At 69.6% G+C, this 161,544-nt stretch carries 155 protein-coding genes, 1 rRNA gene and 1 pseudogene (1 of these 157 running past the window's edge); 98 read left to right on the top strand and 59 right to left on the bottom strand.

The window, feature by feature from the left end; all coding sequences use genetic code 11:
- Positions 1 to 115 (top strand): 5S ribosomal RNA (gene rrf / locus MicroSTF_RS18945); the annotation flags it as partial.
- Between the two features lie 123 nt (positions 116 to 238).
- Here rrf and MicroSTF_RS18940 read toward each other — a convergent pair.
- Positions 239 to 991 carry an IclR family transcriptional regulator gene (locus MicroSTF_RS18940; RefSeq protein ID WP_322957816.1) on the bottom strand — a complete coding sequence of 251 codons (753 nt, stop codon included), beginning with the start codon at positions 989 to 991 and terminating at the stop codon, positions 239 to 241.
- Positions 992 to 1,079: 88 nt separating this feature from the next.
- Between MicroSTF_RS18940 and hutH the strand changes: the two genes are divergently transcribed.
- The 3 genes from hutH to hutI are packed head-to-tail and all read left to right on the top strand — an operon-like array spanning position 1,080 to position 5,499.
- Complete coding sequence (hutH, locus tag MicroSTF_RS18935) at positions 1,080 to 2,621, top strand: histidine ammonia-lyase (RefSeq protein ID WP_322957790.1); 1,542 nt, start codon at positions 1,080 to 1,082, stop codon at positions 2,619 to 2,621.
- Complete coding sequence (hutU, locus tag MicroSTF_RS18930) at positions 2,614 to 4,323, top strand: urocanate hydratase (RefSeq protein WP_322957788.1); 1,710 nt, start codon at positions 2,614 to 2,616, stop codon at positions 4,321 to 4,323. Before hutH ends, hutU begins: the two co-directional genes overlap by 8 nt.
- A gap of 12 nt (positions 4,324 to 4,335) precedes the next feature.
- Positions 4,336 to 5,499: an imidazolonepropionase gene (hutI, locus tag MicroSTF_RS18925; protein WP_322957785.1), complete on the top strand. Its 1,164-nt coding sequence runs from the start codon at positions 4,336 to 4,338 to the stop codon at positions 5,497 to 5,499.
- An 85-nt stretch (positions 5,500 to 5,584) separates the two neighbouring features.
- Here hutI and MicroSTF_RS18920 read toward each other — a convergent pair whose 3' ends face one another.
- The 4 genes from MicroSTF_RS18920 to MicroSTF_RS18905 are packed head-to-tail and all read right to left on the bottom strand — an operon-like array spanning position 5,585 to position 10,660.
- Positions 5,585 to 7,450: a glycogen debranching N-terminal domain-containing protein gene (locus tag MicroSTF_RS18920; protein WP_322957783.1), complete on the bottom strand. Its 1,866-nt coding sequence runs from the start codon at positions 7,448 to 7,450 to the stop codon at positions 5,585 to 5,587.
- Positions 7,447 to 8,289: a carbohydrate ABC transporter permease gene (locus tag MicroSTF_RS18915; protein ID WP_322957781.1), complete on the bottom strand. Its 843-nt coding sequence runs from the start codon at positions 8,287 to 8,289 to the stop codon at positions 7,447 to 7,449. Before MicroSTF_RS18915 ends, MicroSTF_RS18920 begins: the two co-directional genes overlap by 4 nt.
- Positions 8,286 to 9,407, bottom strand: coding sequence for a sugar ABC transporter permease (locus MicroSTF_RS18910; RefSeq protein WP_322957779.1), 1,122 nt, complete (start codon positions 9,405 to 9,407; stop codon positions 8,286 to 8,288). The genes MicroSTF_RS18915 and MicroSTF_RS18910 overlap by 4 nt, the downstream gene beginning before the upstream one ends.
- 2 nt (positions 9,408 to 9,409) lie before the next feature.
- Positions 9,410 to 10,660 (bottom strand): sugar ABC transporter substrate-binding protein, encoded by a 1,251-nt coding sequence (locus MicroSTF_RS18905; protein WP_322957777.1) that lies wholly within the window; start codon positions 10,658 to 10,660, stop codon positions 9,410 to 9,412.
- Positions 10,661 to 10,810: 150 nt separating this feature from the next.
- On the opposite strand from MicroSTF_RS18905, the gene MicroSTF_RS18900 reads away from it, so the two are divergent.
- Positions 10,811 to 11,815 carry a LacI family DNA-binding transcriptional regulator gene (locus tag MicroSTF_RS18900; RefSeq protein WP_322957774.1) on the top strand — a complete coding sequence of 335 codons (1,005 nt, stop codon included), beginning with the start codon at positions 10,811 to 10,813 and terminating at the stop codon, positions 11,813 to 11,815.
- A gap of 15 nt (positions 11,816 to 11,830) precedes the next feature.
- Here the strand turns inward: MicroSTF_RS18900 and MicroSTF_RS18895 are convergent, their stop codons facing one another.
- Positions 11,831 to 13,051 carry an MFS transporter gene (locus tag MicroSTF_RS18895; RefSeq protein WP_322957772.1) on the bottom strand — a complete coding sequence of 407 codons (1,221 nt, stop codon included), beginning with the start codon at positions 13,049 to 13,051 and terminating at the stop codon, positions 11,831 to 11,833.
- Between the two features lie 82 nt (positions 13,052 to 13,133).
- On the opposite strand from MicroSTF_RS18895, the gene MicroSTF_RS18890 reads away from it, so the two are divergent.
- From MicroSTF_RS18890 to MicroSTF_RS18855, 8 genes are all read left to right on the top strand, one after another.
- The gene (locus MicroSTF_RS18890; protein ID WP_029260154.1) at positions 13,134 to 13,433 is read left to right on the top strand and encodes an ArsR/SmtB family transcription factor; all 300 of its coding nucleotides are present in this window, start codon (positions 13,134 to 13,136) and stop codon (positions 13,431 to 13,433) included.
- Positions 13,434 to 13,506: 73 nt separating this feature from the next.
- Positions 13,507 to 14,034, top strand: a complete 528-nt coding sequence (locus tag MicroSTF_RS18885) for a hypothetical protein (RefSeq protein WP_136023871.1) — start codon at positions 13,507 to 13,509, stop codon at positions 14,032 to 14,034.
- 87 nt (positions 14,035 to 14,121) lie between these two features.
- Positions 14,122 to 14,688 (top strand): TetR/AcrR family transcriptional regulator, encoded by a 567-nt coding sequence (locus MicroSTF_RS18880; protein WP_029260152.1) that lies wholly within the window; start codon positions 14,122 to 14,124, stop codon positions 14,686 to 14,688.
- A 107-nt stretch (positions 14,689 to 14,795) separates the two neighbouring features.
- Positions 14,796 to 16,226, top strand: coding sequence for an MFS transporter (locus tag MicroSTF_RS18875; protein WP_322957769.1), 1,431 nt, complete (start codon positions 14,796 to 14,798; stop codon positions 16,224 to 16,226).
- Between the two features lie 220 nt (positions 16,227 to 16,446).
- A complete protein-coding gene (locus MicroSTF_RS18870) occupies positions 16,447 to 17,223 on the top strand; it encodes a Rossmann-like and DUF2520 domain-containing protein (protein ID WP_297559020.1) in 777 nt (258 codons plus the stop codon).
- The gene (gene panC, locus MicroSTF_RS18865; protein ID WP_322957765.1) at positions 17,220 to 18,119 is read left to right on the top strand and encodes a pantoate--beta-alanine ligase; all 900 of its coding nucleotides are present in this window, start codon (positions 17,220 to 17,222) and stop codon (positions 18,117 to 18,119) included. Before MicroSTF_RS18870 ends, panC begins: the two co-directional genes overlap by 4 nt.
- Positions 18,116 to 18,985 (top strand): 3-methyl-2-oxobutanoate hydroxymethyltransferase, encoded by an 870-nt coding sequence (gene panB, locus MicroSTF_RS18860; RefSeq protein WP_297559014.1) that lies wholly within the window; start codon positions 18,116 to 18,118, stop codon positions 18,983 to 18,985. Before panC ends, panB begins: the two co-directional genes overlap by 4 nt.
- A 127-nt stretch (positions 18,986 to 19,112) precedes the next feature.
- Positions 19,113 to 20,381, top strand: a complete 1,269-nt coding sequence (locus MicroSTF_RS18855; protein WP_297559011.1) for a hypothetical protein — start codon at positions 19,113 to 19,115, stop codon at positions 20,379 to 20,381.
- A 115-nt stretch (positions 20,382 to 20,496) separates the two neighbouring features.
- On the opposite strand, the gene MicroSTF_RS18850 is transcribed toward MicroSTF_RS18855, so the two are convergent.
- Both MicroSTF_RS18850 and MicroSTF_RS18845 read right to left on the bottom strand, forming a co-directional pair.
- Complete coding sequence (locus MicroSTF_RS18850; RefSeq protein WP_322957763.1) at positions 20,497 to 22,191, bottom strand: glycosyltransferase family A protein; 1,695 nt, start codon at positions 22,189 to 22,191, stop codon at positions 20,497 to 20,499.
- A gap of 178 nt (positions 22,192 to 22,369) precedes the next feature.
- Positions 22,370 to 22,648 carry a helix-turn-helix domain-containing protein gene (locus MicroSTF_RS18845; RefSeq protein ID WP_029260145.1) on the bottom strand — a complete coding sequence of 93 codons (279 nt, stop codon included), beginning with the start codon at positions 22,646 to 22,648 and terminating at the stop codon, positions 22,370 to 22,372.
- 87 nt (positions 22,649 to 22,735) lie between these two features.
- Here MicroSTF_RS18845 and map point away from each other — a divergent pair, with 87 nt between their 5' ends.
- From map to MicroSTF_RS18820, 5 genes are all read left to right on the top strand, one after another.
- Positions 22,736 to 23,509, top strand: a complete 774-nt coding sequence (map, locus tag MicroSTF_RS18840) for a type I methionyl aminopeptidase (protein WP_322957761.1) — start codon at positions 22,736 to 22,738, stop codon at positions 23,507 to 23,509.
- A gap of 44 nt (positions 23,510 to 23,553) precedes the next feature.
- Positions 23,554 to 24,072: a hypothetical protein gene (locus MicroSTF_RS18835; RefSeq protein ID WP_029265232.1), complete on the top strand. Its 519-nt coding sequence runs from the start codon at positions 23,554 to 23,556 to the stop codon at positions 24,070 to 24,072.
- 43 nt (positions 24,073 to 24,115) lie between these two features.
- On the top strand, positions 24,116 to 24,751 hold the full coding sequence (locus MicroSTF_RS18830) for a PadR family transcriptional regulator (RefSeq protein ID WP_029265231.1): 636 nt from the start codon (positions 24,116 to 24,118) through the stop codon (positions 24,749 to 24,751).
- Between the two features lie 45 nt (positions 24,752 to 24,796).
- Entirely contained in the window at positions 24,797 to 26,491 is a 1,695-nt protein-coding gene (locus MicroSTF_RS18825; RefSeq protein ID WP_322957759.1) for an ABC1 kinase family protein, read from the top strand.
- Positions 26,492 to 26,625: 134 nt separating this feature from the next.
- A complete protein-coding gene (locus tag MicroSTF_RS18820; RefSeq protein WP_167253535.1) occupies positions 26,626 to 28,626 on the top strand; it encodes a BCCT family transporter in 2,001 nt (666 codons plus the stop codon).
- A 26-nt stretch (positions 28,627 to 28,652) separates the two neighbouring features.
- On the opposite strand, the gene MicroSTF_RS18815 is transcribed toward MicroSTF_RS18820, so the two are convergent.
- The gene (locus MicroSTF_RS18815) at positions 28,653 to 30,269 is read right to left on the bottom strand and encodes an SDR family oxidoreductase (RefSeq protein WP_322957757.1); all 1,617 of its coding nucleotides are present in this window, start codon (positions 30,267 to 30,269) and stop codon (positions 28,653 to 28,655) included.
- Between the two features lie 158 nt (positions 30,270 to 30,427).
- Here MicroSTF_RS18815 and MicroSTF_RS18810 point away from each other — a divergent pair, with 158 nt between their 5' ends.
- From MicroSTF_RS18810 to MicroSTF_RS18800, 3 genes are all read left to right on the top strand, one after another.
- Positions 30,428 to 31,651 (top strand): MFS transporter, encoded by a 1,224-nt coding sequence (locus MicroSTF_RS18810; RefSeq protein ID WP_167253539.1) that lies wholly within the window; start codon positions 30,428 to 30,430, stop codon positions 31,649 to 31,651.
- A 202-nt stretch (positions 31,652 to 31,853) separates the two neighbouring features.
- Positions 31,854 to 32,357 (top strand): SRPBCC domain-containing protein, encoded by a 504-nt coding sequence (locus MicroSTF_RS18805; protein ID WP_322957754.1) that lies wholly within the window; start codon positions 31,854 to 31,856, stop codon positions 32,355 to 32,357.
- The gene (locus tag MicroSTF_RS18800; RefSeq protein ID WP_021198423.1) at positions 32,354 to 32,671 is read left to right on the top strand and encodes an ArsR/SmtB family transcription factor; all 318 of its coding nucleotides are present in this window, start codon (positions 32,354 to 32,356) and stop codon (positions 32,669 to 32,671) included. Before MicroSTF_RS18805 ends, MicroSTF_RS18800 begins: the two co-directional genes overlap by 4 nt.
- Positions 32,672 to 32,675: 4 nt before the next feature.
- Here the strand turns inward: MicroSTF_RS18800 and MicroSTF_RS18795 are convergent, their stop codons facing one another.
- Positions 32,676 to 33,230, bottom strand: a complete 555-nt coding sequence (locus MicroSTF_RS18795) for a MarR family winged helix-turn-helix transcriptional regulator (protein WP_021198422.1) — start codon at positions 33,228 to 33,230, stop codon at positions 32,676 to 32,678.
- Positions 33,230 to 33,472 carry a hypothetical protein gene (locus MicroSTF_RS18790; protein WP_021198421.1) on the bottom strand — a complete coding sequence of 81 codons (243 nt, stop codon included), beginning with the start codon at positions 33,470 to 33,472 and terminating at the stop codon, positions 33,230 to 33,232. Before MicroSTF_RS18790 ends, MicroSTF_RS18795 begins: the two co-directional genes overlap by 1 nt.
- Positions 33,473 to 33,600: 128 nt before the next feature.
- On the opposite strand from MicroSTF_RS18790, the gene MicroSTF_RS18785 reads away from it, so the two are divergent.
- On the top strand, positions 33,601 to 34,044 hold the full coding sequence (locus tag MicroSTF_RS18785; protein WP_322957750.1) for a MarR family winged helix-turn-helix transcriptional regulator: 444 nt from the start codon (positions 33,601 to 33,603) through the stop codon (positions 34,042 to 34,044).
- Between the two features lie 66 nt (positions 34,045 to 34,110).
- Positions 34,111 to 34,437 (top strand): hypothetical protein, encoded by a 327-nt coding sequence (locus MicroSTF_RS18780; protein ID WP_021198419.1) that lies wholly within the window; start codon positions 34,111 to 34,113, stop codon positions 34,435 to 34,437.
- 155 nt (positions 34,438 to 34,592) lie between these two features.
- Here the strand turns inward: MicroSTF_RS18780 and MicroSTF_RS18775 are convergent, their stop codons facing one another.
- Both MicroSTF_RS18775 and MicroSTF_RS18770 read right to left on the bottom strand, forming a co-directional pair.
- Positions 34,593 to 35,345 (bottom strand): SDR family NAD(P)-dependent oxidoreductase, encoded by a 753-nt coding sequence (locus tag MicroSTF_RS18775; protein WP_322957747.1) that lies wholly within the window; start codon positions 35,343 to 35,345, stop codon positions 34,593 to 34,595.
- A gap of 269 nt (positions 35,346 to 35,614) precedes the next feature.
- Positions 35,615 to 37,000 (bottom strand): formylglycine-generating enzyme family protein, encoded by a 1,386-nt coding sequence (locus tag MicroSTF_RS18770; RefSeq protein WP_322957745.1) that lies wholly within the window; start codon positions 36,998 to 37,000, stop codon positions 35,615 to 35,617.
- A 117-nt stretch (positions 37,001 to 37,117) separates the two neighbouring features.
- Here MicroSTF_RS18770 and MicroSTF_RS18765 point away from each other — a divergent pair, with 117 nt between their 5' ends.
- From MicroSTF_RS18765 to MicroSTF_RS18755, 3 genes are all read left to right on the top strand, one after another.
- A complete protein-coding gene (locus MicroSTF_RS18765; protein ID WP_029260134.1) occupies positions 37,118 to 37,507 on the top strand; it encodes an ArsR/SmtB family transcription factor in 390 nt (129 codons plus the stop codon).
- A 2-nt stretch (positions 37,508 to 37,509) separates the two neighbouring features.
- The gene (locus MicroSTF_RS18760) at positions 37,510 to 38,487 is read left to right on the top strand and encodes an SRPBCC family protein (RefSeq protein WP_021198402.1); all 978 of its coding nucleotides are present in this window, start codon (positions 37,510 to 37,512) and stop codon (positions 38,485 to 38,487) included.
- A 161-nt stretch (positions 38,488 to 38,648) separates the two neighbouring features.
- On the top strand, positions 38,649 to 40,001 hold the full coding sequence (locus MicroSTF_RS18755) for a flavin monoamine oxidase family protein (RefSeq protein ID WP_029260132.1): 1,353 nt from the start codon (positions 38,649 to 38,651) through the stop codon (positions 39,999 to 40,001).
- Here MicroSTF_RS18755 and MicroSTF_RS18750 read toward each other — a convergent pair.
- The 8 genes from MicroSTF_RS18750 to MicroSTF_RS18715 all read right to left on the bottom strand — a co-directional run bounded on the left by MicroSTF_RS18750 (position 39,992) and on the right by MicroSTF_RS18715 (position 44,778).
- Complete coding sequence (locus MicroSTF_RS18750; protein WP_029260131.1) at positions 39,992 to 40,717, bottom strand: Pr6Pr family membrane protein; 726 nt, start codon at positions 40,715 to 40,717, stop codon at positions 39,992 to 39,994. The two genes, MicroSTF_RS18755 and MicroSTF_RS18750, sit on opposite strands and share 10 nt — an antisense overlap.
- Before the next feature lie 92 nt (positions 40,718 to 40,809).
- Positions 40,810 to 41,199: a DoxX family membrane protein gene (locus MicroSTF_RS18745; protein WP_021198399.1), complete on the bottom strand. Its 390-nt coding sequence runs from the start codon at positions 41,197 to 41,199 to the stop codon at positions 40,810 to 40,812.
- 29 nt (positions 41,200 to 41,228) lie between these two features.
- Positions 41,229 to 41,990, bottom strand: coding sequence for a ribonuclease H (locus MicroSTF_RS18740; protein WP_322957739.1), 762 nt, complete (start codon positions 41,988 to 41,990; stop codon positions 41,229 to 41,231).
- 58 nt (positions 41,991 to 42,048) lie between these two features.
- A complete protein-coding gene (locus tag MicroSTF_RS18735) occupies positions 42,049 to 42,309 on the bottom strand; it encodes a hypothetical protein (protein WP_029260129.1) in 261 nt (86 codons plus the stop codon).
- Between the two features lie 95 nt (positions 42,310 to 42,404).
- Complete coding sequence (locus tag MicroSTF_RS18730) at positions 42,405 to 42,740, bottom strand: hypothetical protein (protein ID WP_021198396.1); 336 nt, start codon at positions 42,738 to 42,740, stop codon at positions 42,405 to 42,407.
- A gap of 64 nt (positions 42,741 to 42,804) precedes the next feature.
- Positions 42,805 to 43,110 (bottom strand): protealysin inhibitor emfourin, encoded by a 306-nt coding sequence (locus MicroSTF_RS18725; protein WP_029260128.1) that lies wholly within the window; start codon positions 43,108 to 43,110, stop codon positions 42,805 to 42,807.
- Entirely contained in the window at positions 43,085 to 44,155 is a 1,071-nt protein-coding gene (locus MicroSTF_RS18720; RefSeq protein WP_029260127.1) for a M4 family metallopeptidase, read from the bottom strand. The genes MicroSTF_RS18725 and MicroSTF_RS18720 overlap by 26 nt, the downstream gene beginning before the upstream one ends.
- Positions 44,156 to 44,334: 179 nt before the next feature.
- Positions 44,335 to 44,778 (bottom strand): hypothetical protein, encoded by a 444-nt coding sequence (locus tag MicroSTF_RS18715; RefSeq protein ID WP_029260126.1) that lies wholly within the window; start codon positions 44,776 to 44,778, stop codon positions 44,335 to 44,337.
- Positions 44,779 to 44,941: 163 nt separating this feature from the next.
- Here MicroSTF_RS18715 and MicroSTF_RS18710 point away from each other — a divergent pair, with 163 nt between their 5' ends.
- From MicroSTF_RS18710 to MicroSTF_RS18680, 7 genes are all read left to right on the top strand, one after another.
- Positions 44,942 to 46,258 carry an ABC transporter substrate-binding protein gene (locus MicroSTF_RS18710; RefSeq protein WP_051671179.1) on the top strand — a complete coding sequence of 439 codons (1,317 nt, stop codon included), beginning with the start codon at positions 44,942 to 44,944 and terminating at the stop codon, positions 46,256 to 46,258.
- 2 nt (positions 46,259 to 46,260) lie between these two features.
- The gene (locus MicroSTF_RS18705; RefSeq protein ID WP_051671178.1) at positions 46,261 to 47,223 is read left to right on the top strand and encodes a carbohydrate ABC transporter permease; all 963 of its coding nucleotides are present in this window, start codon (positions 46,261 to 46,263) and stop codon (positions 47,221 to 47,223) included.
- Complete coding sequence (locus MicroSTF_RS18700; RefSeq protein WP_081860178.1) at positions 47,220 to 48,164, top strand: carbohydrate ABC transporter permease; 945 nt, start codon at positions 47,220 to 47,222, stop codon at positions 48,162 to 48,164. The genes MicroSTF_RS18705 and MicroSTF_RS18700 overlap by 4 nt, the downstream gene beginning before the upstream one ends.
- Positions 48,161 to 49,798, top strand: coding sequence for an amylo-alpha-1,6-glucosidase (locus MicroSTF_RS18695; RefSeq protein ID WP_315071365.1), 1,638 nt, complete (start codon positions 48,161 to 48,163; stop codon positions 49,796 to 49,798). The genes MicroSTF_RS18700 and MicroSTF_RS18695 overlap by 4 nt, the downstream gene beginning before the upstream one ends.
- A gap of 122 nt (positions 49,799 to 49,920) precedes the next feature.
- On the top strand, positions 49,921 to 51,237 hold the full coding sequence (locus MicroSTF_RS18690; protein WP_029260121.1) for an ABC transporter substrate-binding protein: 1,317 nt from the start codon (positions 49,921 to 49,923) through the stop codon (positions 51,235 to 51,237).
- Positions 51,238 to 51,239: 2 nt separating this feature from the next.
- The gene (locus MicroSTF_RS18685) at positions 51,240 to 52,133 is read left to right on the top strand and encodes a carbohydrate ABC transporter permease (protein WP_021198387.1); all 894 of its coding nucleotides are present in this window, start codon (positions 51,240 to 51,242) and stop codon (positions 52,131 to 52,133) included.
- Entirely contained in the window at positions 52,130 to 53,026 is an 897-nt protein-coding gene (locus MicroSTF_RS18680; protein WP_021198386.1) for a carbohydrate ABC transporter permease, read from the top strand. Before MicroSTF_RS18685 ends, MicroSTF_RS18680 begins: the two co-directional genes overlap by 4 nt.
- A 16-nt stretch (positions 53,027 to 53,042) precedes the next feature.
- Here MicroSTF_RS18680 and MicroSTF_RS18675 read toward each other — a convergent pair whose 3' ends face one another.
- Positions 53,043 to 53,717, bottom strand: coding sequence for a GntR family transcriptional regulator (locus MicroSTF_RS18675; protein ID WP_021198385.1), 675 nt, complete (start codon positions 53,715 to 53,717; stop codon positions 53,043 to 53,045).
- 132 nt (positions 53,718 to 53,849) lie between these two features.
- Here MicroSTF_RS18675 and MicroSTF_RS18670 point away from each other — a divergent pair, with 132 nt between their 5' ends.
- Both MicroSTF_RS18670 and MicroSTF_RS18665 read left to right on the top strand, forming a co-directional pair.
- Positions 53,850 to 54,938 carry a mandelate racemase/muconate lactonizing enzyme family protein gene (locus tag MicroSTF_RS18670; protein WP_021198384.1) on the top strand — a complete coding sequence of 363 codons (1,089 nt, stop codon included), beginning with the start codon at positions 53,850 to 53,852 and terminating at the stop codon, positions 54,936 to 54,938.
- A gap of 105 nt (positions 54,939 to 55,043) precedes the next feature.
- A complete protein-coding gene (locus tag MicroSTF_RS18665; RefSeq protein WP_157749848.1) occupies positions 55,044 to 56,411 on the top strand; it encodes an MFS transporter in 1,368 nt (455 codons plus the stop codon).
- Between the two features lie 68 nt (positions 56,412 to 56,479).
- Here MicroSTF_RS18665 and MicroSTF_RS18660 read toward each other — a convergent pair whose 3' ends face one another.
- Both MicroSTF_RS18660 and MicroSTF_RS18655 read right to left on the bottom strand, forming a co-directional pair.
- Positions 56,480 to 57,298, bottom strand: coding sequence for an SDR family oxidoreductase (locus MicroSTF_RS18660; RefSeq protein WP_021198382.1), 819 nt, complete (start codon positions 57,296 to 57,298; stop codon positions 56,480 to 56,482).
- Between the two features lie 168 nt (positions 57,299 to 57,466).
- Complete coding sequence (locus tag MicroSTF_RS18655) at positions 57,467 to 58,123, bottom strand: GntR family transcriptional regulator (protein WP_167253565.1); 657 nt, start codon at positions 58,121 to 58,123, stop codon at positions 57,467 to 57,469.
- A gap of 149 nt (positions 58,124 to 58,272) precedes the next feature.
- Between MicroSTF_RS18655 and MicroSTF_RS18650 the strand changes: the two genes are divergently transcribed.
- The 6 genes from MicroSTF_RS18650 to MicroSTF_RS18625 all read left to right on the top strand — a co-directional run bounded on the left by MicroSTF_RS18650 (position 58,273) and on the right by MicroSTF_RS18625 (position 67,127).
- Positions 58,273 to 60,354: a beta-galactosidase gene (locus MicroSTF_RS18650; RefSeq protein WP_322957722.1), complete on the top strand. Its 2,082-nt coding sequence runs from the start codon at positions 58,273 to 58,275 to the stop codon at positions 60,352 to 60,354.
- The gene (gene gcvPA / locus MicroSTF_RS18645; RefSeq protein ID WP_167253568.1) at positions 60,351 to 61,763 is read left to right on the top strand and encodes an aminomethyl-transferring glycine dehydrogenase subunit GcvPA; all 1,413 of its coding nucleotides are present in this window, start codon (positions 60,351 to 60,353) and stop codon (positions 61,761 to 61,763) included. The genes MicroSTF_RS18650 and gcvPA overlap by 4 nt, the downstream gene beginning before the upstream one ends.
- Positions 61,760 to 63,343 (top strand): aminomethyl-transferring glycine dehydrogenase subunit GcvPB, encoded by a 1,584-nt coding sequence (gene gcvPB / locus MicroSTF_RS18640; RefSeq protein ID WP_315071384.1) that lies wholly within the window; start codon positions 61,760 to 61,762, stop codon positions 63,341 to 63,343. The genes gcvPA and gcvPB overlap by 4 nt, the downstream gene beginning before the upstream one ends.
- Positions 63,340 to 64,626 carry an ATP-NAD kinase family protein gene (locus MicroSTF_RS18635; RefSeq protein WP_051667830.1) on the top strand — a complete coding sequence of 429 codons (1,287 nt, stop codon included), beginning with the start codon at positions 63,340 to 63,342 and terminating at the stop codon, positions 64,624 to 64,626. Before gcvPB ends, MicroSTF_RS18635 begins: the two co-directional genes overlap by 4 nt.
- Positions 64,627 to 64,674: 48 nt before the next feature.
- On the top strand, positions 64,675 to 65,433 hold the full coding sequence (locus tag MicroSTF_RS18630; protein WP_315071387.1) for a glucose 1-dehydrogenase: 759 nt from the start codon (positions 64,675 to 64,677) through the stop codon (positions 65,431 to 65,433).
- A 173-nt stretch (positions 65,434 to 65,606) separates the two neighbouring features.
- Positions 65,607 to 67,127, top strand: a complete 1,521-nt coding sequence (locus MicroSTF_RS18625) for an SDR family NAD(P)-dependent oxidoreductase (RefSeq protein ID WP_315071390.1) — start codon at positions 65,607 to 65,609, stop codon at positions 67,125 to 67,127.
- A 111-nt stretch (positions 67,128 to 67,238) separates the two neighbouring features.
- On the opposite strand, the gene MicroSTF_RS18620 is transcribed toward MicroSTF_RS18625, so the two are convergent.
- Complete coding sequence (locus MicroSTF_RS18620) at positions 67,239 to 67,577, bottom strand: winged helix-turn-helix transcriptional regulator (RefSeq protein WP_021198374.1); 339 nt, start codon at positions 67,575 to 67,577, stop codon at positions 67,239 to 67,241.
- 76 nt (positions 67,578 to 67,653) lie between these two features.
- On the opposite strand from MicroSTF_RS18620, the gene MicroSTF_RS18615 reads away from it, so the two are divergent.
- Positions 67,654 to 68,310, top strand: a complete 657-nt coding sequence (locus tag MicroSTF_RS18615) for an FMN-dependent NADH-azoreductase (protein WP_029265148.1) — start codon at positions 67,654 to 67,656, stop codon at positions 68,308 to 68,310.
- Between the two features lie 265 nt (positions 68,311 to 68,575).
- Here the strand turns inward: MicroSTF_RS18615 and MicroSTF_RS18610 are convergent, their stop codons facing one another.
- Positions 68,576 to 69,658 carry a HAMP domain-containing sensor histidine kinase gene (locus tag MicroSTF_RS18610; protein ID WP_315071396.1) on the bottom strand — a complete coding sequence of 361 codons (1,083 nt, stop codon included), beginning with the start codon at positions 69,656 to 69,658 and terminating at the stop codon, positions 68,576 to 68,578.
- Positions 69,659 to 69,668: 10 nt separating this feature from the next.
- Entirely contained in the window at positions 69,669 to 70,340 is a 672-nt protein-coding gene (locus MicroSTF_RS18605) for a response regulator transcription factor (protein ID WP_136023911.1), read from the bottom strand.
- Between the two features lie 87 nt (positions 70,341 to 70,427).
- Here MicroSTF_RS18605 and MicroSTF_RS18600 point away from each other — a divergent pair, with 87 nt between their 5' ends.
- The 5 genes from MicroSTF_RS18600 to MicroSTF_RS18580 all read left to right on the top strand — a co-directional run bounded on the left by MicroSTF_RS18600 (position 70,428) and on the right by MicroSTF_RS18580 (position 74,684).
- Entirely contained in the window at positions 70,428 to 71,096 is a 669-nt protein-coding gene (locus tag MicroSTF_RS18600) for a M15 family metallopeptidase (protein ID WP_315071400.1), read from the top strand.
- Positions 71,093 to 72,217, top strand: coding sequence for an alanine racemase (gene alr / locus MicroSTF_RS18595; protein WP_315071403.1), 1,125 nt, complete (start codon positions 71,093 to 71,095; stop codon positions 72,215 to 72,217). Before MicroSTF_RS18600 ends, alr begins: the two co-directional genes overlap by 4 nt.
- Positions 72,214 to 73,164, top strand: a complete 951-nt coding sequence (locus tag MicroSTF_RS18590; protein WP_021198368.1) for a D-alanine--D-alanine ligase family protein — start codon at positions 72,214 to 72,216, stop codon at positions 73,162 to 73,164. The genes alr and MicroSTF_RS18590 overlap by 4 nt, the downstream gene beginning before the upstream one ends.
- Positions 73,161 to 74,219: an acyltransferase family protein gene (locus MicroSTF_RS18585; RefSeq protein WP_315071407.1), complete on the top strand. Its 1,059-nt coding sequence runs from the start codon at positions 73,161 to 73,163 to the stop codon at positions 74,217 to 74,219. The genes MicroSTF_RS18590 and MicroSTF_RS18585 overlap by 4 nt, the downstream gene beginning before the upstream one ends.
- A gap of 75 nt (positions 74,220 to 74,294) precedes the next feature.
- Positions 74,295 to 74,684, top strand: a complete 390-nt coding sequence (locus tag MicroSTF_RS18580; protein ID WP_315071409.1) for a VOC family protein — start codon at positions 74,295 to 74,297, stop codon at positions 74,682 to 74,684.
- Between the two features lie 67 nt (positions 74,685 to 74,751).
- Here MicroSTF_RS18580 and MicroSTF_RS18575 read toward each other — a convergent pair whose 3' ends face one another.
- Genes MicroSTF_RS18575 through MicroSTF_RS18555 form a run of 5 tightly spaced genes read right to left on the bottom strand, consistent with a single transcriptional unit; the run spans position 74,752 to position 80,742 of the window.
- On the bottom strand, positions 74,752 to 75,768 hold the full coding sequence (locus MicroSTF_RS18575; protein WP_315071411.1) for an ABC transporter substrate-binding protein: 1,017 nt from the start codon (positions 75,766 to 75,768) through the stop codon (positions 74,752 to 74,754).
- A 39-nt stretch (positions 75,769 to 75,807) separates the two neighbouring features.
- Positions 75,808 to 76,587, bottom strand: coding sequence for an ABC transporter ATP-binding protein (locus tag MicroSTF_RS18570; protein WP_315071413.1), 780 nt, complete (start codon positions 76,585 to 76,587; stop codon positions 75,808 to 75,810).
- The gene (locus MicroSTF_RS18565) at positions 76,584 to 77,732 is read right to left on the bottom strand and encodes an iron ABC transporter permease (protein ID WP_322957710.1); all 1,149 of its coding nucleotides are present in this window, start codon (positions 77,730 to 77,732) and stop codon (positions 76,584 to 76,586) included. The genes MicroSTF_RS18570 and MicroSTF_RS18565 overlap by 4 nt, the downstream gene beginning before the upstream one ends.
- Positions 77,729 to 79,540, bottom strand: coding sequence for a prolyl oligopeptidase family serine peptidase (locus MicroSTF_RS18560; RefSeq protein WP_322957708.1), 1,812 nt, complete (start codon positions 79,538 to 79,540; stop codon positions 77,729 to 77,731). The genes MicroSTF_RS18565 and MicroSTF_RS18560 overlap by 4 nt, the downstream gene beginning before the upstream one ends.
- Entirely contained in the window at positions 79,537 to 80,742 is a 1,206-nt protein-coding gene (locus tag MicroSTF_RS18555) for a hypothetical protein (protein WP_029265135.1), read from the bottom strand. The genes MicroSTF_RS18560 and MicroSTF_RS18555 overlap by 4 nt, the downstream gene beginning before the upstream one ends.
- 115 nt (positions 80,743 to 80,857) lie before the next feature.
- Between MicroSTF_RS18555 and amiA the strand changes: the two genes are divergently transcribed.
- The 7 genes from amiA (at position 80,858) to MicroSTF_RS18520 (ending at position 88,677) form a co-directional block, all read left to right on the top strand.
- Positions 80,858 to 80,956 (top strand): streptamidine family RiPP, encoded by a 99-nt coding sequence (amiA, locus tag MicroSTF_RS18550; protein WP_017831216.1) that lies wholly within the window; start codon positions 80,858 to 80,860, stop codon positions 80,954 to 80,956.
- Between the two features lie 85 nt (positions 80,957 to 81,041).
- Complete coding sequence (locus MicroSTF_RS18545) at positions 81,042 to 81,842, top strand: hypothetical protein (protein ID WP_322957704.1); 801 nt, start codon at positions 81,042 to 81,044, stop codon at positions 81,840 to 81,842.
- Complete coding sequence (locus tag MicroSTF_RS18540; protein ID WP_322957702.1) at positions 81,839 to 82,831, top strand: CocE/NonD family hydrolase; 993 nt, start codon at positions 81,839 to 81,841, stop codon at positions 82,829 to 82,831. The genes MicroSTF_RS18545 and MicroSTF_RS18540 overlap by 4 nt, the downstream gene beginning before the upstream one ends.
- A complete protein-coding gene (locus tag MicroSTF_RS18535) occupies positions 82,828 to 84,291 on the top strand; it encodes a YcaO-like family protein (protein WP_322957700.1) in 1,464 nt (487 codons plus the stop codon). Before MicroSTF_RS18540 ends, MicroSTF_RS18535 begins: the two co-directional genes overlap by 4 nt.
- A gap of 8 nt (positions 84,292 to 84,299) precedes the next feature.
- Positions 84,300 to 85,319: a hypothetical protein gene (locus MicroSTF_RS18530; protein WP_322957698.1), complete on the top strand. Its 1,020-nt coding sequence runs from the start codon at positions 84,300 to 84,302 to the stop codon at positions 85,317 to 85,319.
- Positions 85,316 to 86,971 carry an ATP-binding cassette domain-containing protein gene (locus MicroSTF_RS18525; RefSeq protein WP_322957695.1) on the top strand — a complete coding sequence of 552 codons (1,656 nt, stop codon included), beginning with the start codon at positions 85,316 to 85,318 and terminating at the stop codon, positions 86,969 to 86,971. Before MicroSTF_RS18530 ends, MicroSTF_RS18525 begins: the two co-directional genes overlap by 4 nt.
- Positions 86,968 to 88,677 (top strand): ABC transporter ATP-binding protein, encoded by a 1,710-nt coding sequence (locus tag MicroSTF_RS18520; protein ID WP_322957693.1) that lies wholly within the window; start codon positions 86,968 to 86,970, stop codon positions 88,675 to 88,677. The genes MicroSTF_RS18525 and MicroSTF_RS18520 overlap by 4 nt, the downstream gene beginning before the upstream one ends.
- Here MicroSTF_RS18520 and MicroSTF_RS18515 read toward each other — a convergent pair.
- Positions 88,638 to 91,172 carry a DEAD/DEAH box helicase gene (locus tag MicroSTF_RS18515; RefSeq protein WP_322957691.1) on the bottom strand — a complete coding sequence of 845 codons (2,535 nt, stop codon included), beginning with the start codon at positions 91,170 to 91,172 and terminating at the stop codon, positions 88,638 to 88,640. The genes MicroSTF_RS18520 and MicroSTF_RS18515 overlap by 40 nt on opposite strands.
- Before the next feature lie 149 nt (positions 91,173 to 91,321).
- Here MicroSTF_RS18515 and putP point away from each other — a divergent pair, with 149 nt between their 5' ends.
- The gene (gene putP / locus MicroSTF_RS18510; RefSeq protein ID WP_322957689.1) at positions 91,322 to 92,833 is read left to right on the top strand and encodes a sodium/proline symporter PutP; all 1,512 of its coding nucleotides are present in this window, start codon (positions 91,322 to 91,324) and stop codon (positions 92,831 to 92,833) included.
- A 22-nt stretch (positions 92,834 to 92,855) separates the two neighbouring features.
- Here the strand turns inward: putP and deoD are convergent, their stop codons facing one another.
- The 3 genes from deoD to MicroSTF_RS18495 form a co-directional block, all read right to left on the bottom strand.
- Positions 92,856 to 93,569, bottom strand: a complete 714-nt coding sequence (deoD, locus tag MicroSTF_RS18505; RefSeq protein WP_322957687.1) for a purine-nucleoside phosphorylase — start codon at positions 93,567 to 93,569, stop codon at positions 92,856 to 92,858.
- A 69-nt stretch (positions 93,570 to 93,638) separates the two neighbouring features.
- Positions 93,639 to 94,307, bottom strand: coding sequence for a DNA alkylation repair protein (locus MicroSTF_RS18500; protein ID WP_021198351.1), 669 nt, complete (start codon positions 94,305 to 94,307; stop codon positions 93,639 to 93,641).
- Positions 94,308 to 94,326: 19 nt separating this feature from the next.
- A complete protein-coding gene (locus MicroSTF_RS18495; protein ID WP_322957684.1) occupies positions 94,327 to 95,364 on the bottom strand; it encodes an FUSC family protein in 1,038 nt (345 codons plus the stop codon).
- A 113-nt stretch (positions 95,365 to 95,477) separates the two neighbouring features.
- Here MicroSTF_RS18495 and MicroSTF_RS18490 point away from each other — a divergent pair, with 113 nt between their 5' ends.
- The 13 genes from MicroSTF_RS18490 to MicroSTF_RS18430 all read left to right on the top strand — a co-directional run bounded on the left by MicroSTF_RS18490 (position 95,478) and on the right by MicroSTF_RS18430 (position 110,168).
- Positions 95,478 to 96,056, top strand: coding sequence for a TetR/AcrR family transcriptional regulator (locus MicroSTF_RS18490; RefSeq protein WP_021198349.1), 579 nt, complete (start codon positions 95,478 to 95,480; stop codon positions 96,054 to 96,056).
- Between the two features lie 222 nt (positions 96,057 to 96,278).
- Positions 96,279 to 97,595, top strand: coding sequence for a cytosine permease (locus MicroSTF_RS18485; RefSeq protein ID WP_322957682.1), 1,317 nt, complete (start codon positions 96,279 to 96,281; stop codon positions 97,593 to 97,595).
- Complete coding sequence (locus MicroSTF_RS18480) at positions 97,592 to 98,731, top strand: DUF917 domain-containing protein (RefSeq protein ID WP_322957680.1); 1,140 nt, start codon at positions 97,592 to 97,594, stop codon at positions 98,729 to 98,731. The genes MicroSTF_RS18485 and MicroSTF_RS18480 overlap by 4 nt, the downstream gene beginning before the upstream one ends.
- Positions 98,731 to 100,281, top strand: coding sequence for a hydantoinase/oxoprolinase family protein (locus MicroSTF_RS18475; RefSeq protein ID WP_322957678.1), 1,551 nt, complete (start codon positions 98,731 to 98,733; stop codon positions 100,279 to 100,281). The genes MicroSTF_RS18480 and MicroSTF_RS18475 overlap by 1 nt, the downstream gene beginning before the upstream one ends.
- Positions 100,282 to 100,349: 68 nt before the next feature.
- Positions 100,350 to 101,408, top strand: coding sequence for a DUF998 domain-containing protein (locus MicroSTF_RS18470; RefSeq protein WP_322957676.1), 1,059 nt, complete (start codon positions 100,350 to 100,352; stop codon positions 101,406 to 101,408).
- Positions 101,409 to 101,502: 94 nt separating this feature from the next.
- Positions 101,503 to 101,748: a hypothetical protein gene (locus MicroSTF_RS18465; RefSeq protein WP_322957674.1), complete on the top strand. Its 246-nt coding sequence runs from the start codon at positions 101,503 to 101,505 to the stop codon at positions 101,746 to 101,748.
- A 65-nt stretch (positions 101,749 to 101,813) separates the two neighbouring features.
- Positions 101,814 to 104,696 (top strand): helix-turn-helix transcriptional regulator, encoded by a 2,883-nt coding sequence (locus MicroSTF_RS18460; protein WP_322957671.1) that lies wholly within the window; start codon positions 101,814 to 101,816, stop codon positions 104,694 to 104,696.
- A 74-nt stretch (positions 104,697 to 104,770) separates the two neighbouring features.
- On the top strand, positions 104,771 to 104,974 hold the full coding sequence (locus tag MicroSTF_RS18455; protein WP_017831237.1) for a cold-shock protein: 204 nt from the start codon (positions 104,771 to 104,773) through the stop codon (positions 104,972 to 104,974).
- A gap of 257 nt (positions 104,975 to 105,231) precedes the next feature.
- Entirely contained in the window at positions 105,232 to 106,257 is a 1,026-nt protein-coding gene (locus MicroSTF_RS18450) for an iron-siderophore ABC transporter substrate-binding protein (protein WP_136023930.1), read from the top strand.
- A gap of 33 nt (positions 106,258 to 106,290) precedes the next feature.
- Positions 106,291 to 107,340 (top strand): iron ABC transporter permease, encoded by a 1,050-nt coding sequence (locus tag MicroSTF_RS18445; protein ID WP_322957662.1) that lies wholly within the window; start codon positions 106,291 to 106,293, stop codon positions 107,338 to 107,340.
- On the top strand, positions 107,337 to 108,419 hold the full coding sequence (locus tag MicroSTF_RS18440; protein WP_029260079.1) for a FecCD family ABC transporter permease: 1,083 nt from the start codon (positions 107,337 to 107,339) through the stop codon (positions 108,417 to 108,419). Before MicroSTF_RS18445 ends, MicroSTF_RS18440 begins: the two co-directional genes overlap by 4 nt.
- The gene (locus MicroSTF_RS18435; protein ID WP_021198339.1) at positions 108,416 to 109,216 is read left to right on the top strand and encodes an ABC transporter ATP-binding protein; all 801 of its coding nucleotides are present in this window, start codon (positions 108,416 to 108,418) and stop codon (positions 109,214 to 109,216) included. The genes MicroSTF_RS18440 and MicroSTF_RS18435 overlap by 4 nt, the downstream gene beginning before the upstream one ends.
- Positions 109,206 to 110,168: a siderophore-interacting protein gene (locus MicroSTF_RS18430; RefSeq protein WP_315071467.1), complete on the top strand. Its 963-nt coding sequence runs from the start codon at positions 109,206 to 109,208 to the stop codon at positions 110,166 to 110,168. The genes MicroSTF_RS18435 and MicroSTF_RS18430 overlap by 11 nt, the downstream gene beginning before the upstream one ends.
- A gap of 136 nt (positions 110,169 to 110,304) precedes the next feature.
- On the opposite strand, the gene MicroSTF_RS18425 is transcribed toward MicroSTF_RS18430, so the two are convergent.
- Positions 110,305 to 111,147 (bottom strand): alpha/beta fold hydrolase, encoded by an 843-nt coding sequence (locus MicroSTF_RS18425; protein ID WP_029260076.1) that lies wholly within the window; start codon positions 111,145 to 111,147, stop codon positions 110,305 to 110,307.
- A 96-nt stretch (positions 111,148 to 111,243) separates the two neighbouring features.
- Between MicroSTF_RS18425 and MicroSTF_RS18420 the strand changes: the two genes are divergently transcribed.
- Together MicroSTF_RS18420 and MicroSTF_RS18415 are read left to right on the top strand one after the other, a co-directional pair.
- Positions 111,244 to 111,810, top strand: a complete 567-nt coding sequence (locus MicroSTF_RS18420) for a TetR/AcrR family transcriptional regulator (RefSeq protein ID WP_029260075.1) — start codon at positions 111,244 to 111,246, stop codon at positions 111,808 to 111,810.
- Positions 111,811 to 111,922: 112 nt separating this feature from the next.
- Positions 111,923 to 112,735: a tryptophan-rich sensory protein gene (locus MicroSTF_RS18415; RefSeq protein ID WP_029260074.1), complete on the top strand. Its 813-nt coding sequence runs from the start codon at positions 111,923 to 111,925 to the stop codon at positions 112,733 to 112,735.
- Here the strand turns inward: MicroSTF_RS18415 and MicroSTF_RS18410 are convergent.
- Genes MicroSTF_RS18410 through MicroSTF_RS18385 form a run of 6 tightly spaced genes read right to left on the bottom strand, consistent with a single transcriptional unit; the run spans position 112,717 to position 120,480 of the window.
- On the bottom strand, positions 112,717 to 113,388 hold the full coding sequence (locus MicroSTF_RS18410; RefSeq protein WP_029260073.1) for a response regulator: 672 nt from the start codon (positions 113,386 to 113,388) through the stop codon (positions 112,717 to 112,719). The two genes, MicroSTF_RS18415 and MicroSTF_RS18410, sit on opposite strands and share 19 nt — an antisense overlap.
- Positions 113,385 to 115,943 (bottom strand): ATP-binding protein, encoded by a 2,559-nt coding sequence (locus MicroSTF_RS18405; protein ID WP_315071470.1) that lies wholly within the window; start codon positions 115,941 to 115,943, stop codon positions 113,385 to 113,387. Before MicroSTF_RS18405 ends, MicroSTF_RS18410 begins: the two co-directional genes overlap by 4 nt.
- On the bottom strand, positions 115,940 to 116,542 hold the full coding sequence (kdpC, locus tag MicroSTF_RS18400; RefSeq protein WP_029260071.1) for a potassium-transporting ATPase subunit KdpC: 603 nt from the start codon (positions 116,540 to 116,542) through the stop codon (positions 115,940 to 115,942). The genes MicroSTF_RS18405 and kdpC overlap by 4 nt, the downstream gene beginning before the upstream one ends.
- Before the next feature lie 25 nt (positions 116,543 to 116,567).
- The gene (kdpB, locus tag MicroSTF_RS18395; protein WP_292761371.1) at positions 116,568 to 118,709 is read right to left on the bottom strand and encodes a potassium-transporting ATPase subunit KdpB; all 2,142 of its coding nucleotides are present in this window, start codon (positions 118,707 to 118,709) and stop codon (positions 116,568 to 116,570) included.
- A gap of 2 nt (positions 118,710 to 118,711) precedes the next feature.
- Complete coding sequence (gene kdpA / locus MicroSTF_RS18390) at positions 118,712 to 120,391, bottom strand: potassium-transporting ATPase subunit KdpA (RefSeq protein ID WP_297558791.1); 1,680 nt, start codon at positions 120,389 to 120,391, stop codon at positions 118,712 to 118,714.
- Positions 120,391 to 120,480 (bottom strand): potassium-transporting ATPase subunit F, encoded by a 90-nt coding sequence (locus MicroSTF_RS18385; RefSeq protein WP_017201862.1) that lies wholly within the window; start codon positions 120,478 to 120,480, stop codon positions 120,391 to 120,393. The genes kdpA and MicroSTF_RS18385 overlap by 1 nt, the downstream gene beginning before the upstream one ends.
- A 306-nt stretch (positions 120,481 to 120,786) precedes the next feature.
- Between MicroSTF_RS18385 and MicroSTF_RS18380 the strand changes: the two genes are divergently transcribed.
- Together MicroSTF_RS18380 and MicroSTF_RS18375 are read left to right on the top strand one after the other, a co-directional pair.
- Positions 120,787 to 121,950 carry an SLC13 family permease gene (locus tag MicroSTF_RS18380; RefSeq protein ID WP_297559056.1) on the top strand — a complete coding sequence of 388 codons (1,164 nt, stop codon included), beginning with the start codon at positions 120,787 to 120,789 and terminating at the stop codon, positions 121,948 to 121,950.
- Between the two features lie 117 nt (positions 121,951 to 122,067).
- The gene (locus MicroSTF_RS18375; protein ID WP_029260067.1) at positions 122,068 to 122,517 is read left to right on the top strand and encodes a hypothetical protein; all 450 of its coding nucleotides are present in this window, start codon (positions 122,068 to 122,070) and stop codon (positions 122,515 to 122,517) included.
- A 53-nt stretch (positions 122,518 to 122,570) separates the two neighbouring features.
- Here MicroSTF_RS18375 and MicroSTF_RS18370 read toward each other — a convergent pair whose 3' ends face one another.
- Genes MicroSTF_RS18370 through MicroSTF_RS18360 form a run of 3 tightly spaced genes read right to left on the bottom strand, consistent with a single transcriptional unit; the run spans position 122,571 to position 124,740 of the window.
- Complete coding sequence (locus MicroSTF_RS18370) at positions 122,571 to 123,167, bottom strand: GNAT family N-acetyltransferase (protein WP_297558782.1); 597 nt, start codon at positions 123,165 to 123,167, stop codon at positions 122,571 to 122,573.
- A gap of 32 nt (positions 123,168 to 123,199) precedes the next feature.
- Positions 123,200 to 123,808: an FMN-binding negative transcriptional regulator gene (locus MicroSTF_RS18365; RefSeq protein ID WP_029265107.1), complete on the bottom strand. Its 609-nt coding sequence runs from the start codon at positions 123,806 to 123,808 to the stop codon at positions 123,200 to 123,202.
- Entirely contained in the window at positions 123,808 to 124,740 is a 933-nt protein-coding gene (locus tag MicroSTF_RS18360) for a DMT family transporter (RefSeq protein ID WP_029265106.1), read from the bottom strand. The genes MicroSTF_RS18365 and MicroSTF_RS18360 overlap by 1 nt, the downstream gene beginning before the upstream one ends.
- On the opposite strand from MicroSTF_RS18360, the gene MicroSTF_RS18355 reads away from it, so the two are divergent.
- The gene (locus tag MicroSTF_RS18355) at positions 124,739 to 126,145 is read left to right on the top strand and encodes a PLP-dependent aminotransferase family protein (protein WP_322957647.1); all 1,407 of its coding nucleotides are present in this window, start codon (positions 124,739 to 124,741) and stop codon (positions 126,143 to 126,145) included. The genes MicroSTF_RS18360 and MicroSTF_RS18355 overlap by 2 nt on opposite strands.
- Before the next feature lie 83 nt (positions 126,146 to 126,228).
- Here MicroSTF_RS18355 and MicroSTF_RS18350 read toward each other — a convergent pair whose 3' ends face one another.
- Positions 126,229 to 128,349: an APC family permease gene (locus MicroSTF_RS18350; protein ID WP_322957646.1), complete on the bottom strand. Its 2,121-nt coding sequence runs from the start codon at positions 128,347 to 128,349 to the stop codon at positions 126,229 to 126,231.
- 83 nt (positions 128,350 to 128,432) lie between these two features.
- Between MicroSTF_RS18350 and MicroSTF_RS18345 the strand changes: the two genes are divergently transcribed.
- Positions 128,433 to 129,539 carry a VanZ family protein gene (locus tag MicroSTF_RS18345; RefSeq protein ID WP_322957644.1) on the top strand — a complete coding sequence of 369 codons (1,107 nt, stop codon included), beginning with the start codon at positions 128,433 to 128,435 and terminating at the stop codon, positions 129,537 to 129,539.
- 30 nt (positions 129,540 to 129,569) lie between these two features.
- On the opposite strand, the gene MicroSTF_RS18340 is transcribed toward MicroSTF_RS18345, so the two are convergent.
- Positions 129,570 to 129,932 (bottom strand): nuclear transport factor 2 family protein, encoded by a 363-nt coding sequence (locus MicroSTF_RS18340; protein ID WP_029260060.1) that lies wholly within the window; start codon positions 129,930 to 129,932, stop codon positions 129,570 to 129,572.
- A gap of 107 nt (positions 129,933 to 130,039) precedes the next feature.
- Between MicroSTF_RS18340 and MicroSTF_RS18335 the strand changes: the two genes are divergently transcribed.
- The 5 genes from MicroSTF_RS18335 (at position 130,040) to MicroSTF_RS18315 (ending at position 133,883) form a co-directional block, all read left to right on the top strand.
- Positions 130,040 to 130,795 carry a GTP pyrophosphokinase family protein gene (locus MicroSTF_RS18335; RefSeq protein WP_322957641.1) on the top strand — a complete coding sequence of 252 codons (756 nt, stop codon included), beginning with the start codon at positions 130,040 to 130,042 and terminating at the stop codon, positions 130,793 to 130,795.
- 106 nt (positions 130,796 to 130,901) lie between these two features.
- Positions 130,902 to 131,189, top strand: a complete 288-nt coding sequence (locus MicroSTF_RS18330; RefSeq protein ID WP_136023941.1) for a hypothetical protein — start codon at positions 130,902 to 130,904, stop codon at positions 131,187 to 131,189.
- A 110-nt stretch (positions 131,190 to 131,299) separates the two neighbouring features.
- Entirely contained in the window at positions 131,300 to 132,922 is a 1,623-nt protein-coding gene (locus tag MicroSTF_RS18325; protein WP_322957638.1) for a molybdopterin-dependent oxidoreductase, read from the top strand.
- Between the two features lie 41 nt (positions 132,923 to 132,963).
- On the top strand, positions 132,964 to 133,452 hold the full coding sequence (locus MicroSTF_RS18320) for a MogA/MoaB family molybdenum cofactor biosynthesis protein (RefSeq protein WP_029260056.1): 489 nt from the start codon (positions 132,964 to 132,966) through the stop codon (positions 133,450 to 133,452).
- Positions 133,449 to 133,883, top strand: a complete 435-nt coding sequence (locus tag MicroSTF_RS18315; RefSeq protein WP_029260055.1) for a molybdenum cofactor biosynthesis protein MoaE — start codon at positions 133,449 to 133,451, stop codon at positions 133,881 to 133,883. Before MicroSTF_RS18320 ends, MicroSTF_RS18315 begins: the two co-directional genes overlap by 4 nt.
- A 117-nt stretch (positions 133,884 to 134,000) precedes the next feature.
- Here MicroSTF_RS18315 and MicroSTF_RS18310 read toward each other — a convergent pair whose 3' ends face one another.
- From MicroSTF_RS18310 to MicroSTF_RS18295, 4 genes are read right to left on the bottom strand one after another with little or no spacing between them, the layout of a single operon-like run.
- Entirely contained in the window at positions 134,001 to 134,234 is a 234-nt protein-coding gene (locus tag MicroSTF_RS18310; protein ID WP_322957636.1) for a MoaD/ThiS family protein, read from the bottom strand.
- Complete coding sequence (moaC, locus tag MicroSTF_RS18305) at positions 134,231 to 134,725, bottom strand: cyclic pyranopterin monophosphate synthase MoaC (RefSeq protein WP_322957634.1); 495 nt, start codon at positions 134,723 to 134,725, stop codon at positions 134,231 to 134,233. Before moaC ends, MicroSTF_RS18310 begins: the two co-directional genes overlap by 4 nt.
- Positions 134,722 to 135,957 (bottom strand): gephyrin-like molybdotransferase Glp, encoded by a 1,236-nt coding sequence (gene glp, locus MicroSTF_RS18300; protein WP_322957632.1) that lies wholly within the window; start codon positions 135,955 to 135,957, stop codon positions 134,722 to 134,724. Before glp ends, moaC begins: the two co-directional genes overlap by 4 nt.
- Positions 135,954 to 136,751 carry a HesA/MoeB/ThiF family protein gene (locus MicroSTF_RS18295; RefSeq protein ID WP_029265097.1) on the bottom strand — a complete coding sequence of 266 codons (798 nt, stop codon included), beginning with the start codon at positions 136,749 to 136,751 and terminating at the stop codon, positions 135,954 to 135,956. Before MicroSTF_RS18295 ends, glp begins: the two co-directional genes overlap by 4 nt.
- Positions 136,752 to 136,970: 219 nt before the next feature.
- Here MicroSTF_RS18295 and MicroSTF_RS18290 point away from each other — a divergent pair, with 219 nt between their 5' ends.
- The gene (locus tag MicroSTF_RS18290) at positions 136,971 to 137,996 is read left to right on the top strand and encodes a tellurite resistance/C4-dicarboxylate transporter family protein (protein ID WP_029260050.1); all 1,026 of its coding nucleotides are present in this window, start codon (positions 136,971 to 136,973) and stop codon (positions 137,994 to 137,996) included.
- Here the strand turns inward: MicroSTF_RS18290 and MicroSTF_RS18285 are convergent.
- Entirely contained in the window at positions 137,950 to 139,323 is a 1,374-nt protein-coding gene (locus MicroSTF_RS18285; RefSeq protein ID WP_029260049.1) for a D-alanyl-D-alanine carboxypeptidase family protein, read from the bottom strand. The genes MicroSTF_RS18290 and MicroSTF_RS18285 overlap by 47 nt on opposite strands.
- Positions 139,324 to 139,479: 156 nt before the next feature.
- On the opposite strand from MicroSTF_RS18285, the gene MicroSTF_RS18280 reads away from it, so the two are divergent.
- The 7 genes and pseudogenes from MicroSTF_RS18280 to MicroSTF_RS18250 form a co-directional block, all read left to right on the top strand.
- The gene (locus tag MicroSTF_RS18280) at positions 139,480 to 139,872 is read left to right on the top strand and encodes a TOBE domain-containing protein (RefSeq protein ID WP_021199267.1); all 393 of its coding nucleotides are present in this window, start codon (positions 139,480 to 139,482) and stop codon (positions 139,870 to 139,872) included.
- Position 139,873: 1 nt separating this feature from the next.
- Entirely contained in the window at positions 139,874 to 140,650 is a 777-nt protein-coding gene (modA, locus tag MicroSTF_RS18275; protein ID WP_029265095.1) for a molybdate ABC transporter substrate-binding protein, read from the top strand.
- Positions 140,651 to 140,652: 2 nt separating this feature from the next.
- Positions 140,653 to 141,435 (top strand): molybdate ABC transporter permease subunit, encoded by a 783-nt coding sequence (gene modB, locus MicroSTF_RS18270; RefSeq protein ID WP_167253762.1) that lies wholly within the window; start codon positions 140,653 to 140,655, stop codon positions 141,433 to 141,435.
- Complete coding sequence (locus MicroSTF_RS18265) at positions 141,432 to 142,526, top strand: sulfate/molybdate ABC transporter ATP-binding protein (protein ID WP_167253647.1); 1,095 nt, start codon at positions 141,432 to 141,434, stop codon at positions 142,524 to 142,526. The genes modB and MicroSTF_RS18265 overlap by 4 nt, the downstream gene beginning before the upstream one ends.
- A gap of 117 nt (positions 142,527 to 142,643) precedes the next feature.
- Positions 142,644 to 143,738 carry a GTP 3',8-cyclase MoaA gene (gene moaA / locus MicroSTF_RS18260; RefSeq protein WP_322957623.1) on the top strand — a complete coding sequence of 365 codons (1,095 nt, stop codon included), beginning with the start codon at positions 142,644 to 142,646 and terminating at the stop codon, positions 143,736 to 143,738.
- Positions 143,739 to 143,796: 58 nt separating this feature from the next.
- On the top strand, positions 143,797 to 144,066 hold the full coding sequence (locus MicroSTF_RS18255; protein WP_029260046.1) for a hypothetical protein: 270 nt from the start codon (positions 143,797 to 143,799) through the stop codon (positions 144,064 to 144,066).
- 113 nt (positions 144,067 to 144,179) lie between these two features.
- A pseudogene (locus MicroSTF_RS18250) lies at positions 144,180 to 144,224 on the top strand (hypothetical protein); the annotation flags it as partial.
- Positions 144,225 to 144,329: 105 nt separating this feature from the next.
- Here MicroSTF_RS18250 and MicroSTF_RS18245 read toward each other — a convergent pair.
- The gene (locus MicroSTF_RS18245; protein WP_021199259.1) at positions 144,330 to 145,544 is read right to left on the bottom strand and encodes an amidohydrolase; all 1,215 of its coding nucleotides are present in this window, start codon (positions 145,542 to 145,544) and stop codon (positions 144,330 to 144,332) included.
- Between the two features lie 53 nt (positions 145,545 to 145,597).
- Positions 145,598 to 146,245, bottom strand: coding sequence for a TetR/AcrR family transcriptional regulator (locus MicroSTF_RS18240; RefSeq protein WP_021199258.1), 648 nt, complete (start codon positions 146,243 to 146,245; stop codon positions 145,598 to 145,600).
- A 158-nt stretch (positions 146,246 to 146,403) separates the two neighbouring features.
- Between MicroSTF_RS18240 and MicroSTF_RS18235 the strand changes: the two genes are divergently transcribed.
- The 6 genes from MicroSTF_RS18235 to MicroSTF_RS18210 all read left to right on the top strand — a co-directional run bounded on the left by MicroSTF_RS18235 (position 146,404) and on the right by MicroSTF_RS18210 (position 154,247).
- Positions 146,404 to 148,062 (top strand): ABC transporter substrate-binding protein, encoded by a 1,659-nt coding sequence (locus MicroSTF_RS18235; protein ID WP_029265087.1) that lies wholly within the window; start codon positions 146,404 to 146,406, stop codon positions 148,060 to 148,062.
- Between the two features lie 73 nt (positions 148,063 to 148,135).
- Positions 148,136 to 148,960: an ABC transporter ATP-binding protein gene (locus tag MicroSTF_RS18230; RefSeq protein ID WP_021199256.1), complete on the top strand. Its 825-nt coding sequence runs from the start codon at positions 148,136 to 148,138 to the stop codon at positions 148,958 to 148,960.
- Positions 148,957 to 149,763: an ABC transporter ATP-binding protein gene (locus MicroSTF_RS18225; RefSeq protein WP_021199255.1), complete on the top strand. Its 807-nt coding sequence runs from the start codon at positions 148,957 to 148,959 to the stop codon at positions 149,761 to 149,763. Before MicroSTF_RS18230 ends, MicroSTF_RS18225 begins: the two co-directional genes overlap by 4 nt.
- Positions 149,760 to 150,848 (top strand): ABC transporter permease, encoded by a 1,089-nt coding sequence (locus MicroSTF_RS18220; RefSeq protein ID WP_315071534.1) that lies wholly within the window; start codon positions 149,760 to 149,762, stop codon positions 150,846 to 150,848. The genes MicroSTF_RS18225 and MicroSTF_RS18220 overlap by 4 nt, the downstream gene beginning before the upstream one ends.
- A 1-nt stretch (position 150,849) precedes the next feature.
- Positions 150,850 to 152,001, top strand: coding sequence for an ABC transporter permease (locus MicroSTF_RS18215; protein ID WP_322957617.1), 1,152 nt, complete (start codon positions 150,850 to 150,852; stop codon positions 151,999 to 152,001).
- On the top strand, positions 152,001 to 154,247 hold the full coding sequence (locus tag MicroSTF_RS18210) for a glycoside hydrolase family 3 N-terminal domain-containing protein (RefSeq protein ID WP_322957615.1): 2,247 nt from the start codon (positions 152,001 to 152,003) through the stop codon (positions 154,245 to 154,247). Before MicroSTF_RS18215 ends, MicroSTF_RS18210 begins: the two co-directional genes overlap by 1 nt.
- 49 nt (positions 154,248 to 154,296) lie before the next feature.
- On the opposite strand, the gene MicroSTF_RS18205 is transcribed toward MicroSTF_RS18210, so the two are convergent.
- Together MicroSTF_RS18205 and soxR are read right to left on the bottom strand one after the other, a co-directional pair.
- A complete protein-coding gene (locus MicroSTF_RS18205; RefSeq protein WP_322957613.1) occupies positions 154,297 to 155,646 on the bottom strand; it encodes a DUF1254 domain-containing protein in 1,350 nt (449 codons plus the stop codon).
- 64 nt (positions 155,647 to 155,710) lie between these two features.
- Positions 155,711 to 156,160, bottom strand: a complete 450-nt coding sequence (gene soxR / locus MicroSTF_RS18200) for a redox-sensitive transcriptional activator SoxR (RefSeq protein ID WP_021199250.1) — start codon at positions 156,158 to 156,160, stop codon at positions 155,711 to 155,713.
- Positions 156,161 to 156,294: 134 nt separating this feature from the next.
- Here soxR and fdxA point away from each other — a divergent pair, with 134 nt between their 5' ends.
- Genes fdxA through MicroSTF_RS18180 form a run of 4 tightly spaced genes read left to right on the top strand, consistent with a single transcriptional unit; the run spans position 156,295 to position 159,124 of the window.
- Positions 156,295 to 156,621: a ferredoxin gene (fdxA, locus tag MicroSTF_RS18195; RefSeq protein WP_021199249.1), complete on the top strand. Its 327-nt coding sequence runs from the start codon at positions 156,295 to 156,297 to the stop codon at positions 156,619 to 156,621.
- Positions 156,618 to 157,976: an FAD-dependent oxidoreductase gene (locus MicroSTF_RS18190; RefSeq protein WP_322957609.1), complete on the top strand. Its 1,359-nt coding sequence runs from the start codon at positions 156,618 to 156,620 to the stop codon at positions 157,974 to 157,976. Before fdxA ends, MicroSTF_RS18190 begins: the two co-directional genes overlap by 4 nt.
- Entirely contained in the window at positions 157,973 to 158,482 is a 510-nt protein-coding gene (locus tag MicroSTF_RS18185; RefSeq protein WP_021199247.1) for a flavin reductase family protein, read from the top strand. Before MicroSTF_RS18190 ends, MicroSTF_RS18185 begins: the two co-directional genes overlap by 4 nt.
- Before the next feature lie 12 nt (positions 158,483 to 158,494).
- Complete coding sequence (locus MicroSTF_RS18180; protein WP_322957607.1) at positions 158,495 to 159,124, top strand: superoxide dismutase; 630 nt, start codon at positions 158,495 to 158,497, stop codon at positions 159,122 to 159,124.
- A 13-nt stretch (positions 159,125 to 159,137) separates the two neighbouring features.
- On the opposite strand, the gene MicroSTF_RS18175 is transcribed toward MicroSTF_RS18180, so the two are convergent.
- Positions 159,138 to 159,425, bottom strand: coding sequence for a metal-sensitive transcriptional regulator (locus tag MicroSTF_RS18175; RefSeq protein ID WP_021199245.1), 288 nt, complete (start codon positions 159,423 to 159,425; stop codon positions 159,138 to 159,140).
- A gap of 256 nt (positions 159,426 to 159,681) precedes the next feature.
- Between MicroSTF_RS18175 and MicroSTF_RS18170 the strand changes: the two genes are divergently transcribed.
- Positions 159,682 to 161,328: an FAD-dependent oxidoreductase gene (locus tag MicroSTF_RS18170; protein WP_322957604.1), complete on the top strand. Its 1,647-nt coding sequence runs from the start codon at positions 159,682 to 159,684 to the stop codon at positions 161,326 to 161,328.
- Here MicroSTF_RS18170 and MicroSTF_RS18165 read toward each other — a convergent pair.
- On the bottom strand, positions 161,325 to 161,544 hold the final stretch of the coding sequence (locus MicroSTF_RS18165) for a LacI family DNA-binding transcriptional regulator (protein ID WP_021199243.1). It continues 788 nt past the right edge of the window; the window shows 220 of its 1,008 coding nt (coding positions 789-1,008); the start codon falls outside the window, past its right edge; the stop codon is at positions 161,325 to 161,327. The genes MicroSTF_RS18170 and MicroSTF_RS18165 overlap by 4 nt on opposite strands.

Below are 161,544 nucleotides of genomic sequence, written 5' to 3'. Positions count from 1 at the left end.
CGGCGGCCATAGCGTGAGGGAAACGCCCGGTTACATTCCGAACCCGGAAGCTAAGCCTCACAGCGCCGATGGTACTGCAGGGGGGACCCTGTGGGAGAGTAGGACACCGCCGGACTCCTTTTAAACAAGAAAGCCACCCAATGCTGGGTGGCTTTCTTGCGTTGTGCTCGAGAAGAGCACGAAGAGCCATCCCTCGTGGGGTGGCTCTTCTGCGTTAACACGACCGTCGCAACGCAGTTCAGCGCTTCAGGCGTGCCTCAAGCATGGCCGCGCACTCCTGCACAGCGGCAGCGAGCAGTTCCTCATCCAGATCCGCACGGCCCCACGTCACCGCCACCGCGGCAACCGGCCAGCCGGCAGCATCGAGAACTGCGGCGCCCACACTGCGCAGCCCGTCCGCGATCTCACTGTTCTCCGTCGCATATCCCCTCGTCCGCACATCGCGGAGCAGTTCGCGCAGTTCGCGCGGCGTGCGAGGCCCGAGTCCCGTGCGATCGGGGAACGCCGAGACGTCCGGATAGAGCGCCCGCACCTGCTCGCGGGGGAGCGCCGCCAGCATCGCGCGGCCCGAAGCCGTGAGGTGCGCGGGAAGCCGCACACCCACATCCGTCACCAACGCCGGTCTCCGAGGTGCGCGTTCCTCGACGATGTACAGCACATCCCCACCGCTCATCACCGCCAGGTGCGCGCTCTCCCCCAACCGGTCCGAGAGCGCAGCCACCAGAGGACGGCCCCTTCGCGCCAAAGGCTGTTGGCGCGTGTATCCGCCTGCGAGCTCGAAAGCCGAGGTGCCGAGCCCCCAGCGTCTCTCCTCGCGCAGGTGCAGCACGAATCCGTGAGCGGCCAGGGTGGTGAGCAGGTGATAGACCGTGGACCGGGGCAGTTCGAGCTCGCGCGCGATCGCCGACGCCGCCACGGGTGCGGGCCGTCCGGCGAGATAGCTCAGGATGCGGAGCGTGTTCTCCGCCGCAGGCACCTGCGCGGTCGGCATCTGCGGGGTCTTCGCGTTGTCTGGGATCACAGACACAGCATCGCACGAACGGGTGTCCCCAGCCACACGTCGGGTGTGGAATCGAACCATGACTGAACTCGCCCCCGTGCTGGTCGGAGCGGCCCCGCTGTCTCCCGCCGATGTCGTTGCCGTCGTCCGTCGCAACGCGCCCGTGCAGCTCGACGCGGATGCGCTCGCGCGCGTCGCCGACACCCGTCGCGTGATCGACGGTCTCGCGGCGGACCCGAACCCGCACTACGGCGTGTCCACCGGGTTCGGCGCTCTCGCGACCACCTTCATCGCCCCCGACCGTCGCATGCAGCTGCAGGCCAGCCTGATCCGCTCGCACGCCGCGGGCACCGGGGCCGAGGTCGAGCGCGAGGTCGTGCGCGGACTCCAGCTCCTGCGGCTGCAGACCCTCGCCTCCGGCCGCACCGGCGTGCGTCCGGTCGTCGTCGAGACCTACGCCGCGCTGCTCAACGAGGGCATCACGCCTGTCGTCCGCGAGTACGGCTCGCTCGGCTGCTCCGGCGACCTCGCACCTCTCGCCCACATCGCCCTGGCTGCGATGGGGGAGGGAGAGGTCCGCGATGCATCCGGCGCACTGCTCCCCGCCACCGAGGCCCTCGCCGCCGCGGGCATCGAGCCGCTCACCCTCGTCGAGAAGGAGGGGCTCGCGCTCATCAACGGCACCGACGGCATGCTCGGCATGCTGGTGCTCGCACTCCACGACCTCGAGACGCTCCTGCTCACCGCCGACCTCGCCGCGGCGATGTCGGTCGAGTCGCAGCTCGGCACCGACGCGGTGTTCGCGGCTGACCTGATGGCGCTTCGTGCGCAGACGGGTCAGGCCGAATCCGCCGCCAACTTGCGCGCATTCCTCGGTGACTCCCCGATGGTCGCGAGCCACAAGGGGCCCGACGACGGCCGGGTGCAGGATGCCTACTCGCTGCGCTGCTCGCCCCAGGTGCATGGCGCCGCGCGCGACACCCTCGCCCATGCGACACTGATCGCCGGACGCGAGCTCGCCAGTGTCATCGACAACCCCGTCATCACCCTCGACGGACGCATCGAGTCGAACGGCAACTTCCACGGCGCTCCGGTCGCGGCGGTCCTCGACTTCCTCGCAATCTCGGTCGCCGACGTCGCCTCGGTCTCCGAGCGTCGCACGGATCGCGCGCTGGATCCGGCCCGCAGCCACGGGCTTCCGCCCTTCCTCGCAGACGAGGTCGGCGTCGACTCCGGCCTCATGATCGCGCAGTACGCGGCAGCGGGGATCGTCTCCGAGCTCAAGCGCCTCGCGGTGCCGGCATCCGTCGACTCGATCCCCTCTTCCGCGATGCAGGAGGATCACGTCTCCATGGGATGGGCGGCCGCCCGCAAACTGCGCCGGGCGATCGACGGCCTCGGCCGCGTGCTCGCGATCGAGATCCTCACCGGCGCCCGCGCCCTCGACCTGCGCGCCCCGCTGCAGGCCGGACCCGCGACCGGAGCCGTGCGCGACCTGGTCCGCATCGTGGCCGACGGCCCGGGACCCGACCGCTTCCTCTCGCCGGAGATGGAAGCCGTCACCGCCCTCGTCCAGTCGGGCGACGTCGCCCGCATCGCAAAGGAGCACGCTCATGGCTGAGTCCACCGCATCCGACACCACCGCATTCGACACCACCGCATCCGGCGCTCCGGTTTCGGGACCCCGCGTCGTCCGGGCCGCCCGGGGCAACCAGCGCACCGCGAAGAGCTGGGGCGCGGAAGCCGCCAAGCGCATGCTGATGAACAACCTCGACCCCGAGGTGGCCGAGCACCCCGAAGTCCTGGTGGTCTACGGCGGCACCGGCAAGGCCGCCCGCAGCTGGGACGCATACGACGCGATCGTGCGCACCCTCGACGAGCTCGAGCCCGACGAGACCTTGCTGGTGCAGTCGGGCAAGCCGGTCGGCGTCTTCCGCACGCACGAGTGGGCACCGCGCGTACTCATCGCCAACTCGAACCTGGTCGGCGACTGGGCGACCTGGCCGGAGTTCCGCAAGCTCGAAGAGCTCGGCCTCATCATGTACGGGCAGATGACCGCCGGATCCTGGATCTACATCGGCACGCAGGGCATCCTGCAGGGCACCTACGAGACGTTCGCCGCCGTCGCCCGCTCGCTCGGCCGCGACTCGCTCCGTGGCACGCTCACCCTCACGGGCGGAGCCGGCGGGATGGGCGGTGCCCAGCCGCTGGCCGTGACCATGAACGACGGGGTGGTGCTGATCGTCGACGTCGACGAGTCCCGTCTCATCCGGCGCGTGGAGCACGGCTACCTCGACGAGTACACGACCGACCTCGACGCGGCCGTCGCCCGCGTGGTCGCCGCCAAGGAGGCGGGCGACGCCCTCTCGGTCGGCGTGGTCGGCAACGCGGCCGAGGTGTTCCCCGAGCTGCGGCGTCGCGGTGTGCCGATCGACATCGTGACCGACCAGACCAGCGCCCACGACCCGCTCGCCTACCTCCCGCTCGGCATCGCCGTGGCGGACTGGAAGGCGGAAGCCGAGCGCGACCCCGAGGAGTTCACCCGCCGCTCGCGTGCGTCGATGGCCGCTCACGTCGAGGCGATGGTGGCGTTCCAGGATGCGGGGGCCGCGGTGTTCGACTACGGCAACTCGATCCGTGCCGAAGCGCAGCTGGGCGGTTTCGCCCGCGCGTTCGAGTTCCCCGGATTCGTGCCGGCGTACATCCGCCCGCAGTTCGAGGAAGGACGCGGACCGTTCCGCTGGGCAGCGCTCTCCGGCGACCCGGAAGACATCTACAAGACCGACCGCGCGATCGCCGAGCTCTTCCCCGAAGATGCCGCCCTGCACCGCTGGCTCGAGAAGGCCGGCGAGAAGGTGCACTTCGAGGGGCTGCCCGCCCGCATCTGCTGGCTCGGCTACAAGGAGCGCCACCTCGCCGGACTCAAGTTCAACGAGATGGTCGCGTCGGGCGAGCTGTCAGCTCCGATCGTGATCGGTCGCGACCACCTCGACTCCGGCTCGGTGGCATCGCCGTACCGCGAGACCGAGGCGATGAAGGACGGCTCCGACGCGATCGCCGACTGGCCGCTGCTGAACGCCCTGCTCAACACGGCCTCCGGCGCGTCGTGGGTGTCGCTGCACCACGGTGGCGGTGTCGGCATCGGCCGTTCCATCCACGCCGGTCAGGTCACCGTCGCCGACGGCACGGAACTCGCGGCCGAGAAGCTGGAGCGCGTGCTGACGAACGACCCGGGTACCGGCGTGATGCGTCACGTCGACGCCGGCTATGAGCACGCCCGCGAGGTCGCCCGCGAGCGCGGCCTCAAGGTCCCGATGCTCTGACAGGCTCAGGACATGGCAACGCTCATCACGAACATCGCGGAACTGACCACGAACGTCGCCGCCGGCGACGACATCACCGGCACCCTCACCGATGCCGCGGTGCTGATCGAGGGCGAGCGGATCGCGTGGGTCGGCGCCGCCGCGGAGGCGCCGACCGCCGACGGGGTCGTGGACGCCGGGGGTCGCGCGGTGATCCCGGGCTTCGTCGACAGCCACAGCCACCTCGTCTTCGGGGGCGATCGTGCCTCCGAGTTCGAGGCGCGCATGGCGGGGCAGAAGTACGCCGCGGGCGGCATCCGCTCCACCGTCGCCGCCACCCGCGCCGCGAGCGATGACGAGCTGCGCGCACGTCTGCGGGGCTTCCTCGACGAGATGCTCGCACAGGGCACCACGACGGTCGAGATCAAGAGCGGCTACGGGCTGAGCGTCGCCGACGAGGAGCGCCTGGTGCGCCTGGCCGCCGAGGTGACGCCCGAGGTGACATTCCTCGGTGCGCACGTCGTCCCGGCGGAGTACGCCGACCGCGCCGACGAGTACGTCGATCTGGTCACGGGTCCCATGCTCGACGCCTGCGCTGCGCACGCGAAGTGGATCGACGTCTTCTGCGAGACCGGTGCGTTCACGGTGGCCCAGTCACGGCGCGTGCTGGAGGCCGGCATCGCGCGCGGCCTCGCGCCCCGCGTGCACGCGAGCCAGCTCGGCCCGGGCGAGGGCGTGCGGCTGGCCGTCGAGCTCGGCGCGGCGTCCATCGACCACGGCACGTACCTGACGGATGCCGACATCGATGCCCTCGCCGGATCCGACACCGTGCTCACGCTGCTGCCGGGAGTCGAGTTCTCGACGCGGCAGCCGTATCCGGACGCGCGCCGTCTGATCGACGCGGGAGTGACCGTGGCGCTGGCGTGCGACACGAACCCGGGCTCGAGCTTCACCTCATCGATGCCGTTCTGCATCGCGGTCGCCGTGCGCGACATGGGGATGACCCCGGCCGAAGCCGTGTGGGCGGCGACCGCCGGCGGCGCGAAGGCGCTGCGTCGGGGCGACATCGGCGTGATCGCGCCCGGTGCCAGGGCCGACCTCGTGCTGCTGGGCGCACCGACGCGCATCCACCTCGCCTACCGTCCGGGAGTGCCGCTCGTGCGCACCGTCTGGAAGGACGGCCGGACGATCGGCTGAGGCCGAACCCCGCCGACCGCCCAACCGCCGACCGCCCAACCGCCGACCGCTCAGCCGATCGCCCCGCTCAGCCGATCGACCCGCTTTAGCCCAGAGCCTGCGCGACGACCACCGCGGCTGCGGCCGACCATGCCTGCGGGCGGCAGGCCGCGGGATAGGGAAGGGGCGCGCCACCGGGAACGAGGGCATCGCCCGCGTGCAGCTCGGGAACGCGGTACTCGAAGCCCTCCGCGAGGTCGAGCAGCTGCTCGGCGACCATCCGCGCGTCGGTGTCGAGCCCGGCGCGCATCATGCCGTGCACGGCGATCGCGGTGTCATGTGCCCAGACGCTGCCGCCGTGATAGCTCAGCGGCCAGTAGCCGGCGGCTTCGGTCGACATCGTGCGGATGCCGTAGCCGCTCGACATGCTCGGTGCGGTCAGCAGCGCCGCACAGGCCTGTTCCTCCTCCGGGTCGAGGATGCCGGTGCCGATCAGGTGTCCGATGTTGCTCGTGAGGGTGTCGACAGGGGCGCCGTGCGCGTCGAGGGCGATGGCCGGGTAGCGGCCCTCGGGCGTGGTCACCCAGTAGGCGGCGCGGAAGCGTGAGCGAAGATCTGCGGCCCACGTACGGAGCTCGGCCGCGCCGGGTTCACCGAACGTGTCGAGCAGGTCGGCACCACGGATGGCGGCTTCGTAGGCGTAGCCCTGCACCTCGCTCAGCGCGATGGGGCCCTCGGCCAGGCGCCCGTCGCGCCACTGGATCGAGTCGCCAGAGTCCTTCCACCCCTGGTTCGCGAGGCCGTGGCCCGACTCGTCCGCATAGTCGATGAAGCCGCTGCCCGACGCGTCGCCGTGCACCGTCATCCAGGTGAGCGCCGCCCGAAGAGCCGGGAGCAATGCCCGCACCTCGCGCTCGGACATCCCCTCGGCATGGGCGTCGGCGAGCAGGCAGACCCAGAGCGGAGTCGCGTCGACGGTGCCGTAGTACAGCGGCGGCAGATGCACGCCCTCGTTGGGCAGCGAGAGGGCGCCGCTCCGCAGCTCGTGCGCGATCTTGCCCGGAGCCTCGGCCGTCGACGCATCGTGCGCGGTGCCCTGCAGGCGCGCCAGCACGCGCAGGGTGGAGGCCGCCATGTCGGGGTCGATCGCGAGCGCGAGCCGCGCGGCCCAGAGCGAGTCCCGTCCGAACAGCGTGAAGAACCAGGGGGCTCCGGCGGCGTAGAACGCGTCCTCCGGGTGCGCGGGCAGGGCGAGGCGGAGCGCGGAGAGATCCGCGGCCGCCTGCTCCATCCATCGCGCCGCGCGCGAGTCGGCGGGAACGGTCGGCTGCGGCGCGCGCGACGGCAGCGCGGCGGTGACGACGAGGGAGGGGTCGTCGAGGTCAACCGCCCAGACCACGGCGGCAGAGCCTCGCGGTGGGACCACCACATCCCACCGCAGCACCAGGGTGTCTCCGTCCTCGGCCACCGTGGCCTCGGGGGCGGTGAGCGCGAACGACGCCTCTCCCGCGCGGCAGACGGATCCGTCCCAGGTCCAGGCCGCATCGGCGGCGAGCCCGGCCTTGACCTGCTGCATCGGCGCGAAGTCCGGGACCATGCGCACGGTGAGGGTCATCGGAACCGGGGTGCCGAGGTGCGACGCGACCGTGATCCGCTCGGAGAAGGCACCGGCGGCGACCCGCCGGTCGCGGTCCATCCGCACCTTCGGATCGGCCGATTCGTCGTCGAGCCCGCGGAGCAGATCCGTCAGGAGCGCCTGCTGCGGCACCGGCGACGTGCATCCGATGGATTCGAGCGCGGTGCCGTCGACCGTGGTCTCGATGCTCCGGATGTGTCGCACGTCGCCGTGGTAGATGCCGTGGATCGGAGCGGTGCCCATGCGGCCGACATCGTCGGACCATGCCTGGGTCGGTGCCTCGAGCATGATCACGGCGTCGTCCAGCAGCGGCTGGAGGGGCGGGGTGGGGGTCATTCCTTGACGGCTCCTTCTGTGGAGTTCATGATGCGGCGCTGGAAGACGAAGAACATCACGGCGACGGGGATCGTCATGATGAGTGCGGCCGCCAGCTTGAGCGGGTACTGGGTGCCCTGGCTGAGTCCGCCGCTGGCCAGGGATGCGACGCCCTTGGTCAGGGTCGTCAGGGCGGGGTCGTTGGTGGACACGATGAAGTGGCTGAGCTCGTTCCAGGAGCCCTGGAACGACAGGATCACGATCGTCACGAGCGCCGGCGTCGCCATCGGCAGCACCACCGACCAGAACAACCGGAACGTGCCGGCACCGTCGATGCGGGCCTGCTCCTCGACCGACTCGGGGATCGACTCGAAGAAGTTCTTCATGATGAACACCCCTGCCGCGTCGACGAGCAGCGGCAGGATCATCCCGGCATACGAGTTGAAGATGCCGAGCTGGTTGATCACGAGGAACTTGGGGATCAGCAGCACGACGGTCGGCACCGACATCACGGCGACCAGCGCGCCGAAGACGACACCCCGCCCGCGGAAGCGGAGTCGAGCCAGTGCGTACCCGGCGAGCGAGTTGAAGAACACGCGCCCGGCCGTGACGAAGATCGTCACGATCGCGCTGTTCACGAACCACGAGGGGAAGTCGGAGTTGCGGAACAGGCGCTCGTACGCGGCGAACGTCCACACGTCGGGGATGAGCGTGATCCCACTGGACGCGGCATCCTCATCGGTCTTGAAGCTCGTCGCGACCTGGATCAGGAAGGGGTAGATGTAGATGACCGCGAGGATGATCAGCAGCGCGTAGAGCGCGATCTGCCAGGTCAGCTGCTTCGACGAGAGCCGCCTCATGACGAGGCTCCCTTCGACGGGGGCGATGACGCGTACGAGGACGATGACGCGTACGCGCGGATGCGACGCTTCGAGACCGGCCGATCACGCAGCACCCATCGCTGCAGGAGCGTGAAGATCACGATGATGACGAACAGGATGAACGCGATGGCGGCACCCTGCCCCCACTCCTGGTTCTGGAACGCGGTCTGGTACGAGAGGTAGGCCGGGGTGAGCGTGGTCTTGCTCGGTGCTCCCCTGGTGCCCGTGTAGATCTGGTCGAACACCTGCCAGCAGCCGATGAGGCCGAGGGTGAGCACGGTGAACAGGGTCGGGCGCAGCTGGGGCAGCGTGATGCGCCAGAACCGCTGCCAGCCGTTCGCGCCGTCCATCATGGCGGCCTCGTCGACGTCGGCGCCGAGGTTCTGGAGACCGGCGAGGAAGATGAGCATGAACGTTCCGGAGGTCGTGAAGATCGCCATCAGGATGTACGCGCTCATCGCGACGGAGGGGCCGGCGAGCCATTCCCACCACGACACTCCGAGCGCGCCGCCCTGGGTGAGGGCCGCGGGGCCGGCATCGACGCCGACCGTGCCGAGCGCCAGATGCAGGATGCCGCGTGGATCGTTGAACCAGTTGGGACCGTTGATGCCGAACCAGGAGAGCACATCGTTGACGGCTCCGCTCGAGGTGAAGAGGAACATCCACAGCACGGTGATCGCGACGGTGCTGGTCACGGAGGGGAAGTAATAGGCGGTGCGGAAGAATCCCCGGCCACGGAGCATGGCGCGGTTCACGAGGATCGCGAGGAACAGTGCGAGCGCGGTCTGCAGCGGGACGACGAGCAGCACGTACCAGGCGTTGTTGCGCAGCGACGTGCCGAAATCCTTGGTCGCGAGACCGCCGTCGGTGAGGACGGCGGCGAAGTTGTCGGCGCCGACGAACGAGACCGAGCCGGAGAGGGGGCTGCCGCGACCGCCCCAGTCCGAGACGCTCACCCAGAGCGCCATGAGGACGGGGATGAGGAGGAAGACGCCGAGGATCACGATCACCGGCGCCGTCAACAGCCATCCGGCTGCCGCCTCGCCGCGGCGGAGCCCGGGGGCCCTGCCGCGGCGAGGCGCTGCCTTGATCGCCATGGCTACTTGACGACCGCTTCGAGGTTCGACTGGACGGAGTCGAGGATCGTCTTCGGGTCGGACGTCTTCAGCGACTCGAGCTGCGAGTTGAAGTCGGCGATGACGTCGGCGGTCCCGGCCTGGTTCGGCGGGAACTGCGCGTACTCCGCGCCTGCGAGGAACGGCTCCAGCTCGGGGTTCGCCGAGGTCCAGTCCGCGGCGGCGGACTTGATGGACGGCATCGGACCGAATGCCTTCGAGAAGGCGAGCTGGCTGTCGGCGCTCGTCAGGTATTCGACCAGGTCGAGGGCGGCCTGCTGGTTCGGGCTGTCGGCAGCCATGCCCCAGCAGTTCGTGAACTGCAGTGTGCCCTTGCCGGCGGCGCCCTCGGGAAGCTCGGCGACCGTGTACTGCAGGCTGCTGTAGTCGTTCGAGAGCGCTCCGGTGATCCAGTTGCCCTCGATCACCATGGCGGCGGACTGCTTGCCGAGCGCTTCGCCGCCCCATCCGGCCCCGACATCCTTGGCGTACGCGAACGTGCCGTCGACGAGGTGCGACTTCACGTAGTCCAGGGCCTCGACGTTGGCGGCATCGTCGGCGATGACCGTGCCGTCGTCGACGAGACCGCCGCCCGCCTGTGCCATGAAGACACCCACGCGCTGGTACTCGGCGCCGAAGGCGAGACCGACGTGATCCGCGGTCGTGAGCTTCTGTGCCACCGCGGAGAGGTCGTCCCAGGTCTTCGGGAGGTCGGCGTCGGTGAGGCCGGCGTCGGTCCACATCTGCGTGTTGATGATGAGCGACAGCGTCGAGAAGTCCTTGGGCGCGCAGTAGAACGTGCCGTCGACCGTGAAGTTCTCGACGAGCGACGGGTAGAAGTCGTCCTTGTTGGCGAGTTCGTCGCCGTAGGCCTTGAGCGATCCGTTGGCCGCGTAGCCCGAGGCCTGGTCGGCGGAGAGGTAGAACAGGTCGGCCGGGTCGCCGGCGGCGAAGCCCTGCGACAGCTCCTGGTCGAGGTTGGTCGCGGTCTGCACCTTCGCCTTGATGCCGGATTCGGCCGACCAGGCGTCGACGGCGGACTGCACAGCGGCTGTCTCGGCGTCACCGGACGAGCCGATCAGGACGGTGAGCGCGTCGTCGGAAGAGGTGAGCCCCTCGTCGTCCGCCTTCTGGTCGTCTCCGGCGAAACCGGAGCCGCAGCCGGTGAGCACGAGCGCGCTGGTGAGCAGCACCGCCCCGGTACCGAAGACTGCGCGAGTGGTGTGCCGTGTCATGGTCTCTCTCCTTTGATGAGTCACTGCGGGCGACGGCCTCGGGAGGACCGTGCGGGTTCGTCGCAGAAATTTGAACGATCAAACTCTGCGTGGAATAGGCTAAGCGGGAGTCGCGGGAAGTGTCAACCCGGGCGTGAACGAGGAGGTGCGATGGCGAAGGCGCCGACCGTCGAAGACGTCGCCGAGCGCGCGGGCGTCTCCCGGCAGACGGTCTCGAACGTGCTCAACACTCCGGACATCGTCCGCCCGGCGACCAGAGAGCGTGTCATCGCGGCGATCCACGAGCTCGGCTATCGACGTCACGCGGCCGCGCGACAGCTGCGGTTGCGGCGCAGCTCGACGATCGGCATCCGCCTCGATCCGTACCTCGGCGGGATCTCCGGCGTCGTCCTCGACCGCTTCGTGCACGCGATCACCGAGCGCGCGAGCGAGCGGGGGATGCGGATGCTCGTCTATGCCGCACGCACGCGGGAAGAAGAGATCCAGAGACTGTCGGAGCTCTGGGAGGGGTCGGAGATCGACGCTGCGATCATCACCGGCACCTCGCGCGACGATCCGCGCGTGCGCAGCCTGGATCAGGACGGGCTGCCTTTCATCTCGTTCGGTCGGCCGTGGGGGGAGGACGACATCGCCGACCCGCGCCACCTCTGGGTCGATGTCGACGGCGCCGCGGGAACGCGCGCCGCGACCGAGCACGCGCTGACCTGCGGCAGCAGCGTCGCGTTCCTCGGATGGCCGACGGGATCGGGCACGGGTGACGACCGGGAGCGCGGCTGGCGCGAGGCGATGGCCGCGGCCGGAGTCCAGGGTGCGCGGTTGACGGCGGAGGAGGGGGTTCCGTTCGCCCGCACCGTCGTCGATGCGGCGCTCGCCGCGGGGCCGGCACCGGATGCCCTGGTGTGCGCCAGCGACTCGCTCGCCGTGGGCGCGCTGCTGGCGGTCGCCGCCGCGGGGCTCTCGCTGCCGGTGATCGGCTTCGACAACACGCCGACCGCCGAGGCGCTGGGCTTCTCGAGTGTCGAGCAGCGTCCGGAGGACGTGGCGACGGCGGTCCTCGAACTCCTCATGGGTCCGACGGGCGAGATCGTCGCCCCGCGCACCCTGCAGGCGGGGTCGGCGCACGCACTGATCACCCCCGAGCTCGTCGTGCGCTGAGCGGCGCCCGTGCGTCTATGCCGCGCGGCGCATACGCAGCGTGAAGGCGATCCCGGCCAGGGCGATCACGACGATCCCGTAGCCCACGCACACCGTTTCGAGGCCGACGACTCCGACCAGCGAGCCGGCGATGACCGCCGGTACTCCGAACGCGAGGTACGCCAGCAGGTAGATCACGGCGAACGTGTCGGCGCGCTGCGTCGCCGGGATCCGCGGTGCCAGCGACGCCACGACGCCGGAGAACGCCGTGCCGAATCCCATGCCCGTCACAGCGGCCGCGACGAGATAGAACGGCAGGGATCCGAGGCCGAGTGCGATCAGGGACAGCATGGTTCCGACCGCCAGGGCCGAGGTGCCGAACAGCACCATCGATCGGGCTGCGATCTTCCGGAGCGTGAACGCCGTCACAGCCCCGACACCGGCGAGCAGCACCACGCCGAGGCCCTGCCAGACGTGGGCCTCGCCGCCGAGTTCGCCGCGCACGATGTTCGCCCCCAGCGACAGGAACAGTCCGCCCGTCGCCCACCCGGCGATCACGGCCGGAGCGCCCCGCCAGAAGTCGGCGCGGATCGCGGACGGGATCGACAGGCGGAAGCTCAGCGATGCCCACACTCCTGGCGTGCGGGGCGCGGTCTCCGGGACGAGGAAGAACAGGGCGGCGAGCACGATGTAGGCCGAACTTAGTGGAGCGAACACGTCGAGCAGGGCCTCGCCGCTGACGTCGAGCATCACCCCCGAGGCGAGTGCGCCGAGCGCGAGGCCGATCCCCGGGCTGAGCGCGTTCCACAGGGCGGCGATCCCGGCCCGTCCACCGGGGGCGAAGTCGAGGACCGTGGCGGACAGCGCCGAGATGAGCAGACCGCTCGCGATGCCTTGCAGGATGCGGGCCAGGAACAGCATGGCCACAGCGTCCGCATGCCAGAACAGGAACATGCTTCCGGCGAGGAGCAGGAACCCCACGATCGCGACCGGTCGACGACCGACATGATCCGAGAGGGAGCCGGCGGTGAGCAGGGTGAGCAGCAGCGCCACCGCGTAGACGGCGAACACGGCGCTGATGACGATCGCGTCGAAGCCGATCTCCTGCGCGAGCACCGGGTAGAACGGCGAGGGAGCGCTCGCACCGACCATCATCAGGATCTGCGCGACGATCGCCAGGACGAATCCGAACCGCGTCCGCGGCCGAGGCGGTGCGGTCGGCTGCGGGACGGCGACGATCGGCTCGGTCGTGGTCATGGCGTCTCCTCGTAAGGTTCGAGAATCATCGAACTATCGGAGCGTACTCGCCATCCGTCGATTGTTCAACTATTCTCGAACTATGCCTGGCGATCTTCCCCATCCGGAGCGCTCCGAGATCCAGCTCACCGACGTGCTCTTCGCGCTCAGCGACCCCGAGCGCCTCGCGATCACGCGCCAGCTGGCCGACGGCCCCCTCGACATGGCCGCCTGCCATGCCACCGACCCGAATCTCCCGAAGTCGACCAAGTCGCACTTCATGAAGGTGCTTCGCGAAGCCGGCGTCATCCGCAACGAGCCGAACGGACGCCGGCGGATGCTGACGCTGCGACGCGACGACCTCGACGCGCTCTTTCCCGGGCTGCTCGACTCGGTGCTGTAGGCCTCGCGGATCCCGCCATCACGTTTGAGATACGTTCGCGGTCGTCGCGTGTGCGGGCGGATAATGTGCCTTCATGAAAACTCGGCACGTCGCTGCGGTGCTGCTCGTCACGCCACTGCTTGCGCTCACGGCGTGCACCCCGGGCGCAACCGGAACTCTCGGTCTGCTCCGGCAGGAGGATGGCTCCCTCGAAGTGCTCGTGCGCCTCTGTCACGGGTCTGTCGATCTTCTCAACCTGCAGGCCATCAACTCGTTCCCTCCGGACTCCGAGCTCGGATCTCAGCCCGACGACAACGGGTGGCAAAACGTCAAGACCAGGGAATACCCGATGCCCGCGCCGATCGTGGGGGATGCCGAACTCGCCATGCCGTTTCGGGAGAGAACCCTCGGCTCGGATGTGCTCTTCCTCTTGACGGCCTACGGAGACGACGGAGAGAACGCGGTCTCGGGCCAGTTCGGAGCGAGTGAGCTGGCGGACGTGCAGCCCGGCGAGGTGTTCACGCCCATCGGGATGTTCGCATCCGACATCTGGGATTCGTCCGACGACCCGATCGTGAGTCGCGAGGAGTTCGAGCGTTTCGCCGACGACTTCTGTTCGTGACGGTCGGCGCGGGGAGGGGCGACGCCGTTTTCGCGCCTGAGCTCTCAGCGCTTGCCCTCCAGGGAGAGTGAGTGTACAGTCACTCATATGTCCACCACGCGCAGTTCGATCCTCTCCACGGCAGACGCCCGCAAGCCCCTCGTGGCCGCGGCGGCGCTGGCGGCGTTCGCACGCGGCGGGTATCACGGCACCACCGTCGCCGACGTCGCGCGCGAGGCCAAGATCTCGCCGGCTTACGTCTTCAAGCTGTACTCCGGCAAGGAGGCACTGTTCGTCGTCGCGCTGGAAGCGTGCTTCGACGCGATCGTCGCCGCCCTGGAAGAGGGGGCGGACGCAGCGAGTAATGCGTCGCCCGAGGGGGTCCTCGACGCGATGGGGGATGCGTACGCGCACCTCATCTCCGACCGGACGCTGCTCATGCTGCAGGTGCACGCGCAGTCGGTGGCCGAGATCCCCGCGATCGGCGAGGCGCTTCGAGCCGGGCTCGAGCGCGTCACGACATTCGCGAAGACTCGTTCGCGAGCAGACGACGATGATGTGCAGCGGTTCATCGCCTATGGGCAGCTCTGCCACCTGATCGTCACCACCCAGCTCGACGGGCGCCCCGGGGAATGGGTCGCCCTACTCACGAAGGGGATCACGCACCCCGGCTGATCCCTCCCCGGAGTGGGCCCTTCTTCGCATGCCCTCAAGAGTGAGTGAATAATCACTCTCTACGCCGAGATCCAGACACGAACCCTGAACAAGAACAGGAGCACCTCATGACCACTCTCACCCCCACGACCACCGCGGCCGGCTCTGGCGCGCAACCGCGCAGCACGCGTCGCTGGCTCGCCCTCAGCGTCCTCGCCCTCGCGCAGTTCCTCGTCGTGCTCGACGCCTCGATCGTGAACATCGCCCTCCCCGTCCTCGGCGACCAGCTCGGAATGGAAACCACCGCTCTCGCCTGGGTGATCACCGCCTATGTGCTGGCTTTCGGCGGACTCCTCCTTCTGGGCGGACGCCTGGCCGACCGCTACGGGCACCGCCGTGTCTTCCTGATCGGGACGGCCGGCTTCGTCGTGGCATCCGCGCTCGCCGGGCTCTCCGTCTCGAGCGAGATGCTCCTCGGCGCCCGCGCCCTGCAGGGCGCCTCCGCAGCGCTCCTCGCCCCTGCGGCTCTGGCGCTGCTCACCCACCTGTTCCCGGACGACCGGGAGCGTGCCAAGGCGCTGGGTGTATGGGGCGCCGTCGCCGGAATCGGCTCGGCGGCCGGCGTCCTGCTCGGTGGAGTGCTCACCGCGACTCTCGGCTGGCAGTCGGTGTTCTTCGTCAACGTGCCGGTGGGCGCACTCGTCTTGATCGCCATCCTGCTGCTCGTCACGCGCGACGGCGTCCGCATCCCCGGCCGTCTGGACGCTGCAGGTGCCGTCACGGTCACGGCTGCGCTGGTCGTTCTCGTCGGGGGCCTCAGCGCGGTCGAACAGCTCGGATTCCTGCACCCGCTGCCCCTTGTGCTGTTCGCGGCGACGCTCCTGCTCGGCGCCGGCTTCGTCGTGATCGAGCGCCGCAGCTCGGAGCCTCTCATTCCGCTGTCGGTGTTCCGCAACCGCAACCTCGCGCTCGGCAACATCGTGATGCTGCTCGGGGGTGCAGCGATGGTCGCGCTCTTCTTCGCCCTCTCCGTCTACATGCAGGCCGTGCTCGGCTACGACGCTCTCGCCGCGGGGTTGTCGCAGCTGCCTCTCGCCGGCGTGCTCGTGCTCGTCGCGGGCGTCGCTCCCGCCGTGATCGGTCGCGTCGGCACGCGACCGGTGCTGATCGGGGCTCTGCTCGTCCTCGCGGGAGGCCTCGTCTGGCTCGCGGCTGCTCCGTCCAACGCGATGTTCCTCGCGCAGCTGCTCGGACCGACGCTCCTGATCGGCATCGGACTCGGTGGCGCCGTGGTGGCGACGACCCAGCTCGCCGTCGACGGTGTCGACGGCGGAGAGGCCGGACTCGCGGGTGGCCTGATCAACACGAGTCAGCAGATCGGTGGAGCAGTGGGGCTCGCCGTGCTCGGAACGGTCGCCGGATTGCGCACCGCAGGGCTTGCGGCGGATGGGGCATCGGCCGCAGTCGCCCTCACGGGCGGCTTCTCCTGGCTCTTCCTCGGCGCGGCGGGGCTGGCGGTTCTCGGGGCGGTGATCGTCGCGGTCTGGCCTCGGGACTGAACACGGAGGCGGATGAAACCCCTGGGGTGTGCAGATGCGCCCCAGGGGTTCGCCGCTCGTGCCGAATGACTCAATGTCAATTCACCGACCTATTCCTCGCGCAAACAGACAACACCTGCATACATCTATGTTGGCATTCTGCTCCAGGATTTGGATCGGACGCCGCGCGAGGCAGATACTTCTGGCACCCGGACCTCGTCAACCGGCTCCGGGAATCGACATGCAGACATCCTTCTCTCTTGCGCCAGGAACGACCATCGCCATCGTCGGCGCCGGCCGTCTCGGACGCGTACTCGCGCGGGCCCTGCGGTCCGCCGAGATCGAGGTGCTCGGGCCGGTCGGACGCGACGAACGGATCCCGGATGCGGACATCGTCCTGCTGTGCGTCCCGGACGCGGCGATCACCGGGGCCGCCGTCGACGCACGGCCCCACGCGGGCTTCCTCGGGCACGTCTCCGGCGCAACTGCGCTCACGGATGTGGACTTCAGCCTCCATCCGCTGCAGACCTTCACCGGCGCGGAGGGGCCCGAGGTGTTCCGCGGCATCGGCGCCGCGATCGCCGGCCGCACATCCGAAGCGCGTCATATCGGGGAACAGCTCGCCGTCGCCCTCGGTGCGCGTCCCTTCGAGGTCGACGACGCGCACCGCGCGAGCTACCACGCGGCGGCATCGTTCGCTTCGAACTTCGTCCTCACCGTGCTCGACTCCGCGGAAGGCCTGGCCTCGGCGGCGGGCATCCCCCGCGATGAAGCACGGGCGCTCCTGGCCCCGCTGGTGCACCAGACGGTCGAGAACTGGGCGACGAGGGGTGCCGCTGCTGTTCTAACCGGACCCATCGCCCGCGGCGACGAGGCCACCGTCGCGCACCAGCGCGCTGCTGCCGCCGAGCTGGACCTCTCCGACCTGTTCGACGCGCTCGCCGCGGCCACCCGTGCGATCGCCGCCCGCCGCACCGCCACCAGCCCCCTCTCCGCAACCGAGGAGTCGCACGCATGAGGATCCTCCGCACGATCCCCGAGGTCCGGGCCGCGATCCGCGACGCCAGAGCCGAGAGCAAGACGGTCGGCGTCGTGCCCACGATGGGCGCCTTCCACGACGGTCACCTGTCCCTCATGCGCGCCGCGCGCGAGGGCTCTGACCTCGTCGTGGTCTCGCTCTTCGTCAATCCGACCCAGTTCGGCCCGAACGAAGACCTCAGCGCCTACCCGCGCGACGAGGCGCGCGATGCCGCGCTCGCCGAAGCCGAGGGCGTCGACATCCTCTTCGCCCCCTCCCCGCCCGAGATCTACCCCGACGGCTTCGCGACGAACATCCACGTGTCGGGCCTCACCGATGCTCTCGACGGCGCGACCCGCGGGGCGCACCACTTCGGCGGCGTCGCCACGGTCGTCACGAAGCTGTTCGGCATCGTCCGTCCCGACACCGCCTATTTCGGGCAGAAGGATGCGCAGCAGGTGCTCGTCGTGCGTCGCGTCGTGCGCGACCTCGATCTCGATGTGCGGATCGTGGCGTGCCCCATCGTGCGGGAGGCGGACGGACTCGCCATGAGCTCGCGGAACGTCTACCTCGACTCCGCCGCTCGTGCACAGGCGGTGGCGCTGAACCGCGCCCTCGACGCCGGGCTCGCGATACTCGAGGCGGGTGACCGCGACGCGGGCAGCATCCTCTCCGCCGCGCGCGACGTGCTCGGCGAGGCGGAGATCGACCCCGAGTACCTCGAACTCCGTGACGCCGAGACGCTCCGCCCCCTCGCTCGTGTCGACCGTGACGCCCTTCTCGCGGTCGCCGCGCACGTGGGCGCTGCCCGTCTGATCGACAACCACGTCCTGCGCGTCGCCGATGCCGCGGAATCCATCGACACGAATCCCACCGATACGGAGACTCGCGCATGAGTGCTCACGCCGATCCCCGCCCCCGCGTCACCCTCGCGACCCTCGCCGCGAAGAGGTCGGCTCGTGAACCCATCGTCATGGTCACCGCCTACGACCACCCGAGTGCGCAGATCGTCGAGGCCGCCGGCGTCGATATCGTGCTCGTGGGCGACTCCGCGGCGATGACCGTGCTCGGCTACGACAGCACGGTGCCGGTCACGGTCGACGAGATGCTCATGCTGACCGCGGCTGTGCGGCGCGGACTCACTTCTCCGCTGCTCGTCGGCGATCTGCCGTTCGGATCGTACGAGGCCTCCGACGAGATCGCCATCGCGACCGCGCAGCGCTTCGTCAAAGAGGCCGGCTGCGACCTCGTCAAGATCGAACGTGGCGGCACGACCGTCGACCGGGCGCGTGCGCTCGTGCAGGCGGGGATCCCGGTCGTCGGACATGTCGGGCTCACGCCGCAGACCGCCACCGCGCTCGGTGGATACCGTGCTCAGGGGCGCACCGCCGAGACCGCGCTGACCGTGATCGACGACGCCCTCGCGCTGCAGGCGGCCGGGTGCTCGATGCTCGTGGTCGAGGCGGTGCCCTCCGAGGTGACCGCCGCCCTCGTGCCGCGGCTCGACATCCCGGTGATCGGCATCGGCGCCGGTGCGGATGCCGATGGGCAGGTACTCGTCTTCCACGACCTGCTCGGTCTCTACGACGGCGGGGCCGCCAAGTTCGTGAAGCGCTACGCCGATCTGCGCGCCGCCGCGATCACAGGTGTCGAGGCGTATACGGCCGAGGTGCGCGCTGGCGTCTACCCGGCAACGGAGCACGGGTACCGGATGCCGGAGGGCGAGGCGGCGCGTCTCGCGGAACTGCTCGCCGAACGGTAGATCGCGTGGGGCCACGCGGCTGCTCGTCGTTGCGGCTCTCCTGCACAGCCTCCGAGTTCGACGAGTTGTCGACACCTCGTGCTTCCGGGGCGGGGAGTGCAGTCGGTGGCGCTCTAGCGTTGCGCGGATGAACCTCTCAGAGCATGTGCACGTGACGTGGGCACTTCACGTCGGGTTGTCTGTCGCCGATCGTCCTGAACTCACCCGAGTCATCCGCGTGCCACGCGACGCCCCCTCCTACTGGGTCGTGGAGGCGTACCGCCTCAGTCTCGGGCGCGAACCCGACGTCCCGGAGAGCGAGGAGGAAGCCGACCCGCCACCCCTCATCGATCTCCTGCCCTGGCGATGTCGCACCCAGCAGGTGTCGATCCCCGGCGTCGCCGAGTCGGTCGACGTGACGATCACCGGTCCGTTCGAGACCCGCATGGGCGATCCGCGGGTCACCGTCGTCGATGCGGGCCCTGCTGACGAGGATGAGCGGGTTCCGGGGGACTGGCAGACGCGACGACCGCCGTTCCGGGCGGAGCATGTGGAGTTCGAGCTCGCACAGCGCTTCGGACTCGTGCAGCCGCGCCTCGACCCGTCGATGGGGGGAGCGGTCGGCGACGCCCTGCGCGACCCCTCACCGCTGGCGTCGCTGTGCGAGTCGTTGAGTCCGGGGCGTCGACTGGCTCTTCTCGCGCACCTCGAAGACACAGGGCTGATCGACGCCGCACCGCCCGATTCGGTGACGGGTGATTCGGTGATGGCTGGTTCGACGACGGTGGAGACCGTGACGGAGGGGGTGCGGGCGCTGATGGTGCAGATCGGTGCCGACGGGGTCGAGCAGGATGCGGCGGACGGATGGCTGCCCCGCACGGTCGCAGCCCGCGCCGTCGAGGCCCTCGGCTGGCCGGACGCGGCGCCTCCCGGCCGGCCCGACCCCGCGGAGTCCCTGGTGCTGCTCGCACGTCGCACGAAGGCGGTCCGCCGGTTTCGCGGGCGCGTCGTGGTCACTCACCGCGGGCAGGCACTGGCGAAGGGCGAGCTGCGTGCATTCGCGCGGATCGTCGAGGCCGTCCGCGCGATCGGAAGAGAGGGGATGTTCCCCAGCGGTCAGCCGCGCACGGTCACCCTGGCGCTGCTGGCCGTCGCCGATGGCTCGGCCGCGACGTTCGATGAGCTCTCCGAGTTCATCGAACGCGGTGAGGCGGCCGTAGCGGAGGGGCGACGAGGCGGAGCATGGGGCTTCGAATGGTCGCTGCGATCGCGTCAGGAGGACGGTGCGGACCGCCGTTTCGATCACCGAGACGCGGCGGGGCGGGTGATCGAGATCCTGTGCGCACTCTCATCGCCGGGAGCGTTCGGCTCGATCACTCCAGCGATGCGCGTCGTCGCACGAGCGGCTCTGCGGTGACTCCGCTGGTGGCGGGCAGGGCTGACGGCGGGCAGGGCTGGTGGCGGGCAGGGCTGGCGGTGGGCAGGCGCGCCGATGCGGGGATGGTGAAGGAGAGCGCCGGAGTGGGGTGGCGTCAGCGGCGCCGCGCGAGTGCTCGGACCCGACGGACAGCGCGTCCGGCGAAGTCCTTGACGCGACCGCCCGGCCATTCGCGGCGAAGCTCGACCGTGCCGTCATCCCTGGCCGCGAGCGTGCAGTTTCGGCCGGCAAGCAGGGGCGACTTTCCCGCGCGGGCGAGCACCGCCGGGGCGGCGACGAGTGGCGTCTCGAAGGTCCATCCCGCGCGCCGGACCTTCACGGTCAGAGCGCCTCCACGCGATTCGTCGTCCGGGCCGAAGACCCTCACAGGGTCGATCGATACGCGGGCGGAGTCGAGGTTGCGGGGGTGGCGGCCTCCGATGCGGCGCTCGGCACCGGTCTCACCGTCGGTGAGGAAGAGGTCGACCCGATCATTGCGAAGCTCGCGGTCGGCGACGAGGAGGGTCTCCGGAAGGCCGTCGATCGTCGAGACGGGAAGCGAGATCAGGCGCGTCACCTTCTTCTTCTTGGAGACGGAGTTCCGGGGGACGGAGTTCTGGGAGACGGATGCCCGGGGGTCCGGGTCCGGGGATTCCGCCACAGGAACTTCGACGACCGTGGTTTCGAAGACGAAGGCATCATGCCCTTCGCTCGTGAGGGTCACGCGCAGCGTCAGGTGCAGGCCGCCTCCACGAGACCAGCGTGCCTCGGTCACCGCCGCGTGACAGGTGATCCCGGCCTCGAACTGCGCAAGCGCCAACAGGTCTTCGCGTCGATCGGCGCGGAGCAGGCTCGCGCGGATCCGATGCGGCAGGCCGAGACCGGCATCGACGCCCGGCCCGAACTTCTTCTGCACCAGGGGAGTGACGACGTCGAGCAGGCGGTCGCGGTAGTCGTCCGGATAGCGGGCCATCTGTCGACCGGAGAGCCGCTTCAGGATCTTGCCGCGGAACCAGTGCCGCAGAAGCCGATCGCGGAGCTTTCCGGGTTCGGTGTGCGCCTCGACGAGATCGAGCACCGTCTCGAGATGGGGGAAGTACGATTCCGGGTCGATGCGAGAAGAGCTCGCGCTGCCCGGTTCTTTGACCCAGGCGTAGCAGGGTTCGCTCGCGAGGATCGAGATCGTCGACGCGGCGAAGTACGCCTGCATCACGAACAGGTGATCCTCGAGGCGCACCTTTCCTTCGGGGAAGCGGATGCCGTTCGCCCGAAGGAAGGAAGTGCGGAACATCTTGTGCGGGGTGAGCATCTCCAGGAGCGGGTCGGTTCCGAGGACCGCGTCGGGGACGTCGTGGCTGAAGATCCGGCTCGGCAGACGACGGCCGATGCCCACCTCCTTGCCCACGATCACATCGGACGAGTGCTGGTCGGCATAATCGCACAGCTTCTCGAGCGCACCGTCGAACAGGTAGTCGTCCTGGTCGACGAACTGCACATACGTTCCGCGAGCAGCGTCGACGCCGTGGTTGCGAGGCATGCCGGGCCAGCCGGAGTGCTCCAGCGACAGCACCCGCACATGGGGGCGGTCGCGGGCGATGGCTGCCAGACGTGCACCGGTGGGCTCGCCCGAGCCGTCGTCGCACAGGAGCACCTCGAGCGAGGCCGTGCCGAGGGTCTGTCGATCGAGCGACGCGATGAGGTCGTCGAACGAGGGCCCGGGCCGGTACACCGGGACGATCACACTCACGCGGATGTTGTCCGCGGATGCCTTGCTCTTCTCCGGCCGATCACTCTGTGACAAACGTCTCACTCCCCCAAGTCGACAATCCCCCGAGCTAAACACGACTTCCTGTGTGCGTCACCGGGCTTGCGCGACGGCCGGGCGTGTGCGCGGTTCACGCGGCACGAGGAAGGGGGATCGAACGACGGGCGGCCGCGACGGAGAATTGGAGCAGAGGAGGGGAGGAAAGCCCGTGCTCATCCGGAGCTCAGGAGGCGATTCTCTGCGCGCCCGAGTCTGCGGAGCGCGAGCCGACCTCGGCCCACACCGCATCCAACGAGAGGCACAGTACATCGGCCACTGCCGCGATGGTCGAGAAGGCCGGCGTGGCCACACGGCCGGACTCGATCTTCCGCAGCGTCTCGGGGGAGATGCCGGCATCCAGCGCGACCGCCAGCATCGATCGTTCACCGCGTGCGCGGCGCAGCAACGCTCCCAGACGCTCGCCGCGTTCGACGTCGGCCGGGCTCAGAGGCATGCGGACCATCATGACGCCCATTCTAATACCGGGATAGTATTACCGGGATAGTTATTGGATCCGCGAAGCCGCATCGAACGACACGGAGGAACACCCATGATCGAGATCCTGAACGCCGAGGAGCTCGTCCGCGCCAGGGCCGCCGGTGCGCTCGTCGGCGACATCTTGCAGGCGCTGAAGACCCGCGCCGAGGTCGGCGTGAACCTGCTCGACCTCGACCGATGGAGCCGCGAGATGATCGAGGAGGCCGGCGCCGAATCCTGCTACGTCGACTACGCGCCGTCGTTCGGGCGAGGCCCCTTCGGGCACTACGTCTGCACGGCTGTGAACGACGCCGTTCTGCACGGCATGCCTCACGACTATCGACTCGCCGACGGCGACCTGCTCACGCTCGACCTGGCCCTCACGCTCCGTGGAGTCTCCGCCGATGCCGCCGTCAGCTTCGTGGTCGGCGATAACCCCGCAGCCGAAGACCTCGCGATGATCGCGACGACCGAGCGTGCGCTCGCCGCAGCCATCGCCGCCGCACGCCCGGGGGCGCGCATCGGCGATCTCTCGCACGCCATCGGCTCGGTCCTGAGTGCCGAGGGCTACCCGATCAACCTCGAGTTCGGAGGTCACGGCATCGGCTCCACCATGCATCAGGATCCGCACGTCGCGAACGATGGGCGTCCGGGCCGCGGCTACACGCTCCGCCCGGGGCTCCTGCTCGCCCTCGAGCCCTGGGTCATGGCCGACACCGACGAACTCCGCACGGATGCGGACGGGTGGACTCTGCGCAGTGCGACCGGATGCCGCACGGCCCACAGCGAGCACACGATCGCGATCACCGAGCACGGCGCGGAGATCCTCACCCTCCCCTCGCGCTGACCGGCCGTCGCGCTGACGGGGGCCCGGCCCCTACAGTGGGTGCCATGCGCGACGCGGCGTCTCTCGACTGGACTCAGGTGGATCTCACGAGCCGTCGCGGCGCCTGGGGTCAGCGCATCACGGCCGGCCTGCTGGTCGCGTCGGGAGTGATCGGCTTCGCTCTGAGCTTCCCCTCACTGTCTGCGTGGTGGTGGGAGCTGGCCCTCCTCGGCTTCGGGTGCCTGCTCATGGTGCTGCTGGGCATCGGGCTCTGGATCAACGCGAGAGTGAACGCGGACGAGACCGTCACGCTGAAGGAGTCGGGGGTCCGTGTCGAGCTGCCGGTCGTCGGGGCGTTCGAGACGACCGACGAAGCTGTGCGGTACCAGCTGCAGCTGCGTCTTCCGGAGCCCGAGCAGGGCCGCGAATACCTGGTGCACGCGTGCGGCGACCGCCGATGCATCGCCGCCGGGCGTGCAGCGCCGAACGCCGAGCTGCCCGTTCTCATCGATGCGAAGACGAAGACATGGGGTGTCATCCACGGGGTCGACGCATCGGAAACTCCCACCCCACCCTCAGGGTGAACGATATATCGTTGAGTATCGTTCACCACAGCAGGAGGTCATCATGAACAACGCATTCCCCTCCAACCCGTTCGGCGGCAACAGCGGCCCCGGGAGCAACGGCGGACCCGGCGGACTCTTCGGCGGATCCGGCTTCGGCACGGGCCCCGGCGGCCCGGCATCCGCGATCTTCGAAGCCATGGACCAGCTCCGCAAGTCGTTCGAGTCCCGCCCCTCCGGCGGCTCGCGCATGGCCCGCGGCGATGTCCGCGCGGCGGTGCTCTCCCTGCTCGGCGAGAAGCCGATGCACGGTTACCAGATCATCAACGAGATCGCCGAGCGCAGCGGCGGCACCTGGAAGCCGAGCGCCGGTTCCGTGTACCCCACGCTGCAGCTGCTCGCCGATGAAGGACTCATCGAGGCCGAAGAGCAGAACGGTCGCAAGACGTACTCCCTCACCGAGGCCGGCCGTGCCGTGTCCGAGGAGAACTCCGAGACCCCTGCTCCGTGGGAGGCGTCGTCCGCCAAAGACGGGCACCGCGACAGCGCCCGTTTCAACGCTCTGCCGAAGGCGGGCGTCGACCTCGCCGCCGCCGCAGCCCAGGTCGGCCGGAGCGGTTCGCCCGAGCAGGTGCAGCAGACGATCGAGGTCCTCGACGAGGCCCGCCGTAGGCTGTACTCGATCCTCGCGCAGGACTGACCGCGCAGTGCGGCATCGAGCGGGGACCTGCGAAGGAGCCACGCGATGACGGATGCTGCGGCACAGGGCGTTCACCGCGCCAGGTACCGTCGCATCCTGTTGTTCGCGGGCCGGGAATTCCTCAAGATCTGGTGGTTCGAGCTCGTCCTCCCGCGTTTCGGGATGAGCAGGATCGCGGAGCGCACCCGCGGCCAGCGGATGCAGACCTTCGCACGGCGCTTCCATGTGCTCGCGGTCGAGCTCGGCGGGCTCATGATCAAGGTCGGCCAGTTCATGTCGTCGCGCCTCGATGTGCTGCCGCCGGAGATCACGAAGGAACTCGAAGGGCTGCAGGACGAGGTCCCACCCGTGCCCACGCCGGCGATCCGCGCTCTCGCCGAAGCCGAATTGGGCATCCCCCTCGAGCGCGCGTATGCCTGGTTCGATGACGCGCCGCTTGCCGCCGCCTCGCTCGGGCAGGTGCACCGCGCCAGGCTCTCGGCCCTCGACGCTGCCGACACCGGTCTCGAAGCGGTCGTCGTCAAGGTGCAGCGGCCGGGTATCGACGAGATCGTCGCCGTCGACCTCGCGGCGCTGCGGCGCGTCGCTCGCTGGTTGACCCGCGTGCGCATCGTCGCCGACCGGGTGGACGCCCCCGCGCTCGTCGAGGAGTTCGCCGAGACCAGCCTCGAGGAGATCGACTACCTGCACGAGGCGGCGAGTGCCGAACGCTTCCGCGAGAACTTCGCCGACGACCCTCGCGTCGATACCCCGGAGATCGTGTGGGAGCGGTCGACCCGTCGGGTGCTCACGCTGTCGGATGTCACGGCCATCAAGATCAACGACACCGACGCCCTCCGCGCGGCCGGCATCGACCCGGCGCAGGTCGCCGCGGTGTTCGCCGAGGTCATGTTCGACCAGGTGTTCACGCACAGCTTCGTGCACGCCGATCCCCACCCGGGCAACATCTTCGTCACTCCGGCGCCGTCGATCGACGGAGAGCCGGGGCCGGGATTCCGCCTCACGTTCATCGACTTCGGCATGATGGCCGAGATCCCGGCGAGTCTCCGCGACGGGCTGCGCACACTCCTGATCGCGGTCGCCGGGCGTGACAGTCGCGGCCTCGTCGCCGCGGCTCAGGAGATCGGCGTGCTGCTGCCCTCCGCCGACACCGCCGAACTCGAACGGGCTCTGAGCACGTTGTTCGCCCGCTTCGGCGGCATGGGGTTCGCCGAGCTGAGCAAGGTCGATCCGCGCGAGTTCCGCGATTTCGCGGAGGAGTTCGGCGATATGGTGCGCTCGCTCCCACTGCAGCTCCCCGAGAACATGCTGCTGTTGATCCGTGCCGTCTCGCTGACGTCGGGAATGTGCAGCGGCCTCGATCCCGCCTTCAACGTGTGGGATGCCGCCGAGCCCTATGCCGGTCGTCTGCTGCGCGACGAGAGCGGGAACATCGTGCAGGCCTTCGCGAACCAGGCGATGGGCACGATGGCCACCACGTGGAATCTGCCCGGCCGGATCGACAAGATCATCACGCGCATCGACGACGGCAATGTGTCGTTCGACACCTCCCGTCTGGAACGCCGACTCGATCGGCTCGAAGGCATCGCCCGCCGCATCGCCTCGGGAGTGCTCTTCGCCGCGATGCTCATCGGTGGCGCGCTGCTCGTCCCCTCGATCGCGCCGTTGGGCATCACCCTGATCTGCGTCTCGGCGCTTCCGCTGCTGCACTCCGTGTTCGGCGGGCGCCGCTCGCGGTAGAAACGGCACGCCCGGGAAACCCAGGTCATCCGGCATCCGTCCGGCGTGCCGTGCGCCGACACGCCGCGGATCGCGAGGGTCGTCTGGGTTTTCGCCTCCGTGCGTGGCCACCTCACGTGACAGGATGGGATGCCATGGAGACCCCTGACGAGAAGCCCGACGAACGCTCCGCAGGACACAATCCTCCGCGCCCCCGCACGGATGCCGTCGGTACGGGAGCGAACCGCCTCCCCGCCAAGGCCACCGAGACGGCACGGAAGATCGTCCGCGACATCGCCGCCGTCCCTCCCCGCAGCGTGCACCCGGCGCTCGTGCCCGGTGTCTCGGTCGAGGAGACCGGGCGCACCTATCGCACCGACCCGCTCGTGTTCGGCGTCGCGGTCGCCCTCACCCTCGCCTTCATCGCGTGGGGAGTCTTCGCGGGCGACAACCTCGCCGGCACGACCCGCACCGTGCTCGACTGGGTGGTGGAGTACTTCGGCTTCTTCTTCACGACCATCGCCACGGTCATCCTGGTCTTCATGCTGTTCGTCGGCTTCAGCCGCTACGGACGCATCCCGCTCGGTCGTGACGACGAAGAGCCCGAGTTCTCGATGTTCTCGTGGATCTCGATGCTGTTCGCCGCGGGCATGGGGATCGGTCTCGTCTTCTGGGGCGCCGCAGAGCCTCTGAACTTCTTCGAGAACCCGCCGCCCGGCACCGTCGAGGCGAACACCCTCGACGCGATGCACACGGCCCAGACCCAGGTGCTCTACCACTGGGGCCCGCAGGCATGGGCGTTCTACGCGCTCGTCGGCGGCGCCATCGCGTACGGGGCCTTCCGTCGCGGTCGCACCCCGCTCATCTCCTCGATCTTCGCCCCGCTGCTCGGCGAAGGACGCACGACCGGGCCCCTCGGACGCACGATCGATATCTTCTCGATCATCGTGACGCTGTTCGGCACCGCCGCATCGCTCGGACTCGGCGCCCTGCAGATCGGACACGGTGTCGAGATCGTCAGCGGCGCGGGGCCGCTCGGCAACGGCGTGCTGATCGCGGCGATCGCCGTGCTCACCGCCTGCTTCATCGCCTCCGCCGTGTCGGGCGTCTCGAAGGGCATCCGTGCGCTGTCGAACATCAACGCCGTCGTGGCGCTCCTGCTGGCGTTCTTCGTCTTCTTCGTCGGACCGACCCTCCTCATCCTGAATGTGATCCCCTCGGTGGCCGTGCAGTTCATCGGCGACCTTCCGCAGATGATCGGTCGCTCGGCCTCGCAGGGCGAGGCTGCTCAGACGTTCCTGTCGAGCTGGACGATCTTCTACTGGGCCTGGTGGATCTCGTGGTCGCCCTTCGTGGGCATGTTCATCGCCAAGATCTCGCGCGGACGCACACTGCGCCAGTTCGTGTCGGTCGTCATCGTGGTCCCGTCCGCCATCTCGCTCGTCTGGTTCGCGATCTTCGGAACCACGGCGATCCAGCAGCAGATGGGCGGAGCGAACCTCACGGTCGATCCGCCGGAAGAGGTGCTGTTCGGCGTGCTCGAGAACCTCCCGTTCTCGATGATCACCAGCGTCGTGCTCATCCTGCTGATCGCGATCTTCTTCGTCACCGGAGCGGACTCCGCGTCGCTCGTGATGGGCACCCTTTCGCAGCAGGGGAGGCCGGAGCCGGCGCGTTGGGTCGCAGTGGTCTGGGGTGTGCTGGTGGGTGTGATCGCCGCCGTGCTGCTCGTGACCGGCGAGGAGGGGAGCGGTCTGAAGTCTCTGCAGAACGTGACCATCATCGCCGCGCTGCCGTTCGCGATCATCATGGCCTTCATGATGGTCGCGTTCATGAAGGACCTGCGGCGTGATCCTCTGATCCTGCGCGAGCGCTACGCCAAGGCCGCGGTGCGGCACAGCGTCATGGCGGGACTCGAGGAGTACGGCGACGACTTCGCGCTGGTGCCCGTCGCGTACGACCACTCCGAGGACGATCTCGACTGGATCGACGAGTCGACCGTCGACGACTCGCTCGCCGAGGTGTACGAGGCCGCGACCGAGGCGATCGACATCATCCCGCCGGCCGAGGTGGATGCGGTCGTCGACGCGGCGCTGGAGGACGGCCCCGTCTCTCCGGATGCCGCGGTCGCTCCGGAGCAGCCTCGCGCGGACTGAAGCGGAGCGGCGCGGAGATCAGGCGATCACGCCGGACCAGGCACCTTCTCAGAGGGCCGGCCGGAATCGGCGGGATCGCCGGTCGCCGCGACGGATGCCTGCGCCTCTTTCGCCTCTTCGGCAGCGGCCGTGATGCGTGCGGCCATGCCGGCGAAGATGGCGCCGTGGAACGGCAGGACGGCGAGCCAGTACAGCCGACCCGTCAGGCCGCGGGGGAAGAAGACCGCGCGCTGCTCGTAGCGGGCGCCTTCGTCGTCGGGCACGGCACGCAACTCCAGCCACGCCTCGCCCGGCACCTTCATCTCGGCGCGCAGGCGCAGGAGCGATCCGGCATCCGTCGTCTCGACGGCCTCGACGCGCCAGAAGTCGATCGCGTCACCCACGCGGGCGGCGGTGCGGCTCCGGCGTCCGCGGCTGAGGCCCACGCCGCCGACGATGCGGTCCATCCACCCCCGCACCGCCCACAGCAGCGGTGAGGAGTACCAGCCGTTCTCGCCGCCGATGCCGAGGATCACGCCCCACAGCTCCGCCGGGGAGGCGCTCGTGGTGACCGAGCGGGAGTCGGTGAAGACCGTGCGTCCGGCCCATTCCGGATCGCTCGGCAGGGGGTCGCTGGGCGCGCCGGAGACCTCGGAGTCCTGCCAGCTCGTCTCGATCGTGTCGCCCCGGACTCGACCGAGCGCCAGATCGACCGCGCGGCGGTAGGGAGTCAGCCCGCCTTCCGGGCGGGGGATGAGCTCGTCGACCTCGTGGTCCTTCATGATGCACTCGTTCTGCAGTGACGCGACGAGCGGGCGGGCGATCGACCGCGGCACCGGGGTCACCAGATTCACCCAGTGCGATGCGAGGCCGGGGGTCAGCACCGGGAGGGCTGCGATCGCACGCTGCCGGAGCCCGGCCTCGACCGCATAGCCGTTCATCATCTGTCCGTAGCGCAGCACGTCGGGGCCACCGATGTCGACCGCACGATTCACGTCGGGGTCGACCCGCGCCGCTCCGAGCAGGTAGTGCAGCACGTCGCGCACAGCGATCGGCTGGATGCGGTTGCGCACCCACTTCGGCGCGGGCATATACGGCAGCACGTCGGTGAGATGACGGATCATCTCGAAGGACGCCGAGCCCGATCCGATCACGACGCCCGCTTGCAGCACGAGCGTCGGCACGCCGGATCGCAGGAAGATCTCGCCCACGTGCACGCGCGAGCGCAGGTGCGGTGAGAGCTTCGCGTCGTCCGGATGCAGGCCGCCGAGGTAGACGATCCGACGCACGCCCGCGCGGGCCGCCGCCTCGGCGACTGTCGTCGCGGCTCGCTCGTCGCTCTCCTCGAAGCCCTTGCCCGCAGACATCGAGTGGATCAGGTAGTACACGACGTCGACGTCGTCCATGGCCGCGGCGACGGCGTCCGCGTCATCCGCCGACCCCTCGACGATCTCGCAGTCCGGACCCCAGGGGAAGGATGCCGCCCGCGCCGCATCCCGTGCCAGCGCGCGCACGCGGTATCCGGCGTTCAGCAGGCGCGGGGTCAGCCGCCCTCCGATGTATCCGGTCGCACCGAGGACGAGGGCGCGCGGCGCGGAGCCGTCGTCGCGGGGGATGGCGCGCAGCGTCTCTTCGCGACCGGTGGGCTGGGTGAGTTCGGGCATGTCCTGAGCGTAGGCCGGGCGTCCGACGCGCGGAACGGGGTTGCGGGGTGCGGCGACGGTCTGTAGGAGGGCGGTGCGCAGGCGGCCGTCGGCGTCCGTGGAGCCGGGCGCGGATTCCGTGTGGGCAGAGCCCCTCGTCGCCCCGTACGATCGTAGACATGGCTTCAATCGAATCGATTCGACGATCCGTGCCGGATCAGGCGTCCCGGCGCGCCCGCATCGCCGTCTCCGCGCTGTTCCTCACGAACGGGGCCCTGTTCGCGAACATCCTGCCGCGTTACCCGGAGATCAAGTCCGCGCTCGGGCTGGACAACCTCGGCTACGGCTTCGCGATCGCCGCCTTCCCTGCCGGCGCCATCGCTGCCGGGCTCTTCGCGGCGGTGCTGATCCGGCGTTTCGGGTCGGCGCGCATCGCCGTCATCGGCACCGTGCTCACGAGCCTCGGGTTGCTGTCGGCGGCTCTCGCGCCGTCCGGGGTGCTGTTCGCCGTCGCGCTGTTCCTCGGTGGAGCATCCGACGCCATCACCGACGTCGCACAGAACGCCCATGGCCTGCGGGTGCAGCGGCGCTACGGGCGTTCGATCATCAACGGCTTCCACGCGATCTGGTCGATCGGTGCGGTCCTGGGTGGCGCGATGGCCGCAGTCGCGATCGCGTTGCAACTGCCGCTCGGTGTGCACCTGGGCATCTCCACGGCCGTCTTCGCCACGGTCGCTCTCGTCGCCCTGCGGTTCTGCCTCCCTGGCCGTGACGACGAGGTCGCCGATGAGGCGGCGGTGGAGCCCGTCGACCTCGCTGGTGCGGTGCGCCGCGGTGTGACCCCGCGCACCGTGATCGCGATCATCGCGCTGACCCTCATCGCGATGGCGGGTGCCGTCGCCGAGGATGCGGGGAACTCGTGGGCGACGCTGTACCTCGCCGATTCGCTCGGGGCTGCCGCGGCGATCGCGCCGCTCGGCTTCATCGCCCTGGTCGGCGCGCAGTTCGTCGGCCGGATCATCGGCGATCCGCTCACGGATCGCTTCGGGCAGCGGTGGGTCGCCAGGGTCGGCGGTCTCATCGCCGCGGCCGGCATGACGCTTGCGCTCGCGTTCCCCACCGTGCCCGGTACGATCCTGGGTTTCGCCGCCGTCGGATTCGGCATCGCCACTCTGATCCCCGCGGCCATGCATGCCGCGGACGAGCTGCCGGGGCTGCGGCCCGGCGTGGGGCTCACGGTCGTCTCGTGGCTGCTGCGCCTCGGTTTCCTGCTGTCCCCGCCGTTCGTGGGATACATCGCCGAGAACGAGAGCCTGCGTGCCGGGCTCCTCGTCGCCCCGGTCGCCGCTCTCGTCGCCGTGTTGCTGGCGGGGTTCCTGGAGAAGCGCCGACCGCGCAGCTGACCTCCGTCTCTGAGATGCGGGTGTCGTTTGGATGTCGGGAGGGCGGGTGCAGGGTGTTCTCGCAGCGATTCGTCCTGCATTCGGGAACGCTCCCGCCGCCTGGCGCGGCTGGGGATCTTGCGTGCAACCCGGGGGTTGCGCAAGAGGATCGCATGTGCAACTCTAGAGTTGCAGCTGGCCGATCGGCCGGCGAGGCATGTAGGTGACCACGAAAGGACCCATCATGGTGAACATGACCCACAACGAGGCATCCGTCGTCGATGAGGAGACCTTCTCCGTTCGGCGGAGCATCCAGATCGCAGCCCCCGTCGACAAGGTGTGGCGAGCGGTGGCCGAGCCCGAGCACATCTCCCGCTGGTTCGGGCGCACGGTGCTGGAGGGTGCGGGCGTCGGAGCCACCGGCACGATGACCTTCCCCGACTACGACGTGATCCCGTTGCGCGTCGAGGAGTACGACGAACCGCGACGCATCACCTACCGCTGGAACAACGACGATGCGCTCGGGAAGCTGCCGGAGAGCATCGACGAGTCGACCTCGACCGTGTTCACCTTCACCCTCGAAGAGGCCGACGGCGGCACCAGGCTCACGGTCGTGGAGAGCGGATTCGAGCGCACGTCGGATCCGCTCTCGAACCTCGAGTCCCACCGCACCGGCTGGGACCTGGAGCTCGACAAGATGGTCGCACTGGTGGAAGGCGAAGCGTGACCACGGAGACTCTGCTGCCCATGTTCGCGGCGCTCGCGGACGAGACGCGCTGGAGCATCCTGACGGCTCTCGGCGAGGGGGATGCGTCGGCATCCGCCCTCGCCGGGCGCCTTCCGGTGTCTCGGCAGGCGATCGCGAAGCACCTCGCCGTCCTGCAGGAGGTGGGTCTCGTCGAGCCGGTACCGGTGGGGCGCGAGGTGCGTTTCCGTGTGGTCGGCGCCGAGCTCTCCGCCACTGCCGCGAGGCTCGATGTGATCGGGCGCGAGTGGGACCGCCGCCTCGCCGCGATCAAGCAGATCGCAGAGGGGCTGTAGGGCGTCACTCCGCGGCTTCGGAGCCTTCCTGGTCGCGGATCACGTCGCGAAGCTCCTGGTCGAGGTCGGACGCCTCCTCGATCGCGGCCGTCATCCCGGCGAGGAACCGGGTGACCACGGCACGTTCCTGATCGGAGAGCTCGTCGACGAGGGTCAGCATGCGGCGATGCATCGCGCCGAGGGTGGCGCGCACCTCTTCGTCGCTGCTCACCGTCGGGACCACGACGCCCGCGCGGCGATCGGTGGGGTGCGCCTCTCGGCGGACGTGGCCGCCCTTCTCCAGGCGGTCGATGAGCGTGGTCGTCGATGCGGTCGAGATGTTGAGCATCCTGGCGATGTCGATCGGTCGCACGATCCGCCCGGCGCGCTGTTCCCTGAGCAGGAATCGCAGCGCCATGAGGTCTGTCTCGTTCATGCCCATCGAGGAGCGCGTGCGTGCGCGCATGGCGGTCTCGGCTGCGCGATAGCGTCGCAGCATGTTGAGCACGTCGACGGTGCTGGCGCTCTCTCCGTCCGGATACCAGTAGCCCGAACGTGCGTACTCCTGGGAGTCGTTCATCAGGCGACCACCTCTCCGCCGTCTGCGCTGAGCGCCGTCTCGCGTTCGAGCATCTCGACAGCCCCTGTTGCGACCTCGGCGGGGACGACGAGCAGGAACCCGCCCGTGATCGCATCGTTCTCCGCGGTGATGATGCGCGCGATCCGCTCGCGACCGGCTGTGGGGAACTGCTGGTGCAGCTGGTCGAGCAGGTCGGCGTAGCGGACGTATCTCTCATCCTTGAGGTCTATTGGATCGACCATGACGTCCCTTCTCGTCGTGATTCCATCCTCTCATCGTCGGAAGCGCCTGATGATCGCACATTTTGCTAGACAGTCCAGTAATCAGCTCGTCGAGGTAACATGGGGCGGCGGAGATGGGGAGTGGTGACATGGGGCAGAGGCTGGAGATCGCGACACCGGAACTCGCGCGAGAGGTGGATGCGCTTCGCCGTGCCGACGCGCGGCTCGGGCGCCGGCTCGCTGCGGGGCGCCAGCCGAACGAGACTGATCGTGCCGCCATGCGTCTGATCGCGGAAGCGCCCGCCGATCGTCCGGTGACCCCGCGGGATCTGGCCGGGCATCTGGGCGTGAGCACCGCCGCGGTCACGTCGGTGCTCCGTCGACTCGCGGAAAGGGGCCAGGTGGTCGTCTCCACCCATCCCCAGGACGCGCGTTCGAAGATCGTGCGCCCGTCGTTGCGTGACCTGAATTCTCCCGCCGACGAGATCTCGCGGCGGGTCGAGGGGATCGAGAGCGAGTTCACACCCGACCAGCTTGCGGTGATCTCACGGTTCCTGCGACGTCTCACCGAGGAGATCTCGGACCTGACCTGAGCCGACTTCCAATTAGCTAGCTAAACTAGTAATCTATTTTCCGAGAGATAAATCGGAGGAGGAGTCATGGGTCAGCTCAGCTATGCCGGAGAGTCGCAGACGTTCGAGGTCGACGACGAGGTGCTCTCTCACCTCCGTCTCGTGGCGGTCACCAAGCTTCGCCGCGGCGAGTCGTTCCCGCTCACGCTGCGTGTCTCGGACTCGCGCACCGAGACGCTGTGGATGCACGCCTCGATCCCGGTCCGCTTCACGATCGACGCCGACGTGGAGCTGCAGCGGCCGGTGCTGGTCAAGATGATGGCTGCGGCGAGCGGAGCCGGGGGCCTCGACCTCACCGACATCGACTTCACGCCGCTGAGCTCCTCCGCGAGGGTGATGCACGCCGTCGCCTGACGACAAGCTCGCCTCCCTCGCCGATGCACTCCTGGGCAAAGCAGTGCAGCTCGCGGGCGGGGGAGGTGCGCGGCCACGCAACCGGGGGGTTCGCGTCGCCGCTTCTGACGCTCGGCCATCGAGAATCGGGTCCCGATGGCCGAGCGTCGATTCTGTCAGAGGGCGGTGTATCCGCCGTCGACGAGATGGTAGCTGCCGGTGATGAAGCTCGCGGCGTCGCTGGCGAGGAAGGCGATGAGGTTCGCGACCTCGTCGGCCTGGCCCAGGCGTCCGATCGGGTGCTTGCTCACGAGGAACTCCTTCGCCTCGTCGCCCATGTTCGCGAGCAGCGGGGTGTCGATGAAACCGGGACCCACGGAGTTCACACGCACGCCCTTGGCGGAGTACTCGAGCGCCGCCGACTTGGTCATGCCGACCACGCCGTGCTTGGCGGTGACGTAGGCGGGGGAGCCGGCGAAGCCGACGCTGCCGAGGATCGAGGCGATGTTCACGACCGAGCCGCCGCCGTTCGCGAGGATCGAGGGGATCTGTGCCTTCATGTTGCGGAAGACCGCGTTGAGGTTGATCGCGATGACCTTGTCCCACGCCTCGTCCTCGTACTCGGCCGTCGGAGCGCTGGCGCCGCCGATGCCCGCGTTGTTGACGCCGATGCGCAACGGGGCGAGCGAGTTGGCGAGTTCGATGGAAGAAGCGATCCAGGCCGCATCCGTCGCATCGCCGACTGAAGCCTCTGCCGTGCCGCCGGCAGCGCGGATCTCTTCGACGACCGCGTTCGCGTGCTCCGCGTTCAGGTCGTTCACGACGACGGATGCGCCGTTCTTCGCCAGCAGGAGAGCGGTCGAGCGTCCGATTCCGCTGCCTGCTCCCGTCACGATCGCCGAGCGGTTCGAGACGTCGTACTGAGCCACGAGTGACTCCACTTCCGGGCGGGCGCGGTGCCGGGAGATCTTCTCGGACGGTCCGTCCTTCACTCCAGCCTACGCCTCAAAATGTGGAGTGGATTCACGTGAATGGATGTCGGCGACGCGAGGCCGTCGGCACCAGCGGACTCTGCCGGAGCAGGCGAGCCCGACGAGCCTGGCCGGGGCGGTCGTTGGTCGCGCCCGTCGCCGCGGAGCGTCCTCGACCGATCGGCGAGGACGCTCCGCGGCATGTGGTGGACGGTCTTCGTCGCCGTTCAGAGCACGCGCACGAGGCGGAATCCGAACATGTTGGTCGCGGTCTCCGACGAGTAGTAGGCGCTGCGATAGTCCAGTCGCAGATTCTGGGGCTGATAGTTCCACGCGCCCCCACGCACGACGGGGAACGGTACTCCGCCGTCATGCGGGCTCCCGTCGTTCGCTGCGGCGGAGAGATCCTGTACCCAGTCGTCCGCGACGAATTCACGCGCGTTCCCGGTCACGTCGTACAGCCCGTACCCGTTGGGCGCGAAGCTCGCCACCGGCGCGGTGTACGGGTAGCCGTCGTCGACGCCGGTGCTGTCCCAGCCGAATCCGTTGGTCTCCTTCGACGAGAGGTCGAAGCTGTTCGCGTATTCGTTCACGCGAGAGAGGTCGTCACCCCAGTAGAACGTCGTGGTCGCACCGCCACGCGCCGCCCACTCCCATTCATCTTCGCTGGGGAGTCGATAGGTTTCCCCCGTCTTCGCACTGAGCCATGACGCGTACGCGTTCGCATCTTCACGCGTGATCGCGACGACGGGAGAATCGGCCGTCTGGGGGAATCCAGGATTCAGGTAGTCCAGCGCAGCGTTGAACTGCATGGCGGAAGGATCCTGCGGGTTCCACCATCGAGCTCCACCGCGAGGACGATACTTCGTCTCTTTGACGAACGCACTGAACTGACCGACCGTCACCTCGGTCGTGCCGAAGGCGAGTGCCTCACTGATCGTGACGTCGCGCTGGGGCGTCTCGAAATCACGACGGTTCTCCGGGACGTTCCAGATCTGCTGTTCCTCCGCTGTCGCCCCCGCAACGTAGTCGCCCTTCGGCACCACGACCATCTCCGGGAGGCCGGGAAGATCGCGGAACACCGTGCCCGGCTGCGTCTGAGCGCTGACATCGGCGCGCGATCCTTCCACTCGCGCCGGGCGGGTCTTGTCGCGCTTCTTCAGAGAGTCGTCCATCGAGGCCACGCGGTACTGCCATTCCGCCACAGAACCCTGAAGGAACATCACGGAATCGAGCACGCCCGGTTGGTATCCGGGCTGCGTGGCGAGATCGAGCAGATAGGTGGATTCCACCTGAAGCCGCTCCAACGCCGTCTTGAAGCTCTCGTACTGCGGGATCCTCGAGCGATCTTCGTCCAGAGCGAGGATCGCTTCGTTCACGGCGGGAACGACGGCGCCATAGGTGGTCTTCGCGTCGGATCGCCACACCAGCGACTCCTCGAGATCGTCGAGTGCGCGATGGGCGGCATCTGCTCCACCGCGACCCATCGGGGATTGGGCGAAGACCGGCGTGGTCGAGGTGGCGACGAGAGCCAGCGTCAGAGCGACCGCGGCGGAGACCCGCACCGCCGTCGTGGAACCCTGCGTCGGCCCGGGATCAATATTACGTAACATGTTAAGTGTTCCATTCTGTTGATCGGGGAGTATACCCACCCCGTCTATGGCGCGAGAGTGCGATCTCGACACTTTCCCTCTTGACACACCCGCTCCGCGGGCATAACGTACAACCAAATGGTTGCACAAAGAGAACTGAGCGAAGCGGAGGTCGACCGTGTCTTCCACGCACTGGCGACGTCGACCCGGCGCGACATCCTGCGCCGGACGATCGAGCGTGAGCAGTCGGTCTCGACCCTCGCCTCCGAATACGAGATGTCGTTCGCCGCGGTGCAGAAGCACGTCGCCGTGCTCGAGGCCGCGAACCTCATCGTCAAGCGCGCCGAGGGACGCGAGCGGCTCGTCCGCGCGAACCCCGAGATGATCGCCCGCGCCAGGGCGCTCCTCGCCCGATACGAAGAGCTGTGGCGGTCGCGCATCGCCCGACTCGACGATCTGCTGGCCGAGACGCCTCGGCCCGGCTCATCCGACACCAGCGACACCACGAAGAACGAACAAGGAGACTGAACATGCCTGTCACCGACGTCACCACCGATGCCGAGAACCTGACCATGACCGTGGTCGCCGACTTCGCGGCCCCCATCGACCGCGTCTGGAGCGCGTACTCCGACCCGCGTCAGCTCGAGCGGTTCTGGGGTCCTCCCGGATGGCCGGCCACCTTCACCGCCTGGGACCACACCGTCGGCGGGCGTGCCGTCTACTCGATGAACGGTCCGCGCGGCGAGAAGTCGTCGGGTGCGTGGGAATTCGTATCGATCGACGCGCCGCACGGCTTCGAGGTCATCGACTCGTTCGTCGATGAGGAGGGAAAACCGCTCGACGGATTCCCCGCACAGCGGATGTCGTTCTCGTTCGAGCCCACCGCCGAGGGCACCCGTATGGTGACCACGAGCCATTTCGACTCCGTCGACGCGCTCGAGCAGGTCGTCGAGATGGGCCAGGTCGAAGGCATCAAGATGGCGATGGCGCAGCTCGACACCGTGCTGCAGGATCTCCGCGAGTACGCGCAGGGCAAGGGCACACGGGTGGAGCTGCTCGACGACACCCACGTGCGCATCACCCGCCTGGTCGAGGGGCCGCGGGAGCTGGTCTGGCGCGCGCACTTCGAGCCCGAGCTCATCCGCAAGTGGATGCTCGGACCCGACGGCTGGGAGATGACGGAGTGCGTGGCCGCCACCGAGGTGGGCCAGTCGTACCGGAACTCCTGGGCGCCGGTCGGCGACACCGAGGGGCAGCCGTTCGGGTTCGAAGGTGAGGCGCTGCTGATCGACGCCCCGCGCCGGGCGGTCAGCACCGAGCGGATGCAGGGCATGCCCACCGAGACGCTCAACGATCTGAACCTGTATGAGGAGGACGGCGCGACTCTCGTCACGCTGCTCATCGAGTATCCCGACAAGGAGACGCGCGACATGATCCTCGCCACCGGCATGGCCGACGGCATGGAGTCGTCGTTCGCCCGCCTGGAGCGGGAGCTGCTCTCCGTCTGACGCTGCATCTGCGCGCACGCAGTCGCCGTTTCAGGCGTTCACGCCGGGTCAGGCCGATCTCCCCCGAGACGGCCTGACCCGGCGTTTCGGCCTGACCCGGCGAGGCCGAGCATCGAGGCGCCACGCCTCCACGCAGGTGTTCGGGATAAGGTGGCGACACGATGAGGATCACGCGCCGCACTCTGCTCCTCGGCGCCGGAGCCGGTGTCGCTTCGGTGCTTCTCGCCTCCTGCACCCCGGAACCGGCACCCACGCCGACGCCCACTCGCACGCGCGAGCCCGAGCCTCCGCCCGGTGTCCCGGCGGCAGCCGGCAGCATCCGCAGCACCTGGACCACCGATCCGTTCGCGCTCGGCGCCGCCAGCTTCACGCCGGTGGGCGTGCTGGCCGGCACGCGTCTCGCGCTGGGGAAGCCCGTCGACGGGCGCCTGTTCTTCGCGGGGGAGGCGACGGATGAGGATGCTCCCGGAACGGTGCGCGGCGCGATCAGCTCCGGTGCGCGCGCGGCCGAGGAACTCCTGATCCCGGCGACCTCGGGAGAGCGTGTCGCCGTCGTCGGCGCAGGGCTCGCCGGAGCCACCGCTGCCGCTCTGCTCGCCGAGGGAGGGCTGGAGGTGACGGTCTTCGAGGCCAGGGATCGCGTCGGTGGGCGGGTCTACTCCCGCGTCGACGAATCGTGGCCCGTGCCGGTGCAGCTCGGCGCCTGGCTCTTCGGCCCAGACGACGCCGACGTGCTCGACCGGATGAGCGAGGGAGAGGTCGGCGTCGTCGAACTGGCCGGCGAGATCTGGCGCGGACCCGACGGAGCTGTCGACCCGGTCGACCCTCAGCCCTTCGACGCGGCGATCACGACGGCACAGGCCGCGCCCGAAGACTCCTCGGTGGCTGATGCTCTGACCGCCGCCGGAATCGATACCGCCGACCCCGCGACGACTGCGCTGCTCGCGATCCTCGCCGCCCGCACCGGTGCCGGAGCCGACGAACTGTCCAGCTGGTTCGCGCCGCCACTGCCGACAGGCGACCCGAAGGCGGCGACCGGCGACGTCACGCCGTTCATCGAGCAGGCCCTCGACGGCGTCAAGGTGGGGCTCAACTCCCCGGTCGCTCGCCTCGCGTACGACGACTCCGGAGTGAGCGTGCGCCTCGGTACCGGAGAGGCGCTGTCGTTCGACCGCGTGCTCGTGACCGTGCCGCTGGGTGTGCTCCAGGACCGCAGCATCGAGTTCGACCCACCCCTGCCGTTCTCCAACCGCGGTGCGGTGTCGGCGCTCGGCATGGGCGCGATCGAGACCGTGTGGCTGCGGTGGGACGAGCCGTTCTGGGAGAACGAAGAGGCGATCTGGCACGCGGTGGGCGCCGATGTGGTGATCCCGACCTGGATCAACCTGCGACCCGCGACCGGCGAGAACGTGCTCGTGGGCATCGTGGGAGGTGCCGCGGCCGCCGAGTTCGCGAAGCTCGACGAGGACGAGGCCATCGAAGCGGCCCTCGCCTCGCTGGCCCTCTACGTCTGACCGATACGTTCACCGATCGGCGCCTGCTCGGGTGTCGGGGTCTCGGAGCTCGCGTCGACGTCCACGCGCAGTCGTCTCGGCAGCGGCATGCGGCTGACGAGCACGAGGACCGTGGCGACCGCGGCGAAGGTGCCGAGGGCGATCGCCGACGAGAGGATGAACTCCATCGGGCCGCTCACCTGCCGCGGGTCGAGGAAGTAGTACGGGTACCAGCCGATGAGCGGCCCGCGGATCATGGTGGCGACACCCCAGATCACCGGGTAGGCGAGCGTCACCGGGATGACTCGCCAGGAGACGGAGCGGTGGCCGGGTGCCAGTGCCCACGCCGCCACCGTCACGGCGGGGAGCCAGAAGTGCAGCACCTGATCCGACCAGGGCACATCGATGCGGATGCCGCGGATGCCGGCCTGCCAGACCAGGATGGCGAACACGAGTCCGGCGGTGATCGTCCAGGTCAGCACGAGCGCCAGGGCGACCGTGAGCCAGCGCGGATCGCGAGCCGTGCGCAGGGCGATGACCCCCGCGATGCTCAGCAGCACCACGAACGCGATGTTCGACTGGTTGGTCAGATATGCGAAGAAGTTCTGGCTCGCGATGGTGTTCGACGCCAGTCCCCAGGCGAGTCGATGGATGAGTGCGACCAGGCAGACGGCGGCAGCGCCGAGGCGGAGCAGGCCGAAGACGGTGCGGGCCTTCACCGCTGCGTCACCACCCATTCCGTCATCAGCCGAGTCTACGGACCGCAGCTCGGAGGACCCGTCATGCGCGGAGGGTCAGCGTTCTGGTGGTGGAGAGGACGTGGTGTGAGTCAGCGTCGGGGCTCGCGGGTCGACCACAGGGCCAGCGCGACGAGCACGGGCTGGAAGAACAGCCGCACGAAGCGCTTCATGTCCGTGTCGAGCCCGAATCCGTCACGGTGGTGCATCCACTGCGCCACGTTGCCGGGAAACACAGCGACGAAGAACAGGGCGGCGAACGTGCCGACCGCACGTCGACGGCGCCGTGCCAGCAGCAGCGCGGAGCCGAGCGCGACCTCGGCCACGCCCGAGGCGAGCACCGTGGTGTCGGGGTCCAGCGGCAGCGACTCCGGCACCTGCGCCTGGAACTCCTCGCGGGCGATCGTGAGGTGCGAGACCCCCGCGAAGACGAGGGAGGCGCCGAGGAAGATGCGGCCGATGGTGCGGGCGGGAGTCGACATGATGCGAGTGTACGCCTCGGTCGCTGCGCTCAGATCAGGCGGCGGAGCGCCTCTTCGAGCGAGACACCTTGAGCCTCGGCGCGGTCGCGCAGCCGCGCGTGCTCGTCGGACGAGAGCGGGATGCGCAGCTCGATCGGGTCGTCTTCCGGCGCATCCAGGCCGTCGAGGAGATCGGATGCCTCGGCCCACAACGGCTCGGCGGCGGCGGACGCAGCGGTCGGGGAGGCGGCGGAGGCCATCGTCGGCGAGGCCGCCCGAGCGGGGGCCGACGAGGGGGCGGAGGCGGCGACCGGCGCCGACGCGGCGACCGCGGCTCCGGCATCCGTGCCGCGGGTGAAGCCCGGTCCTCGACGTGGTTCCTGCTTCGCCTGGTATGCCTTGGCCGCGGCGTTCGCACGTTCGTCGGCGGCCTCGTTCAGCGGGTGCCCCGCGTGCCCCTTGACCCAGGAGAACTCGACGTCACGGCCGCGGATGGCCTCGTCGATGCCCTCGAGCAGGTCGCGGTTGAGCACGGGGCCGCCGTCGGACTTGCGCCAGCCCTTGCGCTTCCAGCCCGGCATCCACTTCGTCACGGAGTCGATCACGTAGCGGCTGTCGCATTCGATCAGCAGTTTCTCGTCGGTGCCCGCCGTCGCGAGCAGCAGTTCGAGCACCGCTCGCAGTTCCCCCTGGTTGTTGGTGCCGTGCGGCGATCCGCCGGCCGCCCAGTTGTCGTCGTCGATGTACCAGGCCCAGCCGTTGGGGCCGGGGTTGCCCAGGGCGGAGCCGTCTGCGGCGGCGGTGATCGTCATCCCTCAACCGTAACGGTGAGCGCGACGTCGCCCTGTCGCGTGAAGGGCGAGCAGTCGGTCAGTCGCCTTCGGGGTCGTCGTCCAGCGGCTCGTCGTCCAGCGGCTCGGCGTCACCGGTCGAGGCGGCCTCGGGGACCGGGGGCGCGACCGGGAACAAGACCGAGCTCAGGTCGCCGCTGGTCTCCGCGCCGAGACCGATCGACAGCGGATCGACGACGGGTGCGGTGTCGAGCACCTCGGACTCGGAGCGCTCGAGCGGCTCCGAGGGCAGCACCCACTGGTTCTCTTGTTCTTCAGGCTTCTGCTGGAACAGTCCCATGAGTTCCATTGTGAACCCGAGCCGCCGTGAGGAGGCCGGATTCACACGGGATTGATCGGATGCGGCGCCGGTGGTCGTCGCCGACGTCGTGGCTGTCAGGCCGAGGCCGCGCGCCGGAAGGTGAAGTATCCCGAGACGGCGCCGTGATTCACGACGCCCGTTCCGGTGCTCATCACCCGATCGGATGTGGTGGCGCCCGATCCGACGAAGGCGTATCCCGTGTGCTCGAGGCGCCAACCGACTCTCTCGACCTCGCTGAGGAAGTAGCCGACGCTCTCGTTCTGGAGGTAGTCGTTCGCCGCCGAACCCCAGGACGACGGGGCACCGGTGAGGCGGCTGACCTCGACGTGCAGGTGCAGGAGAGGGTCGCCGCGGGTGTGTGCTTCGCGTGCCGCACCGAGCAGTCGTTCAGCTTCTTCTATCGTCAGCATGAGCCCCCTCTTCGTGTCGCCGTCGGCAGACGGCTCACCTGAGAGCGTACGTGGACTGACGTCGTCAGGCCGAGGCCGCGCGCACGGCTTCGACGAGTGCCCGCCAAGGGCCTTCGAGCGCGGAGTCGGGCAGTTCGCGCTCGCGCCGCTCGGACGGTGTGCGCGCCTGGATGCTCCACATGAACCGATCGGCGCCGGGTCCGCCGTCCCGCTCCTGATCCCACGGGCAACGGTCGATCAGATCGATCCACTCCGCCGCGTCGTCAGTGCCGGCTTCCACATGCCACTGACGGCGGATGCCGGCGATGCCGCCGGTGCGCACCACCGCGATCACGACCTGCGCGTCAGTCGGTGGAGGGGACTCGCTCATCCTCATAGACTCCCACGGTCGTCCACGCCCGTCGAGCTGCTGCGGCTGTGGCGGCATCGATGGCCGTGGCCGCGGCGACTGTCGCGTCGGCGAACTGCGTGAAGGTCGCGGTGCTCGACAGGCCTCCGGTGAGAGCGCGGTACCAGACTGTTCCCGCCCGCTCCCAGGCATTGCCGCCGAGATCGATCGCGAAGAGGGCGAATGCACGGTTGGGGATGCCCGAGTTGATGTGCACCCCGCCGTTGTCTTCGGTGGTGCGGACGAAGCCGCTCATGTGGTCGGGCTGCGGATCGCGGCCGAGCTCATCGTCGTCGTAGGCGGTGCCGGGTGCGATCATCGAGCGCAGCGCCGCGCCCTCGACGGCGTCGGTGAAGATCTCGGCACCGATGAGCCACGTCGCCTGGTCGGCCGTCTGGCTCAGGGCGTACTGCTCGGTCAGGGCGCCGAACACGTCGGCGATCGACTCGTTCAGGGCGCCAGGCTGCCCCTGGTACTCGAGGTTGGCAGTGTGCTGCACGACGCCGTGTGCGAGTTCGTGGCCGATGACCGTGAGCGAGCCGGTGAAGTGCTGGAACACCTCGCCGTCGCCGTCGCCGAACACCATGCGCTCGCCGTCCCAGAACGCGTTGTCGTAGTCGACGCCGTAGTGCACGGTCGCATCCAGCGGGGCGCCCGCGTCGTCGAGGGAGTTGCGGTCGAAAGCCGCGAGGAGCATCTCGAACGTGGCGCCGAGGCCGTCGAAGGCCTCATTCACCGCGGTGTCTTCGACCGGGGCATCGTCTTCGCCTCGCACGACCGCGCCGGGCAGCTGCTGCGTGTTGCCGGCGTCGCTGATCGTGCGGTTGGGGGCATCGGACAGCTGCGCCACGAGGTCGCCGTTCTCGTCGATCGACAGGTCGATGCGCGCGCGGAAGGGCGGTCGACCGGCGGTCAGCGTCTGTCTCGCAGCTGCGGCGGCCTTGGGGAATCGGCCTGACTCGGCCAGACGCGCGAGCAGGTAAGAGGGGACCACTCCATGACGTTCTCCGGATGCTGTGCTGCTCATGCTGCGACCCTACGCCGGGACGCCGACGTTCGTGTGGCGCGGGCGGGTTGCGGCGAGAACCGCGTCGGGCGGACCGGCGTGGGGCGGAGTTCTCTGTGTCGGGAGGAGCCGTGCCGCGTGGCTGTCCGCCCGACGCGGAGTTCTCCGCCGCACACGGTGCCGCCTCCCGGCGCGCGCCCTCAGTCGTTCTCGATGCTCAGCACGGTCGTGCGCAGGCCGTCGGACTCGTACTGCACCGGCATGCCCGGGTGGTCGATCGAGAACCAGAAGATGCCGTCATCGGTGTCGTACCGGCGGCAGGTGAGCGCACCGAGCGGGGTCGTCAGGCTCACGGTCGACACGCTCGTCGTGCCGGCGTCGAAGGCGGCATGGCCCTGCAGTTCCGCCCAGGTCACCCGATTCGACACGACGGCCTTGGGGTCCTCCGCTGCCCAGCGGTCGAGCGTCGCTCCCTCGTCATCGGTGTCGTGGAAGCGGTTGACGTGCTCGCCCATCGGTCCGTCGGGGCCTTCGAGCAGCAGGTGGATCACCATCCCCGTGCCGGTGGCGTCGCGGATCTCGGCGGCGGTGAACGGCGTCGGGAGGAGTCCGGGGCCGAGCAGGTGCGGATCGGGATCGGTCATGAAGACAGTCTGCGCCATGGTCCGGGCTGCACGTCACGGGATGGTCTCGATAGGCAGGTCCGTCGCCCCATTCCTTGACAGGATTGCGTTCTGTATACAGAATACCAGTACGCCCGAAGGGGCGATCCCGACCTGATCTTCCAATGATGAAAGAGGTAGCGAGATGGCACGTGCGAACGTGACGCGGTATCTGGCACTGGGTGCCGCCGGCGCTCTGGCACTCGGACTCGCCGCGTGCAGCGGTGGGGGTGGAGGAGGCGGTGGAGGCGTCGACGCCGACGGCAACGCCACCGTCGTCTGGTCGACCTGGGGCACGGCCGACGAGCTCACCCGCTACGAGGAGTTCAACAAGGACTTCATGGAGCGCCACCCCGACATCACCGTCAAGCTGCAGCCCGTCGCCGACTACGGTGACTACCACTCCAAGCTGCTCGCACAGCTCACCAGCAACACCGCGCCCGACGTGTTCTACGTGGGCGACGACAAGATCGGCCAGTTCGTCGACTCGAACCGGCTCATGCCGCTGAGCGACCTGATGGACTCGAAGGACAGCAAGACGAAGAAGGATGACTTCTTCCCCGGGCTCTTCGGCGCTGCCGAGAACGACGGCGAGGTGTACGCCGCCCCGAACGACTCGAACCCCGACGTGTTCTGGTACGACAAGCAGGCGCTGGCGGCCGCAGGGATCACGGAGGACCCGGCGACCCTCGCCGAGAACGGCGAGTGGACCACCGACAAGTTCCTGGAGATGAACGAGAAGCTCCACGACGCGGGCCTCACCGGCACCATGTACTGGAACTACTGGGCGACGCACTGGAGCTGGCTCTCGTCGCAGGGCCTCGATGCTCCCTATGACGATTCCGGTGCCTTCGTCGCGAACAAGGACGCCGCCACCGTCGAGTCGGTGCAGCAGCTCGGCGACCTGTTCGAGGACGGCACCTTCGTCGTCGCCGACACCCTTCCTGACGGTGCCGGCGCCGACAGCGTGTTCGTCACGCACAAGGCCGGCTTCTTCGTGCAGGGCCGCTACACGATCGGCACGGTGGATGCGACGGGCGAGCAGGACAGCTACGACATCGTGCAGTGGCCGACCCCTGACGGCGAAGCTGCTCCCACCGGCGTGGCGACCAGCTTCCTCGCGATCAACGGCAAGACCAAGGTGAAGGACGCGGCGTTCACGTTCTGGACCGAGTTCCTCTCCGCCGAGGGGCAGACCTTCCGTCTGCAGGGCGGCGGCAACGCGGTCCCCTCGATCAAGGGCGCTGACGAGGTCGTGCTCGAGGACGACTATCCCGCACACGCCCAGACCTTCCTCGACATGCGCGACATCGGGTTCGAGGACTACCCCGCCGAGGCGCGCGTGCCCGGTCTGCCGACCGCCATCGCCGACGAGTTCCTGAAGCTGTACCAGGGCAAGGCCGACGCGCAGGAGACGCTCGACACCATCGCCGACGTGGTCAAGGAACGGTCGGAGAAGTAGGAGTGAGCACTCTCACCGAGAACGGGCGGATGCCGCAGGTCACCCCTGCGGCATCCGCCCCGCCCCTGCGCAAGGAGGCGCTCTGGCGTCGCCGCGACCGGCTGTGGGGGTACGTCTTCGTCGGCCCCCAGATGATCGGCATGGGGCTGTTCGTCGTGCTGCCGTTCGCCGCCAGCCTGGTGCTCGCTTTCGCGGACTGGGACGGGCTGACCGATCTCACCTGGGTGGGTTTCGCCAACTTCGCCGATCAGCTGACCGACCCGCTCCTCGGTCGGGCGATCCTCAACACGCTCATCGTCGCGATCGTCACGGTCCCCATCGGTCTCGGCCTCTCGGTGATCGTCGCGGTCGCGCTCGAGAAGCTCAAGACGCGCACGCTCTACCTGATCCTGTTCTTCGCCCCCGTGGTGACCTCGACGGTCGCGGTGGCGATGATCTGGCAGCAGATGTTCCGCTCCGACGGGCTGCTGTCCACGACGATCTCGAAGGTCTTCGGGGTCACCCCGCCCGACTGGCTGCAGGACCCGAAGCTGGCCCTCCTCGCCGTCTGCATCGTCACGATCTGGTCGTCGATGGGCCTCAACGTCGTGATCTTCCTCGCCGGATTGCAGAACATCTCACCCTCGGTGATCGAGGCGGCGCGCATCGACGGTGCCGGCCCGTGGCGGCTGTTCACCAGCATCCGCCTGCCGCTGCTCTCCCCGATCGTCTTCTTCTCGTCGGTGGTCGCGTTCATCTCGTCGCTGCAGACGTTCGACACGGTCTATGTGCTGGTGCAGGACGCCGGCCCCGACAACGCGACCCGCACGATCGTCTACCACATCTTCGATCTGGGCTTCGGGCGGTTCGAGTTCGGTCCGTCCAGCGCCGCGAGCATCATCCTGCTCCTGCTCACGCTCGTCATCACCGCGGTGCAGTTCGGCGCGCAGAAGAAGTTCGTCCACTACGAGGATGACCCCGCATGAGCATTCAGACGCCCCCGCTGACCGGCCCTGCTCCGGCCACGGACTCCACCATCGCGATCACTGCGCCCGGCTACCGGTCCCGTGGCCGTGGTGGCCCCGCCGTCGACCGCGCACGCCGCCGGTTCGGTTCGACCCTGCTGCACGTGGTGCTCGTGGTGGCAGGGATCGGCATGGTGTTCCCGTTCATCTGGATGCTGCTGACCTCGTTCAAGACCCTGCCGCAGCTGCTGAAGAACCCGCTGCAGTTCCTCCCGGATCCCTGGACGTTCGACAACTACACCCAGGCCTGGAACGCGGTCCCGTTCGGCCAGGCGTACCTGAACAGCGCGTACATCGCGATCCTCGTGGTGGTCGGCACGCTGCTCACGGCGTCGATGGCGGGATATGCGTTCGCGCGCATCCGGTTCCGCGGCAGCAAGGTGCTCTTCATCGTCTTCCTCGCGACGCAGATGATCCCGAAGCAGGTGACGCTGATCCCCTTCTATCTGCTGATGTCGAACCTCGGCTGGGTGGATTCGCACCTCGCGCTGATCGTCCCCGGCATCATGGCGAACCCGTTCGCGGTGTTCCTGATGCGGCAGTTCGTGCTGGCTCTGCCGCGTGAGCTGGAAGAAGCGGCGATCGTCGACGGTGCCGGTCGCTGGCGCATCTTCTGGAGCGTCGTGCTCCCCAACCTGAAGCCCGGCCTCGCTGCCCTCAGCATCATCGTGGCGCTCGACGTGTGGAACGCCTTCCTGTTCCCGCTCGTGCTGTTGAACTCGCCCGACCTGTTCACGGTTCCCCTGCTGCTGAACGCCTTCGAGGGGCAGCAGGGCTCGATCAATTACGGACTCGTGATGGCGGCCTCGGCGATCGCGACCGTGCCCATGCTGATCGTGTTCGTCATCGGCCAGCGGAAGATCCTCAACAGCATGGCCGCATCGGGACTGGGAGGGCGATGATGACGGATGCCGCCGCCCTCGCCGGCCGTCACCTCGATCTGGCCTCGGCGCCGTTCACGTTGCCGCGTTCGCGCGTGCTCGTCTTCCGCGCGGAGGACGGGAACGGTGTGCGCGTGCACACCTCGGAGTATGAGCGGCGGCTCTCGGAGTGCCGGGTGCTGGATGCGCTGATCATGGTGGACGCCTCAGGCGAGGCGCGTGCGGTGACCGACGTGCATCCGGCGCGAGTGACGTTCGGCGCTGCTGCGGCGACGCTGACCTTCGCCGATCCGTCGACGCTGAGCCTCGGCGGAGAACCCGGGTCGCGGGTGCGGCTGCGGCGACCGGACGGGAGTGTCGAGGAGCATCCGCTCGGTGACGGTCTTCGCCTCCGCATCGATGCTGACCGCACTGTCACGGTCGAGCCCGGCGACCACGCGGCGGCGCTCGCCGCGACCGAGGCGATCTGGACCGACTGGTTCGCGAAGTGCCCGAGTGTGCGCGGCGACCTGCAGGAGATGACGGCGTTCTGCTGGTGGGTGCTCGGCGCGAACATCGTCGAGCTGCCGTCGCTGGGCGATGCCAGGGCGATCGTGCCGTCGAAGATCGGCTACGTCGGGCTGTGGCAGTGGGATGCGTACTTCATCGCCGTGGGACTGCGACACGGCGACCCGGAGCTCGCGCGCGAGCAGCTCGACATCGCGTTCCGGTTCCCACAGCCCGACGGCCAGCTGCCCGACGTGGTGCACGAGCTCGGAGTGCTCGCGACCAGCGACGACCTGCCCGAGAGCGACCGTGCGAACCTGCGCAGAGCCGGATCGCAGATCGCCGACCCGAGCGCCCCCGTGCCGCTCACCAAACCGCCGCTCGCTGCCTGGGCGCTGCGCAAGGTGCTCGAGGCCGAGGACGCCCCCGACTACGCGCGCCGGCAGTTGACCCGCATCGTCCGCTCGCAGGACTGGTGGTTCGCCGGCAGCGACCTCGACCACGACGGGATGCCGGAGTACGGGCACCCGTACTCCTCCGGGCTCGACGACAGCCCGATCTTCGACGGTCCGCTGCCGACAGCGGCTCCCGACCTGGGTGCGTACCTCGTGCGACAGGACGTGGAGCTCGCGGACCTGCTGACCCGCTATGAACCGGATGCCGACGTCTCGCGGTTGAGGGAACGGGCCGAGAGCACGCAGGAGCGGCTGCTGCGCATGTGGGATCCGGACCTCGGGCGATTCCTCGCGTATGGCGGCGGGGAGCCGCAGCTCAGCGACACGGTCGTCGGGTTGATGCCGCTGCTCACGGGCACGTTGCCGGCGCCGATCGCCGAGGCGCTGCGCCAGGCCGTCGACGACCCCGAGCGCTTCGCCCTGCCCTGGGGGCTGCCGACGGTCGCAGCATCGGATCCCGACTTCTCGGACGAGCGGATGTGGCGCGGACCGGTGTGGGTCAACACGAGCATGCTGGTCGCCGAGGGGCTGGAGGCGTCGGGGTACCCCGAGCGGGCACGGGAGCTGCGCGAGCAGACCGTGGCCCTCGTGATCCACGGCGGCGGTCCGCACGAGTACTTCAACCCGCACACAGGTCGGAAGGCGCGTACGGCGACCACCGCGTTCGGCTGGTCGGCTGCGCTGTTCATCGACCTCGCCGTGCAGCTCAGCTGACGGCATCCGTTCCGGTCGCGATTCCTGTCGCTTGCCGGGGCGGCGACCGACAGGAACGGCGACCGGAACACTGCGGAACTCGATTGTATTCAATATTCATTTCAACGACGAAGGAGTCAGACATGAAGAAGAAGCTCACAGGGATCGCCGCGCTCGCGGCGGTCGGGATCGCGCTCGCCGGATGCGCCACCGGAGGAGTGCCGACCGGAGGGTCCGACGCGGTCGCGCTGGACCCCGACGCGAAGCTCGACGGAGAGATCACCGTGTGGTCGTGGGATGTCGGAGCCGTCGCCCTGGAGCGGCTCGCGGCCGACTTCGAGAAGGCCCACGAGGGCACGACCGTGAAGGTCGTCGACGTGGGCTACGACAACGCCTATGACAAGATGTCGGTCGGCTTCCAAGCGGGCACCGGCCTGCCCGACGTGGTCACGATCGAGACGGATGCCGCCCCCGGCTACATCACGCAGTTCCCGAAGGGGATGCTCGACCTGAACCCGATCCTGGGCGGTGATGAAGTCGACTTCGACCCGTTCAAGTGGTCCGCGGGTTCCGATGCCGACGGGTCCTTGCGCATCGCTCCGTGGGACTCCGGCACTGTGGCGCTGTACTACCGCACAGACATCGTCGAGCAGGCGGGCGTCGACATCGAGGCCGCGGCGACCTGGGACGATCTGATCGCGGCGGGCAAGGTCATCAAGGAGAAGACCGGCCACACGCTGCTCTCGACCGACCTCTCCGCCGGTGGCGGCTTTCAGATGCTGCTGCAGCAGCTCGGGCAGGGGCTGTTCAACGAGGCGGGAGAGATCACGCTCGACTCGCCGGAAGCCGTGCGCGTGCTCACCATGCTGCAGGAGATGAACGAGGCCGGTCTCATCAAGAACGTCACCGGATGGGACGGCCGGGTCACCTCGGCGAAAGACGGCGACTCCGCCGTGACGGCAGACGCCGTCTGGTGGATCGGCACGCTCCAGGGCGACGCCCCCGAGCTGAGCGGAAAGTACGCCGTGCTCCCGCTCCCGGCGTTCGACGAGGGCGGTGCGCGCACGTCGAACAACGGCGGATCCGGCCTCGCGGTGCCGGCGCAGGCGAAGAACCCGCAGCTGGCCGCGGCGTTCGTCGACTTCGTGCTGGCGGATGCCGACAACCAGGTGTCGATGATGACGAACGAGGGACTCTTCCCGTCGTACCTGCCCGCACTGGAATCGGACTACTTCTCGAAGCCGGTCGAGTACTTCGGCGGTCAGCCGGTCTACGAGACCTTCGCAGAGCTCACGGCCCAGATCCCGCCGATCGTCTACACCTCGGACAGTGCAGAGGCCTCGGACATCGTCGCCAACGCCGTCGCCGCCGCCGTGCTGAACGGCGCCGACCCCGCCACCGTGCTCGCCGATGCGGCCGCGCAGCTCGCCACCTCCACCGGTCGAGAGGTCGCGAAGTAACCATGACCTCCGCGACCTCGCCCGGGTCCGGCCGCCGACGGCTGGACCCGGGCAGGGCCGGACGCTGGTTCGTGCTGCCGGCTGCCGCCCTGCTCCTGTTCTTCTTCGCCTATCCGCTGGGCGCCTCGCTCTGGCAGAGCCTGTTCCGCACCGAGGGCGGCGTGACGAGCTTCGTCGGACTCGGCCAGTACGAGCGGCTGTTCTCCGACCCGCTGATCGCGAAGAGCCTGTTCAACGCGGGACTGATCCTCATCGTCCAGGTGCCGCTGATGATGGTGCTCGCGGTCGGGCTCGCCTACCTGCTCAACCAGTCATGGCTGCGGTGGCGTTCGGGATTCCGCCTGCTCACGTTCCTGCCCGCGGTGACCACGCTGGTCGCCTACGCCGTCGTGTTCCGCGTGCTGCTCGCCACCGACGGCGGCGCCGTGAACCAGATGCTCGGTGTGATCGGCGTCGCCCCGATCGACTGGCTGAACAACGAGTGGTGGGCGCGTGTCTCCGTGATCGCCGCCGTCACCTGGCGATGGACCGGCTACAACATGGTCATCATCCTCGCCGGCCTGCAGTCGATCCCCCCGGAGCTCTACGAGGCGGCGAAGGTCGACGGCGCCGGACGCTGGCAGACGTTCTGGAGCGTGGTGCTTCCGCAGCTGCGGCCGGTGCTGATCTTCACGGGGATCACCTCGACGATCGGCGCACTGCAGCTGTTCGACGAGAACTTCATCCTCACGGGCGGCGGCCCCAACGACGCCACGCTCACCCCGGTGCTCTACCTGTACAAGGTCGGGTTCCGACAGTTCGACTTCGGCTACGCATCAGCCATCGCCTGGATGCTGGTGCTGATCACCGCGATCATCGCCGTCGTGCAGTTCCGGGTCATGAGGGAGAAGCCATGACAGATCTCGCCACCCGCACCCTGGTCACCTCCGGCCGCGACACCCGCAGCCTCGGAGCGGGGGAGCGCGGCGCCCGTTCGCGCATGCTGCGGCTGCCGCTCTACCTGCTGCTGGTCGTGGCCTCGCTGGTGTCGATCATCCCGTTCCTGTGGATGGTCATCGCCTCCACCCATCCGAGTTCGGAGCTGTTCGGCACGCCGCTCCCGGTGCTCCCCGGCGACGCGCTGTGGGAGAACCTCGCCCGCTTGGAGGAGAGCATCGGCTTCAGCCGAGTGATGCTCAACAGCCTGCTGATCGCGGTGATCTACACGGTCTTCAGCTCGATCGTCAGCATCATGTGCGGCTACGGGCTCGCCACCTATCGATTCCGTGGACGCGGTGTGCTGCTCGCGCTCGTGCTCGTGACGATGATGATCCCGATGCAGGTGCTGCTGGTCCCGCTGTTCCAGATCATGGCCGGCATGGGGTGGATCGACACGTATCAGGCCGTGATCCTGCCGTTCCTGGCGAACGCGTTCGGGATCTTCCTGATGCGCCAGGGGTTCCTCGACTTCCCGCCGAGCCTGATCGAGGCGGCCAGGATCGACGGCGCGAGCGAGCTGCGCACGTTCTATCGGATCGTGCTTCCCGTCGCGAAGCCGCAGATCGCGGCGCTCGTGATCTATACGTTCATCAGCCAGTGGAACGCGTTCATCTGGCCGCTGCTCATGCTCAACACCGAGGCGAACTACACGGTTCCGGTCGCGCTGAACACGATGATCGGCATGAGCCGCGTCGACTACTCCGGCCTGATGCTGGGGTCGCTGCTGGCAACACTGCCCCTGCTCCTGCTGTTCCTGATCTTCCAGAAGCAGTTCGTCGCAGGTCTCCTCGGCGGCGCGGTGAAGGGGTGACGGGAGCAGGCGGCGTCTACTCGGGGGTGCGGGTCGACAGTCGGTCCTGAGCCGCCCGCAGATGCTCCGTCATGGCTGCCTCGGCGCCGTCCGCGTCACCCGCGATGATCGTCTCCACGATGCGCACGTGCTCCTCGAGAGTCGCCTCGCCGGTCTCGACGTCGTAGGCGAGCCGGAAGGCGTGGAGGTGGAAGTGGGTGCGCTCCAGCGCCCTGGCCACCGCGAGGTTGCCCGAGGCCCTGGCGATCAGCTGGTGCAGCAGGGCGTCGTGTTCGCTGAATCTGGCGTAGTCGGTCAACTCCGCCGACCCGGGTGCGTTCGCGTATCGATGCAGTTCGGTCGCGAGCGCGTCGCGCTCCTGCGGGGTCGCGCGCTCCGCGGCACGGCGGGCGGACACCGGCTCGAGCAGCAACCGCAGGTCGTAGAGGTCGGCGAGCTCTCGCGACGTGAGCACCGGTGTCGTCCGGTAGCCCTTGAGGTGCGTCTTGCGCACCAGCCCGGCGTCCTCGAGTCGTGTGAGCGCTTCGCGGATCGGCGTCGGCGACACGTCGAGGCGCTTGCCGATCGCATTGATGTTGACCCGCGCATCTGCGGGCAGCTCGTTGCTGAGGATGAGGGAGACGAGTCCTTCGTAGACGTTCTCGGCGAGCGAGGGATCGTCGGGATCCCGCCTGTCATCCACTCGCGCCATGCCCGCAATCCTAGTGCGGCGGCTGTGTGTCGATCGGGCGCGCCGGGCGGGCATTTGACACGGGAACGGCGAACGCGTACGTTCGCAGAATCAAATTGAATTTGATTTTGACACTCTCGAGGAAGAGACACCGTGACCCTCATCACCGCTGCAACCGCCCGCCTGGTCGACATCGAGGTGGAGAAGGTGCGCACCGACGCCATGCAGTCCTTCCTCAAGCAGGAGACCATCGTTGTCACGATCCAGACCGCCGACGGGCTCACCGGACGCGGCTACTCCTACACGATCGGCACCGGGGGGCGCGCGACGCTCTCGATGCTCAACGAGCACCTCCTGGCCGAGCTGATCGGCGAGGATTCGCGTCTGGTCGAGCACCTGTGGCGGCGGCTCTACGACTCCACGCGTGCGACCTCGGTCGGCGTCATCACCGCGCTCGCCCTGGCGGCGGTCGACACCGCGCTCTGGGACATCCGGGCGCAGCGGGCGGCGCAGCCGCTGTGGATGATCGCCGGGGGGAACCGTCGCGACGTGCCGCTGTACGACACCGAGGGCGGATGGCTGCACGTGTCCGTCGACGAGCTCGTGGAAGAGGCCCGCGCCTCGGCGAGCAGGGGATGGAAGGGCGTGAAGATCAAGGTCGGCAAGCCGAGCATCGCCGAGGACGCGAGCCGCATCGCCGCCGTGCGCGACGCCGTCGGTCCGGACGTCGAGATCATGGTCGACGCCAACCAGAGCATGACCTCCGCCGAGGCCGTGCGCCGCGCGCACGCGTTCGAGCCGTTTGACCTCAGCTGGTTCGAGGAGCCGCTTCCGGCCGACGACGTGACCGGCCATGTGCGCCTCGCCCAGTCGACCAGCATCCCGATCGCGGTCGGCGAGTCGATGTACTCGCTCGGTCACTTCCGTGAGTACCTGGAGCGCGGAGCGGCCGGCATCGTGCAGGTCGACGTCGCCCGCATCGGGGGCATCACCCCGTGGCTCAAGGTGGCGCACCTCGCGGAGGCGTTCAACGTGCAGGTGAGCCCGCACTTCCTGATGGAGCTGCACGTGAGCCTCGTCGCCGCCATCCCCAACGGACGCTTCGTCGAGCACATCCCGCAGCTGCGCGCCGTGACGAACAGCGAGATCCGCATCGACGGCGGACACGCCTTCGCCCCGGATGCCCCCGGTCTCGGCATCGACTGGAACCTCGACGCGCTCGACGACCGCACCGTCGCCTGAACCGCACCGTCGCGTGAACCGCACCGTCGCCTGACGGCCCCCACATCCCCCCACCCCCGCGCTCATCGATGAGCAGATGGCGCCCGCCATCACGAAAGGACGATGATGTCATCACCCACACGCACTCCCGCGCAGCCGCCGACGGGCGAGAAGAAGACCGGATCCCGCGGCGTCGCCGCCGCAGCGCTCGTCGGCTCCGCCCTCGAGTGGTACGACTTCTACCTGTACGGCACGGCCGCGGCGCTGGTGTTCAACCGCATCATCTTCGTGAACGACGACCCGCTGGTGGGGACCATGGTCGCGTTCGCCGCGTTCGGGCTCGGATACATCATCCGCCCACTCGGCGGGCTCATCTTCGGGCGCCTCGGCGACCACTTCGGGCGCAAGTACGTGCTCGTGCTGACGCTGATGATCATGGGGATCTCGACCGTGCTGATGGCGTTCATCCCCACCTACGCGCAGATCGGGTTGTGGGCACCAGTCCTCTTGATCCTCCTGCGCCTGGTGCAGGGCATCGGCGCCGGCGCCGAGTTCGGCGGTGCGGCGATCTTCTCCGTCGAGCATGCCGACCCGCGTCGTCGCGGCCTGCAGGGGGCGTGGCCGGCGGTCGGCGTCTATCTCGGTCTCCTGCTCGCCTCCGGCGCGTTCGCGCTCGTCTCCTCGCTCCCCGAAGAGGACTTCCTGGCCTGGGGTTGGCGCATCCCGTTCGCCGGCAGCATCCTCGTCGTCGTCGTCGCGCTGATCATCCGGCTGCGGCTGTCCGAGACCCCCGCGTTCCAGCAGGCCGTCGAGCAGGACGAGGCGCCGGTCGCGCCGCTGCGCGAGGTGTTCAGCAAGGAATGGCGCGGCATGCTCGTGCTCATCGGCACCCAGACGCCGCAGAACGTCATCGCCTACATCAACCTGACCTTCATCGCCGCCTACCTCACGAGCACGCTGATGCTGGCCAACAGTGTGGGGCCGATCGCGGTGACGGTCGGCACAGCGGTCACGATGGTGACGCTGCCCCTGTTCGGGGCGCTGTCGGACCGCATTGGACGCAAGCCCGTCGTGCTCGCCGGCATCATCTTCTCCGCGGTGTTCGCCTACCCGTACTTCCTCATCATCGACGGCCTGCAGACGCCCTTCGCGGTCGCCGTCGCGGTGACGGCGAGTCTGAGCCTCGGAGTCGGCGCGATGTTCGGCCCTCAGGGTGCGTACTTCTCCGAGCTGTTCACCAGTCGCGCACGCTTCACCGGCCTCGCGTTCAGCCGCGAGGTGGCCGGTGCGATCTCCGGTGGATTCACGCCGCTCATCGCCGTGGCGCTGGTGGCGGCCGCCGGCGGGTCGTCGTGGCTCGTCGCGATCTTCATCATCGGTGCCTGCATCATCGGGGCCGTGGCCACGTTCCTCGGACCGGAGACCCGCGGACGCAGCCTCCGCGTCGCCACCGTGGAAGAGCTCCGGGCATCGACGGGGAGCATGCGCGACTAGCGGCGTCTCCCGATCCTCCCGGTGTCGGGCCTCCTCGGAGAGGGGCCCGACACCGCTGCATCGGATCGTCAGGCGCGGAACAGGTCGGCGTTCTCGTGCGCCCACTGCGCGAACGTGCGCCCGGGGCGTCCGGTGAGTCGCGTCACGGTGTTCTGCACCACCTGTCCGATCTCCGGCGGGTTCAGTGCCAGCTCGACGCCGAACTCGACGTAGCCCTCGTCGTACCCGAACGAGCGCAGTCGTTCCCGTTCCTCGTCCTCGGTGAGCCGGATCCAGGCGACCTCCTCGCCGATCGCCTCGGCGATGCGCGCCGTGCGCTCGGCCGGAGTCAGCGCCTCCGGCCCGGTCAGGTAGTACGTCTGCCCCTCGGCGGGGGCGCCCTGCAGCACCGCGACCGCGACGGCGGCGATGTCGGCCTCGTGAACCATGGCGCTCGGCCAGTCAGCCAGAGTGCGCACCCGTCTGTCGGACACGACCTCCGGCGCCCACTCCCGCGCGTTCGACATGAACTCCACGGGCGCCAGCAGCGCCCAGGCGAGCTCGCTCTCGCGCAGAGCCGGCTCGAGGGTGCTCTCGTCCCATCCGCCGAGCACGCTCACACGTCGCACCCCTGCGTCCTCCGCGGCCGCCACCAGCTCGGGGCCGTTGGTCAGCGTCTCACCGAACTCGCCGTTGAACGTGATGAAGTGCACGGCGTCGCAGCCTTCGACCGCGTGGCGGAACGCCTCGACGTCGGTGAGGTCACCGCGGACGACCTCGACACCCTCGGGGAGGTTCGCGCGCTGCGGATCGCGCGTGAGGGCGCGCACGCTCTCGCCGCGTTCGCGCAGTTGGCTGACGATGTGGCGTCCGACCGTGCCCGTCGCGCCGCTGACCAGGATTGTCATGAGGAGTCCCTTCTTCGTGGTGGGACTCACTCTTGCGGGCAACCAGGACACATCCGGTCCGCAATCTGCGACGGGTGGGCAGGGGGGTCGTTCCGGTCGCAGGTGCCGCCGCCTCCGGGCCCACCGGACGGCAGGAAGTGCGACCGGAACGGGGTCGCCGGGGCGGCCTCAGGCCGTGAAGTACGAGCTCGTGGCGTTGTCGAGGATGCGCTGCATGCCGTGCATCCAGTTGAGCTTGAGGGCCTCGACCGCCCCAGGGATATCGCCGTCGGCGAGGTGCCGAGCGATCTCGGCATGCTCGGCAGCGACGCGTTCGACCTTGACGTCTTCGGGCACGAGGAGCGACTCGTAGCGGTGGAACGAGCTGCGCACGTTGTCGATCACGGCGAGCAGGCGGGCGTTCGGGCAGGCCGACAGCATCACGCTGTGCCACTCGTCGTCCTTGGTGATGACGAGCTGGTGCTCCACGAGCTCGTCGGCGAACGCGTCGGCCATCTCTTTGAGCTGCGCGCCGATGCGACGCAGCTCGTCGGGCGGGCTGAGCTCGATCGCGAGGCTCTCGAGCGCCGCCAGGACGGGAGCGAGATCGCGGAACTCGGAGGCGCTGAGCGGGACGAACCGGAAGCCCTTGCCGTTCTCGCTCTCGATCTGTCCTTCGGACTCCAGGGCGATGAGCGCCTCGCGCAGGGGAGTGCGGCTGACGCCGAGCTCGGTGGCGAGCTGGACCTCGTTGATGCCCTCGCCGGGCTGCACGAGTCCGGCGCGCATGCGGTTCAGCAGCTCCTGCCGGACCTGCGAGCGCAGGTTCTTGCGTTCGATCGCCATGCGTCCCCTCTTCTGCCGCCTGCCCGTCAGCCTATGGGTTGACGGGCCTGGGACGACGTCCTAGTGTGTTGTATACAGAATACAGCCGATTCCGGATTCGCACCAGTGCACCGCCGGATCGGCCGGTGATGACTCAGAGAGGAGACTTCGTGCCCGCACCCGGTGGCGACCAGCCCACCCGACGCGTCCGCCTCGACGCCCTCGCCTACGGCGGCGACTACAACCCCGACCAGTGGTCGGAAGAGATCTGGCACGAAGACATCCGCCTGATGCTCGAAGCCGGCGTGAACATGGTGAGCCTGCCGATCTTCAGCTGGCCGCAGCTGGAGCCGGAGCCCGGTGTCTACGACTGGGCATGGCTCGACCGCATCATCGATCTGCTGTGGGAGGCCGGCATCGCGATCGACCTCGCCACCGCCACCGCGACCCCGCCCTCCTGGCTGCTGCGCGCCCACCCCGAGATGGCGCCGTGGGATGCCGACGGACACCGCCTCGAGTTCGGCTCCCGCCAGACCTACTGCCCCTCGTCGCCGATCTGGCGCGAGAACGTCGCCCGCATGACCAAGGCCATGGCCGAGCGCTACGGTGAGCACCCCGGCCTCGCGATGTGGCACATCTCGAACGAGTACGGCGATCACACCTCACGCTGCTGGTGCCCCGAATCGGCGCGGCACTTCCGCCGCTGGCTGCAGGACCGCTACGGCGATCTCGACGGTCTGAACGAGGCCTGGGGTGTGAACGTGTGGGGTCAGCGCTACACCTCGTGGGAGCACATCGAGACGCCGAAGAAGGCGCCCGGCCCTGTCAACCCGACCAAGCTGCTCGACTTCGAGCGCTTCTCGTCTGACGCTCTTCTGGAGCTGTTCCAGGTCGAGATCGATGTGCTGCGCGAGGTCACCCCCGACATCGCGGTGACCACGAACTTCATGAGCATGTTCCGCGACCTGGACTACTGGGACTTCGCCGCCGTCGAAGACGTGGTGACCGATGACGCCTACCCCGAGCCCGCCGACCCGACATCGCACGTCGGCGCCGCTCTCAACTACGGCCTGATGCGCTCGCTCAAGGGCGGACAGCCCTGGCTGCTGCTGGAGTCATCTGCCAGCGCGACCAGCTGGCGCGACGTGAACGTGCCGAAGGCGCCGGGCAAGATCCGCATCGAGAGCCTGCAGGCCGTCGCCCACGGCTCCGACGCGGTGATGTTCTTCCAGTGGCGCCAGGCCAAGTACGGCCAGGAGAAGTTCCACTCGTCGATGCTCGGCCACCGCGGGGAGCGCTCACGCAGCTTCCGGGAGACCAAGGCGCTGGGGCTCGAACTCAAGAAGCTCGAGCAGGTGCGGGGAACCCGGGTGCGCTCGCGCGTGGCGCTCGTCGTCGACTGGGACTCCTGGTGGGGGACCAGTGCGGTCGAGTCGCTGCCCTCGCAGCGGCTGCAGTGGGCGCAGCAGGCGCGCGCGTGGCACCGAGCGCTGTACACGCTCGGTCAGCCGGTGGATGCCGTTCGCGCCACCGGCCCCTTCGACGCCTACGACGTGGTCGTCGTGCCGAACCTCTACATCGTCGAGCAGCCGCAGGCCGAGGCGCTCGCCGCCTTCGTGGAGCGCGGCGGGCACCTCGTGGTCGGACCGTTCTCGGGAGTGGTGGACGCCACGGAGAAGGTGCACGACGGCGGAGCCCCCGGGTTGCTGCGAGACCTGCTCGGCATCGAGGTCGACGAGCAGTGGCCGATCGCCGACGGTCTGACCGAGAGCATCGACTATGCGGGCGAGCGCCTGAGCGTGCCCTCGTGGAGCGAGTGGCTCGAAGCGGATGATGATGTCGAGGTACGCGGGGCGTACGCGAGCGGCGAGCTCGAAGGGTTGCCCGCGGTGACCCGTCGCACGACGGGGGCGGGGTCGGCCTGGTACGTCAGTGCGATGTTCGACCCTGAGGGCCTGCTCCCGGTCTTCCGTGATGTGCTGCGCACCGCCGGCGTTCCCGCCCGCGAGCGCACCGACGTCGAGGTCGAGGTCGTCACCCGTGCCGACGACACCACCGACTACACCTTCTATCTGAACCACGGGCGCTCCCCCGTCGCGTTCGAGATCCCGACCCCGGGCGTCGACCTGCTCACCGGCATCCGTCACGCGGACCGGCTCCAGCTCGACCGTTACGGCGTCGCCGTTCTCGCCGCACCCCGCGCTGCCTCCATCCCTTTTGCCACCCTGATCCCCGAGAAGGAGGACGCATGACCGCCCCGTTCGTGCATCCGTACATCCCCAACACCGCCCCGGCCTCCCGAGCGGCGATGCTCGCGGCCGTCGGCGCCGCCTCGGTCGACGAGTTCTACGCCGACATCCCGGAGTCGCTGCGACTCGGACGTCCGCTCGACCTTCCGACCCCGTTCGCGGCCGAGCAGGACCTCGCCCGCCACGTGCGGGGGCTGCTCGCCAAGAACCGTTCGACCCAGGAGCGGCTGAGCTTCCTCGGCGCGGGCACCTACAACCACTACGTGCCCGCCGTGGTGGACGAGGTCATCGGCCGCAGCGAGTTCCTGACCGCGTACGCCGGTGAGCCCTACGAGGACCACGGTCGCTTCCAGGCCCTGTTCCAGTACCAATCGCTGATGGCCGAGCTGCTCGAGATGGACGTCGTGAACGTGCCGACCTACGACGGCTACCAGGCGACGGCGACCGGCCTCACGATGTCGGGGCGACTCACGGGCCGCGGGCGGGTGCTGGTCGTCAGCGACGTGCTGCCGGCGAAGCTCGCGAAGGTGCACGACTACGTCCGCGCGCACCTGACGCTCGAGCTCGTACCCACCGTCGGCGGTACGGCCGACGTGGCCGCCGTTCGCGCGGCGCTGGGCGATGACGTGGCCGCAGTCTGGATCGAGACGCCGAGCGCCACCGGCGCCGTGGAGGCGTCCCTGCAGGAGATCTCGGATGCCGCCCACGCGGCCGGCGCCGTGGTCGTCGTCGGCACCGACCCCATCGGCTACGGCGTCCTCGCCCCGCCCTCGGTCTCGGGAGCGGACATCGTCACCGGCGACATCCAGTCCCTCGGCCTGCACCAGTGGTTCGGCGGCGCCCACGGTGGCTTCATCGCCGTGCACGACGACCCGACCTTCGTGATGGAGATGCCGTCGCGCCTGTTCGGGCTCGCCACCACCGACGTGCCCGGCGAGTACGGCTTCGGCGACGTGGCCTACGACCGCACCTCGTTCGCACACCGCGAGGAGGGGAAGGAATGGGTCGGCACGGCCGCGGCCCTCTGGGGCATCGCCGCCGGGGTGTACCTCGCGCTGATGGGACCGGCCGGGATGGCCGAGCTCGGCGAGGTGCTGCTCGCCCGCACCCGGTACGCGCAGCAGGCGCTCTCCGCAGTGCCGGGTGTCTCCCTCGACGACGACGCCGTGCACCTGCGCGAGTTCACGGTGACCTTCGCCGACGTCACGGCCGAAGCGGTCGTCACGGCGCTCCGCACCAAGGGCATCGAGCCCGGCGTGGTCGTGGGGGAGCGCCGCCTGCTCGTCTGCGTCACCGAGCTCACCACCCAGGCCGACATCGACACCCTGGCGGGCGCGCTCGCCGAGGTCACGGCATCCGACGCGTCTTCATCCCATGCATCACACCAGGCTGCGAAGGAGCAGAACCGATGAGTCTTCCCGTCGCCCCGAAGCCGACGCTGCGCCGCTTCCAACAGGCTCGCTGGGATGAGCCGATCATCTTCGAGCTGAGCGCCCCCGGTGAACGCGGCGTGCTGGTGTCGCAGGTCGAGCCCGGCGTTCGCGAGGCCGTGGGCGACGTGGTGGCCGCGCTGCCCGCCTCCCTGCGCCGTGCCGCGAAGCCGAACCTGCCCGAGATGGGGCAGATGCGCGTGCTCAAGCACTACCTGCGCCTGTCGCAGGAGAACCTCGGTGCCGACTTCAACGTCGACATCGGCCAGGGCACCTGCACCATGAAGTACGCCCCGAAGATCAACGACCAGCTCGCGAACACGCCGCAGCTCACCGCGATGCACCCGCACCAGGATCCGGCCGATGCGCAGGGCGTGCTCGAGATCGTCTGGCAGCTGGAGCGGGTGCTCGCCGAGATCTCCGGCATGGACGAGGTGTCGCTGCACACGCAGGGCGGCTCGGCGGCGATCTGGTCGAACATCGCCATGATCCGGGCCTTCCATGAGGCGAACGGCGAAGGCGAGCAGCGTCGCGAGGTCATCACCACGATCTTCAGCCACCCCTCGAACGCGGCCGCTGCGAAGGCGGCAGGCTATGAGGTCATCACGGTCTACCCCGACGCCGAGGGCTATCCGTCGCTCGACGCGTTGAAGGCCGCCCTGTCGCCCCGTACCGCGGCGATCATGGTGACCAACCCCGAGGACACCGGAATCTACAACCCGGCGATCAGGGAATGGGTGGATGCCGCGCACGCGGTGGGCGCCCTGGCCTCCTACGACCAGGCCAACGCGAACGGGATCCTCGGGGTCACCCGCGCCCGCGACGCCGGTTTCGACGTGTGCCACTTCAATCTGCACAAGACCTTCGGCACCCCGCACGGCAGCGGTGGACCGGGATCTGGCGCCAACGCCGTGAGCGCGGCCCTCGCCCCGTTCCTGCCGGGGCCGCGCGTGGTGCGGGCCGATGACGGGACCTTCGCCGTAGCCGAGGCGGGGGAGCTGTCGATCGGCGCGGTCGGCCCGTTCTTCGGCGTCATCCCCGCGCTCGTGAAGGCCTACTCGTGGATCATGGCCCTCGGCGCTGAGGGACTGCTCGCCGCCGCCGAGACCGCCGTGCTGAACAACAACTACCTGATGGCTCGTGTGCTCGCGATCCCCGGAGCCTCGGCGCCGTATGCCACGGGGCGCCGCCGCATCGAGCAGGTGCGCTACTCGTGGGAGGAGCTGTACCAGGAGACCGGCATCTCGTCGGAGGAGATCGGCGTGCGCATGTCCGACTTCGGGATGCACTACTGGACGAGTCACCACCCCTACGTGGTGCCGCAGCCGTTCACGCTCGAGCCGACCGAGTCGTACTCGATGGCAGAGCTCGATGAATATGCGGCGACCCTGGCCGAAGTGGCACGCGAAGCACGCGAGAACCCCGAGGTGGTGCGCACCGCCCCGCACAACCAGACCGTGCACCACACGCACCATGACGACCTGGACGACCCGGAGCGGTGGGCGATCACGTGGCGCGCGTATCAGCGGAAGTACTTCCCCGCGGAGTCTGTCGCGTCATGATCGGAGTCGTCGTCAATCCTGTCGCCGGTGTCGGCGGGCCCGCGGGCCTCGCCGGCTCCGACGGTGCGGACGTGCAGCGCAGCGCCCTTGCGCGTGGTGCCCGCTCGCGCGCCCAGGAGCGGGCGGTCCTCGCCCTGACGACGCTCGCCGAACGGCATCCGGGACTCGTGGTCGCGACCGTCGCCGGTGCGATGGGGGCTGACGCGGTGCGTGCAGCGGGACTCGTGTCGCGCGTCGTCGGGGTGGGCGCGCGTGATGCGGGCTCGGCGGGATCGCCTGAGGCGGCGGGGGTGACGGAGGCGGCGGATACGTCGCGTGCGGTCGCAGCGTTGGCCGCGGCAGGGGCAGATCTGATTCTCGTCGTGGGTGGCGACGGCACCCTGCGCGACGCGGTCTCGGGGCTCGGTGCCGTGGGGCATCCGTGGGGTGAAAGGGTGGATGGCGGGAGAGGCGACGACGGATCTGCGTTCGAGGCCGAAAACTCCCGACAGGTGCACGGTCAGGGCGGATCGGGCACGCGTACGCCGCGGCTCGGTCTGCCGGCGGTCCTCGGAGTTCCGGCAGGAGTGAAGATGTACTCGTCCGTGTTCGCGGTCAGTCCGCGGGCGGCGGGATCGATCGCCGCGGACTGGGTCGACCACGAGGGCCTCCCGACCGAGGAGCGCGAGGTGCTGGACATCGACGAGGCCGCGATGCGGCGTGCTCGCGTCGACCCCACGCTGTATGGAATGCTCCGGGTGCCGCATCGTTCGGGCCGCACGCAGGCGCGCAAGGCGCCGACGCCGGTCACCGAAGCGGCCGCGGTCGAGGCCGCGGCTCGCGGGGCCGTCTCCCGCATGCGACCGGGCGTGCGTTATCTCCTCGGCCCCGGAGGCACGATCGCCGAGATCACCCGGCAGCTCGGCGTCGAAGGATCGCCACTCGGCGTCGACGTCGTTCTCGACGGTGCCATCCTCGTCCGCGGGGCGAGTGAGCAGGAGCTGCTCGACCAGATCGCCCAGGGCCCCGCGCAGGCTGTCGTCACCGTGATCGGCGGGCAGGGATTCCTGCTCGGGCGCGGCAATCAACAGCTCTCGGCGTCTGTGCTGCGCGCCCTCGGCGACGACCCGCTCCTCGTCGTCGCCCCCGAGCAGAAGCTCATCGACCTGCACGGACGCCCGCTCCTCGTCGACACCGGCGACCCGGAACTCGATGCGAGACTCGCCGGGCACGTCCGCATCATCACCGGCGTCGGCACCCGCAGCCTCTACGCCGTGAATGCGCCCGAACTGATCTCCGTCTGACCATCTCCTGTCTGACCCCCAGTCTGAACGAACCCGAAAGGACACCCCATGCGTCTCGAGAACAAGAAGGCCATCGTCACCGGCGGCGCCGGCGGCATCGGTCGCGCCACGTCGCTCGCGCTCGCCGCCGAGGGCGCGGCCGTCGCCGTCGTCGACCTGAACGCGGATGCGGCCGAAGCCGTAGCGGAGGAGATCCGCGCGACCGGCGGCACGGCCGTCGCGATCGCCGCCGACGTCGCGAGCGAGCCCGACATCGAGCGGGTGATCGCGACCTCCCTCGCCGAACTCGGCGGCGTGGACGTCGTCTTCAACAACGCCGGGATCATCCGTCGCACCACTGCGGTCGAGACGACCGTCGAGGAGTGGGACCGCGTCTTCGGCGTGAACGTGCGCTCGATCTTCCTGATGTGCAAGCACGTCGTTCCGGTCATGGAGGCGGCGGGTGGAGGCTCGATCATCAACACCGGATCGGGCTGGGGCCTCAAGGGCGGCGGCCAGGCCATCTCGTACTGTGCGTCGAAGGGCGCGGTCGTGAACATGACGCGCGCGCTCGCGATCGACCACGGTCCCGCCGGCATCCGGGTGAACTCGGTCAACCCCGGCGACGTGAACACCGGGATGCTGCGGGAGGAAGCGCGTCAGCTGGCGCAGGACACGAACGCGTTCCTCGCCGAAGCCGCCGATCGCCCGCTGCGCCGCATGGGCGAGCCGAGCGAGGTCGCACAGGCCGTGGTGTGGCTCGCGAGCGATGACTCCTCGTACGTCACGGGCTCGGCGCTCGTCGTCGACGGCGGGGGCATCGCCTAGCCGGGCAACGCCCTGCGCGCTCCGTCGAGTGCACAGGATTTCGCCGAGCGCACGGCTCCTCGGCGTTGATACGCCGTGCGCTCGGCGACATGCCGTGCACTCGGCACCGAGGGCGAGGGCGAGGGCGAGGGCGGCGGGGCGGATGCCCAGGACACTCGCGTAAAATCGGCACAATGACCGACGCCCCCTCCGACGCTGCACCCGACCTCGGACCGGGCGTCGATCCAGAAGATCTCGCCACCACCCTGCGTGTGCTGCGCGAGCTGCACCGGATCGACAACGAGCACCCCGACTTCATCGCGGTGCGCCAGGCCACCGCGGCGATGTTCAAAGACGTGAAGCGCGTGCGGCGCAAGCAGATCCGTGACGCGATCGCCGAGGCCGACAAAGCCGTGGTCGCCCGCACCGCCACCGGGGCACCCGACCGCATCGACGACGAGACCCGCGGCCATGACCTCGCCACGAGCGTGGTCGACGCCCCGATCGCGGGCGAACTGCTGAAGCCGCGCAACTGCTACATCTGCAAGCAGCCGTACACCGTGGTCGACGCGTTCTACCACCAGCTCTGCCCGGACTGTGCCCGCTTCAGCCACGGCAAGCGCAACGCCCGCACCGACCTCACCGGCAAGCGCGCCCTGCTCACGGGCGGCCGCGCCAAGATCGGCATGCACATCGCGCTGCGGCTGTTGCGTGACGGCGCGCACACCACGATCACCACGCGCTTCCCGCGCGATGCCGTGCGGCGCTTCTCGGCGCTGCCCGACTCGGCGGACTGGCTGCACCGCCTGCGGGTGGTCGGCATCGACCTGCGCGATCCCGCCCAGGTGATCGGCCTCGCCGACTCCGTCGCCGCACAAGGGCCGCTCGACATCCTCATCAACAACGCCGCGCAGACAGTGCGCCGCTCGCCGGGGGCGTACTCGCTGCTGGCGGATGCCGAGCTGCAGCCCCTCCCCGACGGACCCCTGCCCGAGATGGAGACCTTCGGGCACACGGCCGACCCGCACCCGCAGGCGTTGCAGGCCTCGGTCGACGCGCATCCGCTGCTGTCTGTGGCCGCGCTCGGTGGCACGGTCGCCGAGCAGGGTGGCCAGGCGCTCACCGCCGAAGACCTCGCCCGACTCGCGATGGCCCCCGGATCCTCCTCGCTCGAGAAGCACGCCGACGGCACCGCGATCGACGCCGGCGGACTCGTGCCCGACGTGAACCGCGTGAACAGCTGGGTGCAGTCGATCGAGCAGGTCGACCCGCTCGAGATGCTCGAGGTGCAGCTCGCCAATACGACGGCGCCGTTCCTGTTGATCAGCCGCCTGCGCGCGTCGATGGCCGCATCCGATGCGCACCGCAAGTACGTCGTGAACGTCTCGGCCATGGAGGGACAGTTCTCACGCCGCTACAAGGGCCCCGGCCACCCCCACACGAACATGGCCAAGGCCGCTCTCAACATGCTCACGCGCACGAGCGCGGGCGAGATGCTCGAGAAGGACGGCATCCTGATGACCGCCGTCGACACCGGCTGGATCACCGACGAGCGTCCGCACTACACGAAGGTGCGCCTCGCCGAGGAGGGCTTCCACGCCCCGCTCGATCTGGTCGACGGCGCCGCCCGCGTGTACGACCCGATCGTGCGCGGCGAGGCCGGCGAAGACATCCACGGCGTGTTCCTGAAGGACTACGAGCCCAGCCCCTGGTGACGGGTGTGGGGCTTCCACCTGCATGAGGAGACCCCGGATGCATGAGGGTTACTCGGTGTGTTCGCATGCATCCGTTGATCGGTCATGCGGGTGGCAGACGGATGAAACGTCTCAGTGGGCGCGCGCGGCGAGATTCGCCGAGGCCCACTGCCCGAGTTGGTTCAGGATCGGCAGGAGTCCTTCCCCCGCGGGCGTGAGCGCGTACGACACGGTCACAGGCGGGCCGGCGTCGACCGTGCGGGCCACGAGTCCGGCCTCGGCGAGTTCGGCGAGGCGGTCGGAGAGCACGGTGTCGCTGATTCCGGCGACGGCCCGACGCAGAGCGACGAAGGTCGATGGACCCCCGCCGAGCGACGACACGATCATGCCGTTCCACCGCTTTCCGAGCACGCTGAAGGCGAGTGTGACGGCAACGTCGCACACCTGACGCTCTTCGTCGACCTCGGCCATGCCCTCATCCTATCGTGCTACGTTAATCACTGCCGCTAAGAAAAACCTAGCGACTACGAAAACGAGAGGTAGGCCCATGTCCCTGTTCCGCCTGGATGCCAGCATCCTTCCCGCGTCGTCCGCCAGCCGAGCGCTCGCCGACCTCGTCGAGGCCGAGTGGACCGCGTCCCACCCCGACTCCACGGTCACCCGCCGCGACCTGGCGAGCGACCCGGTGCCCGCGACCGCCTGGGCGGATGCCGTGACCGGCGGCTTCGTCGACGCGGCCCAGCGCACTCCCGCGCAGAACGATGCCCGCGCTCTCGCCTCGCAGTTCGCCGATGAGCTGATCGGCGCGGACGCGCTCCTGTTCGCGGTGCCGCTGTACAACTACGGCGTCTCGCAGCACTTCAAGACCTGGTTCGACCTGGCCTACACCGACGCGCGCATCGACCCGACCGGCACCGCACTGAACGGCAAGCCCGCCACGCTGGTCACCGTGCTCGGCGGCAACTACGCGGCCGGCTCGCCCAAGGAGGGCTGGGACCACTCGACCGGGTGGCTGCGCCGCGTGCTCGAAGACGTCTGGGGCCTCGACCTGCGCGTCGTGCAGCGTCCGTTCACCCTGGTCGGCGTGAACCCGGCCCTCGACGCCTTCGCCGACACGGCGCGCGAGCTCAAGGAGAACGCCGAGGCCGACGCTCGCACCTACGGTCGTGAGCTTGCCGCGACGCGCGACCCCCGCGTGGCCTGAGTCGAGCGGCATCCGGTTCGTCTTCGGCGTCGCGTCGGGTATCGGGTTCGGGTATTTGGTCGGGCGTCCGGTTCACCCGTCGGAAGGATGCACGGATGTAGGGCGGGAGACCGCCTACCGGCCCGACATCCGTGAAATCCTCCGACATCTGAACCGGGCGGACGTGAGGGCCTCGGCCGAGGGGACGTGAACCGGGGTGGACCCGAGGGGCACCGGACCCGGGACGTCAACGGGAGGGCGTGAACCACGACCGACCGGCGTGCGGTCAGACGGGAGGCTCCACCGGGTAGGGATGCGGGAGCCACACCGTCACGATCAGGCCGCCGTCCGTGCGCGGGGTGAGCACCAGAGTGCCGCCGTGCGCCTGGGTGATGCGGTCGACGATCGCGAGGCCGAGCCCCGCTCCGGCATGATCGTCGCTGCGGGTGCGTTCGGCTCCGCGCTGGAAAGGCTCGACGAGCGTCGCCACGCGGTGCGCCGGCAGCACCTCGCCGGTGTTCTCGACGACCAGCGCGACCGCATGGGGCATCGAGTGGGTGCGCACGGCGACGGCTCCGCCGGACGGCAGGTTGTGCACGATCGCGTTGAGCACGAGGTTCGTCACCAGCTGCGGCAGGAGGGCGGCGGAGCCGAGCACCGGTGCCGGTACGCCGCCCACCTCCACGGCGACACCGCGACGATCCGCGAGGGGCACCAGCGCCTCGACTGCTCCCTCCGCGAGGAGCGACAGATCAACGATCTCGCGGGTGAACGTCCGTCGGTCCGCCCGGCTGAGCAGCAGCAGTGCCTCGGTGAGGTCGATCGCGCGGGTGTTGACCTGTTGCAGGCGTGAGATCAGCTCGTCGACGTCGCGCTCCGGGTCGTCGTGCGCGACCTCGAGCAGCGTCTGCGAGATCGCGAGAGGTGTCCGCAGTTCGTGCGAGGCGTTGGCGGCGAACCGCTGCTGTTCCGCGACGTGCGCCTCGAGCTGTTCGAGCATCGAGTCGAAGACATCGGCCAGGTCGCGGAACTCGTCGCGGGGGCCGGGGAGAGCGACCCGATGGGAGAGCGATCCCTGCGCGGCCAGCCGCGCCGCGTCGCCGATGCGCTCGAGAGGTGCCAGCATCCGTCCGGCGAGCAGCCATCCGCCGCCCAGACCCAGGGCGAGCAGCACGACCATGACGGTGGAGGCGACCGGCACGAAAGCCCGGATCAGGTCGGAGCGGTTCGGCACGCGGACCTCGAAGTAGGGGATCTGCACGTCCGGCACGTACCGCAGCAGATACAGAGCCACGGAGGCGAGAAGCAGGAGTCCCGACACCAGCACGATCCCCGCATAGCTGAGGGTGAGCTTGAGGCGGGCGCTCATCCCGCGGCGTCTACGCATCGGCGTCCGTCCCGATCCGGTATCCGACGCCGGGCACCGTCAGGATCAGCCACGGCTCGCCCAGGCGCTTGCGCAGCGACGACACCGTGATGCGCACCGCGTTGGTGAACGGGTCGGCATTCTCGTCCCAGGCGCGCTCCAGCAGCTCCTCGGCGCTGACCACTCCGCCATCGGCATCGACCAGCACCTCCAACACCGCGAACTGCTTGCGCGTCAGTGCGACGTAGCGGTCGTCGCGGTACACCTCGCGACGGAAGGGGTCGAGGCGCAGCCCTGCGACCTCGAGCACGGGCGGCCGGCTGCGCTGACGGCGACGGTCGAGGGCGCGCAGGCGCAGGACGAGTTCGCGCAGCTCGAACGGCTTCGTGAGATAGTCGTCCGCGCCGATCTCGAAGCCGCTCGCCTTGTCGTCGAGGCGGTCGGCGGCGGTCAGCATCAGGATCGGGATGCCGCTGCCGGAGGCCACGATCCACCGGGCGATGTCGTCGCCGGAAGGGCCGGGAACGTCGCGGTCGAGCACGGCGAGGTCGTAGGAGTTGATGCTCAGCAGTTCGAGCGCGGTGTCGCCGTCGCCGGCGATGTCGGCGGCGATCGCCTCCAGCCGCAGTCCGTCACGTACCGCCTCGGCGAGGTAGGGCTCGTCCTCGACGATCAGTACACGCATGGCTGCGATCCTACGCACTGCGGTATATCGCGAGTATATGCAAAAGCGCATACGCCCCGGCAACCGGCCCCCTTCTTCACTGGGAGCATGAACACCCGCACCATCCCCCAACCACCGCGAGTGCGTCGCCGTCGCCGTGTCGTCGTCACGCTGATCGCGATCGCCGCGGCCGTGATCCTCGCGTTCGCGGTGCAGCAGTCGCTGTCCGCGGCATTCGCCGATGCGGCGCACACGATCCCCTCGCCCGCCCCGACGCCCGTTCCGACCGGGGGATCCGCCGGCTCGGTGGTCGCCCCGACCGAGGCCGACGGTGTGATCCTCGACGATGACAAGCCCACGGTCTTCGAGGTCGACAGGGTCGCCGTCGGCAACCTCGACCCCGCTCTGCTCGCGGCGCTGCAGCGCGCCGCTTCCGACGCCGAGGCCGACGGGGTGACCATCCGTGTGAACAGCGGATGGCGTTCTCCCGCGTTGCAGGAGTGGATGCTGCAGGATGCCATCGTCCAGTACGGATCAGAAGAAGAGGCGCGCCGCTGGGTGGCCACCCCCGAGACCTCGGAGCACGTGACGGGCGATGCGGTCGACCTCGGACCGTGGGCGGCGCTCGACTGGCTCGCCCAGCGCGGATCGCGATACGGCCTCTGCCAGATCTACGCGAACGAGTCGTGGCACTACGAGCTGCGCCCCGACGCCGTCGACGACGGATGCCCCGAGATGCTCGCCGACCCGACCGCCGACCCGAGGACGAAGCGATGACCACCCTTCTCGCCACCGAGCGCACCACGTACTCGCGTCTGCACGCGCCGACCCTCCACACCCTTCCCGGTGCCGTCGCCGAGAACCTGCGCCGTGTGCAGGCCGTGACCGCCGTGCCGGTCATGGCCGTGGTGAAGGCCGACGGCTATGGGCACGGGGCCGTCGTCGTGGCCAGGGCCGCGGTTGCCGCCGGAGCCGGATGGCTGGGGGTGACCGATGTCGCCGAGGCGGTCGCGCTCCGCGATGCCGGGCTCGATGTGCCGATCCTCTCCTGGTTGAACCCGTCAGGTGTCGACGCGGACGTCGCCGCGGAGCACCGCATCGACATCGCCGTCGGTTCGGTCGAAGAGCTGCGCCAACTGATCGCCGATGCCGAGGATCCGGTACGCGTGCACCTGCATCTCGACACCGGCATGGCGCGGGGAGGATGCCCTCTCGACGACTGGTCCGAGCTGTTCCGGCTGGCGCGTACCGGGCGGGGCAGGGTCGAGATCACGGGGGTCATGGGGCATCTGCCGCGCGCCGATGAGGCCGACCCGGCGGCGAACGCGGCAGCGGTGCTCCGGATGCGACAGGGGCGCGACGCCGTGCTGCGCGCAGGACTCGGCCCCGTGCTCGTGCATCTCGCCGCGACGTCCGGAGCGCTGACCGACCCGGCGACCCATTTCGGCATGGTGCGGATCGGGGCGGGACTCGTCGGGATCGACCCGTCGGAGACGACCGCGCTGGTGGGGGCCGCGCGCTGGACGGCACCGGTCGTGCACAGCGTGCGCGTGCCGGAAGGAACCGCGGTCGGTTACGGAGGCGGGGCGGTGACCGATCGGGAGACGCACCTGGCCGTCGTCGGCGTCGGGTACGCCGACGGCATCCCGCGGGAACGGGAAGCGGGCGCCGGCGTGGAGATCGACGGGGTGAGGTATCCGCTCGTCGGGAGGGTGTCCATGGATCAGATCGTGATCGACACCGGCGCCGTGCGGTTCCCCCGGGGCACGATCGCAACCGTGTTCGGACCCGAAGGGGGAGCCGTGCCGTCGGTGCAGGAGTGGGCGCGGTGGGCGGGAACCATCCCGCACACGATCGTCACCGGAATCGGGCCGCGAGTGCAGAGGAGTGTCGCATGACGACGAAGGTGCTGGTCATCGGCGGGGGACAGAACGCCGAGCACGAGGTGTCGCTGGCATCGGCAGCCGCGGTCGCCGCGGCCTTGCGGATGGGCGATCACGAGGTCACGTGCGTGACGATCGACCGTGACGGGATCTGGCGCGTCGAGGGCCGCCCGCACGGGGGCTCGGCCGCCGAGTCGCTCGCCCTCGCCCTTCCGCTGTTCACGCGGACCGACGTGGTCTTCCCCGCGGTGCACGGTGCCCCGGGCGAGGATGGTGCCCTCGCGGCGCTGTGCGCCCTCGCCGGCGTACGTGTGGTCGGCTCGGGCCTGCGCGCCGGAGCCATCGGCATGGACAAGTGGACGACGAAGCTGGTGGCTGATGCCGTCGGGCTGGGCACCGCACGCGGTCGCCTGGTCTCGGCCGACGACATCGGAGACGTGGAGTTCGAGGGCGAGGTCGTGGTGAAGCCGGTGTCGTCCGGATCCAGCCACGGTGTGGGTCTCGTGACGCGGGAGGAGGATCTGCTCGCCGCGCTGCACGAGGCCGCGCGCTTCGACCGCCGGATCCTGGTCGAAGAGGTCGTGCGGGGGCGTGAGATCGACGTGGCGGTGCTGCGTGAGAAGGGCGGCATCCGCTGGGCCGCTCCGCCCCTCGAGATCCACGCGACGGGATTGTTCGACACGGCCACCAAGTACGACGGCAGCGCGCGGTTCACGGTTCCGGCGCAGCTCGACGCCGGTGAGGTGTCGGCACTCAAGCGGGCGGCGATCGCCGTGTTCGATGCCCTCGGATGCGAGGGCGTGGCGAGGATGGACTTCTTCCTGACCGACCGCGGTCCGGTGCTGAACGAGGTCAACACGATGCCGGGGCTGACCGCGGCATCGCAGGTGCCGCGGATGTTCGCCGCGGCGGGGGTGACCTACGTCGACCTGGTGGCACGGCTCGTGCGCGCGGCGTCGTGACGGCGGCTCCCGCGCCACGCGTCGGATGGCCCGATGTCGCGAAGGGCATCTGCATCATCCTGGTGGTGCTCTGGCACGTCGTGACCAAGCACGCGATCGAGGCCCCGGGTGCGGGGCCGGTCACCGACGCCTGGGCGACGCTGAACGCCCAGCTGCTGCCGTTGCGGATACCGCTGTTCTTCCTGGTCTCCGGGATGTTCGCCGCACGCGCGGTGCTCGTCGACGACGGCAGTTCCTGGCGGCGGCGCGCGGCACGGCTGACGATGCTCTACATCGTCTGGGTCGTCATCCAGACGTTCGTGCTCGCTCTGGCGCCCGACTTCGACACGGCTCGGGCGACCAGCGGGTGGGAGCTGCTCGCGCAGCTGACCATCAGCCCGACGAACCTCTGGTATCTGCTCGCGCTCGCGGTGTACCTGGCGATCGGTCGACTGGGTCGCCGCATCCCGGCGGTCGTGGTGCTGCCGGTCGCCTTCGTGATCGCGGCGGTCGCCGGGGCCGGGGTCATCCCCGACCTCGGCAACCTGTGGCAGCTGGTGCAGAATCTGTTCTTCTTCCTCATGGGGCTGCGGCTGCGCGCGGTCGTCGAACGGTTCGCGAAGAGCGTCAGGGTGTGGAGCACCGTCGCGCTCGCCGCCGTGTACGTCGCGGCGCTGGCCGTCGTGGCGGGCCTGGCCATCCGCCTGCTGCCGGGCGTGTGGCCCGCGCTCGCCCTGATCGCGGTGGCGTTCGGGGTGTCGCTCAGCGTGCTCCTGGACCGCCACGTCGAGGTGGTCGCGCGGCCCCTGCGCTGGATCGGACAGCGCACCCTGCCGATCTACGTGCTGCACATGATGCCCCTCGCCCTCATCGATGCGGTCCTGCGCTCGACGCGCGGGCGGACGACGGACGTGGTCGAGGCCGTCGCACCCATCCTTCTCACCGCGATCGTGATCGGGATCTGCCTGGGTGTGCATGCGCTGCTCGTGCGCTTCGGGCTCGGGGCGCTGTTCGATCCGCTGCGGGTGACCGACCGCTTCACGGCACGGCTGGTGCCTCGCGGGGGAGAGGGATGACGCCGATGAAGGGGCTCGATGAAGGCGTTCGAGGAAGGCCTCGACAATCGGCGGAGGACGGCGGATGCTGGAAGCATGGCGGCCTTCACAGCGGACAACGCATTCAGCGGATTCAGCGTCGACGACATCGACGCGGCGAAAGAGTTCTACGGCACGGCCCTCGGGCTCGACGTCGAGCGCAATGCGATGGGTTTCCTCGACCTGCGGCTGCCGAGCGGCGGATCGATCCTCGTCTACTCGAAGCCGAACCACACCCCGGCGAGCTTCACGATCCTGAACTTCCCGGTGGCCGATGTCGACGCCGCCGTGGATGAGCTCATCGCCCGGGGCGTGCAGACCAAGATCTACAGCGATGAGGAATTCCCGTCCGACGAACGCGGCATCGTGCGCGGCAACGGTCGGGGTCCGGACATCGCGTGGTTCCGCGATCCCGCGGGCAACGTGCTCGCGGTGATGCAGGCCTGACAGCGAGCCCGGAGGGTCTGCGCCCCGGAGACCGAGGTCCCCGGGGCGCAGTGCCTACCGACGCGGCTCAGCCGAAGACGGCGTCGGGGTAGAGGCCCTCGGCGATGAGCCGGACCGCCGAGACGTTGCCGAGCGTGCCGGGGAACAGATCGGTCGAGGGCACCGCGATCAGGCGGCCGTCACGCACGGCGGGCATGTCGGGGAAGGTCGTCGCGAGGTAGGAGCGGACGGCGGCCTCGTGAGCGGGGTCGGACACCGCGAAGACGAGCGCGTCGGGTGCTTCGGCGGCGAGGGATTCCGGGGTGATCTCGGCGGCGAAGAAGTCGGCGAACGCGGGGTCTTCCGGCGTGAAGACGTTGTCGGCACCGGCGCGCTGCAGGATGTCGTACTCGATGCCGGCGCCGATGGCGGTGAGGGTGGTCCCCTCGATGAAGACCTGCGCGACGCGGGGGCGATCCTGTCCCTCGATCGCGGTGCCCACGGTGGCGAGCTCGGCCTGCGACGACGCGATCAGGTCGTCCGCCTCGTCTTCCACGTGGAAGATCGCGCCGAGGTTCTCGAGGTCGGTGAAGAGGTCGTCTACCGTGCCCTCCATGCGACGGTCGAAGCATCCGCCGGTCGCGGTGTACGCGGCGACCCCGGCATCCGCCAGCTGCTCGATGCTGGCGAATCCCTGCTCGGCAGTGAACTCGTACGTCGTGGGCGAGTAGACGAAGTCGGGTTCGACGGCGAGGAGCTCTTCTCGGCTCGGAGGGGCGTCACCGCCGATGACCGGCACCTCGGCGGCGAGGTCCGCGACGTCGGACGGCAGCTTCTGGGTCGTGGCCTGGGCCTGGCCGACGAGCGCATCGGCGAGGCCGAGACGCAGCAGCAGCTCGGTCTGCGACGGGTGCAGCCCGACGACGGCGGCGGGCGTGGACGGGATCTCGACCGTGCGGCCGCAGTTCTCGATCGTCACCGCCTCACCGGAGGCGGCGGGTGCCGTTCCGTTCGAGACCCCACCGCCGCATGCGGTGAGGGCGATCGCGCCCAGGCCGACGGTGACGGCGGCCAGCAGACGGGTGGTTCGGGTACGGGGTGTCATTCTTCTTCTCCTTGGTGATGGGTTCGGGTGTCGGGTCGATCAGCCGCTGACCGGCTCTCGGGGATGGAAGGTCATCGCGCGTGCCCCGGTGTCGACCTCGACGGCGATGCGGGCGGTGACGTGGAAGACCTCATCGACGAGCGCCGGGGTGAGCACCGTGTCGGGCGGACCGAAGGCCACGAGTCGGCCCTCGTCGAGCACGGCGACCTCGTCGCAGAACGCCGCGGCGATGTTGAGGTCGTGCAGGGCCGCGATCACGGTCGTGCCGAGTCCGCTCACGACGCGCATCAGGTCGAGCTGGTGCGCGATGTCGAGGTGGTTGGTCGGTTCGTCCAGCACGAGGATCTCGCCGCTCTGCGCGAGAGCGCGGGCGAGCATCACCCGCTGGCGCTGACCGCCCGAGAGCGAACGGACCAGGCGGTCGCCGAGGTCGTGCACGTCGGCGGTGCGCAGAGCCTCGTCCACGATGCGCTGATCCTCCGCGGTGTCCCGGCTGAAGGGCGGACGATGCGGCGAACGGCCCACGAGCACGGTCTCCCGAACGGTCAGGTCGAACTCGGAAGGGGAGTCTTGCAGCATGACCGACACCGTGCGGGCGAGGGCGCGCGGTGCCAGCTGCGACACGTCGGCGCCGTCGATCAGGACGCGCCCGGTGTGCGGACGCTGACCCGTGAAGAGCGCGCGCAGGAGCGTGGACTTGCCGCTGCCATTGGGGCCGAGCAGTCCCACGATGCGCCCGGTGCCGACCTCGAGGTCGATGCCGTGCAGCACGGTGCGACCGCCGCGCGCGACGCTCACGCGGTCGAACAGCACGCTCATCGGTCGAACCCCGCGCGCTCGCCGCCACTGCGCATCAACCACAGGAAGAAGGGAGCACCGACGAACGCGGTGAGGATTCCGAGCGGGATCTCGGTCGGCATCGCGACCGTACGGGCCAGCAGGTCGGCGACCATGAGGAACAGCGCGCCGCCGAGGACCGTGATCGGCAGCATCCGACGATGATCCGACCCGACCAGGAGTCTCGCCATGTGCGGCACGACGAGGCCGACGAAGCCGATGCCGCCGCTCACGGCCACGATCGCACCGGTCAGGAGCGGGGCGAGCACGAGCAGCAGCCCACGCAGCCGGGTCGTTCGTACGCCGACCGCCATCGCGGACTCGTCACCGGCGAGCAGCGCGTTCATCGACCGCGAGAGCCCGAAGACCGCGATGCAGGCGACGGCGAGTGCGACCGCGGGGATCAGCAGCGACGACATGTCGGCGGCCGACACGCTGCCGAGCAGGAAGAACATCACGCTGACGACGTTCTGGGCATCGGTGGTGAGCGTGAGGTAGCTGGTCACCGCGCTCAACAGAGCGCCCAGTGCGACGCCGGCGAGGATCATCCGGGTCGGAGACAGCTCTCCGCGGATGCGCGCGAGCATGGCCACGAGGATGCAGGCGACCATCGCGCCCACGAACGCCGCCCCGCTCATCGTGAGCCCGAGGAACGTGGCGCCGCCCGACACGATCACCAGCACGGCGCCGACACTCGCGCCGGAGGAGACGCCGAGGATGTAGGGCTCGGCGAGCGGGTTGCGCACGACCGCCTGCATCATCGCCCCGGCGAGAGCGAGACCTGCGCCCGAGAGCGCGGCGAGGAGCGACCGCGGCACCCGGAACTGCCACACGGCCTGATCCTGCAACGGCGTGAGGGTGCCGTCAGACATCCAGGGCATGCCGGGGGCCAGATGGCCGATCACGATCTTCGCGGCATCGAGAGGCGAGACCGTGACGGGTCCGGTGGCGGCCGAGAGCACGAGGACGAGCACAGCGAGCACCGTGATCGTCGTCACGGTCGGGCCGACGGGCAGCATCCGCCGGAAGCCGACGCGGCCGCCGGTGCGCCGACGAAGGCGCGGGATGCGCCGAACGGGGGTGCGCCGTGTGTCCGTCCCGGTGAGGGCTCCGGTGGATTCGCTCATCGGGCACGTCCCATCGTGGATTCGGTCGTGGATTCGGTCGTGGATTCGGCCGCGAAGTCCAGCACGGTGAGTCCCAGCTCGTGCAGCGCGGCGGACTCGTTCGCACCGTGTCCTGCCCCCGAAGCCGTCCAGAGCCGGGCGGACCCGCCAGCTCGTCGTAGCGCCTCGACCATCCGGTGCGTGTCGCGAGCGCGCACTCGGGTGTCCTCACCGAGTACGACGCCGAGATAGGAGGGGATCCGGGCACCGGCCGGAAGGGCTTCGGCCTGCGCCAGCGGAGACAGGGCCCGGAGGTGAGCGCGCGATTCGCGGGTGCCGTCATCGCCGAACTCCGCTCGCCAGCGTGCACCGAGCGGATGATCGTCCAGGTGAAGCAGATCGAGGGGAGCGGCGGTGGTGACGAATCCCGCGCACAGCTCCGGGTGCGCGATCGCACACCCGGCTGCGACGACCCCGCCCAGAGAGGCCCCGGCGAGGACGAGGAGGTCGGGTCGCGTGATCCCGGCCTCGATGAGTCCGCGCGCGATGTCGGCGAGGTCGGCGATCGTGCGGTGCTTGCTCCTGCCGCGGCCCCCCTCGCGCCACGCAGCTCCGCGCTCGCCACCACCGCGGAGCTGCGCGACGGCGTACGCTCCGCCGCATTCGACCCAGGCGGGCACAGTCGGCTCGAAGAGTGGAAGGTGCGGCACGCCGAACCCGCCGTAGCAGGTCAGGATCAGCGGCAGCGGACCCTCCGTTCCCGGGGGAGAGGTCACGTGGACGGTCAGGATCACGCCGTCGTCGGCGCGGATGTCGTGGCGGACGGTCGTGCCGAGGGGCCGCACGGCAGCGGCCGGCACCACCACGGTCCCCCGGCGCTCGCGCTGCAGGAGGCGAGGGGGAGTGAGCGGGCCCTCGACGCCGAGACGCAGCACGCCGTCGTCGACGCCGATCATCGTGGTGGTGAGCGCATCGGAGGGGCTCGACGCGGCCTCGATGCGCGCGACCTCGACACCGTCGACCAGGTCGATGAGCACGCTGCGCCCGTCGGCGACGGCGAGGACGACGACGCGGTCATCATGCACCGCGACATCGACGATCAGCGCGTCGGGATCGTGCCAGCGCCAGAGTGCATCGTCTTTTCCGGCGGCGTCTTTTCCGGCATCGTCTTTTCCGGCATCGTCTTTTCCGGCGGCGTCTTTTCCGGCACCGACGTTCGGCACGGCATCGAGCCCGCGGTCGTGCCACACCAGCACGCCGGTGCCGAGAGGGGAGGCCCGCAGGAGCGCCGGCCAGCGACCCAGCGATGCTCCGGTGCCCCGGTCGGTCAGCGTCGTGCCTCGCGAACCCGAGCTGAGGGCGCGCAAGCCGCTCTCCCCGCCGGGGAACAGTCGCAGTCGTGCATCGGCCTCGAGAGCGGCCGCCCGCTGCTCGCCGGTCTGCAGGTCCAGGGTCACGAGCATCCGGTCGCGGCTCGCGACGACGTCGAGGCTGCGCGAGTCGGGTGCCCAGAGCACGGTGTCGTAGCGCAGACGGATGTCGGGGTGCAGCTGCAGGGTGCCTCCGTGGGCATCGACGATGCCGAGGACGGCGTTCTCGTCGGCGGTGGGCGCCCACTCGACGGCGATGCGCCGACGGTCGGGCGACGGGAAGATCCGATGGAGGTGCCCGTCGGGCTCGATCACGGTCGTGCCGTCGAGGCGGTGGATACCGCGACGAGAGCGACCGTCGGCCCGACCCAGGATGAATCCCCCGACGGGAAGACCCGGTCGACCGTGACGTTCCGCACGTGCGAGGGCGTCATCGAGCACGGATCGGCGAGCGCTCATCGGCCGACCAGATCGTCGATGCGGTGGTCGGCACCGGCCCACAGCAGGTGCCCGCCCTCGTCGAGTGGGGTGGGGAGCTCGATGGTCGAGATGCCGCTGTCGTCGACGAGGTGGATCGTGCCGTCTCCGCCGCTGGTGACGGCGATCGTTCCGGTGCCGGGGTCGATCGCGATGGACCGGCGCTGTGCGGGGCGGCCGTCGACGCCGTCCCACGGCAATCGTCCTGCGCGGGGCGGGTGCGTCATCGCCGGGATCGGGGTGATCCGCGCGATGCGCGCGTCCTCCCGATCGATCACGATCACGACATCCCCGTCGGGATGGATGACGGAGACGGCTGCGACGCCCGTGGCGAGGGCGAAACGGAAGGCGAGCCCCGGCGGCAGCGGCACGGTGCGGGAGGCTCCCGACGCGAGGTCGATATCGACGAAGGTGTTGGTCCACTCCGCCCACGATCCGGGAGAGGCCGGTCCTCCGCGGACGATGCCGGTGGCGCGCCCGGTGTCGCCCGCGAGGCGCAGGTAGTACGCGCGTCCTGCGACGGGCCACGGGACGATGCCGATGGCGCGGGGAACTCCACCGTCGACGATGAAGCGCTCCAGACCGCGGCTCGTCGCGATGCCGATGATGCCGGAAGCGGGGTCCACCACGTCGCCGTGTCCGTCTGCAGCGAGGTCGTCGATGACGTGCCCGCGCAGGACCGGTGCGTGCGCTCCGACCTCGAGCGCCGTCGCGAGGGGCAGCGCCTCGACGGCTCCGGGTTCGCGATGGCGGAGCACGATCATCGGCTCTCCCGTGGCCTGATCCGGGGCGACCACGACGCCGGGCTCGCCGGTGCGCACGCGGAAGCGCACGGAGGAGTCGGTCGCGAGATCGACGACGGACACCAGGTCGGTCCAGGCTTCCTCGTTCATGCCCAGACCGGAGGTGACGACCACGTGGCGTCCGCTCGGATCGCAGGCCAGATGCTCCGCCGGGATGGCGATCGGGACGCGTCGTACGGAGTCCGCGTCTGCGATGACCAGCGCACCGCCGCGGTCGTCCGCGAACGCCCAGCGGCCGGATGATCCGGCGGGAAGCCGCAGGAAGCCCGCATGCTCGGCGAGCCAGCTGTCGGCGACGGCGACACGCCGGGAACCGTCATGGATCTCGTAGACGACTCCGGCCCGGTGATCAGCGGCGAGGAGGGGGATGGAGGAGGACATGTCAGCGATCCTAGTAGATATTGAGAATCATTATCATTTAGGGTCGTCAGTGTTCACTCACCGTGGACACCGCCCCGCACCCCGCGAGGCGGACCCCTCACAGAAGGAGAACGAAATGGAAAAGCAGATCCTCGCCGAGATCGAAGAGTCCGAGCAGCTGGCGCACCTGTCGGCATCGCACTCGAACGCCCTGGTCGAGAACCCGTTCGACTGATCGCGGATCCTTCCGTCGCGCTTTCGAGCGCACTCCCGTCCGGCCGGGCGTTCGCGCCCGGCCGGACCCATCACCGAGAGACACCATGACTTCCGAACCCCGCATCCTGCCGCTCCCCGACACCGGGGCGCATCTCGTCGTCGGTGCCGACGGCCGCCCCCGGATCCGTCTGCGCACCGGACGACTCGTCCTGGTCGACGCACCGGCCGCCGCTCTGGTCGAGGCCCTCGAGAGCGGGGCCCACGGAGAGCGCTCGACCGCACTCGACCGGCTGACGCTCGAGGTGCAGGAACGCGAGTCCGCCGATGCCCTTCACCGCTGGCCGCAGGAGCGCCGCGACGTCTGCCTCCTCGGAACGGGTCCGCTCGTGCTCGACCTCGAGCGCGTGCTCGCCGCCTGGGGCGCCCGGGTCGCCGTCCTGGATCCGGAGGCGGCACCGTCCGAGCACGCCGCCCTCGTGGTCGCCTATGCCGAGGACGCCTCCGGCCGCCGCCGCTGGGCAGAGCTCGATCGGCTTCCGGAGCGGGGCACCGCGTGGCTCCGCGTGCACCGGGAGGGCGAGGTCGTGCTGATCGATCCGCTCGCCGTCGACCCCGGCGACCCCACCTCCGTGCAGGTGGCCGCGCGACGGGTGGCCGCGAGCAGCGCGCCCGCCTCGACCGAGGCCTGGCAGCGGGCGCGTCCGCTCACCCCTGGCGCGCTCGACGACGCGACCAGAGCGCTCGTGCTCGCCCGACTGCTGCACACCATCCTCGCCTGGGCGCAGGAGGACGCAGAGCTCGACCGGCTGCGGACGACGCTCTGGAAGGTCGTTCCCGCAACCGGTTCCGTGAGCGCGCACACGGTGCTGCCCTTCCCCGCGGCCCCGCGCCGGGTGATCCGATGACGCCGCCGCGCGACGCCCGCCCTCACCCCGTGCTCGCGGACGACGGCGCCCTGCTGCGCGGCTGGGTCTGGGAACCCGCGGAACCTCGCGGCGTCGTGCTCATCCGTACGCCATACGGCGCTTGGCGACACGGCGACACCGCACGCGCCTGGGTCAGACGGGGCTACCGCTGCGTGATCCATGACGTGCGCGGACGCCACTCCTCCGACGGTGAATGGCACCCCTACCTCGCGGAACGCAGCGACGGGCGCGCGGTGGTCGAGCAGGTCAGGGCCGAGAACCCCGGGCTCCCGCTCGTGCTGTCCGGCGGCTCGTATGCCGCGCACACCGCACTCGAAGCGGCCAGGGCCGTCGTCGTCGAGGCCCTGGTGCTCCAGGTGCCGGCGCTCGGGCTCGCCGAGACCGCGTGGGACGAGAACGGGCGTCCCCAGCTGCGCGACCGGATCGGGTGGTGGCACCAGCACGGCCGCGGCCCGCGTTCCCTGGCGCCGCTGTCGGACGAGCAGCTCTCGGCCCGTGTCCGGCGGGCATCCGACGTGGGCGTGCATCGGGCCGCCGACGAGTGGGGGTGGTCTTCCGAGGTCCTGTCCGGATGGCGACGCCTCTGGTCTGCTCCGGCCGTCGACCTGGACCGTGCCTACGGGGCGCTCCGGGCACCGCTGCTGCTCATCCGCGGCGATCACGACTTCTTCTTCACGCATGCCGGTCGGCTCGCGGCCGCCTGGCAGGGCCCCGTCCACCTGGTCGACGGTCCGTGGGGACACCGACTGGCCGCGGACATCGACGACGACGATGTCCGCTCCCGGCTGCGCAGTGCGGGCGGCATCGGCGGCGTACTCGACTCCTGGCTCGCCGAGACCGGACTGCCGACCAGGGCATCCGCGCTTCCTGCATCCGCGCTCCCCGCGCCGGCGTCGGGGCGGAGCCGCCGGACCAGATCCGCCTTCGAGCCGGAGACCGGCCGTTGGCGGTACGAGAGGACAGCATGACCCTGCACGACACTCACCAGACCGCTCGCCGCGACACCCCGCACGACACACCGCGCGACACCCTGGGGCACGCCCGGGGTCGATCCGCGATCCGCGCGACGCTGTCGGCCGAGGCGCTGGTCGACGCCGAAGCCGGCATCATCCGCTCGGTGCGGGAGGTGCCGCATCCGATCGGCGCCCCAGACCGGTACCTGGCCTTGACGGCATCCGTGGCCGACGCCCGGATCCTCGGCGAGTGGCCCGCCGATCGGGTCTCGCTCGGCACATCGTTCGGCGACCCCGCTCAGGCGCGCATCGCCGCGATCGGCGAGGGCGTGGAGCGGTATTGCGGCAACTGGCTGCCCGATGAGCTGCCTCGCGGCGAGCTCCGTGTCAGCACCGCCGACGAGCTGCGCGCCGACGGGGAGAGCGTCATCGACGAGTCCGATCTGCCGCGCTTCGCCGACTGGCAGCTCGCACGGCCCGGGTTCGCGTATCAGCGTCTGCTCCCCTCCACGCCGACGCTCTGGGCACGCTGCGACGAGATCGACGGTGGCTCGGTGTGGGTGCCGGATTCTCTCGTGCACCTGAACTGGCGGCAGTCCCGGTTCCGCGCGCTGCCGCGGACACACCATCTGAACTACGCCGGCATCGCGACCGGCGCAGGCTTCGACGACGCCCGCGACCGCGGGGTGATCGAGGTCATCGAGCGGGATGCGCTCGAGGTGTGGTGGCACCTGGACGGACCGACGTTCGGCATCGATCCGGCCACGGTCCCCGGTCTGCTCGACGATCTTCAGGGGAGCAGCCTGCGGGTGTGGCTGGTGGCGATGCCCTCGGAGTTCGCTCCCGCGATCGGCGCGCTCGTGCACGACGAGGAGCGCGGGCTCTACGCTGCAGGCTTCTCGGCCTCGCTCGACCCGGCGCGGGCCGCGCGGAAGGCCGTGCTCGAAGCGGTGCACACCTGGATCTACACGCAGGGATGCACGACGGACGACGGATGGGTTTTCCGCGCGGTCGCTGCGGGACTGATGGCGAAGGGCCTCACCCTCGACTTCCGTCCGCACGCCGACTACCTCGCCGCGGCCGGGCCGCAGTTCGAGAACGTGATCGACCTCGGCGCGCACGTGCAGGTGTGGCTCGACCCGACCGTGCACGACGAGGCCCGGCGGTTCCAGTCGCCCGCGCAGGGCGTGCGTCCGCTGAGTGCGGTGGACCCGGTCACGATCGACGAGGTGTACGGGCGTCTGCGCGATCGCGGTCACCGCGTCCTGACCCGCGACCTCACGACCTCCGACGTGCGACGCACCGACCTGCGCGTGGTGCGTTCGATCGTGACCGGACTCGTGCCCAACGCCCCGGCGGCGTTCTCGTACCTCGGAATGCCACGGTTCCGCGAGGCGGCCGAGGAGCGCGGCTGGCGCACCACCTGGACCGGCGGCCCGGAGGACTTCACGCTCCTCCCGGCTCCGCACATGTGAGGGCCGTCATGGATCGCACACGCCGCGAGAGCCGCGGCCTTCCTGCCCCGCTCGACGAGGCGCTGACCTCGCGCATGCCCGCAGGTCCCCTGCCGCCGGGGCCGCGCGCGAACGCCTGGGATCGGGTCGGCGCCGTCGCGGACGAACCTCACCGCGGAGTGTCAGAGCTCGTCGACGCCCTGTGGCACCCGGGGGAGTACCACCGGGATGCCGACGGCTCGGCCACCCGCATCCGTCGGCGCCCCGTCCCCTCGGCCGGAGCGTGCTATCCGGTGCAGACCCACCTGATCGACCCCACCGGTGTGCGCTGGACGGTCGACCAGGAAGGGGGCTTCCATCGTCGCGTCCTCGCATCCGACCGTGCGGACGGATGGCCGTCGCCGGCATCGGACGACGGCACCGCACGCCTGGTGTTCACCGTGCTGCCGGGGCGGTCGTTCGGCCGCTACCGGCACCGGGCGTGGCCCCTGTGGATCGCGGATGCGGCCTACGCGGTCGCCGCCGTGCGATTCCTGCTGGGGGAGCGCGCCGGGCCCGTGCAGGTCGGTCCCTCGAAACGGCTGCGGGAGATGCTCGGCGTCCCCCGGGCTGCGGATGCCGGCGCCTGGATGCGCCGAGGACTCGCGCCGGAGATCCCGCTCGCCGCCGTCGGGATCCCGCATGTGCCGACCCCGCACGCCGCTGCTGTGCAGGCTCTCGGCACGCGACGCTCGCCCGCCATCGCGGAGTTCGCCGATCGGATCGGGGGCTCACCGACCACCGAGGTCGAGCGCGTCGCCCGCGCCTCCGGACAGGGCTGGGTGCGCGGTGCGACCGAAGTGCGCTCCTGGTCCGTGCCGAGCAGGGCACCCTCGACGATCGTCGGCGCCACCCTCTGGAGCGCCCATCTCGCCGCTGCACGCCTCTGCTACGAGGCAGCTCTCACCGGAGACAGGCGCACGCGCCCGGTCTCCGGCTTCTCCTCGACGGGGGACCGGTGGATCCTCCACGCGATCGCCGTCCTCGACTCCCGCGGAGGTGCACGATGATGATCGTCCCCGAGCTGTGGCGCGAAGCGCGACGGCACCCCTGGCTCCTGTCCATGAGCATCCTGCTCCTCCTCCTCGTGTTCGCGACGCACCTCGCGCAGGCGCTCGCCCTCGCGTGGTCTCTCGCCGCCTTCGTGCGCGGTGACACGGCCGGCGCGGTGGCGGGCATCGGCGGGATCCTCGTGATCGGGGTGGCGCGGATGCTGCTGACGCTTGCGCAGGGCGATGCCGCCGCCCGCCTCGGAGGGCGGGTCAGGGAAGATCTCCGAGGTGCGGCCGTCGCCGCGGCGCTGGTGCCGGAACGACTGCACGATGCCCGCCTCCGCGACGGCTCGACCCAGCTCGCGCTCGGCGACGGCATCGACGGCACCGACGCCTATGTGTCGAAGTACATCCCTGCGGTGGCGCAGCTCGTGGTCGGCAGCCTGATCGCGGTGTGCCTCGTCGCGGTGCTGTCGCCCGTGATCGCGCTGTGCGTCGCCGCGGGGATCCTGCTCGCGGTGCTGGGCCCTTTGGCCTGGAAGCGGATGCTCGCCCGGCGCGGATTCGACCACTGGGACAGCTACGAGGCTCTCAGCGGCGACATGCTCGAGGCACTCCGGGGGATGTCGACGCTGCGGGCGCTGGGCGATGTCCCCGCGACCCGTGAGCGCTTGCAGGCGAGGTCGGAGTCGTTGCGCGTGGCCACGGAACGCGTCATGCGATCGTCGCTCGCCGAGACGGCGATCACCGACTTCGCGGTGCAGGCCGGAGTGGTGGTCGCCGCCGGGCTGGCCGTCGTGTCCGTGATGACCGGACAGCCACCGGCCATCGAGGTGTACGCCCTGCTCCTGCTCTCCTCGGAGGCGTTCCGGCCGGTACGTGAGCTCTCGCGCCACTGGCATGCCGGATTCCTCGGGCTCACGGCGGTTCCCGGGCTGGCGGCCCTCGGTGCGTTCCGTCGGTCCGCACGGGTCGCGACGGAGATCGAGCGCATCGAGGAACCCGAGACCGGGGCGGTGACCGGCGGGGGAGACGTGCTCCGCATCTCCGGCCTGTCGTACCGATACCCCGGCACCGATCACGATGTCCTGCGCGGGGTCGACCTCCGTGCCGGGCGTGGCGAGGTGCACGCGATCGCCGGCCCCTCCGGTGCGGGCAAGTCCACGCTCTTCGACCTCGTCCTCGGCTTCCTCCCGCCCACGGCGGGAACGGTCGAGCTCGACGGGCGCCCGCTCCGCCCGAGCGATGTCGCCGTGGTCTCCCAGCACCCCGTCCTGTTCACCGGGACCATCAGGGACAACGTCGATCTGTTCGACGCCGGGCAGGAGGCGCTGGAGGATGCGTGCGCCGCGGCCGGGGTGCTCGACGAGATCCGGGCGATCCCCGGAGGCTTCGACGCGAGGGTGGCGGAAGCGGGGACGAGCCTGTCGGGCGGGCAGCGGCAGCGTCTCGCCCTCGCCAGAGCGCTGCTCGCCCGGCGCCCCGTGCTTCTCGTCGACGAGCCGACCAGCGCCCTCGACGACCGCAGTGCCCTGACCGTCGCCGAGACGCTCGAACGTGTCGCCGCAGAGAGGATCGTGCTCATGATCAGCCACCGTCCCGAGGCCCTGGCCAAGGTCGCCGATGTGCGGGTGCTCCGTGACGGAATGCTCGTGGAGGAGGCCTCATGACCTCGTCCGCGGTCATCCTCGCTCGGCTGGTTCCGCCGCTGCGACCCGAATGGCGGCGCATCGCCTGCAACTACCTGATCGCCACCACGAGCCTGTGCGCGCTCGCCGCCATCGGGGTGCTCACCGCGCTCGGCGTCGGCGGGGCCGTCGTGCACGGCACCTGGCCGCCGGCGGTCTGGTGGTTCGCCCTCGGAGGCCTCGTGCTGCTGCGCACCTTCCTCACCTGGCGCGAGATGGACGTGTCGCACGCCCTCGCGTACCGCGTGCTCGCCCGGCTGCGGATGGCGCTCTTCGACGCGTACTCGCGCAGCGTTCCCGGTCGCCGTCGCGAGCACTCCGGGCGCGCGGCGTCGGTCGCGATGACAGACATCGAGAAGCTGGAGTTCTTCTACGCCCACACAGTCGCACAGATCGGTGCCGCGTTCACGCTCTTCGTCGGAGCCCTGGTCTGCGCGTTCCTGGTGATGCCGGTGGCGGCGGTCGTGATGCTCGCCGGAGCGGTCGCGGTCGCGCTCACCGTCTGGGCCGGGGCGGGTCCGTCGCGGCGTATCGGTGCGCGCGAGCAGCAGGAGCGCGAGGAGCAGTCCGAACGACTGGTCGACGCCCTCGGTGCGCTGCGCGAGATCCTCGCCTTCGGGCTGCAGAGCCGGGTCGTTCGCGAGGCCGTCGACGGTACCCGGCGGTCGGCGCGCGTCACCCGCCGCCGGGAGGTGATCGCCCAGCTCGTCGACGGCACGCGCGAGCTGATCCTCACCGCGGTCGTGATCGGGGTGATCGCCGTCTCCCTTCTCGACGGATCGTTCGACGGGGCGGTCGACGCCGGGCGAGCGGCACTGCTGCCCGCGGTGATCGCCCTCGCCGTCGCCGGCGTCGCCGCGGTGGCGGACGCCGCGCACACGGTGTCGGAGCTGCATCCGCTGATCGCCAGTGCCGATCGCGTGGGTGCAGGGCTGCACCGCCCCCCGGTCGTGGCGCCGGTCGATCGTCCGGTCCCGCTGCCGCCGGGGCCGCTCGGTGTGCGCTTCGAGAGGGTCGCGTTCTCCTACGACGACCGCACGGAGGTTCTGCGCGGCTGGTCGATCGACGTCGACCCCGGTGAGCACATCGCCCTCGCGGGGCCGTCCGGCGCCGGCAAGAGCACCGTGATCGCGCTCGCCGCGCGGCTGTGGGACCCTGCAGAGGGCACCATCGCTCTCGTCGATGCGGCGGGGGTCGCGTACCCGCTGGGTCGCATCCGCGATGAAGATCTTCGCCGGACCGTCGCCGTGGTGGAGCAGGATGCGCGCCTGTTCCACGGCACCGTGCGCGACAACCTCGTGCGGGGTGTCGGCGTCCGCACCGACGAGCAGTTGCGCGAGGCGCTCACACGGGTCGGCGCCGACGACTGGATCACCCTCGACGACGAGCTCGGCGAGCACGGGGTGAGGCTCTCCGGTGGTCAACGGGCACGGTTGGCCCTGGCGCGGGCGCTGTGCCGCGAGCCCCGGGTGCTCATCGTCGACGAGATCACAGCGAGCCTGGATGCCGAGTCGGAGCGCATCATCTCCGACGTGCTCGAAGGGTTCGACGGCACGGTCATCGCCGCCTCGCACCGGCGCGAGACGCTGGGGCGGTTCGGGCGGGTGGTCGGCGTGGAGCGCGGAGGCCACGCGAACGACGACGGCGGCTACAGCCGGTCGACCCCGGTGACCGTGACGACGGCCTGACCGGCTTCGTCGGAGTCGGCGAGATCGATCGTCGCGGAGATGCCCCAGTCGTGGTCGCCGGCGGGATCGTCGAGGATCTGCCGTGCGGTCCAGGCGGCGGGCCCCTCTGTGAGGATCAGCAGCTTCGAGCTGCGGGCATCAGCGCCGGTGAGGATCTCGTCGTGGTCGGAGAAGTACCCGTCCAGCGCGTCCGACCAGGCGTCGGCGCCGAAACCGGGATCGAGCTCGGCCAGCGCGTTCACGTCTTCCCTGGCCGCCAGCTGCACCCGGCGGAAGAGTTCGTTGCGCACCAGGATGCGGAAGGCGCGGATGTTGCTCGTGAGGCGCTTGGGTGCGGGCGGGACGATCGGCTCATCGGGCGCGTGTGGATCGAAGCGTCCGTTGTCGACGCCGGCGATCAGCTCCTCCCACTCGTCGAGCAGGCTGGAGTCGACCTGGCGGACGAGCTCGCCGAGCCACTCGATGAGATCGCGCAGATCCTCGTCCTTGAGCTCTTCCGGGATGGTCTGCGAAGCCGCGCGGTACGCGTCGGAGAGGTAGCGCAGCACCACACCTTCGGAGCGCGCGATCTTGTAGTACGCGACATATTCCCCGAACGACATGGCCCGTTCGTACATGTCACGCACCACCGACTTGGGGTGCAGCTCGAAGTCGCGGATCCACGGCTGGGCCGCGCTGAAGGTCTCGAAGGCCGCGGTCAGCAGCTCGTCCAGCGGCTTCGGGTAGGTGATCTGCTCGAGCAGCTCCATCCGCTCGTCATACTCGATGCCCTCGGACTTCATCGCGGCGACCGCCTCGCCCCGGGCCAGGAACTCCTGCTGACTGAGCACGGCGCGGGGATCGTCGAGGGTCGACTCCACGATCGAGATCATGTCGAGTGCGTAGGAGCCGGTCCCCGTGCCGGCGGCGGGATCGGGGTCGAGCAGCTCGAAGGCGGCGAGGGCGAACGGCGACAGCGGCTGGTTGAGCGCGAAGTTCGGCTGCAGGTCGACCGTGAGGCGGATCTCTCCTTCGGGGGTCTTCTCGACGATGCCCGATTCGCGGAGCGTGCGGTAGATGCCGATGGCCCGCAGCGCGAGCTCCCGCTGGCGCCTCCGCGGCTCGTGGTTGTCGTATACCAGTGCGCGCATATTGCCGAACACGTCGCCGCCGCGGGCGATCACGTTGAGCATCATCGCGCTCGTGATCTGCATGTGCGAGGTCAGCGTCTCCGGCACGGCGTCGATGAGCTTGCGGAACGACGGCTCGCCCCACGACACGAAACCGTCCGGTGCCTTCTTCCGGACGATCTTGCGCTTCTTCTTCGGGTCGTCGCCGGCCTTCTTCACCGCAGCGACGTTCTCGCTCTCGTGCTCGGGCGCCTGCGCGACGACCGTGCCGGCGGTGTCGTAGCCCGCGCGGCCCGCGCGGCCCGCGATCTGGTGGAACTCGCGGGCGTTCAGCTGCCGCATCCGGGTGCCGTCGAACTTCGTGAGCGCCGTGAGCAGCACCGTGCGGATCGGCACGTTGATGCCCACGCCGAGGGTGTCAGTGCCGCAGATCACGCGCAGCAGTCCGCGCTGGGCGAGCTGCTCGACCAGGCGCCGGTACTTCGGCAGCATGCCCGCGTGGTGCACGCCGATCCCTGCGCGCAGGAAACGCGAGAGGGTCTTGCCGAACGCGGTCGTGAAGCGGAACTCGGCGATCAGGGCGGCGATCTCGTCGCGCTGCTCGCGAGTGGCGACCTTGGTGCTGGAGAGCGCCTGCGCGCGCTCCATCGCTGCGGCCTGCGAGAAGTGCACGACGTAGATCGGCGCCTGTCCCGTGTTCAGCAGATCGTCGATGGTCTCGTGGATCGGCGTCGTCTCGTAGAAGAAGTGCAGGGGGACCGGACGCTCGACGCCGGTGACCGTGGCCGTCTCGCGGCCGGTGCGACGGGTGAGGTCGGCGGCGAGCTCGGTCACATCGCCGAGTGTCGCCGACATGAGGATGAACTGCGCCTGAGGCAGCTCGAGCAGCGGCACCTGCCACGCCCACCCGCGGTCGGGGTCGGCGTAGAAGTGGAACTCGTCCATCACGACCTGGCCGACGTCGGCATCGGTTCCCTGGCGCAGCGAGAGGTTCGCGAGGATCTCGGCCGTGCAGCAGATGATCGGAGCATCGGCGTTCACGGAGGAATCGCCCGTGACCATGCCGACGTTCTCGGCGCCGAACACATCGACCAGGGCGAAGAACTTCTCGCTCACGAGCGCCTTGATCGGTGCCGTGTAGTAACTGCGCCGTCCGGCGACCAGGGCACTGAAGTGGGCACCGATCGCGACGAGCGACTTCCCGGTGCCGGTGGGGGTGGAGAGGATCAGGTTGTTGCCGGAGACGATCTCGATGACCGCCTCGTCCTGCGCGGGGTACAGGCTGATGCCCGTCGATTCCGCCCATTCGACGAACGCGAGGTAGACGGCATCCGGATCCGCGGCGTCCGGGAGGAGGGCGGGGTCGAGCCGCGGAGAGGAAGTCATGGTGATTCGATCATCCCTCATGCGCGGGGGCACCTGCTCTGCGGGACCGACATCCCGCCGCGCCGGGCGACGTCTGGGCGGCACCGCCGGCGGTTGACATCATCGAACGACGACCGGATGCGGTGACTCCACCGCGAGGGGGGACGACGATGCCCGACCAGATCTTCACTTTCGCCGCGCTGGGTGTGTACTTCGCGGCGATGCTGCTCATCGGATGGATAGCCTTCCGGCGCACCGGCGATCACGAGGACTACATGCTCGGCGGACGGAATCTGCCGCCGTGGGTGGCCGCCCTCAGCGCCGGGGCCTCCGACATGTCCGGCTGGCTCGTGATGGGGCTGCCCGGTGCGATCTACGTCTCCGGTCTCATCGAGGCGTGGATCGCGATCGGCCTCACCATCGGCGCCTACCTGAACTGGCTGCTCGTGGCTCCTCGGCTGCGCGCCTACACGCAGGTGTCGCGCAACTCCATCACGGTGCCGAGCTTCTTCGAGAATCGACTCCGCGATACGACGCGACTGCTGCGGGTCGTCTCCGGTGTCGTCATCCTCGTCTTCTTCACCCTCTACATCTCCTCCGGCATGGTCGCCGGTGGGGTCTTCTTCGAGAGCTCGTTCGACGGCGACTACCTCACCGGCATGCTGCTTGTCACGGGCGTCACCCTCGCGTACACGCTCTTCGGTGGGTTCCTCGGTGCGTCACTGACCGATGTCGTGCAGGGACTGATGATGGTGATCGCGCTGGTCGTGATCCCGGTGGCGGCGATCGTCGCGATCGGGGGACTCGCCGAGACGGGCGAGCTGATCAACGAGGTGGCGCCGCACCACCTCTCCATGCTCTCCGGAACGGCGCTCACGGGCGGCACCATCCTCGCCATCGTCTCGTCGCTCGCCTGGGGCCTCGGATACTTCGGACAGCCGCACATCATCGTGAGGTTCATGGCTCTGCGCTCGCCGCAAGAGGCGAAGAGCGCTCGACGCATCGGCATCTCCTGGATGATCGTCTCGCTCGGCGGCGCCGTGCTGTCGGGCCTGGTCGGCATCGCCTACATCGCCAAGACGGGCGTCGACCTCGCCAACCCCGAGACCGTGGTGCTGCTCATGTCGCAGACGCTGCTGCATCCGTTCGTCGCCGGCCTCGTCCTGGCGGCCGTGCTCGCCGCGATCATGAGCACGATCTCCAGCCAGCTGATCGTGTGCTCCTCGGCCCTCGTGGAAGACCTGTACGGCGTGTTCCGGCGCACGCCGCCCTCGCAGAAGACGCTCATGCTGATGGGGCGGCTGGGTGTGCTCGGCGTCGCGATCGTCGCCGCGGTGCTGGCGATCACCCCGAACGACACGATCCTCGGACTCGTCTCCTTCGCCTGGGCCGGATTCGGCGCCGCATTCGGTCCGGTCATCCTGCTCAGTCTCTACTGGCGCAAGCTCACCAACTGGGGTGCCCTGGCGGGGATGTTCGTCGGCGCCGCGACCGTGTTCATCTGGAAGGCTCTCGACACCGGGCTCTACGAACTGCTTCCCGCCTTCGTTCTCGCTCTGATCGCGGCCGTCGTGGTGAGTCTCGTCACGTACCGGCACGACGACGAGATCCAGCAGGAGTTCACCGACACCGGCGCCATGCTGGCTCTGCCCCGTCCGCACGCGGTCGGCGACACGCCGTAGCGGCCGAGCGCGCCGGGGACGCTCAGACCGCGGTGGCGGCGCGCAGAGCGATGCGGATCATGTCGCCGAAGGTCTGCTCGCGCTCCTGCGCCGAGGTCTCCTCGCCCGTGACGATGTGGTCGCTGACCGTGCAGATCGCGAGGGCGCGCCGACCGTAGTACGCCGCGAGAGTGTAGAGACCGGCGGCCTCCATCTCGACGCCGAGGATGCCGTGCTGCACGAACGGCTCCATGAGCTCGGGGCGCGTGCTGTAGAACTGGTCGCTCGAGAACAGCTGACCCACGTGCACGGTCGACTCCAGGGGTTCGGCCTCGCTCCCCTCAACTGCGGCGCGCAGCAGGGAGAAGTCGGCCACGGGTGCGTAGTCGAGTCCGTGGAAACGGCTCCGGTTGATGCCGGAGTCGGTGCTGGCGGCGTTGGCGATGATGATGTCGCGGATCTTGACGCGCTCGGTCAGGGCTCCGCACGAGCCGACCCGCACGATCGTCTGCACGTCGTACGCGTCGAACAGTTCGTTCGCGTAGATCGCCATCGACGGCTGCCCCATGCCCGAGCCCTGCACCGACACGCGATGCCCCTCCCAGGTGCCGGTGAAGCCGAGCATGCCGCGCGTCTCGGAGTAGAGCTCGGCATCGTCGAGGAAGGTCTCGGCGATCCACTTCGCCCGCAGCGGGTCGCCGGGGAACAGGACGATGGGGGCGATCCGACCGGGCTCTGCGGCGATGTGGGTGCTCATGGCCTCAGCGTAGCCAGCCTCATCCCGCCGCGCCCGCGCACCCGTGTCCCCGGGGCGATACCGCGCCGATCACCCCTCGCGTCGCCGCACGATCTCGCCGATCCAGAGCGGGGCGAAGGGCGAGGTGCACCCGGGTGCGGTCGGGTAGTCGGCGAGCACCTGCAGGCGTTCGCCGATCGCCAGCGCCCTGGCGCGGTACTCGGGGTGGAAGATGCCGATGTTCGCGAGGGTCTCGTTCATGGACCACTGCAGGCGCGACGGCGCATCCTTCATGTCCCGCTCGATCAAGTCGAGCAGGTGCGCAAGGTCCAGGCCGTCGGCGTCCTTCATCACGCGCACGGTCGTGAGCGACCAGGCCGCAGCAGCCACCGTGGGGTCGGCGTCGTCGAACCACCGCAGCCGCAGCTCTTCGGCGAGCGGGGTCTTCTTGGCGACGTAGTTGACGAACCAGTCGTTGACCTTGGGTGGGCGGGTCTCGCGCAGCATGGCGTCGAGCTCGTCGGCGGTGAAGTCGCGCGGGCGGCAGATCAGCAGGGCCAGCAGCCGTGCGGGCGTCTCGCCGGTCGCCCACAGCTCCTGCGCGAGGGGCTGGTCGGTCTTGATCTTCTTGGCCAGCGCTCGCATCCGGCTGAGGTTGATGCCGTGGTCATCGCCCCGCTTCTCGTTGGCGGCGCGCATCTTCGGGTCTTCCAGTGCGGCGAGTTCGCCGAGGGCTTCGGCGACGGTCATGTCGGACATGCCTCCAGAGTAGGCGGGCTCAGTCCTCGTCGAGCAGCTCGCCCCTGATGCGGCGCAGGTCTTCCATGAGGGAACCGATCAGGATCCAGTGCTGTGACGACGGCGGCCGGATCACGAGGGGAGCGGTGAGCGCGGGGATCGCCGAGGTCATGGTGTCCGGCTCCGGCGAGGCATCGGCGACCTGCACGGCGAGCCGTACGTCGTGCCCTGCCCGTCGCAGCTGCTCGGCGATCGCGGCGACGGCGGGCTCCTCCCCGATCCGGTCGTCGTAGTGGTCGAAGTAGGCCCGGGTCATGCCGATCGTCTGCGTGACGATCGGGGAGAGCCGGTCGAGCAGCGCCCGCATCTCACGCAGATCGGCACGATGGGTCGAGCGCCGCGGGTTCAGAGTGAGCGATTCCTCTCCGGCGGCGATCGAGGCCTCGGCGGCCTCCTTCATCGGCCGCAGCAGCCGTACCTCCAACATCAGCTCCTGCAGCCGTGCGGGCGTCTGGGGTTCGGGCAGTGCGTCGGCCAGGCGATCCAGGCTCGCGGCGAGCTCGAGGCCGAGGAGCCCCACGTCCCGACGGGCCGGCGCGACGAGCACCGGAGGCACGATCAGGGCGTTCACGACGATGCCGATCACGACGCCGATCAGCGTCTCCACAATGCGGGCGAACGCATACTCGGGACTCGACGAGCCCAGAGCCAGCACCAGCATCGCCGAGATCGCGACCTGATTGCCGGTGCCGGGCGAGGCGCGGAAGATCCACGCCACCAGCATCGCGACGACGATCGCGAGCAGCACGATCCAGCTCGGCGAACCGAGCAGCAGCCCGAGTGCGACGGCGATCACGACACCGGCGATCACGCCGATGCTGCGCTCGAGCGCCTTCGACAGCGACTGGTTCACGCTGGGCTGCACCACCAGCAGCGCGGCGATGGCGGCGAAGACGGGCAGCTGTGCGGGGAACACCCATCCGGCGATCAGCCACGCCACGATGGTCGCCGCGGCCGACTTCACGACCTGCAGCAGCGGGGAGCGCTGGGAGGCGCGGATCGCGGCGGGGATGCGCATGACCTCAACGCTAGTCGTGCGGATGCCCCGAGCGCGGCTCTTGCGTCGCGGGGAGATGCGGGGTTACGCTCTGCCTAACTAACAGTCGTTAGGTAACTAGTCTGAGGCGGAAGATGACCAGAGCAACGATCCTCGCGGAGGCCCGCACGATCTTCGCGCGCCAGGGCTACGCCGAGACGAGCCTGCGCGAGATCGCCGAAGCCGTCGGGATCAAGACGCCCTCGCTCTACGCGCACTTCTCGAGCAAGGAGGCGCTCTACGCCGAGGTGTATGCCGCGGTGTCGATCGATCACACCGCGTTCTTCGACGAGCTCGTGCGGAGCAGCTCCGATATGGAGCCGCTCGCGCGTCTGCAGCACCTCCTCGGCGGCATCGAGGCCTACTACCGCGACCGGCCCGACCTCGCGGAGTTCAGCCTGCGGGCCGCGGTCACCGAATACGGTCCCGGTGGCGAGCAGCTGCGGCAGATCTTCCTCGACTCGGAGTCGACCCTCGCCGCCGCGGTGCGCCAGACATATGAAGACGGGGTCGCGACGGGGACGTTCGTCGCCGGTGATGCAGACGGTTTCACGGCACTGGTCTTCGTCGTCATGGACGGCCTCTTCCTGCAGCTCACCCACTACACGCCCGAGGTCTACCGCGAACGGTTCGACCAGGCCTGGCGGCACCTCTCCACGATCCTCTCCCGATGAACACCACGCTCTCCCGATGAACACCGCTCTCCAGATGAACCACCGCCGCAGCGACGCGGCACATGTCTGATCCGCCGGCACCGAGCCACGAACTCCGACCCGGCATCGCACGACACGGCCGCAACGACAGGCCGCCCCCGACCCGCCCTGCGAGTCGTCCGCACCACGGGAACCCGAATCCCCGCCGACGGACTCGCAGGGCCACTTCTCAAGGACAAGATGATGACCACCACCGACTACGAGCACGGCGTCGTGCCCCAGGATCAGCGCAAGAGCTGGCTGTCGATCGCCACCGTGTGGATCGCGATCGGCATCGACCTCTCCGGGGCGTTCCTCGGTGTCTCGCTCGCCTCCGGCATGGCCTTCTGGCCGGCGATCGGCGCGACGATGCTCGGTTCGCTGCTGCTCGGACTGCTCGCGATGGCCTGCGCCTACGTCGGCGCCGCCACCGGGCTCTCCACCGCGATGATCTCCCGCGCGGTGTTCGGGCGCATCGGCGGGGCGATCCTCGCCCTCGCGATCGCGATCAGCCTGGTCGGCTGGTACGCCGTGCAGGCGGGCTTCTTCGGAGCGAACGCGCAGATCGCGTTCGCCGAGTTCACCGGCATCGATGTACCCGTGCAGGTGTTCACCGCGATCGGCGGCGTGCTCATGGCGATCACCGCGTTCTGGGGCTACCGCTCGATCAACCGCCTCAGCACCCTCGCCGTGCCGCTGCTCCTCCTCCTGCTGATCGTCGGCGTGGTCGTGGCGTTCACGGTGAACGGGGCGGCAGGGCTCGAGGCCCCGGTCGAGGCGACGTTCACGTTCGGCGGTGCGGTGTCGCTCGTGATGGGCATCTTCATCCTCGGTGTCGTGCTGGCCCCCGACATGGCGCGGTGGGCGAAGACGCCGAAGCAGGCCATGATCGCCGGGTTCGTCGGCTTCTTCTTCGGCAACTCGATCATCCTGGTCGTCGCGATCCTTCTCGCCCGCATCATGGACGGCACCGAGTTGATGGCGATCTTCTTCGCCCTCGGTCTCGGCGGCGTCGCCGTGGTCGTGCTGATCCTGGCGCAGTGGACCACGAACACGACCAACCTCTACTCGGCCGGCCTCTCGTTCGCGTCGATCAGCGAGCGCCTGAGCCGCCGCACCGTGACCATCGTGCTCGGCGCCATCGGCATCGTCGTCGGAGTGATCGGCGCGGCCGACTACTTCGTGCAGTTCATCCTCGTGATCGGCACGATCATCGCCCCCTACGGCGGCGTGTACCTGGCGTCGTTCTTCACCGGCCGAAAGACCGCGCGCTGGGCGCACGGCGCCACCGTGCCGCTGGTCGACGGGTGGTCGATCACGGCCTGGGTGGTCGGCATCGTCGTGGCCGTCGCGACGACGAACCCGGCGGACGGTCCCGGCTTCGGCTGGTTCAGGATCACCTCGATCTCCGCTCTCGACGGTCTCCTCGTCGGCTTCGTCGCCTACCTCCTGCTGCTTCCGCTCCGCCGCCGCGTGGCACCGGACCCGGCAGCCCCTGTCACGGACGAGGTGAGCGCATGACCACCGCTCCTTTCCTCACAGAAGCCGACATCGACGAGATCGCCCTGGGCGCCGCGGTGCTCGGTACCGGCGGCGGAGGAGACCCGCACGTCGGCTCGCTCATCGCCAAGCGCCTCATCCGCCTGCACGGACCGGTGCCGCTGGTGGCTGTCGACGACCTGACCGACGACGACTTCGTGATCCCGATCGGCGGGATCGGGGCGCCTTCCGTGAGCGTGGAGCGCATCCAGGCCGAATCCGAGCTGCTCGCGGCCCTGCAGGCGATCGAACGCGCGGTGGGTCGCAAGGCCACGGCCGTGATGCCGATCGAGGTCGGTGGAGGCAATTCCATGATCCCGATCGCGGCCGCCGCGCTCGCCGGACTCCCGGTGGTCGACGGTGACGCGATGGGACGCGCCTTCCCGGAGGCGCAGATGGTCACGTTCCATCTCGCCGGCTATGGGCCCGGTACGACCGTGCTCGTCGACCACCACGGCAACGAGGTGGTCAGCCGCCCGGTCGACGGCGGCTGGTCGGAGCGCATCGCGCGGGCCGTCACCGTCGAGATGGGCGGAGGGGCGACCATGATCGACTACGCCTACGGCGGCGACGTCGTGCGCGAGTGCGCGATCCCGGGCACTCTGGGGCTCGCCCAGCGCATCGGACGCATCCTCCGGGGGCGCGATGGCGGCGGACGCGAACTGCGCGACGACGAGCGCATCGACGCTCTGTGCGCCGACCTCGCCGCGGTGCGGCTGTTCGACGGCAAGGTGGCCGACCTGCAGCGCTCCGTCGACGGCGGTTTCACGCGGGGAGCAGCCGAACTCGTCGGCGTCGGTGAAGACCGGGGGAGTGCGTTCCGCCTCGACTTCCAGAACGAGATGCTGCTCGGGCGCCGTGACGGCGTGCTGGCGGCGGTGACCCCCGACCTGATCGCGGTGCTCGATCTGGCGACCGGCATGCCCATCACGACGGAGTCCCTCCGCTACGGGGCGCGGGTCGCGGTCATCGCGATCCCCTGCCATGACAAGTGGCGCACGCCGATCGGGCTGGAGACGGCAGGTCCCACCCACTTCGGCTATGACGTGGAGTGGGTTCCCGTCGAAGACATCGCGCAGCGCTCCGGTGCGCGCACGACGGACGAGGAGGCCGCGTGATGGCCGGCACCTATCGCATCGGCATCGACGTCGGCGGCACCAACACCGACGCCGTGATCCTCGACGAGCGGCTCGACGTGGTCGCCTCGGTGAAGCGCCCGACCACGGCCGACACGGGCGACGGCGTGGCCGCGGCGATCGACGCCGTGCTCGCGGCCTCCGGCGTCGACGCCGCCCTGATCGGGCACGCGATGCTCGGCACCACTCACTGCACCAACGCGATCGTCGAGCGTCGCGGTCTCGGTCGCGTCGGCATCCTCCGCCTCGGCGCACCGGCCACCACGGCCGTCCCGCCGTTGGAGGGCTGGCCCGACGACCTGCGTGCGGCGATCGGTGAGCAGGCACACCTGCTGGACGGCGGCTTCGAGGTCGACGGCCGGGTGCTCTCCCCGATCGATGAGGATGCCGTGCGCGAGGCCTGTGCACGGATGCGCGGCGAGGTCGACGCGGTCGCCGTCGTGGGGGTGTTCGCCCCGATCGACGAGAGCCAGGAGGAGCGGGTCGCGGCCATCGTCACGGAAGAGCTGGGTGTCCCCGTGTCGCGGTCGGCGCGCATCGGCTCGCTCGGACTGCTCGAGCGCGAGAACGCGACGGTGCTGAATGCGGCGCTGATGCAGACGCTGCGGCAGATGGCCGCGGGCTTCGTCGCGGCTCTGCGGGAGCGGGGCATCCCGGCCACCCCGTACTTCGGCCAGAACGACGGCACCCTCATGCAGCTCGAGTACGCGCTCGAGTTCCCGGTGCTGACGATCGGCTGCGGTCCGACGAACTCGATCCGCGGCGCCGCGCACCTCTCGGGCGCGACCGACGCCCTGGTGGTCGACATCGGCGGCACCACGACCGACATCGGCGTGCTCGTCGACGGGTTCCCGCGGCAGTCGGCGCACGCGGTCGAGATCGGCGGCATCCGCACGAACTTCCGCATGCCCGACGTGCTGTCGGTCGGCCTCGGCGGCGGCACGATCATCCGGGAGACGCCTGCGGGCGCGACCGTCGGCCCGGACAGCGTGGGCTACCGGCTCCCGCAGGAGGGGCTTGCGTTCGGGGGGAGCACCCTCACGGCCACCGACATCGCCCTCGCCGTCGGCGGCGCCGAGATCGACGGTCTCGACGCCCCCGCCGTTCCCGAGGGGGTCGGCTCCGCGGCGTGGACCGCGATGCGGGAGATCCTCGAGGACTCGATCGATCGGATGAAGCCGAACGCCGCGCCGGTACCGGTGATCCTGGTCGGCGGTGGCGGCATCATCGCCCCGACCGTGCTCGACGGTGTCGCGGAGCTGATCCGCCCCGATCACTTCGGCGCCGCCAACGCGGTGGGGGCGGCCCTCGGCGAGGTCGCCGGCCAGATCGAGAAGATCTACCGCGTCGATCCCACCGACCAGCGGGCATCCCGGGCGGACGCCGCCGCCGAGGCGACCGAGCGTGCCCGGCTCGCCGGCGCCGATCCCACGACGATCGAGGTCGTCGCGGTGGAAGAGCTGCCGGTGGCCTACTCCGACGGCACGGCCGTGCTCATCCGCGCCAGAGCGGTGGGTCGCCTGACGGCCTGACTCCGCGGACGGCATCGCCTCGGGCGGGCGGGCTTCCGTCCGTCCGAGGTGCGTGCTTGCATGGGCGCATGGAGCGGGACGCGAAGCTGCGTGGCGAGACGAGGGCGGTGTGGGCGACCGTGATCTGCTTCGTGGCGGGCACAGCTGTCGGCTTCCTCTCCCTGGGCGGTGCCGCCCGCCCGCTCACAGGTGAGGGCTCACTCGCGATGCCCGCCGCGCTCATCGCCGGAGCGATCGCGGCGAGCGCCTTCCTCACGAGCACACTGATGCACCGAGGGGGCGAGACGAGGCCGATGCCGCGCTGGCAGGCGGTGGTCTCCGATCTCTCGGCTGGTGCCCTCACCGTCGCGTTCGGAGCCGTCACGACGATGGGAGTGCTGCTCGCCGCCGAGGTGCTCACGGCCGGGCTCCAGGGACTGCAGCTCGCGGCGATCGGCGGCGGACTGCTCACCGGTCTGGCGGCGGCGGTCGGCGGGCGCTTCGCCTTCGGCGCCGGCGTCGACCTGCGCACGGCAGACCTCGCCGCGCTCCTGTTCGGTTTCCTCGTGATCGGCACCCTGTTCGCCATGATCACGGCCGCTGATCCGCGCTGGTGGGAGCAGAACTTCTCCCAGTTGGGCTCCGGTTCGTGGGCCTTCAACGGCACCCTCCTGGTCGCGGGGCTTCTCATCGCGACCGTCGGCTCGTACATCGGTCGTGACCTGCACCGGCTGCTCGGGGATTCCGCACTCTTCCGCATCGCCGTCGTCGTGGCGTCGTGGGCGGCCACCGGAATCGCTCTGGCTGCGGTCGGGCTGCTGCCGCTGCATCGTGTGCCCATCCCGCACGACATCGCCGCGGTCTCCACGCTCGTCCTGTTCGTCGTGGCGGCCGCGACCACGGTCGCCGCTGTTCCCGGGCGCCCCCGAGCGCTCCTGATCACCTCGATCGGCGTCGGTCTGCTCCTGGCGGTGGCGATCGTGCTGTGGGTGCCGTTCGGTCTCTTCTCGGCCACCGCTGTCGAGGCCGTCGTCGTCGGACTCGGACTCCTGTGGATGGCGACGCTCGTTCGGGTTCTCGCGATCCTGGTGCCGGCCCGGTCTCGCCCCTCCGCGCGCCTGTCGCTGATGCGCGCCCGGCATCCCTAGAGCGGCATGCACGAAAGATAGGGCAACTGCCCGATGCCCCGGGGGTGCCTCAGAGCGGACTGTAGGGATACAGCGAACCGTCGAGGAGAACCCCATGTACGAGCACCCGTATCTCAGCCAGCAGCTCACCCGGCACGACCAGGAGCAGATGGAGCGCGCCGCCGCGCAGAGGCTGCGTCTGATCGAGCACGCCGACCAGATCGTGCCGCGTCCGGAAGGGGTGGTCCGGCGGATGCTGCGCCGCGCGTTCGGTCGCACGGCGGCCGCCACGTCTGCGACCGCCCCGACGACGGCTCGTGTCGCGGGCGGATGCGAAGCGGCGGCGGCACACGCGCGGTGAGCGGCGTCGCACAGCGCGAACCGCAGACCGTCCCGAATGTCGGTCGGGGGTGGGACGATGAATCCATGCCCCCTTCCGCGTCGAGCGCTGCGATGGTCGGCCGCGAGGCCGAGCTCGCCGAGGTGCGCCGATCGTTCGCCGGGGTGCGCGACGGTGTCCCGGCCGCCCTGCTCGTCGAGGGCGAGGCCGGCATCGGCAAGTCGCGCATGCTGCGCGAGTTCGCCGCCGAGATCGCGCCGACCGCCGACGTGCACGTGGGGTGGTGTCTCGATCTGGGCGCCTCGCGCACGCCCTACGGGCCGCTCACCGGCATCCTCCGCTCGATCGTCACACGCATGGGCGTCGACCGGGTGCGCGAGTCGGTGGGAGTGGGGGTCGAGGCACTCGGCATGCTGCTCCCCGAACTCGTCGACTCCCCGACTGATCGCGACCGCACCAGCCCCGAGCGCCTGCGCGATGCGATCGCCTCCCTCATCGAGGCGGCGGCCGAACGCGCCCCGCAGGTGCTCGTGGTCGAAGACCTGCACTGGGCCGACGAGTCGACGCTCGCCATCCTCTCCTTCCTGCTGCGGGCGTTGAGCCGCGGCCGCATCCTGCTGCTCCTCACCTGCCGCACCGACGATGTGCGCCGCGGGGATGCGGTGAGCCGCTTCATCGGCGAGGCGACGCGCGCGCGGTTGCTCGAGCGCCTCACCCTCGGCCGGCTCGACGAGGCCGCGGTTCGCGAGCTGGCCGAGCAGATCACCGGCCGGGCGCTGACCGAGACCGCTCTCGATCGCATGCAGGAGCGGGCCGAGGGCGTGCCCTTCTTCATCGAGGAGATCGCGGGGTGCGCGAACGGTCCGCTCCCCGACGGTCTGCGCGACCTGCTGCTCGCCCGCTTCGACCGGCTCGGCGACGATGCACGGCGTGTGGTGCAGGTCGTCTCCGGCGCCGAGCGTCCTCTCTCCCATCCGCTGATCACTGGCCTCGTCGATCTGCCGGAGCAGCGCCTCGACGAGGCGATCCGCGAGGCGACCCGCAGCGGCATCCTCGTCGTGGGCGACGACGACTACCGGTTCCGACACGCCCTGCTCCGCGAAGCCGTGCATGACGACCTGCTCCCCGGCGAGCGGGCACGCCTGCATCGCGCCTATGCCGAGGCGCTCGAGGCGCAGTGCGCGGGGTCGGACACCAGCGACGCCGCGGCCCTCGCCTATCACTGGCAGCTCGCGCAAGACGATCGGAAGGCCCTCGTCGCCGCCGCCGACGCCATGCGCCACGCGAAGGGGCAGTACGCGTTCGCGAGCGCGGCCCGCTTCGGCGAACTGGCACTGGAACTGTGGCCGCTCGTGCCCGACGCCGCCACGGCGGCACGCGTCGAGAGACTCGACCTGCTCCTGGTGCTGGGATCGATCCTGCGCAATGCGGGCGACGGCGAACGGGCGCTCGCGGTCGCGAATGTCGCGCTCGCCGAGATCGACCCCGCCACAGTGGACCCGCGTCTGCATGCCCGACTCCTGCGCAACAAGGCGCTGTACCTGGTCAACCTCGGCCGCCTCGGTGCGATCCCGCTGCTGCAGCAGGCCCTGGCCATCGCGGAGGAGCGCATCGGCGACGAGGTGTTCCGGGCCGAGCTGCTCAACCAGCTCGCGAGCCGACGCATGATCGCGGGCGACAGAGAAGAGGCGATCCGTCTCGCGGATGAGGCTGAGCTGGGGGCGGCCGGAGCCGACTCCACCGACCAGCTGTCGATCGCCGCGAACGTGCGCGGCGGTTCTCTGGCGCACCTCGGCCGGGTCGACGAAGGGGTGCGCGAGTACGAGCGGGCGCGTGAGCTCGCGGCGGGAACGACGGCCGAGATGCGCTATCGCGTCAACTACTCCGACCTGCTCACGCTGCTGGGCCGATACCGCGAGGCGGTCGAGGTCGCCGAAGAGGGACTGCGGCGTGCCCGCGAGCTCCGCGTCGAACGCACCTCGGGGTCGATCATGGCCCAGAACATGGTGGTGCCCCTGCTCGAACTCGGCGAGATCGATCGGGTCGAAGAGATGCTGTCGCGCGACTTCGTGCAGGGAACCCTGCGTGTGTTCCGCATGTACATGAGCATGACCCGCGTGCGGGTGCTGGCCTGGCGCGGGCGGTCGGCCGAGGCAGCAGAGCTGTTGCAGGAATGGTTGCCGGCGTTCGAGGAGACGGGCGGCTCGGAGCGGCAGATCTGGTACGACCGGATCATGATGACGGTGGCTGTGGCCGAGAGCGAGGGGAATCTCCGGAGGGCGCTCGACACCATTCTCGAGATGCTGCGCGACGAACATCCCGCGCTGCTACACCAGCGCCGGCTGCTGCTGGAGGGCGGGGCGATCATCGCCGAGCTGCGCGCCGAGGACGCCGACACCACGGCGGCATCCGATGCCGTCCGTGCGGCATGGCGCGCGCAACCCCCGCAGTTGCAGGACGACGCGTGGTCGACGATCCTCGATGCGCTGCTCGACCCGTGCCATGACGCCCTGGATGCGGCCCTCCACCATGCCGAGGGAGAAGACGTACCGGTCGTCTTCCGCGCCGTGCTCCGGCTCGAGCGCGCGCGTCTGCTCGTCCACGAGGGGGAGCGCGTCACCGCGGCGTCGGTGCTCGCCGAGGCGGCAGGCCTCGCGGAGGCACTCGGCAACGCCCAGGTGCGGGCTGCGGTCGCCCGGTTCGCCACCGACGCCGGACTGCGTGCCCCCGCCGATCCGCCGTCGGGCGACGACCTGCTCACGGCTCGCGAGCGGCAGGTGCTCGAGCTGATCGCCGAAGGGCTGAGCAACCGGCAGATCGGCGAGCGGCTGTTCATCAGCGCGAAGACCGTGAGCGTGCACGTCTCGGCCGTGCTGCGCAAGCTCGGTGTGAGCACACGCACCGAAGCGGCTCTCGTGCAGAAGAATCGACAGTTCCGTGTCCCTGCCCAGCCTGCCGTGGTAGCGTGACTGTGCGCGCGTCTCGGATGTTCCGATTCGGCGTAGGCCGTGTAAACGGCTAAGTCAACAGAAAGTAGAAACACATGGCCACTGGCACTGTGAAATGGTTCAACGCGGAAAAGGGCTTCGGCTTCATCGCTCCCGATGACGGCTCGGACGACCTCTTCGCCCACTACTCGGCTATCGCCGGCTCCGGTTTCAAGGAGCTCCGCGAGAACCAGAAGGTCGAATTCGACGCTGAGCGTGGCCCCAAGGGCATGCAGGCGGCGAACATCCGCGCTCTCTGAGCGCGCGCTGACTTCCTGAAGCCGGTCGGATCCTCACGGATCCGGCCGGTTTTTTCATGCCACCCGCAGCTTTCGAATCGCGTGAATGGTCCCAACCGGCGGCGATTCGCGGCGAATCGCGCGATTCGAGAGGCAGCACGCGGCAGGGAATCCGGGGTGAGGTTCCCCTAACCTCCGTGTTAGATTAGGCGAGGCTTACCAAAGGCCCGGGCGCAAGTGACGCGCCGCCCCCTCACCCCGAACCCGAAGGAACGCCTGTGCGCACCTCTCGAATCCTCGCCATCGGCGCGGCCGCCGCGCTCGCCATCGGTCTCTCCGCCTGCGCATCCTCTGCCCCGGAGTCGACCTCGACCGCCGGCGGCAACCCCGCATCCGACGACGCCTTCCCCGTCACCGTCGAGCACGTCTACGGCGAGACCACGATCACCGAGAAGCCCGAGCGCGTCGCGACCGTCGCATGGGCGAACCACGAGGTGCCGCTGGCGCTGGGCATCGTTCCGGTCGGCATGAGCAAGGCGTCGTGGGGCGACGATGACGACAACGGCGTGCTGCCCTGGGTCGAGGAGAAGCTCGACGAGATGGGGGCCGAGACGCCGGTGCTGTTCGACGAGACCGACGGCATCGACTACGAGGCCGTCGCCGACACCGAGCCCGACGTGATCCTCGCCGCCTACTCCGGCCTCACGCAGGAGGAGTACGACACCCTCTCCAAGATCGCTCCGGTCATCGCCTACCCGAAGGTCGCCTGGGGCACTTCGGTCGACGAGATGATCGAGATGGACTCCAAGGCCCTCGGCCTCGAGAAGGAGGGCGACGCCCTGATCGAGCAGCTGGACGCCGACGCGCAGAAGGCGCTCGAGGCGAACAGCGTGCTGAAGGACAAGAAGGTCCTGTTCTCCTACATCGACCCGACCGACCTGAGCCAGATCGGGTACTACACGGCGATCGACACCCGCCCGGGCTATCTCCACGATCTCGGTCTGCCGTTCCCCTCGATCGTCGAGGAGAACAAGGACAGCGACCAGTTCTACCTGACGGTCAGCGCGGAAGAGGCGCAGAAGTTCGACGACGTCGACCTGTTCATCACCTACGGCGACGAGTCGATCATCCCGCTCCTGCAGGCCGACCCGCTGCTGTCGAAGATCCCGGCGATCGCCGAGGGCCGCATCGCGGTCCTTCCCGACGCCACCCCCATCGCGGCCTCCGCGAACCCGTCGCCGCTGTCGATTCCGTGGGGTCTCGGCGACTACCTCGCGCTCCTGGCTGCACCGCTCGCTCCGTAATCGTTCGATCCGCCTCCGCGGAGTGAATACCCAGTGACCTCAGCAACCGTCATCGCACCAGCACCGGGGGCCGCAGACCTGCGGCGCCCGGTGCTGGTGCGAACCCTCTGGCTCCTCATCGGGCTCGTGGTGCTCGTCGTCCTCACCATCCTGTCGATCTCGTTCGGCGTGCGCGCCGTCTCATTCGACGACATCGCCGCAGCCCTCACCGGTCACACCGACACGATCGCGCAGGCGGCGATCGTCAAGCGCATCCCCCGCACGGTCCTGGCCCTCCTCGTCGGTGCGGCACTCGCCCTCTCCGGCGCGACCATGCAGGCCGTGACGCGCAACCCCATCGCCGACCCCGGCATCCTCGGAGTCTCGAACGGCGCCTCGCTGGCCGTGGTGTGCGGCATCGCCTTCTTCGGTCTCGCCGACCCCTACGGCCAGATGGCGTTCGCGATCGCCGGAGCAGGGCTCGCCGCCGTCTTCGTCTACACGGTCGGATCCCTCGGACGCGGGGGAGCGACACCCCTCAAGCTCGCGCTCGCGGGTGCCGCCACCTCGGCCGCCTTCGCCTCGCTCATCAGCGCCGTCATGCTGCCCCGCGTCGACCTGCTGCAGACGTTCCAGTCGTGGCAGATCGGCGGCGTCGGTGGCGCGGAGTGGCCGCGCATCGGGCTCACCGCACCGGTTCTGGCCATCGGCGCCCTGATCTGCTTCCTGTGCTCCCGGGGCATGAACTCCCTCGCCCTCGGAGACGAGATGGCCAAGGGGCTCGGGGAGAACGTGTTCCGCACGCGCATGATCTCGGCGCTGGGCGCGGTGATCCTCGCCGGGGCCGCGACCGCGATCGCCGGCCCCATCGGCTTCGTCGGGCTCATCATCCCGCACGTATGCCGCATGCTCGTGGGCACCGATCACCGCTGGCTGCTCCCGTTCTCGGCCATCGCCGGCGCCGCCCTCCTGACCGCAAGCGACATCGTGGGCCGGGTGATCGCGCCATCGTCGGAGGAGATCCAGGTCGGTATCATCACCGCCATCATCGGAGCCCCGTTCTTCATCTGGATCGTCCGCCGGCAGAAGGTGCGTGAGCTGTGAGCACGACAGAGCACACCGAGCACACCCTCGATCGGGTCGACGAGCCGGCATCCGCCCGGATCGCGCGTATCGTCGCGGGGCGGCGCTCGCGCCACCGCCGGCATGCGGTGGCCACGATCGTCCTCGGCGTCCTGGTATTCGCCCTCTTCGCGGTGGCGCTCATGGTCGGCAACACGTTCTACACGCCGGATGAGGTGATCCGGGTGATCCTCGGAGAGACCGTGCCGGGCGCCTCGTTCACCGTCGGCGATCTGCGACTGCCGCGGGCGGTGCTCGCCGTCCTCACCGGCATCGCATTCGGAATGGCGGGTGTGTGCTTCCAGACGATGCTGCGCAATCCGCTCGCCTCGCCCGACATCATCGGCATCTCCAACGGTGCCGGTGCGGCGGCCGTGTTCGGCATCATCGTGTTGTCCGTGAACGGGCCGGTCGTGTCGCTGCTCGCTCTCGGCGGCGCCGTCGTCACCGCCCTCGTGATCTACCTGCTCTCGATCAAGGGCGGCTTCGCCGGAACCCGACTCATCCTGATCGGGATCGGCGTCGCGGCGATGCTGCAGAGCGTCATCTCGTACATGCTGTCGCGCGCCGCGAACTGGGACATCCAGACCGCGATGCAGTGGTTGACCGGGAGCCTCAACAACGCCTCGTGGGAGCGGGTGCTGCCGATGGCGATCGCCGCGGCGATCATCGTGCCGCTCATGCTGTCGCAGGGGCGCGCGCTCGGTGCGCTTCAGCTCGGCGACGACTCGGCTGCCGGTCTCGGCATCCGGGTCAACGCCACCCGCCTGCTCCTCATCCTCGGTGCGGTCGCGCTGCTCGCGTTCGCGACCGCGGCCACCGGCCCTATCGCATTCGTCGCCTTCATGGCCGGCCCCATCGCCGCGCGCATCACCGGCCCCGGCGCCAACCTGCTCCTGCCGTCGGCGTTCGTCGGAGCCGTGCTCGTGCTCGGCGGCGACCTGATCGGCCAGTTCGCCTTCGGCACCCGCTATCCCGTCGGCGTCATCACCGGCGTCGTCGGCGCGCCGTACCTGATCTACCTGCTCATCCGCACCAACCGCTCCGGGGGTTCGCTATGACCGTCTCGCACAGCCTGTCCGCCGAGGGGGTGACGCTCGCCTACGGTGACCGCACCATCATCGACGGCCTCGACCTGCAGATCGCCCCCGGTCGCATCACCACCATCGTGGGGGCGAACGGATGCGGCAAGTCCACGCTGCTGCGCTCGCTGGCGCGCCTGCTGTCTCCGAGCGACGGCCAGATCGTGCTCGACGGCAGATCGGTGCATGCCCGCCCCACCAAGGAGGTCGCGCGCATCCTCGGGTTGCTGCCGCAGTCGCCGGTCGCGCCCGAGGGCATCGCGGTCGCCGATCTGGTCGGCCGTGGACGGCACCCGCATCAGAAGATGCTCGCCCGATGGAGCGCCCACGATTACGAGGTCGTGGCGGATGCCCTCGACGCCACCGGCATCTCCGACCTGGCCGACCGCAGCGTCGACGAGCTCTCGGGCGGTCAGCGCCAGCGCGTGTGGATCGCCATGGCGCTCGCACAGGAGACCGACATCCTGCTGCTCGACGAGCCGACCACCTTCCTCGACGTCGCCCACCAGGTCGAGGTCCTCGACCTGCTCACCGACCTGAGCGTCTCGCGCGGCACCACGATCGTCATGGTGCTGCACGACCTCAATCTCGCGGCCCGCTACGCCGACGAGCTGGTCGCCATGAAGGATGGGCGCGTGCACGCGACCGGTGCGCCGCAGGACATCGTCACCGCCGAACTCGTCGAAGAGGTCTTCGGCCTCGCCAATCAGATCACCATCGATCCGGTCTCCGGCAAGCCGATGGTCACACCCATCGGGAGGCACCATGTCCGCTGAGACGACCACGACCGACCGTCCGACCTACATCCTCACCCGCGCCGAGGTACGGGGGGTCGCGCGCGTCTCGCCCTCGTTCGTGCGGGTGACCTTCGGCGGGGACGACCTGTTCGAGTTCGGCACGCCGGGTGAGGTGTTCGACAGCCGCATCAAGCTGGTGTTCCCACCCGTATCCGGAGTCCTGCCTGAGCTCGACAGGGCATCCGACAACTGGTGGCAGGCGTTCCTCGCGGTGCCCGAGGAGGAGCGCGGGTCCATGCGCACCTATTCCGTGCGCGAGCTGCGGGTCGATGACGAGACCGGCACCGAGGTGGACGTCGACTTCGTGCTGCACCTCGAACCCGGACTGACCGGACCCGCGTCGCTGTGGGCGAGCCAGGCCGCGGTCGGGCAGGAGCTCTACCTGGTCGGCCCCCGCCGCGGGGTGGATGTCGACGCGCACGGAGGGGCCGAGTTCGCGCCGGGGACCGCGGCATCGGTCGTGCTCGCCGGCGACGAGACGGCCGCTCCGGCGATCGCCCGCATCCTCGAGGACGCACCGCAGGATCTGCGCGGCGTCGCCTTCATCGAAGTGCCCTCGCCCGCCGACGTCCTCCGCATCGACGCACCTTCGGGGGTCGAGGTGCATTGGCTGCCGCGCGACATCGGTGAGCCGCACGGCTTGCGGCTCATCCCCGCCGTGCTCGCCCACCTCGGCGACGCCGACGCCACGGACGAGATCCGGGTGAAGGACATCGATGGTGAGGACCTGCTGTGGGAGACGCCGGACTACTCCGGTCTCGGCGAGGACATCGCCACGGGGGATGCTGCGGCCGAACGCTACTTCTGGATCGCGGGGGAGAGCGGCGTGGTCACCACGCTGCGTCGCCACCTGGTCAAGGACCTCGGCATCGATCGCGGGCAGGTGGCGTTCATGGGCTACTGGCGTCGCGGCGTCGCCATGCGGGGCTGACGCGCTCACCCCCCCCTGCCAAAACGGAGACGACCCGAGCACCGTCCGGCGTGTCATGTCTCGACGCGCCGCCCGGATGCCGGGTCGTCTCCGTTTCGGCCCGCCGCAGCCGCCGTGCGGCGTGCGGCAACGGGGACTACTTGGCGAGGAACTCCTTCAGCGCGGCGTTGACCTCGTCGGCGTGGGTCCACAGCAGGCCGTGCGGAGCGCCCTCGACCTCGACGTAGTCGGCGTCGGGCACTGCCTGGTGGAATCGACGGGCGGTGGCATCGATCGGCAGGATGTTGTCCTTCGTCCCGTGCAGGATCAGAGTGGGCTTTCCGGCGGAGCGCACGGCCTCGACGTCGGTGCGGAAGTCTTCGATCCACGCCGGCACGACCGCGTAGGCGGCCACGGGGGCGCTGCCGACCGCGACGTTCCAGCTGCCGGTCACCGCCTGCTCGCTGATGCGCGAGCCCAGGTTCTCGTCGAGGTTGTAGAAGTTCTTGTAGAAGTCGGTGAACCACGCGAAGCGATCGCCCTTGGCGGCAGCCTCGATGCCGTCGAAGACCTCCTGCGGCACGCCCTCGGGGTTGTCGTCGCGCTGCACGAGGAAGGGCTCGAGCGAGGCGAGGAAGGCGAGCTTGGCGACACGGTCGTGTCCGTGGCGGGCGACGTAGCGTGCGAGCTCTCCGGTGCCCATCGAGAAGCCGACCAGCACGACGTCGCGCAGGTCGAGGGTCTCGAGCACGGTGTTCAGGTCGGCGGCGAAGGTGTCGTAGTCGTACCCGGTGTTCACCTTCGACGATCCGCCGAAGCCGCGGCGGTCGTAGGTGATGACGCGGTAGCCCTGGGCGAGGAGCTCACGGGTCTGACGCTCCCAGCTGTGACCGTCGAGCGGATAGCCGTGGATCAGGACGACGGGCTGACCCGATCCCTGGTCTTCGTAGTAGAGCTCGATCGGGGTGCTGTTCTCGGTGCCGACGGTGATGTAACCCATGATCCTGATCCTTTCGGTTCCGGTGAGAACGGTCGTTCTCGCTCGATGTGACCAATCTAGAGAACGTTCGTTCTCGTGTCAAGTAGACTTCTGGACATGACCGAAGACGAGGCTCGCGAGCGCATCCTCTCCACCGCCGAGGAGCTGTACTACCGCAAGGGGTACGCGGCCGTCGGCATGGACGAGCTGCGTCAGGAGGCCGGGGTCTCGCTGCGCCGCCTCTACTCGCTGTTCCCGTCGAAGACCGACATCGTCGTCGCCGTGCTCGCACGCAAGCACGCCGAGTGGGAGTCGGGCCTGTCGGGTGCCGTGGCGGATGCGGGCGGCGACCCGCGCGCACGTCTCCTCGCCGTCTACGGCTATCTCGAGAACTGGTTCTGCGCCGACGACTTCCGCGGCTGCGCATTCATCAACGCGTTCGGTGAACTCGGCGGCACGAATCCCGAGGTTGCCGAGATCGTTCGGGCGCACAAGGCCTCGTTCCAGGAGTACATGGCGGGTCTCGTCGCCCAGACGGGCGCGTCCCCCGCGCTCGCCGCGCAACTGTCCATCCTCGCCGAGGGGGCGCAGAGCACGGCCGCGATCTCGGCCGACCCGGCAGTGGCCGCGCAGGCCAGGGGAGCCGCCGAAGTCCTGATCGACGCGGCCTTCACGCGCGCCTGATCCTTCCGCGTGAGTCGGGCATGATGGGGGTTTTGACTAACCTGGTTAGCGAAATGCCGTTCCGGTGTCAAGGGCGATGCGTCGCGCGCGGGCGTCTCGTAGCCTGCGGAGCATGGAATCACGCACAGAGGGCATCGGTCGTCAGTCGCTGATCATCGCGGCGGCGACGTTCATGGTGATCGCGGCCGCTGTCGGCGCGGGGGCATTCGGCGGTGCGTCCGTCGATGACCTGCAGGACGGGGCCCTCTCCGCCCAGGGCTCGTACCTCGCGCCCGCGGGGCCCGCATTCTCGATCTGGTCGCTGATCTACCTCGGCCTGTTCGCGTACACGGTGTGGCAGGCGTTCCCCGCCCAGCGGCAGGACCCGCGTCAGCAGGCCGTGGGCGGATGGATCGCCGCGTCGATGGTGCTGAACGGGCTGTGGCTGGTGACCGCACGATTCCTGACGCTCTGGCTCACCGTCGTCGTGATCGCGGCGCTGCTGGCCGTGCTCGCTCGAGTGATCGTGCTGCTCGGTCGCTTCCCCGCCCGCAGCCTCGCCGATCGCATCCTCACCGACGGCGCGAACGGCCTGCACTTCGGCTGGGTCACGATCGCCACCGTCGCCAACACCGCCGCCTGGCTCACGCAGATCGCACCGCAGAGCTGGGCGCAGGCCGCCGATGCCTGGGCGATCGGCGTGCTGGTCGTCGTCCTCGTGATCGGAGCCGCCGCCGCCTGGATCACCGGACGCATCGCCCCCGCCCTCGCGACGGCCTGGGGTCTGGCATGGCTCGCCGTCGGACGGCTCACCGGAGAACCTCAGAGCACGCCGACCGCGATCGCCGCGATCACCGTGGCGGTGATGCTCGTCATCACCGGCATCGTGGCGGTGTCGCGCCGGTCGCGCGCCGTGGACGCCGACGCTCAGAGCACCAGGCGGTAGCCCATCCCCGATTCGGTGAGCAGGTGCACGGGAGCGCCGGGCTCCTGCTCGAGTTTCTTGCGCAGCTGCGACATGTACAGGCGCAGGTAGCCGGAGTCGGAGACCTGCTCGCTGCCCCAGATCTCCTTCAGCAGATCCTGGCGCGTGACCAGGGCGCCCGGATGCCGGGAGAGGTGCTCCAGCATCCGCCACTCGGTCGGGGTCAGGTGCACGCGCGCTCCGCCCCGTGTCACGGTCTTCGTCGAGAGGTCGACCACCACATCGCCGAAGGCCACGGTCGACTCGCCGCTGGCCGGGATGGAGCGACGCGAGAGCGCACGCAGCCGCGCCAGCAGCTCGTCGACCTGGAAGGGCTTGGTCACGAAGTCGTCGGCGCCGGCGTCGAGCGCTTCGACCTTGTCGGCCGAACCCGTGCGACCGGAGACCACGATGATCGGCACGTTGGTCCATCCGCGCAGCGCCTGGATCACCTCGATGCCGTCGAGTCGGGGCATCCCCAGGTCGAGCATGATGAGGTCGGGGTGGGTCTGGGCGGCCGCAGCGATGGCGGCGGCCCCGTCGGGAGCCACGACCACCTCGTATCCGTGCGCGGCGAGGGTGATCCTCAGCGCGCGGACCATCTGCGGATCGTCGTCGGCGATGAGCAGCTTCACTCCGTGCCCTCCGTGTCGGCAAGTCCTGCGGCCAGCGGCAGGGAGATGACCATGGTGAGGCCTCCGCCAGGCGTGTCCTCGGGTGTCAGGGTACCGCCCATGCCCTCGGTGAACCCGCGCGACAGGGCGAGTCCGAGTCCCAGCCCTGTCGTGTTGTCGGTGTCGCCGAAGCGCTGGAACGGCTGGAAGATGCGGTCGCGCCGCTCGGGGGAGACGCCGTCGCCCCGGTCGATGATGCGGATCTCGGCGCGGCCGCCGAGGGCGCTCGTGGAGACGATGACCCGTGCGTCTTCGGGGGAGTGCCGATGGGCGTTGGCGATCACGTTGACCAGCACGCGCAGCAGCAGCACGGGGTCGGCATGCAGCGGCGGCAGGTCGGGGTCGAGGGCGAGCTCGACGTCGGACGGCCCGAGCCCCAGCTCATCGACGGCGGCGAGCACGCAGCCGGCCGCGTCCATCCGCGACGACGACACGGCGAGCACGCCGGCCTGCACGCGGCTCACGTCGAGCAGGTCGGTGACCAGCGTCGACAGCGTCGCGAGACTCTCGTCGGCGGTGGCGAGCAGTTCTTCGCGATCGGAGGCCGACAGTCCGTGCGCACCGCGCAGACCGCCGATGGCGGCGACCGCCGAGGCGAGGGGGCGGCGCAGGTCGTGGCTGACGGCCGACAGCAGGGCGCTGCGCACCTGGTCGGTCTCGGCGAGTGCTTCCGCCTCGCTCGCGGTGGCACGCAGATCGGTGTGCTCGATCGCGGCGGAGAGCTGGGCGACGATCGCATCCAGCAGGCGGCGTTCGGGTCCGGCGAGCGGCTCGCCGTTCAGCTCCAGCACCGCACGGGGCCCGCCCCCGGGGACGACGCCGACGGGGATGGTCGTGGCACGTCCGTCGGCCACGGGTTCGCCGTCGCTCGCGAGCACCTCGCCGTCGGGAGCGATCAGGCGCACGCCGCTCAGCCCGAACGCCTCTCGGGTGCGGCTGACCAGAGCCAGCACGGCGTTGTCGCCGCGGAGCACGTTGCCGGCGACTGCGGCGAGCAGCTCGGCCTCGGCGGCGGCGCGCTGCGCGGTGCGGGCCCGTCGCGCAGCCTGGTCCACGATGATGCTGACCAGGATCGCGATGAGCACGTAGAGGGCGAGCGCGAGCACGTGCAGCGGATGCGCGATCGTGATCGTGAACAGCGGAGCGACGAAGAGGAAGTCGAGAGTGACGCCCGAGAGCACCGCCGCGAACACCGCAGGGCGGATGCCGCCGATGAGGGCGACAACGACCACGAGCAGCTGGTACGCGAGCACCTCGGCGGTGATCGACTCGGGGCTGCGGAACGTGAACATGATCCACGACAGGATCGGTCCGAAGACGAGCGCGACGCCGAAACCGAGCAGCTGTCGACGCCAGCCCAGGGCTCCGCCGGTGATGCGCGGCAGCACCATCCGCCCACCCGCTGCGGCGTGCGTGACGATGTGCACGTCGATGTCGCCGGAGCGGCGGATGACCTCAGAGCCGATGCCGGGACCGGTCAGCGCAGCGGTGAGGCGACTGCGCCGGCTGACGCCGATCACGAGCTGGGTGGCGTCCGCGCCCTGCGCGAACTCCACCAGGGTGGCGGGGATGTCGTCGCCCACGACCTGGTGGTAGGTGCCGCCGAGCGACTCCACGAGCGTGCGTTGCGCGGCGAGGGCTCCCGGTGTCTCGTCGCGCAGGCCGTCCTGCGCGGTGATGTGCACCGCCAGCAGCTCGCCGCCGGCGGAGCGGGCCGCGATCCTGGCGCCGCGGCGCAGCAGGGTCTCGCCCTCGGGGCCGCCGGTCAGGGCGACGACCACGCGCTCCCTGGCCTGCCAGTTGCCCTCGATGCCCTGCTCCGCCCGGTAGGTGCGCAGCGCGCTGTCGACCTCGTCGGCGAGCCAGAGCAGGGCCAGCTCGCGCAGTGCGGTGAGGTTGCCGAGGCGGAAGTAGTTCGACAGGGCGGCGTCGATCCGCTCGGCCGGGTAGACGAGTCCGGCCGAGAGTCGATCACGGAGCGTCTGCGGGGCGAGGTCGACGACCTCGATCTCATCGGCGGCGCGGACCACGGCGTCCGGGATCGTCTCCTGCTGCGCGATGCCGGTGATCTTCTCGACCACGGCGTTCAAAGACTCGATGTGCTGCACGTTGACGGTGGTCACCACGTCGATGCCCGCATCCAGCAGCTCGTCCACGTCCTGCCAGCGCTTGGCGTTGCGCGAGCCGGGGACGTTGGTGTGCGCCAGCTCGTCCACGAGGGCGATCTCGGGTGCCCGCTCGAGCACGGCGTCGACGTCGAGTTCGGTCAGGGCGATCCCGCGGTGGAGGTCGACCCGGCGGGGCACCTCGGGGATTCCGGCGGTCTGCGCCTGCGTCGCGGCGCGGTCGTGCGTCTCGACGATCGCGATCACGACGTCATGGCCCTCGTCGAGCATGCGTCGTCCCTCGGCGAGCATCTCGTAGGTCTTGCCGACGCCGGGGGCGGCTCCGAGGAGTACCCGGAGCCGCCCCCGGCGGGAGTGGCCGTGAGATCGACGAAGTGGCGCTGCGGTCATTCGCCCTCCCGTTCATCGAGCGCGAGATTGAGCTCGGCGACGTTGATGCGCTCCGCGCCGAGGAATCCCAGATCCCGCCCTTGAATCCTAGACTCCACGAGGTCGCGCACCTCCTGTGCGGAGAGTCCGCGGGCCTCGGCGACGCGCGGCACCTGCAGCAGTGCGTACGCCACGCTGATGTGCGGGTCGAGCCCGGAACCCGAGGCGGTGACCGCGTCGGCCGGCACCTGCGACGGGTCGACCCCCTCGCGCTCCGCGATCGCGGCCTTGCGCTCCGCGATCGCTGCGACCAGGTCGGTGTTCTCCGGGCCGAGGTTGCTTCCGCTGGAGCCCGCGCCGTCGTAGCCGTCGCCCGCGGCGGAGGGCCGCGACTGGAAGTACTCCGGGAGCGCCTCGCCGTCGTCATCGGTGAAGGACTGGCCGATCAGCGAGCTGCCCCTGTCGTCGGGAAGGGGGGAGCCATTGGCCTGCCACGGGAGCAGGAGCTGCCCGATGCCGGTGACCAGGAGTGTGTAGGCGACACCGAGCACGAGGGTGAGGACGAGCATCGCGCGGACGGCGACACCGGTGGTGCGGACCGCGGTGCGTGTGGAGGACATGTCTGGATTCCTTTTCCGAGCCGGGTCAGAAGCCCGGGATGAGACTGACGACGAGGTCGATGATCTTGATGCCGATGAACGGAGCGATCACGCCGCCGAGTCCATAGATCAGCAGGTTGCGCTGCAGGATCTGCGAGGCGCTCGCCGGGCGGTACTTCACTCCGCGCAGGGCCAGGGGGATCAGGAACACGATCACGATCGCGTTGAAGATGATCGCGCTGGTGACGGCCGACGCCGGCGAGTGCAACTGCATGATGTTGAGCGCCGCGAGTCCGGGGAAGACGCCCATGAACATCGCCGGGATGATCGCGAAGTACTTCGCGATGTCATTGGCGAGCGAGAACGTGGTGAGCGCTCCGCGCGTGATGAGCAGCTGCTTGCCGATGCGCACGATGTCGATCAGCTTGGTCGGGTCGGAGTCGAGGTCGACCATGTTGCCGGCCTCCTTCGCCGCCGAGGTGCCGGTGTTCATCGCCACGCCGACGTCCGCCTGGGCGAGCGCGGGGGCGTCGTTGGTGCCGTCGCCGGTCATCGCGACCAGACGGCCGCCCTCCTGCTCGCGCCGGATGAGCTCGAGCTTGTCCTCGGGCGTCGCCTCGGCGAGGAAGTCGTCGACCCCGGCCTCAGCGGCGATCGCCTTCGCCGTGAGCGGGTTGTCGCCCGTGATCATGACCGTGCGGATGCCCATCGCGCGCAGTTCCTCGAAGCGCTCGCGGAGGCCGTCCTTCACGATGTCCTTGAGGTGCACCACGCCGAGGACGCGACCGTCGGCACCGGGCGTCTTCACGGCGACCACGAGCGGGGTGCCGCCGCTCTCGGCCACGGCATCCGTGCGCGTCGTGAGCTCGACGTCGTCGCCGTCGAGCCCGAGCCAGGCCCGCACCGCGGAGCCGGCGCCCTTGCGGATCTGCGTGCCGTCGGCGAGGTCGAGGCCCGACATGCGCGTCTGCGCCGTGAACGGCACGACCACCGCGTCCTCCGGTGCGGTCACCCGGATGTCGTTCGCGGCGGCGAGTTCGACGATCGAGGCGCCCTCGGGGGTGGGGTCTGCAAGCGACGACAGTGCGGCGACGTGCAGCAGCTCCTCGCCGTCGACACCCGGGAGGGCGAGCACCTCGTGGGCGCGGCGGTTGCCGTAGGTGATGGTGCCGGTCTTGTCGAGCAGCAGGGTGGTGACATCTCCTGCCGCCTCGACCGCGCGCCCCGACATCGCGAGCACGTTGCGCTGCACGAGGCGGTCCATGCCGGCGATGCCGATCGCCGAGAGCAGCGCCCCGATGGTGGTCGGGATGAGGCAGACGAGCAGCGCGATCAGCACCGGGATGCTGACGGGAGAGGCGGCGTACGACGCGATCGGGTTCAGGGCGAGCACCACGACGACGAAGATGATCGACAGGCTCGCGAGCAGGATGTTCAGCGCGATCTCGTTGGGGGTGCGCTGGCGGCTGGCCCCCTCGACCAGCGCGATCATGCGGTCGACGAAGGTCTCCCCCGGCTTCGAGGTGATGCGCACCACGATGCGGTCGGACAGCACGCGGGTGCCACCGGTCACGGCGCTGCGGTCGCCGCCGGACTCGCGGATCACCGGCGCGCTCTCGCCCGTGATGGCCGATTCGTCGACGGTGGCGATGCCCGCGACGATGTCGCCGTCGCCGGGGATCAGCTCGCCCGCTGTCACGATCACGATGTCGTCGCGCTGCAGCTCGGCCGACGAGACCTGGGCGGTCGCGGCGTGCTCGGCGGCGGCATCCGCTGCCTTGTCGTAACCGACCACACGCCGGGCCATCGTGCTGGTGCGGGTCTTGCGCAGGCTCGCGGCCTGCGCCTTTCCTCGGCCCTCGGCGACCGACTCCGCCACGTTGGCGAACAGCACGGTGAGCCACAGCCAGATCGCGATGCCCCAGGTGAAGGGGGCGGGAACCGCGGTGCCGCCGGAGTCGGCCGGGCCGCCCAGGAACGGCTCGGCGATCGCGAGCACGGTGGTGAACGCGGCGCCGACCCAGACCAGCAGCATGACGGGGTTGCGCACGAGCGCTGCCGGGTTGAGCTTGCGCAGGGCCCCGGGAAGGGCCTGCACGAGCTGCGACCAGCCGAAGGAGCGCGGCGGTTGTGCGGGTGTGGATGCCGGAGCATCCTGCTGTTCGGAGGGGGTGGTGATGAGGGTCATGGTCAGACGAGTCCTTCAGCGAGGGGTCCCAGTGCGAGCACGGGGAAGTAGGTGAGCGCGGTGACGATGACGGTCACGGCGAGGAGCAGGCCGACGAACTGCGGCCGGTGCGTGGGCAGGGTGCCGGAGGTCGCCGGCACACGCTGCTGCGCCGCGAACGAGCCGGCCAGAGCGAGCACGAGCACGATCGGCAGGAACCGGCCGAGCAGCATCGCGATGCCGAGCGCGGTGTTGAACCACGGGGTGTTCGCGGTGAGTCCGGCGAAGGCGGAGCCGTTGTTGTTCGACGCCGAGGTGAAGGCGTAGAGCACCTCGCTCATGCCGTGCACGCCGGGGTTCAGGATGCTGGTCGACTCGACATCGGCGCGGATGCCGGGGATCGCGAAGCTCAGCGCGGTGCCGGCCAGCACGAGGGTCGGCGTCACCAGGATGTACAGGCTCGCGAGCTTGATCTCCCGCGGACCGATCCGCTTGCCCAGGTACTCCGGCGTGCGGCCGACGAGCAGTCCGCCGACGAACACCGCGATGATCGCGAGCACCAGCATGCCGTACAGGCCCGAGCCGACGCCGCCGGGGGCGACCTCGCCGAGCATCATGTTCAGCATGGGCATCATGCCGCCGAGCGCGGTGTACGAGTCGTGCATCGAGTTGACGGCGCCCGTCGAGGTGAGGGTGCTCGCGCTGCCGAACAGCGTGGAGCCGAGGATGCCGAAGCGCACCTCCTTGCCCTCCATCGCGGCCCCGGCGAGTTCCGGAGCGGTGCCGCGGCCGGCCAGCTCGAGCGCCGAGAGGGCGAACGTCGAGACGAGGAAGATCGTGCCCATCACGGCGGCGATCGCGTAGCCCTGGCGGTGGTCGCCGATCATGCGGCCGAACGTGCGGGGGAGGGCGAACGGGATCACGAGGATCAGCAGCACCTGCAGCAGGTTCGTGAAGCCGGTCGGGTTCTCGAAGGGGTGCGCCGAGTTGGCGTTGAAGAAGCCGCCGCCGTTGGTGCCGAGGAGCTTGATCGCCTCCTGCGAGGCCACCGGACCTCCCGGGATGGTCTGCGTGCCGCCGGACACCGTGGTGACGTCGGTGAAGCCCGCGAAGTTCTGGATCACGCCGCCCGCGAGCAGCGCCACCGCGCCGATGAGGGCGATCGGGAGGAGGATGCGGCCGAGACCGCGGATCAGGTCGACCCAGAAGTTGCCGATCGTGGCGGAACCACGGCGAGCGAGACCGCGGATGAGGGCGATCGCGATGGTGAGGCCCACCGCCGCCGACACGAAGTTCTGCACGGTGAGACCCGCGAGCTGCACGGTGTAGCCCATCGTCTGCTCGGGGGAGTACGACTGCCAGTTGGTGTTGGCCACGAACGAGGCGGCGGTGTTGAAGGACAGCCCCTCCGGCACCGCCGGGAGGCCGAGGGACTGCGGCAGGAACGCCTGCAGTCGCTGCAGGCCGTAGACCAGCAGAACGCCGACCACCGAGAACGCCAGCACGCTGCGGGCGTACGCGCGCCAGGTCTGCTCCGACGACGAGTCGACGCCGATGAGCCGATAGACGCCGCGCTCGACCCGCAGGTCGCGCGCCGACGTGAAGACGTGGGCGATGTAGTCGCCGAGGGGGCGGTAGAGGAGCACGAGCACGACCACGACGGCCGTGACCTGCAGGATGCCGAACCAGATCGTCGCGTCCATCAGAACCTCTCCGGCGCGACGAGCGCGACCACGAGGTAGACGACGGCGGCGACCGCAAGGGCGGCGGCGAGGATCTCGAAGACGATCACAGCCGCTCCACCCCCTTGGCCACCAGGGACACGAGGGCGAACAGCGCGAGAGTCAGCGCGATGTAGATGATGTCGAGCACGGATCCGATACAACTCCCGCACGGCCCCGGCAGCCGCCATCCTCACGCTTCCCCTACGCCCTCCGCGCGGATGCATGCGGGTTGCTCACGGCATCCGTGTCCCCGCCGCTCCCGCCTGATCTCGTTCCGGTCGCACTTGCTGTCGCTTCCGATGCTCTCGGGCGGCAGCAAGTGCGACCGGAACGGCCCGCGTCGGCCATATGCTCACGAGGTGGGAATCGGAAGGATGCGGATCGGCGCCGGGACGTGGGTCGTCGCCGGGCTGGTCGTGGTCGCCCTCGTGTGCATCGTCACCGGGTTCCTGCCGCGCTCCGACGCCGGGGCATTGGGCGAGCGGATCGCGCCCGTGCTGGGGTTCGTCGTCGCGATCACGATCGTCGCCGAGCTCGCCCGCGACGCCGCGGTCTTCGACGTCGTCTCGCAACGACTCGCCCGCTGGGGACGCGGTCGGGTGCTCGTGCTGTGGGCGCTGGTGGTCGCGCTCGCCGTGGTGAGCACGGTGTTCCTGTCGCTCGACACGACCGCCGTGATCGTCACCCCGGTCGTCGTCGTGCTCGCGCAGAGCATCGGCGTCTCACCCCTTCCCTTCGCCCTGGCGACCGTGTGGCTCGCCAACACGGCATCCCTCGCGCTCCCGGTCTCGAACCTCACCAACCTGCTCGCCGCCCCCGCCATCGGCGCCGGCCCCGCGGCGTTCTTCGCGCTCAGCTGGGCACCGACGCTCGTCGGCATCCTCGTGCCCGTCGCGATCCTGACGATCCTGCATCGGCGCACGGTCTTCGGTGCGTACGAGACCCCGGTGGCACGGCGGCCCGCCGACCCGACGCTGTTCTGGAGCGCGACCGGCATCCTGCTCGTGCTGATGCCTCTGCTCGCCCTGACCCACGATGTCTGGATCCCGGCCGCGGTCGCCGCGCTCGCGCTGATCGGCCTGTTCGCGGTCCGGCGGCGCCGGGCGCTGCGGCTCTCGCTCGTCCCGTGGCAGGCGCTCGCGCTCGCCGCGTCGCTGTTCGTGCTGGTCGAGGCCGCGCACGCGCAGGGCCTGCTCGACTTCCTGACCTCGCCGACCGCGAACGGCGACGCTCCCGGCGACCTGTTCCGGCTGGCCGCGCTGGGGGCCGTGAGCGCGAACGGGATCAACAACCTCCCGGCATACCTGGTGCTCGAGCCCGCCGCCGGCGATCCGGTCGCGCTGATGGCGCTGCTGATCGGCGTGAACATCGGCCCGCTCATCACGCCATGGGCGTCGCTCGCGACCCTCCTGTGGCATCACCGGATCGTCGCGTTGGGCGTCACGATCCGATGGAGCCGTTTTATGCTGTGGGGTGTGGTGGCTGCGGTGCCGACCGTGCTCGCCGCCGTGCTCGTGCTCTGGCTCGTCTCGGGCTAGTGCTCCGTTCCGGTCGCACCTCCTGCCGCCCCCGAGGCGCGGAGGCGGCACGAAATGCGACCGGAAGGGGGAGCGGGCCGGAAGAGGAAGTGCGCCGGGCCTGACAGGATGTCGGTCATGAGCGTTCTCTACGACTACTTCTCCGCGCCGAACGACGAGCGGGCCGTCACCGTCCTCCAGGTGGAGGGCGGACCGACCGCGGAGGAGTCGGGCTTCGATGCCGGAACGCTCGGCGGCATCGACCCGGTCGTGCAGCTCGGCACGCTCGAGGCGCTGCTGACGGGCGTGCCGTACGACGAGGTGACCGACGACCCGCGTGCCGGCCACAACCTCGCGATGAGCGACGACTACGACCGGATCGTCATCACCGTGACGGATGCGCTGGCCGCCGCTCTCGCCGCAGCCGACGACGTCCGTCTGGCAGAGGTCGCGGAGCCGTGGTCGCAGACCGAAGAGCTCGAAGGGGCCGATCCGGCCCAGCTGGCCGCGTTCGCGCGGGACCTCGCCGCGCTCGCTCGTCGCGCCGCGGCGTCCGACCACCGCCTTTACTGCTGGACCAGCATCTAGGACGCTCGTCCGCGCAGGACGCACCCCAGCGGTGAGCCGTCACGGGGCCTCGATCAGCGTGCGGTCGGCCACTCCTCGGCGAGAAGGCCGTAGTTCATGCCGTCGAGCCATTCGCCCGAGCGATGCAATGCCGTCTTCCGGCTGAACTCCTCTCGGCGCATCCCGAGCCGCTCCATGAGGCGCCAGGACGGCTCGTTGTCGGCGAAGCACCCCGCATGCACCCGGCGCAGGCCCAATGCGCCGAAGCACACGTCGATCACCGCGCGGATCGCCTCTGTCGCGTAGCCGTGCCCGGTGTGCGCGGGGTCGAGAACCCAGCCGAGCTCGGCCTCGACGCCCTTCGCCCGGGCGTCGACCTCGAGCTGCGCCCACCCGTCGCCGCGCCGCACCATGATGTCGCCGATCGGGGTCGGGGCGGTGCTTTCGGCGTCGGGCAGCAGCTCCACGATGTACAGGGAGGCGAGCCGCTCGGGGTCGAGATACCGCTCACGGAACGCGTCTTGCGTGTCGGGAGCGGCACCGAGCCACCGGTTCACCTCGGGGAGCCGACGCCACTCCCACATCGCATCGACGTCGGCGGGCGTGCACGGGCGCACCTGCAGTCGGGCCGTCCGCGCGGGCCACGGCTCGGGGGTTCGCGTGTCGGTCATCGCTCCACCCTAGGCGCGTCCGGCGACGTCGATCACGGGGTCTCCCCGCCGACCCGTCGCATCTCCTCCGCGAGCGCGCTGTTCGTCTCGGCGAACCGTGCGGTGATGTTCTCGCGCACCTCGGGCGACTTGTTCTGGCTGAGTTTGGCTCGCGCATCGAAGCGGGTCACGCGCATCCGCAGTCCGACCGTGCCCTTGGCGGCGCGGCGGGTGCCCTCCTCGTCCTCCGACAGGTGTCGGCCGTGCTGCTGATGATCCTCGAAGTGGTCGGTCAGCCGCGAGAGCATGGCGTAGTTCTCCTCTTCGCTCAGGATCTCGGGGATGCCGTACAGGTGCGCGGTCACGTGGTTCCACGTCGGGACCAGATCGCCCGGTGCGTACAGTGTCGGTGACACGTAGTCATGCGGTCCCTGGATGATCACGAGCACTTCATGCCGGCCGAGTTCGTGGAGCTGCTCGTCCGGGCGCCCGAAGTGGCTCGCGATCACGATGTCGTCGTCGTCCTCCATCAGCAGCGCGGGATAGTGCGAGGCGACCAGGCCGCCGCTCGCCGGGGAGACGAACGTCGCCCAGGGGTTCCCGCGGATGAGGCGCTTGACCTCGTCGGGATCGGTCATCAGGTAGCGGGGCGTGTGGCGCATCAGGATTCCTCTCTTCGGCGGTCGGTCAGACGGGTGCGCACCGCGAGGGCGGCGCAGGCGATCACGGCGAGTCCGCCGACGGCGGTCGCCCAACCGATCTGTTCGTGGAGGAGGAGCGCGGCCCACGCGATGCTCATCACGGGCTGGACGAGCTGGATCTGGCTGACCTGCGCCATCGGACCGATCGCGAGCCCGCGGTACCAGGCGAAGAAGCCGAGGAACATGCTCACCGCCGCGAGGTAGGCGAACGCGAGCCATTGCACGGGCGTCGCGGCGGGCGGCTGCTGGATCGCCGACGCGACGGTGAGTGCCGTCATCAGTGGGGCGGCGACGATCAGCGCCCACGACACGGTCTGCCAGGAGCCGAGTTCACGCGCGAGCAGACCGCCCTCCGCGTAGCCGACCGCCGCAGCGATCACGGCCCCGAACAGCAGCAGATCCGCGCCGGTGAGGGAGCCGATGCCCCCGTTCTGCAGTGCCGCGAAGACCACCGCCGCGACCGCACCGAGGACAGCGAAGAACCAGAAGGACGGGGCGGGGCGTTCCCCGGTGCGGAGCACCACGGCGACCGCGGTCGCCGCGGGAAGCAGGCCGATCACGACGGCGCCGTGGCTCGCGGGGGTCGTGGTCATCGCGAAAGATGTGAGCAGCGGGAAGCCGGCCACGACTCCACCCGCGACGATCGCGAGACGGCCCCACTGGATCGTCGTGGGCGGGCGCTGACGCGTGATCGCGAGTGCGGCACCGGCGAGGAGGGCGGCGACGACCGCGCGCCCGGAGCCGATGAACAGCGGTGAGAGCCCGCCGATCGCGATGCGTGTGAACGGGAGGGTGAACGAGAAGGCGAGGACGCCGAGGAGCCCCCACCAGAGTCCGGCACGCGTCGATAGCAGTGGCCGCGTGGAAGCGATAACGCTACTCTGTTCTTTCATGAGCAAGGATAGCAGTGACCGGATCGTCGCCGGAGTGCGTGCGTGGATCGCATCCGCTTCTCCGGGCGCGCGAGTCCCCTCGAATCGTGCGCTCATGGCGCAGTACGGCGCGAGTCCGATCACCGTGCAGAAGGCGATGCAGCAGCTCGTGCGACTCGGTCTGGTCGAGTCCAGGCCCGGCGCGGGTACGTTCGTGCGGGCCGTGCCCGCCGCCCGTTCGGTCGACTACGGCTGGCAGACGGCCGCCCTCGGCACGGCGCCCGCGGGACTCATCGGCCTGTCATCGACGCAGCGCACCGTCGCCCCCGACGCGATCGGACTGCACTCGGGCTACCCCGCGGTCGACCTGCTGCCGCAGCGGCTCGTGCGACAGGCCCTGGTGCGTGCCGCTCGGTCGGACGCGGCGCTGATCCGTTCGCCCGCCGCAGGCCTTCCCGATCTGCAGGCGTGGTTCGCGGCGGAACTCGCATCCTCCGCCCCCGCGGGGGTCACCCCCGCATCGGCGCGCGATGCCCTGATCATCTCGGGCAGCCAGAGCGGGCTGAGCTCGATCTTCCGTGCCGTGGTGGGTGTCGGCCAGCCGCTGCTGATCGAGTCGCCGACGTACTGGGGCGCGATGCTCGCGGCCGCGCAGGCCGGCGTCGTGCTGGTGCCGATCCCCTCCGGGCCGCACGGCCCCGATCCGGATGACGTCGAGCGGGCGTTCGCGCAGACCGGAGCCCGCGCGTTCTACGCGCAGCCGACCTTCGCCAACCCGACCGGCGCGCAGTGGCCGGTCGCGACGGGGGAGGCCGTGCTCGAGACCGTCCGTCGGCACGGGGCCTTCCTGATCGAGGACGACTGGGCGCACGACCTGGGGATCGACGCCGACCCGCGCCCGGTCGCCGCGTCCGATGACGACGGACACGTCGTGTACCTGCGCTCGCTCACGAAGAGCGCCTCGCCCGCCCTCCGCGTCGCGGCCGTGATCGCGCGCGGACCCGCGCGGGAGCGCATCCTCGCGGATCGCGCGGCCGAGTCGATGTACGTGAGCGGGGTGCTGCAGACCGCGGCCCTCGACGTGGTCACCCAGCCCGCGTGGCGCACGCACCTGCGCGGCTTCCGCGAGCACTTGCGCGCGCGCCGCGACCTGCTGGTCTCGAGCCTCGCCGCGCACGCCCCCTCCGCGCACGTCGAGAGCGTTCCGGTGGGCGGCCTGAACCTGTGGGTGCGGCTGCCGGAGGGGACGGATGTCGCGCGGGTGGTCCGTGAGTGCGAGGTGCGCGGTCTGATCATCGCCCCGGGCTCCGAGTGGTTCCCGGCGGAGCCCTCCGGCTCCTACGTGCGCCTCAACTACGCGAACGCCGACACCGCCCGCTTCGCGGAGGCCGCCGGCATCCTGGGCGCCGTGCTGGACGGGTCCTGAGGGGTCGCTCAGCCCGCTCCGGTCGCAGTTCCTGTCGCCCGCGAGCCGAGGAGGCGGCAGCAACTGCGACCGGAAGGCGGATCTCAGGCTTCGGGGGCGCCGTCCTGCGGCGGGCCGGCGGGGCGGTGGGCGCGACGGCCCGCCACCACGACCGGACGACCGGCACGCTCCTGACCGGGCAGCGGGCGGGAGCGGCGGCCGTAGATGAGCTCCGACGAGTCGAGCAGCCACGGCACGAGAGTGATCGACACCCCGTGCACGAGCATGAGCTGGTTGGCGAGACGGCGCGCGCGACGGTTGTGCAGGAACGACTCCCACCAGTGGCCGACGATGTACTGCGGCAGGTACACCGTCACGACCGACGAGCCGTGCTTCTCGCGGTACTGCTTGATGAACTGGGTCACCGGCTGCGCGAACGAGCGATACGGCGACTCGACGATCACGAGCGGGATCGGCACCAGGTGGTCGGCCCAGTCCTTCTGCAGCTGGGCCGCATCGTCGGAGGCCACGGCCACGTGCACCGCCAGCGTCTTGCCGTGCTTGGCCGCGATCGCGTAGTCGATGGCCTTCACGACGGGCTTCTGCAGTCGGTTGACGAGCACGATGGCGAGGTCGCCGGTCGCACCGAACTTCGTGGTGTCGTCGATCGCGATCTCATGCTCGACGTCGCGGTAGTACCGCTTCACCCCCAGCATCAGGAAGGCGAGGATCGGGATCGCGAAGAAGACCAGGTATGCGCCGTGCGTGAACTTGGTGATCGTCACGATGACCAGCACGAGCACGGTCATCGCGGCGCCCGTGGAGTTGATGATGAGTCCGACCTTCGCCGAGCGGCGGTCGGATGCCGAGGCGCCGTCGATCCCCGAGTCCTTCGTGCCCCCGACCGGTCCGCGCAGCACGCGTCGCCAGTGCCGCACCATGCCGATCTGTCCGAGCGAGAACGAGACGAACACGCCGATGATGTACAGCTGGATCAGCGTGGTCAGCTTCGCCTGGAAGATCACCAGCACCGCGATCGCCGCGATGCCGAGCAGGATCATGCCGTTCGAGAACACCAGGCGGTCACCGCGGGTGTTGAGCGACTTCGGCGCGTAGCCGTCGCGGGCGAGCACAGCGCCCAGCAGCGGGAAGCCGTTGAAGGCGGTGTTCGCGGCGAGCAGCAGCACGCACGCGGTCGCGGCCTGCACGATGAAGAACGCGATGCTGCCGCCGCCGAAGGTCGCTGCGGCGATCTGCGCCATCAGGCTGGGCTGCGGATTCGTGCAGTCGAAGCCGACGAGGTCGCACGGGTTCTCGGCATAGTGCACCCCGGTGATCAGGGCGAGGGCGGTGAGGCCGGCGAACAGGCAGATGGCGATCGACCCCATCAGCACGAGTGTCGACTGGGCGTTGCGCACCTTCGGGGCGCGGAAGGCGGGAACGCCGTTCGACACGGCCTCGACACCGGTGAGGGCGGAGCATCCGCTCGAGAACGCGCGCAGGATCAGCAGGATCACGGCCGCCTGGCCGAGGCTCTCGGCCTGCACCGAGAACTCGGCGCTCGAGGCGACAGGGGCGTCGCCCAGGAAGGTGCGGATCAGGCCGGTCACGATCATGATGCCGACCGAGCCGATGAACACGTACGTCGGGATCGCGAAGACCAGGGAGGCCTCGCGCACCCCGCGGAGGTTCACGACGATGATGAGGATCACGAAGCCGACGGCGAGCTCGACGCGGAACGGGTCGAGCCCCGGCACGGCCGAGATGATGTTGTCGACACCGGAGGCGACCGACACGGCCACGGTCAGCACGTAGTCGACCAGGAGCGCCGCGGCCACGATCACACCGGGGATCTCGCCGAGGTTCTTCGACGCGACCTCGTAGTCCCCACCGCCCGAGGGATAGGCCTTGATGAGCTGGCGGTAGCTGAGCACGACCACGATCAGCAGCACCACGACCGCGATCGCGACGAGCGGCGTGAACGACAGGAAGGTGAGCCCGCCGATCAGCAGGATCATCACCAGCTCCTGCGGGGCGTAGGCCACCGAGCTGAGCGCGTCGGACGCGAAGATGGGAAGAGCCATCCGCTTCGGGAGCAGCTGGTCGTCGACCTGCTGGCTCGTCAGCGGTTCTCCGATGAGGATGCGCTTGGCGAGCGGCGGTGAGTCCGCGCCCTCCCTGTTTTCGTCTGACACGTCCGGCGACACTACGCCTCCTGATGGCATCCTCACGCGATCCTCACGGAATCCCTACGGTGGGATGCGCGGTCCTCACGGAATCCTTACGCGCAAAGCTACACTGGCACGCGGTGGAAAATCAGGTGCTGCTCGGATTCATCGCGATCGCGATGGGGGCGGCTTTCGGCATCCTCCTGTTCGTGCCCTTCGTGGCGGTCAGCTATCGCCGACGCGGGCGACTCGGCCTCGGACGCACGCTGCTCTGGCTGTCGGCCCTGATCTATTTCTGGGCGGTCTGGACCTACACCCTGCTGCCGCTGCCCGACCCCGACACGATCCGCTGCGTCGGAGCGATCATCGATCCGATGTCGGTCGTGCGCGATGTGCAGAAGGCTTTCGCGGCCCCGGGCAATCCGCTGCGTCAGCCGGCTCTGCTGCAGCTGGTCTTCAACGTGCTGCTGTTCGTGCCGCTCGGCTTCTTCGTCCGAGTGCTCGCCGGTCGTGGGGTGCTCACGGCGCTCGCCGCCGGCTTCGGCCTGTCGCTGCTGGTCGAGACGACGCAGCTGACCGGCGTGTGGGGCGTGTACCCGTGCGCGTATCGCTTCTTCGACGTGGGCGACCTCATGACGAACACCCTCGGCGCGGTCATCGGCTGCATCGCGGCGATCCTCGTCCCGCGATCGCTGCGCGGCGTGAAGGTGAGCCCGGACGCTGATCGTCCCCGTCCGGTCAGCCGCGGCCGCCGCCTGCTCGCGATGCTGTGCGACTTCCTCGCCTACGGGTTCCTGAGCGTGGCGGCCGGGGTGACCGTGCAGGTGTGGCTGGAGTTCGTCGTGGACGACCGCGCCGCGGTGCTCGACGGCGCCCTCGCATCCGCCGCCGCCACCGTCGTCCCCTCAGCACTGTTCCTGGTGCTGATCCTGGTCGGCGGGCGCTCGGTGGGCGACATCGCGGTGCAGCTCCGATACGCGGGATCGCGCCTGCCCTCACCGTTCGCGCGGCTCCTGCGCTGGGCGGGCGGCATCGGCGGGATCAGCGCGCTGCAGCTGCCCGGCGGGTTCTTCGGCCTCGCGGCGGCAGTGCTGTTCCTCGCCGCGATCGTGCTGCCGTTCACGACACGTTACGGTCGCGGACTTCCCGGCGTCGTCTCCGGACAGCACCTCGTCGACGCGCGGGCGGGTGCCGCAGGCGCTGCGCCGAGCGCGCCCGCATCCGCTTCCCCTCCGCGCGACGCATGACCGACTGAGGGTCCGATGCACGCCGCGGGCTCAGCTCTCCGTGTGGGGACGCGGCATGTACCACTCGGTGAACTCCGTCGCCCGCCCGTCGGGAGCGAGCCGGATGATCCAGAGGTTGAGGTAGTCGCGTTCGGCCGGGTATTCCGTGCGCCCCTGGACGACCACGAAGCCGCCGACCTCGTGCAGGACCTCCCACTCGAACGTCCAGGAGCCCGGTTCATCGCCGTCGTCGATCCACCCGGAAACGATCGCCTCGCGCCCTACGCGCGGCTCCGAATCGGGGCTCGTGAGATATCGGGCGTCGTGCGTGAAGAGCGCTCCGATCCGCTCGGGATCGTTCGATCTCCATGCCTCGATGTAGGCCCCGGTCCAGTCCTCGCCTGCGGTCGTCATGTGCTCCGTTCTAGGCCGCGGGGGAGGCCGCGTCAACCCGTTCGCGAATCGTGAGGACATCGGGGATCCACAGCGGTTTCCGATCACGAACCCGTAACGTCGATGGCATGACGACTGTTCACGTCACCGAGGACACGATCAACCAGGCCCGCGAGCTGCGCGATGAGCTGCAGCGGTTCCTGCGCGAGTACGAGTTCGGGATGCGCGAGGTCGAGACGAAGATCTCGATCCTGCGCGACGAGTTCACGCACGACCACGCGTACAACCCGATCGAGCACGTGAAGAGCCGGCTGAAGTCGCCGGACAGCATCGTGGAGAAGATCGCCCGCAAGGGCATCGACGAACCCGACTTCGACCGCATCCGCGCGGAGATCACCGACATCGCCGGTGTGCGCGTGACCTGCAGCTTCGTCGCCGACGTCTACCGCCTGTTCGATCTGCTCACCGCGCAGGACGACGTCACGGTGCGCACGGTGAAGGACTACATCGCGCAGCCGAAAGCCAACGGCTACAAGAGCCTGCACGCGATCATCGAGGTGCCCGTCTTCCTGTCGACCGGTGCGCTCTCGGTACCGGTCGAGGTGCAGTTCCGCACGATAGCGATGGACTTCTGGGCCAGCCTGGAGCACAAGATCTACTACAAGTTCTCGAACCAGGTGCCCTCGCATCTCGTCGACAGCCTGTCGGATGCCGCGGATGCCGCCGCCGAGCTCGACAGTCGCATGGAGCGCCTGCACCGGGAGGCGCACGGCGTGCCGCAGCGTCAGCTCGCCCCGCCGCCCCCTCCTGCCCCGCCGTCGATCCCGGACGCCCCGCCGGCGGTCCCGGACGCCCCGACCGGCCCGCGCGTCGTCGGGGTCTGACCGAAGACGCGCCGAGCACCCGTCCACAACTCCGGAGAAGCTGCGGACGGGCGGCTCCCTGCGTGGCGGTGTTGCGACGGAGCCGCGGTGCTGGGAGCATCGGCGGGTGGTGAGAACGCAGGAAGCCGTGTCCGTGGACGCCGAGCACGACGTCGACGAGTTCGCGCGCGTCGACGACCTCGCCGGGCTCGATCGCGACCGGCAGCGGTGCGAGTGCGATCACGGCGACGACGACGGCTACCAGCCGTGCGGACGCAAGGCCAAGTGGCGCGTGACGGTCGACTGCGTCTGCGGCGAAGGCCACCCGCGCCGGGTCGAGATCCTGTGCTCCCGATGCATGCGGACACTGCGGAAGTTCCAAGGACGTGAGGCCGTCACCGTGCGCCGCCTCTGACCGTCGAGCCCGTCTGCCGCGGGATCATCCCATCCGATCGTGGTTCCGCTCCGAACAACGGGGGATCACACCGGCGACGGTGTCGACGTGACGTCGGACAGGAGACGACCATGGTGCAGCGCCGCAGTGGCAAGAGGTTCCTCGTCTGGGCCGCCCTCGCGGGCGTGATCGGCGGGGGCGTCTTCCTCGCCACGGCCGAGCTGTTCGCACTGCTCTTCGCGCGCGCAGCCAGTCCGATCCTCGCCGTGGGCGGGTTCGTGATCGACATCGTGCCGCAGCCCTTCAAGGAGTTCGCGATCGCCACGTTCGGCGAATACGACAAGATCGCCCTGCTCGCCGGCCTCGGACTGGCCGTGGTGATCGCCTCGGCGATCGCCGGCATCCTGCAGTTCGTACGGCCGCCGCTCGGCGTGATCGCTCTCGTGATCGCGGGTGCACTCTCGACCGCGGCGATCGTGACCCGGGCCGCCGTCGCTCCGCTCGCCTTCCTGCCCCCGGTCCTGGGAACCGTCGTGGGGTCGTTGGTCCTCGTGCTCCTGTGCCGTCGCCTGCGCGGATGGAGGGATTCCGTCGTCGGCGTCGAGAGCGAACGGAAGAGCGACACGTCGACCGCTGGAGACGAGATCGTCCGTGCCGACGACGAAGGAGAGTCCGTCCGCCCCGGAATCGACCGCCGCCGCTTCTTCGTCCTCGCCGCGCTCGCCGGGGCATCCGCACTGGTCGTGGGCATCACCGCCCGCACCGTGAGCATGGCGGTGTCGTCGGTCGAAGCGATCCGCGGTGCGCTCAAGCTGCCCTCCCCGAAGACCACGGTGACCGTGCCGCAGGGCGCCGAGCTCGACATCCCCGGGCTCAGCAAGCTGTTCACCCCGAACAAGGACTTCTATCGCGTCGACACCGCACTCACGGTGCCCTCGATCGATCCGGACACCTGGCGTCTGGTGATCGACGGGATGGTCGACCAGCGTGTGGAGATGAGCTTCCAGGACATCCTCGACATGGGCCTCGACGAGTACGCGATCACGCTCACGTGCGTCTCCAACGAGGTCGGCGGTGAGCTCGTCGGCAACGCGAAGTGGCTGGGGGTGCCGTTGCGCGACGTGCTCAAGAAGGCGGGAGTGAAGTCCGGCGCCGACATGGTGCTCTCGCGCAGCGTCGACGGCTACACCGCGAGCACCCCGCTCTCGGCGCTCACCGATGAGAACCTCGACGCCATCCTCGCCGTCGGGATGAACGGCGAACCGCTGCCCCTCGAGCATGGATTCCCGGTGCGGATGGTCGTGCCCGGCCTCTACGGATACGTGTCGGCGACCAAGTGGCTCACCGAGCTCAAGGTCACCACCTTCGCCCAGGACGAGGCGTACTGGACTCCCCGGGGCTACAGCGCGGAGGCCCCGATCAAGTTCGCCTCGCGCGTCGACACCCCCAAGATCGGCGAGGCGGTCGACGCCGGGAAGATCCCGATCGCCGGAGTCGCCTGGGCGCAGTCGGTCGGTATCGAGCGCGTGGAGGTCAGCATCGACGACGGGGACTGGATGCCGGCGACGCTGTCGACCCCGATCAACGACGACACCTGGGTGCAGTGGTTCATGGAGTGGGATGCCACGCCCGGCACGCACTACGTCGCCGTGCGTGCGATCAACAAGAACGGCGATCTGCAGATCCAGGAGCGTGCGCCGATCGCACCGAACGGTTCGTCGGGCTGGCAGCGTTCACTCATCCGGGTCAACTGAGAGCCGTGCGCGGTCGGCCGCTCGGGCCTAGTGTGGGAGACATGGGCCCGCTCCCCGCACTCGTGATCACCGTCTCGGACCGATCATTCTCCGGAGAGCGCGAGGATCGCGGAGGTCCGATCGCCGTGGGCCTGCTCCGCGATGCCGGATGGCACTGTCCCGACGCCGAGATCGTCGCCGACGGCGCGGGTTCGGTGGCGGACGCTCTGCGCCGGGCCGTCGCCCGCGGCATCCGGCTGGTGGTGACCACCGGGGGAACCGGTGTCGGTCCGCGTGACCTGACCCCCGAGGGGACGCGGCGCGTGATCACCCGAGAGATCCCCGGGATCGCCGAGGAGCTGCGTCGCAGCGGACTCGCCGACACCCCGCTGTCCGTGCTGTCACGCGGGCTCGCCGGCATCGTCGATCCTGACGGCACGCTCGTCGTGAACCTTCCCGGTTCGCCGCGGGCCGTCGCCTCCGGCGTCCCCGTGGTGCTCGGCGTCGCCGGGCACATCCTGGATCAGGTGAAGGGCGGAGACCACTCATGAACGACGTGCGCATCGCAGCGGTATCGGAGGAGCGACTCGATCTCGACGCGCACCTCGCCGCGGTCGAAGACCCTCGACTGGGGGCCGTGACGACCTTCGTCGGGCGGGTGCGCGACAACGACCCCGACGCCGAGACACCCGTGGTCGGGCTGGAGTACAGCGCTCACCCCGATGCGGAGGCGACGCTGCGGCGGATCGCCGAGCAGGCCGGTGCCGGCGCGGAAGCCCCCGCCGTGGTGGCCGTGAGCCATCGCATCGGACGCCTCGACGTGGGCGATGCGGCCGTGGTGATCGCGGTCGCCTCCGAACACCGTGCCGAGGCTTTCGAGGTGTGCCGGGCGGTCATCGAGGCGATCAAGAGCGACCTCCCCGTCTGGAAGCGTCAGCTCGAGGTCGACGGGACGTCGTCGTGGAAGGGCATCGGCGGCTGAGCCGCGGGGCCAGCCGTCGTACCTGACGCGCCAGCTGCATGAGCTCTTGCCGCGTGCAGGAGGAAACGCCGGTCATCGGTCCTGCAAGCGGCCAGCGTTCCTGCAGGCGGCGTGTGGTCATCCACCCGCGAAGGGCGGGAGCACGTCGATGAGGTCCGCGTCGTCGAGGACGAGGTCGCCGTCGGTGCGCACCCCGTCGACGAGCACCGCGCAGCGCGGCAGGATGTCGACGAGGGCCGGATGGTCGGCGACGACCGCCGCGCGCAGGGCGACGAGTGACCGCTCCCCGCGCTCCTCGACGTCGGTTCCCGCAGCCTCCGCAGCAGCGGCGAAGTAGCGCACCCGCGTCATCGGGGGTCTCCGGGGTCTGCCTCGCCCGGACGGACCCAGTCGCCGGAACGGCCGCCCGACTTCGCCACGATCCGCACGTCTTCGATCACGACGGCGCGGTCGACGCCCTTGATCATGTCGACGATCGCGAGGGCGGTGACCGACACGGCCGTCAGCGCCTCCATCTCGACACCGGTGCGGTCGGCGGTGCCCACCGTCGCCTCGATGCACACGCCGTCGTCGACGATCTCGAGGTCGACGCTCGCCCGATGCACGCCGATCACGTGTGCCAGCGGCAGCAGCGCGGGGGTGGACTTGGCCGCCTGGATGCCCGCGATGCGTGCCACGGCGAGCACGTCGCCCTTCGGCACGGTGCCATCGCGGAGGGCGGTGATCACGTCGGGGCTGCAGCGGACGAAGCCTCGGGCCGTCGCGGTGCGCACGGTCGGCTGCTTCGCGGTCACGTCGACCATGTGCGCGCGGCCCGCCGCGTCCAGGTGAGGAAAGCTCATCCGACCAGCATGACATCGATGACGTCGCCCACGGCCACGGTCTCGACCTCGGCCGGCACGATCGCGAACGCGTGCGCACGGGCGAGTCCGCCCGCGAGGTGCGATCCCGATCCGCCGGCGGTGGCCGGGCGGACGGTGCGGGCCGCGAGGTCGACGACGGCGGGAAGGTACTGGCGTCGGCCCGGCGGCGGCGTCCATGATGCGTCGGCGGTGAACGCGGCGCGCGGTCGGTGGATCGCGGAGCGCCCCTGCATCGCGAGCAGGGCGGGGCGCACGAACACCTCGAACGACACCGCCACGCTCACGGGGTTGCCCGGCAGTCCGAATACCAGAGACCCGTTCTCGAGCACCCCGAAGGCCTGCGGTTTGCCCGGTTGCATGGCCACCGCGGCGAATTCGACCTGTCCGCCGCCGTCGAAGGCCCCACGCACCGGCTCGTAGGCGCCCGCGCTCACGCCGCCGGTGAACACGATCACATCGGCTCCGCGCGCGACGGCCTCGGCGGTCACGGCTCGGACGGCGTCGGCCTCGTCGGGAACTCGCGCGACCAGCACCACCTCGGCGTCGGCTGCGGCGACCAGCTGTTCGAGCAGAGGACCGTTCGAGTCGGGGATGCGTCCGCGGGCGGGGGCTTCGCCCGGCGCGAGCAGTTCGCTGCCCGTCGACACCACGGCCACGCGCGGAGCCCGCGTCACCGAGACCTCGACGATGCCGGCCGCGACTGCGGCGGCGAGCTGGAAGGGTCCGAGGCGCTCGCCGGCGTGCACGACTTCGTCGCCGGCGCGCAGGTCGGCTCCGCGTCGGCGCACGAACACTCCGGGCTTGGCCGGGGCGTGCAGCACCGTCACCTCGCCGAGGGAGTCGGCGAGACCGCCGGCCGTGTCCTCGAAGGGCACGATCACGTCGGCATCGGTGGGGGTGGGCGAGCCGGTCATGATGCGTGCGGCTTCGCCGACGCCGAGCGCAGGGTCGAGGGCGACTCCGGCGGGCAGGTCGGCGACCACGCGCAGGGTGACCGGATTCTCCTCGGACGCGTCGGCGACATCCGCACCTCGTACCGCGAAGCCGTCCATGGCGGAGTTGTCGAACAGGGGGATGTCGTGGGCGGCGGCTGCGGCAGCGGCGAGCGTGCGCCCCGCGGCAGCCGCCACCGGCCGTGTCTCGTGCTCGATGACGTGGACGGCATCGAGCACGCGCGCGAGCTGTTCCTCGACCGTGCGGCGGCCGGTCATGCGCGGGCCCCCGCGGTGGCCTCCGGGGTCGTGGCGGTTGCCGGGCGGATCACGATCTCGTGCTGCCGGGACGTGAGCGCATCGACCATCGCGAGTCGTCCGAGCAGCGGCTCGCCTGCGCCCGTCACGAGTTTGATCACCTCGCCGGCGAGCATCCCGCCGACCTGCACGCACAGGGCGCCGAGCACACCGACCTGGGCGCAGCTGGGGGGTTCGCCCTCGGTGCCGACCGGGAAGAGGTCGGCGAGCACGACCGGCTCTCCCGCGGGCGGGTCCGACCAGAAGACCGTGGCCTGCGCGTGCCACTCCTGCACAGCTCCCCACACGAGGGGAAGTCCGAGCGCTTCGCAGGCGGCGGCCACCTCACGACGAGTCGCGAACGTGTCGCTCGTGTCGACCACCACGTGGGCGCCCGTGAGCAGGCGCTCGGCATTGGACGCATCCAGGCGCTCGGGGGCCGGGGTCACGACGGTGTGCGGGGCGAGGGCGGTGATGGCGCGTGCGGCCGATGCGGTCTTGCGCGTCCCGATGTCCTCCACCCGGTGCGCGAGCTGACGCTGCAGATTGGTGAGCTCCACCACGTCGTCGTCGATCACCGTGAGCGATCCGACCCCGGCGGCGGCCAGGGCGAGGAGCACAGGGGATCCGAGTCCGCCAGCGCCGACGATCGTGACGTGAGCGGCGTTGAGGCGGCGCTGTCCCTCCTCGCCGATGCCGGCGAGCACCGCGTGCCGCGCCGTACGGACGAGTTCTTCCGGCTCCAGCACGGGAGCGGGGGCGACGAGAGGCTGCATGGACTCAGCGTATGCCCGTCGGATCGCGACGTCGCGGCTCGCCTGATCGTGCCGCGGCGGATGTTCTGACATCCTCGACTGCAGGGGCACGCGGTACCGCGGCCGACATCGGTGACGATCTTCGAGAGGTGTCGGATGGTGGACTGCGGCGAGAAGACGGGCGCGGAGCAGGGGACCCTCGCCCGCATGCCGCAGGAGTACCGGCGGTCGATCTGAGTGATGTCCGTGCGCACGATGATCGAACGGCTTCCGCCCGCGGGATTCTCCTTCGTGATGGCGACCGGCATCGTCGGCACCTCTTTCGTCGCGATCGGACTGTCCCCGATCGGGGCCGTGGCGTTCGTGCTCGCCGTCGGCGGGTATGCGCTCCTGCTGATCGCCACCGTCGCGCGCGTGCTCCTGGCGCCGGCCGCCGTGCTCCGTGACGCCGGTGACCCGGGCCGCGCATTCGGGTTCTTCACGATCGTGGCGGCGACCGGGGTCACCGCCACCTTGGGTGCGTCGCTCGGGGCCGAGGGGATCCTCCCCGTCGCCCTCGCCCTGGAAGCGCTGCTCTGGGCGCTTCTGACGTACGGGATGCTGCCGTGGCTCGTCACGCACGCTTCCCGGCGGCCCCTGCTCCGCACGGTCGACGGCGGGTGGTTCCTCCTCGTCGTCGCCACCCAGTCGCTGTCGGTCCTGACGAGCGCGACCGCCGGAGGGCACCCCCTGCTGGGCCTTGCGGCGTTCGCGCTCTGGTGCCTGGGGATCGTTCTGTATCTGCTTCTCATGGCGGCGGTGACGGTGCGGCTGCTCGGCCAGGAGATCGCTGCGATCGACGTCGCGCCGACCGCATGGGTGCTGACGGGATCGACCGCGATCTCCACACTGGCCGCCGCGCGTCTGCTGACGGCAGACTCCGCCGTCCTCCCCGGCACGGAGGGAGCGGTCACCGTCGTGGCGATGGCGCTCTGGTCGTTCGGAACGTTCCTCATCCCGTTCCTCGTGGGGCTCGGCATCCGGGATCTCCGCACGCGTCCGGGCGCGCGTCGGTTCACCGTGGGGTGGTGGAGCATCGTCTTCCCGATCGGCATGTACGCCACCGCGACCATCGCCCTCGGCAGGGCCGCAGGCGTCGGGGAGCTGGTCGCCGTCGGCACGCTCGCGGTGTGGTGCGGTGCTGTCGCCTGGGTGCTGGTCAGCATCCTGGCGATCGGTCTCAGCGTCGAGCGTCTGCGATCGAACCGAGCTGCGACGGGTGGGTGAGGCGCCACCACTCGGACGGCTGCTCGATGCTCCCCTTGATCTCGACCGGAGCGGTGACCGTGTTCGGGCCGGCGGTCCAGGTGACGGTGCCCACGGTGGAGCCGTCCCGATAGGTCGGCGGCGTCTCGATGTCCATCGTCACGGTGATCGGCGTGTCCGACCACGTGAAGATCGACGCCGCCTCGCCGATGACCAGGCGGGCGGAGGAGCCCCACGGCGTCGAGATCGTCCCGACCTCCTGGTCGGGGGTGGCGACGGGCACCTCGTGGAAGCCGGAGCGGACGCCGTCCAGGGCGGCGAGCACACCGGCATTCACCGAATCGCGTGACGACCCTCCGAGGATCACGCCGGTCACGGCCAGCGGATCGGTGGTGCCCACGACGAGGGTGGCCGTGTACAGCAGGCTGTAGGTGCCTTCGCCGAGGGTGCCGGTCTTCAGTCCCGTGATCCCGCTGGTGCCGAGAAGGCCGTTGGTGTTGTAGAGCAGGCCCGCTCCGGGGAGCGTGATCGACGGGGTGGCGACGATCTGGGCGATCACCGGGTTCGCGGCGGCGAGCTTTCCGATGGCCACGAGATCGACAGGCGTGCTCGTGTTGCGCGGGCTGATGCCGGTGGGTTCGGTGATGGTCGTGCCGGTCAGTCCTTGGGCGGCGAGCCAATCCCGCGTCGCGCCCAGGAACGCGCTCTGCGACCCGAAGACGTGCGACGACAGCGCCTCGGCATAGTTGCTCGCCGAGGGGATCAGCATGGCCGCCAGGGCATCGCGCAGCGACATCGACGTGCCGGTGGGCATCGGCGCGATCGTGGCGCCCTGCACGTAGTACCGGTCGTAGAGGTCGTGGTCGGCCTTGCCGAACGTGATGGTGGGGCCGGGGTCATCGACGGAGGCGAGCGGCGACGCGTCGAGGATGACGAGTGCGGTGATGAGCTTGGTGATGCTCGCGATGGGCAGGGGTTCGCCGGTCCCGCTCGACGACCAGATGCCACTCGCCCCCTCGCCCAGATAGGCGTCCGCGCCGGCGATGCTGATCGCTGACGCACCCGCCGGTGGCGTGGTGATCGCCGCCGCATCGACGGCCGGGACCTGCGGCGTCTGCGTGGTCACCGCCGGCGGATCCACGGGCGCGGTGAGCGCCCACCCGATGTAGCCACCGGCGGCAGCCAGCAGCAGGAAGATGCAGGCCCCGGTGATGATGAGCCCCCGCCGCCTGCGCTTTCGGCGCACCTCCGGATCGATCCGATCACGGGGGGAGAGGAACTCCTGCTCGTGGGACATCAGTTCAGCGAACTCGGAGAGGTCGTCCGCCGGTGGATTCGGTGCCGTCATGGTGACACTCATCTTGGCCGACCCCTGCCGCACGCGCTATCGGCCATTCGGCGGACACAGGAACGGTCCGTCGACGTGCGGAGCGGAAGGGGTATGGATCATTGCAGACTCGGAGATTTTCGAGGAAAATCTCCGCTTCTGCGGTAGATTCTCTCCATGCAGACGTATCGGATCGCTCGCGCAGCGCAGCTGCTCGGCGTGAGCGACGACACCGTCCGGCGTTGGATCGAACAGGGGCTGCTTCCGGTCACCGATGCCGTGCCCGCCGAGATCCCCGGCGATGCCGTCGCGGAACGGGCCGTCGCGCTCGCGGAGGAGGCGAAGAGTGCCGGAGATGTGCTCTCCAGCGCGCGCAACCGCTTCGTGGGAATCGTCACCCGGGTGCAGATCGACGGGCTGATGGCGCAGGTCGACATCCAATCCGGTCCTCATCGCGTGGTCTCGCTGATGTCTGCCGAGGCCGCGCGCGAACTGCACCTCGGGGTCGGCGCGCTCGCCACCGCCTCCGTCAAGGCGACCCAGGTCGTGGTCGAAGTACCGAAAGGCTGACATGAACCGCACGCTCCGCGCCGCCGCCGTCCTCGCCGCCGCCGCGCTCGCCCTCACCGGCTGTGCGGGTGGCGCCGCGAGCACTCCCTCCCCGTCGGCGACGGCGGAGAAGAGCGGTGTGAGCGGAGAGCTCACGGTCTATGCCGCCGCATCGCTCAGCGGGGCTTTTGATGCGATCGGCGAGGCGTTCACCGCCGAGAACCCCGACGTGCGGTTCACACCCGTCTACGACGGCTCGTCGACCCTCGTCACACAGATCCTCGAAGGAGCACCGGCCGACGTGTTCGCGTCCGCCGACGAGGCGAACATGGACAAGGCGGCGGATGTGGCGGTCGATCCGACGCTGTTCGCCTCCAACACCCTCGTGATCGCGGTGCCGGCGGGCAACCCGGGCGAGGTGGAGACCCTCTCCGATCTCGCCGACGTGACCACGGTGCTGTGTGCGCCCGAGGTGCCGTGCGGTGCGGCCGCCGCGAAACTGCTCTCGACAGCGGGCGTGACGGTCGACGCCGCCAGTCTCGAGCAGAACGTCACGGCCGTGCTCACGAAGGTTGCCGCCTCCGAGGCCGATGCCGGGCTCGTGTACGCCACCGATGTGATCGGACGTGACGACGTCGAGGTGATCGTGCCCGACGGTGCCGACGACGTCGTCAACCACTACCCGATCGCCGCGCTGGCCGATGCGCCGAACGCCGAGGCGGCCGATGCGTTCGTGACGTTCGTGCTGTCGGACGCGGGTCAGAAGATCCTGGCGGACTTCGGCTTCGGGGCCCCGTGAGCGTGACCGGCGCACGTGGATACGCTCCGCGCGCGCTCGCTGTTCCGGCCCTCATCGGACTGTCGTTCCTCATCCTGCCGCTGACCGCACTCGTGGCGCGGGTGCAGTGGTCGACCTTCTTCGCCGATGTGACGTCGGAGGCCGCGCTCTCGGCGCTCCTGCTTTCGCTGTGCACGGGCCTGCTGGCCACCGTGCTGTGCATCGTCGTCGGGGTGCCGCTCGCGCTCTACATCGCCCGCTCCGGGCCCCGCCTGGCCGCGGTGCTGCGTGCCATCGTCACGGTGCCGCTGGTGCTGCCCCCCATGGTGGGCGGCGTCGCGCTGCTCTACCTGTTCGGGCGCGCGGGGTGGCTCGGCGGGCTCGGCCTGTCGTTCAGCACCCCGGCTGTCGTGCTGGCACAGACATTCGTCGCCCTGCCCTTCCTGGTGCTGGCCGTCGAAGGCGCGGTGCGCACCTCGGGCGTCGACTACGAGCGCACAGCGGCAGCGCTCGGAGCCGGACGATGGACGATCCTGCGCCGCATCACCCTGCCGCTCGCCGCGCCGGGCATCGTCGCCGGCGTCGTGCTGTGCTTCGCGCGGGCCATCGGCGAGTTCGGCGCGACGGCGCTGTTCGCCGGGAACCGGCCGGGAGTCACCCAGACGATGCCGCTCGCGATCTACACCGCGTTCAACGGTGCCGGAGTGTCGCAGGGCACGGCGGTCGCCCTCGCCCTGCTGCTGCTCGCCACCGCGATCATCGTGCTGCTGCTCGTGCGCGGCTGGCGACCGGGGGCGGCGCGATGACCCTGGCGAACGGTCTGCCGGCCGAGCGCCGCGCCGCCGTCGAACCGGGACTGCGCGCCGACATCGTGGTCGAGCGCGAGCACTTCGCCGTCGAGGTCGCCGTGCAGGCCGCAGTCGGCGAGACGGTCGCCGTCATGGGACCGAGCGGCGCGGGAAAGTCGACGCTGCTGCAGGCCCTCGCGGGACTCGAGCCACTGACCGCCGGGCAGATCGACGTCGCGGGACGCGTGGTCGACCGCGTGTCCGCGCCCCGCGTGCGGACCACGCCGATGAATCGGGGCATCGTGCTGCTGGGACAGGATGCACGGCTGTTCCCGCATCTCTCGGTGCGCGAGAACGTGGCCTTCGGCCCCCGAGCTGCCGGGGCGGATGCCGGCTCGGCACGCGACCTTGCGGACGAATGGCTCGCGCGCGTGGGACTCCGCGGTGCCGGCGGACGGATGCCCCGCGAGCTCTCCGGCGGGGAGGGGCAACGCGTCGCGGTCGCCCGGGCGCTCGCCGCGTCCCCGCGCGCGGTGCTGCTCGACGAGCCGCTGGTGGCGCTCGACCCGGCGACGGCCGGCGACATCCGACAGATGTTGCGTGATCAGCTGGCCGGGATCACCACGATCGCGGTCACGCACGATGCCGCGGATGCCGTCGCACTGGCGGAGCGGCTCGTGATCATCGAGGCCGGTCGGGTCACACAGAGCGGACCGGTGCGCGCCGTCCTGTCGGCTCCGGCTTCCGAGTTCGTCGCGTCGATCGCGGGGGTCAATCGCGTGGCGGGGGTCGCCGCGGGCGGCGCCTGGCGGAACGGAGATCTGCACCTCACGACCACGGATGCCGGCTCGCTCGCGCTCGCCGCAGTCGACGGCACCCCTCTCGCTGCGGTCTTCCGCCCCGAGCACGTGCGCGTCGTCGACGCCGCGGATCCGGATGCCTGGCGCACCGAGGTCACGCGACTCGAGCCCACCCTCGCCGGTGTGCGCGTGCAGACCGCGGGATGCGCCGTCGATGTCTCCCTCGCCGACGCTGCCGTGCTCGCGCCGGGAGATGCGGTCCACCTGCGGGTAGACCCCGCGCACGTGAGCTTCGTGCCCGTGCTCTGACGAAGTCGCCGCCGACGCTTCCGGACACTGGCAATCTGCCGGTCGTCGCCACGAAACCGGCCCTGCCCCGGTCGTCGCGGGTTACTCTCAAAAGATGACGGGGAGTGGGGAAGCGCCATGGCGGCCGTACCGGTCGTGATCGGTGTGCGCGCGCCGCGCGTCGATCCGTCTCCGCAGGCCGCCTCTCTCGCAGGAATCGGCGGAGGTCTCGTCGACACGCACGGCCGGGTGCATCGCGATCTGCGCATCTCGCTCACCGATCGCTGCTCCCTGCGCTGCACGTACTGCATGCCCGAGCAGGGCAACGAGTGGCTCGCCCGCACGAGCATCCTCTCCACCGACGAGATCGTCGAGGTGGCCGAAGTGGCCGCGGCCCTCGGCATCCGCACCTTCCGGCTCACCGGCGGCGAGCCGCTGCTGCGGACCGACATCGTCGAGGTGGTGAGGCGAATCTCCCGCATCGAGGGGGAGGAGGGCCCCGTCGAGGTCGCGATGACCACCAACGGCATCAGCCTCGCCCAGAAGCTCCCGGCCCTGATCGATGCCGGGCTCACTCGCCTCAACATCAGCATCGACACGGTCGATCGTCAGCGCTTCGCCGACCTGACCCGGCGCGACCGCCTCGACGATGTGTTCGAGGGCATCGCTGCGGCTGCGGCATCCGAGCTCCGCCCGCTCAAGCTCAACGCGGTCGCGATGCGCGGCGTCAACGACGACGAGCTGGTCGACCTCGTGGAGTTCGCGATGAGCGTCGGCGCGCAACTGCGATTCATCGAGCAGATGCCGCTCGACGCCGGACACACCTGGGACCGGGCCTCGATGGTCACGCGCGAGGAGATCCTCGCGTCGCTCGGGGAACGCTGGCGTCTCGATCCGGTCGAGGGTCGGGGAGGCGCACCCGCCGAGAAGTGGCGGATCGACGGCGGCCCGCATGAGGTCGGTGTGATCGCCTCGGTCACGGCCCCGTTCTGCGGCGCCTGCGACCGCCTGCGGCTGACGGCAGACGGCCAGCTGCGCAACTGCCTCTTCTCGCTCGCCGAGTACGACCTGACCGGGCTGCTGCGCGGAGAGTCGGCCTCCGCCCCGGGCGAGCGCGCCGATGAGATCGCCGCACTGCTGCGCTCGTGCGTGCACGGAAAACTGCCGGGACACGCGATCGACGACCCCTCCTTCCTGCAACCCGCTCGCGGGATGAACGCCATCGGCGGCTGACCACCGCGGCTCCCGTGCAAGGGGTCGTCGGTTCCGATTCGCGCTACGGTCGATCTCGATGACCACCACCACTGTCACCCCCGATTCCCGGATCGACGAAGAGCTCGACGAACTGCCGGTGCTCGATCGCGGCGACCTGCGCTGTGAGTGCAACCACGGCACGGGTGACGACTACCGGGCGTGCGGAGACAAGGCGAGGTGGCGGGTCACGATCGTGTGCACCTGCGGTGGCGGGCACCCGCGTCGGGTCGAGCTGCTGTGCACGCAGTGCCTGGCCAATCGGCGCCGCGATCTCGAGCGCGAGTCGATCACGATCCGCCCGGTCTGAGCGTGGGGCCGCAGCGGCTTCCTATTTCGTATACACACATCGGTGCGGCTCGACGCATCCGCCATCGCCGCCCTGACGGCGCGCGCTGAGGCCGAGGAGTCACCACGCGCTCCGAGGCGATTCGTGCCGCAGTGCGCGAGTGGGCACACGTTGCCTGAACTGCGCGGATCAGCCCGCACGCACTACCGACGTGACCAACGCGACGAACTCTAAGTCGTCCCCGTCCATCGTCATGTCCGGGGTGAGCGCATCGCCCCGGAACTCTACGCGAGGAACTCCCGGGCGGCGGCCGACAGCGCGGTGACGCCGACCTCGATCGTCGGGTGGATCTCCGGCGCGAAGAACGGCGAATGGTTGGTGGGGATGTCCTCGCCCAGGCGGCCCGCGGCGACGGCCTCGGCGAACCGGGCCGGGTCGATCCCGCCCCAGAACCAGAACACGAGGGGTGCTCCGGCATCACGGGCGAACCAGGAGACGTCTTCACTGCCGGTGAACATGCCCGGGTCGATCACGGCCGCCTCGCCCAGGGCGCGCTGCAGCGCCGCGGTGACCCGCACGGTGGCATCCTCATCGTTGATGGTGGCGGGGAGCGTATGGTCGGTGCGGATCTCGGGCTCCCGCTCGGCCCCCGAGGCCGTGGCCTCCGCCCGCACGATGCGCTCGACGCTCGCGAGCACCTTGTCGCGCGTCTCCTCGTTCGGATAGCGCAGGCTGAGCTCGAGCTTCGCCTCGGCGGGGATGATGTTGTTCTTGAGGCCCGCGTGGATCGATCCCACGGTCACGACGGCGACGCCCTGCGGGTCGATCTCGCGCGAGGCGATGGTCTGCAGGCGCATCACGGTGGCGGCAGCCATGACGACGGGGTCGATCGTGGCATGCGGGCGCGAGCCGTGTCCGCCGCGGCCGTGCAGGGTGACGGTGAGTCCGTCAGAGGCGGCCATCTGCGTGCCGCTGCGCACGCCGATCACGCCGGCGGGCAACGGAGTCACGTGCTGGCCGAGCACCACGTCGGGCTTCGGATAGCGGTCGAGGATCCCGTCGTCGAGCATCGCCCGCGCTCCGGCGCCGTACTCCTCGGCAGGCTGGATCAGCACGACGAGGGTCCCCGACCAGTCGGATCGCTCGGCGACGAGCTTCTCGACCGCACCGATCATGGCGGTGACGTGCATGTCGTGACCGCAGGCGTGCATGACGGGAACGGTGGTGCCCGCGGGGTCGACGCCCTTCGCCGTGCTCGCGTAGGACAGACCGGTCTGCTCCTCGACGGGCAGTGCGTCCATGTCGGCTCGCACCCAGACGACCGGGCCTTCGCCGTTGCGCAGCACTCCGACCACGCCGGTCACCCCGACGCCCTCCTCGACCTCGAGCCCCAGATCGCGCAGGTGCTGGGCGGCGATGCCGGCGGTGCGCGTCTCCTGGAACGAGAGCTCAGGATGCTGGTGCAGGTCGATGTAGAGCGCTTCGAGGTCGATCGTCATGGCCCGAGCCTAGCCCGGCCGGCGGTCGTTGCCGAGGGCCCGCGATCGACGGATCAGGCGGGGTGCACGTACGTCGGCAGCGCCGGCCCGGGGTGCAGCACGGCGTTCACGATCGCCTGGATCGCGAATTCGCTGGCTCCGCCGAGCTCGACGACGTCGGGGTGCAGGAGCCACTGCAGCTGCAGACCGTCCATCACCGCGAGGATCGCGGCGGCGGCTGCGGCGATCGTGTCGGGATCGCGCACACCCTCCTGGGCGCACAGCTCGTGGAACGCCGCCGTGACCTCGCGACGCAGGGTCGTGTAGCGGTCCTCGAAGAAGTGCCGCGCCGGGTGGTCGTCGGTCACCGACTCGGCGGACAGCACCGTATAGGCCTGCACGATGCCGGGCCGCTTCTCGTTCGCGAACGCCGTGCGCACCAGATGCAGGAACAGCTCAGGTCCGTCCGGGATGTGCTTCTCGGCGAGCTCGGCGACGTCGGCCTGGTCGCGATAGGCGAGAACCTCGAGCAGCAGCTTCTGCTTCGAGCCGAAGTGGTGCAGGACGCCGGCGTGGGTGATGCCGACCTGCTCGGCCACGTCGGCCAGAGTGCCGTTGGTCGAGCCCTTGTTGCCGAAGATCTCGACGGCTGCTTTGAGGATCTGCTCGCGTTTCGCGAGGGTCGCCGGGCGCACGCGCACTGTCTGGTCGCTGTCTACCACCGCGGCCTCCTCTCCATCGTCGGGCTGTGCTTGCGATCAAACTTACTACTCGGTAACCTCACGAGAGCTTACTTTCTCGACAGTAAGCAAATCACGACAGTCGGTGGACTCCCGTCCTCCGGCGACGCAGCACAAAGACCCGTGCCCTAGGAGAAGCAATGAAGCTCAGAAAGTCTCTGATCGCCGCGACCGCGATCACCGCCCTCGGCGTATCGGCCCTCGCCGGATGCTCGGCAGGCGGTGGATCCGACGATGGCGCCGGTTCCGCATCCCTCACCATCGCGAAGCCCGACGGCGCGATCACCACCGAATCCAACAACCCCTTCGTCGGCGACTCGTCCGCCTCGAAGTACGGCTACGGCAAGGTGATCTTCGAGACCCTCGCCCTCGTGAACCAGACCGGCGACCGCGGCGTCACTCCGTGGCTCGCCGACAGCCTGGAATGGAACGACGACTACACGGTGCTCACTGTCGTTCCTCGCGCCGACGTCACCTGGAGCGACGGCGAGCCCTTCACCGCCGAAGACATCGTCTACTCCTACGAGCTCGCCTCCACCCCCGCCCTCGACACCGCGGGCCTCCAGCTCGACAGCGCTGCCGTCGACGGCGACAAGGTCGTGCTGACCTTCGCCGCGTCGAAGTACGTCAACCAGGCCCGCGCCCTGCACGTGCCGATCGTCCCGAAGCACATCTGGGAGAACCTCGACGACCCGGCCACCGACCCCGTCAAGGGCGACGACCTGGTGGGTACCGGACCCTACGTCCTCTCGAACTGGTCGACCGAGTCGGTCACGCTCGACGCCCGCGACGACTACTGGGGCGGCGACCTGGCCGTGCCCGAGCTGCACTACGTCTCGTACGGCGACAACACCGCGCTCACCACGGCCCTCGCGAACGGCGACGCCGACTGGGCGCAGGCGTTCATCCCGCAGATCGAGGAGCAGTTCCTCTCGGCCGATCCCGAGCACAACAAGTTCTGGGCGGCTCCCACCACCGGTTCCGCGACGCTGTTCATGAACCTGCAGCAGAAGCCGTTCGACGACCCGGCCTTCCGTCAGGCGCTCGCCTGGGTGATCGACCGCGACGCCTACGTCGACATCGCCCGCGAAGGCGCCAGCGAGGCCGTCTGGTCGGTGACGGGACTCTCCTCGATCCTCGACGACGAGATCCAGCCCGAGTTCCAGGGCAAGGAGTACGCGGTCGACGCCGAGAAGGCCCGCGACCTGCTCACCACCGCCGGGTACACCTGGAAGGACGACGCGCTGATCGACCCCGACGGCGCACCCGTCTCGTTCACGCTCTCCGTCCCCTCCGGCTGGAGCGACTGGAACACCGCGCAGGAGCTGATCGCCGAAGACGTCACGGAGGCCATCGGCGCCGAGGTCAAGATCGACATGCCCGACTGGGGCGGCTGGGCCGATCCCCGAGACAACGGCACGTTCTCCGCGATCATCCACTGGCTCGAGGACAGTGGCACGGCCTACGGCCTGTACACCTCGACCATGGACCCGCGATGGATCTCGGACGGGAAGGCCGGCTTCAACTTCGGTCGCTTCGACGACCCGACGGCGACGGCCGCGCTGAACTCCTACGCCAACGCCTCGTCGGACGAGGAGCGCACCGCCGCGGTCGACACGCTGCAGACGATCTTCTCCGAGCAGGTGCCGGCCATCCCGCTGGGCGCGCACCCGCTGCTGGGCGAGTTCAACACCCGCAACTACGTCGGATGGCCTTCGGAAGAGGACCCGTACGCGTCTGCCGACCCGACTCAGCAGAACATCGTGCAGATCCTCACGAAGCTGAAGCCCGCCGAGTAAGCAGCATCCTGCCGGGGAGCCCGCCTCGACGACGGTGCGGGCTCCCCTGATCAGGTCGACGAAGGACACCCTCATGCCAGACCCCCTGCTCAGCGTGCGCGACTTCTCGGTCGTGTACGACGTCGATCCGCCCGTCGAGGCGGTGAAGAACGTCACCCTCGAACTGCAGCGCGGCGAGATCCTCGGTCTCGCCGGTGAGAGCGGATGCGGCAAGACCACGCTCGCCTACGGTGTGCAGCGCCTGCTCCGGGCACCCGCGGTCATCACCGGCGGCAGTGTGACCTTCCACGATGTGACCGGGGTCGACATCGACATCAACGCCCTCGGCGTGGATGCCATGCAGCGGTTCCGCTGGGACAAGGTCTCGATGGTGTTCCAGGGGGCGATGAACGCCCTCAACCCGGTGGCGACGATCGGTTCGCAGCTGGAGGACGTCTTCGAGATCCACCGCCCCGACATGAACCGCAAGCAGCGGCGCGCCGAAGCCGAGGAGCTGCTGGAGATCGTGAAGGTCGGACGCCAGCGCGTGCGCTCCTTCCCGCACGAACTGTCCGGCGGCATGCGCCAGCGCGTGATGATCGCGATGGCCCTCGCGCTGCGTCCGCAGCTGATGGTCATGGACGAGCCGACGACCGCCCTCGATGTGCTGGTCCAGCGGGAGATCCTCAAGCAGATCTCGCAGCTGCGGCACGAATTCGGCTTCTCGGTGATCTTCATCACCCACGACCTTCCGCTGCTCCTGGAGATCAGCGACCGGATCGCGATCATGCGGGAGGGCGAGATCATCGAGCTCGCGACCGCGGAACGCATCTGGACGCAGCCCGAGCACGAGTACACGAAGACACTGCTGTCGTCGTTCCCCCGGCTCACCGGGGAGAGAGGGGTGCTGGTGCGATGACCACCCTCGAATTCCGCGGTGTCACCAAGGCCTACAACGTGCGCGGGGCGGGCCAGATCAAGGCCCTCGACGACGTGAGCTTCACCCTGACCTCCGGGCGCACGATCGGGCTGGTCGGCCAGTCCGGGAGCGGCAAGTCGACGATCGCGAAGATCCTCACCCAGCTCGAGACCCCGACCAGCGGAGAGGTGCTGCTCGACGGCACGCCCATCCCTCGTCGTGGCAAGGGGCTCCGGAAGTACCGGCAGCAGCTGCGCATGGTGTTCCAGGACCCGTTCGCCTCGCTCAACCCGTACCACTCGATCCGCTATCACCTGGAGCGGCCGATCCGTCTCGACGACGTCGTGCCGAAGAAGCAGACGGAGGACGAGGTGCGCCGGCTCCTCGCGCGCGTGCGCCTGGACGCGGACGCGGTGATCGATCGACGCCCGCACGAGCTGTCGGGTGGCCAGCGGCAGCGCGTGGCCATCGCCCGCGCCCTGGCCTCCCGCCCTTCGCTCCTCGTCGCCGACGAGCCGGTCTCGATGCTCGACGTGTCGATCCGCCTCGGCGTGCTGAACCTGCTCGCCGATCTGCAGCGCGAAGAGGGACTCGGCGTGCTCTACATCACGCACGACCTCGCGACCGCCCGCCACTTCAGCGACGAGATCATGGTCCTCAACCAGGGCCGCGTCGTGGAGTACGGCGCCGCCGACGACGTGATCCTCCATCCGCAGGACCCGTACACGCGGGAACTGCGCTCCGCTTCCCCCGACCCGGACACGTTCTTCGCGCAGGCCGCATCGAACGGAGGCACCCTGTGAGCACCGCATTCCCCCAGCTCGACGACAACGACCTGGTCGCCCGCGACGCCCTCGAGGTCGGCACCACCGCCACCGCGGCGGAACGCGGACGCCGACGTGTGCCGTGGCGCTTCTTCGCCGGCCGAGCCGCCTTCTACCTGTTCACCCTGTGGGCGGCCATCACCATCAACTTCTTCCTTCCGCGCCTCATGAAGGGCGACGCGGTCAGCTCCTACCTCGCGCGCAACCGCAACGTGAGCCCCGAGGCCGCCGATGCGCTGCGCATCCTGCTCGGCATCGACACCGACAAGTCGATCTGGCAGCAGTACCTCGAGTACTGGGGGATGCTGCTGCGCGGAGACCTCGGCATCTCGACCCTGCACGGTCTGCGGCCCGTGGCGGAGGTGCTCGCCGCCGCCCTCCCGTGGACACTGGGTCTCGTCGGCATCGCGACCATCATCTCCTTCACGATCGGCACGATCGCCGGGGCCGTCGTCGGCTGGAAGCGCGGCAGCAAGCTCGACGCGATCATCCCGGTGACCACGTTCTTCAACACCATCCCGTACTTCTGGCTCGGACTCATCGCGATCGCGATCTTCTCCTCGACCCTGAAGTGGTTCCCCTCATCGCACGCGTACGACAAGGGCCAATCCCCGGAGTGGAGTCTCGACTTCATCGGCCAGGTGATCATGCACGGCACGCTGCCGGCGCTGACGATCGTGGTCGCCTCGCTGGGCGGATGGGTGCTCGGCATGCGCAACATGATGCTGACCGTGCTCGACGACGACTACATCACCGTGGCTCAGGCCAAGGGCATGCCTAACAAGCGCGTCCTCTGGGGCTATGCCGCTCGCAACGCCGTGCTGCCGCAGATCCAGAGCTTCGCGCTGTCGATCGGCTTCATCGTCGGCGGCACGATCGTGATGGAGATGGTGTTCAGCTATCCGGGCGTCGGCAAGCTGCTGCTCGACGCGACCAACGCCAAGGACTTCGCTCTCATGCAGGGCGTGTTCCTCGTGATCACGCTGTCGGTGCTCGTGGCCAACATCCTCGCGGATGTCGTCTACGCCTACCTCGACCCGCGCACGCGCCAGATGGAGTCCTGACATGACCGTTCCCACCACCGCCGCGAGCACCGCGCCCGACGGGTCGGCCGTCGTCTCCGGCATGCCGGAGACCGCGACCCTGCGCACCCCACCGGCGGGCGCTCCGCCTCGCAAGACGTTCTGGTCGCAGCTCGCCCAGGCGTTCGCGATGTTCCGCAACCCCAAGTCGATCGCCGGGCTCATCATCCTCGGAGTGTTCGTGCTCATCGCGATCCTCGCGCCGTGGATCTCACCCTACGGGCCGACGCAGAAGGATCGCACGGCGCTGCGGCAACCGCCCTCCTGGGAGCACTGGCTGGGGACGACCCACATGGGGGAGGACGTGCTGAGTCAGATCATCTACGGCACCCGCGGTGTGATCGTCGTCGGCTTCCTCGCCGCCTTCATCGCCACGATCATCGCGATCACCATCGGTGTGATCGCCGGCTACGTACGCGGCTGGAAGAGCGAGTCGCTCTCGGCGCTGACGAACGTGTTCCTGGTGATCCCGGGCATCCCGCTCATCATCATCATCGCTTCGCAGTTCGAGAACCCGCCGCTGATCGTGATCGCCGCGGTGCTCGGCATCACCGGGTGGGCCTGGGGCGCTCGCGTGCTGCGCGCGCAGACCATGTCGCTGCGCAACCGCGACTTCATCCAGGCAGCACGCGCGAACGGCGAACCGCTGCGCCGCATCATCACGGTCGAGATGCTGCCGAACCTCATGGCGCTCATCGCATCGAGCTTCGTCGGCACGGTGACCGCCGCGATCCTCGGCCTCACCACGCTGGCGTTCATCGGGGTGATCCCGGTGAGCAATCTGAACTGGGGCACGATCCTGTTCTGGGCGCAGCAGAACGGCGCCTTCCCGCGTCTGTGGTGGTGGTACGTGCCCGCAGGGCTCTGCATCGCGATCATCGGTGTGGCCCTCTCTCTCATCAACTTCGGCATCGACGAATACGTCAACCCGCGCCTGCGCTCGGCCGGCGAGCGGGCCAGGGCGATGAAGAAGAAGGGGCTGAACGTGAACGACGCCGTCACGGCCGTCCGCAGCGTGCCCCTGCCGAAGACGACCTCCGATCCCGTAACGTCGGCGACCTCGCCGGACACCTCCGATTCCTCGAAGACCTCGACCCCGAACTCGACCCCGAACTCGACCCAGAACACGAAGTGATGACCTCTCAGACCCTGACCACCCAGCTCCCGTACCAGGACCCCGCACTCTCGATCCCCGAGCGGGTGGCCGACCTCCTCAGCCGCATGACGCTGGAGGAGAAGGTCGGGCAGATGCTCCAGCTCGATGCCCGCGACGACATCGACGACCACATCGCCCGCCGTCACGCCGGATCGATCCTGCACACCTCGCCCGAGCGCATCCTGCGGGCGAACGAGCTCACCGCGCAGACCCGGCTCCGCATCCCGCTGCTGGTGGGAGAGGACTGCATCCACGGCCACTCGTTCTGGCCCGGTGCGACGATCTACCCGACGCAGCTCGGCATGGCCGCATCGTGGGATTCCGACCTCGTCGAACGCGTCGCCCGCGCGACGGCCGAAGAGGTCGCGGTGACCGGCATCCACTGGACCTTCTCGCCGGTGCTGTGCATCGCCCGCGATCTGCGCTGGGGCCGCATCGACGAGACCTTCGGCGAAGACCCGTTCCTGATCGGAGAGCTGGCCTCGGCGATGGTGCGCGGCTACCAGGGCGACGGACTCGACGACCCGACCGCGATCCTCGCGACCGCCAAGCACTTCGCCGGGTACTCCGAGACCCAGGGCGGGCGCGACGCGAGTGAGGCCGACATCTCACGGCGCAAGCTGATCTCCTGGTTCCTGCCGCCGTTCGAGCGCGTCGCCCGCGAGGGGTGCCGCACGTTCATGCTCGGCTACCAGACCACCGACGGAGTGCCGATCACGACCAACGATTGGCTGCTCAGCGATGTGCTGCGCGGCGAGTGGGGCTACACCGGCACGCTCATCACCGACTGGGACAACGTCGGGCGCATGGTGTGGGAGCAGCGGATCCAGCCCGACATCACGCACGCGGCTGCTGCGGCCGTGCGGGCGGGCAACGACATGATCATGACCACGCCGGCCTTCTTCGAGGGTGCGCTCGACGCCGTCGCTCGGGGCATGCTCGCCGAGGACGCCTTCGACGCTGCGGCCGCCCGCATCCTGACCCTGAAGTTCGAGCTGGGCCTGTTCGAGAACCCGCGCCTGCCGGGCACGGAACTCGACGCCGTGGTGGGCAGTGCCGCGCACGCCGAGCTGAACCTCGAGGTCGCCCGCCGTTCGCTCGTGCTGCTCGAGAACGACGGCGTGCTGCCGCTCGATCCCACCTCCGCGCTGAAGGTCGCGGTCACCGGTCCGCTCGCCGACGACGCGCAGACGCAGCTCGGCGACTGGGCCGGCGGCTCCGGGCAGGCGGGCTGGCTCGACGGTCAGCCGCGCGAGATGATCGCCACCGTGCTCGACGGGCTGCAGGCGATCGACGGTTGGACCGTCACGCACGCCCGCGGCGCCGACATCCTCACGCTCGAAGAAGACCCGCAGGGGCCGTTCTTCCCCGACAAGCAGCCGCGTCCTCCGGTCGTGAGGGCCTGCGAGCCGGACGCCGCGATGATCGCGGAGGCCGTCGCCGCGGCCTCCGAGTCCGACGTCGTCGTCGCGGTCGTCGGCGACCGGATCGAGCTGGTCGGCGAGGGGCGCTCCACGGCGACGCTCGAGCTCATCGGCGGGCAGAACGCCCTGATCGATGCGCTCATCGCGACCGGCACGCCCGTGGTCATCGTGCTGCTGGCCTCGAAGCCGCTCGTGCTCCCGGCATCGGCCTCGAAGGCTGCCGCCGTGATCTGGGCGGCGAACCCCGGCATGCAGGGTGGCCGTGCGCTCGCCGACATCATCTCCGGCGCGGCCGAGCCGTCCGGGCGCCTGCCGATCTCGTTCGCGCGCCACGTCGGTCAGCAGCCGACGTATTACAACCAGATCCGCGGACAGCACGGTGACCGCTACGCCGACCTCACGCAGTCACCGGCCTGGGCGTTCGGCGAGGGGCTGTCGTACACGACGGTCGAGTACTCCGCCCTGACGCTCGAGGCGACGACGCTGGGGGAGTCCGACACGATCGTCGGTCACGTCACGGTGTCGAACACGGGCACTCGGCCGGTGCGCGAGACCGTGCAGGTGTACGTGCGCGACTCCGTGACGAGCGTGAGCTGGACCGACAAGGAGCTGAAGACCTTCCGCCAGGTCGACGTCACCCCCGGCGCATCCGTGCGGGTACGCCTGGAGCTGCCGGTCGCCGACTGCACCATCGTCGACGCCGCGGGCAACCGCATCGTCGAGGCCGGCGCGTTCGAGCTGCTGGTCGGCCCGAGCTCCCGCGAAGAGGTGCTCCTCTCCGCCGACTTCGAGGTGCGCTGACCCGCCGCGGCGGGCGAGCGCACCTCGCGATCGATCCGGTGTGCTCGGTTCAGGCCTTCTGGAAGTCGGAGGGCTTCCAGGTGCCGTCGAACGCGGGGGCGCCTGGGCCGTAGATCCGGAAGTAGGCGAACCACTGCGAACCGGGGTTGGTCTGCAGCCATGGCACCTCATCCCGGGGTCGATCGGGACCGAAATGAAGGGTGATCCCGCCGGATCCGTCGGGCGCGAGGTCGTCGCGCAGGCTTGTCAGCACGGGCTTGAACTGCGGGGTGTTGATCTCCGAGCGGGTGTCGAGGTCATAGAGGGTGACAGACCAGAACTGAGCGGCGGGCACGGGTGCGGGAACGGTCAACGTGTACGACGTGGCCCCATCCAGTGCGGCCCCGTCCGCATCGACCGCGGCGAGCCAATAGAGCGAGCCGGCGCCCTCCTTGTGCATGAACATCTTGTCGGTTTCGAGGGTGGCCTGGTAGAACCAGCGCTCCCGCACCGAGAGGTTGAGGAAGTTCTTCTCGTAGTACCCGAAATCTCCCTCGGAGTAGACCACCCACTCCCAATTGCGGTCAGGCCAGACGAGCCGTTCCGGTGCGTCGTCGGCGAACGCCGCCACCACGAGCTGCTCGTTCGCCTTCTCGGCTGCCTCGGACAGGATCGAGACGAGTTCCGCGTCGGGCGCGAAGGGGCGGTCTGCCCGCAGGCCGAGGTCGGCGAGCATGCCGTACTGGTTGTAGAGCGCGGGGGACGGCACATCGATGTCGAGTGCGCGCTTGAGGGCATGCCAATAGTCGATGGTTCCGTCGACCACGCAGGGGTTCGCGACGGCCTTGCGGTCGGACATGTCCACGAACACGTTCGGTGCCGGGTTCTCCGCATCGGCCCAGGGGTAGACCTTCAGCGTGCGCAGCAGTGCCTTCCCCTTCTCCGGGTCGGGGAACGGTGCGCGCGCGCAGATCAGGAACCTGTTCGTCGGGGGGTGCTTGACGATGTAACCGGACTCGGGCAGGGGTCCGTCGTACCCCGGGGGGACGAACAGGTACTTGGCGCCCTTGCCCTCGTCCTCGCCGACGACGCCCATGTTGGTGACGAACTGGAAGTTCGTGTCATCGATCACGCCGATCAGCGGACCGGCGGGGAGCTCGACGACGACGGGGCCGTCGGTCGTGTCGCCCAACCCGAGTCCGTAGGGGGTGTCCGAGTTCTGGGTGAGGGTGACGAGGTCCGGCGTGGTGAGCTGGATGAGGAGACCGCGGTTGGCGGGCGCCCCGAGCTCTTCGATGGACTCGAAGTTCAGCACCATCGACACCGTCGGGTAGAAGAACTTGTACGCCTCGACGGCGCGGTTGAGCAGCGCGTCGCGGCGGATCCTGACGATCTCTTCGGTGGTGGGGAGCTTCTTCATCGGCGGTGTCCCTTCATGGCGTTTCCGCGATCATGTCAGAGACCGTCCGCGCGGGAAAGAGGCGTCAGTCCCGCAGGCGCTGGGGGCCGGCGCCCTGGGTGCCCAGGGCGTCGTCGGGGTTGAGCAGGCCGCACGCCTTCATCGACAGGCACCCGCAGCCGATGCATCCGGTCAGTTCGCGCTCGAGGCGCTCGATGCCCTCGCGACGCTTCTCGAGCTCGCGCTTCCAGCGTCTCGACGCTCGTTGCCAATCGGCGTGGCTCGGAGTCTCGGTCAGGGGCACGTCGGCGAACGCGGTCTGCACGTCCGACAGCGGGATGCCGAGGCGCTTCGCGACCGTGATGAGCGAGACGCGACGCAGCATGTGCCGGGCGTAGCGGCGCTGGTTGCCGGGCGTGCGGGTCGAGGCGATCAGGCCGAGCGTCTCGTAGAAGTGCAGGGCGGAGGCGGCGACCCCGGTGCGTCGGGTCATCTCGCCGATCGTCAGCGGCTCGTCTGGTGCGTGCGGACTCATCCGGCGTGCTCTCCCTCCGTCTGCCGTCCCTCGATTTGACCTCAAGTGTACTTGAGGTTTTACGGTTGAGGGGTGGCTCGGAGACGGGCCGAACGAACGAATGAGGACAGCGTGACCCGGACGAAGACCCCGCGATGACCTATGTGATCGCCCTGCCGTGCGTCGATGTGAAGGACAAGGCCTGCATCGACGAATGCCCCGTCGACTGCATCTACGAAGGCGAACGCTCGCTCTACATCCACCCGGACGAATGCGTGGACTGCGGTGCCTGCGAGCCGGTGTGCCCGGTCGAGGCGATCTTCTACGAAGACGACCTGCCCGACGAGTGGCAGGACTACTACAAGGCCAACGTCGAGTTCTTCGACGAGCTCGGGTCGCCGGGAGGCGCCGCGAAGACGGGGATGCTCGCCTTCGATCACCCGATCATCGCCGCGCTCGCACCACAGGGGGAACACGCATGACCAACGCCGAACCGCGCATCGCCGTCGTCGGCGCGGGGCCCGCGGGCATCTACGCGGCCGACATCCTGCTCGACCGGGTGCCGACCGCATCGATCGACCTGTTCGAGAAGCTCCCGGCACCGTATGGTCTGGTCCGCTACGGCGTCGCGCCCGACCATCCCCGCATCCGCAAGATCACGGATGCCCTGCACGAGGTGCTCGTGAACCCGCGCATCCGGCTGCGGTGCAACGTCGAGGTCGGCGTGGACATCGGGATCGACGAGCTGCGTGCCGCGTACGACGGAGTGATCGTGGCCACGGGGGCCGACCTCGATGTCGCTCTCGACATCCCGGGCATCGACCTGCCCGGCTCGTTCGGCGCGGCCGACTTCGTCGCCTGGTACGACGGGCACCCCGATGCGCCGCGCACCTGGCCGCTCGCCGCCGAGGCGGTCGCGGTGCTCGGCGCCGGCAATGTGGCGCTCGACGTGACGAGGATCCTCGCCAAGCATGCGTCGGCGCTGACCCACACCGACACCCCGGATGCCGTGCTCGACCAGCTCGCTGCCAGCCCGCTGCGCGACGTGCACCTGTTCGCCCGTCGGGGCCCGGCCGACGTGCGTTTCTCGGCCATGGAGCTGCGCGAGCTCGCCGAGCAGGACGACGTCGATGTGATCGTCGACCCGCACGACCTCGCCCTCGACGAGCACGCCGAGCGGATGGTGGCGCAGTTCTCGCAGCGCCGTATCGTCGTGCGCACCATGACCGAATGGGCAGCCCTCGATCCCGCGAGCCGCACCGCCTCGCGCCGCATCCACGTGCACCTGCGGCAGCGTCCGGTGCGCGTGCTCGGCACGGACGCGGTCACCGGTATCGAGATGGAACGCACCGCATCCGACGAGCTGGGCCGCATGGTCGGCACGGGGGAGCTGCTGCGCTATGACGTCGGAGCCGTCTATCGCGCAGTGGGCTACCGCTCGACACCTGTTCCCGGGGTGCCGTTCGACGCCGCTCTCGGCGTCGTGCCGCACGTCGAGGGTCGCGTCGTCGATGCGGACGGAGCGCCGATCCCGCGACTGTACGCGACCGGTTGGATCAAGCGCGGTCCGGTCGGGCTGATCGGGTCGACCAAGTCGGATGCCGCGCAGACGATCGGCCACGTCGTCGACGACCTCGATGCGATCGAGCGCGAGGCGCGCGACATCGATCCGATCGCCCATCTCTCGCAGGCGGTCGACCTCGACGGCTGGCTGCGCATCGACGCCGCCGAGCGCGGGGCCGGAGCGGGGCGCGGTCGCGAGCGGACGAAGCTCGTCGAGCGTGATGAGATGCTGGCACATGCGAAGCAGCAGCAGATGATGGAGGCAGGTCGATGACCGCGACACCCGTACCCACGCCGATCGGCGAGGCGCTCAAAGCCGCCTTCCGCACCCACCCGGCGGGAGTCGCGATCATCACCGCGAGCACCCCGGAAGGGCCGGTCGGTCTCACCGCGTCCAGCGTCGCCTCGGTGGCGGTCGATCCCGCGGCGATCGTGTTCTCGGTGACCCGTGCCACCGGTTCTGCAGGAGCGATCCTCGGTGCCGACACCTTCGTGGTGCACCTCATCGACGACGAGCACTCCGATCTCGCCCAGAGCTTCGCGGTCAGCGGGTCCGAGCGGTTCACGCCCGAGCAGGGGTGGGCCACGCTGCCGACCGGCGAACCGCACCTCCCCGAGGCCAGGGTGGCCCTGCGCTGTCGTCCGATCCAGACGGTCGCCGTCGGTTCGTCGACCGTGGTCATCGCCGAGGTCATCGAGGTGCTGCCTGGTCTCTCCGGGCGCCCTCTGGTCTACATCGATCGCCGTTTCCACGCACTTCCACACGACAACAACCACTGAAAGGAAGACGTCATGACCACGCTCTACACACTCCCCGAGCTGCCGTACGACTACTCGGCCCTCGAGCCGCACATCTCGGGCAAGATCATGGAGCTGCACCACTCCAAGCACCACCAGGCCTACGTCACGGGGGCGAACACCGCACTCGAGCAGCTCGCCGCCGCCCGCAGCGCGGGTGACCTCGCGAACGTGAACAAGCTCGAGAAGGACCTCGCCTTCAACCTCGGCGGCCACATCAACCACTCGGTGTTCTGGCAGAACCTCTCGCCCGAGGGCGGCGGAGCACCCGAGGGTGAGCTCGAGGCCGCACTGGTCGATGCCTTCGGATCGATCGACGCCTTCCGCGCGCACTTCACCGCGACCGCACTCGGTGTGCAGGGATCCGGTTGGGCCGTGCTCGCCTGGGACAGCGTGGGCGCGCGTCCCGTGATCTTCCAGCTGTTCGACCAGCAGGGCAACGCGCCGCTCGGCGTCTCCCCGCTGCTGCAGCTCGACGTCTGGGAGCACGCCTACTACCTCGACTACCTCAACGTGCGCGCCGACTACGTCAAGGCGTTCTGGAACCTCGTGAACTGGCCCGATGTGCAGCGCCGCTTCGAGGCCGCCCGCACGGCGACGAAGGGTCTCATCGTCGCGAGCTGACCCGCGCCGCCGGTCACGCGAGGGAGAGGAACAGCTTCTCCAGTTCGGCCATCGACACTCCACGGGTGTCGGTGGCCGCTTGCGTCTCCGCCTCGGGCTCGGTCATGCAGTCCTTCATGGCGGAGGCGATGATCTGGAAACCCGCCTTGTCGAGAGCCGAGGTGACGGCGGCGAGCTGTGTGACCACCGCCCGGCAGTCGCCACCCTCCTCGACCGCGGCGATGACGGCGCCGAGCTGTCCTCGGGCTCGCTTGAGACGGTTGGCGATCCTGCGCTGGGTGTCGGCGTCTGCGGATGACATGGTCGCTCCCTGGGTGTCGGCTGGACTTCCCACTATACCCCTGGGGGTATAGTGGGACCGATACCCACGGGGGTATCGGTGAGGAGACGATGAAGATGTGCCGAGCAGTCCGTTGCAAGACTTGCGGCAAGACGACCTGGGCGGGGTGCGGTCAGCACGTCGACGCCGTGCGGCGAACGGTGCCTGCCGCGCAGTGGTGTTCCGGACACCCGAAGGAGCAGGCGCAGGGCGGCTTCTTCTCGCGGATGTTCCGGCGATGACCACCGTGCAACCGCTCACCGTGGTCATCGTCGGTGGGGTCGCCGGGGGCATGTCCGCCGCCGCGCGCCTGCGCCGCCTCGACGAGCACGCGCAGATCATGGTGTTCGAACGAGGGCCTGAGGTCTCGTACGCGAACTGCGGCTTGCCCTATTACGTCGGAGGGGTGATCGCAGAACGCGAATCGCTGCTCCTGCAGACGCCGGAATCTCTGCGCAGCCGCTTCCGGCTCGATGTGCGTGTGCGTCACGATGTCACGCGAATCGACACTGCGCAGAAGCTTGTCGAGGTCATCGACATCGACTCGGGGCGCCGCTTCACACAGAGCTACGACAGGCTGATCCTCGCCACCGGCGCGCGCCCCCGTCTGAACGAGCCCTCCTCGGGCATCCGTACGCGCAGTCTGCGGACGGTCGAAGACGCGGATGCGATCGACGCCGCGCTCTCGCGGGCGGGCGTTCCGGTGGTGGTGGTCGGCGGAGGCTACACGGGCCTGGAAGCGGTCGAGAACCTCGTCGCTCGCGGCGCATCCGTGACGCTGGTGCAGCGGGGATCCCACCTCCTCTCCCCGCTCGATGCGGAGATGGCCGCACCGATCACCGCCGAGGTCCGCGCGCACGGCGTCGATGTGCGCCTCGGCGTCGAGGTCGTGCGTGCCGTATCCGGGCGGGTCACGCTGAGTGATGGGGCATCCGTCCCCGCCGAACTCGTGATCGATGCCTCCGGAGTCGTACCGGAGACGGCGCTGGCCGAAGGTGCCGGCATCCGGCTCGGTGAGACCGGCGGCATCGCGGTCGATTCGATGTGCCGCACGAGCGCCCCCGACGTGTTCGCGGTGGGCGACGGCGTCGAGAAGCTCGACCTCGTGGGCGGCGACACGGCTCTCATCACGATGGCCGGCCTCGCGAACCGACATGGACGCATGGTGGCCGACCTCATCGCGGGGAGGACGGAGACGGCGCGCCCCGCGCTCGGCACCGGGATCGTCCGCGTGTTCGGGGTCGACGCAGCGAAGGTGGGCTGGAGTGAACGGCAGCTCCGGGCCGCAGGACGTGACTTCTACGTCGTGCATGTGCATCCCGGATCCCACGCCGGCTACTACCCCGGCGCCGAGACGCTGTCCATGAAGATGCTCGCCGACCCCGCCTCCGACGTGATCCTCGGTGTGCAGGTGGTGGGGCGAGACGGTGTCGACAAGCGGATCGATGTGGTGGCGACCGCCATGCAGGCCGGCATCACGGCCGCCGGGCTCGCGAATCTCGAACTCGCCTACGCCCCGCAGTTCGGCTCGGCGAAGGACGCGGTCAACATCCTCGGCTACGTCGCCGAGAACACCCGCTCCGGCACGACTCCGACCATCCAATGGCATGAACTCGCTGAGGAGCAGCGTGGGGGAGCGACACTGATCGACGTGCGCTCGACGGTCGAGCATGCTGCCGACGCGATTCCCGGCGCCGTCAACGTACCGCTCGACGAGCTCAGAGAACGGCTCGACGAGGTGTCAGATGGACCCGTCATCGTGCACTGCCAGGTCGGATTGCGTGGGCACATCGCCACGCGGATCCTCCGGCAGCGAGGCGTGGACGCGCGCAACCTCGACGGCGGCTATCGCACCTGGCGCGACGCCACCCTGTGTGAACGCTAGAGCAGGCGGGAGGTGGTCCCGCGCACGTTCAGCTCGTAGGGCAGCGCCGACGGGATGTGCACGGCGTCGGGGGTGGCGAGCTTCGCCAGCACGGCATCGGCTGCCCGCTCGCCCTGTCCGAGCGGGAACTGATCGACCGTGGTCAGGCGGAAGAACTCGCCGAGTTCATGCCCGTCGATGCCGACGATCGACAGCTCCTCGGGAACGCTGAAGCCC

It is taken from the genome of Microbacterium sp. STF-2 (genome assembly GCF_034650155.1).
GTDB classification, from domain to species: domain Bacteria; phylum Actinomycetota; class Actinomycetes; order Actinomycetales; family Microbacteriaceae; genus Microbacterium; species Microbacterium maritypicum_A.
This window is presented reverse-complemented; position numbering and strand designations above follow the sequence as displayed.

Bases quoted from the DNA above. Each gene is read 5' to 3' on its own strand.
- MicroSTF_RS18615 (WP_029265148.1), top strand. From the start codon at position 67,654: ATGTCCCTGTTCCGCCTGGATGCCAGCATCCTTCCCGCGTCGTCCGCC.
- MicroSTF_RS18905 (WP_322957777.1), bottom strand. From the start codon at position 10,660: ATGACACGGCACACCACTCGCGCAGTCTTCGGTACCGGGGCGGTGCTG.
- MicroSTF_RS18895 (WP_322957772.1), bottom strand. From the start codon at position 13,051: ATGACCACGACCGAGCCGATCGTCGCCGTCCCGCAGCCGACCGCACCG.
- MicroSTF_RS18315 (WP_029260055.1), top strand. From the start codon at position 133,449: ATGAACGACGTGCGCATCGCAGCGGTATCGGAGGAGCGACTCGATCTC.
- MicroSTF_RS18660 (WP_021198382.1), bottom strand. From the start codon at position 57,298: ATGACAATCCTGGTCAGCGGCGCGACGGGCACGGTCGGACGCCACATC.
- MicroSTF_RS18365 (WP_029265107.1), bottom strand. From the start codon at position 123,808: ATGCGCCACACGCCCCGCTACCTGATGACCGATCCCGACGAGGTCAAG.
- MicroSTF_RS18530 (WP_322957698.1), top strand. From the start codon at position 84,300: ATGGATCGCACACGCCGCGAGAGCCGCGGCCTTCCTGCCCCGCTCGAC.
- MicroSTF_RS18415 (WP_029260074.1), top strand. From the start codon at position 111,923: ATGGAATCACGCACAGAGGGCATCGGTCGTCAGTCGCTGATCATCGCG.
- MicroSTF_RS18780 (WP_021198419.1), top strand. From the start codon at position 34,111: ATGGGTCAGCTCAGCTATGCCGGAGAGTCGCAGACGTTCGAGGTCGAC.
- MicroSTF_RS18890 (WP_029260154.1), top strand. From the start codon at position 13,134: ATGCCTGGCGATCTTCCCCATCCGGAGCGCTCCGAGATCCAGCTCACC.
- MicroSTF_RS18210 (WP_322957615.1), top strand. From the start codon at position 152,001: ATGACCTCTCAGACCCTGACCACCCAGCTCCCGTACCAGGACCCCGCA.
- MicroSTF_RS18940 (WP_322957816.1), bottom strand. From the start codon at position 991: ATGCCGACCGCGCAGGTGCCTGCGGCGGAGAACACGCTCCGCATCCTG.
- alr (WP_315071403.1), top strand. From the start codon at position 71,093: ATGACCACCCTTCTCGCCACCGAGCGCACCACGTACTCGCGTCTGCAC.
- moaA (WP_322957623.1), top strand. From the start codon at position 142,644: ATGGCGGCCGTACCGGTCGTGATCGGTGTGCGCGCGCCGCGCGTCGAT.
- MicroSTF_RS18600 (WP_315071400.1), top strand. From the start codon at position 70,428: ATGAACACCCGCACCATCCCCCAACCACCGCGAGTGCGTCGCCGTCGC.
- MicroSTF_RS18690 (WP_029260121.1), top strand. From the start codon at position 49,921: ATGAAGAAGAAGCTCACAGGGATCGCCGCGCTCGCGGCGGTCGGGATC.
- MicroSTF_RS18255 (WP_029260046.1), top strand. From the start codon at position 143,797: ATGACCACCACCACTGTCACCCCCGATTCCCGGATCGACGAAGAGCTC.
- map (WP_322957761.1), top strand. From the start codon at position 22,736: ATGATCGAGATCCTGAACGCCGAGGAGCTCGTCCGCGCCAGGGCCGCC.
- MicroSTF_RS18875 (WP_322957769.1), top strand. From the start codon at position 14,796: ATGACCACTCTCACCCCCACGACCACCGCGGCCGGCTCTGGCGCGCAA.
- modA (WP_029265095.1), top strand. From the start codon at position 139,874: ATGAACCGCACGCTCCGCGCCGCCGCCGTCCTCGCCGCCGCCGCGCTC.
- panB (WP_297559014.1), top strand. From the start codon at position 18,116: ATGAGTGCTCACGCCGATCCCCGCCCCCGCGTCACCCTCGCGACCCTC.
- MicroSTF_RS18235 (WP_029265087.1), top strand. From the start codon at position 146,404: ATGAAGCTCAGAAAGTCTCTGATCGCCGCGACCGCGATCACCGCCCTC.
- MicroSTF_RS18175 (WP_021199245.1), bottom strand. From the start codon at position 159,425: ATGTCATCCGCAGACGCCGACACCCAGCGCAGGATCGCCAACCGTCTC.
- MicroSTF_RS18820 (WP_167253535.1), top strand. From the start codon at position 26,626: ATGGAGACCCCTGACGAGAAGCCCGACGAACGCTCCGCAGGACACAAT.
- MicroSTF_RS18215 (WP_322957617.1), top strand. From the start codon at position 150,850: ATGACCGTTCCCACCACCGCCGCGAGCACCGCGCCCGACGGGTCGGCC.
- MicroSTF_RS18335 (WP_322957641.1), top strand. From the start codon at position 130,040: ATGACGACTGTTCACGTCACCGAGGACACGATCAACCAGGCCCGCGAG.
- glp (WP_322957632.1), bottom strand. From the start codon at position 135,957: ATGACCGGCCGCCGCACGGTCGAGGAACAGCTCGCGCGCGTGCTCGAT.
- MicroSTF_RS18355 (WP_322957647.1), top strand. From the start codon at position 124,739: ATGAGCAAGGATAGCAGTGACCGGATCGTCGCCGGAGTGCGTGCGTGG.
- MicroSTF_RS18185 (WP_021199247.1), top strand. From the start codon at position 157,973: ATGACCGCGACACCCGTACCCACGCCGATCGGCGAGGCGCTCAAAGCC.
- MicroSTF_RS18405 (WP_315071470.1), bottom strand. From the start codon at position 115,943: ATGACCGCAGCGCCACTTCGTCGATCTCACGGCCACTCCCGCCGGGGG.
- MicroSTF_RS18180 (WP_322957607.1), top strand. From the start codon at position 158,495: ATGACCACGCTCTACACACTCCCCGAGCTGCCGTACGACTACTCGGCC.
- MicroSTF_RS18320 (WP_029260056.1), top strand. From the start codon at position 132,964: ATGGGCCCGCTCCCCGCACTCGTGATCACCGTCTCGGACCGATCATTC.
- gcvPB (WP_315071384.1), top strand. From the start codon at position 61,760: ATGAGTCTTCCCGTCGCCCCGAAGCCGACGCTGCGCCGCTTCCAACAG.
- MicroSTF_RS18465 (WP_322957674.1), top strand. From the start codon at position 101,503: ATGTACGAGCACCCGTATCTCAGCCAGCAGCTCACCCGGCACGACCAG.
- deoD (WP_322957687.1), bottom strand. From the start codon at position 93,569: ATGAGCACCCACATCGCCGCAGAGCCCGGTCGGATCGCCCCCATCGTC.
- MicroSTF_RS18680 (WP_021198386.1), top strand. From the start codon at position 52,130: ATGACAGATCTCGCCACCCGCACCCTGGTCACCTCCGGCCGCGACACC.
- MicroSTF_RS18655 (WP_167253565.1), bottom strand. From the start codon at position 58,123: ATGGCGATCGAACGCAAGAACCTGCGCTCGCAGGTCCGGCAGGAGCTG.
- MicroSTF_RS18685 (WP_021198387.1), top strand. From the start codon at position 51,240: ATGACCTCCGCGACCTCGCCCGGGTCCGGCCGCCGACGGCTGGACCCG.
- MicroSTF_RS18815 (WP_322957757.1), bottom strand. From the start codon at position 30,269: ATGCCCGAACTCACCCAGCCCACCGGTCGCGAAGAGACGCTGCGCGCC.
- MicroSTF_RS18830 (WP_029265231.1), top strand. From the start codon at position 24,116: ATGAACAACGCATTCCCCTCCAACCCGTTCGGCGGCAACAGCGGCCCC.
- MicroSTF_RS18205 (WP_322957613.1), bottom strand. From the start codon at position 155,646: ATGAAGAAGCTCCCCACCACCGAAGAGATCGTCAGGATCCGCCGCGAC.
- MicroSTF_RS18190 (WP_322957609.1), top strand. From the start codon at position 156,618: ATGACCAACGCCGAACCGCGCATCGCCGTCGTCGGCGCGGGGCCCGCG.
- MicroSTF_RS18880 (WP_029260152.1), top strand. From the start codon at position 14,122: ATGTCCACCACGCGCAGTTCGATCCTCTCCACGGCAGACGCCCGCAAG.
- MicroSTF_RS18295 (WP_029265097.1), bottom strand. From the start codon at position 136,751: ATGCAGCCTCTCGTCGCCCCCGCTCCCGTGCTGGAGCCGGAAGAACTC.
- MicroSTF_RS18605 (WP_136023911.1), bottom strand. From the start codon at position 70,340: ATGCGTGTACTGATCGTCGAGGACGAGCCCTACCTCGCCGAGGCGGTA.
- MicroSTF_RS18540 (WP_322957702.1), top strand. From the start codon at position 81,839: ATGACGCCGCCGCGCGACGCCCGCCCTCACCCCGTGCTCGCGGACGAC.
- MicroSTF_RS18720 (WP_029260127.1), bottom strand. From the start codon at position 44,155: ATGAGCAGCACAGCATCCGGAGAACGTCATGGAGTGGTCCCCTCTTAC.
- MicroSTF_RS18485 (WP_322957682.1), top strand. From the start codon at position 96,279: ATGACCACCACCGACTACGAGCACGGCGTCGTGCCCCAGGATCAGCGC.
- MicroSTF_RS18885 (WP_136023871.1), top strand. From the start codon at position 13,507: ATGAAAACTCGGCACGTCGCTGCGGTGCTGCTCGTCACGCCACTGCTT.
- MicroSTF_RS18730 (WP_021198396.1), bottom strand. From the start codon at position 42,740: ATGCTGACGATAGAAGAAGCTGAACGACTGCTCGGTGCGGCACGCGAA.
- MicroSTF_RS18340 (WP_029260060.1), bottom strand. From the start codon at position 129,932: ATGACGACCGCAGGCGAGGACTGGACCGGGGCCTACATCGAGGCATGG.
- MicroSTF_RS18785 (WP_322957750.1), top strand. From the start codon at position 33,601: ATGGGGCAGAGGCTGGAGATCGCGACACCGGAACTCGCGCGAGAGGTG.
- MicroSTF_RS18475 (WP_322957678.1), top strand. From the start codon at position 98,731: ATGGCCGGCACCTATCGCATCGGCATCGACGTCGGCGGCACCAACACC.
- hutI (WP_322957785.1), top strand. From the start codon at position 4,336: ATGGCAACGCTCATCACGAACATCGCGGAACTGACCACGAACGTCGCC.
- MicroSTF_RS18695 (WP_315071365.1), top strand. From the start codon at position 48,161: ATGATGACGGATGCCGCCGCCCTCGCCGGCCGTCACCTCGATCTGGCC.
- MicroSTF_RS18350 (WP_322957646.1), bottom strand. From the start codon at position 128,349: ATGCCATCAGGAGGCGTAGTGTCGCCGGACGTGTCAGACGAAAACAGG.
- MicroSTF_RS18570 (WP_315071413.1), bottom strand. From the start codon at position 76,587: ATGAGCGTGCTGTTCGACCGCGTGAGCGTCGCGCGCGGCGGTCGCACC.
- soxR (WP_021199250.1), bottom strand. From the start codon at position 156,160: ATGAGTCCGCACGCACCAGACGAGCCGCTGACGATCGGCGAGATGACC.
- MicroSTF_RS18420 (WP_029260075.1), top strand. From the start codon at position 111,244: ATGACCGAAGACGAGGCTCGCGAGCGCATCCTCTCCACCGCCGAGGAG.
- MicroSTF_RS18380 (WP_297559056.1), top strand. From the start codon at position 120,787: ATGCGGATCGGCGCCGGGACGTGGGTCGTCGCCGGGCTGGTCGTGGTC.
- MicroSTF_RS18560 (WP_322957708.1), bottom strand. From the start codon at position 79,540: ATGAGCGCTCGCCGATCCGTGCTCGATGACGCCCTCGCACGTGCGGAA.
- MicroSTF_RS18920 (WP_322957783.1), bottom strand. From the start codon at position 7,450: ATGACCCCCACCCCGCCCCTCCAGCCGCTGCTGGACGACGCCGTGATC.
- MicroSTF_RS18225 (WP_021199255.1), top strand. From the start codon at position 148,957: ATGACCACCCTCGAATTCCGCGGTGTCACCAAGGCCTACAACGTGCGC.
- MicroSTF_RS18855 (WP_297559011.1), top strand. From the start codon at position 19,113: ATGAACCTCTCAGAGCATGTGCACGTGACGTGGGCACTTCACGTCGGG.
- MicroSTF_RS18825 (WP_322957759.1), top strand. From the start codon at position 24,797: ATGACGGATGCTGCGGCACAGGGCGTTCACCGCGCCAGGTACCGTCGC.
- MicroSTF_RS18470 (WP_322957676.1), top strand. From the start codon at position 100,350: ATGGAGCGGGACGCGAAGCTGCGTGGCGAGACGAGGGCGGTGTGGGCG.
- MicroSTF_RS18170 (WP_322957604.1), top strand. From the start codon at position 159,682: ATGACCACCGTGCAACCGCTCACCGTGGTCATCGTCGGTGGGGTCGCC.
- MicroSTF_RS18870 (WP_297559020.1), top strand. From the start codon at position 16,447: ATGCAGACATCCTTCTCTCTTGCGCCAGGAACGACCATCGCCATCGTC.
- MicroSTF_RS18545 (WP_322957704.1), top strand. From the start codon at position 81,042: ATGACTTCCGAACCCCGCATCCTGCCGCTCCCCGACACCGGGGCGCAT.
- MicroSTF_RS18500 (WP_021198351.1), bottom strand. From the start codon at position 94,307: ATGTCCGACATGACCGTCGCCGAAGCCCTCGGCGAACTCGCCGCACTG.
- MicroSTF_RS18915 (WP_322957781.1), bottom strand. From the start codon at position 8,289: ATGAGGCGGCTCTCGTCGAAGCAGCTGACCTGGCAGATCGCGCTCTAC.
- MicroSTF_RS18735 (WP_029260129.1), bottom strand. From the start codon at position 42,309: ATGGGACTGTTCCAGCAGAAGCCTGAAGAACAAGAGAACCAGTGGGTG.
- MicroSTF_RS18245 (WP_021199259.1), bottom strand. From the start codon at position 145,544: ATGACGATCGACCTCGAAGCGCTCTACATCGACCTGCACCAGCATCCT.
- fdxA (WP_021199249.1), top strand. From the start codon at position 156,295: ATGACCTATGTGATCGCCCTGCCGTGCGTCGATGTGAAGGACAAGGCC.
- MicroSTF_RS18625 (WP_315071390.1), top strand. From the start codon at position 65,607: ATGACCGACGCCCCCTCCGACGCTGCACCCGACCTCGGACCGGGCGTC.
- kdpB (WP_292761371.1), bottom strand. From the start codon at position 118,709: ATGACCCTCATCACCACCCCCTCCGAACAGCAGGATGCTCCGGCATCC.
- MicroSTF_RS18620 (WP_021198374.1), bottom strand. From the start codon at position 67,577: ATGGCCGAGGTCGACGAAGAGCGTCAGGTGTGCGACGTTGCCGTCACA.
- MicroSTF_RS18265 (WP_167253647.1), top strand. From the start codon at position 141,432: ATGACCCTGGCGAACGGTCTGCCGGCCGAGCGCCGCGCCGCCGTCGAA.
- MicroSTF_RS18230 (WP_021199256.1), top strand. From the start codon at position 148,136: ATGCCAGACCCCCTGCTCAGCGTGCGCGACTTCTCGGTCGTGTACGAC.
- MicroSTF_RS18375 (WP_029260067.1), top strand. From the start codon at position 122,068: ATGAGCGTTCTCTACGACTACTTCTCCGCGCCGAACGACGAGCGGGCC.
- MicroSTF_RS18310 (WP_322957636.1), bottom strand. From the start codon at position 134,234: ATGACGCGGGTGCGCTACTTCGCCGCTGCTGCGGAGGCTGCGGGAACC.
- MicroSTF_RS18455 (WP_017831237.1), top strand. From the start codon at position 104,771: ATGGCCACTGGCACTGTGAAATGGTTCAACGCGGAAAAGGGCTTCGGC.
- MicroSTF_RS18525 (WP_322957695.1), top strand. From the start codon at position 85,316: ATGATGATCGTCCCCGAGCTGTGGCGCGAAGCGCGACGGCACCCCTGG.
- MicroSTF_RS18435 (WP_021198339.1), top strand. From the start codon at position 108,416: ATGACCGTCTCGCACAGCCTGTCCGCCGAGGGGGTGACGCTCGCCTAC.
- MicroSTF_RS18610 (WP_315071396.1), bottom strand. From the start codon at position 69,658: ATGAGCGCCCGCCTCAAGCTCACCCTCAGCTATGCGGGGATCGTGCTG.
- MicroSTF_RS18745 (WP_021198399.1), bottom strand. From the start codon at position 41,199: ATGTCGACTCCCGCCCGCACCATCGGCCGCATCTTCCTCGGCGCCTCC.
- MicroSTF_RS18810 (WP_167253539.1), top strand. From the start codon at position 30,428: ATGGCTTCAATCGAATCGATTCGACGATCCGTGCCGGATCAGGCGTCC.
- MicroSTF_RS18765 (WP_029260134.1), top strand. From the start codon at position 37,118: ATGGTTGCACAAAGAGAACTGAGCGAAGCGGAGGTCGACCGTGTCTTC.
- MicroSTF_RS18725 (WP_029260128.1), bottom strand. From the start codon at position 43,110: ATGAGCGAGTCCCCTCCACCGACTGACGCGCAGGTCGTGATCGCGGTG.
- MicroSTF_RS18710 (WP_051671179.1), top strand. From the start codon at position 44,942: ATGGCACGTGCGAACGTGACGCGGTATCTGGCACTGGGTGCCGCCGGC.
- MicroSTF_RS18790 (WP_021198421.1), bottom strand. From the start codon at position 33,472: ATGGTCGATCCAATAGACCTCAAGGATGAGAGATACGTCCGCTACGCC.
- MicroSTF_RS18520 (WP_322957693.1), top strand. From the start codon at position 86,968: ATGACCTCGTCCGCGGTCATCCTCGCTCGGCTGGTTCCGCCGCTGCGA.
- MicroSTF_RS18515 (WP_322957691.1), bottom strand. From the start codon at position 91,172: ATGACTTCCTCTCCGCGGCTCGACCCCGCCCTCCTCCCGGACGCCGCG.
- MicroSTF_RS18910 (WP_322957779.1), bottom strand. From the start codon at position 9,407: ATGGCGATCAAGGCAGCGCCTCGCCGCGGCAGGGCCCCCGGGCTCCGC.
- MicroSTF_RS18575 (WP_315071411.1), bottom strand. From the start codon at position 75,768: ATGACACCCCGTACCCGAACCACCCGTCTGCTGGCCGCCGTCACCGTC.
- MicroSTF_RS18325 (WP_322957638.1), top strand. From the start codon at position 131,300: ATGGTGCAGCGCCGCAGTGGCAAGAGGTTCCTCGTCTGGGCCGCCCTC.
- MicroSTF_RS18285 (WP_029260049.1), bottom strand. From the start codon at position 139,323: ATGACGGCACCGAATCCACCGGCGGACGACCTCTCCGAGTTCGCTGAA.
- gcvPA (WP_167253568.1), top strand. From the start codon at position 60,351: ATGACCGCCCCGTTCGTGCATCCGTACATCCCCAACACCGCCCCGGCC.
- MicroSTF_RS18740 (WP_322957739.1), bottom strand. From the start codon at position 41,990: ATGACGATCACCGCCGCCGCAGACGGCTCCGCCCTGGGCAACCCCGGC.
- MicroSTF_RS18635 (WP_051667830.1), top strand. From the start codon at position 63,340: ATGATCGGAGTCGTCGTCAATCCTGTCGCCGGTGTCGGCGGGCCCGCG.
- MicroSTF_RS18535 (WP_322957700.1), top strand. From the start codon at position 82,828: ATGACCCTGCACGACACTCACCAGACCGCTCGCCGCGACACCCCGCAC.
- MicroSTF_RS18700 (WP_081860178.1), top strand. From the start codon at position 47,220: ATGAGCATTCAGACGCCCCCGCTGACCGGCCCTGCTCCGGCCACGGAC.
- amiA (WP_017831216.1), top strand. From the start codon at position 80,858: ATGGAAAAGCAGATCCTCGCCGAGATCGAAGAGTCCGAGCAGCTGGCG.
- moaC (WP_322957634.1), bottom strand. From the start codon at position 134,725: ATGAGCTTTCCTCACCTGGACGCGGCGGGCCGCGCGCACATGGTCGAC.
- MicroSTF_RS18480 (WP_322957680.1), top strand. From the start codon at position 97,592: ATGACCACCGCTCCTTTCCTCACAGAAGCCGACATCGACGAGATCGCC.
- putP (WP_322957689.1), top strand. From the start codon at position 91,322: ATGCCCGACCAGATCTTCACTTTCGCCGCGCTGGGTGTGTACTTCGCG.
- MicroSTF_RS18665 (WP_157749848.1), top strand. From the start codon at position 55,044: ATGTCATCACCCACACGCACTCCCGCGCAGCCGCCGACGGGCGAGAAG.
- MicroSTF_RS18490 (WP_021198349.1), top strand. From the start codon at position 95,478: ATGACCAGAGCAACGATCCTCGCGGAGGCCCGCACGATCTTCGCGCGC.
- MicroSTF_RS18565 (WP_322957710.1), bottom strand. From the start codon at position 77,732: ATGAGCGAATCCACCGGAGCCCTCACCGGGACGGACACACGGCGCACC.
- MicroSTF_RS18900 (WP_322957774.1), top strand. From the start codon at position 10,811: ATGGCGAAGGCGCCGACCGTCGAAGACGTCGCCGAGCGCGCGGGCGTC.
- MicroSTF_RS18675 (WP_021198385.1), bottom strand. From the start codon at position 53,717: ATGGCGCGAGTGGATGACAGGCGGGATCCCGACGATCCCTCGCTCGCC.
- MicroSTF_RS18495 (WP_322957684.1), bottom strand. From the start codon at position 95,364: ATGCGCATCCCCGCCGCGATCCGCGCCTCCCAGCGCTCCCCGCTGCTG.
- MicroSTF_RS18425 (WP_029260076.1), bottom strand. From the start codon at position 111,147: ATGGGTTACATCACCGTCGGCACCGAGAACAGCACCCCGATCGAGCTC.
- kdpC (WP_029260071.1), bottom strand. From the start codon at position 116,542: ATGTCCTCCACACGCACCGCGGTCCGCACCACCGGTGTCGCCGTCCGC.
- MicroSTF_RS18580 (WP_315071409.1), top strand. From the start codon at position 74,295: ATGGCGGCCTTCACAGCGGACAACGCATTCAGCGGATTCAGCGTCGAC.
- kdpA (WP_297558791.1), bottom strand. From the start codon at position 120,391: ATGGACGCGACGATCTGGTTCGGCATCCTGCAGGTCACGGCCGTCGTG.
- MicroSTF_RS18630 (WP_315071387.1), top strand. From the start codon at position 64,675: ATGCGTCTCGAGAACAAGAAGGCCATCGTCACCGGCGGCGCCGGCGGC.
- hutH (WP_322957790.1), top strand. From the start codon at position 1,080: ATGACTGAACTCGCCCCCGTGCTGGTCGGAGCGGCCCCGCTGTCTCCC.
- panC (WP_322957765.1), top strand. From the start codon at position 17,220: ATGAGGATCCTCCGCACGATCCCCGAGGTCCGGGCCGCGATCCGCGAC.
- MicroSTF_RS18590 (WP_021198368.1), top strand. From the start codon at position 72,214: ATGACGACGAAGGTGCTGGTCATCGGCGGGGGACAGAACGCCGAGCAC.
- MicroSTF_RS18750 (WP_029260131.1), bottom strand. From the start codon at position 40,717: ATGGGTGGTGACGCAGCGGTGAAGGCCCGCACCGTCTTCGGCCTGCTC.
- MicroSTF_RS18770 (WP_322957745.1), bottom strand. From the start codon at position 37,000: ATGTTACGTAATATTGATCCCGGGCCGACGCAGGGTTCCACGACGGCG.
- MicroSTF_RS18370 (WP_297558782.1), bottom strand. From the start codon at position 123,167: ATGACCGACACGCGAACCCCCGAGCCGTGGCCCGCGCGGACGGCCCGA.
- MicroSTF_RS18755 (WP_029260132.1), top strand. From the start codon at position 38,649: ATGAGGATCACGCGCCGCACTCTGCTCCTCGGCGCCGGAGCCGGTGTC.
- MicroSTF_RS18715 (WP_029260126.1), bottom strand. From the start codon at position 44,778: ATGACCGATCCCGATCCGCACCTGCTCGGCCCCGGACTCCTCCCGACG.
- MicroSTF_RS18795 (WP_021198422.1), bottom strand. From the start codon at position 33,230: ATGAACGACTCCCAGGAGTACGCACGTTCGGGCTACTGGTATCCGGAC.
- MicroSTF_RS18555 (WP_029265135.1), bottom strand. From the start codon at position 80,742: ATGTCCTCCTCCATCCCCCTCCTCGCCGCTGATCACCGGGCCGGAGTC.
- MicroSTF_RS18460 (WP_322957671.1), top strand. From the start codon at position 101,814: ATGCCCCCTTCCGCGTCGAGCGCTGCGATGGTCGGCCGCGAGGCCGAG.
- MicroSTF_RS18835 (WP_029265232.1), top strand. From the start codon at position 23,554: ATGCGCGACGCGGCGTCTCTCGACTGGACTCAGGTGGATCTCACGAGC.
- MicroSTF_RS18845 (WP_029260145.1), bottom strand. From the start codon at position 22,648: ATGGTCCGCATGCCTCTGAGCCCGGCCGACGTCGAACGCGGCGAGCGT.
- hutU (WP_322957788.1), top strand. From the start codon at position 2,614: ATGGCTGAGTCCACCGCATCCGACACCACCGCATTCGACACCACCGCA.
- MicroSTF_RS18290 (WP_029260050.1), top strand. From the start codon at position 136,971: ATGTCCGTGCGCACGATGATCGAACGGCTTCCGCCCGCGGGATTCTCC.
- MicroSTF_RS18280 (WP_021199267.1), top strand. From the start codon at position 139,480: ATGCAGACGTATCGGATCGCTCGCGCAGCGCAGCTGCTCGGCGTGAGC.
- MicroSTF_RS18760 (WP_021198402.1), top strand. From the start codon at position 37,510: ATGCCTGTCACCGACGTCACCACCGATGCCGAGAACCTGACCATGACC.
- MicroSTF_RS18360 (WP_029265106.1), bottom strand. From the start codon at position 124,740: ATGAAAGAACAGAGTAGCGTTATCGCTTCCACGCGGCCACTGCTATCG.
- MicroSTF_RS18430 (WP_315071467.1), top strand. From the start codon at position 109,206: ATGTCCGCTGAGACGACCACGACCGACCGTCCGACCTACATCCTCACC.